We start from the raw sequence: 227,648 nt of genomic DNA on the forward strand, positions 1-227,648 counted from the left end.
CCAGCCGGTGCGCCTGACCAAGGTCACGCTCACCAAGGAGTCGCCGTCCGTCTCGCTGACCAAGCAGGGCGGCACGTCGGGCTCGCTGCGGGTGAACCTCAACTGGGAGGTGCGCAAGCAGTTCAAGGGCTGGGCCAGCAAGCTCGGCCGTGCCGTGGCCATGCACGCGGACCTCGACCTCGACCTGTGCGCGCTGTTCGAGCTCGCCGACGGCCGCAAGGGCGTCGTCCAGGCGCTCGGCAACGCCTTCGGGGCCCTGCACCAGCCGCCGTACATCCTCCTGGACGGCGACGACCGCACCGGCGCCGTGTCCACCGGCGAGAACCTGACGGTCAACCTCGACCACTCCCAGGAGCTCAAGCGCCTGGTCATCTTCGTGACCATCTACGAAGGCGCGCGCAGCTTCGCCGACCTGAACGCCACGGTCACGCTGACCCCGCAGCACGGCGCGCCGATCGAGTTCTCCCTCGACGAGTGCACGGTGCCCTCCACGGTCTGCGCGCTCGCGCTCATCACCAACAACGGCGGCGAACTCACCGTCCAGCGCGAGGCCCGCTACCTGGTGCCCGAGCGCGGCGTGAGCCCGCAGCGGACCATCGACTACGCCTACGGGTGGGGCATGAACTGGACTCCCGGCCGGAAGTGACGCCCGCGCCGGAGGAGTCCGAGGAGTCCGAGGAGTCCAGGGTCTAGGGCCGGGACTCCTCCGCCGCGGCCGTGTCGGGGCGCGCGTACGTGCGGCCCTTCCAGGCCGCGCCGCGCCCCCTGTAGTGCTGCACGGCGGAGTCCACGGTCATCAGGAGGTACAGGAACGCGGTCGCGGGCAGCGTGAGCGCGAGCCACAGCGGCTGGCGGTAGTAGCGCAGCATCGGCAGGTACGTCGCGGTCATCACGAGCCACGCGAGCCCGCCCAGGAGCGCGGCGCCCGCGCTGCCCGCCGCGAGCCCCGCGAACAGGGCCACCGGCGGCGCCAGATACACCACCGCGAGCCCGGCCACCGTGCCGACGAGCAGCGCCGGGTTGTGCCGCAGCTGGGCGTACGCGCTGCGCGCCACCATCCGCCACAGGTCCGCGAGGCGCGGATAGGGCCGCACGCTGTCGACGCGCTCGGCGAGGCCCAGCCAGATGTGCCCGCCCGCGCCCTTGACCGCACGGGCGAGCGCCACGTCGTCGATGACCGCGTGCCGGATCGCGTCCGGGATCCGCGCCCGCTCTGCGGCGTCGGCGCGCAGCAGCACACAGCCGCCGGCCGCCGCGGCGGTCCGCCCGCCCCTGCGGGCGATCCAGCGGAACGGATAGAGCTGCGCGAAGAAGTACACGAACGCCGGGACGACGAGGCGTTCCCACACGCTCGCCACCCGGAGCCGCGCCATCTGCGAGACGAGGTCGTAGCCGCCCGCCGTGGCCGACGCCACCAACTCCCGCAGGCTGTCCGGGGCGTGGGCGATGTCCGCGTCGGTGAGCAGCAGAAACTCGGGCTCGCGCGCGCGGGCGAGGGTCATGCCGTGCCGTACCGCCCAGAGCTTGCCGGTCCAGCCCGCGGGCGGCTCGCCGGGGGACGTGACCGTCAGCGGCAGCCCGCCCGCGCGCTCGGCCAGCGACCGCGCGAGGTCGCCCGTGCCGTCGCTGCTGCCGTCGTCGACGAGGAACACCTCCGCGCGCCCCGGATAGTCCTGCGCGAGCAGCGGGGGCAGGCTCGTCGGCAGCACCTCGGCCTCGTCCCGCGCGGGGACGACGACGCACACCGACGGCCAGTGCTCCGGCTCCCTGCGCGGTGGCAGCCGTAGATCCGTACGCCAGAAGAAACCCTGTCCGACCAGCAGCCACAGCCACGCGGCGAGCGAAGCGGCGGCGATCCACACAACGGCGCTCATCCGCCGCAGTCTGCCCCACCCCGCCGGGCTTGTCCGGCCGATCGTCTAAGGTGACCGGGTGAAGATCGCGCTGATGGACTCCGGCATCGGACTGCTCGCCGCGGCCGCCGCGGTACGACGCCTGCACCCCGGCGCCGACCTCGTTCTGTCCTCCGACCCGGACACGATGCCCTGGGGCCAGCGCAGTACGCAGGAGCTGACCCGCCTTGCCCTGGCCGCCGCGGAGGCCGCCGCCGCGCACCGCCCGGACGCGCTGATCGTGGCCTGCAACACCGCGTCCGTGCACGCCCTGCCCGCCCTGCGCGCCCGCCTGGAGCCGGGGCTGCCCGTCATCGCCACCGTCCCGGCGATCAAGCCCGCGGCGGCCGGCGGCGGTCCCGTCGCGATCTGGGCCACGCCCGCCACCACCGGCAGCCCCTACCAGCGCGGCCTCATCGAGGAGTTCGCCGCCGGAGTACCCGTCACCGAGGTGCCCTGCCCCGGCCTCGCCGACGCCGTGCAGGAGGCCGACGAGGAGGCCACCACGCGCGCGATCGCGGCCGCCGCGGCCCTCACCCCGCCCGATGTAAGGGCCGTCGTCCTGGGCTGCACCCATTACGAGCTGGTCGCGGAGCGCATCCGCGCGGCCGTGCAGCAGTCGGACAAGCCGCCGCTCGTGCTCCACGGCTCGGCCGGAGCCGTCGTCGCGCAGGCGCTGCGCAGGGCCGGTGAGCGGGCAGGGTCCGTGAACGCGGGCCCGTCGGCCGCCTACGACGGCGAGCGCGCCGAAGGGACCCTCACGGTGCTCCTCGGCGGGCGCGAGGCCGCGCTGCCGCGTGCCGCCCTCACGTACGCCGAGGGACGGCTGCTCGCGGCGTCGGATCCGGTCCTGAAGCCTTAGTCGGCGGCCCGGCAACCCTGACGGCCCGGGGCCTGTACGGCAGCCCCGCCTGCCCGGAGCCTCGGACCCCCTGTTCCAGGCGTGAACCAGGCGTTCGCCGTGTCCACCGGAGGAGTAACTCTCCGCGACGCGGTGCCTTCGTCCCGGAACGTGAGTACTCTCGATTGCATGACGGACCACGCCCACAGCGAGCGGGTCAGCTCCGAGAAGCAGCCCGAGATCTGGACCGGACGCGCGACTAACCGCGGCCAGTGGCTGTTGGCCTGCGCGGGTGCCGCCTGTCTCGCGCTGGGCATCGACCTGGCCGTCGAGACGCTGTGGCCCTCGGGCATCCTCCCGCTGGTCATGTCGATCGTCGGCTGCATCGCCGTCGGTCTGCTGATCCTGTTCGGGACGCTCGCCTTCGTGCACGTGGCCGTGAAGGTCGACGGCGACTCCCTGGAGGTGCGCTGCGGCCACATCGGGGTGCCGCGCCGCCGCATCCTGTTGTCGCATGTCGTGGGCGCCGACTTCGCGCCGGCCGTCACGCCCCGGCAGTGGGGCGGCTGGGGCTACCGCTGGCGGCCCGAGCAGGGCACCGCCGTCGTCGTCCGGCGCGGTGAGGGCCTCGTCCTCAGCCTCGGTGACGGCCGCAAGTTCACCGTGACCGTCGACAACGCCGAGATGGCAGTCCGCGTCATCCGCGACCGCCTGAGCCCTTCCGGGAGTACGCCGGTCTGACCTGGGCCGCCTCCTCGCTCAGGGGGCGTGCCGTGGCGATGCCCGCCAGCAGTCCCGCGCCCACCGTCACCGATGTCACGCTCAGCGCGTTGCCGACCGTCGCCACCGCGGCCAGGGCCGTCAGGGCCGCGCCCGCCGTCAGGACGACCTGCGTGGACCGCGGCGAGCGCCACAGCGCGAACAGCACCCAGCAGAACGCCGCCGCGAGCAGAGCCACCCCCACGAAACCCTGCTCGGCGCCCTGCTGCAGCAGCGCCGAGTGCGGCTTGGCGTCCGTGAGCAGGCCCTCGGTGACCGTGGGTGACGCCTCCCCGAACCGCCCCGGCCCCACGCCGAACGCGGGATGCGCGCCCGTCATCGCCTCGGCGTCCTGCCACATCCGCACCCGGTACCCGCCGAGCTGCCCCTCCAGGGACGTGGTGAGCCCCTCGGGCAGTGCCCCGTCCGCGACCGCCCAGGCGAGCCCCGTGAGCACCGCCGTCGTCAGTGCGAACCCGGCGAGCCCGAGCCCTCTGCGCCGCATCAGCGCCGCCGCGAGCGAACACAGCAGGATCCCGGCGCACGCGATGACCCCGGCCGTCGAACCGAGCAGTGCCGCCGCCAGCACGATCCCGGCCGCCAGCACCCGCATGCCGGTCCGCAGCGCAGCCCCGCGCGCCGCCCAGGCCGCGCAGCAGGCCGCGCCCGACGCCAGGCTGAGCAGCGCCGCCGTGGCGCCGATGGGCCCGAGCGGCGAGGAGCTGACGGGACCCGGCGTGACATGCGGCGCCGCTGCCGCGAGGGCGACCCCGGCGAGCGCGCCTACGCAGGGCGCGGCGACCGGGAGCAGCGCCCCCGCGATCCGCCCGCCCGCGTACCCGGCGGCCACCGCAAGGACGGCGAGCAGCATCCCGTCCGGCCGGCCGCCCCGCACGCCCGTCGTGATCAGCACCCAGGCCGCGCAGGCGGCGAGGATCGCCACGCCGACGGCGTCCGCGGCCCCGCGCCGCTCCGCCGTCCAACCGGCCGTCGCGGTCGGCGACGGCGTATTCATCGACCCCACCCCGTCGCCCCCCGATGTGTGACGGGCCCCGACCCTATGGCGTGACGACCGTATGGCTTGATCTCGCCGCATGTCAGAGGCTTGGGCACACGCTAGCTGCTGCGGGCACCGGTTGTGGAGATCTCGCGCAGGAACGATCCAGCAGGTGTGCGGGACGGGCATGTGGGACGGCCGTGCCGGCGCCGCCCACCGCGCTGTCCGCGTCCAGGCGGCGCGCCGTACACTCCCGGAGTGACCGCCACCACCGCTCCCACCGACGCGTCCGAGCAGACCGCACCGCAGCCCGGACCGGAATCGCGTGCCGAGCGGATCAGACGACGGCTGGTTCCCGGCGCGGCGGCGGTGTTCGCCGGAGTGCTCCTCTATCTGAGCTTCGCGCCGCGTGAGCTGTGGTGGCTCGCGCCGTTCGCGTGCGCGGTGCTCGGCTTCGTACTGCACGGGCGGCGGCCGAAATCCGGCTTCGGGCTCGGACTGCTCATGGGGCTCGGCTACTTCGTGCCGCTGCTCTCCTGGACCGGCGTCGACGTGGGCCCGCTGCCGTGGCTCGCGCTCGCCGTGGCCGAAACGCTGTTCCTGGGCCTGACCGGCCTGGGCATCGCCTACGTGTCCCGCCTTCCCGTGTGGCCGGTGTGGGCCGCCGGGGTGTGGATCGCGGGGGAGGCGGCGCGGGCGCGCTTCCCGTTCGAGGGGTTCCCCTGGGGCAAGGTCGCGTTCAGCCAGCCCGACGGTCTGTTCCTGCCGCTGGCCGCGCTCGGCGGCACCCCGCTGCTCGGCTTCGCGGTGGTGCTCTGCGGCTTCGCGCTCGCCGATGTCGTACGCCGGCTCAAGGCCGATCCGCGCGCGCGTGACCGCGCGCTCGTCACCTCCGCGGCGCTCACGCTGACGCCCGTGCTCGCCGGTGCCGCGGCCCTGCCGCTGGTGTCCAACAAGGCCGAGCACGGCACCACGACGGTCGCCGTCATCCAGGGCAACGTGCCGCGCATGGGCCTCGACTTCAACGCCCAGCGCCGCGCCGTCCTGGACCACCACGTGAAGGAGACGCTGCGCCTGGCCGCCGAGGTCGAGGCGGGCAAGGCCAAGCAGCCCGATCTCGTGCTGTGGCCGGAGAACTCCTCCGACATCGACCCGTACGCGAACCCGGACGCCTACGCCGTGATCGACAAGGCCGCCAAGGCCATCAAGGCCCCCGTGTCCGTGGGCGCCGTCGTCACCGCGAAGGACGGCAAGCCCCGCAACCGGCAGATCCTCTGGGACCCCGAGACCGGGCCGGGCGCCACCTACGACAAGCGCCACCTCCAGCCGTTCGGCGAGTACATGCCGTACCGCGACTTCTTCCGTGTCTTCAGCTCCGACGTGGACCGCGCGGGCGTCTTCCAACCCGGTACGAAACCGGCCGTGTTCGACATGGCGGGAACCGGCGTCGGCCCGGTGACCTGCTACGAGGCCGCGTTCGACTCGGTGGTGCGGGACCAGGTGAAGGAGGGTGCGCAGATCCTCTCCGTGCCCAGCAACAACGCTACGTTCGAACGTAGTCAGATGACGTACCAGCAGCTGGCCATAGACCGGGTGCGGGCCGTCGAGCACGGCCGTGCCGTCATGGTCCCGGTGACCAGCGGGGTCAGCGCGGTGATCCGTCCGGACGGGTCGATCGCCCAGCGCACCGGGATGTTCACGGCCGAGTCGCTGGTCGCCGACGTACCCAAGCGCAGCTCTCTGACGCCCGCCACCCGCCTCGGGGTCTGGCCGGAAGTGCTCCTCGTGCTGGTCGGCGCTGCGGGTGTCGGCTGGGTGATCGCGCGACGTCGGGCCGGGGCCGCCGGTTAGGGTCGGGGCCATGGCTACTCCGGACTTCATCCGCACCCTGCGCGCCGACGCGGGCCATCAGCTCCTGTGGCTCCCGGGAGTCACCGCGATCGTCTTCGACGACGAGGGCAGAGTGCTGCTCGGGCGGCGCGCCGACAACGGCAAGTGGTCGGTCGTCGGCGGCATCCCGGATCCGGGGGAGCAGCCCGCGGAGTGCGCGGTGCGCGAGGTCTACGAAGAGACGGCGGTGCGGTGCGTCGCCGAGCGCGTGGTCCTGGTGGAGGCGCTGAAGCAGGTCACGTACGACAACGGCGACATCTGCCAGTTCATGGACATCACGTTCCGCTGCCGGGCCGTGGGCGGCGAGCCGCGTGTGAACGACGACGAGTCCCTGGAGGTCGGGTGGTTCGCGCTGGACGCGCTGCCCGACCTGCACGAGACCGGGCTCTTCCGGATCAAGCAGGCGATGGCGGACGCGCCCACGTGGTTCGACCAGGGCTGAGCCGCGCGGCGTCGCGCGGCCGCGGCGCCATGGTGACGGCCCGGCACAGCGTGTAGCCTGCACGGACATTGCCGGGCGCGGCCCGCGGCGCGTGGTCGGCGCGCCGGGGAACCTTCGGGACAGGGGCGGGAGTTGAGCCGGAAGACCTACGGCCTGACGCTGCGCGGGCTCGCCTGCGTGCTGCTCGCCTGGCAGGTCTGGCTCGTGTGGCATCTCAGTACGTACGACGTCACCGCCGTCGCGTGGGCCTGCGACGGCGAAGGGTGCGGCAGCGACCAGTTCGCGGCCCTGGCGCCGGAGCTCGGCATCGCGTCGACGGTGCTGCTCGGGTTCGTGGCCGCGCGCTTCCTGCATCGTGCGACGGCCGGCGCGGTGATCGCCCTGAGCGCGTGCGGTGCCGCCGCGGGCTGGTACGACGCGGTGTCCGACCGGCGCGTCGCGTACGACACGGTCACCGACTTCATGCTGGTCGTGCCCGCGGGCCGGCACACCGTTTCGGGCTGGCTGGCCTTCCTGTGGTCGGTGGCCGCCGCGGGCTGCTTCGTCGCCGTGTGGGGCGCTGCCGTGAGCCTGCGCCGGACCGCCGCGTTGCGCAGGCTGCGCGGCGAGTTCAGCACCGCGCAGGCCCGCCTGGAGGGCTGGCGGCCGGTGCGCGGTCGGCGCGGCGAGGTCACCGTCGTCTTCCACGACACCCAGGGCGTCCGCCACGCCGTGCCCGTCGTCGTCGACCGCGCCGCCCTGGACCGGCCGGTCCTCGCCGTGTACGACCGGTCCCGCCCCGCCGACCCCCGGCGCACCCGGGTCGCGGTGCCCCGACGACGGCTGCTGCGCTCCTCATGAGGCGCTCCGTGACGCGACATCCGGCGGCCAGGGACTTTGTACGCCGCTTCCTCGCCCTGGACGTGCTGCTCGGCACCGCCGTGGTGGGCCTCGCGTTCGCCGCGCTGGCCGAGGGCGTCCTCGACGGGCCGACCTGGCTGCTTGTCGTCGGCCTCACCACGACCGCGCTCGCTCTCCTGTGCCTGGGCGCGGTCGCCGAGCGCGGGCAGGGCGGCGGGGTCGCCTCGGGGCTGCGCTCGGGCGGGCCGCGCGCGTACGCGCCCGCGGTGGTGCACTCGGTGAGGGCCGTGCAGCGGGAGACCGGCAGGCTCGTCCTCGACGCGCAGGCCGCGGACAGCGTGTTCGCCTTCGACCTGACCGTGGTGCCGGAGGGGCGGCGGCCGTTCCGCGTCGAGGTGCGGCACCCCCTCGACGTACAAGGTCTCCTGCACCGCGGCCGTGCCGTCGTCGAGTACGACCCCCGCCAGCCCTGGCGCGTGGTCGTGCCGAACCACCCGCCGGGCGAGTGGGTGGCGCGGGCGGCGCGGCTCGACGCGGAGTCGGCGCACACCGCCGAGGGGCCGCCGACGGGGGTGCCGCCGGGGGCGCAGGTGCTGGTCACGGGTGTGGTGGTGGCGGTGGGGTTGGTGGGAGTGCTGCATTTGGCGGGGTGAGGGGGGTGGTGGGGGTTGGGGTGGCGTCGGCGGGAGCTCGCCGTACGGCTCCGGCGGGAGGCTTCCGTGAGGGAGGCTGCCCGGGGCTCGGGGCGGGCGGCTCGCGGTGGAGAGCCCGAGGTGAATGGCTCGCCGCAAAGAAGCCCAGGCCAACGGCTCGCCGCAATGAGCCCCAGGCGGCGGCTCGCGGCAAGGAGTCCGCGGCGCTCCGTTAGCCTGAGGGCACGATGAACCGTTTGAGCACGTCATGGGGCGAGTACGACCTCACACGCTTCCCGGAGGACCCGCGCGACACCCTGCGGGCCTGGTCCGCGGCCGACGCCTATCTGCTGCGGCACCTGGCGGGGGACGAGGGCGACGGCGAGCCGATCGCCCTGGACGGGGCGGTGGCCGTCGTCGGTGACCGGTGGGGCGCGCTGACCACCGCGCTTGCCGCGCACCGGCCCGTGCAGATCACCGACTCCCACCTCGCGCGGCAGGCGACGCTGGCGAACCTCGCGCGCGCGGGCCTTCCGGCCGACGAGGCACGCCTGTTGACGACCCGGGACACTCCGCCGGAGCGTGTCGACGTCCTCCTGGTCCGCGTACCGAAGAGCCTGGCGCTCCTCGAGGACCAGCTGCGCCGGATCGCCCCGGCCCTGCACGCGGGCACCGTCGTGGTCGGCACCGGCATGGTCACCGAGATCCACACGTCGACGCTGGAGCTCTTCGAGCGGATCGTCGGCCCGACGCGTACGTCCCTCGCCCGCCAGAAGGCCCGCCTGATCTTCAGCACCCCCGACCCCGAGCTCCGGCCGGGCCCCAGCCCCTGGCCGCACAGCTACGTCCTGCCCGACGACTCCGGCGCGGGCGCGGGCCTGACGGCGGTCAACCACGCGGGCATCTTCTGCGCCGAACGCCTCGACATCGGCACCCGCTTCCTCCTCGAACACCTGCCGTCCACCAGCGGCGACGCGCACGTCGTTGACCTGGGCTGCGGAAACGGCGTGCTCGGTACGGCCGCGGCGGTGGCGAACCCCGAGGCGCGGGTCACGTTCGTGGACGAGTCGTACCAGGCGGTGGCCTCGGCCGAGGCGACGTTCAGGGCGAACACGGCGGCGGCCAAGGGCGAGTTCGTCGCCGCGGACGCGCTCACGGCGATGCCGCCGGACTCCGTCGACCTGGTCCTGAACAACCCGCCCTTCCACAGCCACCAGGCCACGACCGACGCGACCGCGCAGCGCATGTTCCGCGGCGCCAGGGACGCGCTGCGCCCCGGCGGCGAACTGTGGGTCGTCGGCAACCGGCACCTCGGCTACCACGTACGCCTCAAGCGCCTCTTCGGCAACGTCGAAGTGGCCGCGAGCAACCGCAAGTTCGTGATCCTGCGGGCGGTCAGGCGCGCATGACGGGCGAGCTGTTCCCGCGCGAGCGCGCCGAGTTGGCGCCGGGCGCGGTGCACGTCCCCGACTGGCTGGACCCGTCCCGCCAGCGCGAACTCGTCACCGCGTGCCGCACGTGGGCACGCCCTCCGGCCGGCCTGCGCACCGTCCACCTGCCCGGCGGCGGCACGATGACCGCACGGCAGGTGTGCCTGGGCCGGCACTGGTACCCGTACGGCTACGCGCGCACCGCCGTCGACGGCGACGGCGCACCGGTCAAGCCGATGCCGACGTGGCTGGCGGAGCTGGGCCGGGCGGCGGTACGGGACGCGTACGACTCCGCCTCGCCGGGAGGAGCCGTGACCGCCCCAGGAGGCGCCACGGCCGCTGCCCCCGACCCCGCCCCGTACGACATCGCCCTCATCAACTTCTACGACGCCGAAGCCCACATGGGCATGCACCGCGACAGCGACGAGAACTCCACCGCCCCCGTCGTCTCCCTCAGCCTCGGCGACACCTGCGTCTTCCGCCTCGGCAACACCGAGACGCGCACCCGCCCGTACACCGATGTCGAGCTGCGCAGCGGCGACTTGATGGTGTTCGGCGGGGCGTCGCGCCTCGCGTACCACGGGGTGCCGAAGGTGCATGCGGGCACGGCGCCGCCCGGGCTCGGGCTTGCGGGGCGGCTCAACATCACGTTGCGGGTGAGCGGGCTGTAGGGGTGGGCTGGGGCCCGTGGCCGGGGAGACCCACGTCACACGCGTCCGTGTCACAGGGGAGTGGGGCTGTCTCGTCTCAGGTGTGTAGCCATTGACGAGTGCGGAGGAGCACATCATGGACGCGCGACTGAACTACTTTGCCAATCCGGCCGCGGGCAAGGCGCTCAAGCATGTGATGTCGGCGGGTAAGGCGATCAAGGACTTGCCGGTGGATGCCGCGACGCAGGAGCTTGTGGCGCTGCGGGTGAGTCAGATCAACGGGTGTGCGGTCTGCATCGACATGCACACCAAGGAAGCCGCCGCTGCCGGTGAGAGCTCGGTGCGGTTGCACCTGGTGTCGGCTTGGCGGGAAGCCACCGTCTTCAGCGAGGCCGAGCGTGCGGCGTTGGCGTTCGCCGAGGAGGGGACCCGGACCGCGGACGCGGGTGGCGGGGTCAGTGATGAGGTGTGGGCGGGCGCTGCCAAGCACTACGACGAGGAGCAGCTTGCCGGGCTGGTGATGCTGGTCTCGTTCATGAACATGGTGAATCGGCTGAACGTCATCACCCAGCAGCCGGCCGGTGACTACGAGGTCGGGCAGTTTTCCCACTGAGCAGAGGGAGCGGAGGACGGGTTACGTGAGCAAGGTCGGGGAGTTCGAGGAGCTGCGGCCGCTGTTGTTCTCCATCGCCTATCGGATTCTGGGCAGTGTGAGTGAGGCCGAGGACGCCGTTCAGGAGGCGTGGCTGCGCTTTGACGGCTCCGCGACCCTGCCCACGTCGACCAAGGCCTTCCTGTCGACCACGGTGACACGGATCTCCATCGATGTGCTGCGTTCCGCGCGGGTGCGGCGGGAGGAGTATGTCGGGCCCTGGCTCCCCGAGCCGTTGCTCAGCGATCCGTATCAGGACCCGGCGCGGGCGGTGGAGTTGGCCGACTCGGTGTCCATGGCGGCGCTGTTGCTGCTCGAGCGGCTCAGTCCGCTGGAGCGGGCGGTTTTCCTGCTGCGGGAGGTGTTCGCCTTCGGGTTCGACGAGGTCGCGGAGGCGGTGGGGCGGTCGGAGGCCGCGTGCCGGCAGCTCCTTGTGCGGGCGCGGCGGCACATGGAGGCCGGGCGGCCGCGGTTCGCGGCGGACCGTGCGGAACGGCAGGAGTTGGCGACGCGGTTCTTCGACGCGCTCAAGGACGGTGATGTGGGCGGGCTGCAGGATCTGCTCGCCGCCGATGTGCGGCTTGTCGGGGACGGCGGGGGCAAGGCGCCGCAGCTCGCCAACACCGTGGTGGGGGCGGCGAACGTGGCCCGGGTGCTGGGGGCGTTCTTCCCCTTGCTGGTCCGGGTCGAGGTGTCGCTCGAGCCGCGCGAGATCAACGGGCAGCCCGGCGCGGTCGCCCGTGACCGGGACGGCAAGGTCCTGCACACCCTGGTCCTCGATGTGCTCGACGGGCGGATCCAGACCATCCGTGGGGTGATCAATCCCGACAAGCTCGGCCGCCTCGGGCCGGTCGCCGACGCCTGGGCCATCAACCGCGAGCTGAAGCGGGCCCGTCGGCGGATGCCCTCGCCGGGCGCGTGACCTACGCGTCGTGGAACACCAGCCCCAACGACCGCCGCAACCCCGAGTGGACCGTACTGACGCCGTGCCGCACCGGCGCCGCCGACCAGCCGCGGCTTGAGCGGACCGGGCGGTCGCGGGTGGTGAAGACGAGCCCGTGCCCCTGCGGCAGCGCGGTGACCGTGCCCCGTGACTGGGCCCGCGGCCGCTGCTCGACAAGCAGGAACTCGCCGCCGGTGTAGTCGGCGCCGTGGACGTCGAGGCCGATGACGACCTGGAGCGGGAAGACGAGGTCGCCGAACAGGTCGCGGTGCAGGGCGTTCCAGTCGCCGCTCTCGTACCGCAGCAGGATCTGCGACGACTTGGACTGGCCCGCCTCGTGGCACTGGTCGATCCAGGCTTCCAGCGTGTCCGGCCAGGGCGCGGGGCGGCCGAGGCGGGCCGCCCAGTCGCGGGCGACGGGCAGCAGCCTCGGGTAGAGGGCCGCCCGCAACTCGGCCACCGGGCGCGGCAGTTCGTGGCTGAAGTACCGGTACTCGCCGGAGCCGAAGCGGTGTCGGGCCATGTTCACCGTCGACCTGAAGCGGGCGGTCTCGTCGTAGAGGGCGGCGAGTTCGCGGCACTCGGCCGGGGTGAGCAGTGGGGGTGTGAGGGCGCAGCCGTTGTTGTCGAGTGCGGTGGCCAGGGCCGGCCAGTCCGTGGCGGCGACCCTCGCTCCGGCGTCGGTGGTGTGCGCGGTGTCCCGGGGCCCACGCGCACGCACATCGACCCCGGACGCCCCGGCCCCACGGGCATTCACGCCGCCTCCAGGTCCAGCAGCCGCTGCTTCCGCTCCAGGCCGCCCGCGTAACCGGTGAGCGACCCGTCCGCGCCGATGACGCGGTGGCAGGGGCGTACGACGAGTACCGGGTTGCGGCCGATGGCCGTGCCCAGGGCGCGGACGGCCGCGCGGGACAGGCCGAGTCGCTCGGCGAGTTTTCCGTACGTCGTCGTGGTGCCGTACGGCACGGAGTCCAGGGCGTGCCACACCTTCCGCTGGAAGTCGGTGCCCGCCCCGGCGGCGTACTCGATGTCGAAGTCCGTCAGCGTGCCCGCGAAGTACGCGCGGAGCTGACCGGTGATCGCCGTGAACGCCGCGTCGTCGCGCACCCAGCCGTCCTGGACGGCCGCGCCGCCCTTCTGGCCCGGCATCGAAAGCGAGACGAGTGCCGTCCCGCCCGTGGCGGTGTCCGACGCCTCGCCCACGAGCAGCAGCTCTCCCAGCGGGCTGTCGAACGTCGTGTAGACGGTCATCGCGCCTGTCCTCTCCTGGTGGTCCTGGTGCGTCTGTCCTGGTCCGGGGTGTGATCCCCGGTGGTGACAGTGACCAGTCTGCGACGCGTGCGCGAGGACGGCTGGCGGATTTCGGACGCGGCGCTCCAGGGGCGGCCCGGCAGCAGCGCGGCGGCCCGGCAGTCCCGTTCGGGCCGGGCGGCGCTCAGGCCGTGAGCTGCTCCACCACCAGGACCACCCCGATCACGATCATCGCCGCCCCCGAGACCCGGGTGACCGCACGCGCCGCGGCCGGGCGGGCCCGCAGGACGGTACGGGCGAGGATGCCCACGCACAAGTAGATGGCGCCGCAGCTGAGGATGTGGACCAGGCCCAGGGTGCTGATCTGGAGGGCGAGCGGCCAGCCGGTGCCGGGCTGGGTGAACTGGGGGAGCAGCGCGAGGAAGAGCAGCAGCGCCTTCGGGTTGAGGCCGCTGATCCCGGCGCCCACGAGGACCCGGGACCGCCGCCGGGCAGAGGGCGCGGGTGAGTGCGCCGTGGCTCCCGCCGCCCCCTGCTCCGCCGGCGCGGGAGTGCTCGGCCGGGCCAGCGTCGTCGCCCCCAGCCAGATCAGATACATCGCACCCAGCAGCGTCAGCGAGGCGAGCACGGCCGGATGGTCGGCGACGACGGCCGCGACGCCCGCCGCGACCACGGCGGTGAGGCCGACGTACCCCAGGAGAAGCCCGCCGACCGCCGGTGCCACCGAGCGGTCCCGAAGGCCCGCCGATATCGCGTACGCCCAGTCCGCCCCCGGAACGAGGATGAGCAGGACGGACACCGCCCAGAAGGCGGTGATGGAGCTGACGGCCATGGATGTTTCTCCCTCCCTGAATGGTGCATGTGGGAGGTTAGTTCCGATCTGCCCAAAGGTGCTCCCGAGATTTGCCTGCTCAGGGCGTGTGAGTGGAAGAATCTTCTCCATGGACAGAGTCGACCGGCAGATCCTTGCCGAGCTGCAGAACGACGGCCGCCTGACCGTCACCGAACTGGCCGCGCGGGTGCGCCTGAGCCTCTCGCCGTGCCACCGCAGACTGCGCGAACTGGAGCGCCGCGGGGCGGTGCGCGGCTACCGCGCGGTGGTGGACCCCGAGGCCGTCGGCCTGACCTTCGAGTCCCTCGTCTTCGTCACCATGCGCCAGGAGGACCGGGACACGGTCGCCGCCTTCGAGGCCGCGGTCGCCGACATCCCGAACGTCCTCCAGGCGCAGCGCCTCTTCGGCGACCCCGACTACCTGCTGCGCATCGTCAGCAAGGACCTGCGCGCCTTCCAGCGCCTGTACGACGAGGAGCTGGCGACACTGCCGGGTGTGCAGCGCCTCAGCTCGACGCTGGTGATGAAGCACGTGGTGCAGGAGCGGCCGCTGCCGCTGTGAAAGGCCTGCGTGAAGGGCCTGTGTGCCGGGCCGGTGTGACGTGTGTCGCGCCCGTTGTGCAACTAGTTGCATAACGGCCGGGGCTGTCCTACAACTGTGGTGACGAGGACACCGACCACGCCGAAGCCCCGGCGTACGTGGACGAAAGAGGCCACCCGCATGAGCTCCGTGAGCCGCTACCCGAACCTGCTCAGCCCGCTCGACCTGGGCTTCACGACCCTCCCCAACCGGGTCCTGATGGGCTCGATGCACGTGGGCCTGGAGGAGGCGCCGGACGGGTTCGAGCGCATGGCCGAGTTCTACGCGACGCGGGCGCGCGGCGGCGTCGGCCTCATCGTCACCGGCGGCATCGCGCCCAACGAGGCAGGGCGGCCCTGGGACGGCGGCGCCAAGCTGACCACGGAGGCGGAGGCCGAGGAGCACGCCGGGGTCACCGCGGCGGTGCACCGCGAGGGCGGCAGGATCGCGATGCAGATCCTGCACTTCGGGCGGTACGCCTACCACGAGGGGCTCGTCGCGCCGAGCGCCGTCCAGGCGCCGATCAGCCCGTTCCCGCCGCGCGCCCTGGAGGACGACGAGGTCGAGCAGACCGTCGAGGACTTCGTGCGCGCGGCCGAGCTGGCCAGGCTCGCGGGCTACGACGGCGTCGAAGTCATGGGCTCCGAGGGCTACTTGATCAATGAGTTCATCGTGGCGCCGACCAACCGCCGGACCGACCGCTGGGGCGGCGCGTACGAGAACCGCATCCGGTTCCCCGTCGAGATCGTCCGGCGTACGCGCGAACGCCTCGGGCCGGACTTCATCATCATCTACCGCCTCTCGATGCTCGACCTCGTGCCCGGCGGCTCCACGCTCGCGGAGGTCGTCCAGCTCGCCAAGGCGATCGAGGCCGCGGGCGCCACGATCATCAACACCGGCATCGGCTGGCACGAGGCACGCATCCCGACCATCGCGACATCGGTGCCGCGCGGCGCGTACACCTTCGTGACCAAGAAGGTCATGGGCGAGGTGTCGGTGCCGCTGGTCACGACCAACCGCATCAACACCCCCGAACTGGCAGAGCAGTTGCTGGCCGACGGCGCCGCCGACATGGTCTCCCTCGCGCGCCCGCTGCTCGCCGACCCCGACTTCGTCGCCAAGGCGGAGGCCGAGCGGTCCGACGCCATCAACACCTGCATCGGCTGCAACCAGGCCTGCCTCGACCACACCTTCAGCCTGCAGATCACCTCTTGCCTGGTGAACCCGCGCGCCTGCCACGAGACGGAGCTGGTGCTCTCCCCGACCCGCCGCGCCAAGCGCGTCGGCGTCGTCGGCGCGGGCCCCGCCGGTCTCGCCTTCGCCGTGTCGGCCGCCGAGCGCGGCCATGACGTGACGCTGTACGACGCCGCGTCCGAGATCGGCGGCCAGCTCAACATCGCCCGCAGGGTCCCCGGCAAGGAGGAGTTCGACGAGACGCTGCGCTACTACCGTACGCAGCTCGAACTGCGCGGTGTGGACGTGCGGTTGGGTGCGTGGGTGACCGCGGAGCAGCTCGCCGCCGCCGGGTACGACGAGGTGGTCGTCGCCACCGGCGTCACGCCCCGCACCCCCGACATCCCGGGCGTCGACCACCCGAGCGTCGTCAGCTACCTGGACGTCCTGCGCGACGGCGCGCCCGTCGGCGAGCGCGTCGCGATCGTCGGCGCGGGCGGCATCGGCTTCGACGTCGCGGAGTATCTGACCGACAGCGGCGACAAGGCGAGCCTGGACCCGGCGACGTACTTCAAGCAGTGGGGCGTCGACACGGACTACCGCGACCGCGGCGGCCTCACGGAACCCGTGCGGCCGGCCCCGCCGCGCACCGTCCACCTGCTGCAGCGCAAGGCGTCCAAGGTCGGCAAGGGCCTCGGCAAGACCACCGGCTGGATCCACCGCACCGAGCTGCGCCACCGGGGCGTGTCGATGGTCGCGGGCGCCCAGTACGACCGCATCGACGACGACGGCCTGCACATCACGGTCAACGGCGAGCAGCGCACGGTCCCCGTCGACACGGTCGTGCTCTGCGCCGGTCAGGAGCCCCGCCGGAGCCTGTACGAGGAGTTGCTCGCCGCCGGGGTCGACGCGCACCTCATCGGAGGCGCCGACGTCGCCGCGGAGCTGGACGCCAAGCGCGCCATCAAGCAGGGCACGGAGCTGGCCGCCGCCCTGTGACGCGCCCGCGCCGTGACGCCCCGCCCGGGGCCCCGCCGTCCCCGGGCGCCGTCCCTAGGATGCCGTCATGTCACTCCCGCACGCGATCCTCACCGCCCTGCTCGAGAAGCCGTCCTCGGGTCTGGAGCTGACGCGCCGGTTCGACCGGTCGATCGGCTACTTCTGGTCGGCCACGCACCAGCAGATCTACCGCGAGCTGGGGAAACTGGAGCGCGACGGCCTCATCCGCGCGCTGCCCTCCGCGCAGGCGACCCGCGGGCAGAAGAAGGACTACGAAGTGCTGCCCGCGGGCCGCGCCGAACTGGCCCGCTGGACCGCCGCGAGCCAGGCCCCCAAGCCGCTGCGCGACACCCTGTTGCTGCGTCTGCGGGCCGCGGCCGTCGTCGGCACGGACGGCATCGAGGCCGAGCTGCGCCGTCATCTCGCCCTGCACCAGCGGCAGTTGACGGAGTACGAGGAGATCGAGCGCCGGGACTTCCCGCCGGGCAGGGACGCGATCGAGGACCGCCTGCGCCATGTGGTGCTGCGGGCCGGGATCGACCTGGAGACCTTCTGGACGCAGTGGCTCACGCGCACACTGGAGGAACTGGCCGAGTCCTAGGCTGTGCTGATCCCTAAGACCCGCTGAGCGTTGCTTCGGTCGGATCCCAGTCCTCCGGGAGCGGCGCCGGAGGCACGAGCTGCGCGGGCAGCGGTACGAACGCCCCCACGGCCGCGGACTGCGTGATCGCGGTCATGGTCTGGAGGACGTGGAAGGCCAGGGCGCCCGACGCCCGATGGGTGCTCAGGCCGCCGTCGGGGGCGGACTTGTCCCGCGTACGAGCGGACCCGTCCCGCTCCCGCGCACGGATCGCCCGCGCCATGTCGACGACACCCAGCCCCCGGCCATCCGTACGCCCCCGCACAGGCAGCTCACGCCACTCGTCACTGCCGTTGGCGCGCAGCCGCAGCGGGCCACGGAACGTATTGGGGTCGGGCACGGCCAGGGTCCCCTCCGTACCGGTGATCTCGAAACGTATGCGGGGATGTGAACTGTCGAAGCTGAACGTCGAGTTGGCGTTCGCGCCCGAAGCGAAGTCCAGCAGGGCGGACACATGCGTCGGTACGTCGACGGGGAAGAACTGCCCTGCCTTGGGGCCGGAGCCCACCTCGCGGTGCTCCCGGGCCCGCGCCGCCGTCGAGGCCACCCGTGCCACGCCGCCGAACAGCGCCACCAGAGCCGTCAGATAGTAGGGGCCGAGGTCGAACAGCGGTCCCGCGCCCGGCTGGTAGAAGAACGCCGGATCCGGGTGCCAGGACTCGGGGCCGAGGCTCTGCACGGCAGTCGTCGCGGCGACCGGCCGGCCGATGTGGCCCGCGCGGACGGCCCGGATCGCCGACTGCAGGCCCGCGCCCAGGAACGTGTCGGGCGCGCCGCCGAGCAGCAGTCCGCGCTCGGACGCCTCGGCGACGAGCTTCTCGGCCTCGGCGGGCGCCGGGGTGAGCGGTTTCTCGCCGTACACGTGCTTGCCCGCGCGCAGCGCGGCCGCCGCGACGCGCGCGTGGGCGGCGGGCACGGTGAGGTTGACGACCAGCTCCACGTCCGGCTCGTCGAGGACGGTGGGTACGTCTCCGGCGAGCGGTATGCCGTGGGTGCGGGCCGCCGCGGCCGCCCGCTCCGGGGCGATGTCGGCGACGGCCACGAGGCGGATGTCGGGGAAGGTGCTCAGCGTGCGCAGATACTCGGCGCTGATGACGCCCGCGCCGACGACGGCGACGCCCACCGGGCCCGCGTTCACGCCGTCTCCAGGGCGCTGACGTAGGTGCGGCTCGCCGCGAGCTCGCCGAGGAGGTCGCCCGCGCACGCGTCGAACTCGACGACGCGCCAGGCGGTGGGCGCCGCCGCGAGGATCTCGGGGACGGGCATGGTGCCGCCGCCGACCGCCACGTTCGGGTCGTCCTTCGTGCCGGGGCCGTCCTTGAGGTGGACGGCCTCCACGCGGGGACCGAGGCGGTCGAGCAGCGCGGGCACGTCGGCGCCGCCGACGGCCGCCCAGTACGTGTCGATCTCCAGGAACACCGCGGGGTCCAGGAGTTCGGCGAGGACCTCGATCGCGTGCCTGCCGCCGTGGCTCGCGATCCGTGGCTCGATCTCCCACCAGTGGTTGTGGTAGCCGAGCCGCAGACCATGCCGTTCGGCGTCCCGCGCAAGGGAGTTGAGGCGGTCCGCGACACGGCCGAGACGCTCGTACGAAGTGAAGTCCTCGTGCGGGAAACCGGCCGGGACGATCGCCAGCGGGGTGCCGAGTGCGGCGACCCCGTCGAGGACGGGGCCCGGTGGGCCCGCGAGGAGCGGCATGACGTGGGCGCCGGAGACGGTGAGGCCGAGGTCGTCGAGGACGCGGCGCAGCCCCTTGGCGTCCGCGGTGACGTCGAACGCCTCCACCGCGCCGTACCCCATCTCCGCGAGCCGCCCCAGCGTCCCCGCGCGGTCGGCGGCGAGTTGGTCGCGTACGGAGTAGAGCTGAACGCTGAGCGGTCGTGGCATGGAGGTCCCTCCCCGTCGGCTGGGAGGACCGTAGGACGGGACGGGGGAGGGGACAAGAGCGCCCGCTCGCTTACCTGTTTCACGCAATGAGAAAAGCCCGGGCCCGGACCCGGTGGATGAGCCGGGGCCGGACACGGGCCGATAGGCGGCCGGGGAGGCCCGGCCGGGCGGGGACCGGTTCTGGTGGCCCGGCCCTGGGGGAGGACGGGGTCAGAACCGGCCGCGGACGCGGATGGTGCGACGGCGCACGAACCAGGCACCGCCGGCCATGGCCACGGCCACGAGGGCCCCGCCCGCGACCAGCGTGGTCGTGCCGTAGTCCTCGACCGCGCCGCCGATGCCGCCGCGCACACCGCGCGCGGGAGTCGTCGTCGACGAGACCGTCGGCGTCGTCGCGGCGCCGACCGTGACGGTCTGCGAACCCGCGGCGGAACCGTCCGTGCAGATCACCGCCACCGTGTGGGTGCCGGGACTGACGTTCTGCCAGGAGGCGGTGGTGCCGGTGAGCTGCACCTGCCGCCCCGAGGCGAAACTGGCGTTGCCGTTGCTCATCAGCGACCCCTTGCCCCCGCCGGGGCACGCGGTCGTGGTGACCGTCACGGTCGAGCCACTTGCCGTCACGGTGATCCCCGTTGCCGCGACCGCCGACGGGGCGGCCAGTGCCAGCGGCAGCGCGACGGCGGCGACGGCGAGGCCGGAGCGGAGAGATATCTGAGTAGTACGCATGCGTCTGCCCTCCGATGGCACGGGAGGCGGTACATCCCATGCGCCGCCGGAATTGGGAAACGCCCGTGCTACCTGACGACGAGCCAACGTGCCGTCGGCCCGCACCGCATGCGGACTGCCCCCGGGCAGGTGACGGAGTCCATCGTCCGGCGGAGCGTCACCGGCCTCCGGCCGACCGTCACCTGCGCCCGGCAGAACGTCACCAGGACGGAGCCGACCGCAGCAGTCGGTCCCGTACGAGAACGACATGCGGATCGCCGGGCGCGCCCGGCCGCTGCGCGAGATAGATGGTGTTGATCGGCGGGTCCTCGGGAAGCAGCAGCGGCACAAGGGTCCCCGAGACCAGCTCGGCCAGGCACAGATAGCGCGGCAGCACGCTGATGCCCGCCCCGGCCGCGACCGCCGAGATCACCCCGCGCAGATCGGGCACCGTGATCGCGGCCTGCTCGGTCAGGCGCTCGCCGAAGACGTGCCACCAGTACCGGCGGGCGATCGGCAGGTCGTCGGCGTACGCGATCAGCGGCACCCCGCGCAGCGCGGCGGCACCCTCGGCCGCGACCCGCTGCGGACCGATCCGCTCCGCCCACTGAGGCGCCGCCACGAGCACGAACTCCTCGTCCGCCAGCGGCACCGCGCTGAAGGTGCGCCCGCGCAGCCGCATCGTGGAGATCAGCAGGTCGAAGCGGCCGCCGCGGAGCCCGTCGAGGAGGTCGTCGGTGAGGCCCATGGTGACGCGCAGGCGGACGCCCCGGTCGGTGAGCGGTGCCAGCGCGGGCAGCACCCGGGTGCACATCAGCTCGGCCGGGCCCGCCAGGTGGACCGGGTCCGGGCGCTTCTCGGCGGCGAGCGGGCCGCGGTCGACGACTGTGGCGAGCGCGTCCAGCGGGGCTGCCACCTGTGTCGCCAGCTCGTCGGCGACGGACGTCGGGACGACGCCGCGCGGCCGCCGCTCGAACAGCTCACGGCCCAGTTGCTGTTCCAGGGAGCGGATCTGCGTCGTCACCGTCGGCTGCGAGAGGCCGAGCAGCCGCGCCGCGCCCGTGAAGGAACCGGAACGGTGCACCGCGAGGAACGTACGCAGCAGCGACAGATCCAGCGGGGTGTGAGGGTGGGACGGGGTGCGCCGCGCCGAGCCGGCGCTTGCGCTCGTGCCATTGGAATCCCTATGGGGCATGTCGGGGATCCTATTGGATCTCTATGGCTTGGGCGCCTACCGTCGAGACATCGGCGACCTGACACTCTGCGTACGAAACGTCAGGGCGTACGAGATCTCAGAGCGTACGAAATGTCAGACCGCACGCACATGTCAGACCGCACGCAAGGGAAGCGAAGGAGAAGCACATGGCGAAGATCCTGCTGGTCGTGACCGGTTCCGCCGTCTGGACGCTGGCGGACGGCACCGCGCACCCGAGCGGCTACTGGGCCGAGGAGGTCGCGGCCCCGTACGAGGCCTTCACCGCCGCGGGCCACGACGTGGTGGTCGCCACGCCCGGCGGCGTCGTGCCGACGATGGACCCGGCGAGCCTCGCCCCCGAGCTGAACGGCGGACAGGAGAACGCCGACGCGATCGCCGCGGCCCTGGACGGCGTCACCGCCCTGAAGCACCCGCTCGCCCTTGAGGACGTACGGCTCGACGACTACGCGGCCGTGTTCTACCCGGGCGGCCACGGCCCGATGGAGGACCTCGCGGTGAACGCCGCCTCCGGTGACCTGCTGAACGCGGCGCTCGCGTCCGGCAGGCCGCTCGGCATCGTCTGCCACGGGCCCGCCGCGCTGCTCGCCACCGCGCGCGACGGGGCCGATTCGCCCTTCGCGGGCCGTCGCGTCACCGCGTTCACCAACGTCGAGGAGACCCAGTCGGGCTTCGCCGACCGCGCGCCGTGGCTGCTCCAGGACCGGCTCGTCGCCCTCGGCGTCGACTTCCAGGAGGGCGAGGCGTGGGCGCCGTACGTCGTCACCGACGGCAACCTCCACACCGGCCAGAACCCGGCGTCGGCCGCGCCGCTCGCGGCTGAGATCGTCAAGGCGCTGGGCTGAACCATGGGCACCGACCGGCTCACCGACGTCCTCGACGCGACGTACACCTGCCTGAGCAGGTACGGCGTGCGGCGCACCACGGTGGATGACATCGCGGGCGAGATGGGGGTGTCCCGGTCGGCGGTCTACCAGTACGTACGCGGCAAGGACGACGCGGTCCGGCGGCTCACCCGGCGCCTGCACGACCGGGCGCTCGACCGGGCCGCCGCGGCCGCCGCGTCCGACGCGCAGCCCGCCGAGCGGATCCACGGCATCCTGGCCGCCAAGCTCGACCTTGTCCTCGACCTCGTGGGCGGATCGCCGCACATCGCCGAACTCCTCGACGCGAAGGCGCGGTTGTCCGGGGACATCTGTGACGCGTTCACCGGGCGGATCAGGGAGTTGCTCGTCGAGCAGTTCGCGGCCGTCGAGACCGACGACGCTGCTCGCGTGTTCCCCGCCGATGCCGCCCGCGCGCGCCCCACCGGCTCGGCCCGCGTACGTCCCGCCGATGCCGCCGACATCTGTCTCGCCGTCGTCATCGGCCTCGAAACCCACCCCGAGGCGGCGCGCCTGCTGCCGCCCGCCGTCGAAGCCCTGCTCACCGGGCTGCTGCCCGCACCCGCCGGGCCTCTGCCCGCATCGAAGTGACACTCCTGAGGACCTCATGAACCACAGCACCACCACCCCCGAAGACCCCGCCGCCCTCGTGGCGCGTCTCCGCGCCACCTTCCGCACCGGCCGCACCCGCCCCCTGGACTGGCGCGAGCGGCAGCTCACGCGGCTGCGCGAGATGCTCACCGAGCACCGCGAGGACTTCGCGGACGCCCTCCACGCGGACCTCGGCAAGCCCCGCGCCGAGGCCTACCGCGCCGAAGTCGACTTCACCGTCAAGGAGATCGACCACACCCTCGACCACCTCCAGGAGTGGCTGAGCCCGCAGTCCGTCGACGTCAGCGGCGTCTTCGGGGAGCACGCCAGCGCGGGCACGCAGTACGACCCGCTGGGCGTCGCCCTGGTCATCGCGCCGTGGAACTACCCCGCGCAGCTCCTCCTCGTGCCCGTCGCCGGGGCGCTCGCCGCGGGCAACGCGGTGGTCGTCAAGCCGAGCGAACTGGCGCCCGCCACCTCCGAGTTGATCGCCCGGCTGCTGCCCCGCTTCCTGGACACGGACGCCGTGGCGGTCGTCGAGGGCGGCGTGCCCGAGACGACGGCGCTGCTCGCCCAGCGCTTCGACCACATCTTCTACACCGGCAACGGCACCGTCGGCCGCATCGTCATGCGCGCCGCCGCCGAGCACCTGACCCCCGTCACCCTCGAACTCGGCGGCAAGTCACCGGCGTTCGTGGACGCGGGCGTCGACACCACCGAGGTGGCCCGCCGTCTGGCCCGCGCCAAGTTCGCCAACGCCGGCCAGACCTGCGTCGCGCCCGACTACGTCCTCACCGACCCCGCCACCGCCCGCGCCCTGGAGTCCGCGCTCGCGGAGGCGATCGAGGCGCAGTACGGGGCGGACCCGGCGGCGTCGGACGCGTACGGACGCATCGTCAACGAGCGGCACTTCGACCGGCTTTCGGGGCTGCTCGGCTCGGGCCGCGTGGTGACGGGCGGGCAGACCGACCGCGCCGCGAAGTACATCGCGCCGACCGTGCTCGCCGGGGTGAAGCCCGACGAGCCGGTCATGCGGGAGGAGATCTTCGGCCCCGTCCTGCCGATCGTCGAGGTCGAAGGGCTCGACGAGGCGATCGACTTCATCAACGAGCGGGACAAGCCGCTCGCGCTCTACGCCTTCACCGGCTCGGAGCGCACCCGTGAGCGGCTGGCCGCGGAGACGTCCTCGGGCGGGCTCGGCTTCGGCCTTCCGATGGCCCATCTGTCCGTCCCCGAGCTGCCGTTCGGCGGCGTCGGTGAGAGCGGGCTCGGCGCCTACCACGGCCCGCACTCCATCGCGACGTTCAGCCACCGCAAGGCGCGCCTGGACGTGCCGCTGCCCGCCTGATCCGCTCCCTGCTCGGGACGTGGGACTTGGACGGCCTGGTGTCACTGCCCCTCGGGGAGCGGCGGCACCAGGCCGTCTGCGACCAGGCCCGCGTACACCGCCTGTCCCAGCGCCTGCACCGCCGACTGCGGGCGCACCATCACCGTGAACTCCTTGATCCGGCCGTCCTCGTCGAAGTGCAGCAGGTCGATGCCGTGGATCTCCTTGCCGGCCACGGTCGTCCGGAACAGAAGGACGGCCGACGCGGCCTCGCTGCCGTCGACGCTGGTCTGCGCCGTGCCCTCGTACGACCCGACGTACCGGAAGTCCTCGAAGAGGCGCAGCAGCACCCCGAAGAGCCCCATGACCATCTCGCGCCCCTCGAAGGGCTGGAACTTCACCGGGCTGTAGAACCGGATGTCCGGCGTGAACAGCTCCTCCACGACGGCGAGTTCACGCTTTTCGATCGCCGCACGGAATCGGGCGGTGGTGTCGGCGACGGGTGCTGCGGTCATGGGGAACCTCCGGGGTGACCGTCTCTCCATAGTCAAGAATATGACTACTCAGATTCTTGACTATGATGACGGAGCGGGGCGCGGAACGGAAGCCCTGGCGGAATCCTTGGCTGAAGCCCCCGGTGGTTCGGTGGGGCGGCGGGAGAAAGGGCGTCACCATGGCCTTGCGGCACGCGGTGCTCGCGGCACTGCTCGACGGCGAGTTCAGCGGCTATCAGCTCGCCAAGGGCTTCGACATCGGCGTGGCCAACTTCTGGCACGCGCTGCCGCAGCAGCTGTACGCCGAGCTGGCGCGCCTCGAGGGCGAGGGGCTGCTCTCCGGGCGCGAGATCGTGCAGGAGGGGCGGCCCAACAAGCGGGTGTTCCAGGTCACGGAGGCGGGCTTCGCCGAGCTGGAGCGGTTCGCCGCGGCGTCCGCCAAGCCGTCCTTCATCCGCGACGACCTGCTGGTCAAGGTGCAGGCGGTCGACGACGTCCCCGCCGCCCCCGTGATCGCCCAGCTCCGCGAGCGCGCGGCGGTCGCCGAGGCCAAGACCGAGGTCCTCGGCAAGCTCCTGCGGCGGCTGCGCGGCGATCTCGACGAGGAGGAGTTCCTGCGCACGGGCCGCCGGATCGGCCCCTACCTGACGTGCCGGCGCGGCCTGGCCTTCGAGCGCGAGACGCGGGAGTGGTGTCTGTGGGCGGTGGAGTCGTTGGCGGGGCGGGAGAGTGTGCGGCGGGAGGGCGAGTGAGCGCGTGGGGCGCGCTGTCGGCGCAGACCTGAACCTGGACCCGGGCGTGGACGTGGATCTTGCCTTGGACCGGTTGGGTTCGGCCCGGACTCCACGCGCTTCAGGGGGTGGTGACGGCCCGTTCGGGGGAGTAGCTGCCCCACGTGCCGTCGGGCAGTTTGGCGCGGAGCTTCACGCGGTGCGTCTCGCCGGACTTCCGGCTCACGTAGAAGCTGTGCTTCGCCTTGTCCTGGGGAGTGTTGCCGCCGAAGACCAGCGAGGTCGCACTCTTGCCGTCCAGATGGATCTGATACTCCGTCACCGCGCCGCCGGTGTGCGGCGGTTGCCAGGTGAGGTCGATGTAGTACGCGCCGTCGTCGCCCTTGTGCGTACGCGCGCGGAAGTCCGCGGGGGCCGTGGCGCGTCCGCTGTCCTTGCCCGCGGCGGTGGTGACGCGCACGGCGGGGCTCGCGGCCGAGAAGTTGTCGGCGGCGTCGCGGGCCTTCACGGTGAAGGTGTACGTGGTGCCCGGCCGCAGGCCCGTGATCAGCGTGTCCGTGGTGCCGCCGCCGACGCTGTGGATCTTCGACGTGCCCTGGTAGATCTCGTACGAGGCCACGCTGCGGTTGTCCTTCGACCCGCCCCACGCCAGCGTCGCCGCGCGCCTGCCCTCGGCCTCGGCGCGCAGGGTGCGCGGGCGGGACGGGGCCTCGCGGTCGGCCTTCGCCGCGGCGGGCGTGGTGACCGTCAGCTTCTTGCTGTCCGGGCTGAGGTTGCCGTCGGCGTCGCGGGCGCGCACGGAGAAGGCGTACGTGGCCGACGGCTTGAGGCCGGTGATGTCGACCATGTGCTGGTCGGCGGGAACGTCCTTGACCTTGGCGGCGCCGCGGTAGATCTCGTAGCCGCTGACGTCCGAGCCGTCGGTCGTGCTGTTCCACATCACGTGCACGGTGGTGGCGCTGCCCGCCTGGACGGTGAGGCCGCGCGGGGCGGAGGGCGGCCGCGTGCTCTTGCCGTCGTCGCCACCGCCCCAGGTGCAGGAACTCAGCACGCACACGGCCGCGGTGAGGGTGAGGGCGCGCCAGGCGGTGGTGCGGGGGAGCGGGTGGTGGGGCGGGTGGGGGGTCCGTCGCACGGTCGTGCCTTCCACTCGACGCGAATGGTCCGGACCAATTTGACAGGGGTGACGGGGGCGCATCAAGAGGGTGGGGTCTACGGGGTTGGGGGGTTGCGGGGCGCGGGGCCGGTCGGGCTTCGGTGTGCGGGGGCTGCGGGCACCCGTGTTGCCCGCAGCCCCACCCCGTACCGGCTACGCCTTGCGGTAGTCGTACGCCTCCCGGGCCGCCGCCTCCACCGCCGCGATGTCGGCGCCCGTCGACGCCGTCACGACCGCTGCGACCGCGCCCTCCACGAAGGGCGCGTCCACGAGGCGGGTGCCGTCCGGGAGTTCGTCGCCCTCGGCGATCAGGGCCTTGACCGTGAGGACGGCGCTGCCCAGGTCGACGAGGATGGCGACGCCCGCGCCCCGGTCGACCCGTTCCGCGGCGGCGGCGATCAGCTCGGAGCTGGTGCCGAGGCCGCCGTCCTGCGTGCCGCCCGCGGCGGCCACGGGAGCGGTGGCGCCGCCGGCGAGGCCCGAGGCGAGGGCGGCCACGGACTCGGCGACGGGGCCGCTGTGCGAGACCAGCACGATGCCCACGAGCTTGCTGTCGTCACTCATGCTCTCGTCTTCCTTTCCTTGGAGTCTTCCTTGGCGTCGTCGCTCATGTCACGCCTCCCCGGCCGTCTCGGCCAGCGCCTCGAACAGCAGGGCCGACGAGGTGGCGCCCGGGTCCTGGTGGCCGATGCTGCGTTCGCCGAGGTAGCTCGCCCTGCCCTTGCGGGCCTGCAGCGGCGTGGTGGCGAGGGCGCCCTCGTGGGCGGCGGCGCGGGCCGCCGCGAAGGACGTGGGGAGCGCGTCGACCGCGGGGACGAGGGCGTCCAGCATGGTCTTGTCGCCGGGTGCGGCCCCGCCGAGCGCGGCCACCGCGTCCACGCCGGTACGCAGCGCGTCGGCGAACTCGGCCTCGCTGACCTGCGCCGCGTCGCCGAGGGACTTGCCGGTGCGGCGCAGCAGCGTGCCGTACAACGGCCCGGACGCGCCGCCGACGGTGGAGATCAACTGCCGTCCGGCCAGGGTCAGGACGGCGCCGGGGGTGTCCGGGGCCTCCTTCTCCAGGACGGAGGCGACGGCGGTGAAACCGCGCTGGAGGTTGCTGCCGTGGTCGGCGTCGCCGATGGGCGAGTCCAACTCGGTGAGCCGGTCCGCCTCGCGGTCGACGGCCGCGGCGGCCGTGGTCAGCCAGCGGCGGAAGAAATCGGCGTCGAGCACTGAAACTCCTTGCGTTGTCGTTACGTTGGGCAGGGTGCTCACATGCCCCAGCGCAGCCCCGCGGTGCGGACCGGCGCGTCCCAAAGGCGCAGCATCTCCTGGTCGACCTGGCACAGCGTGACGGAGGCGCCCGCCATGTCGAGGGAGGTCACGTAGTTGCCGACGAGGGTGCGGGCCACCGGGACCTCGCGTTCGCGGAGCACGCGCTGGACCTCGGCGTTGAAGCCGTACAGCTCCAGGAGCGGGGTGGCGCCCATGCCGTTGACGAGGACGAGCACGGGGTCGCTCGGGTCGAGGTCCTGCAGGATGACGTCGACGGTGTAGTCGGCGATCTCCCGGGACGTCATCATGGCGCGCCGCTCGCGCCCCGGTTCGCCGTGGATGCCGACGCCCAACTCCAGCTCACCGGCGGGCAGATCGAAGGTCGGAGACCCCTTGGCAGGCGTGGAACAAGCACTGAGCGCGACCCCGAAACTGCGGGAGTTCTCATTCACCTGCCTGGCGATGGCCTCCACCCGCTCCAGCGGCATACCCTCCTCGGCGGCCGCGCCCGCCAGCTTCTCCACGAAGAGGGTGGCGCCGGTGCCGCGCCGCCCCGCCGTGTACAGGCTGTCGGTCACCGCGACGTCGTCGTTGACGAGGACCTTGGCGACCTGAATGCCCTCGTCCTCGGCAAGTTCGGCGGCCATGTCGAAGTTGAGCACGTCCCCGGTGTAGTTCTTCACGATGAACAGGACACCCGCGCCACTGTCCACGGCCGCCGCGGCCCGCACCATCTGGTCCGGCACCGGCGAAGTGAACACCTCACCGGGACACGCCGCCGACAGCATCCCCGGCCCCACGAATCCACCGTGCAGCGGCTCGTGCCCGGACCCGCCGCCCGACACGAGCGCGACCTTCCCGGCGACGGGCGCGTCCCCCCGAATGATGACCCGGTTCTCCACATCCACGGCCAATTCCGGATGCGCGGCCGCCATACCCCTGAGCGCGTCAGCGACCACGGTCTCCGCCACGTTGATGAGCATCTTCACGGGTACCTCCTGGTGAGATTGGCAGTTGAGCCTCTGGGCTGTGTCTATGCAGGTCAGAATACGCGTGGCAAGTTCTTGACAGCGTGGTGAGCAGCGCGGCGACCGGGGGACTGCCGCCCTGCACGGCATCAGGCACCCAGAAAGCTGCACCAGGACGCAGAACTCGCCCTCCCTGGCGTCCCCTTCGAGCAGGAGCGGTGCCGCCGGCACGCTGAACCCTTCTTCCAGTTCAGTGCGCCGGTGACGATGCCGAGCGAGAACGGCGTCCGTTCGTGATCCACGCGCGCCGTCTATGGCGCAGAATTCCGGGGTTTGACCCCCAGGACGGCGAGTGTGGCGGTCCGCAGCCACGTTGCGGCCTCTTCCGCCGACAGGCGCTCCGCCCCGACTTCGTCGCCTGCCGCGTGGCCGAGCGCGGTGACTGCGGCCACCAACCAGGTGGCTGGTGGTGCGGGGTCGAACTCGCCTGACTGCTGGCCCTTCTCGATCAGCCGGGTGAGCCGGGCTGCGACGGGCTCGTGCCGGACTCGGTCGGCGTCGGCTCCAGCGTGGGTGCTTCCGAGCTGGAGGAGCACCGGGTTGCGCTCGAACAGCCGCCAGCCGATGTCCTGGAGTCGCAGCAGTGAGTCCAGGGCGGGGCCGCCGTGCTCTTCCGCCTCGTCCATCGCGGCCATGGCTTGGTCCGTGATCCGGTCGGCGACAGCGTTCAGCAGTGCGTCACGGGTGCCGAAGTGCGCGTACACGGTCTGGCGGGTCACCCCGGCGGCGGCTGCGATGGCGGCCATTCCGGCATCGGGCCGCTCGGCCAGCAGCCGGAGGGCGGCGTCCAGCACCGCGACCCTGCTGCGCTCGGCGTCGGCGCGACGGCGAGGCCGTGCCGACGACGAGTCACCCGGAGTCTCGAAACGAGTCAACTCTTACACCCTTGTCAGAAATATATGCCGAGCTATATCTTACGAGATTGTAAGAGATCGCTGCGGAATGCGGCTTCACGCAGGGCAGGAGCATGGTGCACCCTCTCCACACGAAACCTCCCGAGCAGTTCATCGCCGACTTCTTCACCACCTTCACCGACGCTGTGGTGCATGGTTCGGAAGACGCCTCCGACCTGATGTCCAGGTACTACACCCGCGACGTCGTTCAGGTCGCTGACGGCGTACGACTCGATTGGGGCCGCCTCCTCGCTCACCTCCGCCCGGTACGCAAGAACCTGCGAGAGTTCCGGTTCGAGGTGCACGAGGCATTCGCGTGCGGTGACCGGATCGCGGCCCGCTTCACGATCCACGCGCAGATGCGCAAGGGTGGCCCGGTGTCCACGCGAGTCCACATGTTCGCCGAGTTCACCCCCGAAGGTCTGCTGCGACGAGCCGAGCAGCTCACACGGTCCCTCACCCCGGCCGAACCGGGGGCGGGGGAGTGATCCGCAGGCGCATCCGGCTCGTCCAGGGTCTCGCCCTGCTGTCCACCGGAGCCCTCGCCGGCGCCTTCGGTTATGGAGCGGCCAATCTCGTCCCCACCTTCAACGCCGTACCGCTCGACATGAGACTGTCCTTCCATGCCCAGTTGATGCAGATGAACGGCATCACCATGCAGGGTGCCATGGCCATGTCGGCGCTCAGTGCCCTCGCCCTTGCCGTCATGACGCGTGGCACCTCGCGGTGGCTGGCCGGAGGGGCCGGGCTCCTGGCTGTCGCGTCCTTCCTGATCACGCGTCTCGGCAACGTCCCCATCAACGGCCGTATCAAGCAGTGGGCAGCCACCTCGGCACCGGCCGATCACGCCGAGATCCTGGCTCGCTGGGAGGCGTTCAACTACGCACGCACGGCTGCCGCGTTCGCTGCCTTCGCGCTGCTGATCCTTCTCTCCCTCGACAGGAAGAAGCTTGCGGCCGAGGAAGTCACTGGCTGACGGACATCACCGTCTCGCGGTCACCCGGCGCCTCGGTGCTCAGCGTTGTATACCCCCTAGGGGTATGTTAAGTTCCCGCTCGAAGATACCCCGGTGGGGTACTTGAGCGAGGGGATGGAATCATGTCAACGGTCAACCCGAGGCGCTGGTGGGCGCTGCTCGTGCTCGCCGCCGCCCAGTTCATGGTGATCATGGATACCAGCATCATCGGGGTGGCTCTCCCCGAGATGCAGCGTGAACTCGGCTTCTCCCAAGGCGAGTTGCAGTGGGTCTTCAATGCCTACGTCATCGCCTTCGGCGGCCTCCTCCTGCTCGGCGGCCGACTCTCCGACCTTCTGGGTGCCCGCAAGGTCTTCAACGCGGGCTGGGTCGTCCTGATAGCGGGCTCTGTCGTCGCCGCGGCAGCGCAGAGCGCCTGGGTCGAGGTCGCGGGTCGCGCCGTGCAGGGTGTCGGCGGGGCGTTGATCGCGCCCGCTGCCATGACGCTGCTGATGATTCTCTTCGCCCACGACCCGAAGGAGCTGGGCAAGGCGATGGCGCTCTACGGCGCCGCGGCCCCCGCCGGCGGCACGGCGGGAGTCTTCCTGGGCGGTGTGTTCACCGAGTGGCTCAGCTGGCCCTGGATCTTCATCATCTACGTCCCGATCGGCGTCGCCACCCTCGCGGCCACCAAACTGCTGCCCGCCGTCGAGCCTCGCCGCGGCCGAGTGGACGTACTCGGTGCCGTCTCCGTCACCGCCGGTCTCGCTCTCGCCGTCTTCGCCATCGTCCGCGCGGAGCACGTCGGGTGGGGTTCCAGCACCACCGTTCTTCAGCTCGTGGGCGCCGCCGCCCTGCTCGTCCTGTTCCTCGTGATCCAGGAATCGACAGGTCAGCCACTGATGCCGCTCGGTATCTGGCGGGTGCCGCGCCTGGGGTCCGCCAACCTGGCCATGGCGCTGCTCGGCGCCGCGTGGATCCCGATGTGGTACTTCCTCAACCTGTACCTGCAGCAGGTGCTCGGCTACGGGGCGTTCGCCTCCGGTGCGGCGCTGCTTCCGATGACCGTGCTCCTGATGATCTTCATGACGGCGATCACCGCGAAGCTGCTCGCGAAGTTCGGCGCCAAGCCGCTCATCGGCGGCGGACTGCTTGTCCTTGCGGCAGGCCTGCTGTGGCTGTCGGCCGTCGAGCCGACCGGCTCGTTCGTGGTCGACGTCCTCCCCGCCTCACTGGTCGCAGCCCTCGGCATGTCATTGGCGTACATCCCGGCGATGATGGCCGCCATGTCCGGCGCCCCGCAGGAGCAGGCGGGCCTGGCCTCCGGGATCGTCAACACCACCTACCAGGTCGGCTCGGCCCTCGGCCTGGCAGCCCTGACCGCCCTCGCCGCCTCGCAGGGCGCGGGACAGCCGGGCAACCTGCCGGCGCTCACCGACGGCTACAGCGCCGCGTTCCTGGGCGCCGCCGCGATCGCCGCGGCAGGCGGCCTCATCACCCTTCTTGCGATGCGCGGTGACAAGGCCGCGGCCGCCGCGCAGCAGGCCGAAGCTCTGCAGGCCAAGGGTGAGCAGATCGGCGTGTAGCCGGTGGGCTGCCGGTCGGCCGCACGCGCCACTGTCAAAAGGGGCCGCTCGATGTCTCACCGGACATCGAGCGGCCCCTTTTCCGCTGTCGGATTCATGCAGTCGCACGGCAGTCCGGCCCCGCGCTCACGGAGCTGGCGTATTCATGCCATGGCGTGCCTGTGCCGTGGCGCATGCGCGTCACGGCGTGAACGCGCAGGCTCAGCACGTGGATTGAGCCGTGGTACCCCGACACCCTGAGGAAAGGCGTCGCCGTCGGGCGGTGCCGCACCCTGCGCGAAGGAGAGACCTCGGTGAGTACGTCGCTGAGCACCCCCGTGGAGCGAAGCACGGGGACACCCGTCCGCCGCACGATCCCGCACCCACGCCTGTGGCGCGCACCGAGCAACTGCCCGGACGTCGCGCCGGGCGCCCCTTCCGAGCACGTGGCATCCCCGACGTTCTGGATCAGCACGGCTCCGCTGGCGTCCGACGGCGAGCTGACCCTCGGGCAGCTGTCCGGGCCGTATGTGGCCGCCGACGTGCTGGCCCGGTTCCTGCGGGCCGAGGGTCGCGGTGTTCTGTTCACCGGTGCCACTGCCGACCACTCCGCCGCGGTGGAGGTGCGGGCGCTGCGTCGGGGCCGTAGCGCCGCCGGGGTCGCCGAGGGATTCCGGGCCGCGATCGACGCGGACCGGCGGCGGGCAGGCATCGCCTTCGATCGGATCGTGTCGTCGCACGGCGACCGGGGCTACAGCCGCTGGTTGCGGACGCTCGTGGCGTGGTTGCACGCACAGGGGATGCTCGCCCCGCTGGAACGTCCGTTGCCCCACTGCGCCCCGTGCGCGCGATGGCTGCACGGGGCGCACGTGACCGGCGGCTGCCCGCACCCCGAGGTTCGGATGCGGCGGGGGCGGGGGCGCTCGACGTACTCAACGAGTTCGGCTCGGACGCCGTGCGCCGCCATGCCGTGGCCGGCGAGGGACTGGTGCAGGCACGCGCGGTGCTCGACGGGACGTGGAACCGCTGGCTCGACCGGCTTTTCGGTTCCGTACGGGAGTTGAGCGCGGGCCGGGTGCCGCAGGAGGCGCCGGGTGGGACCGGCTGGGCGGAGCATCACCGCCGTCTCGCGCACACAGTGAGGCTGTTGCGCGCGGCGTACGGAGACGGAGGAGCGGACACCTTCGAACCGCGCCGCGCGGTGCGGCTGCTCGACGCGACGGCAGGCATGACGCTGGCGCTGCCCTGCGAGGAACTCCCACAGGTGGCAGCGCAGTTGAGTGTCGCGGCGGCGCTCACCGCGTGGGCTCACCCGGTGATGCCGGAGGGTGCGCGGCGGCTCGCGGTCGCGATCGGCGTTCCGGCGGGCGGTCCGGTCACCCTTCGGCGCGCTCGCCGCGCCGCGGCCCGGTGCCCGCGTCCGGCCGCCGTCCACCCCGGTCTTCGGGTTCTGAGCCGCCGGGGTCAGTCCAGCCAGCCCAGCCGTGCCGCCCGGACCCCGGCCTCGAAGCGGCTGGCCGCCCGCACGAGGGCGGGGCCGCGGGCCAGGATCGCCCCCACCTCGTGGCGCTCGGGGTCCATGGGCAGCAGCACGAACCGCCGGTCGGCGATGATCATGTTCATCGGGATGTCCGCGGCGATCCGCACCTCGGCGCCGACCGAGGCCTTGCGCCCGAGATGCTCCGCGCCCTGCGGGGTGTTGGCCCCCGCGGCGCTGGAGACGTAGCGCACCCGGACGCCCTTGGTGATTTGGTGCCGGTCACGGGACAGGGCGCGCTCCGGGATCTCCCGGCCCTGGTCGAGCAGCGGCTGCAGCGCGGCGAGTTCGTGCTCGACCGTCTCGGTGATGTCCTCCAGTGCCTGCTGGATGCGCCGGTAGTCGGTGATCACCTCGACCTCGACCTCGGCGGAAGGCGCGAGGACCTCGGAGCGCAGAAAGCGGGTGGCCAGGGACTCCAGACGGCCGTTGACCTGCTTGGCGCGGCGCAGATCCTCGCGCAGCCGCCCGCGCTCGCCCTCCAGGAGCTTGATCAGGGCCATTTCGGGGCTGACCACGGCGACCGAGCCGGACTCGGCCTCGGACGGCTCGCCGGCGGCGAGAGCGAGCCGGTTGTCGTGCTTGGCGCCCGTCGGTACGACCAGGCCCAGGTCGAGCAGTTCGCGGCGGCACCACTCCAGTTCCTGTGGATCGACTTCGGCAAGCCCCCCTCGCGAGATATCGAGGTATCCAGAATACCCCCAGGGGGTATATGGTTACGATCGTCGTCCTGAACGGGCAACGCCAGAAAGCGCATCACGACAAGGGAGATGTCATGAGGAATCACTCCGGCCACGACCAGGCCAACCACAGTGGCCACGGCGGCCACGGCAGCCACAGCGGCCACAGCGGAGCCCGGCCCGGTGGGTTGTCGGTCTCCGAGAGCGGGTACACCCTCGAGCTCGACTCGACGATCCTCGCCGCCGGTGTGCAGCCGGTCAGCTTCCGGGTGATCGGCCCCGACGGGCAGGCGGTGACCGCGTTCATGCCCGAGCACGACAAAGAACTGCACTTCATAGCTGTCCGGCGCGACACGGCCGGGTTCCAGCACGTGCACCCGGTGATGGACGAGAAGGGCACCTGGAGCGTCGAACTGGCCCTGGAACCGGGGGACTGGCGGTTCTTCGCAGACATCCACCCGGCCGGCCACAACGGGACCATGACGCTGGGGATCGATGCCGCGGTCGCCGGGCCCTACGACCCGCGGCCGCTCCCCGAGGCCACCGGGATCGCACAGCTCGGCGAGTACACCGTCGCACTCGACGGCGAACTCCTGCCCGGCGAGGCGAGCGAACTGACCCTCACCGTCAGCAGGAACGACCACCCCGTCACCGACCTGCAGCCCTACCTGGCCGCGTACGGGCACCTGGTGGCACTGCGGGTCGGCGACCTGGGCTACCTCCACGTCCACCCGGAGGGCGAACCCGGTGACGGCACCACCGCACCGGGACCCGGGATCTCCTTCATGGCGGTCGCGCCCACGGCCGGCACCTACCGCCTGTACCTGGACTTCCAGCACGACGACGTCGTCCGGACGGCCGAGTTCACGGTGCGGACCGCCACCGCCGCACCCGAGCACGCCGACCACCACCACGGCCACCACGCACACCACTGACCGCACGGACGCACGTACCCCGCACCGGAAGGAGCGTCATGCCCCGCCTGCCCCGACTCACGCCCGACACGGCGGTCGGCGCCTCACGCGACCTCCTCGCCGACCTGGTCTCCCGCCACGGCCAGATCGGCGACATGGTCTCCACGATGGCGCACTCGCCGGCCGTACTGGGCGGCTACTTCCAGCTCAGCCGGGCCATGGGACGAGCCAAACTCGACCGCAAGATCAGTGAACGGCTCTCGATCGCCGTCCAGGCCCTGCAGGGATGCGAGCTGTGCCTCGATGCGCATGTGAGTGCCGCCCGCGCCCTGGGAGTTGACGAGGAAGAGATCGAGCGAGCCCACGCGGGCACCTCGGCCGATCCCGCGATCGCGGCGATCATCACCCTCGCCCTCCAGATCTATCGCGAGCCAACGTCGATCACCGACGAACAGGTCATCGCGCTGCGCGCGCACGGCTACAGCGACCGCGCCGTGGCCGATGTCGTCGGCGTCGTCGCACTCAACATCCTCACCGGCGCCTTCAACCTCCTCGCCGGCCTCACACCGGGGGCCGGCCTCACCGCAGGGAGCGACACCGGTGCGTAGAGAAGACACCCCCGCCTGTACGCGCGGGGCACGGCCCCCACCCCGGGGCCGTGCCCCGCCGCATGGACACGGAAGGAATCCGCCATGCGTCTGTTCGCCATCCGCGACTACCGCCACCTGTTCAGCGCCCAGGTCATCGCCCTGTTCGGTACCGGGCTGACCACAGTGGCCCTCGGGTTGCTCGCCTACGACCTCGCAGGACCCCGCGCCGGTATGGTCCTCGGCACCGCCCTGACCATCAAGATGGTCATGTACGTGGTCATAGCCCCGCTGGCCGCCGCCTACGTCGACCGGCTCCCCAGAAGAACGCTCCTGGTCCTCCTCGACGTGGCCCGCGGTGCGGTGGTCCTGGCCCTGCCCCTGGTCACCGAGGTCTGGCACATCTACGTCCTGATCGGCCTGCTCCAGGCCGGCTCCGCGGCGTTCACCCCGACGTTCCAGGCCGTCATCCCCGACATCGTCACCGACGAGTCCGACTACACGCGCGCCCTGTCCGCCTCCCAGGTCGCCTCCACCATGGAGAGCCTTCTCAGCCCCGTACTCGCAGCCGTCGCCCTGACGTTCATGAGCTTCAACTGGCTGTTCCTGGGCACCTCCGCCGGATTCCTCGTCTCCGCCCTGCTCGTCCTTGCGACACGCATCCCGGAGGCGCGCCCCAGCACCCACACCAAGGCATGGGACAAGGCGGCGGCGGGGATCAGGACCTTCTTCATGACGCCGCGGCTGCGCGGCATCATGGCGCTCAACCTGGTGGTTGCGGCGGCAGGGTCGATCGTCGTCGTCAACACCGTCAACCACGTCCGTGACGAGCTCGGCGGCTCGCGCTCGGACGTCGCCTGGATGCTCGCCGCCTCCGGCACCGGAACCCTCCTGGCCGCCCTCGTACTGCCCCGCGTTCTCGACCGGATCACCGCCCGCACGGTCATGATGACCGGCGCCGGAGTCCTCGTCGGCGGCACGACCGCCGCGGTGACGCTCATCGCGGCCGGTCTCACCACATGGACCGGTACGGCGATCATCTGGACCGTGATCGGCATCGGCATGGCACTGATCATCACGCCGACGGGCAAGGTCCTGCGCGCCTCCGTCGGACGGGACGCGATCCCCGAGGCATTCGCGGCCCAGTTCTCCCTGTCGCACCTGGCCTGGCTGATCACCTATCCCGTCGCGGGCTGGCTCGGCACGAGCGCCGGGTTCACCCTTGCCTGGTCCGTCCTCGCGGCGCTTGCCGGGGCGGGGGCGATCGGTGCCCTCCTCCTGTGGCCGCGCCACGACGGACGAGGAGCCATGACCAGACCCGTGACACCCGCCCGGCACATGCCCGGCAAGGACTGGTCCACCCTGTCCAAGGCCGCGTGAAGCACCGCGTACAGCGCTCTGACCGTCCGCGTCGCACGTCCTCGAATGGCTCAGCGCACCATGCCGCCGCGGGCGCGGGGCGCGGACCCTTGCCTCATGAGCCCTGAGCAGCCGGCGCCTCCTCTCAGTACGGAACTCCGTCTGGCACTGGCCATGCGTGGCGGGGTGAGTCTCGCGGTGTGGATGGGCGGGTCGTGCTGCGAGGTCGCCGCTCTGCGGAACAAGAACGGGGTCTACGGCCGGCTGTTGAAGCGGTGCGGGTTCGAGGACGTCACCGTCGACGTCCTGGCCGGAACCAGCGCGGGCGGTCTCAACGGAGTGCTGTTCGCCTGCCATCTGCTCTACGGGATGCCGTTCGGCGAGGGCGTACGGAATGTGTGGCTGAAGCTGGGGGATCTGGAGTCGCTGCTGCGGCCCACGCCCCGCCCTCTCCGGGCCCCGGATTCTTTGCTGCTCGGCGACGAGGCCTTCTACGCACGCCTGCGGGACGAGCTGGGCGGGCTCATCGCCGAAGCGGAGGCGGAGGCGGAGGAGAAGGGCGAGATCCTGGAAAAGCCGCCTGCCGCGCTGCGCCTGATCCTGACGGCGACACGGCTGCGGCCCCGTCCCGACTGGGTACGCCCCACCCTGGGACAGCCGCTGGTGACGGGCCGGTCGCGCGCCTACTTCCGGTTCCGGCACCGCAGGGCGGCCGCGGGTGCCGCCGCAACGTTGATCACTGATTTCCCCACGGACAAGAGGGAGCGGGAGGAAGCGCTGAACCGGCTGGCCTACGCGGCCCGCGCCACCTCCTCCTTCCCCGGGGCCTTTGAAACGGCCCGGCCCGTGGTCGGCGCACCACCGGCGGAGGCCACCACTGCGCCCACGCCCCCGAACCTGTGGGGCATCAGCAGCGAGACCGGTTACCCGGACACCGCGGCCGACGACACGGTGGAACTGGTCGACGGCGGATTGCTGGACAACATTCCGGTGGCCTGGGCGGTCCGGGCCATCGCCGGATCCCCGGCGGACCGCGGCGTCGACCGGTGGCTGCTGTTCCTCCAGCCGGTTCCGCCGTATCCGGCGGAACCACCGGCTCAGGAGGGGCGCCCTGGCGCCACCCGCCTGGTGCGCCTGGCGCTGAAGGCGTTGGGGATCAAGACGGGCACCGAGTCCCTGCTGGACGACGTCAGCGAATTCCGTGCCGCCGAGGATGTCATGGCACGGCACAAGGGGCTGGCCGGTGTACTCCCGGCCGACCTGGAATTGTGCAAGGCGGCTGCCAGGGCGCAGTGGCCCGCGTACGTCCAAAGGGCGAGGGACGCCGAGGCCCGTCGCGTGAGCCGACTGCTGCAGGAGCCCACCGACGTCACGGGCCCGGACCCGCTGCCGCTGCCCCCGGGCCCGGGTCCGCTGGACAGCCTCGACGGCGACGGGCGCCTCCCGGAGGGCTCGGGGCCGTTCCTCGCCGGACTGCGCGAAGCGGGAGAGCAGTGGGTGCTGCCCGCCGACGCGCCGTACCAGGACATCCCCCTCATCGGACGGTCGCCGATGCCGTTGGCGCGGGCCGTGCGGCTGCTTCTGGCCTGGCTTCGCGCCTTCGAGGCCGGGGTGTCGAGGCAGCCGGAGGGCTTCCCGCCCGCGCTTCCGGATCTCGCGGAGAGTCTGTCGGCCCTCAGAGCGCGGCTGTACGCGCATCGGCTCGCCATCGCCACCCTCATCGCGGCCCGGGACCGCGCGATCCTGCACGAGTTCGGCGCCGGGCTCGCGGCCGGCACCGACGATCCCCTCGAACTCATGCGGAGGGCCGTCGATCGGCTGGAGCACGTCCTGCCCGCACCGCCGCAGGCGGGCGGCGGCTGGGACGCATGGGCGGCCGACCTCGCGGCGGCGGCGACCACGGGCTCCGGCGATCCCGGCGATCCTTGCGCGAGATCGGCCGAGCCCGCTTCGGTGTCTGCTTCGGCGTCGTACCAGAGCCTCTATACGAGCCTGTTCGCGAGCCTCTCCGACCTCGGCAGGGACATGGGCCAGGAGATGCAAGCCGGAGCGGGCGCGCCGGGCGACGTCCCCGTACTGGGCTTCCGGGCCCTCCACGAGGCGGCCGTCGGCGCGAGCGGCGACATGGCGGTCGTGCTCGCCGCCGCGGAAGTGCTCCTGGGCCCCTTGCGTCCCGATCCGCTGGCCGAGCCGACGGGCATCAAGTTCCACACCGTCTCGGCGGCCAACACGAGTTGGGCCACCGAGTACATGGCGCCCCGGACGGCCTCCCTGAAGGGGTTGGTCGAGGGGAAACTCAGCGGCAACCAGCTCAACAACTTCTCCGCGTTCCTCAGCGCGCGCTGGCGCGTCAGCGACTGGACCTGGGGACGCCTCGACGCGGCCGCCTCCCTGGTGCGGGTCGTTGCCACCGACGAACGCCTCGCCGAGGCGTTCGACGATCCCTGCGCCGAGAACCTGATCGGCACGGTCGCCGAGCACCTCGCGCCGTCCCTCGACTGGCTGCCCGAACAACTGCGGTCGCAGGAGACCCCAGGCTCCAGTCCCGACACCCCCCAAGACGCCGTAGCAGCACTCTGGCAGGCCACACCTCACGGTCAGGAGCCGTGGGACCGGCTGCGCCACCTGCTCATCGAGCTCCGCCAGCGGGAGATCCTCAAGGACGAGCTTCCTGTGATCTCCGCCCTGCGCGAGCTGCCGGGAGACGGCAACCCGCCGGTTGTCCCGACGGATACGCCGCCGGTCGACTTCGTCACCGCGTTCGAGGATTTCCGCCGCATCGGCGCGGAGACCGTGCCCGAACTGCTCCGGGCGCGCCACCCCCGGCGGGCAGCGGTCCGCCTTGGCCTGCTGGTCTGGCAGGCGCTTCAGCCCAGCGGCAAGGGAAAGCCGACGGCGGCGAGGCTGGGGCTCAGTCTGCTCAAGCCGCTTCTTTGGATGCCGGTGGTTCTCGCGGTCTTCGCGCCGCCTTTCGCGGTGTTCGCGGGCTCGTTGATGTGGGTGGGTGTCACGTTCAGCACCGGCAAGTGGTTCTCACCGCCCGGCCACATCATCCTCGGCGTCTTTCTCCTCCTGTCTCTGGCAGGGGGTGGCGTCATCTGGTTCCGCGGGGAACGCCCGCACCCTCGGTTCCTCCGCGTGCTGGGACAGTTGGTCGTCGTGCTACTCCCCGCCGCTCTCCTCGCGGTCATCCCATGCGTCCTGTTCGACAAGTGCCCGTCCGGAACGGGCAGCGTCTCGGACCTGACGCGACAGCTCATCGTGGGCGGGACGATGCTGGTCGCGGCCAGCGCCCTCCTGGTGGTCGGCGTGGAGGGCCGAGGGAACGCGGCTGACCTGGTTGTCCTCGCCGTGGCGGCGGGTGTTGCCGCCCTCCTCCTGCAGACCCAGGCGCCGGGTAAGTGCGACTGGTGGGCGGTCCTCATCCTCTACGCCGTGCTGGGCATCGTGTCGATCGCCCTCGACTGGCTCCGGCCCAGCGGGAAAGCGTGACGGTTCGACAACCCCCGCTACCCCACCCTCCGCAACGCCTTCTCCCTCCGCTCGGCCACCCCCGACCCCGACTCCCGCCGCGCCATCCTGCGCAGCACCACCGGGGCGAGGGCCAGGCCGACGGCGGCCCAGATGCCCAGGACGGCTGCCGTTTCCAGGTGGCGCCAGGAGTCGGCGATCTCCACCTGGACCGCGCTGTCGGGCAGGAAGGCGGAGCGCATGCCGAGGCCGAGCCAGTAGATGGGGGTGGCCTGGGCGAGGGTCTGGAGCCAGTCCGGGAGGGACGTGACGGGGTAGAAGATGCCGGAAATCGCGATCATGGCGAGGACGGGCAGCTGGATCAGGCCCTGGCTGCGGGCGCTCGGGAACAGCGAGCCCAGGATCGCGCCGATGGGCAGCGTCGCCAGCATGCCGAGGGCAAGGACCCACGCCAGTGTCAGCCAGGAGCCCGCGCTGCCCGCCGCCAGGCCGTCGATCAGGAGCATGCCGGGTACGAGGAGTATCGCGAGGTCGGCGACGAGTCCGCCCGCGACCGTGATCACCTTGCCGGTCAGATAGCTCCGCATCCCGCCCGGCGTCGCCTTGGCCCGCAGCAGCGTGCCGTCCTCCCGCTCGGCCGTGAGGACCTGACTCATCGTCATCATGCCCATCGCGGCGTTCATGCCCAGGATGCTCGGCAGCGCCAACGTGCCGAGCAGCAGCCCGCTCGCCCCGAACTCCCTGTCCCGCATGAAGTACAGCGTCGTCAGCATCAGCACCGGCCACAGCAGATGCGACACCAGGTCCGCGCCGTTGGTGAACGTCTGCCGCAGCTCGATCACCCCGCGGCTCCAGCCGGCCCGCAGCGCCGTGCCCGTAAGGTGCGCTGAGTTCGTCGAGTTCGTCGAGTTCGTCGGTTTCATCGCGCCGTCACCGCCTGGCGCTCCTCGCCCGCACCGGCCGCCTCATCGGCTCCGCTCCCCTGCTCGTGCTCCCGCACCAGTGCCATATACGTGTCCTCCAACGAGGCCCTGCGGACCTCCAGTTCGCCCACCGCCTCCCCGTGCTCGCGGAACAACTCCCGTACGAACTGCGTCGATTGGGCCGTCTCGTGCCTGAAGCGCCGTCCGCCGCACGTCCAGCGCACCTCGTCCGCCCCGGCCGTGCGTCGGGCCAGTTCCTCCGCCGTGCCGTCCGCGACGATCCGGCCGCCGGAGAGGATCATGATGCGGTCGGCGAGCTTCTCCGCCTCCGCGAGGTCGTGTGTCGTCAGCAGGATCGTGGTGCGGTGCTCGGCGGCCAGGCGGTGCACCAGGTCGTGGAACTCGTACCGGGCCCGCGGGTCGAGGCCCGCCGTGGGCTCGTCGAGGAAGAGGAGTTCGGGGCGGCCGACGAGGCCGATCGCCACGTCGAGGCGGCGCCGCTGCCCGCCGGACAGCGTCCTGACCTTGTCGCCCGCGTGCGCCGACAGGCCGACGGCGGCGAGGAGTTGACCGGCGTCCCACGGCCGCGGCACCGCGTCGGTGGCGTACGGAACGTAATACGTACCGAAGTGCGCGAGCAGCTCCCGCACCCGCCACTTGCCGTGGTCGCGCCAGGACTGCAGCACGACGCCCACGCGGGCCCGCCACTCTTCGTCGGCGTGCGCGGGGTCCGTGCCGAGGACGGAGACGCGGCCCGCGGAGCGCATCCGGAAGCCCTCCAGGATCTCGATGGTGGTCGTCTTGCCCGCGCCGTTCGGCCCGAGCAGGGCCACCACTTCGCCGTGCCGGGCGCGGAACGTCACGTCCCGCAGTACGTCGGTCGTGCCGTACCGCATCCGTAGCCCTTCGACGTCGAGCACGACGCCGTCAACGTCCATGTCATTGCTTGGTTTGGTTGCCATCAGCCCTTGCCTTCGCTGTTCATCGACCGCGAAAGCTACGTTGCGTTTATGTGGCTTGCAATTGCTTGGAGAGGTCATCGGGAGTGTTTTGGCGGGCCAATCCCACATTCATTGCAATGGAGTTGACCATGAATGCAATACCTTCCTCTTCGGCGTTGCAATGAGATGTCCGTGAACGCATACTGTCCGGGCCGGAGGACCGAAGCCGCGGAGGGGAGTACGAGACGATGCCCGGAGGCAGGCTCACCCACGAGGACCGGCTGCGCGTCGCGGCGGGGCTCACCGACGGGCTCGGCTACGCGGAGATCGCCCGACGCCTCGACCGGCCCACGTCGACCATCAGCCGGGAAGTGGCCCGCAACGGCGGCCCCCGCGGCTACCGGGCCGACCACGCCCACCACGCCACCGCGCGCCGCGCCCGCCGCGCCGCCTCCGCCCGTGACGCGGAAGCGCCCGCGGCCGACGCGGGGGACGGGCGCGACCCGGAGGCGGTACGCGGCTTCGTCGACCAGTTCGCGGAGCTGATGGTGCACACGGGGCTGCCGCGCATGGCGGCCCGCGTGCTCGCGAGTCTCGTCGTGACCGACTCCGGCGCGCTGACCTCCGCCGACCTCACGCGACGGCTGCGGGTCAGCCCCGCCTCGGTCTCCAAGGCCGTCGGCTACCTGGAACGCCTGGAGGTGCTGCGGCGCGAGCGCGGTGCCGCCGGGCGGCGTGAGCGTTACGTCATCGACGACGACGTATGGCTGCGCACCTGGCTGACCAGCGCCCGTGCGAACGCGATGATGGCCGACACCGCCCAGGCGGGTGCCGAGGTCCTCGACCCCGGCACGCCCGCGGGTGCCCGCCTCGCCTACATGCGGCAGTTCTTCACGAGCCTCAGCGACGACATGGCCGGCGGCACCACCGCGGCCGCCTTCGCCGACGCCCTGACCGTGCTCGCCGCGCTCGTCCATGCCGAAGTGCCGTTGGCAGTAGGGGAGTTGGCGGCTGCTCTCGGGTGGTCCGAGGATCGGGTCGTCACGGCGTTGTACGACGCCGAGCAGCATCCGGACATCGCCGATCCGTTGGCCGTGTGCCGTGACGCGGAGGGGGCGTACGCCGTCGTGGCCAGGTCGGATCGGCTCAGCGACGCCCAGCGTGCGGCGCTGCGCCGACCTGGAGTCTGCTGAGGGCCGGTCGGCCCCCTCGTTGGGCCGGTCTGCCTCTGCCCCGCTCGGGACGGGGCATGCCAACGTCAGGTAGGGCCCGCCGGGGGGCCTGCGTGCGGTCCGGGCGCAGGCGGCGGGCCCGCCACCGACGGACATGACGCCGCCGGACACGACGCCGAGGGGGCCGCACGCCGTGGACGGAACACTGATCGTCGGAGTGGACGGCTCGCAGGCCGCCCTGCGAGCCCTCGACTGGGCCGCCGACGAAGCCGTACGCGGCGGCTTTCCGCTGCGGATCGTGCACGCCTCGGGCTGGGAGTGGTACGAGGGCCACGAACCGTCGTTCGGCATCAACCGTGACGCCGTGCGCGCGCAGGCCGACCGAGTTCTCGAGGAGGCCGCCGACCGGGTTCGCGCCCGCACCGGCTCCGTCGTGGTGGCCAGCGAGGTCCTCGACGAGGATCCGGCCGCCGCGCTGATCGGCGAGAGCCGCCGGGCGGCCGGGGTGATCGTGGGCAGCCGGGGGCGCGGCCGCCTCGCCGGGCTGCTGCTCGGCTCGGTGAGCCTGTCCGTCGCCGCGCACGCCCCGTGCCCGGTCACTGTGGTGCGCGGTGGCGAGCAGAATTTGCGCGGTGGATTCGGGCGGGTCGTCGTGGGGGTCGACGAGGCGGCGGGGGACGGGGCTGCCGGGTCCGGGGCGGCGGTGGGGTTCGCGGTGCGGGCCGCTCGGTGGCGCGGGGCGGAGCTGCTGGCCGTGCACGCCTGGCGCCGGCGCGCGGGCACGCCGACTTCCACCTCCGGGTCCACGTCCACTTCCACGTCCGCCCCCGCTGACACGTCCGCCTCCGCGCCCGCTTCCGGCTCCGAGCCCGCCGCCGACCCCCGGCGCCTCCGCGCCGAGCACGAGCTGGACAACGCCCTGCACGCCGCGGTCCGCGCCCACGGCGCCGTCGACGTGCGCCGCGAGGCCGTCGAGGGCCAGGCCCGCGCCGCCCTGCTCGACGCCTCGGCCACCGCCGACCTGCTCGTGGTCGGCGCCCGCCGCCGCGCCGGCCACACCGGCCTCCAGCTCGGCCCGGTGAACCACGCCGTCCTGCACCACGCCGCCTGCCCGGTGACGGTGGTGCCCCATGCCTGACACAAGAGCGCGACCACGCGACGTAACGGATGCACCGGACGTATCAAGGCGAATCTCGGACGTACCACGACGACTCGCGGCGCCGCACACCCCAGGGGTACCAAGGGGAGTGCGGAGAACGAAGGGGCGCGCGTCGAGCGCCCCGCGCCGTACGCCCGCCCTAGTGGCCCGCACGCGCCCCGTCTGAACCGCGCCGCACGTGGAACCCGGCCACCCACCGGACAGAAACGAGGTCTCCCATGGCCAAGGATCACCTCAGCGCCACGGAAGCAGAGGCTCACGTCAGCGACACGGAAGCCAAGGATCACCGCAGCACCCCCGACGCCCGGGACCACCTCGGCGCCACCGACGCCCAGGACCGGCTCACCGCGCTGGACGCCCACTGGCGCGCCGCCAACTACCTCGCCGCGGGCCAGATCTATCTGCTCGCCAACCCGCTCCTGACCGAGCCGCTGCGGCCCGAGCACATCAAGCCACGGCTCCTCGGCCACTGGGGCACCTCACCCGGCCTCAACCTGGTCCACACGCACCTCAACCGCCTCATCAAGGAACGGGACCTCAAAGCCCTGTGCGTCTGGGGACCCGGCCACGGCGGTCCCGCCGTCCTCGCCAACTCCTGGATCGAGGGCAGCTACACGCAGACGTACCCGGACGTCACCCGGGACGCGGCGGGCATGGGGCGCCTCTTCCGGCAGTTCTCGTTCCCGGGCGGCGTACCGAGCCATGTCGCACCCGAGACGCCCGGCTCCATCCACGAGGGCGGCGAACTCGGCTACTCCCTCGCGCACGCCTACGGCGCCGCCTTCGACAACCCGGACCTTCTCGTGGCCTGCGTCGTCGGCGACGGCGAGGCGGAGACCGGGCCGCTGGCCGCCTCCTGGCACTCGGGGAAGTTCCTCGACCCCGTGCACGACGGCGCGGTCCTGCCGATCCTGCACCTCAACGGCTACAAGATCGCCAACCCGACGCTGCTTTCCCGCATCCCCGAGGCCGAACTCGACGCCCTGCTGCGCGGATACGGCCACGAGCCGCTGCACGTCTCCGGCGACGACCCGGAAACGGTCCACCGCGACCTCGCCGAGGCCCTCGACCGCGCCGTCGACCGCATCACCGAGGTGCAGCAGGAAGCGCGCTCGTCCGGCACGCGCGGGCCCAGGCCGGCCTGGCCGGTGATCGTGCTGCGTACGCCCAAGGGCTGGACCGGACCCAAGAGCGTGGACGGCGAGCCGGTCGAGGGCACCTGGCGCGCCCATCAGGTGCCGCTCGCGGGCGTGCCCGAAAACCCCGAGCACCTGAGGCAGTTGGAGGCCTGGCTGCGTTCCTACCGTCCGGAGGAACTCTTCGACGCCGACGGCCGCCCCACCCCGCAGGTCCTTTCCTGCGTGCCCGAGGGCGACCGGCGCCTGGGCGCGACCCCGCACGCCAACGGCGGCCTGCTCACCCGCACCCTGCCGCTGCGCCCCCTGGAGGACTTCGCGGTCGCCGTCGACAAGCCCGGCACCGCCCAGCACGAGCCGACCCGGGTGCTCGGCAAGATGCTCGCCAAAGTCATGGCCGACACCGCCGGGCGGCGCGACTTCCGGGTCGTGGGCGCCGACGAGACGGAGTCGAACCGGCTCGGCGACCTGTACACCGCGACCGGCAAGGCCTGGCAGGCGCAGACCCTGCCCACCGACGAACACCTCGCCGCCGACGGCCGCGTCATGGAGGTGCTCTCCGAACACCTCTGCCAGGGCTGGCTGGAGGGCTACCTCCTCACCGGCCGCCACGGACTCTTCTCCTCGTACGAAGCGTTCGTGCACATCGTCGACTCCATGGTCAACCAGCACATCAAGTGGCTGAAGACCTCCCGCGAGCTGCACTGGCGCGCGCCCATCCCCTCGCTCAACTACCTGCTGACGTCGCACGTCTGGCGCCAGGACCACAACGGCTTCTCGCACCAGGACCCCGGCTTCGTCGACCACGTACTCAACAAGAGCCCCGAAGCCGTACGCGTCTATCTGCCGCCGGACGCCAACACCCTGCTGTCCGTCGCCGAACACGCCCTGCTCAGCCGGGACTACGTGAACGTCATCGTGGCCGGCAAGCAGCCCTGCTTCGACTGGCTGACGCTCGATCAGGCACGCGCCCACTGCGCGCGCGGCGCGGGCGTGTGGGAGTGGGCCGGCACCGACGACGGCCTTCGCGACCCGGACGTGGTCCTTGCCTGCGCGGGCGACGTGCCGACGCTGGAAGTCCTCGCCGCCGCGGCCCTGTTGCGCGAGCACCTGCCCGAACTGACCGTGCGGGTCGTCAACGTCGTCGACATCGCCCGGCTGCTTCCGCGCGAGGAACACCCGCACGGCATGGCCGACTTCGAGTACGACGCGCTGTTCACCCGCGACAAGCCGGTGATCTTCGCCTATCACGGCTATCCGTGGCTGATCCACCGCCTCGCCTACCGCCGCAACGGCCACGCGCAGCTCCACGTACGCGGCTACAAGGAGGCGGGCACGACCACCACGCCCTTCGACATGGTCGTACGCAACGACCTCGACCGCTACCGCCTGGTCATGGACGTCGTCGACCGGGTCCCCGACCTGTCCGTCCGCGCCACGGCCCTGCGCCAGCTGATGGCCGACCACCGCACCCGCCACCACGCCTGGATCCGCGAGCACGGCACCGACCTGCCCGAGGTCGCGGACTGGTCGTGGCCCTACTGAATCCGGTCCGGCCCCGGTCCCCACCGCGGCCGGCCGACCCGCACCCGACCGACCACCCACCGCTGGGGCACGCCATGAAACACCATCGCTCGACGACCCAACCCCGCACCCATCTGCACACCCGCTCCCGTACCGCCACCCGGTCCGGCACCACCCGCGTCGTCACCGCGGGCATCGACGGCTCCTACGCGAGCCTGGACGCGGCGGACTGGGCCGCCCGCGAGGCCCTGCGGCACGGCGTGCCCCTGCGCCTGCTGCACGCGGGCACCGCTCCCGCGCACTCCGCCCGGGTGCGCAGGCTGCCCGCCTCCGCGGAGCGGGCCCGGGGCCTGCTCGACCGGGCCGCGATCACCCTCTCGTACCTCCACCCCGCCCTGGAGATCCACGCCCAGCAGCCCGCCGGGCCCACCGTCGCGGCCCTGCTCGCCGCCTCCGCCGAGGCCGAGACGCTGGTCCTCGGCTCGCGCGGGCTGACCGGCTTCCCCGGGTTCCTGGTCGGCTCGGTCGCCGCGGCGGTGACCGCCCGCGCCGAGCGCCCGGTGGTGCTCGTACGCGCGGGGGAGCGCCCGGAGGACGCGCACGCCCCCGACGACGACGGCACGCCCTCGCGCAGCACGCCCTACCGCCCGGTCGTCCTCGGCCTCGACCCGTCCCGCCCCGGCGAGGCCCCGACCGAGTACGCCTTCGACGCGGCGACCGCGCGCGAGGCACCGCTGCACGTGGTGCACGCCTGGACGATGGCGCCGCTCGACGCGTACGCGCCCGGACGGGTGCTCCCGGCGGACCTGGCCGGCCTGGAGCGGGACAACCGGCAGGCCCTCAGCGCCGCCCTGGAGCCGTGGCGGCGCAAGTACCCAGAGGTCCGGGTCGTCGAACGGATCTGCTTCGGCCGCGCGGGCCACCACCTGCTGAAGGCCGCCACCGGGGCGTCGCTCCTGGTCATCGGCCGCCGCAGGACGGGCGGGCCGCACCTGGGGCGCACCGCGCACTCGGCGATGCACCACGTGACGTGCCCGATCGCGGTGGTGCCGCACGACTGAGCGGAGCGACGTCCGTACGTCGGTGCTCGGGTGGCGATGAGTTCCGTGCCGCAGGACGGTCGATACAGGCAGCGGACGACGCGGCGACCGCTGCCGCCCACCGGACAGGAGAGCACCATGCCCAGGATCACCCCCAACCTCTGGTTCGACACCCAGGCCCAGGAGGCCGCGGAGTTCTACGTCTCCGTGTTCCCCAACTCGAAGGTCACGAATGTGACGAACTACGGCGATGCCGTACCGGACCGCGCAGGCACCGTGCTGACCGTGGAGTTCGAACTGGACGGCCAGCCCTACCTCGCGCTCAACGGCGGCCCCCAGTTCACCTTCGACGAGGCCGTCTCCCTCTCCATCGCCTGCGCCGACCAGGAAGAGGTCGACCTCTACTGGAGCAAGCTCACCGCCGACGGCGGCGAGGAGAGCCAGTGCGGCTGGCTGAAGGACAAGTTCGGCCTGTCCTGGCAGGTCGTCCCCGCCGAGCTCCCTCCCCTGCTCAACGACCCGGACCCGGGGCGCGCGCGGCGGGCCATGGAGGCGATGTTCAAGATGTCGAAGCTGGACGTGGCGGCGGTGCGGGCGGCGGCGGACAACGGCTAGGTCCGTCGGAGCCCGGACGAGGGACGGCCCCTCGCGGGACGATTTGCCGTCCACGAGGGGCCGCCGCCGGCGGAGCCGGGTGAAGGAGTGCGGTTCGGACCGCGCCCCGGCCGGACCGGATCAGCCGAAGGCGATCGAGCTGACCTTGTCGTCGAAGTTCACGGTGCGTAGGTCGGCGACGTCGCCGTTGATCACCTTGGACTCGCCCTTGCAGTCGGGGCGCGACCAGAGCTTCAGCGAGCCGCTGGCCGAGATGGACGACGCGACCTTCGGGCGGGCCACGTTCTGGCAGCCCTCGCCCGCCACGCCCTGCGCCGGGTCGATGAAGTTGGCGTTGTCGAAGAGGATCGCGCTGGTCGCGGGAGCCGCCTGCCCGGCCTCGTCCTGCCCGCCGCCCTGTGCGTCGTCGCCCCCGGCCGGCTGCCCCGACTTCTGGCCGTTCGGGGTCACGCCGAACCAAGTGCCGCCCACGCCCTGCCCGTTGGTGTCACCGGGCTTGAGGTCCTTGCTGAAGCGGTACACCGGCCAGCCGCCGACCGTCACCTGGCGCGTGCCGTCGTCCCGCTTGATGACGCCGACGTCCGACGGCTTCACGCCGTCGACGAAGATCTTGCCGCCCGGGTCGACCAGGACCGGCGGCCAGGTCGTCGCGCAGGCGCCGCTGCAGTTGGACTTGGAGGGCTGGGCGGTGTCCTTGTCGAAGCGGTAGAGGGTGAAGCCGGCGCCGTTCACCACGACCGGGTCGAGGTTGCCCGCCCGGCTCGCGGAGAGCTGGACCCACTTGCGCTGCACGGGCTTGGCGGCGGGCTTGCCCGGAGGGTTCGCCCAGTCGCCGGTCTTCTGCTGCGCGTTGTTCTGCTTGGCCGTGCCCGTGGGCAGGGAGAGGTTCATCGTGCCGCTGCCGCCACCGGCCTGGCCCTCGGCGGCCGGGGCGTTGGACCCCGCCTTGTCCGCGCCCTTCGAGTCGCCGCCGTCGTCGCCCCCGCCGCACGCGGTCAGGAGGAGCACGCCCGCCGCTGCGAAGGACGTGAAGAACATGGCCGGCCTGGTCTTGTTGCTGAGCATGAGAAGTCTCCTCGGAATCGGATCACTCGGACTTTCTGTGCCTTCGAGGCGTGAGTACGAGCGCCGTGCTCAGGCTTGTTCAGCCTTTTGGGGGCTGTGACCAAACCGAGACAATGTCTAAGCTGGGAGCCCGTCCGGAAATAGCTCCAGGCGGGTTACGAGGCCGATGCCTCAGGAGTCGTCTCCGGCCTCTCGCGATATACGCAGGCCGCGACCGTCACAGCCGCAGTGCTCACGAGCAGCGCCCAGCCCATTCCGTGATGGAGAACCAGCCACGCGCCGGGCAGCGCGCCCGCGACCATCGCGACGGCGGCGAGGATCCGGCGGACCGCGAGCGTGTCCTCGCCGCCCGCGAGCCGGGACTCGGTGGCGAGCCCGGCCAGGGTGCGCGTGAGCACGGTCGTCGTCAGATCCGGCACGTTCAACCTCAGTACGGTGCCGTTGCGCACCCCCATCGCGAGGGCGAGCAGCCCGATCAGGACGTACGTCGCGTCGGCGGCGCCCGCGAACGCGAGCACGGTCGTCGTACCGAGCAGCACCGCCTCGCCGACCAGCGCGACCCGCACCCACGCCGTCCGGCGCCGCCCGTGGAGCCGCCGGGCAAGCCGCCCCGCCAGGGCCGCGCCGACGAGGAACGCGCCGAGCGACACCAGCGACCCGATGACGGAGAACCCCGGCGCCCCCGCGGCGGCGAAGCCGATGACGACGACGTTGCCGGTCATGTTCGCCGCGAAGACGTGGCCGAGCCCGAGGAAGGTGACGGCGTCCACGAACCCGCTGACCACGGTGAGCGTGAACAGGACCAGGGCGAGGGGGTGCCGGTTGCCGATACGCGGCCCGGGGGTCTCGGTGCCCGTGCCGCCCGGCGGGGGCTGATGGTTCGTCATACCTCAGCCTCTCAAGTCATCGCCCTTCCGCCCTACTGAAACACGTTCTACTGTGTGCGCCGTCAAGCCGCAGCGCCACGACAGCGACGGGCGCAGGGACGACAGGAGGGCCCGTGCACCTCGAATACACCCCCGAGCAGCAGCGGTTGCGCGCCGAACTGCGTACCTACTTCGCCGCGCTCGTACCCGGCCACGCGCACACCCGCTACGCCGAGCCCGCCGCCCAGAAGCGGTTCTACCGCGAGACGATCCGCCGCCTGGGGGCCGACGGCTGGCTCGGCGTGGGCTGGCCCGAGGAGTACGGCGGGCGCGGGCTCTCGCCCATGGAGCAGTTCATCTTCTTCGACGAGGCCGCGCAGGCGGGGGTGCCGCTGCCGCTGATGGGCCTCAACACCGTCGGTCCGACGCTCATGCGGTACGGCACCGACGAGCAGAAGGCGTACTTCCTGCCCCGCATCCTCTCCGGCGAGATCGACTTCGCGATCGGCTACAGCGAGCCCGACGCGGGCACCGACCTCGCCTCGCTCAAGACCAGGGCGGTGCGCGAGGGCGACGAGGAGACCGGCCACTACACGGTGACCGGGCAGAAGATCTGGACCACCAACGGCGACACCGCGGACTGGGTGTGGCTCGCCGTACGCACCGACCCGGACGCTCCGCCGCACAAGGGCATCACCATGCTGCTCGTGCCGACGTCGGACCCCGGCTACTCCTGCACCCTCATCAACACCCTCGCCTCGCACGACACGACGGCCAGCTACTACGAGAACATCCGCGTGCCCGTCAGCCGCCGTGTCGGCGAGGAGAACAAGGGCTGGCGCCTGATCACCAACCAGCTCAACCACGAACGCGTCACCCTCGCCGCCCACGGCACCATGGCCATCCGCGCCCTGCACGACGTACAGCGCTGGGCCGCCGACACCAAGCTCGCCGACGGCCGCCGCGTCATCGACCTGCCCTGGGTGCGCCGCCGCCTCGCGCAGACCCACACGAAGCTCGACGCGATGAAACTCCTCAACTGGCAGATGGTGAACGCCGTCCAGGACGGCACCCTCACCCCGCAGGACGCCTCCGCCGTCAAGGTCTACGGCTCCGAGGCCCGCCGCGAGGCCTACGCCTGGCTCATGGAAGTCGTCGGCTCCGCCGGCGCACTGAAGGAGGGCTCGGCGGGCGCGGTCCTCCACGGCGAACTGGAACGCGGCTACCGCTCGGCGGTCATCTTCACCTTCGGCGGCGGCAACAACGAGATCCAGCGCGAGATCATCTCGTGGATCGGGTTGGGGATGCCGAGGGTGCGGCGCTGACGGCCTCGCCTCCTGGTGCGCCCCCCTGGAAGCGTGCTCGCTAGAACGCGGTGCCGCCGGCGTCGACGTGGAGTGTGGTGCCGGTGATGTAGGCGGCGCGAGGTGAGGCGAGGAAGTGGATCGCCTCCGCGATCTCGCGTGCGTCGGCGGTCCGCTGGATGCCCAGGTCCTTGGCCACGCCCTCGTTGCCCTCCTCGCCCCATTCGGCGAGCACGCCCTCGGTGCGGGTCGGGCCGGGGGCGACGCTGTTGACGCGTACGCCGCCGTCGGCGAACTCCTTCGCCCAGGTGCGGGTCAGCGAGGTCAGCGCGGCCTTGGACGCGCTGTACGCCGAGGCGGCGGGGAAGCCCCTGAAGGCCGCGAGCGAGGTGACGTTGACGATGCTACCCTCGCCCTTCTCGAGCATGTGCGGCACGAGCGCGGCGACCAGGAAGTAGGCGCCCCGCACATTGGTGTCGAAGATCCGCTCGTAGTCCGCCACGCTCTGCTCGACGGTGAGCGAGGTGGGGAAGGTGCCCGCGTTGTTGACGAGGATGTCGACCGGACCGCTCTGGCGGCCGAGTTCGGCGACCGAGTCCAGGTCGGACAGGTCGGCGCGGATGAAGCGGACCGCACCGTCCTCCTGTGCGGTGTGCACGGCGCTTTTGCCGCGCTGGGCGTCGCGTCCGCTGATGACGACCTCGGCGCCCGCGCGGGCCAGCAGCCGGGCGGCCGCCAGACCGATGCCGGAAGTGCCGCCGGTGACGAGTGCGGTCTTGCCCTGCAATTCCATGTCGCGTGACCTTTCGTGACGCCTTGGTGGCGTTGGGATTTGTGGCGTTGGGATTTCGTGAAATGGCTGGCGTGTTCTTGGAATTCCGTCGGCGTCAGCCCCTGGGGAATTCGCCGCCGTCCACGACGAGATTGCTCCCGGTCAGCCAGCTCGCCCGGTCGGACATGAGGAACAGCACCGCGTCGGCGATGTCGTCGGGCCGGCCGTCGCGGCCCAGCGGCGCGGTGTCGTCGGCGCTGGTCGGGCCCGGCTCCGCGCCCATGCGCGCGGACACCTCCGCCCACTGCTCCCGGGTCGCCTCGCCGCCGGGCGTTGCGGTCCTGCCGGGGGACACGGTGTTGACCCGGATCCCGAACGGGGCCAACTCCAGGGCAAGGCCCCGGCTGTAGTTGTCCAGCGCCGCCTTCGCCGCCGTGTAGTGCAGGAACGGTGGGGCCACAGTGGGGACCGCGGCCGAGGAGACGTGCACGATCACCCCGGAACGCCGTTCCCGCATCCCCGGTGCCAGCAGCGCGTCCAGCCGCACCGACGCCAGGAGGTTCAGGTCAAGCGCGTCCTGCCACTGCTCGTCGGGGATGGCCAGGGCACCCTCGTGCGGTCCCGCGCCGCCCGCGTTGTGGACCAGGACGTCCACCCCGCCGAGCTGCTTCTCCGCGGCCTCGGCGAGCGCCTGCGCGCCGGCCCGTGTCCGCACGTCGGCCTCCACGAAGGCGGCCCCGTCCGGCACGGTGTTCGTCGCCGACCTCGCGGTCGTGAGCACTTCGGCGCCCGCGTCGAGGAGTTGGCGTACGACGGCCGCCCCGATTCCGCGAGAGCCACCTGTCACCAGGGCGCGCTTTCCCGCGAGTTCCCGTATTCCCGATCCCGATCCATTCGTGTTGGTGGCCATGCCGCCGGTCCTCTCGATCGCGCGATTGCTTAACGGTTTTGACGGTACGTACGGAAAGGAGCGCGAGGCAAAGACGAAATATCAGCAGGTGCCATAGGGAAGTCCTATGGCACCCCGGGACGTGATGTCCGGATGTGACAGTCAGCCGTCATTGCGGCCATGCGCCACAGTGCGGAGGATGGGGACATGCCCCTTCCGCACCGGGTCGTCATCGCGGTCTTCCCCGATGTCGACCTCCTCGACGTCACCGGCCCGGCCGAGGTCTTCGCGCTGGCCAACCGGCAGGCCGCGGGCCGCGCCCGGTACCAGGTCCGGCTCGCCGGTCCTGCCGCCGGTGAGGTGCGGACGTCGGCGGGTGTGCGGCTGCTCGCCGACCTGGGCTTCGACGAGGTCGGCGGGGACGTGGACACCCTGCTGGTGCCGGGCGCGGTCGACCTGACCGCCGACGGGCCCCGGGCCCGGATCGACCCCGATGTCGTGGCCTGGGTGAAGGGGACCGCGCCGCACGCCCGGCGGGTGGCGTCCGTGTGTGTGGGCGCGCACGTACTGGCGGCGGCCGGGCTGCTCGACGGGATGACGGCGACCACGCACTGGTCGACCGCCGCGCAGCTCGCCGCCGAGCATCCGTCGGTGACGGTCGACCCGGACCCCATCTTCGTCCGCACGGACCGCGGCCGGGTGTGGACCGGCGCCGGGATCAGCGCCTGCCTGGACCTCGCGCTCGCGCTGGTGGCGGAGGACCTGGGGGAGGAGATCGCGCTCGCGGTGGCGCGGGACTTGGTGATGTACCTCAAACGGCAGGGCGGGCAGAGCCAGTTCTCCGTGCCGTTGAGTCGGCCCGCGTCCGCCCGGCGCGACATCGACGAGCTGCGGCTGTGGATCGCCGACCACCTCGACGAGGACCTGTCGGCGGAGGTGCTCGCGGCCCGGATGTGCCTGAGCGAGCGGCACTTCGCCCGCGTCTTCAAACAGGAGACGGGGGCCAGCCCGGCCGCCTACGTCGAGGCCGCCCGGGTCGAGGTGGCCCGGCGGCTGTTGGAGACCACCGACGTCCCCCTCGACCGGGTCGCGGCCGGGGCGGGGCTCGGCTCGGCGGAGACCCTGCACCGTTCGTTCAGGCGACAGCTCGCGACGACGCCCGCCGCGTACCGCCGCCGCTTCCGCACACAGACCCCCTGACGACCCTTCACTTCACTTCACTCACCGCGGGCCATCCCCGCCCGCAGGCATGGCGAAGAGCTTCGCCATGCCTCGATTCCCTCTCAACCCACCTCTCAACTCCCTTACGAAAGGCACCCCATGAGCACCGACAAGCCCTCCGCCAACCAGCCCTCCACCACCCTGCGCGACGTCATCGGCCTCGACAACAATCCGCCCAAGCTGAGCGACTCCGTACTCATCCTGATCGACTTCCAGAACACCTACCGCACTGGTGTCATGGCCCTGGAAGGCGCCGAGGAAGCCCTCGCGGCCGGCGCCCGCCTCCTGGAGCGCGCCCGTGCCGCGGGCACCCCGGTCGTGCACATCATCAACGACGGCGGCGAGAACACTCCGTACGACATCCGCGCCCACATCGGCGCCATCAGCGACGAGGTCGCCCCGGCGGACGGCGAGACGGTCGTGGTCAAGCAGTTCCCCAACTCCTTCCACGCCACCGAACTCGAGAAGACCCTGACGGATCTGGGTGTCGCCCCCGGCAGCGGCAAGGACCTGGTGCTCGCTGGCTTCATGACGCACATGTGCGTCAACTACACGGCCCAGGGCGCCTTCAACCTCGGCTACCGCCCGACCGTCGTGGCCGAGGCGACCGCCACCCGCTCCCTCACCACCCCCGACGGCACGCCCCTCCCCGCCGCAAGCCTCCACACCGCGGCCCTGACCACCATCACCGACCTGTTCGGCACCGTCGTGCCCACGGTGGACGCCCTGCCCGTGTGACAACCCGGGACGCGCCGCCGAACTGTGCGTAACCTGCGGTAAGGAGGTGGCGGCATGCGTGAGGCGGACGCCGGGCTCTTTGGGCCCTCGTCGGTTACCTGGCAGGTGCACGGGGATCCCATGATGTGGGTGGCGGGGGTGCGGGCGCTGTACTTGCAGGCGCTGCATCCGCGCGCCGTGCGGGGTGTCATGCAGAACTCGGACTTCCGGAAGGACGCCTGGGGGAGGCTGATGCGTACGGCCCACTTCGTGGGGACCACGACGTACGGGACCACCGAGGCCGCGGAGAAGGCGGGGGCGCGGGTCCGGAAGATTCATACGATGCTGTCGGCCGTCGATCCGGACACGGGGGAGCGGTACGGGGTCGACGAGCCCGAGCTGCTGCTGTGGGTGCACTGTGCGGAGATCGACTCCTATCTTCACGTGGTGCGCCGCTCCGGGTTCCGGATGAGTCACGCGGCCGCCGACCGGTACGTCGCCGAACACCGCGAGAGCGCCCGTCTGGTGGGGCTCGACCCCGGCGACGTACCGGCGTCCACGGCCGAACTGGCCGCCTATTTCGAGAAGGTGCGGCCCGATCTCGCCGCAGGACCCGAGGCGCGTGCCGTCGACGACTTTCTCCAACGGCCGCCGACGCGGGCCCTGTTCGTCCCGGCGCGCGACCTGCTGTGGCGGCGCGTCGCCAACCTCGCGTACGCGTCGCTGCCCCGCCACGCCCACGAGCTGTACGGCAGGCCCGTCCCCGCGCCCCGGACGGTCACCCGCCGCCTGGTCACCACCGGCACCCTGCTGCGCCTGATCCCCAACCGTGTCCGCTGGCAACTCCCGCCGAAGCACATCCTGCGCGCCATGGCCCGCCTCGGCCCCGGCAGCCGCCCCGACCCGCGCAAAGTCCCGTACAAAGTCGACAGACGGGACGCCATACTGGACGGGCCGGGGAGGGCGCAGCGAGGCAACGGGGGCGACGGCACGCGATGGCGGACACCAGGCTGATCCAGGGCCGGTATCGACAGCTCGACCTGATCGGTCGGGGCGGCATGGGCGAAGTGTGGCGGGCGCGCGACGAATCGCTCGGCCGCGAAGTCGCCGTCAAGTGCCTCAAGCCGCTCGGGCCGCAGCACGACCAGTCGTTCACGCGGGTCCTGCGGGAGCGGTTCCGGCGCGAGGCGCGGGTCGCGGCGGCGCTCCAGCACCGCGGAGTGACCGTCGTGCACGACTTCGGGGAGCACGACGGTGTCCTGTTCCTGGTGATGGAGCTGCTCCAAGGGCGCAACCTCAGCCAGCTCCTGGAGGACAACAGACAGCACCCACTGCCCGTCGCCGACGTCGTGGACATCGCCGACCAGGTCGCCTCCGCGCTCGCGTACACCCATGAACAGGGCATCGTGCACCGCGACTTGAAGCCCGCCAACATCATGCGGCTCATCGACGGCACGGTGAAGATCTGCGACTTCGGGATCGCGCGGCTCGGCCACGACATCGGCTTCACCTCCCGGCTCACCGGCACGGGCATCGCCATGGGCACCCCGCACTACATGTCGCCCGAGCAGATCAGCGGCGCCGAGGTCGACCAGCGCAGCGACCTGTACTCCTTCGGCTGTGTGCTGTACGAACTGGCCACCGGAGCCCCGCCGTTCGACCTGGAGGACGCCTGGGCGGTGCTCGTCGGGCACCGTGACACACCGCCCGAGCCGCCGCGCCGCCACCGCGGCGAGCTGCCCGTGTACTTCGACCGGATCGTCCTCGACCTGCTCGCCAAACAGCCCGACGAACGGCCCCGCGACGCCCGGGAGTTGGGCCGCCGCATCGTCGCGGGCCGCAGCGCGCCCGCGCCCCTCGCGTACGTGCCGACCGTCGTCTCGTCGCCCCTGCGCCGCCCTGAGCCCACGCCGCAGCGTCGTGAGCCCGCGCCGCACGTCCGGCGCGAGCCCGCCCTGCCGTCCTGGACGCGCGGCATGACCACCGGCCACAAGGCGACCGGCGCCGGCCTGCGCACCACCCCGCCGGACGCCGCGGCGGGCCTCACCGGGGAGTGGATCCCGCGCGCCACCGGCCGCCACACCGTCGTGCCGCCGCCCGCCCCGGAGCGGCCCGCGCCCGCGCCGTCCGTGGTCGCCTCCCTGGTCAGCCGCCACAACGCGGGCCTGAGCCTGGGCCGTCTCGGCCGCTGGGCGGAGGCGGGGGAGGTGCACCGCGCGGTCGCCGCCGAACGCGAGCACGTGCTCGGCCCCGACCACCCCGACACCCTCGCCAGCCGCTACGAGGTGGGCTTCACGCTCAGCCGCACCGGGCGCCCCGCGGACGCGCTGCGTGAGTACGGCCGCGTCGCCGAGGGACGCGAACGCGCCCTGGGAGCCGAGCACTTGGAGACCCTCGCGGCCCGGCAGGAGATGGCGTACGTACTCGGCCAGCTCGGGCGGCACTTCGAGGCACACCAGGTGTACACGCAGGTGCTCGCGGTGAGGGAGCGGGCCGCGGGACCCGACCACCCCGACACCCTGCGATGTCGCCACAACCTGGCCTTCAACCTCAGCCGCCTCGGCCGTCTGGAGGACTCCTACCGGCTGGCCCGGGAAGTCGCCGTCGCGCGGGCCCGCGTCCTCGGCGCCACGCATCCCGACACACTCGTCACACGGTACGAAGTCGCGTACGCCCTTGGCCAGTTGGGGCGGTGGCCGGAGGCCCTGCACACCTACCGCGAGGTGGCCGACGCCCGGATCAGGGCGCTCGGCGCCGACCACCCCGACACCCTCGCCGCGCGCTACGAGGTCGGCATCAGCCTCGGCCGCCTCGGCCGCAGCGCCGAGGCCCTGGAGCTGTACCGCGCCCTCATCGACGACCGCACCCGCGTCAACGGCCCCGCCGACCCCGAGACCCTGCGCGCCCGCCACGGCCTCGGCGTGAACCTGGGCCGCCTCGGCCGCTGGGAGGAGGCGCTCGTCGAGGCCCGCGACGTGTGCGCGATCCGGGAACGGGTCCTCGGCGGCAACCACCCCGACACCCTGGTCAGCCGCCGCGAGGTGGCCGTCGGCCTGGGCTGGCTCGGCCGCTGGCCCGACGCCCTCACCGAGTACCGCCGCGTCGCCTCCGCCCGCGAACAGGTCCTCGGCCCCGGCCACCCCGACACCCTCGCCAGCCGCAACGACGAGGCCCACTGCCTGGAACAGCTCGGCCGCGGTACGGAGGCGGTGGAGCTGTACCGGAGGGTGGCGGCGCTGCGGCAGCAGCGGGCGTCCGGGGCGCACTGAGGCCCGGGGCGCGGCCCGCGCGCCCCCTCAAGCCGGTCAGCCGCGGAGCTGGACGGGCGCGCGCATCTGGGCCAGCTCCGGGTCGCCGGAATCGTCCAGCGGGGTGCCCTCCGGGTACCGGGCGCAGTCGGCGTACCCGACGACGTTCAGGCGACCGGCGGGGTAGGCGGTGACCGACACCGACGCGTTGCCCTCCGGAGGCGCCACCTTCAGGCGGAGCCAATGCCGGTTGTTGTCGTACGAGACGACCTTCCAGCCCTCCCGGGTCAGCTCCTTCTTCGCGTGCTGCAGGGCGGTGACCGCCCGGTCGTGGGGGACGTCGCGGAGCGTCCAGTCGTAGCTGACGTTGACGACGTGCGGTTCGCTGGAGGGTGAGGCGCTGAGGCCTTCGCCCCAATTGCGCATGCCCCGCCGGTGGCAGCCGTAGCCCTTGGCCTCCGCGCCGACCCCGGACCGCTCGGTGTCGAGCCGGGCGTCCGGCAGGGCGAGGGCGTCGTACACCGTCTGCGTACGCTCGTCGATCCTGCGGGACGAGGCCGCCGGATCGGCGACGGGATACGGGTCGCCCCGCCAGACGCCCTCGAACCACAGCCCGGCGCCGACGATGGCCGCGAGCGCCGCGGCGCCTCCCACACCTGCCACTGCCACGGTCCTCGCCTTGATGGGGCGCGCGGGGTCGACGAGATTCTTTGCCATGCGGGCATCGTGCGATGGCGGCCGGGCGGCGGGCATGAGTACGCGTACTCAGCGGCGCACAGGGACATCCGAAAATCCGTCCGCGCACCCGCTCGTCCGCCCGATTCCGTGCTACCAAGGATCATGCGATCCAGCTACGACGTCGTAGTAGTCGGAGGCGGCCACAACGCCCTGGTGGCGGCCGCCTACCTGGCCAGGGCGGGGCAGTCGGTGCTGCTCCTGGAGCGGCTGAGGGAACCCGGCGGAGCCACCGTGTCGACGCGTCCGTTCCCCGGCATGGACGCCAACCTCTCCCGCTACTCGTACTTGGTGAGCCTGCTGCCGAGGAAGATCGTGCGGGATCTCGACCTGGACTTCCGGGTCCGTACGCGCACGGTGTCGTCGTACACCCCGACGGTCCGCGACGGCCGTCCCACCGGTCTCCTGGTGGGCGGCGGCGAGGCCCGCACGCGGGAGGCGTTCGCGCGGCTCACCGGTGGCGACCGTGAGTACGAGGCCTGGCGGGAGTTCTACGCCCTCACGGCCCACGTCGCCGCGAAGGTGTTCCCCACGCTCACGGAACCCCTGCCCGCGAAGGCGGAACTGCGCCGCGTGGTGGACGACGACACGGCGTGGCGCACGCTCTTCGAGGAGCCCATCGGCAAGGCCGTCGAGGCGCGGTTCGCGGACGACCTGGTGCGCGGCGTGGTCCTCACGGACGCGCTGATCGGCACGTTCAGCGACGCCCACGACCCGTCGCTGCGGCAGAACCGCTGCTTCCTCTACCACGTGATCGGCGGCGGCACCGGCGACTGGAACGTCCCCGTCGGCGGCATGGGCGCCCTCACCCGCGCCCTCACCGACGCGGCCCGTGCGGCCGGCGCGGAGCTGCGCGGCGGCCACGAGGTGACCCGCGTCGAGACCGACGGGCAGCGCGCCGAGGTGACGTACCGGACCGAGGACGGCGAGGGCACGGTCGGCGCCGGACACGTCCTCGTGGGGGCCTCGCCCCAGCAACTCGCCACCTTGACCGGCGACACCCCGCCGCCCCCGGCCGAGGGCGCGCAGCTCAAGGTGAACATGCTCCTGAAGCGGCTGCCCGCCCTGCGGGACCCGGACGTCGACCCGCGGGACGCCTTCGCGGGGACCTTCCACATCGCGGAGGGGTACGAGGAACTGGCGCGGGCGTACGCGGAGGCGGCGGCGGGCGGGCTGCCCGCGGCCCCGCCGTCCGAGATCTACTGCCACTCCCTGACCGACCCGACCATCCTCGGCCAGGACCTCGTCGACCGCGGCTGCCACACCCTGACTCTCTTCGGCCTGCACACCCCGGCCCGCCTCTTCACCGACGCCACCAACGACGTGGTGCGCGCCGAACTGATGGCCTCGGCCCTCGCCCAACTGGACGCGCACCTCGCCGAGCCGATCGCCGACTGCCTGGCCACCGACGCGGACGGGCGCCCGTGCGTCGAGGCGAAGACCCCGCTCGACCTGGAGCGCGACCTGCGTCTGCCCGGCGGCAACATCTTCCACGGCGACCTGTCCTTTCCGTACGGGGACGACAACACTCCGGAGGGGAAGGGCCGTTGGGGCGTGGAGACACGGCACCCCAACGTCCACCTCTGCGGTGCGGGCGCGGTGCGCGGGGGCGGGGTCAGCGGGATCCCCGGGCACAACGCGGCCATGGCGGTATTGGGGCGATGAGCTCCGGACGGGGAGCGGAACGCGCTGGTGTACGGTCGGACACCGTTCCATGCGCGAGGCTCCGCGGGGTGAGGAACGGTTCCCTGAGGGGCGGTTCCTGAGGGGCGGCCCCCCCCACGCGTGAGTGACAGAAACGAGAGGTACGCACGATGGCTTCCCGACGCGGCGGTCGCGGCCAAGAGGAATCAGGCACCCCGACCTTCACCGAACAGGCCCGCCGCAGGCAGCTCATCGAGTGCACGATCGACCTGATCTCCACCAAGGGCTACCCCGGGACGTCCCTGTCCGCCATCGCGGAACAGGCGGGCCTGTCCAAGGCGGCCGTCCTCTACCACTTCTCGTCCAAGGACAACCTCACCCGCGCGACCCTGGACCACGTCCTCGGGGAGTTCACTGCGTACGTCGCCGAGCGTGTCGCGGCCGCACCGGACCCGCGCGACGCGGTGATCGCGTACGTCCGCGCCATGATCGGCTACCAGCAGGCGCACCGCCGTCACGTCCGCGTCATCACGGAGATGCTCCTGGACGACCACGGCGGCACCCGCCTCAAGACCCCCGGCAGCCACGACACCGCGGGCCGCATGCAGTCCCTCGCCGACCTCCTGACGGCAGGTCAACAGGCGGGCCGCTTCCGCTCGTTCGACCCCGTCACCGTCTCCCTCGCCGTCGGCGGCGCCATCGACGGCGTCATCAGCCACTGGCTCACCCACCCGGAACTCGACTTGGACGCGGCGGCGGACGAGCTGGAGAGGTTCACGCTGCACGCGATCGGGGCGGCCGGGAGCGGCGACCGCTGAGCCGGGCTGCTGGGCCGGTTGACGACGACGGTCGGCGGGGGCCCGCGTCAGGGTGTCGACGTCAGGAACCCGTCGACCACGCGCCGCGCCCTCGCCCCGGCCTCGCCGTCGCCGAGACGCAGTGCCGTGTTGGTGGCCGTGAACACCGCGTCGATCTGAAAGGCGGTCAAGTCGGCGTCCAGGGAAGGGATTTGACCGTCGGTGACGGCGTGCCGCAGTTCCGCGGCGAGGAGGGCCACCCAGTCGCCCTGCTGCTGGAACAGCGCGTCGTGGACGGGGCCGGGGCGGCTGTCGAAGTCGGGGCGGTTCGCGGCCCAGAAACAGCCGCCGGTGAACAGGGGCGTCTCGGCGTAGCGGAGCCAGCGCTCCGTCAGGGCCCGCAGTCGGGCGGCGCCACGCGGCGCCTCGGACGCGGGCCGCACCACCTCGTCCAGGAACGCCTCACCCGCCGCCGCGACGGCCGCGAGCTGGAGCTTCTCCTTCGTGCCGAACAGCGTCGCGACGCCGCTCTTGCTCAGCCCGAGATCGGTGGCGAGGCGGCCGATGCTGAGGCCGTTGAGACCTTCCAGGGAGGCGACGTCGACGGCGTGGCGGGCGATGGTGCGGCGTGCGCGTTCACCGCGCAGGAGGCGGCGGTCGGTGGTGGCCGCGCCCGCTGTGCCGGCTGCGGTGCTTGGTGTGCGCGCTGTGCCGGCCGTTGGGGCTGCGGTCGCAGTCGTCGTCGCGGTGTCGTCCTCGCTCATGCGGCCATCCTCCCACGTCTTCCTTAAATGTACGAACGGTCGTATGTTTAGTTCATGACGTCGATCACGCACCCTGCCGCCCGGCCCGCACCCGCGCCCTCGCCCCGGCTCACCGAGGAGACCGACCCCCACTGCCTCCCGCCCGCCCGCGCCGCCGAGCTCCTGTCCGGCGCACCGTGGCGCCGCTTCGCCGCGATCGGCGACAGCCTCTCGGCCGGGGTCGGCGATCCGAGCCCGGGGTACACCTCGCTGGGCTGGGCCGACCGGCTCGCGGACGTGCTGCGCCGCGTACAGCCCGGCCTCGCGTACCTCAACACCGGTGAGGTCGGCGCCACCACCGACCGGGTGCTCGCCACCCAGCTCGACCGGATGGCCGAGTTCGGCCCGGACCTGGTCCATGTGCCGTGCGGGGCCAACGACTTGTTCCGGCGGGAGCCCGATTTCGCCGCTGCGGAACGGTCGCTGCGCCGCCTCTACGAAGCCGCGGCGGGCACGGGCGCGCGGCTGACGATGTTCACGCTCGGCCGGGCGTTCGTGGTGCCCGGTTTCCCCGACTGGGAGGACCGGGTGCGGACGCTCAACGCCGTCGTCCGCCGACTGGCACGGGACCATGACGCGGTGCTCGTCGACGTGTGGGACCACCCGGTCAACGCCCGCCCGGACCTGCTGAGCGCGGACGGCATCCACTTCTCCGCGTCGGGCCAGGCCGTGCTGGCGGCGGAGGTGGTGAAGGGGCTTGCGGGGGTGCTCGGCGGGCGGGACTGAGCGTCTGACTACGGCTGCACGACGTGCACCGGCACCTGTGGCGCGAACGTGGCCACGGCCGCCTGGAGTCGTACGGGGTCCAGCTTCCAGAGGTTGACCGGGCGGCTGGCGAGGAACAGTTCGTGTTCGACGTGCGGGGCGAGCTTCGCCGTCCGCTCGGGGCTCAGGCCGCTGTTCATGCCTGCCAGGAGCGGGGCGCCGGGACGGCGCCGGACGCCGACGTAGTCGATGGGCTCCCCGGCCGTCTGCTGCCGCCACAGGACGAGCGAGGTGATGTCCGCCCACGACACGAAGGCCGACTGTGCCGCGTGGCGCGCCGGAGCCCCGCCGAGGAGTACGCCCTCGGCGTCGACGCGGAAGGCGACCAGACGCTTCCAGCCGCCGCCCGTCACGAGCTGCACGGGGGTGCGGGTGAAGTGTTCCTCGTAAGCGCCGGAGCGGGGGTGGGCGTTGCCGGTTCGGGGATCGTCAGCCATGCACCGAGGCTATGCGGGGCCGTCGTGAGGGCCCGGGGCGCCCCTGCGGTGAGGAGCTTCCATGGGAACGGGTGTGTGGCCCGAAGGCGGTGGGCAGCACTTGTGGGGTGCGTGCCCCGGACCGTCCGGGCCGCCGCATGTCGCCTGTACCGCGTGCCGAAGGAGCCTCCCATGGGCGTCAGCCAGCCCCAGCCAGCAGCCGCCGCCCTCGCCGGGCTCGACGCCGCCCTCGGCGAACTCACCGATCTCTACCAGGACCTGCACGCCCACCCCGAGCTGTCCTTCGAGGAGCACCGCACCGCCGCCGAGATCGTCCGCCGGGCCGAGGCGTACGGATACGACGTCACGCCCGGCGTCGGCCGTACGGGCGTCGTCGCCGTCCTCGACAACGGCGTAGGCCCCACCGTCCTGCTGCGCGCCGACTTCGACGCGCTGCCCCTCGTCGAGCGCACCGGGCTGCCCTACGCCTCCCGCACCGAGGGCGTCATGCACGCCTGCGGCCACGACATGCACGTCACCTGTCTCCTCGGCGCGCTGAAGCTGCTCGCCGACGCGCGGGACGGCTGGCGCGGGCGGATCGTCGCCGCGTTCCAGCCCGCCGAGGAGATCGGCGAGGGCGCGCGGTCCATGGTCGACGACGGTTTCTTCGAGCGGTTCGGTACGCCCGACGTGGTGCTCGGCCAGCATGTCGCGCCGCTGCCCACCGGCATGGTCGCCTGCCACGCGGGAGCGGCGTTCGCGGCCACCGACTCGCTGAAGATCGTGATGTACGGCAAGGGCGCGCACGGCTCGCGGCCGGAGACGTCCGTCGACCCCGTGGTGATGGCCGCCGCGACGGTGATGAGGCTGCAGACCGTCGTCTCGCGTGAGGTGCCGGCGGGGGAGACGGCCGTGCTCACCGTGGGCTCGCTGCGGGCGGGCACGGTGGACAACATCATCCCGGACGAGGCCGAGCTGCGGCTCAGCGTCCGTTCGTACAAGGAGGACGTGCGGGCCAGGATGCTCGCCGCGGTCGAGCGGATCGTGCGCGGCGAGGCGCGGGTGGCGGGCGCCGAGCGCGAGCCCGAGTTCACGGCGCTCGACGCGTTCCCGGTGCTCGTCAACGACGACACGGCGGTGGCCCGCACCATGGCCGCGATCGGCGCCGTCCTCGGCGACGGCAAGGTGACCGACCCGGGGCCGATCACCGGCAGCGAGGACGTCGGCATTTTCGGTACGGCGGCCAAGGCCCCGCTCTGCTACTGGCTGTTCGGGGGCTGCGACCCCGCGACGTACGCCGCCGCGGCGGCCGCCGGAACGCTGGACCGCGACATCCCCTCCAACCACTCGCCCCGCTTCGCGCCCGTCGCCGAACCGGCCATCACCACCGGTGTCACGGCGCTGACGGCGGCGGCGCTGGAGTGGCTGGGCCGGGCCTGAGCCACGTCGCCGCGCCTAGGCCACACCCGAGGGGGCTGGGCCGCGCCTGAGCCACCTCGCCGCGCCTAAGCCACATCAGCCGACCCCCGCCGCGCGAACCGTGGCGCGTGCTCCGGCCGCACCCCCACCCCGCCCACGTACCCCGCCACCCTCCGCAGCACCGGCACCTTCCGCAGCAGCCGGAACGGCGCCGGCAGCCGTCCCGGCCGCAGCTCGCCCGCCAGCGCGGGCCGCAACAGCCCCTCGTGCTCGGCCAGTTGGGACCGCTGCGTCACCGCCGCGAGGAACTCCCGCCGCCGCTGCACCCGCCGCAGCTCGGCCGCACCGACGCGCCCGCGCCGCAGCGGGACGGCGAGAAGGCGGGCCGCCGCGCAGGCGTCCTGCACGGCGAGGTTGACGCCGACACCGCCCACCGGCGACATGGTGTGCGCCGCGTCGCCGATGCACAGCAGCCCGTCGCGGTACCAGCGCGGCAGGCGGCCCATGGTGACCTCGAGGAGCTTTACGTCGTCCCAGGACTCGATCGCGCGCAGCGCCTCGCGGTCCCAGTCGAGGAGCTCGCCGAGCCGCTCGCGGAACCACGCGATGCCGTGGGCCCGCAGCCGCGCGTCCGCGCCCTTCGGGATGAGGTAGGAGGTCTGGTAGTAGTCGCCGCGGTCCATGGTGGCGGCGACCTGGCCGTCGCGGACGCTCAGGAAGACGCGGCCGCGCTTGTGGTGGTCGTCCGGCGCGGGCACGCGGACCTGCCAGACGTCCATCGGCACCGCGAAGGACCTGGGCTTCAACCCGGCCGCCGTGCGCACCACGGAGTCCCGGCCGTCGCAGGCGACGGTCAGGTCGGCGGCCAGTTCGCCGGGCGCGCCGTTCTCATCGGTGTACGTCACGCCGGTGACTCGCCCCGCCGCGTCCGTACGCAGCCCCGTCACCGCCGTCCGCATCCGCAGCGTGAACGACGGCTCCTCAGCCGCGGCGGTCGCGAGCAGGTCGAGGAAGTCCCACTGCGGGACCATCGCGATGTACTTGTGGCGGCCCGGGACGCGGCGGAGGTCGGCCGCCACGAACGTCGTGCCTTCGATGTGCATCCGCATCTCCGTCAGCCGGTGCGCGGGCAGCCGGGCGAACCGCTCGCCCAGGCCGAGTTCGTCGAGGAGGCGCAGCGTGGACGGGTGCACGGTGTCGCCGCGGAAGTCGCGCAGGAAGTCCCCGTGCTTCTCCAGGACGGTGACGTCGATTCCGGCCCTGGCGAGGAGGAGTCCGAGCATCATGCCCGCGGGGCCGCCGCCGACCACGCAGCATGTCGTACGTTCCCCGGCCGCCCGGCCCGTGCTGTGTGTTGCCTCCGCCATGACTGCCACGTCCCCTCTTCCGCGGGGCTCCTCCCCGGGGTCGGGCCACTCTAACCGATCGGTCAGCTACCTGACCGCTCGGTCAGACATTCGTGCGCCGGCCCGCGAGAGCCGACACATGTAAAGAATCTGACGGTTCATCAGAAAGCTCTTCCGTCGTCCGGCCCGCTGCGGCATCCTGCGCCCATGCAGACGGAGCTGAGCAAGCAACTCGGAGTCGAGCACGCCGTCTTCGGCTTCACGCCGTTCCCCGCCGTGGCCGCCGCCATCAGCAGGGCGGGCGGGTTCGGTGTGCTCGGCGCGGTCCGCTACACCGCGCCCGACGACCTCGCGCGCGACCTCGACTGGATGCAGGAGCACGTGGACGGCCGCCCCTACGGCCTGGACGTCGTGATGCCCGCGAAGAAGGCCGAGGCCCCGGGGAACCGGACCCTGACCGAGGCCGACGTGGAGGCGATGATCCCGGCGGCGCACCGGCGGTTCGTCGAGGACACGCTCACCAAGCACGGCGTGCCCTCTCTCGCCGAGGGCGAGGCGTCCGGCTGGCGCATCACCGGCTGGATGGAGCAGGTGGCGCGCGGGCAGCTCGACGTCGCCTTCGACTACCCCATCAAGTTGCTTGCCAACGCGCTCGGTTCACCGCCCGCCGACGTTGTTGCCCGCGCCCACGACAAGGGCGTGCTCGTCGCGGCCCTCGCGGGCAGCGCCCGGCACGCGCGCAAGCACGCGGACGCCGGCATCGACATCGTCGTGGCGCAGGGGTACGAGGCGGGCGGTCACACCGGTGAGATCGCGTCCATGGTGCTCACGCCCGAAGTCACGGACGCCGTCGCGCCGTTGCCGGTCCTCGCCGCGGGCGGCATCGGCAGCGGGGAGCAGGTCGCGGCGGCGCTCGCGCTCGGCGCGCAGGGTGTGTGGCTCGGCTCGGTGTGGCTCACGGTGACGGAGGCCGACCTCCATTCGCGGGCGCTGACACGGAAGTTGCTCGCGGCGGGCTCCGGCGACACGGTCCGCTCGCGCGCGCTGACGGGCAAGCCCGCGCGACAGCTGCGTACGGAGTGGACGGACGCGTGGGACGACCCGCAGGGGCCGGGAACGCTGCCGATGCCGCTGCAGGGGCTGCTCGTCGCCGAGGCCGTGTCGCGGATCCAGAAGTACGAGGTGGAGCCGCTGCTCGGTACGCCCGTCGGGCAGATCGTGGGCCGGATGAACAGTGAGCGCAGCGTGCAGGGCGTTTTCGACGACTTGACGCGCGGCTTCGAATCGGCCGTCACCCGGCTCAACCGCATCGCAGGACGAGGCTGAGGAGGCCCCATGAGCACCCCGCCCAACGGATTCTGGGCTCAGGCCGGGGCCGACCCCGGCCGCACCGTTCTCGTCGCGCCCGGCGGCGAGGAGTGGACGGCGGGGCGGCTGCACGCCGCCGTCAACCAGCTCGTGCACGGGCTGCGCGGCGCGGGCCTTGAGCGCGGCGACGCGTTCGCCGTCGTGCTGCCCAATGGCGTGGAGTTCCTGACCGCGTACCTCGCGGCTTCGCAGGCCGGGTTCTACCTCGTCCCGGTCAACCACCATCTCGTGGGACCCGAGATCGCCTGGATCGTCGCCGACTCGGGCGCGAAGGTGCTCGTCGCGCACGAGCGGTTCGGGGACGCGGCGACAGCGGCGGCCGACGAGGCGAAGCTCCCGCCGACGCACCGGTACGTCGTGGGCGGCGACGTACCGGGATTCCGTCCGTACGCCCAACTCCTCGACGGACAGCCCGAGTCGGTGCCCGCCGACCGCACCCTCGGGTGGGTCATGAACTACACGTCCGGCACCACGGGCCGCCCCCGGGGCATCCGCCGCCCGCTGCCCGGCAAGCCACCCGAGGAGTCCTACCTGGGCGGATTCCTGGGCATCTTCGGCATCAAACCGTTCGGCGACAACACCCACCTAGTCTGCTCACCGCTCTACCACACCGCCGTGCTCCAATTCGCGGGCGCCGCCCTGCACATCGGCCACCCCCTCGTCCTCATGGACAAGTGGACGCCCGAGGAGATGCTGCGCCTGATCGACACGTACAAGTGCACGCACACCCACATGGTTCCCACCCAGTTCCACCGTCTGCTCGCGCTGCCGGAGTCGACCCGGGCCGCGTACGACGTGTCGTCGATGCGGCACGCCATCCATGGGGCGGCGCCCTGCCCGGACCATGTGAAGCGGGCGATGATCGAGTGGTGGGGGGAGTGCGTCGAGGAGTACTACGCGGCCAGCGAGGGCGGGGGCGCGTTCGCGACGGCGCGGGACTGGCTGAAGAAGCCCGGTACGGTCGGCAGGGCCTGGCCGATCAGTGAGCTCGCCGTCTTCGACGACGACGGCAACCGGCTGCCGCCCGGTGAACTCGGCACCGTCTACATGAAGATGAGCACCGGCGGCTTCTCGTACCACAAGGACGAGACGAAGACGCGGAAGAACCGCATCGGCGACTTCTTCACCGTCGGGGACCTCGGCTGCCTCGACGAGGACGGCTATCTCTTCCTGCGCGACCGCAAGATCGACATGATCATCTCGGGCGGCGTGAACATCTACCCGGCCGAGATCGAGTCCGCCCTCCTCGCCCACCCCGCGGTCGCCGACGCCGCCGTCTTCGGCATCCCGCACGACGACTGGGGCGAGGAGGTCAAGGCCGTCGTCGAGGCCGCCGACGGCCACCCCGCGGACGAGGCGCTCGCCGCGGACATCCTGCGCCACTGCGAGCACCACCTCGCGGGCTACAAGCGCCCCAAGAGCGTGGACTTCGTCGCGTCGATGCCCCGCGACCCCAACGGCAAGCTGTACAAACGACGGCTTCGGGAGCCGTACTGGGAGGGCCGGGAGCGGGCGATGTGAGGGCGCCGATCGCTGCCGACCGCTGCCGGTCGGGCCAAGCACCGACGCCTCGTACGGCGAATCCCCACAAGAAGTGACACGATGAAGAGGGGCCTGCACCACCACAGAAGCCCCACATGACGAAGGCAAGCAAGACCATGAGCCGTACGGCGGTCGTCAACCTCAAAGGCCACCGGGACGACCCCGACTACGCGGACGTCGTCTACGTGGGCCGGCCGATGAACAGAGGCGGCTGGCACCTGAAGGGCTCCCCCCTGGCCAGCCCCTTCCGCCCCGGCCCCGACGGCACACGCGAAGAGGTAGTGACCCAATACCGCGCCCACCTCCTGTCCCGCCCGGACCTCCTGGCCCTCCTCCCGCCCCTGAAGGGCCACCGCCTCGGCTGCTGGTGCGTGCCGGAGCCGTGCCATGCAGAGGTGATCGCTGAACTCGCCGACGGCGGAGAGGGCGCGCATTCTTAGGCGCTTTGCCCGGCTGTCACCGAGGCGACAGCCGGGCTTCGGAACCGCCTCAGTCCTGCCGCACCTTCACCACCCTCAAGCCAGGCGCGCTGCGGATGTCCTTCTCGCAGAAGCGTGATGTCACCCAGCGCTTATTGGCGTACAGGCGTGTCTGGTCGCTGTAGTGGGGGGAGTTGGGGTTGGAGGACTGGGAGTAGGTCAGGAGGGTGCGGGCCTTGGGGCAGGGGGTTTTGTCCCAGCCGACTGCCTGGATGTGGCTGGAGCCTTGGCTCACCTCTGTGTAGCCGCCCGCTGGGGCGTTCCACTGGGGGTCGATCTTGTTCCAGACGCCCAGGGACTCCGTGCCGCCGTGGATGGGCAGGTGCTTGCCGTTGCGTACGACGAACTGGTGGTCGCCGAGGCGTGCGTCGAGGGGGATGCCTGCTGTGGTGAGGTCCGTGACGGCGTCGGCGAGTGCCGTGGTGAAGCCTGGGGTGACGGTGTTGAGGGTGTGGGGCGTGCGTACCGGGTCGGTGGGGGTGAACGGCACCTTCCAGAGTTGGGCGTTCGGGACCTTGGAGATCAGCGCGCGCCAGAAGCGGTCGTAGAGGAGTGCGCCCCTGCTGTCGGTGTTCATCGTGCGGTCCCAGGACTTGATCACCTCGCAGGCTTTGCGTACGTCGACCACCCTGCCGTCGGTCGACTTCGCCGCACCCTGCGGCAGCGCGGCGCACGCGCGGGCCACGTCGGCCGCCGCGAGGTCACCGGCCGGGACGCGGTTCGCGAACTGCTGGCGCTGGAGGTCCTTGACGGTCAGCCCGCCGCGCGCGGCCATCGCGGACACGTCCTCGATGGCGCCGCGGGTCCGCAGCGAGCGCTGCGTGCCGATCGTGCCGAAGACGCGCTCGTAGTCGGTCAGGGGCTGGTCGGGGTTGCTGAGCCAGGCGCTGTCGTTGGAGTTTTCCGGTGAACGACGCAGGTTTGGAGGACGGTCTTGGGTCAGACCTCGCCGACCGCGTCGGGCAGGCCCTTCAGCCCGTCGCATACCAGCATGAGGACGTCCTCGACGCCGCGGTTCTCCAGCTCGGTCAGGACGCGGAGCCAGGGCAGTGGATGCGCAGGCAGACCGGACACGGCACCAAGGGCACCCGCGAGTACGACTGGGCCTGGCGCTGGTCACTGTTCTCCCTGATCGCCGCCGCCGTCCTGGCCCTCATGGCCACCGCCGTCCACGACGCCGACGAGGCCGATCCCGCGCTCGTCCCGCTGAGCTGCCCCGAGCTCATCCGGCTCCTGCGAGCCCTCGTGCTGCCGCCACCCGCCCGCGACCGCGATCACGTCCTGCACTGGACCACCTGGCGGCGCCGTCATCAAGCCGTCGCGACCGCCTGCCACCAGCAACGACACCACCGTCACGACCAACCGTGATCAAGAACTACAGCTGCCGTGTCAGTCAGGCGGCATTCGCGGTGAACTTCCCCTCCGCCGAAATGCTGAGGAACCTCGGACATGAGGATCTGCTCGACCTCCTGGTACGCGCTGTGGTGGGAAAGCGGGGTGTTGTGCAGAGCGAACCGGAGATCCCTGACCCGTTTTCCTGGAGGATCTTGCGGAAGAAGGAGTGCCGGGCCTTGCGGAGGACCTCGATGCTCACCTGGTCGCTCGTCAGCCCCAGGCGGGCGAAGCCGGCCTGTACGGCTTGTTCGATTGTGGGGCCCTCCGGCTCGATGGGGGGCCGTGGCACCGGCCGCGTGGAGCCGAATCCGGTCGGCGGCCGGAGTTGAGGACCCCGAGGTGACGGGCGGCCAGCCGTCGGCACCGGCGGCGGGCGGAAGTCGCGGAACGGGTCAGTGACGTCGGATTCGGTGTGTTCCCACGCCCGCCCGGTTACCAGGTCCGTGCTCTGTACGGAGCGGACGTCTGCCGTGCTCAAGTCCGCCCACCTGTCGATGCGTTGTCGGATCAGTTCCACCAGGGTACGGATCTGGCCGATGTCGGGAGCCGTGGCTTCGAGTACCGGGTCGGCTTCGCGTTGCCGGAGGAAGGTGCAGCCGCTCAGGGTGAGCAGGGAGTGAGCGCGTGTTCCCGGCCCCGAAGGGCCCCTCCGAGCGCTCGTAGATAGTGACCGCCACGGCAGAAGGCTCCGATCCGCAGCAGGACGTCACCTACCGAGCGCCGGTCGGCTCCGTCGACCTCAAGGCGTTCGACGACGACGGCAACTCGTACGAGATCCATGCGTGCCACGGCTGTCTGCCGTGGCACGCAGAGGTCGTGATGGTTGCCGACGAAGTCCTCGTGAGGGAGTGGCATGCCATCGGATGCCCGCAGTTCCAGAAGCTCATCCGGGGCTGAGACGGGAATTCATCACTCAGTGCCAGGGCCCGTCCCCGATGGGTGATGATGTTGCAGTGAGTCTGGACCTGAGCAACTACGAACTCCTGTGGCCCGCATCGCTGTTCATGTCCGAGGGCGAGCGCGTCCTCCGGTCCACGGGCTCCTGGCAGGACCGAGCGACCTGGCTCATCACCGAGGCCCTGGCCGGCACCACCGCGGTCGCGGACTTCGAGGAGCTGCCAGACCGCGATGCGCCTACAGACGACCCCTGGTCGTCCACCACTCCCAGCTGGGGCAGCCGGGCCGGGACGGGCAAACGGGAGTGGTTCACCGGACTGGTCAACCGGGCGGGCGAGCTCCGTCATGCGGCAGCCCCCCCGGCCCTACTGGCCGCAGCGCCGCGGCAACGGGCTGTCGCATGACGGCAGCACTCCACGGGACACACGGCGTGACTTCGCACGGCTCATCGGCGAGTTCGCCGACAACGGCTACCTGGTTGAGGTCTTCGGTGAGGAATGCGTCGACGACCACAGCGAGCTCCCGGACGCCTCCGAGGTGATCGACCGGCGTCTCGGCATCCCTCATCTGTGGCCCCTGACACCGGAGACGTGGGACGAAGACATCTTCTACGGCCTGATCGAGGTGTTCCACGACCTGGTCAGCCGCCCCCGCACGCGGCGCTTCCACTCCTGCAGCGGCTGCAGCGGGCAGGACGCCGTGGCGGTGACGGCGTGCACGCTCACCGCGACCTGGCAGTTGGCCCGCTTGCCCAGGGCCCGCAGTACTGCGGGGCCACCCCGACCGACAGCCGGCCGTCCTTGGGAAACGACACATCGTCGACCACCCACGCCTCGGGGCTGATCCGCGCCGTCATCCGCTCGGCGATCCGCCGCCGCACCGGCGCCGGGTTCCAGGTGGACTGGTTCACGAACTGCTGCAGGTTCTGCTCGTTGCCGTCCGGCAGCCGAGAGGCCATCGCCTGGATCGACTTACGGCGCCCGTCCAGCATCAGCCCCCGCAGATAGCACTCGCCCTTGGACCGCTGGTCCTTGCGCGGCACCGAGGCGAACACATCCGCCACGAACAACGCCAACTTCACCCGGATATGCATCACTTCGAGTGCATCCACACACTCCAGCATGCTCCCGAGCAGGCCACACGAGAAGACCTAACGGAGTCCTAGTAAATCCCTTCGCCCTGTAACCCGGACGGGTCCGACGCCGTTGTCGGTTCATCGGACGGTAGTCCACCGGGTAGACGAATCGGACGGGGCGGAGCATGGCACGCGCGGACGGCGATGAGACACGGGCAGAGCGGGCCACCCGGAACGACATTTCTGGCGAGGTGGCGGGACCGGCCATTCAGGCGGGGAGCATCGGCCATCTCCATGTGACGGTCACCGGCTCCTCCTCGCCAGCCGGTTCCGGGCCGGAGAAACCCGCCGAGGGCTCGGGGCGTCCGGCCGGGACTCGGCGGTGGCGCCGAGGGGGGAGTGCGCGCAAGGCGATCACGGGCATGGGCGGGGGGAAGCCGCGGCGGCTCGTCGTGTCGGCGATTGGGGTGGCGGTGTTGTCGGCGATCGGTGGGGCGTTGGCGTTCCAGCCGCAGATCCGTGGCCTGGTGTCCGGCACCGCGTCCGGTCCGGATTTTGCGGCGTCCGTGGAGGCGGTCCGGCTCGACGACGAGGGTTGGTGGGCGGCTACGAGCGGCGACTTCCGGCCCACCTCGGCGCAGTCCCGTTTCCTGGCCGAGCCGATGTCCACGACCTCGGAGAAGTACGACGACTTCCTGGGGTCCACAGGGGCGGTCAATGTCGGGGAACAGACACTGCGTCTGACCTTGACCGGTCGGCGTGACCAGCAGGTGAACGTCCTCGACGTACGTCCGGTCATCGTCCGCCGCGCGAGCCCGTTGGCCGGCACGCTCTTCGCCGTGGGGAGTCAGGCGGGATCGGCCACGTTTCAGGTCATCTACGACCTGGATCGGCCCAACCCGGTGGCGCGCAAGGCGGTGCGTGACACCGATTTCTCGGAGTCGAACCCCGACGCAGGCGCTGTGAGGCCCGGACCTCCGTTCTTCGCCGACACCACCATCACGCTCCGCCGTGACGAGCAGAACGTGCTGGTGCTCCGGGCCAGGACAGAGCGCTTCCATGTGGCGTTCCGGCTCAAGGTGACGTACATGCTGGGCGACCGCAGGAAGTACATGATCGTTGACGACCACGGTCGGCCCTTCCAGGTCTCCGGCGTCAGCCGCAGCCCGGACGGCGAGGAGCGCTACGGTCGGGTCTTCAGCATGCAGAGCGACTACTCGATGTGCCAGACCGTGGGCCCGGACGTCGACGCGGCGCGACAGTGTCAGGGGATCTGAGGGTGCGGCACGTTTCTCGTACCGGTCGGCTGATCGCCCTCTGTCTCGCCGCGGCGCTGCTGCCGGGCTGCGGAGCCGGGGAGAGCACACCACGGCCCGACCACGACAGCGAGCAGACGGCGCCGCCGCTCTGCCCCGGCGTCAACGTGTCCGGCCTCGGCGATCCCGACGGATCCGACCCGGTCGCGAAGTCCTATCGCGTCCTGGCCGAGCCGGTCTACAAGGCGGCGTGCGCCGGGGACTACCGCCGCCTCGCCCGACTGATCGACAGCGTCCCTGGCGGGGCACAACACTTCGCGACCAACACCTGCCAGGGCTGCGACGGAAGCGAGATCGTGGACATGTGGCGGAACGACTACGGCCTCGACCTAACCGAACTCGCGCGGCTCCTCGAAACGCCACCGCACGGGACACAGGGAGGCGTCCTGTACCTCAGGGGGAATCACCTCGCCGTCTTCGGCCGAGGCTGGAGCGGAGGCCCCGCATCCTGGAGCGGCTTCTACCCCGACTGCCGCGCCGACGAGCTCTGCGCAATGGACTCCAAGCTCGCCGACACCTCCTGATCGGGCACCCGGGAACGACAGGCTCGACCAGATCTAGCTAGGCGCCGGCCCCACACGCGGACCGGCGCCCAGGGGCGACGGGGCAAGCGGGCCGGAGACGCATCCCCGACAACGCGACTCCGGCCGCCGGCCCTGCCCCTGCGGGGCGTATCCGGCGCACAACGCCTGGGTGGGACACCACCGTGAGGCCGCCGTGGGAGGGGAACTACGGCGCCTCACATGACGCGGCCGCCGCCCGCATCTGGCCTCCGCAGGCGGCGGCCGCCACACTGCGTAGCCTTGGGGCAGGCTCACCTCTCCAGCAGATGCTCCCTGGATTCTGCGTAAATCCTTCACTGGCCCCACCGGAAGATCGGCAAGCCCTGCTCTCCTCGATACCGCAGGGGTGCCGGTCGCTTGAAGCCTGCGGCCGTGGACGCGGCGGCCCGGAGAGACGGAAGCCCTGTGCGAACGACGGAGCCTGTTTTCGGCGGGTTAGGGGATGACCGGCCGGGCAGACGCAGTGGAGATCGCGGCGGGGTGTCAGTGCCGCATGGTGCACTGGGCTGCTGGCATCAGTGTCATCAACTATCCGCGGAGGCAGCATGGTTGGAGGTCTTGCGTCGCGGGCCTGGTGACCTGCCGGTGCTTGCGTCACGAGTCATCGTGGACGGGCAGGTGAAGCGTCCGAGCCAGGCTCTGAATGCTCTCGTCCACACGTTGCAGGTGTCGCAGGACCCGTCGCGTCGCGTTGACGTCTTCGGGACGTGCCCCGCCCTCGCTTACTCCGAGCTGGGTGGGAATCCCGGGACCGCGTACGAGCGTGGTGTCGCCTTCGACCTGGACGGCTACCTGGCTGATCAGGGTCGCGAGGTTGCGGTCGATCCGGGAGGCCTCGTTCACGAGGCGCGGATCGGCGCCGATGTGGAGGCCGGACGGCACCCGTTCGGCGGTGGCAGCCAGGCTGCGGGTGTGGAAGGCCGCGGTTTCCAGCAGCCCCAGCACGCAGAGCGCGGTGCGCCGCCGGGACCGCAGAGGGCTGATCGGGGTGATCAGCGGCTGCACCGACAGACGCAGGCTGTCCAGGGCCGAATCCAGCGCGCGGGCCGGATCCAGCAGGTCCCCGCCGGACTCGCCGCCCAACTGGGCCAGCGATTGGGAGAGCACCGCGCGCAGTCGCTCCAGCGCGTCGCGCAGCAACTGGTCCGTGCGTTCCCGTGTGTGTACCGGCAGTACGAGCAGAGCGGCAGTCAGCCCGCACGCGATCCCCAGCGCGGTCTCCTCGATCCGCACCACCAGCACGCCCGGGGTGAGGGTGTGGAGCAGCGTGTACAGCATGCCGATCATCGTGGTGACGAAGAAGGACATCAGCGTGTAGGACACCGTGATCGTGTAGTACATCCCAAACACGCTGAGGCCCGCCAAGGTGAAGGCCAGCCAGGGGGTGTTGCCCATCAGGGCGGCGAGTGCGAGCCCGGCGACGACACCCGCCACCGTGCCGATCAGGCGCCGGTATCCCCTGACCAGGATCTCGCCGGTGGAGGCGGTGCTGATGAACACCACCCAGCAGGTGAAGACGGCCCAGTACCAGCGCTGCGGTGAGACCAGTTCACCGCCGACGACGGCGAGCGTCGATCCGATCGCGACCTGGAGCGCGGTCCTGGTAGTGGGGCGGATGCGGGGGCTCTGCTGCTTCGGAATGGAGTCCTTCGCCGGGCCGGATTCCTCCGCCTTGAGCTCCTGACGCGACCGTGCCGCCTGGGGGTTGTCCTGGACCGCGGGGGTTTCCCCGTCGACGGCCAGGTGCAGGCTGAACAGGGCGTGAGCGAAGTCCCCGGTCGTGCGGAAGACGTCCTGCATCGCCGGGGAGGCATCGGGCAGCTGCTCGTCACTGCGGTATCCGAGCAGCTGATGGCGGACCTCGGCGGGGTCGACGCCCGGCGGGTGCAGCGGACCCGGACCGATTGTCACACGCAGCGCACGCAGCTCCGCGATCAGCACGGGCAGTGCCGCCCTGTCGCGGGCCTCGATGGCAGACCCGGAGGGGCGGGCCTTCGTCAGGTGCGGGGTCAAGGTGTCGATGGCGGCGCCTGGCCGCAGGACCCGCAGCACGAGGATGGCCAGCCGCTCCGCGGCAGTCTCCGCCTCTGCCACGCGGCGCTGGATCGCGGTGGCGGTGCGCGCATCGGGTGTGCCGACTGCCAGCTGGTTCTGGATCATCAACGCGGCCGTGTGCAGGCGGGCCGTGGACCGGCGCAGGGCGTCGGCCGCCCGCTCGGCACGCGGGGCCTGCGGTCCGCACTCGGCCACCTCGACCAGTGCGTCGAGCACCACTACTAGCCGTAGCCCAAAGGCCCGCTGCAGCCGTGCGAGCGTCCGCCGCGGCGGTGAGCGCAGGACGGCGAACCGGACCAGCGCCGTGCTGGCGAAGGCCACCAGCACGGCCAGGCCCAGCTGCGGCAACTGCTCCACACGGGTCTCGACGAACTGGGTCACGAAGAAGAGCTGGAAGGCGAAGACGCCCAGCGTGGTAGCGCGCGGTCCCAGCCGCCGGATGTAGATGGCGGCGAAGATCAGCAGTACGAACACCACGTCCGCCGCCACCCGATACGGTGCCAGCGCGCTGCCGGTCGCCATGACCGCCAGGGTGACCGGTACCCCCAGCGCGAGGGTCAGCGCCTGGTCGTGCGGCCGGGGTTCGGTGACCGCGGCCGTGCTGACCATCGCCGTGAGGGCACCCGTCACCAGGATTGGCACCGGGGCATCCAGCGCAGCGAGGATGCCGAGCGTCAGCCCGACCGCGCAGACCGTGCTGAGCGCGGACCGCATCCGGGTCATGCCGGGATCGGAGGCCAGGAACCGGTCATAAATGTCGGCCCACCGCGTTCGTGCCTGCTGCATGCCCCAGCTACTTTCCTTACCAGATCGGTGGTGAATGGGCTATGCCGTCAGCTCGTCGAGCGAGCCCAGGAAGTCGTCAACGCCGGTCACGCTGTGGGAGACCATGGTCAGGCCGCGCATCATCGCCTGATACGTGACTAGGCCACCGGGGGCGGCTATCGCGTCGGTGAACGACGTGACGTGGTAGCCGCGCTCCATCGCGGTGCGGGCCGTCGACTCCACGGCCATGATCCCGGAGACCCCGGCGATCGCCAGGTACTCAACGCCGCGCTGCCGTAGCTGGAACTCGAGGTCGGTGTGCTGGAGAACGTCGAGGCCCTTGTGCGGCGCAAGGACCACGTCGCTCGGCTGGGGAGCCAGCTCCTCGTGGAACTCGGTGTGCCAGGTGCCGGCCTGGAACATCTGGTTGTCGAACATCTGCCGGTGGATCCCGGAGACATGCCGCCACGTCGAGTAGTCCTCATCGGTGAAGGCAGTCGTCGAGTAAAAGACGGGAACGTCCTTGTGCCGCCGCACCCCGGCGATGAGCTTCTTCAGGTTGCCGATTGTGCCGAGGCGTTCGTATTCCGGTGCGTAGGTGGAGTAGGCCTTGCCGTCCTTCGAGAAGTTCTCGTTGACGAGGTCAACGAGCAGCAATCCCACTCGGCCGTGTTCGTAGTCGCTTGCCATGGCTGTCCTCAAGCGTAGAAGTCGTCAGCGGCGGACCCCCGACTCCGGGGGTACCGTTACGAGTAATGACTGTAACGTAATTGGTGTCGGAGTGCGAGCTGGCCATGCCGCCGTCCCGCCACCCGCGCGCAGGCGCTGTCCAGAGGGCACATCCGCCCGTGGTCCTTCGATGCCAGCGCCGAACGGCGCAGCCGCGACCGCCCCCGGCCCGTCAGACGTGGCTGAGCGGAAAGCGCCGCTTGTGGAGCATGGCGAGCGGGGGCTGCTCCTACCGCCTTGCCCGCCGTATGGGCCATGCGATGGCAGTCCCGTTTCCAGGCAAGCCCTGCATACAGGCACCGACCCCCTGGGTCACGTGCATGGTGACGAACATGTCATCGATGTGCCGGGCCGGCTCTTGCCCGAACTCTGTGACCTCGGCGCACTGGCGGTGCAGCACCGGTGCGCCGACCAGGGATGCTACGTAACTGAACCTGGATCCCACGGACCGCAGGGGCCTTCCGCTGTGAACCCGGCAACGGTGGCGGTGCAGTGACCGCAGCCCGAGCAGCGGTGGGCGTGGTACTGGCCGCGGTAGCGTTCGACGCTGTCCATGCAGACGGCGGGGATGCTGAAGTAGTGCTTGTCCGCCGAGGGCTGGGCAATCTTGCTGCGTCGGCCCCGCGTCGGGCGCGACGGCGGCGTCTCAGTGGGTGTGGTCCAGTGAGGGGGCCTCGGGGTGGGCCAGGAGCTGGTCCATGCGCCGACGGCTGTCCTCGTCGACGGGGGTCCACACGGTGACGATGGTTTCGGCGATGGCGGGCAGTTCCATCCGCGTCAGGGACAGCGACAGCTCGCCGACCGCGGCGTGGTGGTAGGTCATGGTCTGGCTCGGGGGTGCCCCGACGTCGTGGGTGGCCCACAGGTGCGTGAATTCCGGGCTGGTGGTGGCGAGTGCGCGGATCAGGTCGGTCCATGCCGGGTCGTCGAGGTGGTGGGCGAAGTCGGCACGGAACGAGGCGACCATGTGGGGCAGGCCGACGTCGCGGTTGACGAACTGGCGGCAGCATTCGGGTGTGGTGAACATTTCCCACAAGACGTTGCGGGAGCTCTCGGGTGCGGTGAGCCGTGGCCACAGCGCGGCGGCTGCCGTGTTCCAGCCCAGCAGGTCCCAGCGGGTGTTGATGGCCGCGGCGGGGAAGCCGGTGATGGCGTCGAGGATCGCCTGCAGGGTGGGAGTGATCGTGTCGGCGGTGGTGGCCACCGCGGGGATCGGTACCTCGGCCAGGCGGTAGAGGTGGGCGCGTTCGGCGGCGTCCAGGCGCAGGGTGGTGGCGATGGCGTCGAGGATCTGCGGGCCGACGTTGATGGGGCGTCCCTGTTCGAGCCAGGTGTACCAGGTGATGGAGACTCCGGCCAGGTGGGCGACCTCCTCGCGGCGCAGTCCTGGTGTCCGGCGGCGCAGTCCTGGTGCTATGCCCGCCGCTGCGGGGGTGAGGCGGTCGCGGCGGCTGCGCAGGAACGCGGCGAGTTCGGTGCGGCGGGGGGAGAGGGCGGAGTTCACCCACCCATCATCAGCCACGCCCGATCCGGCTGCCAGGTGCTGCCGGCACCAGCGTTAGCGCTGTCTTGGTAACGGTGTCGCGGCGGCCGCAGGCTGGCTCTGCGCCACCCGATCCGACAAGTGCCTGGAGGCCTGCGCTGTGAGTGCCGCGCCGTTCACGATGCCTTTCACCGTCCGCAGTGACGAGCCCGTCACCCATGAACACGTGCTGCCCCAACCGGACGGTGCCCTCGTCGCCGAGGTGCACCGCGTCAGCGGGCTGCGGGGGATGCGGAACGGGCGCCTGGTCGCCAGCCCGGCGCGCGAGTTGCGGGCGCGCGCCGCCCATCACGCGCTGCTGGGCCTGGTGTGATCACGAGCCCGAGGCCCGCCACTTGGGCCACCGGCCTGCGGAGGGGGACATGAAATACCGTCTGGGCCGGATCGATCACGGCTTCGTGCCGCGCAAGCTCACGGTCAGCTATGTGGCTGTCTGTGCTGGTGAAGTCGATATCGCGGGGCTGCGCACCGCGTTCGGGCTGCTGTGCGACAAGTATCCGATGCTGCGCGGCACGATAGAGATCACCGGCGAGCAGTGCTGGCTGCACATTCCCGACGACGGCTCCAGCGCCGCGGCCACCGAGATTGTCCAAGGCGCGATCTCCGACTGGCTCGAGCGTGGCCTCACGGTCCTGGATCCCGCGCGCGGCCTGGCGAAACTCACCATCGTGGCCGAGGGCGAACAGACCGCGGTCGCACTGCAGGTGTCTCACGCGATCAACGACGCCCCGCTGGGACTGGCGCTGCTTGAGCACTTCTGGCACACGGTCGCCGCCCTGGCGGAGGGCGCGGCGTTCCCCGATCCGGCCCCGGTCCACCCGCGCAGCCTCGAACATGCCTACCGTGCCCGCTCCATGACCCTGCCTGACCTCGCCGTGGCGGCCGCGGGCCCGGTGCACAGCACCCCCACGGCCGACATCGGGAGCGGCGCGGTTTTCGCTCCCGAGCCGGCGCAGCGCATCACCCTGTCGCAGGGCGACACTGCCGCCCTGCTCGCCCACGCGCGGGCATCGGGAACGACCCTGCACGCCCTGCTGGCTGCGGCGATAATCCGCGCCGAACGCGCGACGCTCACCGAATCGGCCGGTGCCGCAGCCGAACTATCGATGATCATGTTCCATCTCGTGGACCTGCGCCCCCACCTGCGCCCCGTGGCGCGCCCCGACGAGGTCACCAATGCCCTGGGATTCGCGCCCACGGTCACCGCGTGCGGGCCCACTTCGGATCTGGATGTCCTGGCCAAGGAGGCGAAGGCGCAGATCGTCGCCGGGATCGAGGGCGGGAGCGCGCTCGCGGTGATGCGGGCCGCGGCGTCGGCGGCCGCACAGGGCAGCGCGCGCACCGGTGTCGGGAACTTCATCACCAACTGGGGTCCGGTGCCCGAGCTCGCCGTGCCGACGGGGATGGAGATCGTCGACTTCCGTGGCTTCGCCACCTCCGAGGCGGTGACCTGGGTCGGCTATTTCGTCTCCACCTTCAGCGGGCGCTGCAGCATCGAACTGGCCTCCTGCCCGCGGCATCACCGGCCCGCCCAGGTTGCGCACCTGCGCGAGCTCATCGTCGCGGGCTTGGCCGAACTGACCCACCCGGCCCCACACCTCCCCGTTCCCACCACCGAAGTGCCCAGCAACGTGGCGCTCCTGGACAAGGCAGGCCCTTCTACATGACGGTCACCGCACCCCCTCCTGCGGCCGCCCAAGTCCGCCCGTCCGGTCCGTCCGCCCGCGTGGTCATCACCACGCTCCTGGCAACGACCTTCCTGGTCAAAGCCTGCGGATTTGCCTACGACTTCCTCGGCTACTCCATCGGCGCCGCGCACGGCACGACCGCCGCCGGCGCCACGTTGACGATCTTCGGGGTCGGCTGGTGTGTCGGACAGCTGGTCAGCGGGGCGATGACCGACCGGATCGGATCCCGTGCCGCGTGCACGGCGGGACTGCTGCTGGCCGCAGCAGTGTGCGCCGGGCTCACCGTGGCCAGCAGTCTGCACGCCCTGATGCTGCTCGCCTTCTGCCTGGGCTGCACCATGGACGTCCACCGGCCGGCCGTCTCCGCGCAGATCAACGAGCGCCTGGCCAATGAGGGAGCACGCACCCGTGCCCAGGGCTGGGTCTACTGGGTTTCGAACGTGGGCCTCTCGCTGAGCTCTGGCGTCGGCGGCTTTGTGGCCCACACCCACGGCTACCGGTTCCTGTTCGCCCTCAACGCCGTTGCCTGCGTGGCCGCAGCCCTCCTGGTGCGAGCCATGCTGACCGGCCGGCCCGGCACGCCCCGGGCCGAACGCCAGCATGAGCACGCCACCTACGCACAGATCGTCTCCGATGCCCGGCTGCGCTGGATGGTCGCTGCGGCCATCGCGGCGACGACTTGTGCCTACGGCCTGATCAGCGTCCTGCCCCTGGTCATGAGCGCGGACCATCTCGCCCCGTCCGCCTACGGCACCGCCATGCTCGCCAACTCCGCTGCGGTCCTGCTGCTCAGCCCGCCACTGACCCGCCTGCTGGTCGGTCCCGACGACCGCGTCCGCTACCCCATCGGCCCGGTGTTCGCCGTCGGGAGCCTGATCCTGGGCGCCGCCATGGGACTGGCGGCCCTGCAGCACACCACCGTGGGTTATACCACCGCAGCAGTGATCATGGTGCCCGGTGAGATCTGCTACAGCGTCGCCGCCGGCGCCTTCGTCGCAACGGCCGCCCCGCCCGGGGCCAGCGGCCGCTACCAGGCCGCCCTCAGCGTCGCGGGCGCGATCGCCTCGCTCACTCCGCTGGGCATCGCCGGCGCCCTCAACGCGGGAGGCCGCCCTCTGGTAGCGGGCCTGCTGGTGACCAGCGCCGTCCTGGGCGCCCTGGCCTGCGTGCCGCTTTCCCGCGCCCTGCGCCTCTCCCACACCTCAGAGCTGACCTAGCACCGCCTCCTGCCGAACCGACCCCACGACAGCCAGCATCGCAGTGCCCACAGCACCGCAGCACCACGAGAGGAACAGCACCCATGAAGGTAGTGATCGTCGACGGATACTCCACCGGGGCGACGCTGGCAAAGCGACTTGCCCGAGCGGGGGTCGACTGCATCCACGTACGCAGTCAGCCGGACGTCAGCGCCTTCCTCGTCCGCTCATTCAGCCCCGACGACTACGTCGTGGATCTGGGCTTCACCGGCGACTTCACCAGCCTCGCGCGGGAACTTGCCCGCCTGCGTGTCTCCCGCGTTGTGGCCGGTACCGAAACCGGCGTCGTGCTGGCGGAGACCCTCGCGAGCGCTTTGAGCCTGCCGACGAACGACCCCGCGCTGGTCGAGGCACGCCGCGACAAGTCACTCATGCAGCAGGCGGTCCAAGCCGCAGGCATTGCGACCCCGCAGACCACCGTCGTCCGCTCCGCCCGCGCCGCAGCGCACTGGTACGCCGTAGGGGGCCTGGAAGAGGCGGTGGTCAAGCCCCTGGCCAGCGCGGGCACCGACGGCGTGACGTTCTGCGCCTCGGCCGAGGAAGTCGGCCAGGCCGCCATCGCCGTCCTGGGCACCGCCAACATCTTCGGCGAGCCCAACGACGCCGTGCTCGTCCAGGAACGCCTGCACGGAACCGAGTACTGCATCAACACGGTCTCCTCGGGCGGGGAGCACTACGTCGCCGAGATCTGGCGCTACACCAAACGCATCGGCCCGACCGCCGCCCCCATTTACGACTTCCAGGAACCCGTTGCCCCCGCCAGCACCGACGGGAAGGTGCTCGTCGGCTACGTCCGGGAGGTCCTGGACGCGCTGGGCATCACCGAAACGCCCGCCCACACCGAGGTCATGCTCACCGACCGGGGACCGGTCCTCATCGAGACCGGCGCCCGCCTGGGCGGAGGCACCGGGCCCGACGTGGTGGACGCCTACCTCGGCCCCTCCCAGACCGCCTTGACGGTCACCGCCACGATGGATCCCGCATCCCTGCACACCCGCACTACCCCGCAGGCGGGCCAGCAGCCGGTGTTGCGGTGGGTCGACTTCATCAACCACCACCCCGGCCCTGCCAACCCCCACGCCCTCACCAAGATTGCGGAACTTCCCAGCGTCGTCGCCGTCTTCCCCGGCTTCGCCCCGGGCCAGTACCTCCCCGCCACCAGCAGCCTGCCCACCTCTCCCGGGTTCGCCTACCTCGCGGCCCCCAACAGCCACGAGCTGATCGAGGACTACGACACCCTGCGTGCCTGGGAGCACGAAGGCATCTACACAAGCTGCCGCTGAGGCACCGCCAGGCCGGCCTCGACACCGACGGCAGCGGCCATCCCCTGAGCCGGGAATACCCTCAACAACGCGACGAAGAAGGATCATGAACAAGGCCACTGCCCACGAGAACTACACCGTCTCGGTGCTGCAACGGCTCTCAGCGAGAGGTGAGCGTGACGCGATCGTCGCGGGAGCGCGGCGCATCAGCGGCACCGAGGCCGTCACGGCGGTCCTGCGCTTCGCTGCAGCGCTGCGACGCAGGGGAGTGGCGGAGGGAGACGGCGTGGCGCTGTTCGTGGAGAACTCTCCCGAGGCGCTCCTGCTGCAGCTGGCCGTCCACTTCGCCGGGTGCCGCATGGTCTTCGTGCCGCCGGAGCCCGGCACCAGCGAACTGGAAGCGCTGATCCGGCGCGCCGACGTCACGATGCTCCTGTTCGACCCGGTCTTCGAAGACCGGACCAGCCGGATTGCCGAGCAGGTGGACCTGGCGCATCTCTTCAGCATCGGCGCCTCGTCGCTCACGGCCGACTTCCTGGCAGCAGCGTCCGACAGTGCCCCCCTCTCACTGAACGAGGCGGCCGACGGTCGCCACATCATGACCCTTCTCTACACGGGCGGCACAACGGGCCTGCCCAAGCTGGTCGTTCACGGCAGCGGCTCCTACGACGGCTACCTGCGGACGTCCGATGCGTACGCCGACGGCGCGCCGGCCGACCGGGCGATGCTGATAGGCACGCTGGTGACGCACACCAGCGGCCACGCCGCCTTCCTGGTCGGCGCCCTGAGCGGCCATACCATCGTCCTGCTCAGGACCTTCGACGCCGGCACCGCCCTGGCCGTGATGGATCGCGAGCGCGTCAGCAGAATGATCGTAGTGACGCCCATGCTGTACGAACTGCTGGACCACCCGGACTGCCTCCCCGGCCGATTCCCCGCGTTGACGCATCTCCTCTATGGCGGAGCAGCCGCCTCCCCTCCACGTCTGCGGCAAGCAATCGAGCGTCTCGGCCCGGTACTTCACCAGATCTACGCAGCATCCGAGACCGGGCTCGTCGCCGAACTCACCCCCGCGGAGCACGACCTGCAGCGGCCCGAGTCGCTGACCAGCTGCGGGCGCCCGGGGCCCGGAGTCGACGTGGAGCTGCGGGACGAGGACGGCACAGCCGTGCCCGTGGGACAACTCGGCGAGCTGTACGTGCGCAGCCCTACGGTCATGGAGTGCTACTGGAACGATCCGGAACGCACCGCCGAAGTCCTGGACGGCGCAGGCTGGTTCCGCAGCGGCGACATCGGCCGCCAGGACGAAAGCGGCTACCTCTATCTGGTCGACCGCGCGCGGGACATCATCGTGACGGGCCGCACCGCCGACAACGTCTACTCCCGCCTGCTCGACGACTTCCTCGCCGCGCACCCCGCTCTCAAGGACGGCGCCGCCATCGGCTTGCCCGGCGCCGACGACAAGGAGAGTGTGCACGTGGTCCTGGTGCCTCACGACCCTGCCCGCGCTCCAGACCTTGCACGTTTGACCCGCGAGATCGTCGACGCCCTCGGCGACCTCTACACGCCAGCCTCCTACTCGATTGCTGATTCCCTCCCGCGGACAGCCGTCGGCAAGACCGACAAGAAAGCCCTGCGCGCGAGCCTGCTGACGGCCCGCACCTAGTCCCCGCCCACAGCTCCGCCTAGGCGCGCAGGCCCGTACCGCCGCCGGGCAGGAAGCCGGGCCCGTCCCGTCCGCATTGCTCCCCAGGGTGTCCCCCGGCCAGCAGGGAAGTGATCGAGGCCCCGCGACAGCGCGTTGACGGCGTGCACGCGAGACGGTTCTGCAGCGGCCCAGGTCAGGGCTCCGCTGCTACCGGAGTGCCTGGACCAGGGCGCTGGTGCTCGCAGGCATCGGCCACGATCCGCCCCTCCCTACGACCTCGCGTACTCCTGCGCGATCCCTTTCCCGGTTCCGGGACATTACTGAAACCCCGTCACGGCTCCGAGCGGCGCCGATGCGCGGCTCACCGCGTACCGCCGCCCCCTGTAAGTCGAAGAGAGGCATCATGAGCAGTTCGCTTGCCCCTACTGAACCGGCCCGGGCGGGCCATTGGCCAGGGGCGGACCGGATCCGCCGTATGGCGCAGGCCGCGGCCGCGGACACCGAGCGCCACCGGCGTCTGGCGCCGGACGTGGTCGAGGCACTCCGTGACGTGGGGCTGATGCGGTGCGCAGCGCCCGCCGGTCTCGGGGCCCCGCAGGCGCCACCCGCCGACGCCCTCGCCGGCGCCGAGACGATGGCCCAGGGTGACGCCGCCACCGGCTGGTGCGTCTCCATCGCCATGACCACCAGCCTGCTCGCGGCGTATCTGCCGGCGGACGGCGCGGCCGAGATCTTCGGTGATCCGCGCTCGATCGCGGCAGGCGTGTGGGCGCCGCGGGGGACGGCCCGTCCCGTCGACGGCGGGGTGGTCGTCTCCGGGCGCTGGTCGTTCGCCAGCGGCATCAGGCATGCGGACTACTTCTTCGGCGGCTGCCTCGTGGACGACGGCCGGGGTGAGAAGGACGGCGTGCGGGCGAGGCGCTCCGTCGGGATCCCGACCGCGCAGCTGCGGATCCTCGACGACACCTGGCAGACGTCCGGACTGCGCGGAACGGGCAGTCACGATGTCGTGGCCAAGGACGTGTTCGTTCCCACGCACCGCACGCTGTCGCTGTCCGACGGTCCGGTGATCGACGCACCGCTCTACCGGTTCCCGGTCTTTGGGTACTTCGCCCTGGCCGTCGCCGCGGCGGCGCTGGGCAATGCCCGCGGGGCCATCGATGACCTGCTCGATCTCGCGGGCCGCAAGGTTCCGGACGGTGCACGGCGCACGCTCGGTGAGAAGGCGGTGACGCAAGCTGCTGTGGCGCAGGCAGAGGCATCGCTGCGTGCCGCACGCGCCCTGTTCTACGCGGCCATCGAGGACGCCTGGCGCGCCGCGCGCATCGGCGGCACGGTGACGGTGGACCTGCGCACCGGGCTGCGGCTGGCGGCGACGCACGCCGCGCGCACATCCGCGGACGTCGTCCGGTCGATGTACGACCTCGGCGGCGGATCGGCCATCTACGACGACTCGCCGTTGCAGCGCCGCTTTCGGGACGCGGCCACCGCTACCGCCCACATTCAGGTCAGCCCGTCCACCTGGGAGACGACCGGCCGCATCCTGCTCGGCGTCCCGACGGAGACGGACCGGCTGTGAAGAACGTGCCGGTCAGCCCCGGATCGCCCGCCTGATCAGCACAGCCGCCGAGGAGCGCTGATCGCGGATGCCGCCGCGCCCCCTTCACCCCGATCCACGACGGCCCTGCTGGATGCCCCCTGTCTCACGGCTGCTGCGCCCGCCCGCCCCCCCGCAGCCGGACTGACCTTGACCCTCCCGCGTCGCGCGGGAGCCCGACCCGATGGAGGCTACCCATGCTTCTCTGCCCGGATGGTGGGCCACAGCACGGCCACGACACGGTCTACGTGATCGGCCGGGGTGCCCGCTCCGGTTTGCAGGTAGTCGCCGAAGTAGCTGCCGAAACAGAGGACGACCACGGTTTCGAGATCGGCCTCCTTGCGCACCGCACCGGCCTCCTGCAGTTGCTGCAGGGTCCCCATCAGCTCCGCGCAGCGCGGCTTGTTGCCGTGCTCGCGCATCTGCTCGAACAGGGCCGGCTCGCGCTTGGCCTCGCCCATGAAATTGCCGTGCAGCGCCATCGCCCGCTCGTTGTGGTAGCGGGGGTCCAGGCGCCGGACGGCCTCGGTGAACGCCTCCACGGGCGTCATCCCGTCCACGTCCAGGGGAGGGTAGGCGTCGCGCTGCTTCTGCAGGCCGTAGTGGAGCGCATCGACCACCAGCTCGTGCTTGTTCGGCCAGCGCCGGTACAGGGTGGGGCGCGTCACGCCCGCGTCCGCCACCACATCGCCGATCGTCATCCGCGTGTATCCGTCGGTGGCCAGGCGTTTGCGCGTGGCCTCAAGGATCGCCTCCTCGATCGCCGGGTCCCGCGGCCTGCCGCCGGGATGCGGGCTGCGCTCTGCCTCCGGCGCGCGCGTCTGCGTCCCGGCCTTGCGTCGCGGTCGTTGTGCACGGCCGACGCCTGTCTGGTCCTTGCTGCTCACAGCGTGTTGTCCCTCCTGGTGTGGCATCCACCCTAGCTAGCTCCGGGTCCCTCCCGAGCAGTTTAGTTCCATTAATTGACTGTAACGAAACGTGTGGTGCATGGTTGTCCCGCCGGACAGCGCGCCACGCGGGCAGAGGCCCCTGGCCCTCGCCCGCCCTCCCCAGGCCGGGAGCGGGACAGCCGCACCCGGTGATCCATTCACGGCACCTGCCGATCACGGCATCTGCCGCACGAAATCCGCAAGGAATCTCATGAGCACTGAAAAGCACACGGGTCGCGCTGCCGCCGCTGTCGGTACGGCCGCCGCGGCGCTCCTCACCACACTGGCACCCGCGCCCGCCGTGGCGCAGGACCAGGAAAGCGCGGCAGCCAAGCCGACTGTGGTGCTGGTCCATGGAGCCTTCGCCGACGCCTCCGGCTGGACGGAGACCGCCGCCCGGCTGCGCCACCAGGGCTTCAAGGTCCGGGCGGTGGCCAACCCGCTACGCGGCCTGGACTATGACACGGCGTACCTGGAGGGCATGCTCAAGGGCGTCAAGGGTCCCAAGATCCTCGTCGGCCACTCCTACGGCGGCGCCGTGATCACCAACGCGGCTGCCGACATCTCCGATGTCCAGGCGCTGGTCTACGTCGCCGCCTTCGCTCCGGACAAGGGCGAGACGCTCGGCGGGCTCCTTGAGCAGCACCCGGACCCGGGCGTCCCGCCGCTGCCGCAGCAGGCATTCCAGTTCACCCGGCCCGACGGGAGCACCGGTACCGAGGTCATGCTCGACCCGGCCAAGTTCACCGACGCGTTCGCCGCCGACGTGCCCGCCAAGACCGCGGCCTTGATGGCCGCCTCCCAGCGGCCTATCGCGGCGGAGGCTTTCGGCCAGCCGGCCAAGCAGGCCGCCTGGAAGACCATCCCGTCCTGGGCGCTGGTGGCCAAGAAGGACCACGCCATCGCCCCGAGCCTGGAGCGCTTCATGGCCAAGCGTGCCGACGCCCACATCACCGAGGTCAACAGCTCCCACGCGGTCATGGTCAGCCATCCCCACGTCGTCGCCGATGTGATCAACCAGGCGTACCGCGCCACCCGCTGACCCCCAGGCTCCGTGCGGTAGCACCCCCCCCCGAAGCCGCGCGGACGGCGCCCGCCCGGTGGTTCCCCACCCCTGGCCACCGGGCGGGCGGCCCCTTGCCCGGCTCATCTGAAGTTGCACTCGTCCGCCCTGCGGCGGAGCAAGAAATCCGAGGAACCCATGTCTGTGTTCGACCCTGCGCTCTGGTCCGGAAAGATCAACATCGACGGCTGGCAGGACGCCTCCGGCGGCAAGACGGCCGTCATCAACCCCTCGACCGGTGAGACGCTGGAGTACATCGGATCCGCCGGCGCGAGCGACATCGCCCGCGCCGCGTCCCGCGCCGCCGAGGTCCAGCGCGCCTGGGCCGCCACCGCGCACACCGAGCGCGCCGCCATACTGCGGCGGGCCGGTGACCTGTTCGCCCAGGCCGCGCCGGAGATCCAGGACTGGCTGATCCGCGAGAGCGGCGGCACGCGGGCCAGGGCCGTCTTCGAGACGGACCAGGCCGTGCAGGAGTGTTACGAGGCGGCCGTGCTGTGCTCGCACCCGATCGGGCAGGTCATGCCCTCCGCCGAGCCGCGCCTGAGCATGACCCGCCGGATGCCCGCCGGAGTCGTCGGCGTCATCTCGCCGTTCAACGTGCCGCTGATCCTGGCGATCCGCTCCGTCGCTCCGGCCCTGGCGCTCGGCAACGCCGTGGTCCTCAAGCCGGACCCGCGCACCGCGGTGAGCGGCGGCGTCACCATCATGCGGATCTTCGAGGAAGCGGGCCTGCCGCCGGGCGTGCTCACCCTGGTCCCCGGCGGCGGCGAAGCCGGTGCCGCGCTGGTCGACGACCCGCACGTGCGCGTCATCTCCTTCACCGGATCCACCGGGGCCGGCCGCAAGGTCGGCGAGGCGGCGGCCCGCGGCGTCAAGCGCGCCCACCTCGAACTGGGCGGCAACAACCCTATGATCGTGCTCCCCGACGCCGACCTGGACCGCGCCGTGTCCACGGTCGCCTGGGGCTCCTTCTTCAACCAGGGCCAGGTCTGCATGGCCACCGGACGCATCCTGGTCCACGCCGACATCGCCGAGGAGTTCACCGCGCGTCTGGCCGCGAAGGCCGAGCAGCTCACCGTCGGCGATCCCGCCACCTCCGATGTCGACCTCGGCCCCGTCATCAACACCCACCAGCGGGACACCATCCACGCCCAGGTCACCGCCAGCATCGCCGCCGGCGCCCGCCTGCTGGCCGGCGGCACCTACGACGACCTCTTCTACCGCCCCACCGTCCTCGTCGATGTGCCCGACGACGCGCCTGCCTATGCGGAAGAGGTCTTCGGCCCCGTCGTGCCCGTCCGTACGTTCGCCACCCTGGACGAGGCCGCACAGCTGGCCGCCGACGACGCGTACGGCCTCTCGCTCGGCATCCTCACCCGCGACGTCATGGCCGGCCTGGAGCTCGCCGAGCGCATCCCGAGCGGTCTGGTTCACATCAACGACCAGACCATCAACGACGATGCCTGCATCCCCTTCGGGGGCGTCGGCTGGTCCGGCACCGGCGCCCGCTTCGGCGGCGAGGCCAACATCGACGCCTTCACCGAGACCCGCTGGATCACCGTCCGCGGTTCCCAGCCGGTCTACCCGATCTGACCCAGCCCCCGCCGGCCCGCGCGCGTGCACCCGCTGCCCGGCGGGCGCACGCCGCTCTGACCGCCGCGCCGGCCCTGCACCACCTGGTGCCGGGCCGGCCCGCCCGCTCCCCCGCCCCGACCCTGCACCCCCCGAAGGGCCCTCCGCGATGTCCGACCTGACCTTCCTCGCCATCTCCGGCAGCCTGCGCCGCTCCTCCCACAACACCGGACTGCTGCGCGCTGTGCAGAACCTCGCCCCCCACGGCGTCACCATCGACCTCTACGAAGGGCTGGGCCGCCTTCCCTTCTTCAATGAGGACCTCGAGGACGGCCCCGAACCCGCCGCCGTCGCCGACCTGTGCCGACGCGTGAGGGAGGCCGACGGCATCCTCATCGCCACCCCCGAGTACAACTCCGCCATCCCCGGCGTACTGATGAACGCCCTCGACTGGCTCTCGCGCCCCACCGGCATGCACGCCCTGTGCCACAAGCCCGTCGCCGTCCTGGGCGCCTCACCCTCCCAGTTCGGCACCGCCCGCGGCCAGCTGGTCCTGCGGCAGATCCTGCACCGCATCCAGGCCCCGGTCGTGGCCCACCCGGAGGTCACCGTCTTCCAGTCCCACCGGCGCTTCGACGCCGACGGCGCCTTCAACGGCGACCCCGTCACCGAGGGCTTGCTGCGCGACCTGCTGGCCGAGCTGGCCGTCCTGGCTGAGCTCCACAGCCCGGCCCATGCCCTCTGACACCGCTCGGCCGCCGACCCGCCCAGTCGGCCGCGCCCGGGCCGCAGCAACCACCCAGGAGGATGTGGTGAACAGATCCAGCACGCACCTCACGTTCCCGGGATCACACGGTGCGCCGCTGGCGGCCATCCTTGAACTCCCGGCCGAGACCCCGGCCACGTATGCCGTGTTCGCGCACTGCTTCACCTGCAGCAAGGACAGCCACGCCGCGGCCCGGATCTCCAAAGCCCTGACCGCACACGGCATTGCAGTGCTGCGCTTCGACTTCACCGGCCTGGGCCAGTCCGGCGGCAACTTCGCCCAGAGCACGTTCACCTCCGACGTCAAGGACCTCGTCCGTGCGGCCGACCACCTGCGCGAGAACTACACGCCACCGGCTCTCCTGATCGGGCACTCACTCGGCGGCGCCGCAGCGCTCGCCGCCACCCACCGCATCCCCGAAGTGCGGGCGGTCGCGACGATCGGCGCCCCCGCCGGACCCGACCACGTCGTCCGCCAATTTGCCCACCACACAGCGGAGATCACCCGGTGCGGCGAAGCCGACGTCGACCTGGCAGGCCGGTCTTTCCGCATCCGCCAAGAATTCATCGACGACCTCCTCGCGCAGCCCCAGGCCATGCGGATCCGCACCCTGCACGCGGCACTGCTGGTCATGCACTCCCCGGCGGACCGCACCGTCGGCGTCGACAACGCACGCCAGATCTTCGAAACCGCCCGCCACCCCAAGTCCTACGTCACCCTGCCCGGCGCCGACCATCTGCTCAACGACCGGGAGGATGCCGAGTACGCGGCCACCGTCCTGGCCGCGTGGGCCAGCCGCTACACCCGCACCCCGAACAGCGCCCTGCACGGACAGGCATGACGCCAGCGCGGTACCACTTCACCCCGCCCTCCTCGCTCGAACTCAGGAGACCCCGCATGCCCACACCGCACACCACCACCCAGCAGCCGGGCACCGCAGCACAAGGCCCACGAGCAGGAGAAGCCGGGCTCGTCGTGGTCAGCGAGAACGGGATCGGGCCATACGGCCAGCAGGTGCGAGCCGGCCACCACCTCCTGGCCGCTGACGAACCGGAACCGAAGGGCACGGACACCGGTCCGAGCCCCTACGACCTGCTACTCGCCGCCCTGGGCGCCTGCACCTCCATGACCGTTCGCTTGTACGCCGACCGCAAGGGCTGGCCCCTGGAGAAGGTCACCGTCTCGCTCCGCAACCGGCGCATCCACGCTGCTGACTGCGCCGCGTGCGACGGCGGGAACGAACAGGTGTCACAGGTCACCCAGGAGATCCGTCTCGATGGTGCACTCGACGCCGACCAGCACCGACGGCTGATGGAGATCGCCGAGAGGTGCCCGGTGCACCGCGCTCTCACCGAGGGTGCGTTCATCAGCACCACCCCGGCCCCGGCCCACACGTGAGGAGGCCGCTGCGGTGTGCAGCGCGCGGGAGTTCGCCGCCGGCACCCGGGTGTCCGACACCCGCATCAGCCTGTACGGCTTCCGCCTCGTACGCGAGGTCTGAGCCGGTGCGAGTCCCGCACGTCCACAGCAAGGATCAAGGAATTCAGCATGGCAGAACTTCGCGTACTCATCGTCGGTGCCGGGATCGCGGGACTGTCCCTGGCACGGGCCCTCGAGGGCAACGGCATGAGCGCAGACGTGGTGGAACGTGACAGCGAACTACGCACCGCAGGTGCAGGGCTGTATCTCCCGGCCAACGCTGTGCGCGCACTGAACCGGCTGGGCCTGGGCGACGACCTCGCCCGCCGGGCACGCCCTGTGACACGGCAGCGGATGCTCGACCACCGCGGCCGCGTCCTGGCGGAGATCCCCATCCGCAGGATCTGGGGAGAGGTCGGCGACTGCATTGCGATCAGCCGGAGTGAACTGCACGCCATGCTGTGCTCCTCGCTCGTCGCCACGCAGATACGGCTCGGCACCGCCGTGACCGACATCAGCGCCGAGGGAGCCGTCACGTTCTCAGGCGGCGAACAGCAGACGTACGATCTCGTCGTTGGCGCGGATGGTGTCAACTCCGCGGTGCGCCGTACCGTGTTCTGCGATGCTGCGCCGCGCTTCCTGGGGCAGATCTGCTGGAGGTTCATCGCCCAGCAGACGCCGGACAGCGCAGATGCCACCGATTGGACCGTGCGACTGGGCAGCAGAGGCCGCACCTTTCTGACCGTCCCCCTGGGCAATAACTGGATCTACTGTTACGCCGACATCAACAGTGCATATCCCGTGCCACCCGCCGGTGACTGGCGGTCTCATTTCGCCGGGTTCGCCGATCCCGTCCCGGCCTTGCTGGAACAAGCAGAGGATGCGCACTTCGCACCGCTTACGGAGATCAACGTCCCGGACTGGGTGCGCCCGCGCGTCGTGCTCGTCGGCGATGCCGCGCACGCCTGTTCGCCCAGCATGGCCCAGGGCGGGGCGATGGCTCTTGAGGACGCCCTCGTACTGGCGGACCTGCTCAGCACTACGAGCTCCGAATCCGTCAGCCAGGCTATGGCCGCCTACCAGGCGCGCCGCAGGGCACGGATCCAGTGGGTCCTGGAACAGAACCACCGGCGTGACAAAACCCGCAACCTTCCCTCTCCCTTGCGTAACCTCGCCCTTAGGTTCGGCGGGGAACGCCTCGTCCGAGCCAACCACGCTCCTCTGCACGACGCGCCGTAGCGCTCTGTGCCGTGGCGTCAGGCGGGAGACGGCGATCACCAGTGGCCGGGTCCTCCGCCGACCGGGCGCGGCTCCGTCGGGCCGTCGGCGCAGAGGGCGGGCCACAGGAGAGCGACGATGCGGTCGACCAGGTCGGGCGGTGTGTGTGCTGCCTGCTACGCAGGTAGTCGCCAAAGTAACTGCCGTGGCAGAGGGGGACCGTGGCGTCAAGGTCGGCGTCGGCGCGGACGGCTCCGGAGCCCTCTGGGGTCCTGCAGGCGCGAGGCCAGCTTGACCTTGACGACGCGCACCGCCCCCGAGCCCATCACCAGAGGGAAGTCCGGAACGTGGCTGCGTACCTTGACGTCGACACGCGCCACCATGCGCAAGGGCTGGGCATCGATGCCGCGCACCGACGGATCGAAGTCGGCGAGCAGCAGGCGGGCCAACTCCAGGCGGCTCTCATAGGCAACCTGGCCACCCGTCGTCGCTGAGCCATAGCCGCCCGAGTAATGCGCCATCCCGTGTACCGAATCGAAGCCGTGGGGCTGTTGTGCTTGCGGCGGCCCCTTCTCGGGCGCTCTGTGGCCATACTGGAACGGTGCGAAGAGGACACACAGCCCAAGCGAGAAGATCACTAACAGGCGACAAGTGACAACTACTGAATGCTACCGCAACCTGCAGGTCGGGCACCTGCTCGCAGGACGGCTGCTGGACTGGGAACTCGCGGTATTCAGCGATCCGTTGTCCGACCTGTCGCGCCTCGCCGTCCGGCTGCGGATGCCTGAGCCCGCAGACACGCTCGTCCTCGCGCCCCGTCCTGGCCCGGCCGCCGAGCGGTGGGTGCACCTGTGCTGGCGTATCCACCTTCTGGCCGACGCCGTGTGCAGCACGGTCCCCGTCGTGCGCGAGCGGGCCCGCTCCGAGCGGCTCGGCGTCGCCTAGAACGGTCAACTGCACGAACCATACGGCGCGGTGCGGTCTTCGGCGGCGGGCAGTGCCCGGACGTTGGCGCCGTCGGTGATCTGACGGCGGGCGTTCGATCTCCTCGTGCTGGGCGGCCAGACGGGAGATCGCCAGCTGCTTGAATCCCGTGAGCTTTTCCAGGCGCTGGTCGCGGTCCGTGACGCGCTTCTTCAGTTCCTCTCGCTCGGCCTTCAGCCGCTCGATCTGTGCCTCGCGCGGGTCGATGATCTTCCCGGCCTGCTGGAGTTCGCTCACCCGGCGCTCGAACTCTTCGGCCAGGTGCTGGTAGGCGCCGGGTCTGGGGGTGCCGTCGCGGTTCTTCTTCGGGTAGAAGCCAGTGCGGGTGACTCCGGCGACCGCAGCGAGGGTCTTGAGGTGGGTCTTGCCGCCCGGCGGCAGGTTGCCGCTCAAGATCCGCTCCATCGCGGCCCGGATGGCGGCCTCGTTGCGGGCCTTGTCCTCCTCGGTGAGCCGAGCCATCACATTCCTCTCTCACGCCGCCGGGGAAGCTGCGTCGATCTCGGCGACCACGCGCAGGGCACGGTCGCGTTCGGGCTGGAGCCGCTTCTTCTCGCCCTTGGCCACCCGAGGGCTCTCGACGAAGGTGTCGATCAGGGTGACCTGTCCGAGCCACACCGGCCGGTGACTGCGATGGTGGGTGGCCTGCGGGCAGCGGGCCGAGTCACACATCCCCACCAGCGGCTTCTTGGCGTTCGGGGTGCCCGCGAGCTTGAGGCACAGCGCCTTGGACGGGTCGCGGAACCAGCAGAAGTTCGCCGCCCCGACGTGAAGCACCTTCGATAGCTTGCTCAAAAGGTTCTCCAAGTGCCGGTCATCCTCCAGAACCTTCGGATCGTGATGGGCGGCCTCGTTGAGCTGTGCATCCACATGCTGGAGTGCCTCGATCAACCCGCGGGCACCGGGACCGGTGGGCTTGCGGCCCTCCTTGAGGTCGCGGAACGCCTCCACGGTGAGCTCCATGTGCTTCTCCTGCTCTGCCTCCTCGACCTCGGTGAGGAACAGCCGCTGGGATCCGCCGGGGCGCGCGGCGATCGACAGAGCGAGTGTCCGGCGCAGCATCTGGGCGCTGATGGGGCCGGCCGGGATGATCGGCAGACCCCGGCGCTCCCGGTTCCCCGACTCCTCCAGCCACTTCCTCATGCGGGTGAGGCTGAACGACAGGGTGACGGTGTTGAACAACGCGGTGCCGGGTGGCGCCCCCAGCCGGCGCTCAGCCAGGGCGACGGCGCGGTGCACGTCCTCGATCACGACCCACTCGTCGGGCACCCCGCCGAGCTTCTGTCCCTTGATCAACCGGCCGGCGAGCCGGTACCGGGTGCCGCCCGACTTGGTCTGGGTCTGGCGTCGGCAGCCGACGCTGAGCGCGCTGGTCACCACCAGACAGGCGGAAAGAACGTTGGCGACCATCGACGCGACCCCGGCGTCGGACAGCGGGGCTGTCCACGGCACCAGTGCGCCGTCCTCTTCGCGGGCGATCGTGGGCGCGGTGCGTGCCCAGTAGTTTTCGAATCCCACGTCCTCGGCGAGCGCGAGCAGCTCGGGCGCGATCTTCTCACGCAGGTAATCTCCGGCGATGGTGCTGGTGCCGACCTGGTGCGCGAGGCGATACCACGCGAGGTCTTTGAGGGGCGCGAGGTCACCGGTGCTGATGCGCAGGATGTCGGCTCGGCCGTCGGCCTGCGGTAACGGCACGCGATCGGCGTGCATCTGGGCGATCAGGTGCTTCAAGTCCGGGACGTGGGTCAGCGTGGCACGCGGGAGGTCCTTCGTCGTGGCCGCGTCCTTGCGGACCCTCTCGACGAGGTCGGCGAGGTGCGGCCCGACCGTGTTGACCAGGTAGAGGCAGGTGGCCAGCACAGGCTGGAGGAGGTGATCGGGTACCGAGGGGGTGCGATTGGCCCGCAGCCACGTGCCGCCGACGACCTTGATCGTGCTCTGGCCGTCCCACGGGACGAAACCCGCCAGGTAGCTGTCCGTGGACAGCAAGTCGCCGTACAGCGTGATCAGTTGGACGACGCGGACGCTCTCGGCCAACGTCTCGGGCTCCGCCTGGACCGGTGCTGCATCCGGCTTGGGGACGTACCACTGTTCCTCGGCGGCGAATCTGTCGCAGTGCTCCTGCGTGACCTCATCCAGAGAGGTGATCCCGTTCGCGGTGAGCCAGTTGAACCACGCGGTGAACCTTCTCAGGAAGCGGTTGCAGGTACGGGGACTGCGGTTCTTGCGCAGCGCGAGGGCACACTCCAGCACGCTGTCGTGCTGTGGGGCGAGCAGCGCGATCAGGATCTCCTTGGCGACCACACGCCACTTCGGGTCCACGATCTTGAAGAAGTTCCAGGTCAGCTCGTGCCGTTTGATGGACCGGGGCTTGTCGGCCAGGCCCCGCATGTCCCACAGGTCATCCTCGAACCGCGAGCGTACGGAGCCGGGCAGCAGAGCCATGCCGATGGCCTCGTGGACGTAGCAGCCGGCGAAAGCGGAGACGGGCCGGCGGGTGATCGAGGCCGGGGCCCGCAGAGGGCGGGGGAGCTTCATTCGGTGGCCTCCTCGGGCCGCAGGGGGATCTCGCTGTCGTCGCCGGCCACGTCCAGCGCGCCCTTCGCCTTCGCCTCCGTGGAGAACTTCGGCAGGATGTCGTGGGTGAGCCGGTGCGCATACGGGCCGAACACCCGCAGGTAGTGGTCGGTCGTCATCTGCTGGAACTGTCGGCCGAAGAAGGCGTCGAGCCGCAGCAGGTTCGACGCATGCCGCGGCAAGAACACCGCCAGTGGGCACAGCAGGCACACCCGCGGGCGGGCCGGGCACGGCTTCCCGGCCGGGCCATGGACTCCGGCCAGTTGGTTGGTGCAGGCCGCGGTGATCACATCGCGCTCGCCGCCGACGAGTTCGGCGATGGCGGCCGTATCCAGGCCCAGGCGCCGTACCTCGTCGGGGAAGCCAGCGGCGAACTGCGCGGCCCTCTCGCTGTGACCTGGGCGGTTGAGGACAGCCCGCACCAGTGGGGCGTCACCGAGGTCACCCCCATCATGGTGCTCGCCCGGGTGCCCTGGCCCGACCTCGACGACCAGGCCCGGGCCGAGATGAAGGCCCTGATGTACGCGGGCCTGCCGATCGAACCCGCGGACGCGCTCGGCGTCCTCGACCACTACCTCAGCGAGGCCGACGAGCAGGTGAGCCTGCTGCGCGAACTGCGGGCAGAAATGGCCGCCGAGCACGGTCCGCACAGGGTGCTCAGCACCGCCTAGACGCACTCACCCCGCGCCGTCACCGCACGCCTCGCCCCACGGAAGAAGCCCGTGCACCACTACACCTACCCTTGCCCGCTGCGCTGGTCCGACGCCGACGCCTACGGACACGTCAACAACGCCCTGTTCCTTCGCTATATGGAGGAAGCGCGCACCCGGATGTTCCAGGAGATCCTGCCCGCGGACGAGGCGCAGCGTCGCCAGAAGGCGTTCGTCGTGAGCCGCGCTGCTGTCGTCTATCGAGCCGCTCTGCGCTACCGCGAAGACCCCGTCGATGTCCACGTCCGGGTTGCGCAGCACCGAGCCGCGTCCTTCGAGTTGGCTTACGAGATCCGCGACGCCGAGCAGCTGTACGCCGAGGGCACGACAGCCATCACCGCCTACGACTTGGAAGATGGCCAGCCCCGCCGCCTCACTGAGGCTGAACTGGCGTTCCTGGCCCGCTATACCGGGTCCTGACCACGCGGCATCGCGGACTCACTGATCCGGGACCAGGGCTGCGCCGTGGCCGCCGGATGAAACATCTCCGCTCAGCAGATGCGAGGAAGCTGTTCGCCCAGCGGCATGTCCAGGATCCGTCGCGCGCCGACCAGCGTGCGCAGGCCGACCCGGCCGGCGGGCCCCGGCCCGGCTTCGCCGATGCGTACCGCGGAGCTGCCTTCGGGAAGGGTGTGCAGCGCGGCGAGCGCGTAGTCGGCCGATTCCGGTGCGACGAATGCCAGGAAGCAGCCTTCGTTGGCGACCGTCAGGGGGTCGAGGCCCAGCAAGTCGCAGGCGGCGGCGACCGGTTCGGGCACGGGGACGGCGGCCTCGTCGATCTCGACGGACACGGCGGCGTCGCGGGCGATCTCGTTGAGGGCCGCAGCGATCCCTCCACGGGTGGGGTCGCGCAGGGTGTGGACGCCGCTGCCGCACGGACTGAGCGCCGCCACCAGTCGGTGCAGGGGACGCGTGTCCGAGGCGATGTCGGCTTCGAACCCCAGGTCCTCGCGGGTGGAGAGGACGGCTGTGCCGTGCAGGCCCACGGGCCCGGACAGCAGGACGGCGTCGCCGGGGCGAGCGCGGGCCGCGGACGGTGTGAGCCCTCGAATGCGGCGGCCGATCCCGGTGGTGTTGAGGAACAGCCGGTCGGCCGCGCCGCGCCCGACCACCTTGGTGTCTCCGGTGACGACGGGCACCGGCACGTCATGTGCCGCCTTGCCGGCCGAGGTGAGCGCGGCCCGAAGGTCGTCGAGGGGCAGTCCCTCCTCAGCGATCACGGCGAGGCTCAGCGCCAGCGGCAGCGCCCCGCGCATGGCGAGATCGTTGACGGTCCCGTGCACGGCGAGGGAGCCGATGTCGCCGCCGGGGAAGGACAGCGGGCTGACCACGAAGGAGTCGGTGGAGATGACGAGGTCGGGCTGGGACGGCAGCAGCGCGGCATCCTCGAGAGCGCCGCCCGCCGGGCTGCCGAGCGCGGGCAGCACGAGGTCTTCCAGTAGCTCGGCGGTGAGCCGCCCGCCCGCTCCGTGCCCGAGCAGGAGTCGTGCGCGCTCATGGTGGGGGATGGGGCAGTCGAGGTTCATGCCGGGCTCCCTTCCGGCTCTCGCCCGGCCGCGTGGAACGCCGCGCACGTTCCCTCCGTCGACACCATCGGCGCGCCCAGCGGCGTACGCGGGGTGCAGCGGACCTTGTAGGCGGGGCACTGCGTCGGCAGCCGCGCCCCGGTGAGGATCGCTCCGGCGATGCACTGCGGGTCCTCGGCAGAGTGCAGGCCGGTGAGGTCGAAGCGGTGGGCCGCGTCGAACTCCGCGTACTCCTCGCGGAGTTCCAGCCCACTCGACGGCAGTGTGCCGATGCCGCGCCAGGCCCGGTCCGTGACCCGGAAGACACGGCGCAGGGCGTCCTGCGCGGAGGTGTTGCCGGTTGGGCGCACGGCCCGGACGTACTGGTTCTCCACTTCGTGGCGGCCCGATTCGAGTTGGCGCACGGCCATGAGGATGCCCTCGATCAGGTCGAGCGGTTCGAATCCGGTGACCACGACCGGTACGCGGTACACGGCGGCGATGGGTTCGTAGGCGTGCCAGCCCATGACGGCGCACACGTGCCCGGCGGCCAGGAATGCCTCGACCTCGCAGTCCTCGGATTCGAGCAGTGCCGTCATCGCCGGGGGCACGAGGACATGGCTGACGAGGAGGGAGAAGTTCGGCAGGCCCCGGTGTTCGGCGTGCAGGACCGCCATGGCGTTGGCGGGCGCGGTCGTCTCGAATCCGACGGCGAGGAAGACGACTTGACGGTCCGGGTGCGCGGCGGCGATGCGGACCGCGTCCGTCGGTGTGTACACCACGCGGACGTCCGCGCCGCGCGCTCGCAGCGACAGCAGGTCCGTCGAGGTGCCCGGCACGCGCAGCATGTCGCCGAAGCTGGTGAGGATCACGTCGGGGTGGGCGGCGACGGCCAGCGCGCGGTCCAGGGTCTCCAGCGGAGTGACGCAGACGGGGCAGCCGGGTCCGTGGATCATGCGGATGCCCGCGGGAAGCAGTTCGTCGATGCCTTGGCGGACGAGCGTGTGGGTCTGGCCGCCGCACACCTCCATGATCCGCCAGGGGCGGGTGGCGGTGGCCCGCAGTTCGTCCAGGAGGCGGCGGGCCAGGGCCGGGTCGCGGTACTCGTCGAGGTACTTCACGTCTCGCTCACGGGCTGGTTCAGGTCGATACGTACGTCGACGACTCCTTCCACCGCGCGGCTCGCGCGGGCGAGTACGGGGACGAGCGCCGTGTCCCGCAGGGTGCCGCCGAGCGTGACGACGCCCTCTTGGACGCGCACGTCGACCTGCGTTTCCGGGGGCAGCGAGGACAGGACGGTGCGGCGTATCTCGGCGGCGATGTCCTCGTCGGGGCGCAGGAACACCTTGAGCAGGTCGCTGCGGCTCACCACGCCTTGCAGCAGCCCGGAGGCGTCGACGACCGGCAGGTGCTTGACGCGCCGCCGGGCCATGATGCGCGCGGCCACGGCCAGCGTGGCGTCGGCGTGCACGGACACGGCCGGACTGGTCATCAGCTCGCCCGCGGTGATCGCGCCCGCCTTGGCCATGTCGGACAGGCGCCGCAGCACGTCGTACCGCGTCGGATCGGCGTCGCGGAACTCCTCCTTGGGCAGCAGATCCGCCTCGGACACGACGCCTATGACCCGGCCCTCGCCTTCGAGAACCGGCAGCGAACTGACCTTCCACATGTCGATGAGCTCGACGATCTCCTTGAAGGGCGCGTCCCGGCCGACGGCGATGACGGTGTGGGTCATCACGTCGCTCACGTGGTACGGGGAGTCCTCGCGCGGCAGATCCGGGTGCGCGGACTCGGCTGTGGGGGACTGGTCGTGCGGTGCGTCAGTCATCGGTGCCTCCGTTGGTGCGGACGACGGTGAGGTCGAGGAAGTGCGTGGAGCAGGAGATGCACGGGTCGTGGTTGCGGATCGTCCGCTCGCACAGGTCCGTGAGCTCGGCGTCGCTGAGGTCGGCCCCGGCGATCGCCCGCGTCGCCGTCCGGCGCAGGTCGTCCTCGATCGCGCCCTGGTTCTGCGCGGTGGGCGGGACGAGCAGGGCGTCGGTGACGGTGCCGTCGGCCGCCAGGGCGTAGCGGTGGTAGAGCAGCCCGCGTGGGGCTTCGGTCGCCCCGTGCCCGGTGCCCGCGACGGGCGGCACCTCGACGAAGGGGCGGGACGGCGGCTCGTACGTCTCGATGATGCGCAGCGCCTCGCCGACCGCGTACACGATCTCCACGGCCCGTACGAGGATGGAGCGGTACGGATTGTGGCACGCCACGCCGTCGTAGGGGTCGCCGAGCCCGGCTGCACGGGCCGCCTCCACCGCTGTGCGCGACAGCCAGCGCCCGCTGATCGCGAACCGGGCGAGCGAGCCGGTGAGATGACGCCGGCCGTCGAGACGGGAGTGCAGGGCCGTCGAGTGCGCCACCTGCTCCTCGCGGACGCGCAGCGGGAAGTCGTACAGCGGGAAGGTGTTGAAGGAGCCGTCCGGGCGCAGCACGGCCGGTGTGCCCGACTCGATGGCGTACGTGCCGGGGGCCGCCAGCGCAAGGAAGTCCGCGTCCACCTCGGCGTCGGGGAAGTCGAAGCCCGCCACCCAGCGCACGGTGTCCCACGCGTCGTCCAGGGCTCGCGTCAGCCGCTGGGCCAGCGGGCGCAGTTCGGCGCGGGTGGGCGCGCGGTGGAAGCCGCCGAGGCGCACGTTCACGGGGTGGATGGCGCGGCCGCCGAGGAGTTCGAGGAGCGCGTTGCCCGCCTGCTTCAGGCGCAGGCCGCGCTCCACGTCCGCGCGCCGGGTGCGGGCCAGGTCGATGGCGCCGTCACAGCTCAGGAAGTCCGGCGCGTGCAGCAGATAGATGTGCAGGGCCTGGCTCTCGATCCACTCGCCGCAGTACAGCAGCCGACGCAGCGCACCGATCTCCTCCGGTACCCGCACCCCGCAGGCGTCTTCGACGGCCGCGCAGGCACTCAGCTGGTAGGCCACCGGGCAGATCCCGCACACGCGGGCGGTGATGTCCGGCGGCTCGGTGTGGGCGCGGCCGCGCAGCAGCGCCTCGAAGAAGCGCGGCGGCTCGTAGATGTTCAGTTGTGCCTCGGCGACCGCACCGTCGTGCACGCGCAGGCGCAAAGCGCCCTCGCCCTCGACCCGGGACAGCGAGCCGACGTGCAGGACGCGCGATCCACGGTGCGTCACGGCCGTAACTCCTCTTCGAAGGCAGGGGCGTTGAAGGTGCGCAGCAGGCGTTCGACGGCGCGCCGGTCCAGGCCGTCGCGGCGCAGCAGCGGGATCAGGGCGTGCAGGTTCGCCGTGCCGGAGGGGCCGAAGCAGCCGTAGCAGCCGCGACCGTAGGCCGGGCAGATCGCGCCGCAGCCCGCGTGGGTGACGGGACCGAGGCAGGGGGTGCCGTGGGCGACGGTGACGCAGACGGTTCCGCGCCGCTTGCACGCGAAGCACACGCTGTGGTTCGGAATGTCGGGCTTGCGTCCGGCGAGGTAGGCGGTGAGGACTTCGAGGAGCTGGCCGCGGTCGACGGGGCAGCCGCGCAGCTCGAAGTCGACGGTCACGTGGGCCGACACCGGCGTGGACGTGGCGAGGGTGTCGATGTAGTCGGGGCGGGCGTAGACGGTGCGGCGGAATTCCTCGACGTCGGCGAAGTTCCGCAGGGCCTGGATGCCGCCGGCCGTCGCGCAGGCGCCGATGGCGACGAGGCTCCGGGACTCGGCGCGTATCCGCCGTACTCGCTCGGCGTCGGCGGGTGTGGTGACCGAGCCCTCCACGAGCGCCACGTCGTACGGTCCCGGGCGGACCGCGCTGGACGCCTCCAGGAAGTGGGCGATCTCCACCTGGCTCGCGAGGCCGAGGAGTTCGTCCTCGCAGTCCAGGAGGGTGAGCTGGCAGCCGTCGCACGAGGCCAGCTTGAACACCGCGAGCGTGGGGGCGGACATGTCACAACTCCCTCACCGATAGCCAGGGTTCGGCGCGGTCCCAGCCCACGACCGGTCCGTCCCGGCACAGGAGTACCGGGCCGAGCTGGCAGTGGCCGCACGTGGCCGTCGCGCAGCGCATGTTGCGCTCCAGCGAGACGCGGACGCGGTCGCCGGAGACCCCGCGGTGCACCAGGTCGCGCGCGGTCGCCCGGATCATCGGCTCGGGCCCGCAGACGAACGCCCAACTTCTCGGCGGGTCGAAACGGGCCCGGTCCAGCAAGCGGGTGACCAGGCCGACCTCGCCGCTCCAGCCGTCGGCCGGGCGGTCGACGGTGACGCCGGTGTACGCGGTCGCCCAGCGCCGCGTCTCGTACTTGGACAGCAGGTCGTCCGGGGTGCGGGCGCCGATCAGGACGTTGACGCGGCCGTGGCGCCGCGGCTCGGCCACCGCGTCACGGATCAGCGGACGCAGCGGCGCGAGGCCGATGCCGCCCGCCACCACGACGACGTCCTGGCCGAGCGCGCGCTCCAGCTCCCAGCCGGTGCCGTACGGGCCGCGCAGCCCCAGGACGTCACCGACCCGCGCCGCGCACAGACCCTCGGAGACCGCGCCCACGCCGCGTACGGTGTGGGCGAGCCCGCCGGTGGTGGGAATGGAGCTCACCGAGACGGGGATCTCGCCGCGGCCGAAGCAGTGCACCATGGCGAACTGGCCCGGCACGAAGTCCGCCAGGGCCTCGGCCACGGGGTCGAGGCGGAGGGTGACTGTGTCGGGCGTCTCCGGCCAGCGGGCGATCACCCGGTACGGCACGGGCAGGCGGGGCTCCGCATGCCGTACCGCCGGTGCGGGCGGCGCTACGACGGACAGCTCAGTGGTCATAGCGCACTGCCGCTGCCGTAGGGGGCGTACAGGTCGAGCAGCCGGGTGCGGGCCGACTGCAGCCGGTGCGCGAGGACCTTGCCGACCCACTGGCCGACGGCCGAGCCGAGCTGCGGATCGTGCTCGCACATCAGCCGTACCGCCGTGGCGTCGAACTCGTAGGCGCGCACTGACGTCGTCGCCTCGGCGCCGAGCTGCCACACGTACGGCGGGAACAGCCAGGACCAGCCGACCAGTTCGTCGAAGCCGATGGTCTCGATGACCGGTGACCGGCGCCCCGGCACGTGCATGTCGAGAGTGACGGTGCCGGTGCGGACGATCCAGAACCTGTCGGCGCGGGTGCCCTCTTCGAACAGCCTGGTCCCTTGGGGGATGTTGACCTCGCGGGCGATGCGCAGCAGGCGGATGCGGTGTGCCGACGGCAGGGCTTGCGTGATGCGAGTGGTGGACGTGGTCGTGGTGTTCATGGCTGTGGTCCCCTGTCGTGGTGCGCCGACCCGTCGTCGTGCGCCGTGTGCTGGTCGTCGGCCGCAGCGTCGCGCTCGGCTGCCAGCGCGGCGACCTCCTCGGTGATGTCGATCCCGGCCGGGCACCACGTGATGCAGCGCCCGCAGCCCACACAGCCGCCGCTGCCGAACTGGTCGTGCCAGGTGGAGAGTTTGTGGGTGAGCCACTGGCGGTAGCGGCTGCGGGTGGAGGCGCGGACCGGTCCGCCGTGCAGGAGGGAGAAGTCCAGATCGAAGCAGGAGTCCCAGTGCTGCCACCGCTCGGTGTGGTCCCCGGTGAGGTCGGTGACCTCCTCGGTGGTGGTGCAGAAGCATGTGGGGCAGACCATGGTGCAGTTGGCGCAGGTGAGGCAGCGCGACGCGATGCCGTCCCAGCGGTCGGCGGCCAGGCTCTCGCCCATCAGCGCCCGTAGGTCGAGCGGGGGCAGCGAGCGGCCCATGTGCTCCCTGGCCGCGTCCACCGCCCCGCGCGCCACGGACTCGGTCGTCAGGTCCGCGGACCGGTGCGGCACGCCGTCGAGCAGCCGTGCTCCTTCTTCACTGCCCACGCGTACGAAGAACCGGTGGCCGTCGTCGTCGACGACCTCGGTGAGCGCCAGGTCGAAGCCACCGTCGGCCGCGGGGCCGCCGCTGGCCGACACGCAGAAGCAGGTCGCGCCGGGCTCGGTGCACTCTGCGGCTATCAGCAGTGCCCCCCTCCGGCGCTGCCGGTAGCCGCGGTCCGGGAACGGCGTAGCCCCTGCCCGAGCGGAGTCGAGAGCCCGGGGAGGCCTGCCGGCCAGGACGCGGTCCTGGATCGCGATGGCCCGCAGGTCGCATGGCCGGACTCCGAGGAATGCGTATGTGCGCGACTCGGGTTGGGTCTCGGTGAACGTCGGAACGCCGTCCGGCCCGCGTCGAGCGCTCCAGAGCTGTTCGCGCTGGGGGTGCAGGAAGGCCTTCCACGACTGCGGTCCGGCGCTGTGCGCGAACGCGGCCCCGTCCTCACGGGGCGTCAGGCGGTAGCGCCCGGCGTCGAGTTCGACGCCCCAGCCGAACGGGAGATCCTCGGCGGACGTCAGCTCGGCGAGGACGACGGCGCCGTCGCGGACCGTCGGGCCCACGACCGTGCGGCCGCCTGCCACCAGAGCGGCCACCAGGGCGGCGAGACCTTGCCGGTCGAGCACCGCTGTGGCTTGGGTGATGGCGCCCATGGAGTCCTCCTCGCCGCGTGTGGTGCGCGGGTCCCGTCGCCATGCGCCGGGCAGTTCATCCACGACCAGAGTCGGGGGAGCGGGCCCGGCAGGGCAGGGGCCGTTCGGGCCGGGCGGAGGGCCGGTGGGGTGGATACCGGAGCCGGACGGGCCCACGCACGGGCCGTGGGGCTGTGCCGAGGTGGTCGGCGGGGACGTGGCCCGACCTGACCGATGTCGTGCCCATCGCTCAAGTCGGGCCTGGTGCGTCAACCCGGGCCGTGGGATCAGCTCTTGCGGCTTCCCCACTCCGGTCCGGTCTTCTGCCACTCGTCGTCCCACGCGGCCATGCGCCGTTTGTCGAGGATGGCGCGCACAGTCCGCAGCGCGATGAGTGCCGCCAGCGCGGTGCCCGCCGCAGCGACCGCGGACGCGCCGAAGACGCGCAGAGCCACGTCGTCGGCGTCGAGCGGATCGTCGGTGACCTGGCCGTGTTGGTCCAGCCACACCGCGACACGGTCACCGCGCCGGCTGCCGGCGGGTGCTTGTGCGTCGCCGGTGTGCGCCGCGCCGTCGGGTGCCGTCCAGCGGGCCGGCACTTGGTGGAGGGGCACTGAGCTGTCGACGTCGGGCACCACGGGTGGGGCGTCGGCTGTGAGCACGGCGGTGACCCGATGCCGGTCCGCCCGCTCGGCTCGGGCGGCTGCGACGCCGTCGACGTGCGCGATCGCACCGACGACGATCCCTGCGGCGGGAGCGCCCGCGAACAGTATAACGCCGACGACGAGCACCGCCCACGCCTCGATCACGTCCGAGCGGCGCCGCAGCGGACTGCGGCGCAGCCCCCACCACGGAACCCGGCAAGGCATGGCGTCAATCTCCTGTATCCAAGAGGGAGCCGATCTCCCGCGCGATCCCGCTCGCCCATTCCGACACGGCGTCGAAGTCGCGGAAGTCGCCCCCTTTGCCGGACTGCAGGATCATCCGGGCGACCCGGCCACGGGCCCGCTCGTCGAGGCACCCTCCGAAGGTGGCCTGTCCCCGGGCGCCGAGCCTGCGTGCAACGCGTTGCACGGAGGGCGGCGGCGGAAGGTCCCGCTGCGATGCCGAGGAGTCCAGCGGACCGCTGCTGAAAAGCCACAGCGGGCGCCGGGACAGGGCGCGCCGGTGCCGCCGCGCGAAGCGCCGCGCGTCACGCTGCCAGCGCCCGGCGTACACCGCGCCGCCGAGCACCACGGCGTCGTACGGGGAGAGATCCCGCACCTCCCCGGCCGGCCGCACGTCGGCTGTCAGCCCGGCCTTGTCGAGCACGGCGCCGACGGTGTGAGCCAGCTCGGCGGTGGAGCCATAGGTCGACCCGTAGGCGACCAGGACCGTGTGTGCCATGGCCGTACCCCTCTCACAGCTTGCGCAGCCAGTCGTCGGCGACGCCGTGCAGCGCCTCCTCCGAGGGCCGCAGGTGGGAGTCGTTCAGGCGGTGGGTGAGCTTGTCGACGACCGCGACCACGCCGTCGATCTGCCGGGTCATCCGGACGGCTATGGGCACGTCGCTGCTGCGCTCGAGCTGTCCGCGCAGCGTCACCACGCCGTCGAGGACCTCCACGGCGATGGTCTGCGGTGCGAGCCACAGGGTCTGTACGAGGACCTCGTCCACGACGTCGCGGCGGATCTCCTCGTCGGGCCGCAGGAACACCTGAAGCAGGTCTCGGCGGGTGACGATGCCGACGAGACGTTCCTCCTCGTCCACGACGGGCAGCCGTTCGACGCGATGCCCGGCCATGGTGCGGGCGGCCTCGGCGATGGTGTCGTCGGCGTGCACGGTGACGGCGGGCTGCGACATCAGCTGTCCCGCGGTGCGGGCGTGGGCCTTGGCCGTCCGCTCGCGTGCTCCGGGGAGCAGTTTCCGCCAGCGGATGGACGGCGTCGGTGCGTACGGGTCCTCGGCCTCCGCCTGACGGGCCATGAGGTCCGTCTCGGAGAGCACCCCGATGACGTACTGCTCGCTGTCCACCACCGGAAGTCCGCTGATGCGGTGCTGGTCCAGGAGTCGGGCGACCTCCTTGAAGGGGGTGTCGAACGTGGCTTGGACGACTTCGGTCGCCATGACGGTGCCGACCTTGCGGTGCTTCATTACCTTCGCCTCCTCGGCGCGCTCGGTGTCTTCGGCGGCTTCAGCGGAGCCGTCGCAGTTGTCGCAGATAGGGGTCCTGGGCCCGGCGCGGCAGTACGCGTACGCGCACATCGAGTGCGGTGATCCGCTCCGGCCGGGCGAGGACCGGGTTGAGGTCGGCCTCGGCGAGCTGCGGCAGGTCGCTCGCCAGTCGTGAGAGCCGCAGCAGCAGTTGCTCGATGCCTTCCAGGTCGACCGGTCCGCCGCCTCCGCCGCCGAAGAGCAGCGGCGCGCAGCGGGGCGCGGTGATCAGTTCGTGGACGTCGTGGTCGGTGAGCGGTGCGAGGCGGGCCGCGTGGTCGGCGAGCACTTCGGTTGCGGTGCCGCCGTGCCCGAACAGCACCAGGGGGCCGAAGATCTCGTCCTGGACGACGCCGGCGAAGAGCTCGACGCCGCGGGGGGCGAGCGGCTGCACGACCACGCCGGTCATCAGGTGGCCGAAGCGCACCTCGAAGTCCCGGTAGGCGGCGCGGACCTGTGCGTTGCCGCGCAGGTCGAGGTGGAGTGCGTGTTCCTGGCTCTTGTGCAGCAGGCCGGGCCAGTGGGCCTTGAGCACGACGAGCCCGTCGGGTCCCTTGAGACGTTCGGCGGCGAGCACCGCGTCGTCCTCCGTCTCGGCCCACGCCCAGGGAAGCTGGCGGATGCTGTAGGCGTCGAGGAGGTCGGCGCACTCGCGCGGGCCGAGCCAGCCGCCCTCCGGGTGCCGGTCGAGAAAGGCCTCGACGGCCGCGTGCGCACGGGGCGGGTCGATGTCGTCGAGGTCGGGCTCGGTGCCGGACGGCTGGGCGAGCCAGTGGGCGCGTGCGGCGGCGTGCGCGAGCGCGCGGGCGGCCGCCTGCGGGTCGGCGTAGGCGGGCACCGTGCCGTCCTCGGCGGGCAGCAGCCGCACCGGCAGGTCCTGGTCGAGCAGGACCGCGACGACCGGTCGGTCACGACGGCGGTCCGGGGTGTGGGTGAGGGACCGGACCAGGGCGTCGCCGGTCGCCGCGGCGACCGCGGTGGGAACGAGCGCCACCAGGACCGCGTCGACGCGGCCGCTCGCGGCGAGAATCCTCACGCAGGCGCGCAGTTGCTCCTCGCTGACCGCGGCGGTGGCGTCGACGGGGTTGGTGGCGGTGGCCCCTTCGGGCAGGACGGCGAGGACGTCGTCGATGAGGTCGGTGCCGAGCGGCGGCAGCGTGAGCCCCGCTTCGGTGCAGGCATCGGCGGCGAGTACCCCGGCGCCGCCGGCGTTGGTCACCACGGCGACGCGGACCCCGGCGGGCAACGGCTGGCTGTGCAACAGCGCGGCGGTTTCCAGGAGTTCGCCGACCGACCGGGTGGCGGTGATGCCGGCCTGCCTGAAGAGGGCCTGGCGCGTCATGGTGGGAGTGGCGGCGGCCGACGTGTGCGAGGCGGCCGCCGCACGCCCGGCCTCGGTACGGCCCGCGTCGACCGTCAGGATGGGCATCCGCCGGGTGACGCGCCGTGCGGTGCGCGCGAAGGCGCGCGGATTGCCGAACGACTCCAGATGCAGCAGCGCCAGGTCGGTGCGCCCGTCACACTCCCACCACTGGAGCAGGTCGTTGCCGCTGACGTCGTACTTGTCGCCCAGCGAAACGAAGCTGGACACTCCCACACCAAGCCGGGCCAGCCCGCTGAGCAGCGCGATGCCCACGCCCCCGGACTGCACGGCGACCCCCGCCGTCCCGGGGTGCGGGTGCGCGGCGGCGAACGTGGCGTCCAGGCGCACGTCCGGTTCCGCGTTGGCGAGGCCGAGGCAGTTGGGGCCGACCAGGCGCATCCCGTGGGCCCGGCAGATGTCGAGCAGCGCCCGCGCCTGATCGGCGTCGAGCCCGGCGGAGACGGTGACCAGGGCGGTCACGCCGATCTTGCCGCACTCCTCGGCGGCCGCCGGCACCTGGGCCGCGGGCACGGCGAGCACCGCGAGTTCCGGAACCTGCGGCAAGGAGGCGATGTCGGGGTGCGTGTGGACGCCGAGGACGGTGGCGGCGTTCGGGTTGACGGCGAACAGGCGGCCGGTGAAGCCGCCGGTGCACAGGTTGCGCAGGACGGCCCGGCCGACCGAGCCCGGCTTGCGGCCCGCGCCGACGACGACGACCGACTCGGGGCGCAGCAGCGACCGCAGGCTCGCCACGTCGGCAGTACGGCCGCGGAAGTCCACGGACGTCAAGTAGGTGTCGGTCTGGGCGAGTTGGACGACACACTGCACTTCGGTGCCTTCGAAGTGGCGTGCGGTGCTCAGACCGAGGTCTGCGAAGACCCTCAGGACCTCGTGGTTCTCGGCGAGTGCGTCGGCGGTGAACGCGGTGATTCCGGCGGCGCGCGCCGCGGACACCAGGTGCTCCAGGAGCAAGGTGCCGACGCCGCGGTGGTGCCAGTGGTCGTTGACGGCAAGGGCAATGTCGGCCGTGACGACGCCCGTATCGGTGGAGCCGTCGTTCGTGTTCTCGTTCGTGGTCTCGTACTCGGCGATCCCGACGAGGTGGCCGTCGTGCTCGGCGAGCAGCGCGCGGTACCCGAAACCTTCGGGCCGCACGTTCTGCGAACCGACCGGCACGGCGCGGCCGGACACGCGGGCCGCCGCTTGCTCGGCCGACCGGTGGCTCGCGACGAAGAACCGCAGCCGCAGGTGCTCCGGCGACATGCCTTCGTACAGACGCAGCACCGCGTCGTGATCGGCTGGCTCGCCGGGGCGTATGAGGATGGTGGTGCCGTCGGCGAGCAGGGCATGCGCGGGGTCGGGAGCCGTGGCGGGTGCGGGTGCGGGTGCGGGTGCGGAAGAGCGGGAAGCTGCGCTGCCGGTCATCGTGTACCTCGCGCTTGTGTTCGGTCGGTTGACGTCTTCAGCGTCGTGCCGCACACCGGTGCCGGGCAGTGGCCGACCGGCGCCCCGACTCGGGCCGAACGGCCCTCATGGCAACGGCTCTCCGAGCTCGCCCTCGACCGCGTCGGCCATCGCCCGCAGCACGTCCAGAGTGCGGCGGGCCTCGGCCTCATCGACCCGGGCGATCGCGAAGCCCACATGGACGATCACGTACGTGCCCACGTCGGCGTCCGGTGTGTAGCTCAGACACGCCTCGCGCCGTACGCCACCGAAGTCGACGGTCGCCATGCGCAACCCGGCGTCGTCGTGAATGTCGAGCACCCGTCCGGGAATCCCCAGGCACACGGCCGTCACCTGCCCTTCCGCGCCGTACCTCGACGTTCCTCGGCGAGCCGGGCCGCAGCGACGGCGGCCTGCCCGTAGCTGATCCCGCCGTCGCCGACCGGAACCTGACGGCCGACCAGGACCCGCAGACCGTGGGCCCGCAGCCGTCGGCGCACCTGCGTGAGCAGCTGGACGTTGGCGAAGCAGCCGCCGCCCAGACACACCGTCCGGGGCGCGCCGTCCTCGACCGCGCGGGCGACCAGCTCGGCGGTGGCGGCGGCGAGGGAGCTGTGGAAGGCGGCGGCCAGGCGCGGCACGGACTCGCCGTCGGCCTGCCGCTCCAGCAGATCTCCGAGCGTGGCCGCCGAGTCGTACACCCACAGGCTTCCCACGCGCACGACGCGGTGTTTCAGCGGCACGGGACGGTCCCGGCCCGCAAGGCCTGCGGCGGCCTCCAGAGCGACGGCCGCCTCGCCTTCATAGCTGACGGTGTCGGCGAGTCCGAGAAGGCTCGCGACGGTGTCGAACAGCCGCCCGGCACTGGAGGCACGCGGGCAGTTCACCTCGTGCGCCACCATGGCCCGCACCACCTGGGCGCGGCGCCGGTCGAGCCGCTCCAGGAAGGCGCGGGCAGCCCTCTCAAGCGGCGGTGAGCCGAGCGGTTCCGCTCCGAAGACATGCCCGAGGGCCATCCGGCACGGATGCCTGACCGCGGCCTCGCCGCCGGGCAGCGGTGCGGTGGCGAAGCGCCCCACACGTCGATGTCGGGTCAGGTCGGCGACGAACACCTCCCCGCCCCACAGCGTGCCGTCGTCCCCGAGGCCGAGCCCGTCGTAGGCGACGCCGACGAACTGCCCCCGCACACCGTGCTCGGCGGCGCACGCGGCTACGTGGGCGTGATGGTGCTGCACGGCAATGTGTGGCAAGGGCTGCTCCAGGGCCCATCGTGTGGACAGGTACCCGGGGTGCAGGTCGTGGGCGATGGCGCGCGGGACGATCCCGGCGAGCCGGCACAGGTCCGCGTACGCCTGCCCGAACGCCTCGTACGTGGCCGTGTCCGCCAAGTCCCCGTGGTGCGGGCCGACATGGGCCACGCCTGCGTCGGCGAGCGTGAAGGTGTGCTTCGTCTGGGCGCCGGCGCCCGCGAGCGGCACGGGTGTGGGCGGGTTGAGGGACAGGGGCGCCGGGGCCAGGCCCCGGGCGCGGCGCACGGTGAGCGGAAGCCGGCCGGCGGAGGTGACCACGGAGTCGTCGTAGCGGGCGCGGATCGGCCGGTCGTGAGTGAGGAAGCCGTCGGCCACTCCGTCCAGAGCGCGGCGGGCTTCGGCGTCGTCGATGGCGATGGGCTCGTCGGCGAGGTTGCCGCTGGTGACCACCAGCGGCCGGTCGAGCTCGTGCAGCAACAGGTGATGCAGGCCCGTGGTGGGCAGGAACAGGCCGAGCCGGTCGGTGACCGGAGGCAGGGCGGGGGAGTGGTCGTGCGGCCCCGGCGAGAGGGTGGGCGCCGGGTGTACGGCGGGTGCGATGTGCGGTGCGGCCTGGCTGTGCACCCGACGGGCGCGCAACAGGACCACAGGTCGCGCGGGTGACGTCAGCAGCGCCAGCTCGGTGCTGTTCAGCCGCGCCAGCCCGTCCGCCACCCGCACGTCCCCCACCATCACGGCGAATGGCTTGACCGGCCTGCGCTTGCGCCGCCGCAGCTCCGCCACCGCCTCGGGGTCGGTCGCGTCGCACACCAACTGATAGCCGCCGAGCCCCTTGACCGCGATGATCCGGCCCGTGGCGACGGCCCCCGCCGCCGCCTTGAGCGCCTGCTCGCCGCGCAGGTCCCCCCAGGCGAGCGTCGGCCCGCACGCGGGACACGCCACAGGTTCGGCGTGGAAGCGCCGGTCGCGGGGGTCGGCGTACTCCGCGGCGCAGTCGGCACACAGCGGGAAACGGCGCATCGTCGTCCGCACGCGGTCGTACGGCAGGTCCTCGATGATGGTGGCCCGAGGCCCGCAGTCGGTGCAGTTGACGAACGGATACCGATGGCGCCGGTTCTCCGGCGTGAAGAGTTCGCGCAGACAGGCGTCGCAGATCGCCGCGTCGGCGGGGACCTCGCGCTGATCCGTCGTGGGCCGGGACCCGGGCCCGCTGCGCCGCACGCTGAAGAGCGCGTCGCCCGCCGGAGCATCGAGAGTCGTCTCCGCCCTCGCACCGGCCGCGGTGTCGTGTCGCGCCGCAGACCCGACTGCCCCGCTCCGTCGGCCGATCGGTGCCGCGCCGTCCAGCTCCCGCAACGCGACCTCGCGTACGCGTGCGAGCGGCGGTGCATCCGTGTACATCCGGTGGCCGAACTCCGCGACCGCGTCCGCCGGCCCCGTCACCTGCCCCTCGACGTGCCCGTCCACGTTCGCCACCCAGCCGCTCAGGCCGAGCCCGCCCGCCAAGCGGTGCACGAAGGGGCGGAACCCCACGCCCTGCACGGTCCCGTGGACCGTGAAAGCCCGCGTCACACGCATCCTCCGCTCACCCCCGCGCGGCGGCGTCACGGTGCCGGACGATTTCGAGCTCGACGGACTCGGCGAGCGGTGCGAGAGCTTCCGCGACCCCGGGCGACAGACCGGTACCGAGAGAGCTGTCGGCAATCTCGACGGCGTACACGACCAGCCGACCGGGCAACCGGCCGAGGACGCGGGCCAGCTCGACGGCCTCACCCAGCCCCAGACCGTGGGAGCTGGTCCTCGGGGGCTGCGCGAGCCGCGCGGCGTCCAGCTCGATGCGGTGGACGCGGCCCGGCATGCCCGGATGCGCGTGCGCTGCGTCCACGACCACGGCCAGCTCGGCACCCTCCCACAGGGCGATGAGCCGACCCGGATCCCCGTCACAGGCGGCAAGCGTCGTCCCGGACGGCAGGAGACGCCGTGCGGCGCGCTCCCTCAGTCGCCCGACGACCGCCCAACCGATCCCGTCGTCGTGCCGGTACTCATTCCCGACGCCGACAACGGCGATGTGCGTGCGCTCCTTCATGCGACTCACCGTGGCCGTCCCCGACGCGCACCGCGCAGGGGCCGATCGGCCCCTTCCGGGGGCTGCTGCGCCTCTGCCTCGCTGGAGTACGTCACCCCGGTTATCGATGGGGCACACGCAACGGGGTCCGACAACGAGAAGGGGCTGAGGGCCGTGGAGCAGGATCTGATCGTCGGTGTGGACGGTTCCGAGGAGAGCCTGGCCGCGGTGGACTGGGCCGTCGGCGAGGCGGCCCGCCGCGGAGTGCCCTTGCGGATCGTGCACGCCTCCGCGTGGCAGCGGTACGAGGGCCACAAGCCGTCGTTCGGCGTTCATCGCAGTCCGGCGCATGTGTACGCCGACCACGTCATCGGGCAGGCCGTCGAGCGCGCCCGCCGTCGCGCGCCGACGGTGACGGTCACCAGTGACGTCGTGGCCGAGGACCCGGCGACACTGCTGATCCGGGAGAGCGGGCGCGGAACCACGGTGGTGGTGGGCAGCCGTGGCAAAGGTGAGCTGACATCACTGCTGCTGGGGTCCGTGAGCCTGTCGGTGGCCGCGCACGCCCCGTCACCCGTGATCGTGGTCCGCGGTGGGGAGAAGAACCGCGACAGCGGGTTCCGGGAAGTCGTCGTCGGGGTCGGCGAGGCAGGGGAGTCAGAGCCCGCTGTGGCTTTCGCACTCCGGGCCGCCGAGGCACGCGGAGTCGTGCTGCGCGCCGTGCACTCCTGGCGGTGTCCCGCCCACGCGGTGCCGGACGAGCCACGCGCCGGAGAGCCGACGGACTTCCACCAGATCCGCGCCGAAGGGCAGTTGGACGAGGCGCTGCGTGACACCGTGCGTGGCGACACGACTGTGCGTGTGCGCAAGCACGTCGTCGAAGGGCATGCCCGGACCGCACTGCTGGCGGCGTCGGCCTCCGCCGACCTGCTCGTGGTCGGCGCCCGCCGCCCCAAGGGACACCTCGGCATGCAACTGGGCCCGGTCAACCACACGGTTCTGCATCATGCGGCGTGCCCGGTCGCGGTGGTGCCGCACACGTGACGGCATGGCGAGGCGCAGGTTGAACAGCGCCGCGCCACAGCTGATGACCCGCTGCCTCCCGTGAGGGTCGGCCAGGGGAAGCCGCCAGGTGTCGTCCTCGTACAACAGGACCCGGCCACTGGAGCAGGCGAACAGCCAGGGCTGGGAGTTGTGCAGTGAGGGCGCCGCGACAGCCGCGCGGACGAGGTGGTTGGCGGCGTGGTCGACAGGCGTGGGTGTGCGCTGTCCGGTCATGGCGGACCATCCCGTGCCGGGCGGCCTCGCGGCCGCCGAATGCTTTGTCGTGCCTGCCTTGTCGTACCTGTCTTGCGGCTCAGAGTCCGGTCGGGCCACCGCAGCGGTCAGGGGCTGAGCGTCCCTGGATGTGGGCCGTCCGGCTTGCCTGTCGCGGCACGTGCCGCAGGAGGATGCGAAGGAGAGAAGGGCGGTTGTCTGCCGGGTCATCGCCGGATACGGACGGTCAGGAGGCCGACCATGAATGCGACTCTGCGCCTCGGGCGCCTCGCGGGTGTACGGGTCGGTGTGCATTGGACTGCACTGTTGATCGCTGTTCTCGTCGCCCTCACGCTCGCGCGGGGCCGCTTTCCGCACGCCCACCCCGGCGAACCGGCCTGGGGCTACTGGGGGCTCGGTCTGATCACCGCCCTGATGTTCCTCGTCTCCTTGCTGGCGCACGAGATGGCACACGTGCTCGTCGCTCGCCGCAGCGGTGTGGCCGTCGACGACGTCACCCTGTGGATGCTCGGCGGGGCCGCGCGGTTGCGCGGCGCAGCGCGGCATCCGGTCACGGAGCTTCGCATCGCGGGCGTGGGCCCGCTGACGAGCCTGATCGCCGCGGTGTTCTTCACCGGCACCGCGGCATGGATGGCGGTGCTGTCCGCGCCGGGACTCGCGGTGGAGTGCGTCAGCTGGCTTGCCGCGATCAACTTCGTGCTCGCCACGTTCAACGCGCTGCCCGCGGCGCCGCTCGACGGTGGGCGCGTGTTGCGGGCCTACCTGTGGCACCGTGGTGGGGACCGGGTTCGGGCAGCCCGCGGGGCTGTCGCGGCCGGCCGGTACCTCGGCTGGTTCATGCTTCTCACCGGCTTCGCGTCCGTGCTGCTGAGCGGAGTGCTCGTGGGGCTGTGGTCGGCGCTCGTCGGGTGGTTCCTGATCGCCGCGGTGACTGCTGAGGGTCGAGTGGTCCAACTACAGGGAGTACTCGGCGATGTGACGGTGCGCCAAGTGATGACGCCGGAGCCGGTCACCGTGGCGCCCACGGTCACGGTGGAGGGCTTCCTGGGCACCCTGCCGTTCCGGCGGTACGGGCACAGGGCAGTTCCCGCGGTGGCGTGCGACGGTGCCGTGGCGGGGCTGGTGCCGGCGTGGCGGATCAACCGCGTACCGCTGGAAGGCCGGTCGAAAGTCGTGATCGGAGACCTCATGCGCCCGGTCACCGAGGTCGTGACCGCGGCACCCGACGATTTCGTCGCCGATCTGGTGCCGTGCCTCGATGCGGCACTGGAGCACCTTGCCCTCGTTCTCGAAGGTGGTCGTCTCGTCGGCGTGGTGTCGTCGTCGGACATCAATCGGATGGTTTCGAAACTCACCACGGATGCACCGCTTCGGACGTGAGGCAGCGGCACGAAGGCCGATCGGCTTGTGTCGCGGCCCGCTCGGCCCGTGGCTGGGCGTGCCCGTGCGAACTGGACTGGAAGCACCCGAGGACGGAGGGACACAGTGACGTACGACCAGACCACCGTCGAAACGACTGAGCAACCAGGCGCTATGCCACCGCCACCGGCATCCGAGTACGTCGATGTCACTCACGTGGCGGGGCAGGCGTACGCGGTATTCATCCGTGACCACGAACTGACCGTCGATCAGCCCGTCGTCGCGGGCGGCGGCGACGACGGGCCCACACCGGTGGAACTGTTCGTGTCGTCGCTCGCCGCTTGCGTTGCGTACTACGCCGGCCGGTTCCTGCAGCGCCACCATTTGCCGTGCGAAGGCCTGCGCGTGCGGGCCGAGTTCGACATGGCGGACGACCGGCCCGCCCGGGTCGCGGCCGTCCGCATGCGGATCCTGCTGCCCGTACGCCTCAGTGAGGCGCGGCGACGGGCACTGCGCGCGGTCGTGAACCACTGCACGGTCCACAACTCGCTGCGCCAGCCACCGGAGATCACTGTTGGGACGGACTGAACAGGCCGCCGGGAGGAAACCACCATGCGCGCACTGCTGCACCCATGGGTGCCGTGCGGCAAACCTGCACCGCTTCAGGGGAAGCTGCTGCTGGGGTCGTCCGGCAGGACGCTGAGCGAGAAGGACGTACTCGACCATCCTTCGGCCATCGGCCTACTGAGCGAGGACGCGTCCTGGCAGAGTGCGGTGCTGGACTGGTGGCTGCGCAGGCCCCGCCCCTGGCAGGTCGAGGCACGACACTCGTGGCGACGCGAGGGTCGCCGGCTGCGAGAGGAGCGGCCCAGGCTGCGGAAGGCGGATGCTCATGTACGAGTCCGGGATGCCGGTCCTGCTGGGCCTGGCCGTACTGGTCGCTGCGAAGGTCGTGTACCGCTACCTGTCCACGGCTCAGGAGTTTCTGGGCGCCGGCGTTGCCGGCACTCGGCACGGGCTGCTTCTGGACGGTTGTGCTGCGCTTCTTCGCCGGTCTGGCGCGGAAGTTCACCGATGAGGCCAAGACCATCGAGAAGACCCGGCAGTTGCGGCGTGTCGCGTGACGGTACGGCCGCTGGACGGGCGAGGGGCACGGGAGCGGGAACGCCCCGGTCCCTCGCCGCGCTGTGTCGGTCGGCCCACTAAGGCCCGGATGCTGCGGGCTCGGCTGGTGGTCGTCCACGCCTGACAGCCGACCGCGGTCATGCGAGCGCTGAACTGGCCAAGCCTCTCGTGGCCTGCCCTCTTCACGCGCAGCGGGAGCCTGAGACGTCCAGCACCGCGGCACGGCACCATATCGCGCCTTGCGCCGGAGCAGGCATCGCCGCACCTGCCCCTCACCGTCGATATCGGCCGCGGCCACCGGCCCCACACTCTGATCGGTGAGGCCGCCCGCAGCCTGCTCGTCGCGATCGGCGCTCCGCCTCCGCCGGCCCGCCGCGTTGTTGTCGCGGTCCGTGTCAGCCTGCCAAGTGGTTCTCGCTGCACCGGGCCTTTCGGCCGTCGGCTCGGACGGACACCTGACACGTCCGAAAGCTCCGTTTGCAAGAAGTGGAAAAGGGAGTTGCCTGGAGGGGAACCACAGGCTCTCCAGACGCTGGAGGTTCCATGACCAATCGGATCGATCAGCCCCGAAAGCTTGATCTCGTCGGCAACCCGATACACGTGGGCGGAGTCGGCACTGGCCACGAGGGCACGCTCCACTACCGGGTCGGCGACGGCCACGACGAGGTGACCGGACACTTCAACGTCGGCGGCGGTACTGGTGAGCACGGACAGTTCCACGTCCAGGCGGACGTCGGCCGCGCCAAGTTCCAGGTCGACAGGCTTCTCATCCAGGTGTTCGAGAAGAGCCCCAAGGACGGCAGCGAGATCAACGTGGTGACCACGCCTGTGCTTTACGGGCCGCGCATCGTGCCCGGCTACTACGGCTACCGCGAGCACAAGGTGGTCAAGGGGGACACTCTGTCCGGACTGGCAAAGGCACACTACGGAGACCCCTCGCTGTTCAAGCGCATCGTGCGTGCCAACCCGGACCAGATAAGCGACCCGGACAAGATCACCCCGGGTCAGGTCCTGCGGATACCCATCGGTTCTTGAACCTGCGTCGCATGACGCACGGAGTCGGCGCCGAGCAAGGTCTGAGTCCGCCTGGCGCGGCCTCTGTGAGGGGTGCCCGCCTCCGCAGGGCGGCGCCGGCACCGCTCAAGGAGCCGGACACTCCCCCCTGCGTCGTTGCCCAGAAACTGCTGTGCCGAGGGAGGGTGGCAGAGGGCGGCCGATCTCATCCAGGACCGGCTGCCCTTCGCGGGCCGGGCCTCGCGGTTGGGCCGTTACGGCTCGCAGCGGCTGATCTTGCCCGCCTGGCAGGCTGAGGCGTACGGTCACTTGTCCATCTTGAGGCCGGAGATCAATCGCGTCGCGATGTCGGACTGGACCATCAGATGAGTGTGGCGGACCTGATTCTCCGAGACCTTCCAGGTCAGGGTCACGCGGCTCCAGCAATGCCCCATCCCGCTGTCGTTGTAGACGACCTTCCACGCCGTGGGCACCTCCTTGGCGCGCAGCACGCCGTCCTTGTGGTGGGCCGCCTCCCAACGGGCCAGACTGTGGCTCAGCCCGGGGGTCAGGTAGTGGTTGCGCAGGGCGTGGCTGAGTCGTCCTCGGCCGGAGTCGAACAGGACGTCGATGTACGCGCCGTAGAAGTCCGCGACCCGATCGACCGTGGACTGAGGGCTGCCGCCGCGGGCAAGTGGGGCTTGCGGGGTGGCCAGGGCCGCGCTCCTGGCCTGGCTGCCGGTCGCGCTGCCCGGTGTCGTCGCTCCGAGCAGGAGCACTGCACCGCCCAACGCGAGACGGCGGAGAGTAGGGGCTGCAAGCATGTCTTTTCCTTTCTTCTGTCCAGCCACCGAAGTGGGACGACCAGGTGTCTCACCATCCAGTGCACCGCGTCGGCGCCCTGCGGTCGGCGGGCCGACAGGACCGACTTGGAGGCCGTACGGCGCTGTTGCGGCGGCGGGTGTGCTGAGTCGGGGAGCGCGCTCGGGGCTTGGTCGCCGAAGCCCGCGTGGAGCCGTGCCCGCCCCCTTGCTCGGTCGGCCGTGCCAGCGCGGGCTCCGAAGTCCGGCCCCTGCTCCGATGCCGCCAGGAACCAGGCCCTGCCGGTCGGCCTGATGAGGAAGGCCGCTCGGCACTCGCTGCTCCGCGTCGGTGGCGGAAGGATGAAGGAGGCGTACAAGACGGCAACAGCACTGTAGGGAGGGCGAGATGACTGGCATGATCGAACGGCTGCCGGGATGGCCGCTGGTGTTGCCGGATCTGTTCGGCTGGATGGACTCCGGGCTGCCCGGAGTACTCACCACACCTGGTCTGCACAGCATCCGGATAGAGGAATCGTTGAAGGACGGGGTGTACATCCTGCGGGCCGAACTCCCGGGCGTCGACCCGGCCAAGGACATTGAACTCGGCATCGCCGAAGGCGTTTTGACGTTGCGCGCCGAACGTGGCACCGAAACCACCGCCAAACACCACACCGAATTCCGCTACGGCACATTCGCCCGCTCAGTTCGGCTGCCCGCCGGTGCTCGGGGCGACGATGCCACCGCGGACTACAAGGACGGTGTCCTGACCGTCGAGGTTCCGGTGCCGGAGACGAAGACGGGCACCAGGATCATCCCGGTGCGACACGTCTGAGCACCAGGGTGTGAAGCGCGCGCTTCTGCGTGTCCCAGGGAACTGGCGCGCAGAGGCGGCGCCGGGGTGGCCCCAAGGCTTGCTTCCCGCATCCTCAGGAGCAGTTGTCGTGACCCGACGGACGTCCCCCGAAGTGGCCGGACGGATGTCGCGTCGCCGCAAGACGGCGTTCATCCACGCCCAGCTCGGTGACGGACCCATCGTCGAAGCTCCCGCCACCTGAACCATCGGGTGCCGCGGCGAGATCCTCGGATCGCACCACACCCAAGCCGAGCACAAGCCCGGCACACCCGCACCGACCTGCCCAGCCGAGCCCGGGCGAGGCAGGTGAGCGTGCGGGTGCACTGTCCGACAGCTCTCCGGGCCCGGCAGGACAGCAGGCTGACGCACGGCTGCCCGCGCGGATGGCGACATGCACTCGGCCGGGGAACGGCGACCACCGGACACTGGGCGTGGCGCAGTGCGCTGTGGAGGACTGAGCCGAGCGGCGGGCCGGGCAAGCAGCCGGGACCGCGGGTGCCCACGATGAGGCCCAGCGCGTGCGCGGACTCCTGAGCCAGTACCTGTGCCGGGTGGCCGCTGATCACCCTGTGGTGTACGTCCACGGCCGGGTGAAGGGCTTGTCGCACCGCCACTGTCTCCGGCAGGCGCTGGCGGCATTCACGCAAGGCCGCTCGCTCGTCCGGGACGCCGAGGAGCGGGGGGCGCCATACGTACAGCACCCGCAGCGCCGCACCGCGCCGGGCGGCTTCCTCGAAGGCGAGGTCGACGGCGGCCGCGGAATGGTGGCGGCCGTCCCAACCCACATCCACGCCCACGACGAAGAACGGTTGTCGACTGACGGGTTCGTGATTGCGCACGACCACCACAGGGCAGGTGGCGTGCGCGATGGCCGGTAGTGCGACAGGGGCTGAGGCGAACAGTCGCCCTCTTCTGTTCCACCATCGCGAGCTGAGCACCAAGGCTGTGGCCGTGCGGGCCTGGTCGCGCACAATCGGCGCAGGCGCGTCCACGACAAGCAGCGTGGAGACCTCCAGATGCGGGTGACGGTTCTGGACGTAGGCGACCGCTTCGCGGAGGTTCTGTACCGCGGAGCCGCGCGGGCCGTGGGTCTGCTGGTTCTCCCGAAGCCGCATGGGCTCAGCCGGGCGTGGGTCGGTCGGACCCCACGCCATGAGCAGGCGCAGCGGCAGCCGGCGCCCGTCGGCTTCGTCGGCTCCCCAAGCCAGGGCCTCCCGGCAGGACGGATCTTCATCGATACAAACCACGATCGGTGTGCATACTTCTGCGGTCATCGTCACCTCCGCCGTCGTCTCGGGGTCGGGCCCGGCCCCGGCCTGGAGGGGGTGGGCACGCCTTCGGTCTTCTTGGGGTGGCTGAGGTCCCCGAAAGGCTTGTGACAGTGACAGTCAGAGTGCTGTGCGGCCGGGATGAAAGGCACTTCACCCTAGGACGGGTTGCGGCGCCCAGCCAGTCTCGTTCTCAGTCAGTAGGCGTGCTTGGAGGGCAGCGTCAGCCGCACCGGGGTTCTGCCATCGCGCGTGACGGAGCCTCAACGGGGCGAGGCCCGGCGACGGGCCTGGTTCCTTCGGCCTCGCGATGTGGCCGGGCGGCCCCTGTTCGTTCCCGGCGGCCGGGGGCCACGGTGGGACCAGGACAACCGGAAGCTGCCGGACCCGGTCAGGGCAACGCGCCCTCAGGCCCGGGTCCCTCGCCGCTGTTGACGGCCCTGATGCGGAACGAGGACATCATGGTGGATGTGGCCCAAGGAGGGCTGGTCGTAGGCGTGGACGGCTCGGCTGCCGCCCTCGCGGCTCTGCGTTGGTCGGCCACGAAGGCCCGGCTGCTGCGGGCTCCGCTCGTGGTCGTCCACGCCTGGCAGCCGACCGCGGTCCTGCGAGCGCCTTATGCCCCTGCTGCGGGACGGCGCACGCCGGAACAGGAACACGCTTGTGCCACCGCGACGCTGGAGGAGGCCGTGGCCGAACTCCTTGAGGCGGACCCGGGCGTCGACTTCGTTCCCCTGCTGGATTGCGGCCCGGCCGAGCGGATTCTGCTGCGCCACAGCTCGGAAGCTCTGCTGCTCGCGCTAGGCCGCAAGCCCCTCAGGGACGTCTCCGGGCCCGTGCTCGGCGCGGTCACGCGGGCTTGCCTGCGGTACGCGGTGTGCCCAGTGGTCACCGTGCCCGAGCTGCGCTCCTCCGGAGATCAAGCTCCTCCGCGGTTCGCACCGGAGACGGCAGTGGGTCTGGAACGTGCCTGAACGCGCCGTTGGCTGCTTCCCCAGTCGCGAAGGGCGACCCGGCAAGGGCAACCCGAAAGACCCCGGGGCAGGGGCCAGGTGGCCCCTGCACAGCCGGCCTCGGTGACGCGACGCTTGCGACAAGAGGGGGTGACGACGATGGTCCGACCCATCGTGGTGGGCCTTGACGGCTCACGTGAGAGCGTTTGTGCCGCACACTGGGCGGCTCGCGAGGCGGTACGCCGCGGTCTCCCGCTGCGTCTGATGCACGCCTGGGAAGGGATGCCGAAGGACACGGAACCCGTGAGCCTGCCGGAGTTGAAGGTTCCACAGAGCCGTGCGCGAGCGATCCTGCACGGTGCCGTGGACCAGGTGCGCGCTCGGTGTCCGAGCGTGCGTCTGACCGCCGAGCCGATCGGACGGCCGCCTGTGCCGGCGCTCGTGGCCGAGGCGGAGTCCGCGGAGCTGCTGGTCCTGGGCAGCCAGGGCTTCGGCGGTCTGGGCGGCCTCCTCGCGGGGTCGGTCGCCATGGCCGTGGTGGCTCGCGCGCGGATGCCGGTGGTACTGGTGCGCGCGGGCTTCGCAGCCGTCGACGAGCACGTGCCGAACGGCGACGGGCAGGCCTCGGCCGGCAATCCGTACCGACCGGTGGCGCTGGCCCTCGACCTGACGCACGACTGCCACGCGCTGCTCGACTTCGCCTTCGAGGCCGCGCGGCACCGCGCCGCTCCGCTGCACGCCGTGTACGCGTGGAGGCTTCCTCACACCCACACCGACACGGACGAACAGGGGCACGTGCCGGGCCGGTGGGACGCCGAGTGGGCCCTGGACAGTGTGCTCGACCCGTGGCGCGACAAATACCCCGACGTCACCGTCCACGCGGAGGCGGAGCACACGCGCCCCGTCCACGCCGTGCTGCGGGCCGCGGAACACGCCGGCCTTCTCGTCCTCGGCCGTGAGGTACGCCGCGGCGCCGTGGGCGGCCGCACGGGCCACGTCACGCGCATGGCCATCCAACACGTCAGTTGCCCCATCGCCGTCGTCGCTCACGAATGAGCCGCCCACGGGTGATCCGCGAAGCGCGGTTCATCCGACGACGAGCCGTGGACCTCACGGCCACCACGACCCCAAGGAGCCGCACATGACCGTCCGCGTAGGCATCAACGGATTCGGCCGTATCGGCCGCACCTACCTGCGCTGCGCCCTGGAGCGCGGCTCGGACGTCGAGGTCGTCGCCGTCAACGACATAGCCCCGGTGGGGACGATGGCACATCTGCTGGAGTACGACTCGACGTACGGCAGGCTCCGGGAAGACATCGCGCACGATGACGCGTCGATCATTGTGGGCGGACACCGCGTCGCGGTCACGGCGGAACGCGACCCGGCCGCGCTGGACTGGCGCGCAGAACGCGTGGACGTGGTCGTCGAATCCACGGGCCGCTTCCGCGACCGCGATGCGGCAGCCCTGCACCTCAAGGGCGGCGCCCGCAAGGTGCTGCTCTCCGCCCCTGGCAAGGGAGTTGACGCCACCGTCGTCATGGGCGTCAACCACGGCACGTACGACCCAGGACGGCACCAGATCGTCTCCGCCGCCTCCTGCACCACCAACTGCGTCGTCCCGATGGTGAAGGTCCTGCACGAGCGCTTCGGCATCGCCCGCGGCCTGATGACCACGGTGCACGGATACACCAACGACCAGGCACTGCTGGACGGCCCGCACAAGGACCTCCGCCGGGCCCGGTCCGCGGCTCTCAGCATCATCCCCACCAGTACCGGCGCGGCCCGCGCCGTCGGCGCCATCGTGCCCGACCTTGACGGGGCCCTGAACGGACTCGCGCTGCGCGTGCCCGTGGAGGACGGCTCACTGACCGACCTCACCGTGGTGCTGCGGCGGGAGACGACCGCCGAGGAGATCAACGCGGCGTTCGACGAGGCGGCCTCTGGTGAACTGTCCGGCATCCTGCGCGTATCACAGGCCCCGATCGTCTCCCGCGATGTCATCGGTGACCCCGCCTCATGCGTGTTCGACTCCGCACTCACGCAGGCCCACGGCGACTTGGCGAAGGTCTTCGGCTGGTACGACAACGAATGGGGCTACACCAACCGACTGCACGACCTGACCGAGTACGTGGCCGAACGGCTGTAAGCGGCAACCAAGGAGGCGCGTGCCATGGAACGGACTCTGTGCAGCGGCGTGGACGGATCGCCTGAGAGCCTCGCCGCGGCCCGGTGGGCGGCGGAGGAGGCCGTCCTCCGCGATGCCCGGCTGCACTTGATCCATGCAGGGGGCCAAGGGCCGAAGGGGCCGGCAGGCGCCATCGCGCGGCGCCGCGCCCGGCAGATCCTTGATGAGGCCGAGGAGCAGGTGAGGTCGGTGTGCCCGTCGGTGCGGCTGACCGACGAGCACGCCGAGGGTCCGGCAACGGCCGCTCTGCTGCGGGCGGGTGACGACGCTGTCATGATGGTGCTCGGCTCACGAGGTCTGAGCGCGGTCACGGGGTTGTTCGTCGGGTCGGTCGCACAGGGTGTCGTCGCACGTGCCACTCGCCCGGCTGTACTCGTACGAGTCGCGGAACGGCAGCCCGATGGCGCCGTGGTCCTGGGCATCGACGTGACGGAACCGTGCGACGAGGTCATCGAGTTCGCTTTCTCCTCGGCCCTTGTGCGCCGTGCGCCGTTGCACGTGGTGCACGCGTGGAGCGATCCGTCCCCCGCAAGCATCGGCCCCGGCGAGATCGCCCTGGCGGAGCAGCCGAAACAGGTGCAGGAGTGGGAGGGGTTCGTCGACGCCGTCCTGCAGCCGTGGCGTTTGAAGCACCCTGATGTCGCTGTCACGGAGACCGTCGAGAAGGGGCGCTCCGCGCCCATGCTGCTGGACGCCGCAGCCGGTGCCGGGCTGCTCGTCGTCGGCAGGCGGGTGCGGGAACGCCCGCGCATCGGCCCACAGACCGGGCCCGTGACCCATCACGTGATCCACCATGCGACATGTCCCGTGGCGGTCGTGCCGCACTTGTAGCTCGTCGGCCGCCGAGCCCAGACGGTGACTCCAGCGAAGTCACAGGGCAAGAACTGGCAGGATATCGACGGCCGATCCTGGATGTTGGCAACAGGTCTTGGCCAACGTGACTACTACCCGTATGCGAATCCTCTCGTAGGGATTGATCGACCGGTACGGTGAGAGAAAGGAGCGTGGCTGCCGAGCCGCACTTTGGCTGCGGGATCCGGTCGGAGGTAGCGGTGAGTGGGGAAGCGCACATGGGACCCGACCAGCACCTGCCCAAGCTGCGCCTTGACGATTTGCTGGACGAGCTGCAGGCGCGGATCGACGCCGCACGAGGTACGCAGGATCGAGTGCACAGCCTGCTGGAGGCGGTGCTCTCGGTGGGCCGGGAGCTCGGACTGCCGCAGGTGCTGCGGCGCATCGTCGAGGCCGCGGTCGTCCTGGTGGACGCCGACTATGGTGCACTCGGCGTGATCGGCGACGACAGCAAGCTCTCGCAGTTCCTGACGGTCGGCATCGACGACGAGCGGCGCGCACGGATTGGTGATCTGCCCAGCGGGCATGGAATTCTCGGCGAACTGATCCGGCATCCGCAGCCGTTGCGCCTGCCGGAGCTCTCCGAGCATCCCGCGTCCCACGGCTTTCCGGCGGAACACCCGCCGATGCATTCGTTCCTGGGTGTTCCCATCCGGGTGCGCGACCAGGTCTTCGGCAATCTGTACCTCACGGAGAAGCGGGGCGCCACCGAGTTCGATGCCGAGGACGAGGCGGTGCTCTCGACCCTGGCGGTGGCGGCGGGTGTCGCCATCGAGAACGCGCGGTTGTACGAGGAGGCCCGCCTGCGCGAGCGCTGGCTGCGGGCCAGTGCGGAGGTGACCAGCACCCTGCTGTCCGGGGAGCCCGGCACGAGGGTCCTGGAACTGATCGTCGAGCAGGCCCGTGACATCGTCTCGGCCGATGTGGGGATGATCGCGGAGTACGTCGCCAGAACCGAGGAGCTGCGGCCGCTGCTCGCCGTCGGCACGGACGCGGAGCGGCGCAGCGGCCTGCGGCTCTCCGCCCAGGACGGCTTCGTCGGTGCCGCCCTCACCACATCTGAGCCGGTGGTGAGCCTCGACATCCGGCATGACGCCCGCACCAGCGCGGATGCCGCGGAGTGGGCCGGGCTCGGCCCGGTCGTGGCCGTGCCGCTCGGCGCCGGCGGAAAGGCCCGTGGCGTGCTGCTGCTCGGGCGGACAGCGGGGAAGACGCCCTTCCCGGGCGCCGACACCGGGCCCTTGCTAGGCTTTGCAGGGCAAGCGGCGCTGGCACTCGAACTCGCCGAACGGCGTCAGGACGCCGAACAGGTCGCCCTCTTGCAGGACCGCGACCGGATCGCCCGCGACTTGCACGATCTGGCCATTCAGCGACTGTTCGCCGCCGGGATGACGTTGCAGAGCACTCAGCGGTTCGTGGACCATCCGCAGGCTGCCGAGCGGCTGTCACGCACCGTCGACGACCTCGACGACACCATCAAGATCATCCGATCCACCATCTTCGGCCTGCGCAGGCACGGCCACGGAGCAGCCGACGAGCAAGGCCTGCGGGCCCGCGTCGCAGAGACGGTCAGTACCTCGACCGCGTCGCTCGGGTTCGCTCCCGCGCTGCGGATCGAAGGCCTCGTCGAAACAGACGTACCGGCGGACGTCGCCGACCACACGCTCGCGGTCCTCAGCGAGGCGCTCAGCAACGTCGCCCGGCACTCGAAGGCGTCATCCGTGGACATCCACCTGCGGTGCACCGGCGACGAGTTGACCCTCGCCGTCGCGGACAACGGCTGCGGCATTCCGGACGGGGCCGCCCGGAGCGGGCTGGCCAACATGGCGGACCGGGCCCGCACGCTCGGCGGAGAGCTGACGCTCGGTGAACGGCCCGAAGGCGGCGGGACACGGCTGCTGTGGCGCGTGCCGACGAGTTCAGGGAAGGCTTGAGAACCTGCTGGGACGGGGTGAAAGTCCGCTGTCGTCGAGCACCTGACGCGCCGTGAGACGTGGGGTCGGCGGCCCCTCCGGACCGTACCCGAGGCGGATCACCATTTGGGTGTGCTCCGGACGGTCGCCCTGCTCGCCCGCCAGGCGCTCACGCAGGTCCGGCCACTCCAGTGCCTGATGCAGCAGCGAAGCGCGTACGCCGTGTGCAGTGGCCACCAACAGGACGCGTTCGAGGGCCTGTCCGGCCCGCAGCCAGTCCACCCGCCGGTCGTGGGCGGTGGACAGCACGGAGATCGAAGGGCGCTTCTCGAAGGGGCGGCTGACGAGCACGGCCGGATGCCGGTGGGCGCCGAAGTCCCGCATCGGAATCCGCTCGCGGGCGTCCTGCTGCCCCAGAGCCGCGGGCGGTACGCCGAGGCCCGTGCCGTCGATGCCGTGCACCAGGCGGCGGCTCTCCGCGGCCCGCCCGGCATCGGCGGTGGTAAGGCGCTCCGCCTCGCGCGTGAGCTGGAGAAGACGGTCCGTCCCGGCCGGACCCGGGTGGGTGAGCAGAGTGCCCTCTGCGTGCGCGGCCACGGCGAGCTCGCCCAGCAACGTGTGGGGCAGCGGCCGCCCGGAGAAGGGGAACCGGCTGCTGTGCCGGCGCCACAGAGCGTCGTACAGAGCCGACAGGCGCGTCGGCCGGCCCGTGACGGCGCTGCCGAGGGGCACGACGGCCAACAGGTCCGGCTCGGCGGGTCGGGGCAGCAGCCGGGCCACCGGGGTCCAGCCGAAGTGTGCCACCGCCACCCGGAGGTTGAAGACCGCACAGCCGACGGACAGGTGCAGGGCCCGGCCATGCGGATCGATGTGGCGCAGCCCGTGCCGCTCCACGGCACGGATCTCCAGAGCGACGTCGTCCGGATCGAGCCGGAAGCGCCACGGCTGACTGTTGTGGATCGAGGGTGCGGCCACGGCTGCGGCGACCAGGGTTTCGAGCGTGGACGCGTCCAGCACGGCAGCACACATCAGGAATTCCTCCCCGCCCGTACCGACGATTCGGCGGGGCGATGCGGTGAGCAGATCCAGCGTGGCGTCCGCAGCCGACGGCGGGGCAGGGGCCGTTCGACCTCGGGTGCTGCCGTACGGCCCCGCGGCGTCACTTCGTGGGTGGCCGCCGGGGCTCTGGCTGTTCCAGCTGCGAGGCGAGGACCGCGGCCTGTACGCGGCGGTGCACGCCGAGCTTGGCCAGGAGCCGGGAGATGTGGTTCTTGACGGTCTTCTCCGAGAGGTAGAGGCGCTTGCCGATCTCCCGGTTGGTGAGACCCTCCCCGATGAGCGTGAGGATGTCGCGCTCCCGGGACGAGAGGCCGACCAGTTCGGGCGCCACGGACGAAGTGTCGCTGGGCTCGGCGCGCAAGGAGCGCATCAGCCGGGCAGTCGTCTCCGGATCGAGCATCGACTGTCCCGAGGCAACCGTGCGTACTGCCGAGACGAGGTCGGAACCCTTGATCTGCTTGAGTACGTAGCCCGCGGCTCCGGCCATGATGGCGTCGAGGAGGGCGTCCTCGTCGTCGAAGGACGTCAGCATCAGGCAGGCCAGCTCCGGCATCCGACTGCGCAGCTCCCGGCAGACGGTCACACCGTCACCGTCCGGCAGGCGTACGTCGAGGACCGCCACGTGCGGACGCACCGCGGGACCTCGCACGAGTGCCTGCTCGACGGTGTCGGCGTCACCCACCACCGAGATGTCCGGCTCGGCCTCCAGGAGGTCGGCCAGACCGCGTCGGACGACCTCGTGGTCGTCCAGCAGGAAGACGCGGATCGGGTGTGACTCGGTGAAGGTGCGTGCCTCGCTCATGTCGACCCTTCTTCCCCGGAGAACGACGGACTGCGGGCTGTCCGTCGCGACGATCATCACCCGCCCGGCCTTCGGCGCACTAGGGCCGACCGGTCCCACCATCCTCGGTGGGCGCGAACTCCACGTCCACGACACCCTCCACCGCCCGAGCAAGACGGGCGGCCGCCGGAATCAGGTCCGGATCCCCGACGCGTCCTCTGACCGTCACGATCCCGCCGTGCACCTCGACCCATACGGATGAGCGGGGGCCGGGGAAGAGGTAGGACACCACCTCGCGGCGGACTTCCTCCGCGATCTCCTCGTCGTCCCGCAGGAACACCTTTAGCAGATCCGCGCGGCTCACGATGCCCACCAGGAAGCCTTGTCCGTCGACGACCGGAAGGTGCTTGACCCTTGCCTGCGTCATGGTCCGCGCAGCTTCGGCCAGCGTCGTGTCGGGGCCCGCGGTGATGGCGGGCGAGGTCATCAGGTCCCCGGCGGTCGTGCCGTCGGCCTTGGTGGTGTCGGCGAGCCGCCGCAGCCGCTCGCTGTGGTTGGGCGGGCTCTCGCGGAACGCGTGCTTGGGCAGGAGGTCGGTCGCGGACACGATTCCGGTGACGCGGCGGCCGCCGCCCAGCACAGGTAGGGCGCTCACGTGCTGGTCCCGCATGATGCGAACGATGTCCGTGAAGGACGTCGCGCGGCGCACGGTGACGGCGGATCGCGTCATGACGTCGCCCACGATGTGCGGGGTTCCGTGCATGGCGGTCACTCCTGTGTGGAGTCCGGAGTGCAGGGGGTCACAGGGCGCTGCCGCTGCCGTACGGGGCGTACAGGTCAAGGAGCCGCGTGCGTGTCGAGTGCAGCCGGTGGGCGACGACGCCACCCACCCACTCGGCGACGTGCCGGCCGAACGCGGCATCCTCCTGGCACATCGCCCGCACGACGGAGGCGTCGAACTCATAGGCCCGTACGGGCGCCGTAGCCTCGCCGCCCAGGTGCCAGACATGCGGGGCGAACAGCCAGGACCAGCCGATGAGCCGGCCGTGGCCCAGGGTCTCGATGACGGCCGCGCGACGGCCCGGAACGTGCAGATCCAGCGCGACCGTACCGGTACGGATGATCCAGAACCGGTCGGCGTGCCCGCCCTCCTCGAAGAGTCGGGCGCCCTGCGGGAACGACGACTCGCGGGCGATGTCCATCAGCTGCCGCTGGTCCGCCGGGGGCAGCGTCTTGAGCGTGCTCGGCATGGGGGACTGGTTCATGGCGTGCCTCCAGAAGGGGTGTGCGCACTCGCCACTTCCATGATGTTCCCGTGCCGCCCCGCAGCCCAAGGGCCCAATGGCTCCGTTGCGGGCCGTTCGGTACCGAGGCGCCGAGCGGCACCGTCGTCGGACGTGCTGTGACCTGCCTTCCGGTTCGCGCGGGCCCGGCCATGCGGCCCTTCCTCACGGGTCCGGTCGGTCCCGCACGCAGGGACCGGCCGGAACCACAGTGACGGACCTTCGGCATCCGGCGGACACTGTCCCGGGGGAGAAGAGTGAGTGATGTCAGGCACCGAGAGCACCGCTCACCGGAAGGGCATCACCATGGCCGTGCACGACCACCCGCACCGCAGCCCGGGATTCCACCTGCCGTCGTTGCGCAGGACCGCGCGCGACTCGTCCGAGCCCGCGGTGACGCACCGCGCCGACACGCACACCGCGCGGAACTACGCCTTCGCCTCGCTGCGCCTGCTGACCGGGTTCGTCTTCCTGTGGGCGTTCCTCGACAAGGCCTTCGGCTTCGGCTACGCCACCCCTTCAGGCAGGGGGTGGATCGACGGCGGTTCGCCGACCAAGGGGTTTCTGAGCGGTGTTGCAGCCGGTCCGATGGAGTCCACCTTCCACTCCTGGGCCGGTGACGGCTGGGCCGACTGGCTGTTCATGATTGGCCTGCTCGGCATCGGAGTCGCCCTGGTCAGCGGCATCGCCCTGCGGCTCGCCGCGCTGGCAGGCACGATCATGATGGCCCTGATGTGGATGGCCGAATGGCCGCCCGCCAAGCACCTCTCCGACGGCGGCGCGAGTATGTCCACGAACCCCTTGGTGGAGTACCACGTCATCTACACCGTGGCGCTGATCGCCCTCGCGGCGGCCTCCGCGGGTGACACCCTGGGTGCCGGTCGGCTGTGGTCCAGGCTGCCCTTCGTCCGGAAGAACGGCTGGCTTCGCTGACCCAGCGGTCGCGGCCCGGGGCAGGCGTGGACGGATTCAATCCGTCCGCGCCTTTTCCCGGTCGGTGAGGACGAGCGTGCAGGACTCCCCGGGCTCCACGGGCACGGTCCGGTCGGCGAGCGAGATGTCGATCGGCTCCCGGTCGGACTCCGGCACGGTGACCCGCAGCCTTCCCGCGCTCAGCCGCAGCCGCACACCCCAGTGCCCCCGGTAGCGGATCGCGAAGCCGTACTCGGACAGCTCCGGCAGCGGTACGGGGTCGAGGCGCAGGGCCCCGTCGCGGGTCTCCAAGCCGGTCAGCCCGCGCTGGACCAGATCGAGGGTGCCGGCCATGGCGCCGAGGTGGATCCCCTCGCCGGTGGTGCCGCCCTGCAGGTCGGCGATGTCCCCGGCCAGGGCCTCCTGGACGTAGGTCCAGGTGTCGGAGCGCCGGGCGCGGGCCAGGACCCAGCCGTGCACGAGGCTGCTGAGGGTGGACCCGTGGCTGGTGCGGGCCAGGTAGTGGTCGACGGTGCGCCGCCATGTGGCGTCGTCGAGCGCGTATCCCAACCGCTGGAAAAGCCCCTTGAGTTCGGCCAGTCCGAAGAGGTAGCCGAGCATTAGCACGTCGGCCTGTTTGGACGCCTGGTAGTGGTTGACGCTGTCGTTCTCGGCTTCCAGGATCCGGTCGAGGCGCCGGATGTCGCCATAACGCGCGCGGTACGACGCCCAGTCGAGCTCGGCCAGCTCGCCGTACCCCTCGAACTGGCTGATGACACCGGAGTGGAACGGCACGTGGAGTTTCCGTGACACGTCCTCCCAGGCGTCGAGCTCGCCGGAGGCGAGGCCGATGCGCTCACCGAGGTCCCGGCGCCGCGGTTCGGGCAGACCGCGGACCACGTCGAGGGCCCGGGCCAGCACCCAGGCGGCGGTGACGTTCGTGTACGCGTTGTCGTCCAGGCCCGGCTGCGAGGACCCCGGATAGGCCTCGTGGTACTCGTCGGGGCCGACCACACCGCGGATCCGGTAGCGGCCGAGCGTCTCGTCGTACGTGGCGAGCCCGGCCCAGAACCGGGCGATCTGCGCCAGCATCTCGGCGCCCTTGGTGTGTAGGAACTCGCTGTCGCCGCTCGCCTCGCAGTACTGCCACACGTTGTACGCGACGGCCGAGCCGACGTGGTGCTGGAGGCGGGAGTGGTCGGGCAGCCAGCGGCCCGAGCGCGGGTTGAGGTGCAGCTCCTGGGTCTCCTCGCGGCCGTCGCTGCCGCTCTGCCACGGGTACATGGCGCCGCTGTGCCCGGCGTCACGGGCGGCGAAGCAGGCTTGCTCCAGGCGCCGGTGGCGGTAGGTGAGCAGGGCTCGCGAGACCCCGGGGAAGTGCAGGTTGAGGTAGGGCAGGACGAACAGCTCGTCCCAGAAGACATGGCCCCGGTAGGCCTCGCCGTGCAGGCCCCGGGCCGGCACGCCGACGTCCAGGTCGGCCGTGTGCGGGGAGAGGGTCTGCAGCACGTGGAAGAGGTGCAGTCGCAGCACCGGCCCCGCGCTGTGGGGGACGTCCAGCTCCGCGTTGCGCCACAACTGCCGCCAGGCGGTGCGGTGCGAGGCGATCAGGGCGGTGGCATCGGGCGCGCGGCGTACCCGGTCGACGGCAGCGTGCAGCGGGTCACTGATGGCAGGGTCGCGCGAGGTGTGCAGCGCGACGGTCTTGTCGACGGCCACGGTCCGGCCGTCGGTGAGCGAGAGCCGCAACAGCTGCACGGCCCGCCCGTCGTCGTGTGCGACGGAGATCCTTGTCGGGGCGTCGGCGGTGGTCCGGGCGGCCAGGGCGACGCGGATGTCGGAGGTCGTGGTGCGGCAGCGCAGCCACACCGTGGTCCTGTCGTCCGAGGCGCCGGTGTGGGCGTGGGTGAGGTGGCGTGCGGCCAGTTGCCGGTAGCGTTCGACGCCGGCGTTGGTGACGGTCCCGTCGAGCGCCGCTTCGACGTCAAGTTCCCCGGACCAGCCCTCCGCGGTGAACTCGGTGCGCAGCAGCGCCAGATGAGGATCTGCCATGTGCACGAGGCGCAGTTGACGCACGGCGAGACGGCGGCCGCCGTCGTCCTCGTAGCGCAGGGTGCGGGTGAGGGTGCCGGAGCGCAGGTCGAGGCTCTGGTGGTGGTCGAGGAGTTTGTGCGTGTCCGGGGACAGCCACTCGCCCGCGCCGGTGCGGAAGCGCAGCGGCAGCCAGTTGGGCAGGTTGACCATGTCCTCGTTCTGGATCGAGCGCCCGGCCACGTGGGATGTCAGCCGGTTGTAGCAGCCCGCGGCGTACGTGCCGGGGTAGTGGACGGGGCCGGCGGCGCACTCGGGGGCGGCGCCGCGGGTGGCGAAATAGCCGTTGCCGAGGGTGCACAGGGACTCGCGGAGCCGTTCTTGTGCGGGGTCGTAGCCCTCGTACTCCCAGGTCCAGCCGGTGGGGTCGGGGTCGCCGGTCGAGCGGGTCTCGTCGGGCATGCTCAGTCCTCCGATGCGAGCAGGTCGCCGAGGTCGTTCACCACGAGGTCGGCGCCGTGTTCCAGGAGTGCGGCGCGGGTCTGCGGGGTGTCGGCCCGGTCCACGCCGACGACCAGGCCGAAGCCGCCGCGCCGCCCTGCCTCCACGCCCGCGAGGGCGTCCTCGACGACGGCGGTGCGGGCGGCGGGGACGCCCAGGCGGCGGGCGGCCTCCAGGAACAGGGCGGGCTCGGGTTTGCCGGGCAGGTGCAGGCGGGCGGCCTCGGCACCGTCGACCAGGGTGTCGAAGAGGTCCCGTACCCCCGCGTGGTCGAGGAGTTCGGGGGCGTGCCGGGACGCGGACGCAGCGGCCCGGGGGATCCCCGCCGACCGCAGGACGCGCAGCAGCCGGACCGTGCCGGGGTAGGCGTCGATGCCGTGTCGGCGCAGCCGCTCGGTGAAGAGCTGCTCTTTGTGCGCGGCGACGGCCCGCACGTCGTCCTCGGCGGGGTCGAGGTTGCGCGACTCCAGGAAGGCCCGTGCCCCGTCGAGACGTGACTTGCCGTCGACGTACCGCAGGTAGTCGTCATGGGCGTCGAAGGGGCGCTGGTGGACCTGCCGGACGCGCAGGTGGGCGTCGAAGGCCGCCTTCCACGCGACGGCGTGCACCCGCGCCGAGTCGGTGATGACGCCGTCGGTGTCGAGGACCACGGCCGCCGTGCCCCGCAGCGCGCGGGGGACGGCGGCCCGGACGGGACCGGAGCTCATCGGCGGCCGCCGGGGCCGGCGCACGCGTCCACGGAGATGCGCTCCTGTGCGGGCCGGGGCACGTCAGGCGGTCCAGGTCCAGTCTGCGACCTCCGGGAGATCGGTGCCGTGTTCGCGGATCCAGGCGTGGTGGCGCAGCCGGGTGTCCTCCATCGACTGTCGCACGTCGGCGGCGCGCACGGCGAGGCCCGGGACACGGTCGATGACGTCCATGACCAGGCGGTAGCGGTCCAGGTCGTTGCGGACCACCATGTCGAAGGGCGTCGTCGTGGTGCCGATCTCCTTGTAGCCGCGCACGTGCAGATTGTGGTGGCCGGTGCGGCGGTAGGCGAGCCGGTGGATCAGCCACGGATAGCCGTGGTAGGCGAAGATGACCGGCCTGTCCTGGGTGAACAGGGCGTCGTACTGGGCGGCGGGCATGCCGTGCGGATGTTCCTCGGCGGGCAGCAGGCGAGCCAGGTCGACGACGTTGACGACCCGCACCGCCAGCTCCGGCAGATGGTGGCGGAGCAACTGCGCCGCGGCCAGCACTTCCTGGGTGGGCACGTCGCCCGCGCCGGCGAGCACCACGTCCGGCTCCCGTGAGCTGTCCTCGGTACCGGCCCAGGTCCAGATCCCCGCGCCGCGGGCGCAGTGGGCACGCGCCTGGTCCAGGGTCAGCCAGTCGAAGCAGGGCTGTTTGCCCGCGACGATCACATTGACGTAGTCGCGGCTGCGCAGGGTGTGGTCGGCCACGGACAGCAGGGTGTTGGTGTCCGGCGGGAGATAGACGCGCACGACCTCGGGGCTCTTGTTGAGCACGTGGTCGACGAAGCCGGGGTCCTGGTGCGAGAAGCCGTTGTGGTCCTGGCGCCAGACGTGCGAGGTCAGCAGGTAGTTGAGCGAGGCGATGGGCGCGCGCCACGGCAGGCGACGGGTGACTCGCAGCCACTTGATGTGCTGGTTGACCATCGAGTCGACGATGTGCACGAACGCCTCGTAGCAGGAGAACAGGCCGTGGCGGCCGGTGAGGAGATAGCCCTCGAGCCAGCCCTGACACGTGTGCTCGGAGAGGATCTCCATGACCCGGCCGTGCCGGTCGAGGTGCTCGTCCACATGCAGCATCTCGGCCTGCCAGGCCTTGCCGCTGGCAGCGTAGACCGCCTGGAGGCGATTGGAGGCGGTCTCGTCGGGGCCGACGATGCGGAAGTCGCGCCGCTCGCTCGTCGCCGACATGACGTATTCGAGCAGGTCGCCGAGGACACGGGTGGGCTCGTGCACGGTCGCGCCGGGCTTGTCCACGGCGACGGCGTACTTCTCCAGGGGCGGCATCGGCAGCTCCCGCAGCAGCAGGCCGCCGTTGGCGTGCGGGGTGGAGCCGAGGCGCCTCTCGCCGTCGGGGATGTGGGCCAGAACCTGCTCCCGCGGTCGCCCCCGCTCGTCGAAGAGTTCCTCGGGCCGGTACGACCGCATCCACTCCTCCAGCTGCCGCAGGTGCTCCCCGTTGTCGCGGACGCCGGCCAGGGGGACCTGGTGGGCGCGCCACGTGCCCTCCACCGGCAGCCCGTCGACCTCGGCGGGCCCGGTCCATCCCTTGGGGGTGCGCAGCACGATCACGGGCCACAGCGGCCGGTCGATCCCACCCTCCTGGCGTGCCACGCGCTGGATCTCGGTGATGCGGTCCAGGGCGGTGTCCATGGCCTGGGCCATGTCCTGGTGGACCTGGAGCGGATCGTGGCCCGTGACGTGGAGCGGGGCGTGGCCGTATCCCCTCAGCAGTTCGTCGAGTTCGGCCTCCGGGATCCGGGAGAGCACCGCGGGGTTGGCGATCTTGTAGCCGTTGAGGTGCAGGATCGGCAGGACCGCGCCGTCGTGCACGGGGTCGAGGAACTTGTTGGAGTGCCAGGAGGCGGCCAGCGGTCCCGTCTCCGCCTCGCCGTCGCCGATCACGCAGGTGACCAGCAGGCGCGGGTTGTCGAGCGCGGCGCCGTAGGCGTGGGACAGGGCGTAGCCGAGCTCGCCGCCCTCATGGATGGAGCCCGGGGTCTCCGGGGCGACGTGGCTCGGCACCCCGCCCGGGAAGGAGAACTGGCGGAACAGCCGCTCCATGCCCACCGCGTCCCGGGTCACATCGGGGTACGTCTGGCTGTAGCTGCCTTCGAGCCAGGAGTTGGCGAGAACGGCGGGCCCGCCGTGACCGGGTCCCCAGATGCACAGGGCGTCCTGGTGGCGCTCCTTGATCACGCGGTTGAGGTGCGTGTGGACCAGATTGAGTCCGGGCGATGTGCCCCAGTGCCCGAGCAGCCGCGGCTTGACGTGCTCGGGCCGCAGCGGCTCGGTGAGCAGGGGATTGGCCAGCAGGTAGATCTGGCCGACCGCCAAGTAGTTGGCGGCCCGCCAGTGGGCGTCCAGCGTGCGCAGTTCCCCGTCGGTCAACGTCGTGCTGCTGTCCGGGTGCTCTTGCCTGGCGTTGGACATGAAGAACCTCGTGAACGTCGTTGGATGGGTCGAGGAGCATTCGATGAGCGAAGGAGGCGGCATGGCCGGAAAGAAGAAGAGCCCCGCGTCGCTGCCGCGTGGCATGTACGAGCGCGAGCTGCTGCGGCTGCAGACGGAGCTGGTGAGACTGCAGGAATGGGTGCGTGCCGAGGGCACCCGGCTCGTCGTCGTGTTCGAGGGACGGGACGCGGCGGGCAAGGGCGGCACCGTGAAGCGGGTCGCGGAGCATCTCAACCCCCGGGTGGCGCGGATCGTGGCTCTCCCCAAGCCCACGGAGCGCGAACGCACCCAGTGGTACTTCCAGCGTTACATCGCGCACTTGCCCGCGGCAGGGGAAATCGCGCTGTTCGACCGGAGCTGGTACAACCGCGCAGGCGTCGAGCACGTGATGGGTTTCTGCTCGAAGGAGGAGTACCGGCTCTTCCTCCGGCAGTGCCCGGTCTTCGAGCGGATGCTGGTGGAGGAGGGGATCCTGGTGCGCAAGTACTGGTTCTCGGTGAGCGACGCGGTGCAGCAGGAGCGGTTCCGGCGGCGCCTTGAGGACCCGGTGCGGCGCTGGAAGCTCTCGCCGATGGACCTGGAGTCCCTCACCCGGTGGGAGGCGTACTCGCGGGCGAAGGACGACATGCTGGTGCACACCGACACCGCGGAGGCACCGTGGTACGTGGTGGAGAGCGACGATAAACGCCGCGCCCGGCTGAACATGATCGCCCACCTGCTGGGGTCCGTGCCCTATCACGAAGTGCCGCCCCCAGTGCTGGAGTTGCCGCCGCGCCCGCCGTCGACCGGCTATGTGCGCCCCCCTCGTGACCTGCAGACATATGTTCCCGACCACGCGGCCGGGCTCTGAGCGGGGCACCGGCGTCACGTCCGCTGCGGGACGACGGCGACAGGGCACGCGGAGTGGTGGAGCACCGCGTGCGTCACCCGGCCGAGCTGGAGACCGAGGTGCCCGCGGTGACGGCGGGCGCCCACGACGAGGAGGTCGGCGGTGTGCGAAGCCTCCACCAGCGCCGTGCGCGCCACCCCCTCGACGATCCGGGGGCGCACCCGGACGGAGGGGTGCTCCGCCGCGGCGTCCCGCAGGGCTCGATTCAGGAGGTCCGTGGCGCGTTGCTCGTGGTCGCGGGCGGCTTCCGCGGCGCTGAGCGGGGGATCGGCGGAGTCGTGCGCGGGACAGCGCCACGCTCGTACGGCGTGCAGTGCGGCGTGGCGGTCGGCGGCCTCCTGAAACGCGAAGGGCACCGCCACCGAGTCCGGTTCGTCGCCGACCCCGAGTACGATCCGCTGCTCGGCCCTGGTCCTGGCCCGCTGCCCAAGGCCGTCGCGCAGCACGATCACGGGGCAGGAGGCCCGGGCCGCGACCGCCAGACTGACCGAGCCGAGCAGCAGCTCGGCGACGCCGCTGCGGCCGCGGGACGCGACGACGACCATGGACGCGTTGCGGGCCTCGCGGACGAGGGCGCTCACGGCATCGGCGCGCAGTACTTCGGGGGAGACCTTGAGGTCCGGATTGCGGCGCCCTGCCCGGATGGCGGCGGAGTCGACGATCGTGTCCGCTCGTACCTGCTCCGAGGGCTTGCCCAACACCTCCGCCAGCGCGGGCCCCTCATAGCGCTCCCACAACGAGGCGTACACCAGCCGCAACGGCACGCCGCGCAGGGCTGCCTCGTCCGACGCCCAGTCCACGGCCCGCAAGCTCGCAGCGGAGCCGTCGACGCCGACGACCACGGGCAGTTCCATGCTCGGCATCTCTCTCACCCGTCCTCTTCGGGTCAGTCGTGCGGGACGACGGCGACCGGGGCGGCCGCGTGGTGGAGCACCGCGTGCGTGACCGGCCCGATGCGGGGACCGACCGGCGAGCTGCGGATTCGGCGCCCGACGACCACGAGCGAAGCTTCCTTGGAGGCGGCGGAGAGGTGGTCGGCAGGCCTGCCGGGGCGGGATTCCGCCCGCACCTCGACGGACGGGAACTTCTGCCGCCAAGAGCCGAGGACCTCGGTCAGTGCGGCCGCGTCGTCCTTGGCCAGCCGTGCGTTGAGTTCGGGGTCCGCGGGGAGGCCGTAGGCGAAGTACGGAGGCAGCGGCCAGGAGTGGACGACGCGCAGGGCCGTGTCACGGCGTGCCGCGGCCTCGAAGGCGAACTCGATCACCGACGCGTCGGGGCTGTCGGCGTCGAGCCCCAAGACGACGGGCCGATACGACGTCGCGGCGGACGGGATTCCGGACGGATCCTGCTCGTGCTCGTCCGCAGCCTGTTCTCCGGCCCGGACGAGGACCACCGGGCCTCGGGCGTGGGCCACCACGGCCTGCCCCACGGATCCGACCAGGAAGCCGCCGAGACCGCTCAGCCCGCGCGACCCAAGAACCAACAGCTCGCTGCCGTCCGCCGCGGTGGCCAGCACCTCACTGGGCCGCCCGCTGAGCTGAGCCACGCTCACGGACACGCCGGGGTGGCGCAACCTGAGGCCGTCGGCCGCTTCGTGGGGCACCCGCACCGTCTCAGACTGCTGGCTCTCGGCACCGAGGAACGGCGCGTATGCCAGCGGAACGGGCTGCCAGACGCTGACCAGCTTCAGCTCCGTGCCGAGCAGTTCCGCCTCGCGGGCCGCCCACTCGGCGGCGGCACGGCTCTCGGGCGAGCCGTCGAAACCGGCGACGACAGTGCGGGACATGATGCGTACCTCCTGGTCAGGGCCGGAATCGCCGAGGGCGGGCGAGTGCCCTCCCTCTGATGCTTCACGGCCTCGATTCGCACCTGGATTCGATTTCAGCGTCGTGTGTGGGACGACTGAGGTGGAAGGGCCGACCGGGTCCCGGCAGGGGCCGACCGGCCCTACCCGAACTCCAGGACCTCGCGCACCGGGCGACGATGGGTCGTCGGCCCGTGCGGTCCGTGACCGATGCGCAGCACCATCTGCACGAAGCCCACGGCCGATGTCGGATCCCGCACGAGCTCGCGCAGGTCCGACCACTCCAGGGCATGCGACGTGAGGGAAGTGGCCAGGCCGTCGAGCGTGGCCTGCAGGAGGACGCGTTCCATGGCCTGGCCGGCGCACAGCCAGTCGGCGGGCCGGTCGTCCGCGGTGCCGAGCAGGGCCAGGTTCGGGTGGGACTCGAAGGCGGTCGTCCCGCGGTCGGAGACGGGCCGACGGCCGGCGAAGTCGCGCACCGGGGCGCGGCCGCCCCGCTTGTGCGGGCCGAAGGCGTACTCGGGGACGCCTTCGGTGGCCGTGTCGGCCTCGGCCGCACCGAGCCGTGCCCATCGGGCGAGGTCCTGATCGCGGGCCGGCTCGACGCCGTCACGCCCCTCGGCGTCCTCGACGAGGTCCAGCAGCAGCTCCAGATGCCAGGTGGCGGGGAACAGCAGAACGGCGCCCTCGCGGTCGGCGGCGTCGGTCAGCAAGGCCCGCTGAGCGTCCGAGAGCCCCTGCTCGGAGAAGGGATAGCGGCTGGTGTGTCTGCGGTGGACCGCCGGATACAGCCGTTCCAGGTCGGCGTCGGTCTTCTCCGGAGGGCCGTCGGACAGACTGATGAGGGCGAGCAGCCCCGGATCGGCGTGGTCGGGCAGCAGACGCACCTGCCGCAGTCGGCCCGCATGCGCCGCCGCGACGCGCAGATTGAACAGGGCGGCTCCGCAGCCGATGTGCAGGGCACGGTGCGACGGATCGGAAGCGGGCATGGCACGCGCCGGGTCGGCGCGCAGTTCGAGGGTGCCGCTGTCGCGCAGGAAGCGGAACCGCCAGGGCTGCGCGTTGTGCATCGACGGTGCGGTCGTCGCATCGGCGACCAACCGCTCGACGGTTTTGTCATCAGGCATGGTGGCTCCCTCACAGGCTCGCGCCGGGGCGGCGCAGAGAGGAACCGTCGCTCCTTCCACGATACGGGCTCGCCACGGCGCCGACAGATGTCACCCGGCAGCGGCAGGAGTGCCGGACCGGCCGGGCCTGCCGGACGACGTCCGTGTGGCTGCGCCTCGCGGCTCGGTGGGCGTACCGGCCCGGCACCTTTGAGAGTGATGCGGTGCCCCACCGCACACCAGGGGCCACCCGGCCCCGGCAGTCGGGCCGGTCCGGTACGTACGGCGAGCCCTGTGGCATCTGCGCGGCGGCCGCGCGGCGATGTTCGATGAAGGCAGGGAAAACAGGCGAAAGGAAGGGGAGCATCGTGGGTACGTCATTGACCCCGGAGTTCTGGAGGCTGTTCGCCGTCCTCTTCGTCATCGCCCTGGCAGTGGTCTTCGCCGCAGCCACCGCACTTGACGCGCTCCTGCTGTGGGTGCGTCGGCGCCGGCCCCACAGCCGGTTGTCGTCGGAGACGAGGGCGTCCCGCGCGGCACCGGCCAAGTCCAGGGAAAAGCCTCTGACGCGGGCTGTGTGACGGTGGCACTTCGCGAGACGATGCAGGGCTGAGACGGGGTGGTGCAGGGGAGGGGCCGATGACCGAGCTGGTGCGTATTCCGCTGGACACCGGGGAGTTCCTGGTCGCGGAGGTGGACCTCGCCGACATCCCCGAGGAGTCCGTGGTCCTGGCCTCTCCCGAGCCGGGACGTGCGGTGGGGCAGGCGTCCCGGACCCTGGAGTCGAGCCTGCAGAGCCTCCGCCCCGCCTTGACCGGACTGGCGAAGACGCTGGAAGAGTTCAGCCCGGACGCGGTGTCGATCGAATTCGGGCTCAAGCTGGGAGGCGAGACGGGGGTCATTCTCGCCAAGGGGACCGCGGAGGTGCATTTCACCGTGACCGTGCAGTGGGCGTCCTCGCCAGTGCCCGCCGAACCCTCGCGTACGTGATGGTCGCCTCCGGTGCGGCCGTCGTCCGTTTCCGCTCTTCGGGTGGCGGGATCGTGGGACACGGTGTCCTCGTGGACGAGGAACACGTCGTCACCTGCGCACACGTTGTCAACGCGGCACTCGGCCGTCCACCGCGCAGCGCCGACGATGCCACGGGGCAGGTCGTCCGGCTCGAATTTCCGTTGCTGGCCCAGCTCGCCGCGCTGGCACCGGAACGCCTTGCCAGGGTCGACGTCTGGGCAGGGCCGGGAACCGCGTTCGACGGGCTCGACGTAGCGGGGTTGACGCTCGTTGATGAGGCCCGGCCGATCGGTGCGACCCCCATGCCCTTGGCCCACGAAGACCGCACGGAGGGGGACGTCCTGCTGTTCGGGCCGGTCGAGGGCCGCCCTGGTGGTTGGGTCTCGGCTCAACTGCGGCCCCTGGTCAAGCAGTTCAGGCAGCAGATCGACCAGCGCGCCCATGGTGCCCACATGGCACAGCCCCGCTACAGCGGCACGCCCGTCCTCGACCCACGGACGGAGCGTGTCCTGGGCATCCTGGTGGCCGTCGCGACCAGGCGTGACGACGCGGACGTCTACGCGATCCCGGTGACCAGCCTGGTGGCTGCATGGCCCGCGGCCTTCGCCCCGCTGCCCGTCTCTCCGTACAAGGGGCTGGAGGCATTCGGCCGTGATGATGCCCCCCTCTTCTTCGGTCGTGACGCGATGACCGACGAACTGGTCTCGGCCGTGGACGCCTGCGGCCTCGTACCGGTGGTCGGCGCGTCGGGCGCGGGCAAGTCGTCACTGGTGCAGGCCGGTCTCGTGCCGCGCCTGGAGGCCGGACGTACCGACTGGCGGTTCGTTCTCGTCCGCCCCCGCCCGCGCCTGGAGACGGCCTTGGCAGCGGGTTTCGCCCGCGCCGCGGGGTCTTCCGCGAACGTGCCTTTGTCCGAGTTGGAGGCATGGCAGGCCCGGATCGGCTCCATCGGCCTGTCGGGGGCGGGAGACCTGCTGCTGGCGGCGACCGGCGCGGATCGGCTGCTGCTCGTCATCGACCAGTTCGAGGAGACTGTGGACGACTCGTCGGCTACGCATGGACTGCTCGACGGGCTCGCGGAACTGGCCGGGTGCGAGCGATCCGACACTGTGGCGGTGCTGACCCTCAGAGAGGACGCCTTCGGCCGGTTCTTCGTACTTCCCGGGCGGTTCGGGGAGGTGTTGCGGCGGACGGCGGTGGCACTGCGCGGCATGGAGCCCGAGGAGCTCAACGCGGCGATCGTGCGGCCTGCCGGACTCCGCGGCATGACCCTCCACAGCCGAGTGGTGCACCAGTTGGCCTCGCTCGTCGAAGGACGCCCTGGCGCACTCCCCCTGCTGGAGTTCACCCTGGACCGGATGTGGTCGACCTTGCAGCGAGGCCAGCACACGCTGTCCTTCGAGGCGTTGGTGGAGATCGGCGGACTCGACGGTGCGCTGGCCGAGTACGCCGACGGCGTCGTGACGGCCCTCGCTCCCGCGGAGCGCACACTCGTACGGCAGCTGTTCCTCAACCACCTGACAGTGCCCGACCAGCCGGGCGTCCGCCGGGTGGCCGTCCGCTCGGAGCTCCGGCCCGCAGAGTGGTCCATCGCGATCCGACTGGCCAACGAGCGGCTGTTGACCACGAACCGCAGCGACGACGGCGAGGAAACCGTCGAGGTGGTCCACGAGGCACTGCTGAACGCCTGGGGCACACTCGCGTCCTGGCTCAAGGAAGAGGAACCCTTCCGCAACTGGCGTCGCATGCTCGCCTACGCCATGCGCCGACGCGACGCCGGCGACGAGACAGCCGTGCTGACCGGACCCCTGCTCACTGACTCCGAGCGCTGGCTGGCGGAGCGCCCGTCCGACGTCACCGTCGAGGAACGTCGCTTCATCAGCGCGAACCGCGAGTATCAAGACCGCGAGGAGCGCAGGTACCGAACCCTCTTCGAGGACTCCCTGGCGCGCAACCTCGCCTTGGCCGCGCAGCGCGCCGACGACGCGACAGCCGCCTTGCTCCTTGCTGTTGAGGCACTGGAGCGCTCCACCGATCCGCCCATGGATCTCCTCGTGCGTTCCTGCCTGCACCGAATGGGGCGGACCGACCTTGAGCACGTATCGGGAGCCGGATACGAGAGTGCCTTGAGGCGAACGGCCAACAGGATCCGTCTCCCCGAATGGGCGGAGGGGCCTCCCGGGCGCTGGTCGACTGCGCCTGGGGCGACGCGCCACTGGACGCTGGGCGACGAGAACACCAGCGTGCTCATCGACACGCGGGGGCGTGTGCGGGTGTGCTGGGGCGCCGCGGGAAGCGGAGCTGACGTACCTCTTGCCGCCCCGGCCGTGATCGCCGCCTGCACGGACTCGGCGACGGCCTTGTGCCTGGGCACGGAGGCGGGTGAGCTGCACTTCTACCAGATCACGGACTCTGTGGAGGAGATGTGGCGTGTCATGCTGCCGACTGCCGCGACCTGCGTGGCCGTGGACGGCCAGGGCAGCAAGGTCGCCGCGAGTTGCGACGACGGCGTCACCAGGGTGCTGTCGGCGCAGGCGGACGGCGACGAGGTCCTGGCGCTCGCCTCACCGGGGTTCGTCGAAGATCTCGACTTCGCACCGGACGGCTTGTCCCTCGCGGTGCAGATGGCCGAAGGCTGTGTCGCTGTTTGGGACCTCACCTCGGGGGACCGCCGTTGCGACGCCGAGGCACCCATGGATCATGTCGCCTTCAGCGCCGATGGCGCCCATCTGGTCTACCAAGGGCGCCATCGCAACCACGCGGAGGGGGTCGTCCGGATTCCACTCCACGCGGCACGCCTCGCAGCGCTGGCCCGCGAGGCGGCGGGCCGAGACCTCACCGACGACGAATGGCAGCGCCACGTCGGGATCCCACCTGTCACTGCGCCGCGCGTCGTAGGATGACGAGACTGTGCTCGACCAGCGTCAGTCGCTCTCCTGCCTCCGCCTGCCGACCAGTAAGCGCCGGTATCCCGCCGCCCTCTTGGGCAGTGTCGGCCACCGTCTGCCACTGCGTTCCCTGGTTCACCGGCACCACGAAGTCGAGGGGCTCGGCGGAGGCGTTGAACATCAGCAGGAACGAGTCGTCGGAGATCCGCTCGCCGCGCTCCCCGGGCTCGGAGATCGCGTTGCCGTTGAGGAACACCGTCAGGGCGCGCGCCTGCGCCGCGCCCCAGTCCTCGCCCGTCATCTCCTCGCCCTCGGGCGTGAACCAGGAGATGTCCGACAGCTCGTCGTGCGTGCCCTCGACGGGGCGGCCGTGGAAGAACCGGCGCCTGCGGAACACCGGATGGTTACGGCGCAGCCACACCATCGCGCGCGTGAACTCCAGCAGACCGTCGTCCCGCCGCCGCCAGTCCATCCAAGTCAGTTCGTTGTCCTGGCAGTAGGCGTTGTTGTTGCCGCCCTGCGTGCGCGCGAACTCGTCGCCGTGGCTGAGCATCGGCACGCCCTGGGAGAGCATCAGGGTGGCGACGAAGTTGCGGATCTGCCGGGCGCGCAGCGCGAGGACGTCCGGGTCGTCGCTCTCGCCCTCGACGCCGCAGTTCCAGGAGCGGTTGTGGCTCTCGCCGTCCTGGTTGTCCTCGCCGTTGGCGTCGTTGTGCTTGTCGTTGTACGCGACCAGGTCGTGCAGCGTGAAGCCGTCGTGGCAGGTGACGAAGTTGATCGACGCGAGCGGCCGCCGCCCGTCATCCTGGTAGATGTCCGCCGACCCGGTCAGTCGGTCGGGCAGCGAGGCCGGATGGAGGCCTCTCCCGTGCCAGAGGTCCCGAACCGTGTCGCGGTATTCGCGGTTCCATTCAGCCCATAGCGGCGGGAAGTTGCCCACCTGGTAGCCGCCCTCGCCGACGTCCCACGGCTCGGCGATCAGCTTCACCTGGCTGACCACCGGGTCCTGCTGCACCAGGTCGAAGAACGAGGAGAGCCGGTCCACCTCGTGGAACTGCCGCGCGAGGGCCGCCGCGAGGTCGAAGCGGAAACCGTCCACATGCATCTCCGTGACCCAGTACCGCAGCGAGTCCATGATCAGCTGGAGGACCATCGGGGAACGCATCAGCAGCGTATTGCCCGCGCCTGTGGGGTCGGCGTAATAGCGTGCGTCATGGGTGAGGCGGTAGTACTGGGCGTTGTCCAGGCCCCTGAAGGACAGCGTCGGGCCCAGGTGGTTGCCCTCGGCCGTGTGGTTGTAGACCACGTCCAGGATCACCTCGATGTCGGCCGCGTGCAGCGCCCGCACCGCCGACTTGAACTCCAGGACCTGCTCGCCCCGGTCGCCCCAGGAGGCGTAGGCGTTGTGGGGCGCGAAGAAGCCGATGGTGTTGTAGCCCCAGTAGTTGTTCAGGCCAAGGTCGACGAGCCGGTGGTCGTTCACGAACTGGTGGACCGGCATCAGCTCCAGGGCCGTGACGCCCAGCTCCGTCAGATGCTCGATGACCGCGGGGTGCGCGAGCGCCGCGTAGGTGCCCCGTAGCTCGTCGGGCAGCTCGGGGTGCAGCATCGTGAGGCCCTTGACGTGGGCTTCGTAGAGGACGGTTTCGTTGTACGGAGTGCGCGGCGGGCGGTCGTCGCCCCAGTCGAAGTACGGATTGACCACCACGGACGTCATCATGTGCGGCGCCGAGTCCAGGTCGTTGCGGCGGTATCGGGAGAACCCCACTTCGTGACCGAACAGAGCCGGTTGCCAGTCCAAAGACCCGGAAACAGCCATGGCGTACGGGTCGAGCAGTAGTTTCACAGGATTGCAGTACGTCCCTCGGAACGGATCCCAAGGCCCATGTACGCGGAAGCCGTACCGCTGGCCCGGCGTCACGCCGGGCAGGTAGGCATGGCGTACCAACGCGTCGGACTCGCGCAGCTCGACGGCGGTCTCCGAGCCGTCGTCGTGCAGCAGACACAGCTCCACTCGGTCGGCGGCCTCGGAGAAGACCGCGAAATTCGTGCCGGCGCCGTCGTACGCGGCGCCCAGGGGGTACGCCCGCCCAGGCCAGACCTGCACCCTCGCCCCTCCCCGAGAACGTGGTCCCCTGTACTGCGGGGCTAGGACAAAGACGCCACCGCGGGGCATCCGGCGAAAGGGGCCGAACGGCCCTGCCCGCACGGTCACATCGGGCCCTGGGGAGAGCCGGAGCAAGGCCGTACGGCACCATGCAAGCCTCCTCACGGCCCCTGCCCCGGGCCTCCGGCGCGCACGAGCATGGAACCCGTAGGGGCCACGGCACTTCGAGAGAGCCGGTGGGCCCCGCGGACGGCAATGTGACCCGATGCGGAGGCGAGCGATGACGACGGTGGCTCCGACAGACGTGGCGGCGCCCGGGGATGAGTGGCGCGGTTTCACAGGCGAGCGGTGGCGAGCGCACGTCGACGTGCGTGACTTCATCCAGGCCAACTACGCCCCGTACGAAGGCGACGCGGCCTTCCTTGCGGGCCCGACAGACCGCACGCGCACCGTCTGGGAGAAGGTCAGCGCGCTGTTCCCCGAGGAACGGCGCAAAGGCATCCTGGACGTCGACACCGCCACACCCTCGACCATCACCGCGCACGTGCCCGGGTACATCGACCGGGACCGGGAGCTCATCGTCGGTCTGCAGACCGACGCCCCGCTGAAGCGCGCGATCATGCCGAACGGCGGCCTGCGCATGGTCGAATCCAGTCTGCGGGCCTACGGATACCGGCCCGACCCGTTGGTCACCAAGGTCTTCGGTACCTACCGCAAGACTCACAACGACGGTGTCTTCGACGCCTACACGCCCACCATGCGGGCCGCCCGCAAGGCAGGAATCATCACAGGCCTGCCGGACGCCTACGGCCGCGGCCGGATTATCGGCGACTACCGGCGCGTCGCGCTGTACGGCACGGACAGGCTGATCGCAGCGAAGCGTGCCGAGCACGCCCTGCTGGACGCCCGCCCGTCCACGGAACACGTGATCCGGGACCGGGAGGAACTCGCCGAACAGATCCGGGCGTTGCAGGAGCTGGCCCAGATGGCGGCCGCCTACGGCTGCGACGTCACAGGTCCCGCCGCCACCGCGCACGAGGCCGTGCAATGGCTGTACTTCGGCTACCTCGCCGCCGTGAAGGAGCAGAACGGCGCCGCGATGTCACTCGGCCGTACCTCGACCTTCCTGGACGTCTACCTCCAGCGGGACTTGGACGAGGGCACCATCGACGAGCGCCGCGCCCAGGAGCTCATCGACGACTTCGTGATCAAGCTTCGGATCGTACGGTTCCTGCGCACACCCGAGTACGATGCCCTGTTCTCCGGCGACCCGACCTGGGTGACGGAGTCCATCGGCGGCATCGGTGCGGACGGCCGTCCGCTGGTCACCCGCACCTCCTTCCGCTTCCTGCAGACCCTCTACAACCTCGGCCCCGCGCCCGAGCCCAACCTCACCGTGCTGTGGTCGCACCGACTGCCCTCCGGCTTCAAGGAGTTCTGCGCCTGCGTGTCCGTCGACACCAGCGCGGTCCAGTACGAGTCCGACGAGCTGACGCGGCCGCACACCGGCGACGACACCGCCATCGCGTGCTGCGTGTCGGCCATGGCGGTGGGCCGGCAGATGCAGTTCTTCGGAGCGCGCGTCAACCTCGCCAAGGCCCTGCTGTACGCGATCAACGGTGGCCGGGACGAACTGACCGGCGAGCAGATCGCGCCCGAGGCGCCCGCGCTGAGCGGCGCGCACCTGGAGTACGAAGAGCTGTCCGCGGCCTACGACCGGATGCTCGACTGGCTGGCACAGACCTACGTCGACGCGCTCAACGTCATCCACTACATGCACGACAAGTACGCCTACGAACGCATCGAGATGGCACTCCACGACCATCCGGTGCACCGCTTCATGGCCTGCGGGATCGCCGGGCTCTCGGTGGCCGTCGACAGCCTGTCCGCCGTGAAGTACGCCCGGGTGAAGGTGATCCGCGACGCGACCGGACTGGCCGTCGACTACGAGACCGACGGCGAGTACCCGGCCTACGGCAACAACGACGACCGTGCGGACGCCATCGCCGTCGACCTCGTTGAGTCGTTCATGGCGAAGGTGCGCAAGCACCCCACCTACCGCAACGCCGAACACACCCAGTCCGTACTGACCATCACCTCCAACGTCGTCTACGGCAAGCACACCGGCAACACCCCCGACGGACGCCGCACCGGGCAGCCCTTCGCCCCCGGCGCCAACCCGATGAACGGACGGGACCGGCACGGAGTGGTCGCCTCGGCCCTGTCCGTGGCGAAGATCCCCTACGAGCAGGCGCGCGACGGCATCTCACTCACCACCACGATTACCCCCGAGGGCCTCGGCCACCACCCGGACGACCGGCCCGGCAACCTCGTCGGCGTCCTCGACGCCTACATGGTCTCCGGCGGCTTCCACATGAACGTCAACGTCCTGGACCGGGCCATACTCGAAGACGCCATGAAGCACCCGGAGAACTACCCGGACCTGACCATCCGCGTCTCCGGATACGCCGTCAACTTCGTCCGCCTGACGCGCGAGCAGCAACTCGACGTGATCAGCCGCACCTTCCACGGAGCGCTGTGAACACCGCGACCGACCAGGTGACGGGGCGCATCCACTCCTGGGACGTGTCCACCGGTGTGGACGGCCCCGGCACCCGGTTCGTGCTGTTCGTCAGCGGCTGTCCGCTGCGCTGCCTGTACTGCGCCAACCCCGACACCTGGCGTCTGCGCGACGGGCGCCCGGTCACCGCCGACGAGGTGATGACGGAGATCGCCAAGTACGGCACGTTCGTCACCACCGCCGGGGGAGGGGTGACCCTCACGGGCGGTGAGCCGCTGCTCCAGCCCGCCTTCACCGCTGACGTGCTGCGCCAATGCAAGGCGGCAGGATTGCACACCGCCCTGGACACCTCCGGCTTCCTTGGAGCCCGCGCCGCCGACGCCCTGCTCGCCGACACCGACCTGATGCTCCTGGACATCAAGTCCTTCGACACCGCCGCCTACCGCAAACTGACCGGAGGCGAACTAGCCCCCACCCTCCGCTTCGCCACCCGCCTGGACCGGCTCGGTGTCCCTGTATGGATCCGCTACGTCCTGGTCCCGGGCTGGACCGACGACGCGTCCCACATCGACGGCCTCGGCGCCTTCCTGGCCGGCCTCGGCAACGTCGAACGCATCGACGTCCTGCCGTTCCACAAACTCGGCGCCCACAAGTATGAAGCGCTCGGCATCCCCTTTCCGCTGCGTGCCACGCCCGGCCCTGGGCCCGACCTCGTCGAGCGGGTGCGCCGGCAGTTCCGGGGGCATGGTTTGTGGGCGTACTGAGCCGGAGGCTTTCCGATCGGCCCGGGGCGCGACAACTTCACCTCGGCCCGGGGCGCGACAACTTCACCAGAGAGGTGGGAACGGATACGCGCACGAGGCCGTACGCGGGACCGGCCGTGATCTTACGGTCGCGGTCCGCCATCCGTTCCGTAGAAGGACGCACGCATCATTTCCTGCATGTCGTCGAGCATCGGCATGCGGGGGTTGGCGGGTGCGCACTGGTCCTCGTAGGCGTTGAGGGTCTGCTGGGGGAGGGCGTCCAGGAACGTGGGCTCGTCGATGCCGAGTGACTGGAACGACGGCTCGATGCCCACGGCGTCGCGCAGGCGTTCCACGGCGCGGGCCAGTGATTCCACACCGTCCCGCGGAGTGGCGGTGGGCAGGCCGAGCGTGCGGGCCACATCTTGGAAGCGTTCGGGCGCGCGGTAGTTCTCGTACTTCGGCCAGCCCGTGAGCTTCGAGGGAACAGTTCCGTTGTAGCGGATGACATGAGGCAGCAGTATCGCGTTGGTGCGGCCGTGCGCGACGTGGAAGGTGGCTCCCAGCGTGTGGGACATGGCGTGGACGATGCCGAGGAAGGCGTTGCCGAAGGCCATCCCCGCGATGGTGCCGGCGTTGTGCATCTTCTCCCGGGCCTCTGGCCGGTCCGCCCGATCGTTCACCGCGGCCTCGATGTTCTCGAAGACCATCCGGATCGCGTGCAGGGCCAGGCCGTCGGTGAAGTCGTTGGCGTACACCGACACATACGCCTCGATGGCGTGGGTCAGGGCGTCGAAGCCACTGTCCGCAGCCAGCGCCGGGGGCAGCTGGGTGGTCAGGAGAGGGTCGACGATGGCCACGCTGGGCGTCAGGGCGTAGTCGGCCAAGGGGTACTTCTTGCCGGTGGCCGGATCGGAGATCACCGCGAAGGGCGTGACTTCGGCACCGGTGCCGGAGGTGGTGGGTATGCACACCAGGCGGGCACACGCGCCGAGGACGGGGAAGCGGAAGGCACGTTTGCGGATGTCGGAGAACTTGTGCCGCATGTCGGCGAAGTCGACCTCCGGCTGTTCGTACAGCAGCCACATCACCTTGGCGGCGTCCATGGGTGAGCCGCCGCCCAGCGCGATGATGGTGTCGGGGCGGAAGTCCCGCATGAGGCCGGCACCGTGCTGGACCGAGTCGATGCTCGGCTCCGGTTGGACGGTGTCGATGACCTGTACGGTGACCGGCTCGCGGCGACGTTGCAGGACACGTGTGACGCGGTCGACGAAGCCGAGGCGGGTCATGGTCGAGTCGGTGACGACGGTGACGCGGTGGACGTCCGGCATGTCGGCGAGGTAGCGGATGGCCTGCGGCTCGAAGTAGATCTTCGGCGGGACCTTGAACCACTGCATGTTGTTGCGGCGCGTGGTGAGCCGCTTGACGTTCAGCAGTTGGACGGCGGAGACGTTGTTGGACACCGAGGTGCTGCCCCACGAGCCGCAGCCCAGCGTGAGTGAGGGAAGAAGGTTGTTGTAGATGCCGCCGATGGCGCCCTGCGACGAGGGGGCGTTCACGATGATCCGCACGGTCTTCAGGCGCCCGCCGTAGGCCTCCGCCAGTGCCGGGTCGCCGGTGTGGATGACGGCGCTGTGCCCCTGGCCGTGGAAGGCGACCATGTCCGAGGCCAAGGCGAAGCCCTGCTGCTCCGAGCCGGCGCGTAGCACGGTGAGTACCGGGCAGAGCTTTTCGCGCGTGAGCGGCTCCTCCTGTCCGACCCGGTCGGCCTCGACCAGGATGAGCGAGGTGTCGTCCGGCACGGAGAAGCCTGCCTGCTGGGCGATCCAGGCCGGGCTCCGGCCGACGGCCGCGGAGTTGACCTTGGATTCGCAGCCCGATCCCGAGGCGCCGACGGGGAAGAGGTACGCCTCGAGCTTCACCTTCTCCTCGGCAGTGGCCAGATGGGCGTGCAGGGTGCGGAACTCGGCCAGGGCCGCGTCGTAGATCTCCTCGTCCAGGATGACGGCCTGTTCGGAAGCGCAGATCATGCCGTTGTCGAACGCCTTCGACAACACGAGGTCGTTGACGGCCCGGGGCAGCTGCGCGCTCTTGTGCACGTACGCGGGAACGTTGCCCGCGCCCACGCCCAGGGCGGGCTTGCCCGCAGAATAGGCGGCCTTGACCATGGAGTTGCCGCCGGTAGCGAGGATCAGCGCAACGCCCGGGTGGTGCATGAGGGTGTCGGTCGCCTCGATGGACGGTGACTCGATCCACTGGACGCAGTGCTCCGGGGCGCCTGCGGCGACGGCCGCGTCGCGTACGATCCGGGCAGCCTCGGCGCTGCACCGCTGGGCGGCGGGGTGGAAGGCGAAGACGACCGGGTTGCGGGTCTTCAGAGCCAGGAGCGCCTTGAAGATGGTGGTGGACGTGGGATTGGTGACGGGGGTGATCGCACACACCACGCCGACCGGCTCCGCAATCTCGACAATGTCCTCGAGGTCGTCGCGGGCGATCTCCCCGACAGTCTTCATCGGGCCCATGCTGTGCGTGACGTGCTCGCAGGCGAACATGTTCTTGACGGCCTTGTCCTCGAAGACACCGCGCCCGGTTTCCTCGACCGCGAGGCGCGCCAGTGCGGTGTGCTGGTCCAGTGCGGCGACCGAGGCCTTGTTCACGATGTGGTCGACCTGCTCCTGGGTGAGGGACTCGTAGTCGGCGAGTGCCTTGAGCCCGGCCGTCACAAGCCGGTCCACCGCGACAGCAGTGTCCGTGGGCGTGTCGGCGGCCGGGGTGGCGCTGCGGCGCTCGCGGTTTGCGGTCATGAGGGGGCCTCCGTCGTCGAGAGCTGCATCCGGGGAGCATGGGGCTTGGGCATCTGGCATCTCGGGGCCGACGCCGTCACCATCACGAGCGTGGCGTGGAGCCGGTGATGGACCCAGGTGCCGTTGGGTACCGGGCAGAGGCCGAGAGGTACCGGTGTCCGGGGCCGGGCGGCCCTCTCGCGGTGCGGGACCGCGGCCCGTCGCGAGCACCGACGATGGTTGGGGTCTGTCACCTGCTGTCGGACGTCTCCGTGGCGGTGAGAGCGGCTCGTCCGGCTTCCAGGCGGGCCACCGGTACCCGGAACGGGGAGCAGGAGACGTAGTCGAGGCCCGCGGCGTGGAAGAAGTGGACCGACGCGGGGTCACCGCCGTGTTCACCGCAGACCCCGATCTTGAGATCGGGTCGCGCCGCACGGCCTTCGGCGACAGCGATCCGGACGAGTCGACCCACGCCCTCAGGATCGATCGTCTCGAACGGGGACACCTTGAAGATGCCCTTGTCCAGGTAGGCGGAGAAGAACGCCGCCTCGACGTCGTCGCGAGAGAAGCCCCAAGTGGTCTGGGTGAGGTCGTTCGTCCCGAAGGAGAAGAACTCCGCCTCCTGTGCGATCCGGCCCGCCGTGAGGGCGGCCCTGGGCAGCTCGATCATCGTGCCGACCGGGCAGTGGACAGCCATGCCCGAAGCCTCGGAGACAGCGGCGAGCGTCTCCTCCACTTCCTCGCGCACCAGGCGCAGTTCTTCGACCGTGTCGATCAGCGGCACCATGATTTCTGCCCGGGGGTCGCCGCCCGCCCGCTTGCGTTCCACCATCGCTTCCGCGAGGGCCCGGGCCTGCATCGCGGTCAGCCCCGGTGCCACCAGGCCGAGGCGCACGCCGCGCAGGCCGAGCATCGGGTTCTCCTCGTGCATCCGGTTCACGGCTTCCAGCAGTTCGGCGTCGTGGGCGCTGGGCGGGTTGCCGCGGGCCTCGGCAGCGGCGATGCGGACGGACAGGTCGGTGCGGTCGGGCAGGAACTCGTGCAGCGGCGGGTCGAGCAGGCGGATGGTGACCGGCAGGCCGTCCATCGCCTCCAGAATGCCGACGAAGTCTTTGCGCTGCAGAGGCAGGAGCGCGTCGAGCGCCCGTACACGGTCGGCGTCGGTGTGGGCGAGAATCATCGCCTCGACCAGCTTCCTCCGGTCGCCGAGGAACATGTGCTCGGTGCGGCAGAGCCCGATTCCCTCGGCGCCGAACCGGCGGGCGCGGGCGGCGTCCTCGGGGGTGTCGGCGTTCGCCCGGACCCCCAGGCGCCGTACGCCGTCGGCCCGGTCGAGGGCACGGGCAACGGCGTCGACCAGCCCGTCGGAGCGCTCGCCCGTCTCGAAGTACCGCATGACCACGGAGTCGACCAGCGGCGCCGCCCCGGCATACACGGTCCCGGTGGAGCCGTCGACGGAGATGACCATGCCCTCCTCGATGGTGATGCCGCCCACGGTGGTGCAGCGGCGCCCCGCCGGATCCATCACGAGGTCCTCGGCGCCGCACACACAGACCTTGCCCATGCCGCGGGCGACCACGGCCGCGTGGCTCGTCTTACCGCCCCGGCTGGTGAGCACCGCCTGGGCCGCCACCATTCCGGGCAGGTCGTCCGGGGTGGTCTCCTGCCGTACGAGGACGACCTTCTCCCCGGCAGCGGCGCGACGGACCGCCTCGGCGCAGTCGAACACCGCGGCGCCGACGGCAGCGCCCGGCGAGGCCGGAATGCCGTGAGCCAGCGGGTCTCCGACGGCAGCGGTGTCGAACCGCGGGAACATCAGCCGGGCCGCGTCGTCGCCGCTGACGCGCGCCAGTGCCTCGTCCTGGGTGATCAGACCTTCGTCGGCCAGCTCGGCGGCGATGGCGAACGCGGCCTCGGCGGTGCGTTTGCCCACCCGGGTCTGGAGCATCCACAGGGTGCCGCGCTCGATGGTGAACTCGATGTCGCACAGGTCCAGGTAATGGGTTTCCAAGGTCCTCAGGTGGTCGCTCAGTTGGGTGTACGAGGTGGGGTCGATGCGCTCCAGGTCGGCCAGTGGGACGGTGTTGCGGATGCCCGCGACGACGTCCTCGCCTTGCGCGTTCGGCAGGTAGTCGCCGTAGGGACACCGGCGCCCGGTCGCCGGATCGCGGGTGAAGGCAACGCCGCTGCCGGAGTCGCGGCCGAGGTTGCCGAAGACCATGCGTTGTACGTTGACCGCGGTGCCCAGCGTGTCGGGTATGTGCTCGCGCCGACGGTACAGGCGCGCCCGTTGGCCGTTCCAGGACTCGAAGACGGCCCGGATCGACCGGTGCAGTTGCTTGGTGGGATCCTGCGGGAAGTCCTCGCCGGTCTCCCCGGTGATCAGGTTCTTGTAGGTCTCGACGAGCCGGGCGAAGTCCGGCGCCTCCAGTTGCAGATCGTCTGTGCACTGCAGGGACTCCTTCAGGCGGGCGAGGGCCGCCTCGAACAGCGCGGGATCGACACCCATCACAGTGCTGCCGAACATCTGGACGAGGCGACGGTAGGAGTCCCAGGCGAAGCGCTCACTCCCCGATGCCTTGGCCAGCCCTCGCACGGAGTCGTCGGAGAGCCCGATGTCGAGGATCGTCTCCATCATGCCGGGCATGGAGAAGCGTGCTCCGGAGCGGACGGAGAGCAGCAGCGGATCATCCGGCTGCCCGAGTCGCCGGCCGGCCGACCGCTCCAGGGCGCTGAGCCGTGTGGCGATCTCGTCGGCCAGGCCGTCCGGCTCGGCTCCCGTGGAAAGGAAGGCGCGGCAGGCCTCAGTGCTGACGGTGAATCCCGGCGGTACGGGAAGGCCCATGCGGGTCATCTCTGCCAGGTTCGCACCCTTGCCGCCGAGCAGATCGGCCATGTCACGGCTGCCCTCGGCGAACTCGTACACGTACTGAGCCATGGCGGTGTGCACTTCCTTTCGGTGTCTGAGGGAACGGCCGGGCTGACGTCGCTCGCCGTCCGGTGCGCTCGGCCACCGGACTAGGAGTGCCGAACAGGCTGTTCGCGGCGTCGAGAAGGCGACGGCTGGCTCAGCCAAGCGCCGGTCGGTGCGCGTGCACGAGCCGCGGCTCGTGCATCGAGTGAGCTCACGCGCCGTGGGTCCATTGTCCGTCGTGCCCTCGCGGTGCGGCAGGTGCTGGACGGTCACCGGGCCGGGGCCGTCTGACCCCCTCGCGGACGGAATCCGGTCCCTCTGGCGTTGCGTACCGGAGGCCGTCAGTCGTGCGGGACGACGGCCACGGGGGCAGCGGCGTGGTGCAGCACGGCGTGTGTGACCGGTCCGATGCGCATCCCGAGGGTGCGGTGGTGGACCTTGCGGCCGACCACCACCAGAGCGGCCCGGGCGGCGGCTGAGACGACGACGCCAGAGGCGTGCGACAGTTCGACGGTGTGCGTCACAGGCACCTTCGGGTACGTCTCGCGCCACGGCTGCAAGATGTCCGCCAGCGCCTTCTCCGCCTGCCCGGTGATCCCGCCTTCCTGCCCGGCCAGCCGCCCGACGGCCGGCCCGTATCCGTACAGCGGCGGCAGGTCGGGCGCGTGGACCGCGTGCAGGCTGGCCCCGCGGGCGGCGGCCGCGCTGAAAGCGAATTCGAGGAGCGGTGCGGGAACCTCACCGAGTTCCTGCAGGCCGATGACTACGTTGCCGCTGCCATGTGCCGCTTCATCGCCCCCGTGCTCCTGGGGTGGGCGATGGCCGGTTCGCACCATGATCACTGGGCGCTTCGCCCGAGCCAGGACCTGCTGCCCGACGGAGCCCAACAGGAATCCCGCGACGGCTCCGTGGCCGCTCGAACCGAGCACGAGCATTTCGGCTGCCTCCGACTCGGCCAACAGCACGGCGGGGGCGGTGTCGGAGACGAGCTGTGTGTTGACGGCCAGGCCCGGATGCCGGTCGCACACCAGGTCCTTGGCCTCCTCCAGGACGCTCAGGGCCCAGCGCTTCTGGGTGTCCAGATCCTCCGCTACGGGCACGTCCTGCTGACGCCAGATCCAGGCCTGCACCAGCCGCAGGGGGAGGCCACGGCGCTGGGCCTCGCGAGCGGCCCACTCTGCGGCGGCCAGGCTTTCGGGGGAGCCGTCCAGACCGGCGGTGACGGGTCGCATCATGGAGACCTCCGTGGTCTTGGGGTACGCGGGCGTGCTCCGAGCCTCATCACCTTGAGCCTGCGGCTGAAGGGGCCGATGGTCCCGACCTCAGGCGTTCGGTCCTGGCACGAGGAGGCCCGCGGTCCGCTTCTTCATGCGCTCGCGCTTGCCGTCCACGAGGTAGGCCGTCGGGTCGGACGGGTCCAGGGTCAGCTCGTGCAGGTTGAGGGGGACGCCGGTCGCGACGGTGTGGCTCCACGCCACGTGCCCGTTGAAGCCGATGTTGACCATGGGGGTGCCGAGGAGCGAGCTGCCCGAGACGTTCAGCTCGCCCGGGACGGTCTGCTGCGACTGCCAGAAGCGGCGGCCGCCGTGCCAGGGGTAGTGCGGGTTGCCGAGCAGCAGACCGCGGCCGTTCGCCGTGGTCTTCCCGCTGAAGGCGACGGCGTTGGAGCCCATGTCGGCGCTCTCGTCAGCACCTTCATTGGCGCCGGCGGCGGAGCCGGTCGGTGAGAAGAGCTCGCGCGCCGCCTCCGCGGTCCTCCGCGGATCCGGCGCCCGGCGCTGCGCGTCCGGTCCCGGGCGCGACCCGAGCGCGCCCGGCGGCTGCGCCGCCGTGATGCCGTTGATGGCACGTCCCTCACCGCCGAGCACCGCGACGGCGTACCCGAGACGGGCCTGGTCCAGGAGGGACACCGGCCGCACCCAGTCGGCCTTCGCGCACGCCGGATCGGTGACGCGATTCTGCTTCAGCCACGCGTTGTACCCCGCGGCGAAGCCGCGCATCAGCTCCTTGACGTCGCGGCTCATGCCACGCGGGGCGGACAGCTTCAGCAGCTTCTCCACGGTTCCGGTGTCGCGTACGCCGCGAAAGTACTGGTCGCTCGCGAGATTCGTGGACGCGGACGACAGGTCGCCCCCGGGGTCACCCTGCGCCCCGAAGTGGCGCGACCGCTCGCCGCGTACGGTGACGAACCCCTCGGCGAGCGTGCACACCTGGTCGGCGGCCTGCGCCCAGCCGTTGCCGAAGCCGAGGTTCGCGTAGTCCTTGGCGCGTATGTGCGGCACGCCGTACTCGGTGTAGCGGATCGTGGCGGACAGGCCGCCGCCGGAGGGCCGTTCGCCCGTCGGCCGGGAGTCGTCCCGTGCCGTCGCCACGGGCGACAGCAGGGCCGAGGCCGTGAGGAGCGCGGCGCCGAACGCCACGACAGGTCTGGTGCGGATGCGCATGGAGTCTCCCAACTGGTGTGAGAGCAGTGGCTGTTGGAGCGTACCAAGCGGTATGTGATCTGTCCGGAGTGCTTCCGGAGGGCTGCGAGGTACGTCGCGCAGAGGCCTTGACCAGTACCCGGTGGCGCGCACAGGATCACGCCCATGACGGGTGAACGCGGCAGCACGGGTGAACGCGACAGTGCGAGTACGAACGCGACCCACGTACGCGACAGCGCGAGTACGAACGCGACCGGCGTACGCGGCAGCACGGTCGACGGCGTCCTGCGGCGCAGCGCGCGCCGGAATCCGGCCCGCACCGCCCTGCGCCACGGCGACCGCGCCTGGACGTACGCCGAACTGGACGACGCCGTCTCGCGCGCGGCCGCCGTCCTGCGCGAGACGGGCCTCGGCCGTGGCGACCGCGTCGGCGCCTACGCCCACAACTCCGACGCCTACCTCATCGGCTTCCTGGCCTGCGCCCGCGCGGGCCTCGTCCATGTGCCGGTGAACCAGAACCTCACCGGCGACGACCTCGCCTACATCGTCCAGCAGTCGGGCAGCGCCCTCGTCCTCGCGGACCCCGACATCGCGGGCCGGCTCCCCGAAGACGTGCCCGTCCTGCCCCTCAGGGACGCTGACGACTCACTGCTCGCGCGCCTCGCGGTCGCCGCCCCGTACGACGGCCCCGCGCCGGACGCCGAAGACCTCGCCCAACTCCTCTACACCTCCGGCACGACCGCCCTCCCCAAGGGCGCCATGATGACCCACCGGGCCCTGGTCCACGAGTACATGAGCGCCGTGCACGCCCTGGACCTGCGGGAGTCCGACCGCCCGCTGCACTCCCTGCCGCTCTACCACTCGGCCCAGATGCATGTGTTCCTGCTGCCGTATCTGGCGGTGGGCGCCGAGAACACGATCCTCGACGCCCCGGACGCCGTACGGATCTTCGACCTGGTGGAAGCCGGCCGCGCGGACAGCCTGTTCGCGCCGCCGACGGTGTGGATCGGCCTGTCGCACCACGCCGAATTCGCGACCCGCGACCTGAGCGCCCTGCGCAAGGCGTACTACGGTGCGTCGATCATGCCGGTGCCGGTCCTGGAGCGGCTGCGCTCCCGCCTTCCCGGCCTCGCCTTCTACAACTGCTTCGGCCAGAGCGAGATCGGCCCGCTCGCCACCGTCCTCGGCCCCGACGAGCACGAGGGCCGCATGGACTCCTGCGGGCGGCCCGTCCTGTTCGTCGAGGCGAAGGTCGTGGACGAGGCCGGGAAGGAGGTGCCGGACGGCACACAGGGTGAAGTGGTGTACCGCTCACCGCAGTTGTGCGAGGGGTACTGGGACAAGCCGGAGGAGACCGCGGAGGCCTTCCGTGACGGCTGGTTCCGCTCCGGCGACCTCGCCGTGCGCGACACCGAGGGCTACTTCACCGTCGTCGACCGGGTCAAGGACGTCATCAACTCCGGTGGAGTGCTTGTCGCTTCACGCCAGGTCGAGGACGCGCTCTACACCCACCCGGGCGTCGCCGAGGTCGCGGTGATCGGCCTGCCCGACGCGCGCTGGATCGAGGCCGTCACCGCCGTCGTCGTCCGCGACGGAGACGCCGACGAAGAGGTCACCGAACCCCAACTCATCGCCCACGCACGGGAGGAACTCGCCCACTTCAAGGCACCCAAGCGCGTCGTGTTCGTGGACGCGCTGCCGCGCAACGCCAGCGGAAAGATCCTCAAGAGGGAGCTGCGGGACCGGTTCAGCGACGGCTGACGCCCGGGGCTACGCGCCCTCCGGAGTGAACGCTCCCGCCGTGTCCTGCCCGCCCGTCCAGGCGACCCCGAGGCGCTGCCCGGTCAGCCGCCAGCCCTCGGCGCCCCGCGCGTACGTCCATGCGTACGGACCGCCCATGGCGTAGTGATCGTCCGGCCGCTCCGCGTGCGGCACGGCCACGAACCACATGTAGCCGATGCCGCGCGCGTGGTCACCCTCGACGTCGAAGTGCATGTTGAGGATGTGGTGCTGCATCGCGGCGTACCCGGACTCGGCCTCCGTCACCCGCGCGCGGATGAGGTCCCGCCCGCGCAGCGTGCCCCACGGCGCGAATTCGAGCACCGCGTCCTCGGCCCAGCAGTCGATCCACGTCTGCCAGTCCTTGCGGTCGAGGGCGTGCCAGCCACGGATCATCAGGGCGCGCAGGGCTTGCTGATCCTCCAACTCGCGTAGCCGGGTGAGGAGTTGGTCGTACGGGATGGGGCTGCCGGTCGCCGCGGAACTGGCCGACGCCTCGGATACCTCGGGCATGTCGGGTCCTCCGTGGGTGGTCAGCGGGTGGCGGCGGGGCGTACGACGATCTCGTTGACGTCCACCTCCGGCGGCTGGGCGACGGCGAAGGCGATCGCGTCGGCGATCGCGCCCGCCGGGATCGAGATGGCGCGGTACGTACGCATCGCCTCGCGGGCCTCGGGGTCCGTGATGGTGTCGGCCAGTTCGGACTCGGTGACGCCGGGGGAGACGAGGCTGACCCGGATGTCGCCGCCGGACTCCTGGCGCAGGCCCTCGGAGATCGCCCGGACGGCGTACTTGGTCGCGCAGTACACGGCGGCCGTGGGCGACACCGCGTACGCGCCGATCGAGGCGATGTTCACGAACTGCCCGCCGCCCTGGGCCCGCATGACGGGCAGCGCGGCGGCGATGCCGTGCAGCACACCGCGTACGTTGACGTCGATCATCCGGTCCCACTCGTCGACGCGCAGCGACTCCAGGGGCGACAGCGGCATCACCCCGGCGTTGTTCACGAGGACGTCGACGCGGCCGTGCTCGGTACGCGCCGCCTCGACGAACGCGCGCATGTCCGCGGGGTCGGTGACGTCGAGTCGCTGGTACGTGGCCACGGCGCCGTCGGCGGCCAGTTCGGCGGCGAGGGCCTTGAGGCGGTCGGTGCGGCGGGCGCCGAGGTGGACGCGGTGTCCGTCGGCGGCGAGACGGCGGGCGGCCGCCTCGCCGATGCCGCTGCTGGCGCCGGTGACGAGGACGACCTTGGTGGCGGGGTGGGGCATGGGAATCCTTGGGGGTGAAGGGGCCCGTGTCCCGGGGCCCTGTGCGGTGTCTCCGGCGCAAGACTGTCCCGCCGCCACCCGCCCCACCAGGGCGGTTCCTTCCTGGGTGCCGCACACCCAGCCTCGGCCCGCGCCTCCCCGCCGACGCTCGCCCGCGCCGCCGCGAGGCCCTACTCGCCCCGCAGATCCACGATCCGCTTGAACTTCCCCACCGACCGCTCGATGGTCTCCGGGTCCACGACCTCCACGGCGACCGAGACGCCGATGCCGTCCTTCACCGCCGACTCGATCTCCCGCGCGGCCGTGTCGCGCCGTCCGGGCGGCGTGTCCGAGCGGGCCTCCACGCGCACGGTGAGCGTGTCCAGGCGGCCCTGCTTGGTGAGGCGCAACTGGAAGTGCGGGGCGAGCCCCGGGGTGCGCAGGACGATCTCCTCGATCTGGGTGGGGAAGAGGTTCACGCCGCGCAGGATGACCATGTCGTCGCTGCGCCCGGTGACCTTCTCCATCCGCCGGAACACCCGTGCCGTACCGGGAAGGAGCCGCGTCAGGTCCCGGGTGCGGTAGCGGATGACGGGCAGCGCCTCCTTGGTGAGCGAGGTGAAGACCAGCTCGCCGTGCTCGCCGTCGGGCAGCGCCTCGCCCGTGATCGGGTCGACGACCTCGGGGTAGAAGTGGTCCTCCCAGATGTGCAGGCCGTCCTTGGTCTCCACGCACTCCTGGGCGACTCCGGGGCCGATCACCTCCGAGAGCCCGTATATGTCGACGGCGTCGATGGCGAAGCGCTCCTCGATCTCGCGCCGCATCTCCTCCGTCCACGGCTCCGCGCCGAAGATGCCGACCTGCAGCGAAGTCGACCGCGGATCGATGCCCTGCCGCTCGAACTCCTCCAGGAGGGTCAGCATGTACGAGGGCGTGATCATGATGATTTCCGGGCGGAAGTCCATGATGAGCTGGACCTGGCGCGCGGTCATGCCGCCGGAGGCGGGGATCACGGTGCAGCCGAGCCGCTCGGCGCCGTAGTGCGCGCCGAGACCACCGGTGAACAGGCCGTATCCGTACGCCACATGGACCTTGTGACCCGGCCGTCCGCCCGCCGCGCGGATGGACCGCGCCACGACGTCCGACCACATGTTGAGGTCCTGTTCGGTGTAGCCGACGACGGTGGGGCGTCCGGTGGTGCCGCTGGAGGCGTGCAGCCGCCGCAGCTCCGACTGCTCCACGGCGAACATCCCGAACGGGTAGTTCGCCCGCAGGTCCGCCTTCGTCGTGAACGGGAACCGGGCGAGGTCGCCGAGCGAGTGGCAGTCGTCGGGTCCGAGCCCCGCCGCGTCGAACGCCGCCCGGTAGAAGGGCACGTTCTCGTAGGCGTGCAGCAAGGTGTCCTGGAGCCGTTCCAGCTGCAGCTCCGCCAGCTCCGCGCGGCCGAGCCGCTCCGCCGCGTCCAGCAGTGCCGGTGTGCGCGCCATCTGGAGTACCCCCGTCCGTGCCGGGCGACCGATCATTCGGCCGATCTTGTGTCGGGGTCAGTAATTCAAGGTTTCATGGCCGCTGGCAAGGGTCTCGTACGAGGTGTCATCGGCGGGTGGCCGAGCCGTCACTCCCACTGTGCTGCCTGGTCGGCGAATGCGTGGGCCGCCGCGCTCCGATAGGTGCTCGCGCGGCGCAGCAGGGTGACGGTGCGCGCGGGGAGTGCGGGGTCGAGGGGGACGGGGCGGAGGTGGGGGTGGTCGCGGGTGAGGGCGTCGGGCAGGACCGTGGCCAGGGGGGTGCGCCGGACGATCTCGGTGAGCGCGTTGATGGAGTTGGCCTCGACCACGATCCGGGGTTGTACGTCGTGTGCGGCGAAGTACGCGTCCACGTGCCGTCGGGTGGCGAAGTCGCCGGAGAGCAGGGCGAGTCGGTGCTCGTGGAGGTCGGCGACGGGCAGGGGCCCGGAGGCGCCGGTGGCGGGGTGGTGCGGGCCGGTGACGAGGCCGAGGGTCTCGGTGAAGAGGTCCGTGGCCTCGATGCCCGGCAGGTGCGTGCCCGCGAAGGCGATGCCGAGGTCGAGCCTGTCGGCCAGGAGGTCGGCCTCGATGCGGTCCTGCGTCGTCTCCCGTACGTCGAGGGTGATGCCGGGGTGCCGGGTGTGGAACGCGGCCACGAGGGGGCCGGTGAGGTAGGCGGTGAACGTGGGGGTGACGGCGAGCCGGAGGTGGCCGCGGGACAGGTCGTGCACGTCGAGCACCGCCCGCTCGCCCGCCGCCAGGTCGGCAAGCGCGCGCCGGGCGAAGGGGACGTAGGCGGCTCCGGCGTCGGTCAGGCGCACGGTGCGGCCGGTGCGGTCGAGGAGCTGGACTCCCAGGGCCTTCTCCAGCTGCCTGATCTGCTGCGACAGGGTGGGCTGTGAGATCCGCAGCTCCTCGGCGGCGCGGGTGAAGTTCGCGTGCTCGGCGACGGCGAGCAGATAGCGCAGATGACGCAGTTCCGGCTTCATGACCACAACTATAGATGTCATCGATGACTGCCAGTCCTAGTACGTCTTGGACGCTATAGGTGCTGGTCATGCACAGTAAATGGCGTCGGCCCCGACCGACGGAACCGAGCGAAGGGAGTTCAGGGGCATGCGTCATCTCGCCCACGGAATCGACCGCTTTCAGCGGGAGATCTTCCCCGACCGGGCCGGGCTCTTCGCCCGCCTGGCCACCAGCCACCGGCCCGGCACGCTGTTCATCGGCTGCTCCGACGCCCGCGTCGTGCCCGAGCTGATCACCCAGACCGAGCCCGGCGAGCTGTTCGTCGTCCGCACCGCCGGCAACCTCGTCCCCGCGTACGCCCCCGGCGACGACGACGGGGTGGCGGCCGGCATCGAGTACGCCGTCGCCGTCCTCGGGGTGCGGGACATCGTCGTCTGCGGGCACTCGGCCTGCGGCGCCATGACCGCTCTCGCCGAGGGCCACGACCTGAGCGGTGCGCCGGCCGTCGCCCGCTGGCTCCGGTACGCGGACGCCTCCCGGGCCCGCGCGGCCGCCGCCGAGGCCGGAGGGGACGTCGACGTGCTGGTGCGGGAGAACGTGTCCGCGCAGCTCGCGAATCTGGCCACCCACCCCTCGGTGGCGCGCGCCCTGGCCCAGGGGAGCGTGCGGCTGCACGGCTGGGTCTTCGACATCCGTACCGGCACCGTCGCTGACGTCGCAGATGTCGCAGACGTAGCGGACGGTCCGGCCCCGGCCCTCGCGGCCTGACACCACCCCCACTGACCTGCCGTCCCCTACTTCCTGTTGTTCCTGTTGTTCCCGTGGACGGCACCCACCCGAAAGGAAACCGTTTCTCATGCAGCACGCCCAGTTCGACCCCACCGCCCGTCAGCAGTTGGCCGTCGCCGCGGTCGAGGCCAAGACCGTCAGGGATCTGACCTGGCAGCAGATAGCCGACGCCGCGGGCCTGTCCGTCGCCTTCGTCACCGCGGCCGTCCTCGGCCAGCACGCCCTGCCCGAGGCCTCCGCGAAGGCCGTCGCCGAGCTCCTCGACCTGGACGAGGGCGCGGTGCGGCTGCTGCAGACCATCCCCACCCGCGGCTCGCTCCCCGGCGGCGTACCTACCGACCCGACGATCTACCGCTTCCACGAGATGCTCCAGGTCTACGGCACCACCCTCAAGGCGCTGGTCCACGAGCAGTTCGGCGACGGGATCATCTCGGCGATCAACTTCAAGCTCGACGTGCGGAAGGTCGCCGACCCCGAGGGCGGCGAGCGCGCCGTCATCACCCTCGACGGCAAGTACCTGCCGACCAAGCCGTTCTGACGTACCTGGCCGTTCTGACGTCCGGGGTGTACGAACCCTGTTCGAAGAAATCCCGCCGTCCTCGGCGTCGGTGGGTCGCGGCCACGCGGCGCGCCCTCCGCGGTGACCCACGGCGCGGGAAGCGCATACCGAGGCCCCGGCGCCGGTGACGTAAACGCGCCGTGTCGGCCTGATCACTCTCGACCCCCTCCAGCGCCCGTTGCTTCACTTGCGGCGCGCAGCTCCCCTGGCGGCCCGTCCGAAACAGGGGCTTCACGCGCCGCATGCGTCTCAACGCCGTTGGAGGGGACCCGGGATGACCACCGAACCGATGCCGGACCAGCAGAACGCGCCGGAGCCGAGCGCGGGCCAGGCGCAGTTGAGCCTCGGCATCGCGGCCGCGCGGAATCTGGCGACCACCACCAAGACCGTCCCGCAGATGCAGGGCGTCAGCTCACGCTGGCTGCTGCGGACACTGCCGTGGGTGGAGGTGCGCGGCGGCACGTACCGGGTCAACCGGCGCCTGGTGTGCGCGGTCGGCGACGGCCGGGTGACGTTCGTCCAGGAGGGCGCCGACGTCCGCGTCGTCCCCGCGGAGCTCGGCGAGCTGCCGCTGCTGCGCGGCTTCGACGAGGCCGAGGCGCTGCGGGCGCTCGCCGAGCGGTTCCAGCAGCGCGAGTTCCAGCCCGGCGAGGTGATAGCTCAGGCGGGGCAGCCCGCCGACCACGTCTTTCTGATCGCGCACGGCAAGGTGCAGAAGGTGGGCACCGGCAAGTACGGCGAGGAGACCCGGCTCGGCATGGTCGCCGACGGCGGGTACCTCGGCGGCGAGGCGGTCGGGTCCGAGACCGGAGAGTGGGCGTTCACGGCCCGCGCGGTCACCGCCTGCACCGTGCTCGCCCTGCCGAGGCCCGCGTACGAGGAGGTTGCCGCCCGGCACGAGCGGCTGCGCGCACACGTACGCCGCCGCGAGGACGAGGCGGGCCGCCCGCACAACAAGCGCGGCGAGGCCGATGTCGCCCTCGCGGCCGGGCACGCGGGCGAACCGACGCTGCCCGGCACCTTCGTGGACTACGAACTCCAGCCGCGCGAATACGAGTTGAGCGTGGCCCAGACGGTCCTGAAGGTGCACACCCGGGTCGCCGACCTCTACAACGACCCGATGAACCAGGTCGAGCAGCAACTGCGCCTGACCATCGAGGCACTGCGCGAGCGCCAGGAGTGGGAGCTGGTCAACAACCGCGAGTTCGGCCTGCTGCACAACGCCGATCACAGCCAGCGCGTCTCCACCCACTCCGGGCCGCCCACCCCCGACGACTTCGACGAACTCCTGAGCATGCGCCGCCAGACCAAGGCGTTCTTCGCGCACCCGCGCGCGATCGCCGCCTTCGGCCGTGAGTGCACCAAGCGGGGCATCTACTTCGGCGACGCCGAGGTCGAAGGACACCGGCTGCCCGCCTGGCGGGGCGTGCCGATCTACCCGCTGGGCAAGCTCGGGGTCTCCGACGACGGCACCACGTCGATCCTGGCGATGCGCACCGGCGAGGCCGCGGAGGGCGTGGTCGGGCTGCGCCAGACCGGCATCCCCGACGAGTACGAGCCGGGCCTCAACGTGCGGTTCATGGGCATCAACGACCAGGCCGTCATCTCCTACCTGGTCAGCACCTACTACTCGGCGGCCGTCCTGGTCCCGGACGCGCTCGGGGTCCTGGAGAACGTCGAGGTGTCGCGGACGCCCGACGCCTGACGCCGGCCCGTGTCTCCCGCCGCGAAGGCACCTGAGAACGGAGAGAACTGGTGTCCCTGCTATCCCGTATGACGGCGCCCGCCGCCGGGCACGACGTGGCACGGCTGGTGGCCGCGCTGCTGTCCGAGGGGGCGCGCGAGGCGCGCGCGGCGCTGCCTGGCCGTGCTGCCTCCCGTCCGTCCCGCGTGCCCACCGGCCCCACCGGTCTCGGCACCTCCGCCGCCCGCGTCACGGCGGCCCCCGATCCGGCGGCGTCCGGCACGGCAGCCCCCGATTCCGCGGCGTCCGGCACAGCGGCCTCCGACGCCGCCGTCCCCGAGCTGTACTGTCCCCCGCCGCTGCGCGACGACCCGGCCCTCGCCGCCGAGGTCAACGAGCGCCTGCTCGACTGGGCCGCGGAGACGGGCATCTACGTCGGCCGCCTCGAACGGGTCCGCGCCACCGACTTCGGGCGCCTGATGATGCTCGCCCACCCCGGCACCGACGACCCGCGGCGTCTCCTCGCGGCCGCCAGGTGCGCGCTCGCGGAGTGGGCCACCGACGACTACTACTGCGACGACGAGACCATGGGCTCCAGGCCCGAGGTCCTCGGCTCGCACCTCGGCCTCGCCTACACGGCCATGGACCCGACACATCCACCGCTCCGCTACGCGCAGCAGACCGACCAGGGCCTGCGCGCCGACCCGGTGCGCGTCGCCCTGCGCGACAGCTTCGCCCGGCTCGCCCCGTACGCGGACCGGACCCAGGTGACCCGGCTGCGCCAGGAGGTAGCCGCGCTGTTCGTGGCGTACGGACAGGAGGGTGCCTGGCGGGCCGAGGAGCGAATGCCCGCCGTGTGGGAGTACCTCGCCCACCGGCAGGTGAACAGCTTCGTGCCCTGTCTGGCCCTCATCGACGTCGTCGACGGCTACGCGCTCACCGCCGCCGAGTACGACGACCCGCGGGTGCGCCGCGCCGTCAGCATGGCCGGCACCGCGTCCACCCTGGTCAACGACCTGTACTCGATGGCCAAGGAACAGCACTCCGCTGGCCTGGACTTCAACCTGCCCACGGTCGTCGCCGCGGAGGAGCGGTGCTCGCCGCGGGAGGCCGTCGAGCGCAGCGTCGAGATCCACGACGAGCTCGTGCGCACCTTCGAGGTGGAGGCGGCGGCCCTGACCCTGACCGGGTCCCCGGCGCTGGGCCGCTTCCTCGCCGGGGTGTGGTCCTGGCTCGGCGGCAACCGCGAGTGGCACGGGGGCAGCGCCCGGTACAACGACGCGAGCCGCGCCTGACGTTCCCGCGTCGGAGGCACGCAACGTACACATCACACGCAACGTACGCATCACACATATCGCACGCACCGCACGTCCGCACGCCGTAAGGAGCTCTGCCATGACGACCACCCCGGAAGCCCCGGCCCAAGTGCTGCGCACCGCCTACCAGAAGGCCGTCGCGGACTACTGGAACAAGGAGAAGGACCCGGTCAACCTCCGCCTCGGTGACGTCGACGGCCTCTATCACCACCACTACGGCCTCGGTGACTACGACCCCTCCGTCCTCGCGGGCCCCGAGGAGACCCGCGACGCGCGCATCATCGAGGAACTGCACCGCCTGGAGTCCGCCCAGGCCGACGTCCTCCTCGACCACCTCGGCGCCCGCACCCCCGCCGACCGGCTCCTTGACGCCGGCTGCGGGCGCGGCGGCACCAGCGTCATGGCCCATGCCCGCTTCGGCAGCCGGGTCGACGGCATCACCATCTCGCAGTCCCAGGCCGAGTTCGCCAACGAGCAGGCCAAGCGGCGGGGCATGGACGACAGGGTGAGCTTCCACTTCCGCAACATGCTCGACACCGGTCTGCCCGGCGGCGCGTTCCAGGGGATCTGGAACAACGAGTCGACCATGTACGTGGACCTCTTCGAGCTCTTCGGCGAGCACGCCCGCCAGTTGGCCCGCGGCGGCCGCTATGTGTGCGTCACCGGCTGCTCCAACGACGTGACGGGCCTGCGTTCCAAGGCCGTCAGCCGGATAGACGAGCACTACACCTGCAACATCCATCCCCGCAGTCACTACTTCAAGGCTCTCGCGGCCAACAACCTCGTCCCCATCGACGTCGTCGACCTCACCGCTGCGACCATCCCCTACTGGGAGCTGCGCGCCCGCTCCTCCCTGGCCACCGGCATCGAGGAGCCCTTCCTGACGGCGTACAAGGAGGGCAGTTTCCACTACCTGCTCATCGCCGCCGACCGCATCTGACACCGTATGTGACACTGCGTCCGACATCGTTGCTGAAAAGGGGAATCCTCGTGCGCCTCGTCCCACCCGCAGTACGCGTGCTCGCCGCCGGAGGTGTCGCCGCGGCACTGCTGGTGGGCGGGGGCACGGCGATCGCCGCGCCCGCCGCGTCCGCCACTTCCACTGCGTACGTCGCATCCGCCCCGCGGGGCTCCTACGCCCAGCTGCACCCCCTCTCCGCCCTCTCCGCCCAGCGCCTCGCCACCGCCGACCTCGTCGCCGCAGCCAAGTACGGCACGGGCAGTCCCATCGACGATCCCGCGCGCGAGCAGCAGGTGCTTGACGCAGTGGCGCGGCAGGCGGCGGAGGTCGGGGCGGACCCGGCCGCCACCGTGCGGATCTTCCGGGACCAGATCGAGGCCAACAAGGTCGTGCAGCGGGCGCTGCACCGCAAGTGGGACGCCGACCCGGCGTCGGCCCCGACGGAGCGGCCGGACCTGACGAAGGTGCGTGCGGAGATCAACCGCATCAACGGCGAGCTGGTCCGGGCCATCGCCGCGGCGACGCCCGCGCGCACCTCGCCGTACTGCTCCGCTGTCCTCACCGCGACGACCGCCCACGTGCGGCACGAGCAGCGGCTCGACGCGCTGCACACGGTGGCGTTGCTGCGGGCTTCGCGTTCTCTGTGCGGGTGAGGAGCTGGGGACAGGGCTAGCCGCCCGCCGCCACCGCCCGAGCCCAGCGATAGTCCGCCTTCCCGCTCGGCGACCGCTGGATGTGGTCCGTGAACACGACCGCGCGCGGGATCTTGTAGCCCGCTAGGTGGGTGCGGCAGTGCGTCTGGAGCGCGGGCAGGTCCAAGGCGTCGGCGCCGTCGCGGAGTTGGACGACGGCCGCGACCCGGTTGCCCCAGCGTTCGTCCGGGACGCCCGCGACCAGCGCGTCGTAGACGTCGGGGTGGGACTTGAGGGCCTGCTCGACCTCCTCGGGGTACACCTTCTCGCCGCCCGTGTTGATGCACTGCGAGCCCCGGCCGAGCACGGTCACGATGCCGTCGGCGTCGACCGTCGCCATGTCGCCGAGCAGGACCCAGCGTTCGTCGCCGCGCTGGAAGAACGTCTCGGCCGTCTTCTTGGCGTCGTTGTAGTAGCCGAGCGGAACGTGCCCGCGCTGGGCGATGCGGCCCGGTTCACCGGGGGAGACGGGTTCGTACGTCGCCGGATCCACCACCTGTGTACGGGAGTTGACGTGCAGTCTGAAGCCCTTCTCGGGGCCCGAGTCGTCCGTCGCGGTGCCGTTGAAGCCGGACTCCGACGAGCCGAAGTTGTTGAGCAGCATCACGTTCGGGGCGAGCGCGGCGAACTGCGCGCGGACCGTCTCCGACATGATCGCGCCGGATGAGGAGACGCTGAAGAGCGAGGACAGGTCGGTGCCGCGCAGCGGGCCGTTCAGGGCGTCGATGAGGGGGCGCAGCATCGCGTCGCCCACCAGGGACACGCTGGTGACCTTCTCCTTCTCGATGGTGCGCAGCACCTCTTCGGGCTCGAACTTGCGGTGGATGACGAGGCGTTGGCCGAAGTGGAAGCAGATGAAGGCGGTGAGCGTGGACGTGCCGTGCATCAGGGGCGGGGTGGGGAAGAAGGTGATTCCTTCGCCCCCGACCGCCACCCGCTCGGCGACCTCCTGCGGGCTCGTCACCGGCTCGCCGGTGGGCGCGCCCCCGCCGAGCCCCGAGAAGAACAGGTCCTCCTGGCGCCACATCACGCCCTTGGGCATGCCGGTCGTGCCGCCGGTGTAGATGATGAACAGGTCGTCCGCCGAACGCTCGGGGAACCCGCGCTCGGGCGACCCGGACGCCTCGGCGTCCGCGAACGCCACCGCGTCCGGACCCGGCGCGCCGGGCGGCGCCTCGCCGACCCGGATCAGATGCCGCAGCTTGTCCGCGCGCGGCCGCGCGGTGGCCACCCGCTCGCCGAGCTCCGCGTCGAAGACCAGCGCGGCCAGATCCGCGTCCTGGTACAGATACGCCAACTCCTCTTCCACGTACCGGTAGTTGACGTTGACCGGTACGATCCGGGCCTTCAGGCAGGCCAGGACCGTCTGGAGGTACTCGACGCCGTTGTAGAGATGCAGCCCCAGATGCTCGCCCGGCTTGACGCCGTGGTCGATCAGGTGGTGCGCGAGACGGTTGGCGGCCGCGTCCAGCTCCGCGTACGTGAGGCTCCGCTCCGCGCCGGTACCGGGGTGGTCGACGTACAGCAGCGCCGCACGGTCGGGCACCACGTCGACGACCGACTCGAACAGGTCGGCAAGGTTGTACTCCACCGCTCCTCCTGACCCCGACGCCATCCCGTGTGGCGGTCATCAGAGCAGAGCCGCTCACAAGTGGGAAGGGGCCCCGCAGAAGAAAACTGACTACCTGTCAGAAAACTATTGAACTGGAACGTCGCCTCCTGCAACCTGTTCCAGGTCTGACGACGGGAGGACGGCTATGGGTGGCACGGAACATCTCTCCGTACAGCGCGAAGGCGCCACGCTGATACTCACGCTCAACCGGCCGGAGGCGAAGAACGCGCTCTCGCTGCCGATGCTCGTGGGTCTCTACGACGGGTGGGTGGCCGCCGACGAGGACGACGCCGTGCGCTCCGTCGTGCTCACCGGCGCGGGCGGCGCCTTCTGCGCGGGAATGGACCTCAAGGCGCTCGCGGGCGCGTCGACCGGCAACAGCATGGGCGGTGAGGAGTACCGCGACCGGCTCAAGGCCGACCCCGACCTGCACTGGAAGGCGATGCTGCGCCACCACCGCCCCCGCAAACCCGTGCTCGCCGCCGTCGAGGGCCCCTGCGTGGCCGGCGGCACCGAGATCCTTCAGGGCACCGACATCCGCGTCGCGGGGGAGTCCGCGACCTTCGGGCTCTTCGAGGTCAGGCGCGGCCTGTTCCCCATCGGCGGCTCGACGGTGCGCCTCCAGCGGCAGATCCCGCGCACCCACGCCCTGGAGATGCTGCTCACCGGCCGCCCCTACTCGGCCAAGGAGGCCGCCGACGTGGGCCTGATCGGCCATGTCGTGCCCGACGGCACCGCCCTGGAGCGGGCTCTCGCCATCGCCGAGCGGATCAACGCCTGCGGCCCCCTCGCCGTCGAGGCCGTGAAGGCGTCCGTGTACGAGACCGCCGACATGACGGAGAGCGACGGGCTCGCGGCCGAACTCAAGCGCGGCTGGCCCGTGTTCGACACCGCCGACGCCAAGGAAGGCGCCCGCGCCTTCGCCGAGAAGCGCCCGCCCGTCTACCGCCGCGCCTGACCCCGAGGAGCCGCCGCCGTGACCGAAGTCCTCAGCGCCCCGCTGGTCGTGGAGTTCCCCTTCACCCGCTCCCTCGGCCCCGTCCAGTCCGCCTTCCTCACCGGCCTGCGCGAACGCACCGTGCTCGGCGTGCGCACCGCCGACGGCAAGGTGCTCGTGCCGCCCGTCGAGTACGACCCGGCGACCGCCGAAGAGCTGCGCGACCTCGTCGAAGTCGCCGCCACCGGCACCGTCACCACCTGGGCCTGGAACCACGAGCCCCGCCGCGGCCAGCCCCTCGACACCCCCTTCGCCTGGGTCCTGGTCCGCCTCGACGGCGCCGACACGGCCCTGCTGCACGCCCTCGACGCCCCGGGCCCCGACGCCGTACACACCGGAATGCGCGTCCGCGTCCGCTGGGCCGCCGAACGCACCGGCGCCATCACGGACATCGCCTGCTTCGAAACGTACGAAGGCGAGGGGGATGTGATGGAGCGTCAAGCCCAGTCCCACAGCGGCGAGTTCGCGGGTGAGGCCGTGACCGGCATCGTCGCGCCCGCTCGGCTCGACTACACCTACAGCCCCGGCCGCACCCAGTCCCAGTACATCCACGCCCTGTCGGGGCGCAGGAGCGTCGGCGAGCGCTGCCCGTCCTGCCGCAAGGTGTACGTGCCGCCGCGCGGTGCATGTCCGACCTGCGGGGTCGCCACCTCCGAGCAGGTGGAGGTCGGACCGCGCGGCACGGTCACCACGTTCTGCATCGTGAACATCAAGGCGAAGAACCTCGACATCGAAGTGCCGTACGTCTACGCGCACATCGCCCTCGACGGCGCCGACCTGGCCCTGCACGCCCGGATCGCGGGCATCCCCTACGACCAGGTCCGCATGGGCCTGCGCGTGGAGCCCGTGTGGAGCGAGAGCGGCCGCTTCCCCGACCACTACCGGCCCACCGGTGAGCCCGACGCGGACTACGACACGTACAAGGAGCTGGTGTAGATGGCCGAGCACACCGGGCCCGGGACGCGGGACGTCGCGATCGTCGCCTTCGGGCAGACCGACCACCGGCGCACCAGCGACGAGCTGTCCGAAGTCGAGATGCTCATGCCCGTCCTGCACGAGGTCCTCGCCGCCACCGGCCTGAAGACCAGCGACATCGGCTTCACCTGCTCCGGCTCATCGGACTACCTCGCCGGGCGCGCGTTCTCCTTCACCATGGCCCTCGACGGCGTGGGCGCCTGGCCGCCGATCTCCGAGTCGCACGTGGAGATGGACGGGGCCTGGGCGCTGTACGAGGCGTGGGTGAAGCTCCAGACCGGCGAGGCCGACACCGCGCTCGTCTACTCCTACGGCAAGTCGTCGCCCGGCTCGGTGCGCGACGTCCTGACCCGTCAGCTCGACCCGTACTACCTCGCGCCGCTGTGGCCGGACTCCGTCGCGCTCGCCGCCCTCCAGGCGCAGGCGCTCATCGACGCGGGCGACACGGACGAGCCAGCCCTGGCCGGGGTCGCCGCCCGCAGCAGGGACGCGGCGCGCGCCAACTCCCGCGCACAGCTCGGGGGTTCGGTGCCGCAGGGCGATTACGTCGTACGTCCCTTGCGTACCGGAGACTGCCCGCCGATCGGCGACGGGGCCGCCGCCGTGATCCTCGCGGCGGGGGAGCGGGCCCGGGAGCTGTGCGCGCGGCCCGCGTGGATCCGCGGCATCGACCACCGTATCGAGGCGCACAGCCTGGGCGTGCGCGACCTCACCGACTCGCCGTCGACGCGGCTCGCCGCCGAACGGGCCGGGGCCTTCCTGCGGCCCGTCGACACCGCCGAGCTGCACGCGCCGTTCACCTCGCAGGAGATCGTGCTGCGCAAGGCGCTGCGGCTCGGCGACGAAGTGACGGTCAACCCCTCGGGCGGCGCGCTCACCGCCAACCCGGTCATGGCGGCCGGTCTGATCCGGCTCGGCGAGGCCGCGGCCCGCGTGCACCGCGGCGCGTCCGACCGGGCGCTCGCCCACGCCACCTCCGGCCCCTGCCTCCAGCAGAACCTGGTCGCCGTACTGGAAGGAGACCCGCGATGAGCAACGCGCCACGGCACTCCGGCAAGGAGCCCGTCGCCGTCGTCGGGATCGGCCAGACCAAACACGTCGCCGCCCGGCGCGATGTGTCGATCGCGGGGCTCGTCCGCGAGGCCGCGCAACGAGCGCTCCTGGACGCCGAGTTGACGTGGGCCGACATCGACGCCGTCGTCATCGGCAAGGCGCCCGACTTCTTCGAGGGCGTCATGATGCCCGAGCTGTACCTCGCCGACGCGCTCGGCGCCGTCGGCAAACCCATGCTGCGCGTGCACACCGCGGGCTCCGTCGGCGGCTCCACCGCGCTCGTGGCCGCGAACCTCGTCGCGGGCCGCGTCCATGGCACGGTCCTCACCCTGGCCTTCGAAAAGCAGTCGGAATCCAACGCGATGTGGGGCCTGTCGCTGCCCGTCCCCTTCCAGCAGCCACTGCTCGCAGGGGCGGGCGGATTCTTCGCGCCGCACGTCCGCGCGTACATGCGGCGCACCGGCGCCCCCGACTCGGTCGGCTCGCTGGTCGCGTACAAAGACCGCCGCAACGCGCTGAAGAACCCCTTCGCGCACCTCCACGAGCACGACATCACGCTGGAGAAGGTTCAGGCGGCACCCATGCTGTGGGACCCCATCCGCTACTCCGAGACCTGCCCGTCCTCCGACGGCGCGTGCGCCATGGTCCTCACCGACCGCGCCGGAGCGGCCCGCTCTCCACGGCCGCCCGCCTGGATGCACGGCGGCGCGATGCGCAGCGAACCCACCATGTTCGCGGGCAAGGACTTCGTGTCGCCGCAGGCCGGGAAGGACTGCGCCGCCGACGTCTACCGCCAGGCGGGCATCTCCGACCCGCGCCGGGAGATCGACGCCGTCGAGATGTACGTGCCGTTCTCCTGGTACGAGCCGATGTGGCTGGAGAACCTGGGCTTCGCCGCGGAAGGCGAGGGCTGGAAGCTCACCGAGTCCGGCGTGACAGAACTGGACGGTGATCTTCCGGTGAACATGTCGGGCGGTGTCCTGTCGACCAACCCCATCGGCGCTTCCGGAATGATCCGCTTCGCCGAGGCCGCGCTGCAGGTGCGGGGGCAGGCCGGTGAGCACCAAGTGGCGGGTGCGCGCAGGGCGCTCGGGCACGCCTATGGAGGGGGCTCGCAGTTCTTCTCCATGTGGCTCGTCGGCGCGCAACCCCCCACGACATGACCCGGGTCCCGCCTCGCACAGGAATCCGTCCTGCCGTCGCGGCCTGTGCTGCGCACGAGGTGAAAGCTAGGCTGGCGACGGACGACGCATCGGGAGGAGCACGGACGTGGCCGAGAGCACCATCACCCAGCAGCATCCGCTCGCGGGTTGGGACAAGCCGGACCTCGACCTCAGCACCGCGGAATGGCGGTCGAGCAGCGAAGGTCGCGGCGACGTGGAGATCGCCTTCGTCGAAGGCTTCATCGCGATGCGCAACGGCGGCCGGCCGGAGAGCCCTTCACTGATCTTCACGCCCGCCGAGTGGGGGGCGTTCGTGCACGGGGCCCGGGAAGGGCAGTTCGATCTGACGTAGCGTGCGCTTCTGCCGCCGGGCCCCGTTCCTTCTGTATGTCAGAGGGCCGGGGCCCGACGTACGTCAGGAGGCGGAGGCGCTTTCCGCTTCCTCTCCTTCGAGGAACGTGCGGACCACCTCGATGTCCCCGATCCGTGAGGGATCGACCTGCCTCGGGTCGTCGCCGAGGACGGCGAGGTCGGCGCGCTTTCCGGGCGTGATGCTGCCCGCGCTGTCCTCCCAGTGGCAGGCGTACGCGGCGTCGGTGGTGTACGCGCGCAGCGCGGCGTCCACGTCGATGCCCTCCTCGGGGCCGATGACCGCACCCGACGCGGACGCCCGCTCGACCATGAACTGGATCGCCCGCAGCGGCGCCCCGTTGGCCACCGGCCGGTCCGAACTGCCGACCAGGCGCACCCCGTGGTCGAGGAAGCCCCGGCCCCGGTACATCCAGGGCGCCCGCTCCGCACCCATGATCGTGGCGTAGTCGTCGCCGAAGTACCGCAGGAAGCTCGGCTGGACGACCGCCGTGATCCCGAGTTCGGCGAACCGGCGGAGCTGGTCGGGGCGCACCAGGCCCGCGTGCTCCACGCGGTGCCGGGCGTCCGGGCGCGGGCGCCCGCGCTGCGCCGCCTCCAGTCCGTCCAGGGCGACGTCGACGGCGCGGTCGCCGATGGCGTGCACGGCGAGCTGCCAGCCCGCGCGATGGCCCGCCACGATGGTGTCCTTGAGGCGGTCCGCGTCCATCTGGAGCTGGCCGTTGGAGTCGCTGCCCACGTACGGGTCGGTGAGCGCCGCCGTGCGCGCCATCATGCCGCCGTCGGTGAACACCTTCATTGCGCCGAGTGAGAGCCGTCCGTCGCCGAAGCCCGTGCGCAGGCCGAGCCCGAAGGCGCGCGTCGTGGTGTCCTCGCGCGCCGCGTCGACCGCGCGCAGCGCGTCCGCGGCCACCATGAGCTGCACGCGTACGGGCAACCTGCCCGACTCGTGGGCGAGTTGGTAGGCCGCGGCCTCGATGGGGCTGTGCGAGAACAGCTCGCTTCCCACGCCCGCCTCCACGACGCCCGTCACGCCCTCGGAGCGGCACACGCGCGCCGTGTGCTCGATTGCGCCCGCCATTTCGCCGAGCGAGTGCGGCGGCCGGAGCTGGAGCACCGCGCCCATGTCCTCCTCGGCGAGAAAGCCGTCGGAGCCCGCGATGTGCGGCGGAAGCAGGTCGAGGATGGAGGTGTTCACGAGGCAGGCGTGGCCCGAGATGTGTCCCAGGTACACCTTGCGGCCGTCGCTGACCGCGTCCAACTCCTTGGCGGTGAGCGGCCGGTCGAGCTCGCGCTGGTCGTAGTCGGCCAGGGTGACCCAGCCGCCCCGGGGCCGGGCGGCGACGGCGTCGGCCACCACCTTGAGGATGTCGTCGACGCGCCGGCTGGGCGCGACGCTCGGCGCCTGCGCCTTGAGGCCTGCCCAGACCATGTGCACATGGCTGTCGATGAAGCCCGGCAGCACGGTCGCGCCGTCGAGATCCACGACGCGCCGTGCCGGGAGTCCGGCCACGTCGTCGTCGAGTCCCACGATCCGGCCCTGCCAGATGCCGAGTTCGCGGGCGGTGGGGTGGTCCGGGTCCATCGTGACGATATGGGCGTTGGTGAGCCTGGCGCAGAGCACGAACTGATCCCTTCGGGGAATTCGGGGGATGCGGGGGATTCAGGGATACGGGGTATCGAATCCGATCCTCGTTCGAACGAGCTATTGTTCTATTGTTAGGTGAGGCTACCCTAAGTTCTGATGGTGGTGGGTTGGTGGACGAGGAACGGGTGGAGCGGCGGGCGGTTGTGGTCAACCGCCTTGAGGCCTGGGCCGATGGTGTGGTCGCGGGCCTCGACGCGCAAGAAGACGTCGATCGCTCCTTATTTCACGCCCTGGGCGAGCGCTCGACGCTGCGTGCGGAGAACGCGGTCCGCAGGGCCGAAGCGGTGCGTGCGGCCGCCCTCGGGCTCGGCCCGGCGGGCTGCGCGGCCGCGGCGGGCATCTCGGAGCGGCTGCTGCTCAACTGGCAGGCGCGGGAACCCACGTTCGCGGCCGCGATGGCCGCGGCGGCGCACATGGCGGCCCATGAGGGGGAGCGGGCCCGCCTGGCGGCGGCGCCCACGGGGCCGGGCGCGGCCGGGCTGCGGGTCGTCCTGCGCGCCGTGCGGGGCGGTGTCGCCCAGCCGACCGCGGCGGCGCTCGGCGGCTGGTCCGAGCGGTCCTTCCTGCGGCTGCGCAGGCAGAGCCCGGAGGTCGCGGCGCTCCTCGCGGCGGCGCGGCGGGCCAGGGCGCGGGCCCGGCGTGCGGAGCGGCGCGGGGGCGCGCGCGGGTACCGCCTTGTGCGGGTGGACGAGGGGCCGTTCGAGCCGACGCGGCCCGGGGTGGACCACTGAGGGGAGGCGGCCCGGCCACCAGGGATTCACCCTGTGGTCGTTCCGGCGTGGCGGAGCGGAGGTGCTCGGCCGGTCAAATCCCTTTGGGACGTGGCGTGTTCGCAGCTGCTCCTGATTTTCCGAGCAACCGTAGAGGGCGCCGCCACGTCTCGTCCGGCAAGGGCACATCGGCGGCGGGAAGCGCACTGGCGAAACCCAGTGCCGCCCGGCCGTCGCGCCCCGGGACCACCGATTCACCTTGCTACGCATTGGAGATAGACAACATGGCTGCCTTCGAAGCCCCCGCCTCCCCTCTCGAGCAACTCCTCATAGCCACCCTGTACGACGGCAGCGGGGTCGGCGCCGCCGTCGAGGAGCTGCGTCAGGCGGGCCTCGGCGACAAGCTCGACTCCTGGCTGGGCGCGGGCGAGAACCTGCCCCTCAGCGCCGACGAGCTCAGCAAGGCCCTCGGCGGCAGCCTTGAGCGCATCGCCGTTGTCACCGGCTCCAGCGCGGACGTCGTCGCGCAGAAGGTCGCCGAACTGCTGCCGGTCACCGTGGACTCGGTGAGCCCGAACGGCGAGCTGCCCTCCTAGCAGCTGCCCTCCTAGCAAAGGCAGCGGGGCCCGACCGCGAGATCACTCGCGGTCGGGCCCCGTCGTGTGTGCGCGTCAGCCGCGGGCCGCGTCCTGGAGGCTCTTCGGCCGCAGGTCGGTCCAGTTGGCCTCGACGTAGTCCAGGCAGGACTGGCGGTCGGCGGGGCCGTGGGCCACGTTCCAGCCGGCCGGCACCTCGGCGAACTGGGGCCACAGGCTGTGCTGGCCCTCGTCGTTGACCAGCACGGAGAACTGGCCCTCGGCGTCGTCGAACGGGTTGCTCATCTGGGGTGTCTCCTCGGTCTTCGGGTGCTTCGGATGCTTCGGTTCAGGGGCGGCTGGTGAGGTAGCCGCCCATGGAGGTGAAGTACTCCGAGGCGGCGAGCTCCCGGCCATCTTCGGTCCGTACGCGCGTGATGGCCAGACCGTGGTTGCGGCCGGTGCGGGCATCGGCTCCCGCGACGATCGCCACGCCCTCGCCCTCGCGGTAGAAGATGCGGCCGGGCGTGCCGCCGTACCGTCCCTCGGACACGACCGCCGACAGGATCTCCAGGCGCTTGCCCTTGTGGAAGGCGTACGCGCTGGGGTACGGCTCGGACTGGGCGCGGACCAGGCGCTCGAGGTCCGCCGCGGGCCAGGTCCAGTCGATGCGGCTGTCCTCGTCGGAGCGCTTGTGGAAGAAGCTCGCCTGGGACCGGTCCTGCTTGGTGAACTCGGTGTTCCCGGCGGCGATGAGGTCGAGCGCGCCCACGGTGACCGGGGCGATGAGGTCGACGGTCTTGTGGAAGAGGTCGGTGGCGGTGTCCTTCGGCCCGATCGCGACCTTCTCCTGGCGGACGATGTCACCGGCGTCGAGCTCGTCGTTCATCATGTGCGCGGTGACGCCCACTTCGGGCTCGCCGTTGATCAGGGCCCAGATGATCGGGGAGAAGCCGGCGTACTTCGGCAGCAGCGAGTCGTGGATGTTGAGCGTGCCGTGCCGGGGCAGGTCGAAGATCTGCGGCGGGATCCAGGTCCGCCAGTTGTTGGCGACGATGATGTCCGGGTCCGCGCTCTTGAGCGCCTCGAACAGCTCGTCGTCGTCAGGGCGGTTGCGCAGGAGGACGGGGATGCCGTTGTCCTCGGCGAGATCGGCGACCGAGTCGCTCCAGATCTTCTCGTAGGCGTGCTCGCTCTTGGGGTGCGTCACGACAAGCACCACGTCGTGCTCGGAATCGAGAAGGGCCTGGAGCGTGCGGTGCCCCCAGGTCTGATAGCCGAACATGACGACCCGCATGGGGTTCCTCCTCAGGACAGGGGTTGACCCGCGCCAGTAAAGCAAGGCTTACCTTAGTTTTCAAACGCGAGGGTTCCCTGATCCGCGCCCGCCCACCTTCGGATGCCCGGCCATTCCGTCCGCACGCCCATACGTTTAACTTAGGCTCACCTAAACTCTGGGGTGTGCGGTTCCGTAACCGATCAAAGGGATAACGTACTTCGCCATGGGCACGACTGCAGTTGAGCGTCCCGCACCCCGAGTGACCGAGGGCCGTCGGCGCCGGGTCGTGGGTCTGGGCATGCTGGGGGCGATCCTCGTGATCGCGGGGGTGGCGTCGTTGGCCGTCGGCGCGCGGGCGTTGAGCCCCGCCGACGTGTGGCAGGGATTGTTCGCGACGCCGGACGCCGACGCGCGGCTCAACGAGATCAGGCTCATCGTGGAGACCGTGCGGGTGCCCCGGACGGTGCTCGCGATCGTCGCGGGCCTCGCGCTCGGGGTCGCCGGGGCGCTGATCCAGGGGTACACGCGCAACCCGATCGCCGACACGGGCCTGCTGGGTGTGAACGCCGGCGCCTCGTTCGCGGTGGTGTCGGCGATCGCCGTGTTCGGGTTCTCCAACCCCTTCCAGTACCTGTGGTTCGGCTTCGCGGGGGCGGCGGTCACCGGCGTCGTCGTGTTCGGGCTCGCCAGCCTCGGCAGGGGCGCAGGCAACCCGTTGACGCTCGCGCTGGCCGGGCAGGGGATCACGGTGTTCCTCGCGGCGATGACCACAGCGGTCGCGCTGTCGGACAAGGAGTCGCTGAACGCGCTGCGGTTCTGGAACTCGGGCTCGGTGGCCGGTGTCGGCTTCGACGTCATCTGGCCCGTGACCGGATTCATCGTGGTCGGGCTCGTGTTGGCGGCGAGCACGCTGCCCGCCCTCAACCTGCTCAACCTGGGCGACGACGTGGCGCGCGGCCTCGGCGTGAACATCGCGCTGAGCCGGACCGTCGGCATCGCCGCCATCACGCTGCTCGCGGGCGCGGCGACCGCGGCGTGCGGCCCCATCGCGTTCCTCGGGCTCATGGTGGCGCACGTCGCCCGCTACCTGACCGGCCCCGACTACCGCTGGCTGGTGCCGTACGCGGGTCTGCTCGGCGCCGTCGTCCTCCTCGTCTGCGACATCGTGGGACGCCTGGTGGTGCGGCCGAGCGAACTGGACGCGGGGATCGTCGTCGCGCTCCTCGGCGCCCCGTTCTTCGCGGGCCTGGTGTGGCGTGGAAAGTTCAAGAGCGCGTGACGGGGGACGAGCGCGTGGCGGGGGACAGGCGTGTGAACGGGACGAGCGCATGAACGGGACAAAGGTGAAGTCATCGGTGGCGCCGGGCGTGCGCCTGGGCCAGGTGTCGTTCGTCTGGCGGCCCTGGGTCGCCGGCGTGACGCTGCTCCTCGCGGCGGCGACCTTCCTGGTGTTCTGCCTGTCCATCAGCGTCGGGGACTTCCCCATCGGCCTGTCCCAGGTGGTCGCCACCCTCTTCGGTCACGGCGAGTCGGTCGACGAGTTCATCATCATGGACCTGCGGATGCCGCGTGCCATGGCCGGACTGGTCGTGGGGGTCGCCCTCGGCGTCTCCGGGGCGATCACCCAGTCCATCGCGCGCAATCCGCTGGCCAGCCCGGACGTGCTGGGGGTCACCGGGGGCGCCAGCGCGGTCGCGGTGTTCCTGGTGACGGTGTCGGGCGGGGCCGGTGCGGCGGTCGTCAGCTCCGTGGGCCTGTCGACGGCGGCGCTCGCGGGCGGACTCGGCACCGGACTGCTCGTGTACTTCCTGGCGTGGCGGCGCGGGATCGACGGCTTCCGGCTCATCCTCATCGGCATCTCGGTGAGCGCCGTGATGGAGGCGATCACGACCTGGCTGCTCGTCACGGCCGACATCAGGGATGTGGCCCAGGCCCAGGCGTGGTTGGTCGGCTCGTTGGAGGACCGGTCGTGGGACGAGGTCGGCGTGGCGGTGTGGTGCACGCTCGCCCTGCTCGTCGTCGTGACCTGTGTGTCATTCCAGTTCAAACCGATGCATTTCGGCGACGAGGTCGCCGCGGGCCTGGGTGTCCGCTATCAGATGGTTCGGGCTGTTCTGCTGCTGTGCGCGGTCCTGCTGGCCGGCGTGGCGGTGAGCGCGGCGGGCCCGGTCCTGTTCGTCGCGCTGGTGGCGCCACAGGTGGCGATGCGCCTGGCGCGGTGTCCGACGCCCCCGATGGCGGCCTCCGGGCTGGCCGGGGCGCTGCTCCTGATCGGCTCCGACCTGGTCGCGCGCACGGCCCTGCCGATCACGCTCCCCGTCGGCGTGGTCACCGCCGCGATCGGCGGCCCTTTCCTCGTCTACCTGCTGGTGCGGGCCAACCTCAAGTAACTGGTCCACCGGTGAACTGGTACAAAGGTGAGGCAAACCTTAATAGGCGAGGGGGGCTTGTGGGCGCTCAGCACATAACCGAGATCGAGTCCGGGGCGGTCGACGCCGCACGGCTGGCGGCCAAGGGCGTCACCGTCGGCTACGGCGCCCGGACCGTCATCGACGATCTCGACGTGACGATCCCGCCCGGGGTGATCACCACGATCATCGGGCCCAACGGCTGCGGGAAGTCCACGCTGCTGCGGACCCTGACGCGGCTGCTCAGGCCGACCAAGGGCACGGTCGTCCTGGACGGCGAGGACATCGTCAAGCTCAAGACCAAGGACGTGGCGAAGAAGCTCGGCCTGCTCCCGCAGGCGCCCGTCGCGCCGGAAGGCCTCACGGTCGCCGACCTGGTCGCCAGGGGCCGCCACCCGCACCAGAGTTGGCTGCGGCAGTGGTCGTCGGACGACGCCGACGTCGTGGAGCGCGCGCTCGCCATGACCGGGGTGTCCGACCTGGCGGACCGGCCCGTCGACGCGCTCTCCGGCGGGCAGCGCCAGCGCGTCTGGATCTCGATGACCCTGGCCCAGGGCACCGACCTGCTGCTCCTCGACGAGCCCACGACCTATCTGGACCTGGCGCACGCCGTCGACGTCCTCGACCTGGTGGACGACCTGCACGAGTCGGGCTGCACCGTGGTCATGGTGCTGCACGACCTCAACCTGGCCACGCGCTACAGCGACAACCTGATCGTGATGGCGGAGGGGTCGGTGCTCGCCCAGGGGCACCCGCGTGATGTGATCACCGCCGAGCTGCTGCACGAGGCGTTCGGCCTGCGCGCCAAGGTGATTGACGATCCGGTGGGCGACCGGCCGCTGATCGTGCCCATCGGTCGTACGCATGTCCAGATCGACCTGGCCCCGACGCCGACAAGTTGAAAGTTAGGCTAGGCTTACCTCATCTTGGCAAGGTAAAGTTTGCCTGCCCTAAACATGGGGCCCAACCCCTCAACATGGGGCCTAACCGGACAGCGTGAAGGCAAGGGATCTTGGATGCAGCTCCATCGAACGATGCTCAAGCGGCCCTGGCGGCGGGCGGCGGCCATAGCGTCCGCCGCGGCCCTCGGTGTCGGCCTCCTCGCGGGATGCGGTTCGGACTCGTCGGACGACAAGAAGAGTGACGACGCTCCGGCCGCCGCGGCCGGGAACTTCCCGGTCACCGTGGAGCACGCGTTCGGATCCACCAAGGTGTCCAAGGCCCCCAAGAAGGTCGTCACGGTCGGCTACACCGACGACCAGGCCGTCCTGGCGTTCGGCGTGAAGCCGGTCGGCATGGTCGACCAGTACCCGAACCCGTCGGGCAAGTCCCCCGACATCAACACCCAGTGGCCGTGGGTGAAGGACAAGTGGGGCGACGCCAAGCCCGAGGTCGTCATGAAGAACGGCGACGCCGGCCCCAACTACGAGAAGATCGCGGCCCTGCGGCCCGACCTGATCATCGCGGTGTACTCCGAGATCGACAAGGCCGCCTACGACAAGCTCTCCAAGATCGCTCCGACGGTCGGCCGCACCAAGGCGGAGAAGGAGCCCTTCAGCGCTCCGTGGCAGGACAACGCGGTGCACATCGGCAAGGCGCTCGGCCAGGAGGACAAGGCCGAGAAGCTCGTGGACGGCATCCAGGCCAAGCTCGACAAGGCCAAGAAGGACCACCCCGAGTTCGCCAAGCAGACCGCCGTCCCGCTGTCCTGGTACAAGGACTCGGTCGCGCCGTTCACCACCACCGACGTACGCGGACGCCTGGTGACGGGCATCGGCTTCAAGGGCCAGAAGAAGATCGACGAGGTCGCGGACGGCAAGTTCTTCACCGTGCTTTCGCCTGAGCGCATCGACCTGGTCGACGTCGACCACCTCTTCGTCATCAACGACAAGGCCGACCAGGAAGCCCTGAAGAAGTTCAAGTTGTTCACCAACTTGAAGGCGGTCAAGAAGGGCAACGTGTCCTACCTGCTGGACAGCGAGGGCCCGGCGGTCGGCGCGGCGATGTCCCAGGGCACGCTGCTCTCCCTGCCGTACGCGATCGACGAGCTCGTCAAGTCGGTCGACTAGGTGTGAGCACGACGGAAACACGCGTCGCCCCGGCAACGCTGCACACGGCGACCGGCCGCGAGGCCACCCGCTGGGTCACCGCACACTGCCGGGAGAAGCCCTGGCTGACCGCGGCCACCGTGCTCAGCACGGTGGCCGGGGCGGCGCTCCAGGTACTCCCGGTGCTCCTGCTAGGCCGCGTGGTCGACGCGGTCGTCGACGGCGAATCGCGCTCGGTCCTGGTGACCGTAGGGGTGTTGATGGCCGCCGCCGCGCTGCTCGGCGCGGCGGCCACCGCGGTGTCGACCTATCTGATCGGACGCCTCGGCGCGGACCTGCTCGCCCAACTGCGGGAAGCAGCCGTCCGCGCGGTGCTCGGCATGCCGAGCTCACGCATCGAGCAGGTCGGCCGAGGGGACGTCCTGTCCCGGGTCGGTGACGACGTGGCCGTGCTGTCCAAGGGCATCCGCACGGCCATCCCCACGGTGTTCTCCGCGGGCGTCCTGGTCTTCATCGCCACGGTCGGCATGTTCGGCCTCGACTGGCGGCTCGGTCTCGCGGGCGCCGCCGCGCTGCCCGCGTACGCGCTGGCCCTGCGCTGGTACCTGCCCCGGTCCGCACCGCTCTACCGCAAGCAGCGGGTGGCCCAGGCCGACCGCGCGCAGGCGCTGATCAGCGGTCTCAACGGGATCGACACGGTCCGGGCGTACCGCCTGGAGGACACCTTCCGCGAGAAGGTCACAGATGAGTCCTGGCGGGTGCGCAACTACGGCATCGAGGTGTTCCGGTTCTTCGGGCGCTTCGTCGGCAGGGAGAACCGCGCCGAGTTCATCGGGCTCGTCCTGATCCTCGTCGTGGGATACGCCCTGTTGGAGGCCGATGCCGCCACGCTCGGCGAGGTGTCGGCGGCACCCCTGATGTTCCACCGGCTCTTCACGCCGCTGGGCGCCATCATGTTCACCTTCGACGAGGCACAGAAGTCGGGCGCGAGCCTGACCCGCCTCGTGGGTGTGCTGGGGGAGGACGCCGAGGACCGCCTGGTGGGCGACGCGACGGTCGAGGCGGCGGACACCTCCGCGGCCTACCCGGTCACGGTGCGGGGGCTGACCTTCAGCTATCCCGACACCGAGGAACCGGTCCTGAAGGACGTCGACTTGACGATCCCCGCAGGCGGCTCGCTCGCCCTGGTCGGCGCCACCGGCGCGGGCAAGACCACGCTGGCCGCGCTGATCGCCGGCATCGGCACCCCGCAGGCCGGATCGGTGCGCGTCGGCTCGACCGACCTCGCCGGTCTGGACGAGGCCGGGGCGCGGGCCCTGGTGAGCATCCTGACGCAGGAGACCCATGTGTTCTCCGGCACGCTCGCCGACGACCTGCGGCTCGCCGCGCCGGACGCCACCGACGCCGAACTGCTCGACGCCCTGCGCACGGTCCGCGCCGACGGCTGGGTCGACGCCCTGCCCGACGGCCTGAACACCATGGTCGGCGAGGGCGGCGAACGCCTGGACGTCACCAAGGTCGCCCATATCGCCCTGGCCCGGCTCGTGTTGGGCCGGGCGCCGGTGGTGGTCCTCGACGAGTCGACCGCGGAGGCCGGCAGCGAGGGCGCCGCCGAACTGGAGCGTGCCGTGCTCGCCGCGTGCGCGGGCCGCACCACGTTGTTCGTGGCGCACCGGCTCACCCAGGCGATGGCGGCCGACCGGATCGCCGTGCTCGACGCGGGCCGCGTCGTGGAACAAGGCACCCACGACGAACTCGTGGCGCTCGGCGGCCGGTACGCACGACTGTGGCGAGCCTGGCGAGAAGGCAGTTAGGTAAACCTTAGTAAGGTGGGACTGCTTAGGTCCTTGGAAGGAAATGCTGAGTCTCCGATGATGGAATCGCCCGCTCGTCTCGTACTGCTCTCTCCCGCGCGCCTGGCCGACGTACGCCGGCGAGCGGGCGCCTCCTCCGGCTACTCGGACAGGACCATCACCGAAGCCTGCGCCATCGGCCTCGCCTACTGGGCGACGGGCCACACCCCCGACGGCATCGACCTCACCCCCGGCACGCTCTTCGCCGACGTGCTCGGGTGGGTCGACAACGGCGGCGCGGGGCCCGGCGATTGGCAGGTCGGCGCGGACGACCGCAGCATCACCGTCCCGGACGGCGTCGAGCAGGCCGACGCGCAGCTCGCCCTCGACGACCTCGCCGACTTCCCGGACCGCCCCATCGGCACCATCAGCCCGTCCAGCGTGGCGGCCCGGCTCGCCGCCCTGGCCGAGTGGAACGACACCGCGACCGACCGGGTCCGCCCGACCATCGTGGAGATGTTCCGCGAGCAGGCGCGCAACCGCCCCGACGCCGTCGCGATCGTCGACGAGCACCGGTCGCTGACCTACCGTCAGGCAGCCGAGCTCTCCAGCCAGTTGGCCCACCACCTGATCGCGCGCGGGCTCACCGCCGAGCAGGTCGTCGGCATCTCGCTCGGCCGCTCCGCCGAGATGGTCGTCGGGCTCCTCGGCGTGCTCCAGGCGGGCGGCGCGTTCGTGCCCCTCGACCCGCAGTGGCCCGCCGCGCGCCGCGCCGTCGTCATCGACGACGCCCGCGTCGTGCTGCAGCTCAACGACTCCGGCGCGCACGACCCGAGCGAACCCGAAGCCGTCGCCGTCGACCTCGACGACTGGAAGTTCGCCTCCCTCCCGGCCGAGGGCACCGGCATCACCGCCCCCGGCAACGCCCTCGCGTACGTCATCTTCACGTCCGGTTCGACCGGGCGGCCCAAGGGCGCGATGATCCGGCACGAGGCGATCAGCGAGCGCCTGCTGTGGCAGGTCGACGAGATCCTCCACTTCGGCCACGACGACGCGTCGCTGTTCAAGGCCCCGCTGTCCTTCGACATCTCCATCAACGAGATCTTCCTGCCGCTGGTCAGCGGCGGCCGCCTCGTGGTCCTGCGGCCCGGCGGTGAACGTGACCCGCACCACCTGCTGAGCGTCATCGCCGAGCAGCGCGTCACCTTCACGTACCTGGTGTCGTCCATGCTGGACGTACTCCTGGAGATCGCGGGCGACTCCGGACGCCTGGACAGCCTGCGGCACGTGTGGTGCGGCGGTGAGGTGCTTACCCCGGAGCTGTACGAGCGGTTCCGCACCCGCCTCGACATCCCCATGTACCACGGCTACGGCCCCGCCGAGACGACCATCGGCGTCTCGCACGTCATCTACCGCGGCGAGGCAGAGCGCCTGTCGACGTCGATCGGCAAGGCCAACCCCAACACCCAGCTGTACGTCCTCGACGACGAGCTGCGTCCGGTGCCCGTCGGCGTCGGCGGCGAGCTGTACGCGGGCGGGTTCCTGCTGGGGCGCGGGTACGTCAACGCGCCCGGCCTCACGGCTTCCCGGTTCGTGGCGAATCCTTTCGCCGCGGACGGCTCCCGGCTCTACCGCACCGGTGACCTGGCGCGGTTCGCCCCCGACGGCTCCCTGGACTTCCTCGGCCGCGCCGACAACCAGATCAAGATCCGCGGCATGCGCCTGGAGATCGAGGACGTCGAGGCCGGTCTCGCCGAGCACCCGGACGTACGCCACACCTGTGTCGTCGCCAAGAAGAACGCCGCGGGCGGCACCTACCTCGTGGGGTACGTCATCCCGGCCGCCGGGAGCGAGGACCTGCGGGCGGACGACGTCAAGGCGTGGGCCGGCGAGCACATGGTCGAGTACATGGTGCCCGCCCACCTCGTCGTCCTCACCGAGTTCCCGCTCACCGCGAACGGCAAGGTCGACCGGAAGGCACTGCCCGAGCCCGTGATCGGGACGGGCGCCCTCGTCGCGCCCGCCACCGAGAACGAGCGCGTGGTGTGCGCGGCCGTCGCGGCCCTCCTCCAACTCGACGAAGTCGGCGCCGACCAGGACTTCTTCCAGCTCGGCGGCGACAGCATCCTCGCGATATCCCTGCTGAGCGCGCTGCGCGACGCGGGCCTCTACGTCACCGCGCGGCAGATCTTCACCAACAGCGTCCTGGGCGCCCTCGCCGCGGCGGCCAGCCGCGAGGACGTCGCCGCCGTGGACCACGCCGACACCGCCACCGGCACCGTCGTCGGCTCGCCCATCGTGCAGTGGCTCGGCGAGACCACGGACGCCATCGACGGCTTCGTGCAGTCGGTCGTCCTGAACACCCCGGCGGACCTGACCGCCGACGCCCTCGACGGCATCCTCGCCGCCCTGGTCGCGCGGCACGACATGCTGCGCGCCAAGCTGGTGCGCGGCGACCGCTGGAGCTTCGACATCCCCGAGGCCCGTGCCACCGCGGCGGCGGGCCGCGCCTTCACCGGCTGGCAGGAGAGCGACCGGCCGCTCGACGAGTGCGTCGCGCTCGCCACCGAAGGACTCGACCCGGCCGACGGCACGATGCTGCGCGCCGTCTGGCGCCGCGAGGCACGACAGCTCGTCGTGGTCGTCCACCACGTGGTGATCGACGGCGTGTCCTGGCGGGTCCTCATGGACGACCTGGCCACGGCCTGGCGGCAGTTCACCGCGGGCGAGCCGATCGAACTGCCCCCGGTGGGCACGTCGTTCCGGCGCTGGACGCAGCTCCTCGGCCGCGCCGAGTTCGACGCGGACCGCGCCTACTTCCAGCGGCCCCTGCCGGGAGCGGACCAGCCGGTGGGCAGGCGAGCCCTGTCCGAGGCCGACACCGTCGCCGGGGAGCGGATACGCACCGTCTCCGTCGGCCCCGAGGTCACGGCCGCGCTGCTCGGCGAGATACCCGCGAAGTTCCACGCGGGCGTCAACGACGTACTCCTCACCGCGCTCGCCGTCACCCTCGCCCGGTGGCGCCGCGACCTCGGCCAGGACCAGACGTTCGCGCACATCGAGCTGGAGGGCCACGGCCGCGAGGGGCGGTTCGTGGCGGGCGCCGCCGGTTTCGAGCCGGAGCTCTCGCGGACCGTGGGCTGGTTCACCACCCTGTTCCCGGTGACCGTGGACCCCGGTGCCGCGACGGGGCTGTCCGCCCCCGCGTACCTGGCCGCCGCGCTCAAGGCGGTCAAGGAAGACCTCGCCCGGGTGCCGAGCAACGGCGTCTCCTACGGCGCCCTGCGCTACCTCACCGACACCGAATTCGACGCGCCCGCGCCGCAGGTCCTCTTCAACTACCTGGGCCGCTTCGACGCGGGCTCGCCCGGGGACTGGCAACTCGCGGGTGCCACCGGGCAGTTGGGCGAGAAGCGCGACCCGAGGATGCGCCTTCCGCGCGCCCTGGAGTTCAACGCGATCGCCGAGCCCGCCGCGAGCGGCTCGGCGGGCGAGTACGAACTGGTCACCACCATCTCCTGGCCCGACGGGATGTTCTCCGACGAGGACATCACGACGATCGGCGCGTACTTCCGCCAGACCCTCGCCGCTCTCGCCGCGCTCGACGGCGGCGGCCACACCCCCAGCGACTTCCCCCTGGTCCCGCTCACGCAGGCCGACGTCGACGCCCTCGACGGACCGGCGCTGCGGGACATCCTGCCGCTGACCCCGCTGCAGGAGGGCCTGTACTTCCACTCGGTCTTCGACGACGACTCGGCGGGCGCCTACGTCGAGCAGCAACTCCTCACCCTGGAAGGCGAGGTGGACGCCGACCGCCTCGCGACGGCGGCCACCCGGCTGCTCACGCTGTACCCGAACCTGGCCGCGCGCTTCGTGGCCCTCGCCGACGGTCGCGTGGTCTCCGTCCTCGACAGCGGTGTCGAGGCACCCTTCACCACCCTCGACCGCCCCGGCATCACCGACGCCGAGATACGCGAGTACGCCGAGACCGACCGGCGCGCCGGGTTCGACCTGGCCACCGGGCCGCTGATGCGCTGCACGCTGATCCGCGCGGGCTCCGGCCGCAACGTGTTGGTGCAGACCGTGCACCACATCATCGCCGACGGCTGGTCGGTGCCCCCGATGCTCCGCGCGCTCCTCGCCGAGTACCACGCGCCGGGCACCGTCTACCCGCTCGGCGGCTTCCCGGACTACGTGCGCTGGCTCGCCGAACGCGACGACGACGAGAGCGACCGAGTGTGGGGCGACGAGCTCGCCGAGCTGCCCGGCTCCTCGCTGGTCGCCGAGGGGCACACCCCCTCCGACCGGTTCGCCGACATCGCCGTGGCACCGGAGCACGACATCGACGCGGCCGTCCGCTCGGCCGGTGTGCCGCTGAGCGTGGCCGTGCACAGTGCCTGGGCGGTCACCCTCGGCGGCATCCTGCACGGCGAGGACGTCGTGTTCGGCTCCACCGTGTCCGGGCGCGACGCGGACGTGCCCGGCATCGAGGACATGGTGGGCCTGTTCATCAACACCATTCCCGTACGCGCCCGTTGGGCCGCAGACACGACGGCGCGCGACCTGCTCGCCTCGGTGCGGGCCCACCAGAGCGCGGTCCTTCCGCACCAGCACGTCTCGCTCGCGAGGATCGGCCGCCAGATCGGCGCCGGTTCCCTGTTCGACACCCTGGTGGTCTTCGACGTCGCGACCGACGTGGCCGCGCTCCGCGGCCCCGGCCACGACCTCGTCATCTCCGACATCGTCAACGAGGGCGCCCCGCACTACCCGTTGACGCTTGTGGTCGAGCGCGCCCTCGACGGCAGTCCGCCCCGCGGCGGAGCCGCGAATCTACGCTTCAACCTGATCTACGACGGCGAGCTGCTGCGCGAGGCGAGCGCCCAGGCGATCCTGGACACGTTCACCAAGACCCTCACCGGCCTGCTCGCCCGCCCGGACGCCCTGGTCGACGACCTGGCGCGCGAGGGCGACCGGAGCCCCGCGCCGATCACCCCGACCACCCTGGCCGGACTCTTCGACGCCGCCGCGCACCGCGACCCGGCCGCCACCGCCGTCACCCAGTGCGCCCTCGACGGCGGCACCCGGTCCCTGACGTACGGCGAACTGGCCGCCGCGAAGGACGAGTTGGCCTCGGCCCTGCGCGCGGCCGGGGTCGCCCCCGGGAAGCGGGTCGCCGTCGCCGCCCCGCGCTCCCTCGAACAGGTCGTCGCCCTGGTCGCGATCGTCAGCGCGGGTGGCGCGTACGTGCCGCTCGACCTGGCGTACCCGGACGAGCGCCTCGAATACATCCTCGCCGACGCCGCTCCGCAGGTCGTCCTCGTGGACGGCGAGCAGCGGGAACGGTTCACGGACCTGCTCGCCCGGGCGGGCGTTTCTGCGCGTGTCCTTGTGCAGGGGGAGGAGCTGCCGCAGGCAGCCGAGCAGTCGCTGGACGTGGCCGACTGGCACGACCCCGCGTACGTCATCTACACCTCCGGATCGACCGGCCGCCCCAAGGGCGTCGTCGTCCCGCACTCCAGCGTGGTGACGCTGCTCGCCAACACCCGGCCGGACATGGGCTTCGGCCCCGACGACGTATGGGTGCAGTTCCACTCGTACTCCTTCGACTTCGCGGTCTGGGAGCTGTGGGGCGCGCTGGCGCACGGCGGCGAGCTGCTGCTTCCGGAGTACGGCCTCACCCGCTCCCCGGTCGACTTCCACCGCCTGGTCCGCGAGCGCGGCGTGACCGTGCTCAACCAGACGCCGTCGGCGTTCTACCAGTTCATCGAGGCCGACCGGCACGCCGGTGAGCCCGTCACCGCGCTGCGCCGCGTCATCTTCGGCGGCGAGGCGCTCGACCTCGGGCGGCTGCGCGGCTGGGTCGAGCGGCACGGCACCGGCACGCCCGAGCTGGTCAACATGTACGGCATCACCGAGACCACCGTGCACGTCACCCATCGGGTGCTGACGGACGACGACTTCGGCCTCGGCGAGGTCGCCCCTGCTGACGTCAGCCCGATCGGCGGCCCCATCCCCGGTCTGGCCACCTACCTGCTCGACGACCGGCTCCGGCCGGTGCCGCCGGGCCGCGTCGGTGCCATCTACGTCTCCGGTGACCAGGTGTCGCTGGGCTACCTGGGCCGCCCCGGCCTCACCGCGGGTCGGTTCGTGGCCGACCCGTTCGCGGCCGACGGCTCCCGCATGTACCACACGGGCGACCTCGCCCGCCGCACCCTCGACGGCGAGCTCGAGTTCGCCGGGCGTGCCGACGACCAGGTCCAACTCAAGGGATTCCGGATCGAGTTGGGCGAGGTCGAGGCCGCGGTCAGGGAGCTCGACGGTGTCGTCGATGTGGCCGTCACCGTGGCGGAGACAGGCGACCACCTCGTCGCGCACGTGGTGGGCCGGACGCCCGATGATTTCGCGGCCCTGCTGTCCACGACCCTGCCCGTGCACATGGTGCCGGGCCGGGTGCTGACGACCGAAGCCCTCCCCCTGACGGTCAACGGCAAGCTGGACCGCAAGGCATTGACTGCCCGCGCGGCACAGGACGACGTACAGGCGGACTCCCTTAGGGGCGCGGGGCTGCATCGATTTGCGGCTCCGCCGCGGGGCGCGACCAGCCCCCACCGCCCCGCAGGTGAATCACTGCCCTCCCACCGGAGCCACCTCGACGTCCTCGTCGAAATCTTCGCCAACACCCTGCCCGGCGCAGCCGTAGACGCCGACACAGACTTCTTCACCGCCGGAGGCGACAGCATCGTCGCCATCACCCTGATCAACCGCGCCAGGGCCCTCGGCCTGACCATCGCACCCCGGGACGTGTTCCTGTTCAGGACGCCTCGCGGGCTCGCGGAAGAACTGGGCACGCGCGCCCCGCAGGCCGCGCCCACCACACCGGCAGTACGCCACGAGGACGGCCCCCTCGCCCCGACCCCGATCATCCTGCGCCAGCGCGAACTGGGCGGCTCGCTCGACCGGTTCGCCCAGGCCAGGACGCTGACGGCACCCGAAGGCGCGGGCTTCGCCGACGTGGAGCGCGCGGCGAACGCCGTCGTGGCCGCGCACCCGGCGCTCCGGCTGCGGCTGCGCGTCGAGCACGGCGTGTGGGCGCTGCGTACGGAACCCGCCCGCGAGGTCACCGTCGTCCGCGCGAACGCGACCGACGCCACGGCTGTGGCGAACGAGGCCGCCGGACGGCTCGACCCCGAGTCCGGGGACGTCGTCGCGTTCTCGTGGCTGGAGGCGAGCCGGACCCTGGTCGTCACCGTGCACCACCTCGCCGTCGACGCGGTGTCCTGGCTCGTCCTCCTCGACGACCTGGCCACCGCCATGGGCGGGGCGGACCTGGCGCCGCCGACCACGTCGTACGCCGAGTACGCGGAGGCGCTCACGCTCAAGTCGGCCCAGACGATCGACGACCTCGGGCACTGGGTCAGCACCCTGGACGCCCCCGCGCTGCTCCCCGCCGTCGACGGTCTGCGCGAGACCACCGTCGTATCCCCGACCACCATCACCGACCGCGTCACCCGCACCGCCCCCACCGCACTCGGCATCGGCCTCACCGAATTGCTGTGCGGCGCGCTGCGCACCGCGCTGACGCACATCCAGCCGTCGCCCACCGACCTCGCGGTCGAGTTGGAGCGGCACGGCCGGGTCCCGGTCGAGGAGCACCACGACTACACGCGTACGGTCGGCTGGTTCACCTCCATCGCGCCCGTGCGGCTCACCGCGCACACCGACCCCGTCGCGGCGGCGCGCGAGATCACCGAACGCCAGCCGGACGAGAGCGCCCACGTCGCGTACGGACAACTCAGGTACCTCAACCCGCAGACGGCCCCGCTGCTCACCGCCCGCCCGCAGGTGCTCTTCAACTACCTCGGCCGGGGCAGCGAGTCCCAGGCGCTGCACCTCACCGGCGGCGACCAGGGCAGCCCGTACGCCGTCGAGGTCAACGCGTGGATCGACGCCGACACCAACAAGCTGCACACGGCGTTCACGCTCGCCGACGGCATCCCCGACGCGATCACCGAGCACTGGCGCAGCGCGCTGGAGAGCATCGCGGACACCGCCGGGACGGCCGAGCGCACGGCGCCGGTCACGCCGCTCCAGCGGGGCCTGTTCTTCCAGGCCCAGATGGCGGGCCAGGCCGGACACTACGTCGCGCAGAGCTACTTCACCTTCGACCGGCGTCTGGACGTCGACGCGCTCGCCGGGGCGATGTCGTACGTGATGTGGCGGCACCCGGTCGTCGGCGCGGGCTTCGCCACCGACGACGACGGCAACCCGGTCCAGGTCCTCAAGGCGGCGGGCCGGCGGGTCGACGTCCGCACGGTCGAACTGACCACGGACGCCGAGGTCGAGGCACTGCGCACCCAGGACCGGGACACGGGCTTCGACCCGGCCGAGCCGCCGCTGATCCGCCTCACCGTCGTGCGGCTGCCCGACGGCCGCGACGGACTGCTGCTCAGCTACCACCTGCTGCTTTGGGACGGCTGGTCCCGCGAGATCGTGCTGCGGGACCTGTTCGACGCGTACCAGGCCAATCTCGCGGGCGAACCGCACGACCCGACCCCGGCCACGCCGAGCTTCGAGGACTACGCACGGGCGCTCGCCGCCAAGGACCCGGCTGTGTCGGAACGCTTCTGGGCGGACCACCTGGCCGCGCTCCAGGGCCCGACGCTGCTCGCGGGACCGACGCCGACCGTGTCGGACGAGCTGCCGACCGCTCTCGTACACACGCTGTCCGCCGAACAGTCGGACCTGCTGCGGGAGGCGGCCAAGGCGCACGGCGTCACCCTGAACTCGGTGCTCACCGGCGCGTTCGGCCTGCTGCTCGGCGCGCACACCGGCCGCAGCGACGCCGTGTTCGGCGTGACCGTCTCCGGCCGTGACGGCGAGGGCCTGGCCGACATCGTCGGCGTGCTCCTCAACACCGTGCCGATGTGGACGCGGGCACGGCCCGACGACACCGTCGGCGACTACCTGTCGGCCGTGCAGACGGCCCGGGTCGAGGCGATGGAGCACGAGCACCTCGGCCTCGGCGAGATCCAGCGGGCCAGCGGGCACGACACCCTGTTCGACAACCTCTTCGTGCTCCAGAACTTCCTGGACATGGACGCCTTCGCCGAGATGAACTCCCGGCACGGCATCACCTCGGTGAAGGCCGACGACTCCACGCACTACCCGTTCACCTGGGTCGTCACCCCCGGCGACCGCCTCACGGTCAAGCTGGAGCACCGCGACGGCGACACCGAGAACGCCCGCGGTCTCCTCGACGACTACGTACGCGTACTCGAAGACCTGGCCCGGTCCACCGGCCCGGTCGGCGCGCTGCCGGGCCTCGGGAAGCAGCCCGAGCCGGACGCGCGCACGGACGTCGGCACGGACACCGTCGTCGACCGCTTCGACCGGGCGGCGGACCGCGACCCGCAGCGGGTGGCGCTCGTCGCCCACGGCGCGACGATGACGTTCGCCGAACTCCGGGACCGCAGCCGCGCGGTGGCGGGTGTGCTCGCAGGGCGGGGCATCGGCCCGGAGACGAACGTGGGTCTCGCGATCCCGCGCTCCCTCGACTCGATCGTGGCGCTGTTCGCAGTGCTGCGAGTCGGCGCCGCGTACGTACCGCTGGAACTGGACCACCCCGACGAGCGGATCGCCGCGATCGTCGAGGACTCACGGCCGGACGCGATCCTCACGGTGAGCGCCGTCTCGCCCCGGCTGATTGGCGACGTCGTCGACGCCGGCGGCCTCATCGAGCTGGACCGCCCGCTCCCGGACGCCGAGCCGTATCTGACGTTCGCGCCGGACGATCCGGACCGGCTGCGCCACCCCGCGTACACGATCTACACCTCCGGATCCACCGGCAAGCCCAAGGGCGTGGTGACCGAGTACGCCGGACTGACCAACATGCTGGTCAACCACCAGCGCCGGATCTTCGAGCCGGTCCTCGACGAGCACGGCCACCGGGTCTTCCGGATCGCCCACACCGTGTCGTTCGCGTTCGACATGTCGTGGGAGGAGCTGCTGTGGCTCGCCGACGGCCACGAGGTGCACATCTGCGACGAGGAGCTCCGCCGCGACGCGCCCGCGCTGGTGGCGTACTGCCTGGAGCACGGCATCGACGTCATCAACGTGACGCCGACGTACGCGCAGCAGCTCGTCGCCGAGGGCCTGCTCGACAACCCCGACCGGCGCCCGGCGCTCGTGCTGCTCGGCGGCGAGGCCGTCACGCCGACGCTGTGGCAGCGGCTCGCCGAGACCGAGGGGACGGTCGGCTACAACCTGTACGGGCCGACCGAGTACACGATCAACACCCTGGGCGTCGGCACCTTCGAGTGCCAGGACCCGGTGGTGGGCGTGGCCATCGACAACACTGATGTGTACGTCCTCGACCCGTGGCTGCGGCCGCTGCCCGACGGTGTTCCCGGCGAGCTGTACGTCGCCGGCATCGGCATCGCGCGCGGCTATCTCGGCCAGCCCGCGCAGACCGCGCACCGGTTCGTGCCGTGCCCGTTCGGCGCGCCCGGCGAGCGCATGTACCGCACCGGGGACCTGGTCGTGCGGCGGCCCGACGGAAACCTGATGTACCTGGGCCGCACCGACCAGCAGGTCAAGATCCGCGGGCACCGGGTCGAACTGGGCGAGGTCGAGGCCGCGTTCGCCGCGCACCGCGCGGTGCGGTTCGTCGCGGCGGTCGCCCAGCCGGACCCGCAGGTCGACGGGGCGTACCGCCTCGCCGCCTACCTCGTGCTCGACGGCGCCGACCTGGCAGCCGTCGCCACCGAGGTGGGCACCGCCCTGCCGGACTTCCTGCGCCCGACGCACTACGCACAGGTCGACAGCATCCCGCTGACCGTCAATGGGAAGGCTGACACCAAGGCGCTGCCCGAGGCCAAGCCGCTGGGCGCGCTGACGACGGCCGGGGAGCGCGGTCCCGAGACGGAGACCGAGACCCTGGTGTGCGAGTTCTACGCCGAGGCACTTGACCTGGATGATGACGAGGTGAGCGCGGTGAGCGACTTCGTTGCCCTCGGAGGGCACTCCATGCTGGCGGTGCGGCTGACCGGGCTGCTCCGCCGCGAGTTCGGTCCTGTGATCACGATCCGAGACCTGTTCACCCTGCGAACCCCGGAAGCGATTGCCCGCCACCTCGATGACAACTGACACGCAGCGGCCCCGCCCGGGGTCCGACATCCTCCGCACCGCCCTGCGCCGCAACGTCGGCGCGATGGCCGGCGGCACCCTCCTCATGGGCCTGTACCAGGCCGGTGAGACGGCCTTCCCCATCGCGCTCGGCCTGATCGTCGAGCACACGATGCGGGACAACCGCACTCTCGGCTCGCTGGCCCTGTCCATCGGCGCGCTCGCCGTGATCATCACGACCGTGTCGCTCTCGTGGCGGTTCGGGATGCGCGTCCTGCAGAAGGCCAACACGACGGAGGCGCACCGCTGGCGGGTGAAGGTCGCGGGCTGCGGGCTGCAGCCGGTGGCCAGGGACGTCGACCTCAAGTCCGGCGAGGTCCTGACCATCGCCACCGAGGACGCCGACCAGACCGCCGACATCGTCGAAGTCGTGCCGATGCTGATCAGCTCGCTGGTCGCGGTGGTCGTCGCGGCGGTCGCGCTCGGCCTCGCCGACCTCCGGCTCGGCGCGCTGGTGATGGTGGGAACGGTCGCGATCCTGTCGATCCTGAGCGTGATGTCCAAGCGCATCGGCTCCAGCACCCGCGAACAGCAGGCCCGGGTGGCGCGGGCGGGCGCGAAGGTCGCCGACCTGATCACCGGCCTGCGCCCGCTGCACGGCTTCGGCGGCAACCACGCGGCGTTCGGTTCCTACCGCAAGGTCAGCACGGAGGCGCGGCGCCAGTCGATCACCGTCGCCAAGGTGAACGGCGTGTACGCGGGCACCGCGCTCGCCCTCAACGCCGTCCTGGCCGCCGCGGTGACCCTGACAGCGGGGTGGCTGGCCTTCAACGGCCAGATCACCATCGGCGAACTCGTCATGGCCGTGGGCCTCGCGCAGTTCATCATGGAGCCGCTCAAGCTGTTCTCGGAGATGCCCAAGTACGTGATGGTGGCGCGCGCGTCGGCCGAGCGGATGGCGCTGGTGCTGTCCGCGCCGCCGGTGACGACCCCGGGCACGGAGCGCCCGGCCGCGGGCGGCGACCTGGACATCGACAGCGTGCACTACGGAACCCTGCGCAAGCTGAACTTCAAGGTGACCGCGGGCGAGTTCGTGGCGATCACCGCCTACCAGCCGCGCGCGGCGGCCGACCTCGCCTCGATCCTGGCGGCGAAGGTCCCGCCGCACGCGTACGACGGAGTGGTGCGGGTCAGCGGGCAGGAGATCGGGGACCTGTCGATGGAGGCGGTCCGCGAGCACCTGCTGGTGAATCCGTACGATGGCGAGATCTTCGCGGGCTCCCTGCGCACGAACATCGACCCCTCGGGCACCAGCGAGATGGTCGCGGAGGCCGTCGAGGCGTCCATGCTCACCGACGTCGTCGCCCTCCACCGCGAAGGCCTCGACTACGGCGTCCGCGACCGCGGCGCGAACCTCTCCGGGGGCCAGCGCCAACGCCTGTCCCTGGCCCGCGCCCTGGCCGCCGACACCGACGTCCTGGTCCTGCACGACCCGACGACGGCCGTGGACGCCGTCACCGAACAGCTCATCGCCCGCAACGTCGCGAAGCTGCGCCGGGGCCGCACCACCATCGTCATCACCAGCAGCCCGCCCCTCCTGGACGCGGCGGACCGCGTCCTCGTCCTGGACGACGGGGTCATCACGGCCGAGGACACGCACCGGAATCTGCTGGCGGGCGACGAGGCGTACTGCGCGGCCGTGGCGCGGTGAAGCGCTGGGCTCAGTCCCAGTCGCCGACCACCCGCGTGTTGTCGACGCCTGACAGGAAGTAGAAGTAGTACTCACCGCCGCTCAGGTCGTAGACGGCGGACCTCCTGGTGCCGCAGTGGATTTTGACGACGTTCCCGACGGGCCGGTCGCGGCCCCATGTGACGTGGTAGAGCTGCCCGGCCACGAAGTCGCTGTTGCAGTAGGCGGACAACGCGACCCGCTGGCGGTTGCCCTGTGGGCGATCCGTCTTCGGAGAGTAGCCGTACGTGTTGAACAGGACGTCGAAGTGGGAGGCAGCGGCGGCGCGGTGCGGCGCGGTGGGCTGCTGCCCGGCCTCACCCGCCTGGGCCGGTGCACCGGTGAGGCCCACGGCGAGGAGTGCTGTCGCGGCGGCGAGGAGAGTGCGCATGGGAAGACTCCGATTTCTCTCTGAGGGTGGGGTCAGGCACCGTCGGCGACGATGTGCGTGTTGTCGACGCCGGAGAGGAAGTAGAAGTAGTAGAAACCGCCCCGCAGCTGGTAGTTGATGGTCTTGGGGGCCCCGTTGCAGGGGACGGTGAAGGCGCTGCCGACCTTGGGGTCGACACCGGTCGCCGAGTGGTAGAGCTGGCCGGCCAGGCGGTCGCTGTCGCAGTCCGCCTTGAGGGTGTAGCGGTGGACGCCGAAGTGGATTTTCAGGGTCGGTGAGTAGCCCTGCACGTTGAACCACGTGTCGAAGAGGACGCTCTTGGCGTGGGGATGCGGTGCCCGGTCCGGGGCGGCGGGTGCGGCCCTGGACGCCGGCGGTGCGGCGAGGGCGGAGGCGGCCGCTGACGGGACGGTGGATCCGGCTACCAGCGCGGCCAGTGCGGCGACGGCCGCGGCATATCGATGCATGTGCGTCATGCCTTCCTGAGGGGGAGGAACAGGCGTGTGGCGAAGGCAGGCGCAGGTTCGCGTGTACGGCACTTCGTCTGCCCCCGTGCAGGCGAAGGCGTCTGCGCCTGCCTTCGGTCCACCCCGTCCGGCCGTGCTGCCGCCGGGGTGTGACCAGAGTCTGCGGCGGCCGTCCGACGGTCACAACGGCATCCCGGCCGCTTCCCGGAAGTCGGGATCCCAGGGCCTCTGACCTGCTGGGACGCAGGTGTCCCGGGACGGGTCGGGTGGTGGCCTGCGGCCGTGCCGACCCCCTGAACGCACGGAGCGGTTCCGGGGGCGTACGCACTCCCCGGAACCGCTCCTTGGCCGAACTCCCTGATGCCTGCCTACGCGAGCGCCCAGGCCACATCCCGCAGCAGCGCCTGCCGCCAGCCCGCCCGGTCGTGGCCCGACGCCGAGCGGGAGACGCGTACCGCCGCACCGGCCTGTTCGGCCAGCGTCTCGGTCAGCTCGCAGTGGGGCAGCATCCGCGTCTCGTGCTCCCCGACGTCGAAGGCGATCCGCAAGCCGGACAGATCGGGGCGCTCGTCGCGCAGCCGTGCGGCGATCGCGCCGCCGACCGGTCCGCCCAGCGGGTCCGCCCGGCCCAGGGCGTCGGGCGTCCACCAGAACGACCCCGACTGGCAGGCGACGCGGTTCACCAGGTCCGGGTACTGCAGCGCCGCGTACATCGCGCTCAGCCCGCCGAGGCTCTGCCCGGCGACCACGAGCCGGTCGACGTCGGCGGGGACGCCGGACTCCGCCACCAGCGGCAGCAGTTCGTCGCGGACCGCCTCCCACAGCTCGGGCACGCACCCGAACTCGGCCTCCCTGTCCTTGGCCGGAAGGAAGACGAGGGTGACCGGGGGCATGTCGCCGGCGGCGACGGCCGCGTCGAACGCGGTCATGGCCGGGTGCAGATACAGCCAGTCGTCCCCGTCGAGCAGCAGGACCACCGGTCCGCCGCCGCCCGCCGGGTGGACCCGCACGGTGCGCCGCCCGCCGAGGCGTTCGCCGGCCCAGCGGATGCGGGTGGCCGGGACGGGCAGGACGTCATCGGCGCCGACGAGGGGCCAGTGCGGCTGGGCCGGGGCGTCGGGGGTCGCGGCGATGGACCGGTCGCCGCCCGCGCCGGCCGGGTTGAGCGGGTCGGCGTACGCCTCGTCGCCGGAGCGGAACTGGTAGGTCACCCGCAGCCGCGCGGGCATCGGGACCTCGGCGTACCAGCAGTCCGTGTCGTCGAAGCGGCTCAGGGCCACCGGCTCCGACCAACTCTCGAAGTCGATGCTCGCCGGAGCGCCGCCGCGCCACAGGAACAGGGTCAGCCGGCCGCCGCCGTCGGCCGGTACGGACACGGGAGTGCCCGCTGCCTGCGCGGCCGTCCAGAACTCGTCGGTGCCGGGCTTGTCGGGCAGCCCGTACCCGGCGAAGCCGCTGTCCGTCACGACCGCCATGAACGTCTCCTTGTAAGGGGGAAGAGGAAAGACCCGGTTCATCAGAGCCAGGTGGGCCCAATCTAAGCTCAGCTTGCATGGCTGGACTTGCTCATTAGGTAAGGCTAGCCTAACTGTGATGTTGTGTCGGGGTGACATGGCGACGAGCCGCTCTTCGACCGTCGAACCGAGGAAGGAAAGCTTTGATCACGGCTACGCCGCGCCCTGTACCGCAGCCGCACGCGCACACGCACGCGCTTTTCGCGCGGACGACCTCGCTGACGAACTTGCCGACGACCTCGCTGACGAACGCGCCGGCGGACTTTTCCGCGACCTCGCCGACGGATTCCATACGTACCGCCCGCCCCGAGGACGCCGCCGCGCTCGCCGCCCTGTCGCAACCCTTCGTATGCTCAGGGGCGTTGCGGGAACGGCCCGTCGAGCTGTACGCCGCGCAGGCCGCCGACTTCCTCGTGGCGCAGGCGCCCGACGGCACCCTGGACGGGTGCGTGGGGCTGCGCGCCCACCCGGCCGCACCGGGGGAGGATCGCGGGCCCGCGGGCGTCGTGTACAACTTCTGCGTCGCCGGGCACCGGCAGGGAAGCGGCCTCGGCGCGGACCTCCTGCGTGCCGTCCTGACCGCTGCGCGCGCCCAGTCGCTCGATGCCCTGTTCACGGCGACGACCGGCGGCGGCGGTCTGTTCCTCCGCCACGGGTTCGCGCCCACGACCGCGCGGCTCGCTCCGCGGCCGTGGGCGGCGTCCCTGGATCCCCGGCGCAACGCGCGGATTCTCACACGGGCCCTGTGACCTCGTCGGGCGGGCCGATGGGGCGAGGGGTGGTCAGAACGTCTGGCGCGTGGACCACTTGGCCTCACTGCCGGGAGTGGACAGGTCGGTCGAGTCTCCGCTGAGCGTGCGGTCGGCGCCGAGGGAACCGATGTAGCGGCCCTTGGTGCGGTCTTCCCAGTTGATGACGAAGTAGATGTAATTGCCGTCGACGAAGCCTTGCTCGATGATGCCGTCGACCATGGTTCCGGTGGTCTTCTTGGCGGTGCCGCTGAGATTCCCTTGGGTGTCCTGGGTCACGTCGACCGTGGCATGAATCTGGTTGCTCTGGTAAATGGCCCATTTCCCGGTGACCTTGAAGCCGGGAGCCTTCACGAGACGCTCGACGGGCGGCGGTGCGGAGGGCGGGGTCTGGGCGGCGCCCGCGGAGGGGGCCAGGGCGATGCCGCCGAGGCCGACGAGGAGGGAGAGGGCGACAGCGGTGCATTTGGTGCGCATGCGGAATCCCTTCGGCAGAGGGGGGATTGACCGGAACAGGTGCGCTCGGGCGCTACGAGCATGACAGGCCGCAGGCCCCGGCACCGCCACACCAGTGGTCACTCAATGGGGTGAAGTTGGGTCCATGGCTGACGCCCTGCCCCTGGCGGAAACCTACGAGTTGCCGTCGGGAACCTAGGAGTTGTCGTCGCTGCCGTCGCCGGGAACCACGGTGGTGCCGGGGCTGTTCTCGCCGAGGACGCCACGCAGCACCGCGTGCGGCACGCGCCCGTCGAGCACGTGCGCCCTGCGCACCCCGCCGCGCACGGCCCGCAGGCAGCCCTCCATCTTCGGCAGCATCCCGCTCGCCAGCTCCGGCAGAAGCCCGTCCAGCGCGTCGGTGGTAAGGCGCTCGATCACATCCGTGCTGTGCGGCCAATTCGCGTACAGACCCTCGACGTCGGTGAGCATCACCAGACGCTCGGCGTCCAGGGCCACGGCGAGGGCCGACGCCGCGAGGTCGGCGTTGACGTTGTAGACCTGCCCGTCCTCACCCCGTGCCACGGGGGAGACCACCGGGATGTGCCCCTGCTCCAGGAGCGTGCGCACCATGTCCGGGTTCACGTCCACGATGTCGCCGACGAGACCGATGTCCACGGCCCGGCCGTCCACCCAGGCCGGGCGTCGTACGGCGGTCATCGTGTGCGCGTCCTCGCCGGTCATGCCGACGGCGAAGGGGCCGTGGGTGTTGATGTGGCCGACCAACTCCCGCTGGACGCGGCCCGTCAGCACCATCCGCGCCACTTCCATGGTCTCCGGCGTGGTCACCCGCAGGCCCGCCTCGAACCGGCTCTCCAGGCCGAGGCGGTCGAGCATCGCGCTGATCTGCGGCCCGCCGCCGTGTACGACGACCGGGCGCAGGCCCGCGCGCCACAGCTCCACCACGTCCTGGGCGAACGTCCGCTGCAGGCTCGGGTCCACCATGGCGTTGCCGCCGAACTTCACGACGACGGCGCTGCCCCGGAGTTCGTCCGGGATTTCCTCCGGGAGTCCCTCAGGCCACGGGAGAGTGAGCTGGGGTTCGCCGGATCCCTCGATCCCGGCGGACATCCCGCTCGCGGGGAATCCCCGGGCAGCGGTCACGCTCACGGAGCCACTCCATTCATGGACAGACCCGCCCATTCAGGGCGGGCCTTCAGGATTTTCTTAGCTTAGCCTAGCCTAAGTTGTGATCCAGGCTGCTGTGGCGGTCATCGGTGGCTCAGCACGTTGACCACCCGGCCGTTGGGGTCGCGTACGAAGAAGCGGCGTACACCCCACTCCTCGTCCCGCAAGGGGTGCACGATCTCCGCGCCGCTCGCCCGCATCGCCGCGTAGGCGGCGTCCACGTCGTCCACCTCGACGCTCATGTCGGGCACGACCGGAGCGGACTCGTCGTGGCTCATGAAGGTGACCTGCGCCGTGGGATTGGCGGGCGAGGCGAGCGTCATCACCCAGCCGAGGTTCATCACTTCCTCGAACCCCAGGAGGCCGTAGAAGTCCCGGCTCTCCTCCAGGGCCTCCGATTGGATGTCGGGCATGACCCGGCGGATGGACATGGGCGACTCCTGCCGACGAGCGGGGGCGGACGTGTCGCTGATTCTCTCCGCAGGTGCCCGGTGGCGCACCCGTGGCAGCGTACGCCCCCGCGGTGAGGCCTGCTTGCCGCGGGGGAGGGCGTACCGGGCGCTACGGCCGCGCCGTCAAATACCCGCCCATCGTGCGGAAGTAGTCCGTCGCCGCGTGCTCCGTGCCGTCCTCCGTCCGTACCCGCCGGACCGCGAGGCCGTGGCAGCGGCCCGAGCGGGCGTCGGCGCCGGCGACGATGACGACGGCGTCGCCCTCGCGGATGAAGATGCGCCCGGGAGTGCCGCCGTAGCGACCCTCGGAGACCCTCGCCTCCAGGATGCGCAGCGGCTTGCCGCGGTGGTGCGTGAAGGCGTTGGGGTACGGATCGCACTGGGCGCGCACGAAACGGTCCAGGTCCTCGGCCGGCCAGGTCCAGTCGATGCGGCTGTCCTCGATGGAGCGCTTGTGGAAGAAGCTGGCCTTCGAGCGGTCCTGCGGTGTCCACTCCGCCTTGCCGGAGTCGATCAGATCGAGGGACTCGCGCACGATCGGCGCGATGAGGTCGACCGTCTTGTGGAACAGGTCCTTCGTCGTGTCGGTGGGCCCGACGGCCACCGGGCGCTGCAGCAGAATGTCGCCCATGTCCAGTTCGGCGTCCATGCGGTGGGCGGTGACGCCGACTTCGGGCTCGCCGTTGATGAGCGCCCAGATCAGCGGCGAGAAGCCCGCGTACGTGGGCAGCAGCGAGTCGTGTACGTTCAGAGTCCCGTGCCGCGGCAGGTCGAAGATCTCCGGGGGCAGCCAGGTGCGCCAGTTGTTGGCGACGATCAGGTCGGGGTCCGCGGACTTGAGCGCTTCGAGCAGCTCGTCGTCCCCGGGCCGGTTGCGCAGCAGCACCGGCACGCCGTGCTGTTCGGCGAGGTCGGCCACCGAGTCGTTCCAGATTTTTTCGTACGCGTGGTCGCTCTTCGGGTGCGTGACGACGAGGACCACTTCGTGCCCGGAATCCAGCAGGGCTCGCAGCGTGCGGTGGCCCCAGGTCTGGTAGCCGAACATGGCGACCCGCATGTGAATCCTCCTCAGACGTTGCAAGGTAAGGCTAACCTTATCTAACATGTGCCTGCTTAGGGAGGCGATGACGCGGGTGAACACTCTGCACAGCGGGCCGGATTCGACGTACGACGGCACGGAAGCAACACATGAAGGGCCGGAAGTGACGTACGACGTCCTGGGGATCGGTTTCGGGCCGTCCAACCTCGCACTCGCGATCGCGATCGAGGAACACAACGAGAAGGCCGCCGAGGGAGAGCGGATACGCGCGGGATTCCTGGAGAAGCAGGCGAGCTTCGGCTGGCACCGGGGCATGCTCATCGACGACGCCACCATGCAGGTGTCGTTCCTGAAGGACCTGGTCACGATGCGGGACCCGACCAGCAGCTACAGCTTCCTGTGCTACCTGCGGGAGCGGGGCAGGATGGTCGACTTCCTCAACCAGAAGACGCTCTTCCCGCTGCGCATCGAGTTCCACGACTACCTCGAATGGGCCGCCGCGCGCGTGGCAGGGCGCGTACCCGGGCTCGTCGAGTACTCCTCCGAAGTCCTCTCCGTGAAGCCGGTGACCGAGAACGGCGAGATCGTCTTCTACGACGTGATCAGCCGTGACCCGGCGAACCCGGAGGCGACGATCGTGCGCCGGGCCCGCAGCCTGTGCGTGGCGACCGGCATGGCGCCGCGGATGCCGTCCGGCACCGCCCGCTCCGAGCGGGTCTTCCACAACAGCGAGTTGATCCCGCGCGTCGCCGCCGCCCTCGAAGCGGGCACCCCGGTGCGCCGCGCCGTCGTGCTCGGCGCGGGACAGAGCGCCGCCGAGAGCGTGGACTACCTCCACCGGCACTTCCCCGAGGCCGAGATCTGCTCGGTGTTCGCCAAGTACGGCTACACGCCCGCCGACGACAGCCCGTTCGCCAACCGGATCTTCGACCCGGAGGCCGTGGACATCTTCTACAACGCGCCGCCGGAGGTGAAGCAGTCCCTGGTCGACTACCACCGCAGCACCAACTACTCGGTCGTCGACATGGACCTCATCGAGTCGCTCTCGCGCACCATGTACCAGGAGAAGGTCCAGGGACGGCAGCGCATGCGCATGCTGAACGTCTCCCGCATACGCGACATCGACGCCCACGACGACGGCCTGGACATCGGCATCGAGTTCCTGCCCACCGCCGAACGCGACGTCCTCAGCGCCGACCTGCTGGTCTGCGCCACGGGCTACCACCCGCGCGGCATAGACGAACGCCTCGGCGAACTCGGCAAGCTGTGCCGCCGCGACGACGAGGACGCCCTCGCCGTGGGCCGCGACCACCGCGTCGCCACCCACGCGAACGTCACCGCCGACATCTACCTCCAGGGCGGCACGGAACACACCCACGGCCTCACCTCGACCCTGCTGTCGAACACGGCGGTTCGGGCGGGGGAGATTCGCGCTTCGCTGATTGAGCGGCGTCGCGCCCAGGAGGCACTGAGCGGCTGAGCCGCTCTTGCACTGACTGCTGCCAACCCCCTCTCGCCTTTGGGCGGGAGGGGGTTTCTGTTCGTGCCCGGATCAGTCCCGGATCAGCGAAGCGCTCGTTCGAGGAGGACCTCTGCCGCCGCCCGCGCGTGTCGGCCGTAGTCCGCTTCTCCCAGGACCATGGCGCGACTGGCCGCCCCGTCCGCGAGGGTGACCAACTGTTCGGCGAGAACGTCGGGTTCCCGGCAGCCGAGTTCGCTCACCAGCACGTTGACCAACCGCACCATCCGCAGTTTCTGCTCGCGGGCGTACGAATGGACCGCGTTCTCCGGGTCGGGGAACTCCGCGGCCGCGTCGATGAAGGGGCATCCGCGCACCGGAGCCGCGTCCGCCACGGGCTGGTCGAACAGTCCGAGGATCCGTTCCCGCGGGGGGATGTCCTCGCGGGTCAGCACGCTCTCCAGGGTGGCGCCCGACGACGCGAGGTCCTGGAGGTGGGCGATGACCAGGTCGCTCTTGGTCCGGAAGTGCGCGTAGAGCGTGCGCTTGGACACCGGTGCTTCCTCCGCGACCTGCTCCATGCCGGTCGCGTTGATCCCCTGCGTCGCGAACAGTTGGGCGGCGGCGGCCAGGATGCGCTCCCGCCCCCCACGCCCCCGCCGTCGAGGTGCCGTAGCCGTAGTACCCATGAGGAAAGTATACGTACGCGTTTACTTGGGCGGGGTCGGCCCGCTAGAGTCGACCTCGCTGAAGTAAACGCATCCGTTTACATGTCCAGTCCCTGAGGAGTGCTCCATGAGTAATCCAGATCCCGTCCCCACCGAGCTGAGCGGCAGCGCGGAGAAGCTGATACGCGGCCGTCACGCGACGCGCGCGTTCCGCCCGGACGCCGTGCCCGCCGACGTCATGCGCGCGATCTTCTCGCTGGCCGGCGCCGCGCCGTCCAACTCCAACGCGCAGCCGTGGCGGGTGGAGGTGGTGAGCGGAGCGGCGCGCGATCGCCTGGCGAGTGCGTTGCAGGCGGATCACGCCGAGAAGCGCACCTCGGTGGACGTTCCGTACTCCGAGGACATGTACGCGCAGGTGCACCGGGTGCGCCGGGCCGCGTTCGGCGCCGAGCTGTACGGAGCGCTGGGCATCGGCCCCGACGACCACGCGGCACGCGCGGCGTACGACGCGGAGAGCCTGCGCTTCTACGGCGCGCCGCACGCCGCGTTCCTGTTCGTCACCGGCGACGGCGGGCCTCGCCTTGCCGCGGACGTCGGCGCCTACATGCAGACCCTGCTCCTGGCGATGACCGCGTACGGCGTGGACAGTTGCCCGCAGGGACTCCTGAGCTTCTACGCTGACACCGTCCGAGCCGAACTCGGCCTCACCGGCGGCAAGTTGCTCGTCGGCATCTCCTTCGGCTACGCCGACGAGACCGCGCCGGTGAACCGGGTCACGACCGAGCGAGCCGAGCTCGCGGCGACCACGGCTTTCCACGACTGCGCCTGACGGTCCGCCAATCCGGCCATTCTCGTGGAACGTGTCCCGGTGCCCCTTGTCGATCTTTACGCTGGCGGCTGCTCCACCACACCGCGTGCCGACCGGAGAGGGGAATCTGCAGTGACGGATCTGCGGACGTACCACGGAAAGCACCAGCAGTGGCGCCCCGAACCCGTCGGTGACGGCTGGTACCGCCTGGTCGCCCGGCACAGCGGCCGGGTCCTGCAGATCGCCGTGGGCAGGGGTCAGGGTGGCTGAATCTGAAGGGGCCGAGGTGGCTGAAACGGGTCCGATTCCAGGTGATGTGCTTGAGCCGGTCAGGCGGCACTTGCGGGACTCTTCGTACGACTTCGATGTGGGGCCTGGCTGGCGGCAGTTGGTGCTTGAGTGCCATCAGGCGGTTGTCGCCGAGTTCCCCGAGTACGAGCTCTTGGCCGTGAAGCAGAAGTGGGGAGCCTTGGCCTTCCAGGCGTTTCCGCGACCGTGGCGGCACGGCGGAGCCTGGACGGATGCTGAGCACGCACGTCTCCACGCTGTCACTGACGCCTTCGCCGACCGTAGCGAGGGCATCTGCGAACGATGCGGCGCGCATGGCTCATTGCGGGAGAGCCGACGGATCGATCTGACTCTGTGCGATCGGTGCGAGACCGTCGTACCGGAGCACGGTCGTCTCTGAACAGCGCGGTGTCGATTGGTCGGAAAGCGACGCCCTAGCGAAGCACCACGCACCCCCGTGCGCGCAGCGCCGTCAGGGTCTCCTCGCCGTCTCGGACGTCGTTCCAGCGCAGGTCCAGCTTCTCCAGGGACGGCAACTCGGCCAGCCAGGGCGGGACTTCGTTCAGGTGGTTGGCGCGTAGGTCGAGGCGGCGGAGGCGTGGTAGCCCGCGTAGTGCTTCCGGTGCGGTCTTGAACGCGTTTTCTCTCAGGTCGAGTTCGCGTAGCTCGGTGAGGCGGTCCAGTGCGAGCGGGAGCGTGGTGAGTTGGTTGCCGCGCAGCCACAGTTCGCGCAGGGAGCGCAGGTCGCCGAGTGTGGCGGGGAGTTCGGTGAGGCGGTTGTGCTGGGCGCGGAGTTCGATGAGGGATGTCATGCGGCCCAGGGTGTGCGGCAGGGCCGTCAGCTGGTTCTCGCCGATGTTGAGGTACGTGAGGCGGGTGAGGTTGCCCAGTTCCTCGGGGAGTGAGGTGAGGCGGTTGTCGTGGAGGTAGAGGAAGTCGGTCAGCGTGGAGAGCGTGCCCAGCTCCGGTGGGACGGACGTGAGGTGGTTGTGGCCCAGGTCCAGGGTGCGGAGGGAGGAGAGGGCGGCGATGCGCGCGGGCAGGTGCGTGAGCGCGTTGTCGGCCAGGAGGAGGACCTCCAGGTGGGGGTGGCGCCAGATCTCTTCGGGGACGTCGTCGAGTCCGTCGCGCCAGTAGTCGAGTACGGTCCCGTGGGTCATCGCGAGCCTCTCCGTTGCTGCGGCCGGGCGGGGCCCGGCAGCCGGACTGCCCCAGCGCTAATGGTTGGCGCGGAACTTATCATTAGCCCCATGCCCGCACCGAACGGCACCCTCCTCACCCTCGCCCTCGTCTCGACCATCCGCCACGACGGCCACGGCGGCGTCGCCGACGATCTCGACACGCCGGACGGCCTCACCGCCTGGGTGCGCGCCCACGCGGCGGAGCTGCCCGGGGCTCTCGGTGCCCGAAGCTACCGGGCGGACGAGAGCGCACTCGAAGCAGTACGGGGGGTGCGCGCCGCCGTCCGTGCGCTGTTCGCGCGATCGGTGCGTCCGGGAGAGCCGAGCCCCGCCGACGCGCGGCGCCTGCTGCCCCTCGGCGAGGCTGTGGCCCGGCTCAACGAGGCCGCCGCCAGGGTGCCCACCGTTCCCGTCCTGACCTGGCCGCGCGGCGGCGACCCAGTCGTGCGGGACGAACCTGTGGTGCGGGACGAGCCGACCGCGCGGGACAAGGCTGCCGGGCGTGATGACTCCGTCGTACGTGACGAACCCGTCGTACGCGACCAGCCCGCCGCACCACCACCGGGGCACCCCCGCACCACCCCCCACGCAGATCTCCTCACCGCCGCCCTCGCCCACGCCGCCCTCACCTTCCTCGCCAGCCCCGACCGCCAGCGCCTTCGCGCCTGTCACGCGCCGCGCTGCGTGCGGTACTTCCTGAAGGAGCACCCGCGTCAGGAGTGGTGCAGGCCCGCCTGCGGCAACCGCGCCCGCGTGGCCCGCCACCACGAGCGCGGCCGGGAAACCGCTTGAGCCGTGGCCGACCCGCCGTCCGGGCCCGGGCCGACACGAACCACACCCTCACCGGCCCTTTCCCGGCCACGGCCGGCCCCGTCCCGCCCCTTCCCCGCCGCCGCCCCCGCGCCGGGTTCACCGCGCAGGACACGTACCATGGCGGCATGTCCTTCCTCCGCCGCCGCAGCTCCGCCACACCCGCGGGCCCGGATTTCGATGTCCTGGCCATGGACCCGGGTGACTGGCCCGGCAACCTCGGTGCCGGTCTGCTGCCCGCGCCCGACGGCAGCTGCCAGGGCGTCTTCCTGCGCTACGACCTGTTCGGCGGCCGCGGCCCCGCGATGATCATCGGCAATCTGCCGGCGGGCTCCCCGGCCCGCGAGCTCGCCGACGGGGAACCGCCCTTCGAGGTGGCCCAGCTCCTGCTCGCGCTGGAGAACGACGAGGAGGTCACCGTCGTCGCCAGCGAGGACATGCCGGTGATGCAGGGCGACAACCTCCTGATCGTGCGCCGCCTGCGGCTGTCCGAAAGCCGCATCTCCTGCGTGCAGTTCGACCGCAGCGACAACGTCCTGGTGACCATCGCGGCCTGGGACCGCCCCATCACCGACGATCTGTACGCACTCCTCAAGCCGCTGCCCGCGGAGCTGTTCCAGCAGGGCTGACGACCTCGGCCCGCACGCAAGCCCCGCACGCAAAGCCCGAACGTAGGCCCCGCGCGCAAACCTCGAACGCAAGCCGCGAGCGCAACCGCCTCCCTGAAGTCCAAGTGCCTGCCCACTCCGTCCAAGGAGTGGGTTTGTCATGTGCCTTGTCAGGTGAGTCATCGGACTTTTAGCGTGGCGGCCCATGAGACGACAGTCCAGCAGACGGCAGCCGCCACGGCCCGGACTCACCCGCAGAACCACCATGCAGTCCGCTCTGGGTGCGGGCGCCGCACTGGCCTTGGGCGGTCCGGCGGTCGACGGGCAGGCCGCCGACCAGGGCCCCGGCGGTCCCCAGGGCTCCATCGAGTCATCCGATGACCTGCGGCTCTGGTATCGGACTCCGGCCGCCGACTGGGAGCGGGAGGCGCTGCCCATCGGCAGCGGCGCCCTCGGCGCCATGGTCTTCGGCACCCTCGCCTCCGAGCGGCTCCAGCTCAACGAGAAGACGCTGTGGACCGGCGGCCCCGGCGCCAAGGACGGCTACGACTTCGGCAACTGGCGCGCACCCCGGCCCGACGCCCTGGACGCCGTCCAGCGGGACCTCGACGAGCACGGCCGACTCGCCCCGGACGCCGTCGCCGCCCGGCTCGGCCAGGCCCGGCGCGGCTACGGCGCCCACCAGACCCTCGGAGACCTGCACATCGACGTGCCCGGCGCGCCGGACGCCCCCGACGCCTCGTATCGCCGCGCCCTGGACCTGCGCGAAGCCGTCGCGGACGTCACGTACACCCATCAAGGCGCCCGCCACACCCGGGAGTTCTTCGCCTCCCACCCCGACGGAGTGATCGTCGGCAGGCTCGCCGCCGACCGGCCCGGAGCCGTCACCTGCACCCTGCGCTACACCTCACCCCGCGCCGACTTCACCGCCGAGGCCGAACGCGACCGCGTCACCGTACGCGGTGAACTCGCCGACAACGGCCTGAAGTTCGAGGCGCAGCTGCGCGTCACGCAGCAGGGCGGCACGCTGGTCGCGAACGGGGACGGGACCCTCACCGTCAGCGGCGCCGATCACGTGTGGTTCGTGCTCGCCGCCGCCACCGACTACGCCGACACCTACCCGGACTATCGCGGCGACGACCCGCACCCGGCCGTCACGCGCACCGTCGACGAAGCCCTCGCCCGCGGTCAGGCAGAGCTGAGGGAACGTCATGTGCGCGACCACCAGGCCCTGTTCGGCCGCGTCGCCCTCGACCTCCGTCACCAGGCGCCGCCGGATCTCTCCACCGACCAGCTCCTGAAGGCGTACGGCGGTGGAGCGCCGACATCCGCTGCCGACCGGGCACTTGAAGTGCTCTTCTTCCAGTACGGGCGCTACCTCCTCATCGCCTCCTCCCGCCCCGGCTCGCTGCCCGCCAATCTCCAGGGCGTCTGGAACCACAGCACGGCCCCGCCCTGGTCCGCCGACTACCACGTGAACATCAATCTCCAGATGAACTACTGGCCGGCCGAGGCAGCGAACCTCGCCGAGACCACCGCGCCCTACGACCGGTTCGTCGAGGCCCTTCGCGCCCCCGGGCGGCGCACCGCCCGCGAGATGTTCGGCTCGCCGGGCTGGGTGGTGCACAACGAGACCAACCCGTACGGCTTCACGGGCGTCCACGACTGGTCGACCGCGTTCTGGTTCCCCGAGGCCGCCGCCTGGCTGACCTCGCAGCTCTACGAGCACTACCGCTTCAGCGGGTCGACCCGCTATCTGCGGCACACCGCCTACCCGGTCCTGAAGGAGGCCGCCGAGTTCTGGCTCGACCAGCTGCGCACCGACCCGCGCGACGGCACGCTCGTCGTCACCCCCAGCTACTCGCCGGAGCACGGCGACTTCACCGCGGGCGCCGCCATGTCCCAGCAGATCGTGCGCGAACTGCTCACCAACACCCTGGAGGCCGCCCGCGTCCTCGGCGACGCCCCCTCCTTCCGCATCCGCCTGGAGAAGAGCCTCGACCGGCTCGACCCCGGCCTGCGCGTCGGCTCCTGGGGGCAGCTCCAGGAGTGGAAGGCCGACCTCGACGACCCCGGCGACGACCACCGGCACGTCTCCCACCTCTACGCCCTGCACCCCGGGCGGCACATCGAACCCGGCAGCAAGTGGGCCGAGGCCGCCAAGGTGTCCCTGAACGCGCGCGGCGACGGCGGCACCGGCTGGTCCAAAGCCTGGAAAATCAACTTCTGGGCACGGCTTCGCGACGGCGACCACGCGCACAGGATGCTCGGCGAACAGCTCAAGTCCTCGACGCTGCCCAACCTTTGGGACACCCACCCGCCGTTCCAGATCGACGGCAACTTCGGCGCCACGTCCGGCGTCGTCGAGATGCTGCTGCAGAGCCAGCACGACGTCATAGAGGTGCTGCCCGCCCTGCCCGCGGACTGGCCGGACGGATCGGTGCGGGGGCTGAGGGCGCGCGGCGGTGCCACCGTCGACATCGACTGGGCGGACGGGCGAGCGACCCGTGTCGTCGTACACGCTTCCCGGACCCGCGAACTGACGGTGCGCTGTGCGCTGTTGGCGGGCGGCGAGCGGACCTTCAAGGCGGTGGCGGGCCGCCGTCACGTTTTCCGGTAGCCACGCGCTGCGAGCGCGCGTCGGGCCCGGGCCTGCCCCCACGCAGGTCCGGGCCCGACGGTTCCCGGTGGCCCCTCAGGGGCCCGCCGGCCCCGCGGACCGCACGGCCCGCGGAGCCCGCACGCTCATGACCCGGACCGCACCACCTTCACGTCGGCGGCGCGCACGAACGCCACCCGGTGGCCGAACTGGATCTCGTAGTACGTGTCCTTGCCGCGCACCACGCGGTGCGGGGCGAGGTCGAACGTCGGCGAGTAGAAGTACTCGCCGGGCAGCTTGTCGCCGACCGCGTACCGCTGGCCCGCGAGCAGTTTGTACGGCAGCGGGGACACGGCCTGCACCGGGACCTCCGCCGGGTACGCCTCCTTCTCCGGGTAGGCGCGGCCGTACACCGGGACCTCGGCGGTGCCGTCCTTCGGGGTCACGACCAGGCCGCGCGCGTCGACGGCCGTCGGCTGCTTCTTCGGGTTCTTGAACCAGGCCTTCTGGCCGAGGTACCAGACGGCCGTCCAGTCGCCCTTGCGCTCGGCGACCGCGTACTGCTGGCCCGTGGACAGGCGCGAACCCATGTCGTTCACGCCGATCGTCGAGGGCTCACCGCCCGGACGGAGCCCGATGTCCTTGATCAGCGGGGCGTCCTCACGCGGCTCGGTGTACACGCGCACCGCGCTCGAACCGTGCGGCGTGCACGTCTCGCCCGGCTTGGCGCAGCCCGTGAACACCGGCTTGTTCTCCGTGAACTTGGGCGCCACGGTCACCAGGCCGCCCGAGGGGCCCGCGGTGCGGTGGAACGGCTTGCCGAGCAGGGTGAAGTAGTGCTGCCAGTCCCAGTAGGGGCCGGGGTCGGTGTGCATGCCGCGGATGGTGGCGGCCGTGGTGCCGGGCACCGTGTCGTGGCCGAGGATGTGCTGGCGGTCCAGCGGGATGTCGTACCGCTTGGCGAGGTACTTCACCAGGCGCGCCGACGAGCGGTACATCGCCTCCGTGTACCAGGTGTCGGGCGCCGTCAGGAAGCCCTCGTGCTCCAGGCCGACGGACTTGGCGTTGACGTACCAGTTGCCCGCGTGCCAGGCGACGTCCTTGGTGCGCACGTGCTGGGCGACGTGGCCGTCGTTGGAGCGCAGCGTGTACTGCCACGACACGTACGTCGGGTCCTGCACCATCTTGAGGACGCCCTCCCAGGTGCCCTCCGTGTCGTGCACGACGATGTACTTGATGCCCTGGCTCTTGGGGCGGTCGGCCTTGTCGTGGTTGCCGTAGTCGCCGTCGCCGAACTCCTCGTACGGCGCCGGGATCCACTCGCAGGCGAGAGTCTTCGGGCAGTCCGTCCCGGCGGCGGAGACCTTGCGCAGGCCCATGCCCCGCAACTGGGCGGCGTCCGGCGTCAGTTGGGGCCGGGCGGTGAGCGTGATGTGCTGGCCGGCGTCGGTCGTGCGCTGCTGGCCGTCGCGGATCACGGCGAACACGTCATTGGCGTACGTGGCCGCGCTCGCCCGGTCGTCGGCTCCCGAGAACCGGGCGATCGCCCCGTACCAGTCGGCCGGGTCGGCGCTGAGCGGCTTGCCGAGGTCCTTCTGCGCGGCGGCGAGCAGGGCCGCACCGCCGCGGACGTTGGTGGCCGGGTCCTCGCGGAGTTGGTCGGCGGGCAGGCCGCTGAGCTTCGCCGCGCGCTTCAACGTCTTGAAACGGGCGGGGAGTTGGGACTCCTTGGGCGGCTCGCCCTTGGGCAGCAGGGTGCGCCGCGAGGCGTCGCCGCGCGGGTCCTCCTTGCCGTGGCTGTGGTGCGGGGCGGTGGCGAGGGCGGTGCGGGCGTCGGTGAGGTGCATGGGGCCGTAGCCGCCGGTGACGCTGGGGGCGCCGCCGTGCGCGTCCCAGCGGGACTGCAGATAGGAGACGCCAAGCAGCACGCTCTGCGGCACGTCGTACTCGGCGGCGGCCGCGGCGAAGGCGCTCTGCAGGCCACCGGCCGACTCGGCCGACGAGGCGGGGGTGGACGACGAAGGCGCGGCACCGATGAGCGGGACCAGCAGGGCGGCCGACGCGAGGGCGCCCGCCACCCTCACGGTGAGTGTGCGCGCGGGCGGGACGGGGGCGGTGACGGATCCTCGCAAGGCTGCCTCCTGGGACTTCCGGGCCGGTGAAGCGTGACGGGGCGTGCGGGGCCGGGCGTGCGTCAGTGGTACCGGCTCTCCGACGATCCGTCAATCATGCCCAGGAGAAGGGATTTCCCATGTCAGCGCCGGTCTGGTGTGTTTTCGCCACGGGCGGCGCCATCGCCTGCGGCGCGTCAGTGGAGTGGACCAATGCGGGGGCGTGACCTGGGTCGACCGGGGTTTGTCTGTCCACCTGTTCGGCGGAGGAGGTGGGGCCGGTCGGCGGTGACGTACCGACGATTACGCGTCGGAGGCGGGGGCGCCCGCCGTAGTGGTGGGCTTCGTCGCGCGTACGACAGCCGAGTGCAGTCCGTCGGCGACGGCGTGCGTGGGCGTGATCTCGACGCCGGTGAACCCGGCGGCTTCGAGGCCCCGGCGGTACTCGGCGAAGGACAGTGCCCCGGCGATGCAGCCCACGTAGTCGCCGCGCTCGGCCCGCTGGTCGGGGGAGAGCGTGTCGTCGGCGACGACGTCGAGCACGCCGACGCGGCCGCCGGGGACCAGCACGCGGAACGCCTCCGCGAAGACCGCGGGCTTGTCCGTCGACAGATTGATGACGCAGTTGGAGATCACGACGTCGACCGTGGCCGCGGGCAGGGGGATCGCCTCGATGGTGCCCTTCAGGAACTCGACGTTCGTCGCGCCCGCCTTCTTCTGGTTGGCCAGGGCGAGGGCCAGCATCTCGTCCGTCATGTCGAGCCCGTACGCCTTGCCGGTGGGCCCGACGCGCCGGGCCGAGAGCAGCACGTCGATGCCGCCGCCGGAGCCGAGGTCGAGGACGCGCTCGCCGTCCCGCAGGTCCGCGACGGCCATCGGGTTGCCGCAGCCCAGGGAGGCGGCGACGGCTTCGGCGGGGAGAGCGTCTCGGTCGGCGGGGGTGTAGAGGGTGGCGCCGAAGTTCTCGTCGATGTCGGGGGCCGCGCCTGCGGTGGTGTTGCAGTCTTTGCCGTAACAGGCGGTGCCGCCTTCGGTGACCTGGACTGCGGCGGCGGCATAGCTGCGGCGGACGCTCTCGCGGAGGTCGGGGGACTGGTCGGTGGGCTGGTCGGTCGTGTCGGTCATGGCTGCCGCGCTCCCCTACGTCGTCTACGTCATCGATCGACGTCTGTATCGATTTCTGTATCGATGTCTGTCTATGCAAGCTTGCTCCGTGTATCGAAACCTGTCAACATAGATGAATGTCGAATCAAGAGGTGGTGGTGCTCGGTCAGGACGATGACGGCTGCTGCCCCGCGCTGCTCACCGCGCCCATGGACGAGGGTCAGGCAGTCGGGCTGGCCAAGGTCTTCAAGGCGCTCGGCGACCCGGTGCGGCTGCGGCTGCTTTCGATGATCGCCTCGCGCGCCGGGGGAGAGATCTGCGTCTGCGACCTCACGCCCGCCTTCGACCTGTCGCAGCCGACGATCTCGCACCACCTCAAGCTCCTGAAGCAGGCCGGACTCATCGACTCCGAGCGCCGCGGGACATGGGTGTACTACCGGCTCCTGCCGGAGATGACGGACCGGCTGGCCGCGATCCTCGCCGACCGCCCGAACGCTCCCGAATCGGAGGCGCGCGCCCATGCCTGACGCCGCGTCACTTCCGGAGGCATCCCCGAGCCCGAAGCCGTCCGTCCTGTTCGTGTGCGTGCACAACGCGGGCTGCGTCGAGGCCGTACGCCCGATCCGAGACGAGATCGAGCGGCGCGTACGAGGGTTGCTCGCCGAACTGGCCGCGTGACCGCAGCACTCTCACTGACGGTCCACGATTCCCTGAATTCAGGATTGAATGTACTGTCGGAGACGTGCTGACCATCGCCTCCGACATCGACGTCCTCGCCCGCTTCGGCCGCGCGCTCGCCGACCCCATCCGGTGCCGGATCCTGCTCGCCCTGCGCGAGGCCCCGGCCTACCCCTCCGACCTCGCCGACGCGTTGGGCGTCTCCCGTACCCGGCTCTCCAACCACCTGGCCTGCCTGCGCGACTGCGGGCTCGTCGTCACGGTGCCCGACGGTCGCCGCACCCGCTACGAACTGGCCGACGAGCGCCTCGGCCACGCTCTCGACGACCTGCGCGCCGCCGTCGTCGCCGTCGAGGCGGACAAGACGTGCGTGGACGCCGAGGCGCAGGGCTGCTGCTGATGTCGGCGATATCCTTCGGGCCGTCCCCGGCCCGCCGTGACGCGCTCGCCCGTCGCATCCGGCTTCTGGTCGCGGCGACGATCACGTACAACGTCGTCGAGGCGGTCGTCGCCCTCACCGCCGGAACCCTCGCGTCCTCCACCGCGCTGATCGGCTTCGGTCTGGACTCCGTCATCGAGGTCTCCTCCGCCACCGCCGTCGCCTGGCAGTTCTCCGCCCGCGAGCACGCGGTGCGCGAGGCCCGCGAGAGGACGACCCTGCGGATCATCGCGCTGTCCTTCTTCGCGTTGGCGGCGTACGTGTCGATCGACGCGGCACGCGCATTGGCAGGCAGCGGCGAGGCCGAGAGCTCCGTGCCGGGCATCGCCATCGCCTCGCTCTCCCTGCTGATCATGCCGTTCCTGTCGGCCGCGCAGCGCCGCGCGGGCCGCGCCCTCGGTTCGGCGTCCGCGGTGGCGGACTCCAAGCAGACCCTTCTGTGTACGTACCTCTCCGCGGTCCTCCTCGTGGGCCTCCTCCTGAACGCGACCCTCGGTTGGTCCTGGGCCGACCCCATCGCCGCCCTGGTCATAGCCGCCGTCGCCGTGAAGGAAGGGCGCGACGCGTGGCGGGGGAAGGGGTGCTGTGCGGCTCCGGCGTCGGCGCCCGCTGCGGCGGAGGCGCGTGAGGGAGGGTGCGGGGGTGGGTGTGACTGCTGCGGGTGAAACGTCGGTGAGCTCCTGCACGAGTGCCGCATCGATGCCCCGCTCGAGCGCGAGCTTTCCGCGCTCTCGCGGGGCACGACGCCGCCTCGGGGCCGAGGAGCCAATTGGCCCTACACGCCCGTGATCTGTCTGATCCAGGCGCGGCTGTTGACGATGTTGGTGTAGCCGCTCCAGCCTCCGGACGGCTTCGGGCCGACCGCGCTGACGCCCGCCTGCACCCATCGGCCGGACGGGCTCCACACCATCAGCGGTCCGCCGGAGTCGCCGCCGGCCGTGGTGCCGTTGCCCGCGCCGAAGCACAGGACGGCGGGGTTCGCCGGGGTGCAGTTGGTGCCGATCATGGCGCCCCTGGCGTACTTGAGCCTGGTGGGCAGCGGGCCGCCCCAGTCGGCGCGCTCGGCGCCCCAGCCGTAGACCTCGGCCGTCTGGTTCTGGGCGAGGTCGGCGGCGCTCGCCAGCGGGGAGTAGGTGGTGTTCACGTTCCGGTCCAACTGCACCAGGGCGACGTCGTTACTGGGCCAGTTGTAGTTGGGGTGCTGGACGACGTTGACGGCCTGGGCGGTGATGCCGCCCTGCGTGCGGTCGAGGGAGCCGATCCGGACGAGGGGACGGTCGCCCGGACCCACGCAGTGGGCGGCGGTGAGCACCCAGCGCGGGGCGATGATGGTCGACGTACAGCGGTGGTTCGCGCCCCCGAGTGATGCGATGGAGGGCTTCTGTACGGTGACGAACTGGCCGCCGACGATGCGGGTGCCGACCGAGCCGGGGGCGGTGTCCTGGCCGGTGCTCCCGTGAGCGGCCGCGGGTACGGCGAGCGCGCTGGTGGCCAGTGCTGTGAGCGCCGCTCCGAGCAGCGGCAACCTGCGTATGACGGTTCGCTTTCTCATAACTGTCCTGCCTTTTGTGGGGGGTTGAGGGGGGAGGACTAGCTGATCTTGCATGTCATGTCCGCGACATCGACGTGATGTGTACCATTTCACACGTCACACAACAGCTGGAAGTCCCGTACGGTGTCGAGTTTCTGACGCTGTGTCATTGCGCTGGTGGGTGAAGGCCAATAGCCTGTGCGACCTTCGCGTTGTGGGGGGTCTCGTGAACGGTCTCCGTGCGGTTGTCGCCTGTCTTGTGCTCGCCTGTGCCGCGGTGGTGTCGCCGACCGCGGTCGCGTCACCGGCCGCGGCTGTGAAGCCGAGTTGGTCGGCGGTGCCGGTGCCCGCGGCCACCCCGCCGGTGACCGTGAAGGATCTCGCCGCCCGCGGGCCGGGCGAGGCGTGGGCGACCGGGTACGAGCACGCCGCCGACGGACTGCGGCCGATGCTGTACCGGTGGGACGGCAAGGCGTGGAGCCGGGACACCGCGTTCCCCGGCGCCGGTGAACTGGGCTGGCTCGGCAAGGTGCAGTTCGTCGGCAAGGAGGTGTGGATCTTCCACAACCGCGCGGGCGCGGGAGAGATCCTGCGCCGGTCGGCGGCGGGGCAGTGGAGCGCCGTCCCGCTGCCGCAGACCCTGTGGACGTACCAGGACTTCACCGCGGTGCCGGGTGGCGCGTGGGTCGTCGGTGAGGACGAGACCGGCCTGAAGGTGCTGCACTACGACGGTTCCGGCTGGACCACGCAGTCCACCCCGGACGATGTGCTGTACGTGATGGGGATCAACGCGCGTACCGCCACCGACGTCTGGGCCTGGGCGGACAAACGCGACGGAGGGTCCGCCGTCCTGCGCTGGGACGGCACGGCGTGGCGGGACGCGAACGTGTCGCTGCCGCCCAACAGCAACGTACACACGATCCTGCTCGAACCCTCGGGACGGGCCACGATCGGCGGCAGCCAGTACACCGACGGCGTGGCCCGCACCTACCTGATGACCTTCAACGGGCAGACCTGGCGCACCAGTTACCCACCCCTTGGCGACACCTACACCGAGGCCATGGTGCGCGGCCCGGACGGCGCGCTGTGGCTGCCGGTGATCAGCGACCGCGCGTTCCAGTCGAAGTACGCACGGGTCGACGGCAGCCGTACCACCTTCTCCTACGGCCCGAAGCGCACGAACGCCATCGACGTCAAACCGCGTGCGCTGGCCAGGGTCGGGTCCGCGCTGCTGTCCTTCGGGACCGTCGAGATCTACGGCACGAAACCGAACCTCATGAGCGAGCGGCTGGGAGGCTGACCATGGCACGCGGACTTCCCATGACACGCGGACTGCCCAGGACGCGAAGACTTCCCCTGGCACGAAGACTTCTCGTCGCGGCCCTCGCCGTCGCCATGACCCTCGTGGCCGTCATGTCCTCGGCCGCGGCGGAGGCTCCGTCCTGGCAGCACGTCCCGGTCCCGGCGGAGGTGCGCCCGCAGGCCGGGCTGAACGAGGCCGTGGCGTTCGGTCCCGACCGGGCGTGGGCGGTGGGCGCCGACGCCGTCGGCCGCCAGGCGCCGGGCTTCCCGCTGGTGCTGCGCTGGGACGGAACCGCGTGGAAGCGCCAGAGCCTGCCCGGGATCCGCTGGCAGGGCGAGCTGCTGTCCATCGCCGCGACCTCACCGACCGCGGTCTGGGCGGTCGGCCGCGACTCGGCGGGCGGTACCCGTCTGCTCCGCCACGACGGCAAGGCGTGGACCGAGAGCCCGCCGCCGGGCGGAGTCGCGCTGACCAGAGTCGCCGCGGGCGGCGGGGAGACCTGGCTGATCGGTTCGCGAGCCGGCGCGCAGGTCTTGCTGCGCCGGGACGGGAGCGGCTGGCAGGACATGCCGGTGCCGCCGGGGTACGTGTACGGGCTGCACGTGAAGGCGGCCGACGACGTCTGGGCCGCGGGCGCAGCCGACTCGGGTGCGGCCGTGTCGCACTGGAACGGGCAGGCGTGGGAGCAGAAGATCGTGGACGGGTTCCCGCGGTCGGGCGTGAGCAGTGTGCTCGCGGTCTCGCCGACGGAGGTGTGGGCGGGTGGCACGGCCGGGTTCGTCGGCGGCCCGCCGGGACGGCCGATTCCGCCGCTCCTCGTCCGCTTCGACGGGCAGGCGTGGAGCAAGGTGACCGTGCCCGCCGACTTCGGCTCGATCACCTCCCTGGCGCCCGACTCGTCCGGCGGGCTGGGCTGGGTCTCGGTGGCCCGCTCGCTGAAGTGGGCCCCGCCGGGCAGTAATCCGCCGCTCATCCCCGGGCCGGACTTCCTCGCCTGGAACGGCCAGTCGTTCGCCGAGCACAGTGAACCGGTGGTGGCGGGGGAGGGTGACTCCTCGACGCTGCGGCTTGCGCCGGTGCCGGGTTCGGAGACGGCGTGGTCGGTGGGACGGGCCGCCGGTCCCGAGGGCACGTTCGCGCCGCGGATCCTGCGGTTCGGGAACAATTAGGGGAACGACTTCGGGAACAACCTCGGAAACCCAAAGTGGTCACCCAGCGCACAACCGGTCCAACGCCGACTGGCTCTCCTCGTCCGCGGCCCGGTAGACCACCAACTGCTGGTCCGGATCCTGTAGGGGTATCAGCACTTCGAATTCCACCGCGATCTCACCGACGTGAGGGTGCCGCAGCACCTTGCGCCCGCGGCCGTTGACCGTGATGTCCCGCTCGGCCCACAGCCGCGCGAACTCCTCGTCCCGAGTGGTGAGTTCGGCGATGAGGTCGGTCAGCGCCCGATCCTCCGGATGCGCGGCCCACGCGGCACGCAGATGGGCGATGCCCTCCCGTACGACGCGTGCGCGGTCGACGTAGAGCTCACGTATCTCCGGATGGATCAGGCACAGCCACATCGCGTTGCGCCGCGACGGCGGCAGGGTGTCGAAATCAAGGAGCAGCGTCGCCATTTCGGCGTTCCAGGCCAGGATGTCGTAGCGGTGGTTCATCAGCATGGCCGGCAGCGGCGACAGGTCGGCGACCAGCCGGGCCAGCGGGGTGCCGCGGTGGTGGCGGGCTTGTCGGCGTTGCGGGGGCGCTGCTGGGCCAGGTTGAAGAGGTAGGCGCGTTCGTCGGGGGCCAGGCGCAGTGCCTGGGCCAGTGCCTCTACCACGTTCGCCGAGGACCGCAGCCCGCGGCCCTGTTCGAGGCGTACGACGTAGTCGTTCTCACCGCTGGCGCTCGGCGCGGCGACCTTCGGCACCGAATGGGGCTGGGGCGCCGAGCAGGACGAGGCACGCAAGCTGTTCGACCTCTATGTCGAGCGCGGCGGCAATTTCATCGACACCGCCAGCACCTACACCAATGGCAGCTCCGAGCGCCTGCTTGGCGAATTCACCCGGGAAAACCGCGAAAGCCTGGTCCTTGCGACGAAATACTCGACGCTGCGCCGGCCCGGTGATCCGAATTCCGGGGGCCCGCACCGCAGGAACCTGTTCGCGTCGGTGGAAGCCAGTCTGCGACGGCTGAACACGGACTACATCGATCTGCTCTACCTGCACATGTGGGACTTCACGACACCCGTCGAGGAGATCCTGCGGGGCATGGACGATCTGGTCCGGCAGGGCAAGGTGTTGTACGTGGCGATCTCCAACACCCCGGCCTGGCAGGTGTCGCGCATGCAGGCGATCGCCGACCTGCGCGGCTGGACGCCGCTGGTCGCGCTGCAGATCGAGTACAACCTGATCGAGCGCACCGGGGAACGCGACCTGATCCCCATGGCACGCGAGCTGGGCCTCGGGGTGATCCCGTGGTCACCGCTGGCCGGCGGGGTGCTCAGCGGCAAGTACAGCCGCGACGACCTGACCGCGCCGAACGTCGAGGACGGCACCCGCAGGAGCGTCACCGTCGCGGGCGGCGCCCTCACCGAACGCAACCTGGCCATCGTGGACGTCGTGAAGGAGGTCGCCACGGAACTGGACCGCACACCCGCCCAGGTCGCGTTGGCCTGGACCCTGCGGAACCCGGGCGTGACGGCACCCCTCATCGGTGCCCGCACCACCACCCAACTGGAGGGCAACCTCGGCGCCCTGGAGGTCGACTTCACCGCCGCCCAACTGGCCCGCCTCGACGAGGCAAGCGCGATCGGACTCGGCTCCCGCACGACATGCTCGCCAGCGATGTCGCCCGCACGGTGACGCGCGGCGACCTGAAGGTCGAAACCGGCCGCTGATACGCCTTCGCCGGCCCCCTCAGTACCCGCTGCCCGCTTCAGTACCCGCCGCCCGCCTCAGTACCCGCCCCCCGCCACCACCCGGTCCACCTCCCGCGGCGACAGCGCGTGTTCCACCGCCAGGATGGCCGCGCCGATCGCCGCCGCGTTCTCGCCGGTGCGGCTCGGCTCGATGCGCAGGACGTGGGTGGCGAGGGGGTGCGAGCGGCGGTAGACCGCTTCGCGTACGCCGGCGAGGAGTTGGTCGTGGACCGCGGCCAGTGCGCCGCCGACGACCACCGTGTCGGGGTTGAAGAAGTTCACCAGGCCCGCCAGGACCTCGCCCACCGCGCGCCCCGCCTCGCGCACCATGCGGACCGCGTCACGGTGGCCGGATTTCACCAGGCGTACGACATCGCTGCCCGAGGTCGCCTCCAGGCCGAGGGCGGAGAGGCGGCGGGCGAGGGCGGCGCCGCCCGCGATCGCCTCCAGGCAGCCGGAGTTGCCGCAGCGGCAGGGTTCCTCCAGGTCACCGACGCGGATGTGGCCGATGTCGCCCGCGCTGCCCTGTGCGCCGCGGTGCAGGCGGCCGTCCGCGACGATGCCGCAGCCGATGCCCGTGCCGACCTTGATGTACAGCAGATAGCGGGTGTCCGGAAACGCGCGGCGCTGTTCGGCGAGGGCCATCACGTTCACGTCGTTGTCGACCAGCGCGCGCACCCCGAAGCGGTCGGCGAAGAACTCCGGGATCGGGTACTGGTGCCAGCCCGGCATGATGGGCGGGTCGACGGGGCGGCCGGTGGAGAACTCGACGGGCCCTGGCACGCCGACGCCGATCGACTGCAGCGTCGCCGGTGTGCGCCCGGTCTCGTCGAGCAGCGCGTGCAGCGTGCGCTCCACATGCCGGAGCACCGACTGCGGGCCGTCCGCGATCGACAGCGGGTCCTCGCGCAGGGCCAGGGTCTCGCCGCCGATGTCCATGAGGACGACCCGGCAGTGCGACGCGCCCAAGTCGACGCCCGCCACGGCGTGTTCACGGGTGCGCAGCCGCAATTTGCGCGGCGGCCGGCCGCCCGTCGAGTTGCCGTCGGCCTCCTCCGTCACGAAGCCGTGCGCGATGAGCGCGTCCACCCGCTGCGAGACCGTCGAGCGCGCGAGCCCCGTGAGCCGGGCGAGGTCCGCCCGGGTCGCCGCGGATCCCGCCCGCAGCAGGGCGAGGACGTCACCGGGCGAGGAGGCCGCCGGAACGGGCGGCGCGTCCACGGGCGGCAGGGCCGCGGGCGGAAGCGACGCGGAGGGAAGAGCCGCGGGGGGAAGGGCCGCGGACGGAACGGGGGCTGAGGGAACGGATGCGGGGTGATCCGGCGCTCCAGGCATGGCAGTCACCCTAGGGACGAGTTTCGCTGCTCACAAGGCCGATGCTGTTCGATCGTCGACGTAAGTCTCCGTCAAATGCCTTGTAAACAAACGTGCTTGGGCCCTTGACAGGTCAAAGCCCTCTCATCACATTGCTCTGCAGGCCGCTGCCGAAGGAGCTGAGGGTGCAGGCGATGCATGCGAA

The 227,648-nt window shown here is 71.3% G+C and carries 202 protein-coding genes and 8 pseudogenes; 116 read left to right on the plus strand and 94 right to left on the minus strand.

Annotated elements, in window-relative coordinates; all coding sequences use genetic code 11:
* A partial coding sequence (locus tag IEY91_RS41710; RefSeq protein WP_229696845.1) for a TerD family protein occupies positions 1-646 on the plus strand: 646 nt, incomplete at its 5' end.
* A 43-nt stretch (positions 647-689) separates the two neighbouring features.
* Here the strand turns inward: IEY91_RS41710 and IEY91_RS10310 are convergent.
* Complete coding sequence (locus IEY91_RS10310) at positions 690-1,874, minus strand: glycosyltransferase (protein WP_189173714.1); 1,185 nt, start codon at positions 1,872-1,874, stop codon at positions 690-692.
* Between the two features lie 58 nt (positions 1,875-1,932).
* Here IEY91_RS10310 and IEY91_RS10315 point away from each other — a divergent pair, with 58 nt between their 5' ends.
* Together IEY91_RS10315 and IEY91_RS10320 are read left to right on the plus strand one after the other, a co-directional pair.
* Complete coding sequence (locus IEY91_RS10315; protein ID WP_164326882.1) at positions 1,933-2,754, plus strand: glutamate racemase; 822 nt, start codon at positions 1,933-1,935, stop codon at positions 2,752-2,754.
* A gap of 168 nt (positions 2,755-2,922) precedes the next feature.
* Positions 2,923-3,474: a hypothetical protein gene (locus IEY91_RS10320; protein ID WP_164326883.1), complete on the plus strand. Its 552-nt coding sequence runs from the start codon at positions 2,923-2,925 to the stop codon at positions 3,472-3,474.
* Here the strand turns inward: IEY91_RS10320 and IEY91_RS10325 are convergent.
* A complete protein-coding gene (locus IEY91_RS10325) occupies positions 3,431-4,507 on the minus strand; it encodes an O-antigen ligase family protein (protein ID WP_229696846.1) in 1,077 nt (358 codons plus the stop codon). The genes IEY91_RS10320 and IEY91_RS10325 overlap by 44 nt on opposite strands.
* 240 nt (positions 4,508-4,747) lie before the next feature.
* On the opposite strand from IEY91_RS10325, the gene lnt reads away from it, so the two are divergent.
* From lnt to IEY91_RS10365, 8 genes are all read left to right on the plus strand, one after another.
* Positions 4,748-6,340, plus strand: a complete 1,593-nt coding sequence (gene lnt, locus IEY91_RS10330) for an apolipoprotein N-acyltransferase (RefSeq protein WP_164326885.1) — start codon at positions 4,748-4,750, stop codon at positions 6,338-6,340.
* Positions 6,341-6,350: 10 nt separating this feature from the next.
* Entirely contained in the window at positions 6,351-6,821 is a 471-nt protein-coding gene (locus tag IEY91_RS10335; RefSeq protein WP_164326886.1) for an NUDIX hydrolase, read from the plus strand.
* 132 nt (positions 6,822-6,953) lie between these two features.
* Positions 6,954-7,661 (plus strand): hypothetical protein, encoded by a 708-nt coding sequence (locus IEY91_RS10340; RefSeq protein WP_164326887.1) that lies wholly within the window; start codon positions 6,954-6,956, stop codon positions 7,659-7,661.
* A gap of 8 nt (positions 7,662-7,669) precedes the next feature.
* Positions 7,670-8,314: a hypothetical protein gene (locus IEY91_RS10345; protein ID WP_189173715.1), complete on the plus strand. Its 645-nt coding sequence runs from the start codon at positions 7,670-7,672 to the stop codon at positions 8,312-8,314.
* Positions 8,315-8,541: 227 nt separating this feature from the next.
* Entirely contained in the window at positions 8,542-9,702 is a 1,161-nt protein-coding gene (locus IEY91_RS10350) for a methyltransferase (protein WP_189173716.1), read from the plus strand.
* A complete protein-coding gene (locus IEY91_RS10355; protein ID WP_189173717.1) occupies positions 9,699-10,394 on the plus strand; it encodes an alpha-ketoglutarate-dependent dioxygenase AlkB family protein in 696 nt (231 codons plus the stop codon). Before IEY91_RS10350 ends, IEY91_RS10355 begins: the two co-directional genes overlap by 4 nt.
* 115 nt (positions 10,395-10,509) lie before the next feature.
* Complete coding sequence (locus IEY91_RS10360; RefSeq protein ID WP_189173718.1) at positions 10,510-10,986, plus strand: carboxymuconolactone decarboxylase family protein; 477 nt, start codon at positions 10,510-10,512, stop codon at positions 10,984-10,986.
* 25 nt (positions 10,987-11,011) lie between these two features.
* Entirely contained in the window at positions 11,012-11,947 is a 936-nt protein-coding gene (locus tag IEY91_RS10365; protein ID WP_189173719.1) for an RNA polymerase sigma-70 factor, read from the plus strand.
* Position 11,948: 1 nt separating this feature from the next.
* On the opposite strand, the gene IEY91_RS10370 is transcribed toward IEY91_RS10365, so the two are convergent.
* Positions 11,949-12,689 (minus strand): 2OG-Fe(II) oxygenase, encoded by a 741-nt coding sequence (locus IEY91_RS10370; protein WP_189173878.1) that lies wholly within the window; start codon positions 12,687-12,689, stop codon positions 11,949-11,951.
* 32 nt (positions 12,690-12,721) lie between these two features.
* The gene (locus IEY91_RS10375; protein WP_189173720.1) at positions 12,722-13,219 is read right to left on the minus strand and encodes a methylated-DNA--[protein]-cysteine S-methyltransferase; all 498 of its coding nucleotides are present in this window, start codon (positions 13,217-13,219) and stop codon (positions 12,722-12,724) included.
* A 69-nt stretch (positions 13,220-13,288) separates the two neighbouring features.
* Between IEY91_RS10375 and IEY91_RS42330 the strand changes: the two genes are divergently transcribed.
* Positions 13,289-13,414, plus strand: a complete 126-nt coding sequence (locus IEY91_RS42330; RefSeq protein ID WP_268240858.1) for a hypothetical protein — start codon at positions 13,289-13,291, stop codon at positions 13,412-13,414.
* On the opposite strand, the gene IEY91_RS10380 is transcribed toward IEY91_RS42330, so the two are convergent.
* The gene (locus IEY91_RS10380) at positions 13,404-14,051 is read right to left on the minus strand and encodes a LysE family translocator (RefSeq protein WP_189173721.1); all 648 of its coding nucleotides are present in this window, start codon (positions 14,049-14,051) and stop codon (positions 13,404-13,406) included. The two genes, IEY91_RS42330 and IEY91_RS10380, sit on opposite strands and share 11 nt — an antisense overlap.
* 109 nt (positions 14,052-14,160) lie before the next feature.
* On the opposite strand from IEY91_RS10380, the gene IEY91_RS10385 reads away from it, so the two are divergent.
* The 3 genes from IEY91_RS10385 (at position 14,161) to IEY91_RS10395 (ending at position 17,404) form a co-directional block, all read left to right on the plus strand.
* On the plus strand, positions 14,161-14,613 hold the full coding sequence (locus IEY91_RS10385; protein WP_189173722.1) for an Lrp/AsnC family transcriptional regulator: 453 nt from the start codon (positions 14,161-14,163) through the stop codon (positions 14,611-14,613).
* Between the two features lie 168 nt (positions 14,614-14,781).
* Complete coding sequence (locus tag IEY91_RS10390; protein WP_306309888.1) at positions 14,782-16,803, plus strand: NADPH-dependent 2,4-dienoyl-CoA reductase; 2,022 nt, start codon at positions 14,782-14,784, stop codon at positions 16,801-16,803.
* Between the two features lie 67 nt (positions 16,804-16,870).
* Positions 16,871-17,404, plus strand: coding sequence for a PadR family transcriptional regulator (locus IEY91_RS10395; protein ID WP_164326896.1), 534 nt, complete (start codon positions 16,871-16,873; stop codon positions 17,402-17,404).
* 13 nt (positions 17,405-17,417) lie between these two features.
* On the opposite strand, the gene IEY91_RS10400 is transcribed toward IEY91_RS10395, so the two are convergent.
* The 4 genes from IEY91_RS10400 to IEY91_RS10415 all read right to left on the minus strand — a co-directional run bounded on the left by IEY91_RS10400 (position 17,418) and on the right by IEY91_RS10415 (position 21,230).
* Positions 17,418-18,581, minus strand: coding sequence for a Gfo/Idh/MocA family protein (locus IEY91_RS10400; RefSeq protein ID WP_189173724.1), 1,164 nt, complete (start codon positions 18,579-18,581; stop codon positions 17,418-17,420).
* On the minus strand, positions 18,578-19,330 hold the full coding sequence (locus tag IEY91_RS10405) for a sugar phosphate isomerase/epimerase family protein (RefSeq protein ID WP_164326898.1): 753 nt from the start codon (positions 19,328-19,330) through the stop codon (positions 18,578-18,580). Before IEY91_RS10405 ends, IEY91_RS10400 begins: the two co-directional genes overlap by 4 nt.
* A 210-nt stretch (positions 19,331-19,540) precedes the next feature.
* Positions 19,541-20,056 carry a hypothetical protein gene (locus IEY91_RS10410; protein ID WP_189173725.1) on the minus strand — a complete coding sequence of 172 codons (516 nt, stop codon included), beginning with the start codon at positions 20,054-20,056 and terminating at the stop codon, positions 19,541-19,543.
* 199 nt (positions 20,057-20,255) lie between these two features.
* The gene (locus IEY91_RS10415) at positions 20,256-21,230 is read right to left on the minus strand and encodes a LysR family transcriptional regulator (RefSeq protein ID WP_189173726.1); all 975 of its coding nucleotides are present in this window, start codon (positions 21,228-21,230) and stop codon (positions 20,256-20,258) included.
* A gap of 167 nt (positions 21,231-21,397) precedes the next feature.
* Between IEY91_RS10415 and IEY91_RS10420 the strand changes: the two genes are divergently transcribed.
* From IEY91_RS10420 to IEY91_RS10430, 3 genes are read left to right on the plus strand one after another with little or no spacing between them, the layout of a single operon-like run.
* Positions 21,398-22,093 (plus strand): type 1 glutamine amidotransferase domain-containing protein, encoded by a 696-nt coding sequence (locus tag IEY91_RS10420; protein WP_189173727.1) that lies wholly within the window; start codon positions 21,398-21,400, stop codon positions 22,091-22,093.
* 3 nt (positions 22,094-22,096) lie between these two features.
* Positions 22,097-22,723: a TetR/AcrR family transcriptional regulator gene (locus IEY91_RS10425; RefSeq protein ID WP_189173728.1), complete on the plus strand. Its 627-nt coding sequence runs from the start codon at positions 22,097-22,099 to the stop codon at positions 22,721-22,723.
* A 16-nt stretch (positions 22,724-22,739) separates the two neighbouring features.
* Positions 22,740-24,071, plus strand: coding sequence for an aldehyde dehydrogenase family protein (locus IEY91_RS10430; protein WP_189173729.1), 1,332 nt, complete (start codon positions 22,740-22,742; stop codon positions 24,069-24,071).
* A gap of 41 nt (positions 24,072-24,112) precedes the next feature.
* Here the strand turns inward: IEY91_RS10430 and IEY91_RS10435 are convergent, their stop codons facing one another.
* The gene (locus tag IEY91_RS10435) at positions 24,113-24,565 is read right to left on the minus strand and encodes a nuclear transport factor 2 family protein (protein WP_164326903.1); all 453 of its coding nucleotides are present in this window, start codon (positions 24,563-24,565) and stop codon (positions 24,113-24,115) included.
* 158 nt (positions 24,566-24,723) lie between these two features.
* Between IEY91_RS10435 and IEY91_RS10440 the strand changes: the two genes are divergently transcribed.
* Entirely contained in the window at positions 24,724-25,296 is a 573-nt protein-coding gene (locus IEY91_RS10440) for a PadR family transcriptional regulator (protein WP_189173730.1), read from the plus strand.
* Between the two features lie 100 nt (positions 25,297-25,396).
* On the opposite strand, the gene IEY91_RS10445 is transcribed toward IEY91_RS10440, so the two are convergent.
* The 5 genes from IEY91_RS10445 to IEY91_RS10465 all read right to left on the minus strand — a co-directional run bounded on the left by IEY91_RS10445 (position 25,397) and on the right by IEY91_RS10465 (position 29,591).
* A complete protein-coding gene (locus IEY91_RS10445; RefSeq protein ID WP_373287914.1) occupies positions 25,397-26,410 on the minus strand; it encodes a fibronectin type III domain-containing protein in 1,014 nt (337 codons plus the stop codon).
* Between the two features lie 174 nt (positions 26,411-26,584).
* On the minus strand, positions 26,585-26,995 hold the full coding sequence (locus IEY91_RS10450) for a PTS-dependent dihydroxyacetone kinase phosphotransferase subunit DhaM (protein WP_189173732.1): 411 nt from the start codon (positions 26,993-26,995) through the stop codon (positions 26,585-26,587).
* 48 nt (positions 26,996-27,043) lie between these two features.
* Positions 27,044-27,646: a dihydroxyacetone kinase subunit DhaL gene (gene dhaL / locus IEY91_RS10455; protein ID WP_164326907.1), complete on the minus strand. Its 603-nt coding sequence runs from the start codon at positions 27,644-27,646 to the stop codon at positions 27,044-27,046.
* A gap of 38 nt (positions 27,647-27,684) precedes the next feature.
* Positions 27,685-28,677: a dihydroxyacetone kinase subunit DhaK gene (dhaK, locus tag IEY91_RS10460; RefSeq protein WP_164326908.1), complete on the minus strand. Its 993-nt coding sequence runs from the start codon at positions 28,675-28,677 to the stop codon at positions 27,685-27,687.
* A 290-nt stretch (positions 28,678-28,967) separates the two neighbouring features.
* A complete protein-coding gene (locus tag IEY91_RS10465; protein WP_189173733.1) occupies positions 28,968-29,591 on the minus strand; it encodes a TetR/AcrR family transcriptional regulator in 624 nt (207 codons plus the stop codon).
* Between the two features lie 92 nt (positions 29,592-29,683).
* Here IEY91_RS10465 and IEY91_RS10470 point away from each other — a divergent pair, with 92 nt between their 5' ends.
* From IEY91_RS10470 to IEY91_RS41715, 4 genes are all read left to right on the plus strand, one after another.
* Positions 29,684-30,097, plus strand: a complete 414-nt coding sequence (locus tag IEY91_RS10470; protein WP_189173734.1) for a nuclear transport factor 2 family protein — start codon at positions 29,684-29,686, stop codon at positions 30,095-30,097.
* Positions 30,094-30,585, plus strand: coding sequence for an anthrone oxygenase family protein (locus tag IEY91_RS10475; RefSeq protein ID WP_229696847.1), 492 nt, complete (start codon positions 30,094-30,096; stop codon positions 30,583-30,585). The genes IEY91_RS10470 and IEY91_RS10475 overlap by 4 nt, the downstream gene beginning before the upstream one ends.
* Before the next feature lie 122 nt (positions 30,586-30,707).
* Positions 30,708-32,150, plus strand: a complete 1,443-nt coding sequence (locus tag IEY91_RS10480; protein ID WP_189173735.1) for an MFS transporter — start codon at positions 30,708-30,710, stop codon at positions 32,148-32,150.
* Positions 32,151-32,443: 293 nt separating this feature from the next.
* The gene (locus IEY91_RS41715; protein WP_229696848.1) at positions 32,444-33,193 is read left to right on the plus strand and encodes a class I tRNA ligase family protein; all 750 of its coding nucleotides are present in this window, start codon (positions 32,444-32,446) and stop codon (positions 33,191-33,193) included.
* Positions 33,194-33,593: 400 nt separating this feature from the next.
* On the opposite strand, the gene IEY91_RS10490 is transcribed toward IEY91_RS41715, so the two are convergent.
* Positions 33,594-34,184: a hypothetical protein gene (locus IEY91_RS10490; protein WP_189173736.1), complete on the minus strand. Its 591-nt coding sequence runs from the start codon at positions 34,182-34,184 to the stop codon at positions 33,594-33,596.
* A 257-nt stretch (positions 34,185-34,441) separates the two neighbouring features.
* On the opposite strand from IEY91_RS10490, the gene IEY91_RS10495 reads away from it, so the two are divergent.
* From IEY91_RS10495 to IEY91_RS10510, 4 genes are all read left to right on the plus strand, one after another.
* A complete protein-coding gene (locus IEY91_RS10495; protein WP_189173737.1) occupies positions 34,442-35,281 on the plus strand; it encodes a DUF8832 domain-containing protein in 840 nt (279 codons plus the stop codon).
* 38 nt (positions 35,282-35,319) lie between these two features.
* On the plus strand, positions 35,320-35,868 hold the full coding sequence (locus IEY91_RS10500; RefSeq protein ID WP_189173738.1) for a carboxymuconolactone decarboxylase family protein: 549 nt from the start codon (positions 35,320-35,322) through the stop codon (positions 35,866-35,868).
* 84 nt (positions 35,869-35,952) lie between these two features.
* Positions 35,953-37,227, plus strand: coding sequence for an MFS transporter (locus IEY91_RS10505; protein ID WP_189173739.1), 1,275 nt, complete (start codon positions 35,953-35,955; stop codon positions 37,225-37,227).
* A gap of 96 nt (positions 37,228-37,323) precedes the next feature.
* Complete coding sequence (locus tag IEY91_RS10510; RefSeq protein WP_189173740.1) at positions 37,324-40,698, plus strand: DUF3376 domain-containing protein; 3,375 nt, start codon at positions 37,324-37,326, stop codon at positions 40,696-40,698.
* A 17-nt stretch (positions 40,699-40,715) separates the two neighbouring features.
* Here the strand turns inward: IEY91_RS10510 and IEY91_RS10515 are convergent, their stop codons facing one another.
* Together IEY91_RS10515 and IEY91_RS10520 are read right to left on the minus strand one after the other, a co-directional pair.
* Positions 40,716-41,600, minus strand: coding sequence for an ABC transporter permease (locus tag IEY91_RS10515; RefSeq protein WP_189173741.1), 885 nt, complete (start codon positions 41,598-41,600; stop codon positions 40,716-40,718).
* On the minus strand, positions 41,597-42,562 hold the full coding sequence (locus IEY91_RS10520) for an ABC transporter ATP-binding protein (protein ID WP_229696849.1): 966 nt from the start codon (positions 42,560-42,562) through the stop codon (positions 41,597-41,599). Before IEY91_RS10520 ends, IEY91_RS10515 begins: the two co-directional genes overlap by 4 nt.
* 227 nt (positions 42,563-42,789) lie before the next feature.
* On the opposite strand from IEY91_RS10520, the gene IEY91_RS10525 reads away from it, so the two are divergent.
* The 5 genes from IEY91_RS10525 to IEY91_RS10545 all read left to right on the plus strand — a co-directional run bounded on the left by IEY91_RS10525 (position 42,790) and on the right by IEY91_RS10545 (position 49,187).
* Positions 42,790-43,734 (plus strand): GbsR/MarR family transcriptional regulator, encoded by a 945-nt coding sequence (locus IEY91_RS10525; RefSeq protein WP_189173742.1) that lies wholly within the window; start codon positions 42,790-42,792, stop codon positions 43,732-43,734.
* 172 nt (positions 43,735-43,906) lie between these two features.
* Positions 43,907-44,851, plus strand: a complete 945-nt coding sequence (locus tag IEY91_RS10530) for a universal stress protein (RefSeq protein WP_229696850.1) — start codon at positions 43,907-43,909, stop codon at positions 44,849-44,851.
* A gap of 239 nt (positions 44,852-45,090) precedes the next feature.
* A complete protein-coding gene (locus IEY91_RS10535) occupies positions 45,091-47,553 on the plus strand; it encodes a phosphoketolase family protein (RefSeq protein WP_229696851.1) in 2,463 nt (820 codons plus the stop codon).
* Positions 47,554-47,627: 74 nt separating this feature from the next.
* Positions 47,628-48,593 carry a universal stress protein gene (locus IEY91_RS10540; protein WP_189173744.1) on the plus strand — a complete coding sequence of 322 codons (966 nt, stop codon included), beginning with the start codon at positions 47,628-47,630 and terminating at the stop codon, positions 48,591-48,593.
* Positions 48,594-48,710: 117 nt separating this feature from the next.
* Positions 48,711-49,187 (plus strand): VOC family protein, encoded by a 477-nt coding sequence (locus IEY91_RS10545; RefSeq protein WP_189173745.1) that lies wholly within the window; start codon positions 48,711-48,713, stop codon positions 49,185-49,187.
* 120 nt (positions 49,188-49,307) lie between these two features.
* On the opposite strand, the gene IEY91_RS10550 is transcribed toward IEY91_RS10545, so the two are convergent.
* Complete coding sequence (locus tag IEY91_RS10550; RefSeq protein ID WP_229696852.1) at positions 49,308-50,252, minus strand: hypothetical protein; 945 nt, start codon at positions 50,250-50,252, stop codon at positions 49,308-49,310.
* 155 nt (positions 50,253-50,407) lie between these two features.
* Positions 50,408-51,139 (minus strand): YoaK family protein, encoded by a 732-nt coding sequence (locus tag IEY91_RS10555; protein ID WP_189173746.1) that lies wholly within the window; start codon positions 51,137-51,139, stop codon positions 50,408-50,410.
* 113 nt (positions 51,140-51,252) lie between these two features.
* Between IEY91_RS10555 and IEY91_RS10560 the strand changes: the two genes are divergently transcribed.
* A complete protein-coding gene (locus IEY91_RS10560; RefSeq protein ID WP_189173747.1) occupies positions 51,253-52,443 on the plus strand; it encodes an acyl-CoA dehydrogenase family protein in 1,191 nt (396 codons plus the stop codon).
* A gap of 40 nt (positions 52,444-52,483) precedes the next feature.
* Here IEY91_RS10560 and IEY91_RS10565 read toward each other — a convergent pair whose 3' ends face one another.
* Together IEY91_RS10565 and IEY91_RS10570 are read right to left on the minus strand one after the other, a co-directional pair.
* On the minus strand, positions 52,484-53,215 hold the full coding sequence (locus IEY91_RS10565; RefSeq protein ID WP_189173748.1) for an SDR family NAD(P)-dependent oxidoreductase: 732 nt from the start codon (positions 53,213-53,215) through the stop codon (positions 52,484-52,486).
* Between the two features lie 94 nt (positions 53,216-53,309).
* Positions 53,310-54,104, minus strand: coding sequence for an oxidoreductase (locus IEY91_RS10570; protein WP_164328779.1), 795 nt, complete (start codon positions 54,102-54,104; stop codon positions 53,310-53,312).
* A 186-nt stretch (positions 54,105-54,290) separates the two neighbouring features.
* On the opposite strand from IEY91_RS10570, the gene IEY91_RS10575 reads away from it, so the two are divergent.
* From IEY91_RS10575 to IEY91_RS10590, 4 genes are all read left to right on the plus strand, one after another.
* Positions 54,291-55,283 (plus strand): GlxA family transcriptional regulator, encoded by a 993-nt coding sequence (locus tag IEY91_RS10575; RefSeq protein WP_189173749.1) that lies wholly within the window; start codon positions 54,291-54,293, stop codon positions 55,281-55,283.
* Between the two features lie 120 nt (positions 55,284-55,403).
* Positions 55,404-56,042, plus strand: a complete 639-nt coding sequence (locus IEY91_RS10580; protein ID WP_189173750.1) for a cysteine hydrolase family protein — start codon at positions 55,404-55,406, stop codon at positions 56,040-56,042.
* A gap of 54 nt (positions 56,043-56,096) precedes the next feature.
* Entirely contained in the window at positions 56,097-57,035 is a 939-nt protein-coding gene (locus IEY91_RS10585; RefSeq protein ID WP_189173751.1) for an oxygenase MpaB family protein, read from the plus strand.
* Positions 57,017-59,290: a serine/threonine-protein kinase gene (locus IEY91_RS10590; protein ID WP_189173752.1), complete on the plus strand. Its 2,274-nt coding sequence runs from the start codon at positions 57,017-57,019 to the stop codon at positions 59,288-59,290. The genes IEY91_RS10585 and IEY91_RS10590 overlap by 19 nt, the downstream gene beginning before the upstream one ends.
* A gap of 36 nt (positions 59,291-59,326) precedes the next feature.
* Here the strand turns inward: IEY91_RS10590 and IEY91_RS10595 are convergent, their stop codons facing one another.
* A complete protein-coding gene (locus tag IEY91_RS10595) occupies positions 59,327-59,986 on the minus strand; it encodes a hypothetical protein (RefSeq protein ID WP_189173753.1) in 660 nt (219 codons plus the stop codon).
* Between the two features lie 123 nt (positions 59,987-60,109).
* Between IEY91_RS10595 and IEY91_RS10600 the strand changes: the two genes are divergently transcribed.
* Together IEY91_RS10600 and IEY91_RS10605 are read left to right on the plus strand one after the other, a co-directional pair.
* Positions 60,110-61,669: a phytoene desaturase family protein gene (locus IEY91_RS10600; RefSeq protein WP_189173754.1), complete on the plus strand. Its 1,560-nt coding sequence runs from the start codon at positions 60,110-60,112 to the stop codon at positions 61,667-61,669.
* A 149-nt stretch (positions 61,670-61,818) separates the two neighbouring features.
* Complete coding sequence (locus tag IEY91_RS10605) at positions 61,819-62,466, plus strand: TetR/AcrR family transcriptional regulator (protein WP_189173755.1); 648 nt, start codon at positions 61,819-61,821, stop codon at positions 62,464-62,466.
* Positions 62,467-62,513: 47 nt separating this feature from the next.
* Here IEY91_RS10605 and IEY91_RS10610 read toward each other — a convergent pair whose 3' ends face one another.
* Complete coding sequence (locus IEY91_RS10610) at positions 62,514-63,209, minus strand: TetR/AcrR family transcriptional regulator (RefSeq protein WP_189173756.1); 696 nt, start codon at positions 63,207-63,209, stop codon at positions 62,514-62,516.
* A 54-nt stretch (positions 63,210-63,263) separates the two neighbouring features.
* Between IEY91_RS10610 and IEY91_RS10615 the strand changes: the two genes are divergently transcribed.
* The gene (locus IEY91_RS10615) at positions 63,264-63,974 is read left to right on the plus strand and encodes an SGNH/GDSL hydrolase family protein (RefSeq protein ID WP_189173757.1); all 711 of its coding nucleotides are present in this window, start codon (positions 63,264-63,266) and stop codon (positions 63,972-63,974) included.
* An 8-nt stretch (positions 63,975-63,982) separates the two neighbouring features.
* Here IEY91_RS10615 and IEY91_RS10620 read toward each other — a convergent pair whose 3' ends face one another.
* Complete coding sequence (locus tag IEY91_RS10620; RefSeq protein WP_164326934.1) at positions 63,983-64,450, minus strand: hypothetical protein; 468 nt, start codon at positions 64,448-64,450, stop codon at positions 63,983-63,985.
* Between the two features lie 171 nt (positions 64,451-64,621).
* On the opposite strand from IEY91_RS10620, the gene IEY91_RS10625 reads away from it, so the two are divergent.
* The gene (locus IEY91_RS10625) at positions 64,622-65,869 is read left to right on the plus strand and encodes an amidohydrolase (RefSeq protein WP_189173758.1); all 1,248 of its coding nucleotides are present in this window, start codon (positions 64,622-64,624) and stop codon (positions 65,867-65,869) included.
* 65 nt (positions 65,870-65,934) lie between these two features.
* Here IEY91_RS10625 and IEY91_RS10630 read toward each other — a convergent pair whose 3' ends face one another.
* Positions 65,935-67,215 (minus strand): FAD-dependent oxidoreductase, encoded by a 1,281-nt coding sequence (locus IEY91_RS10630; protein WP_189173759.1) that lies wholly within the window; start codon positions 67,213-67,215, stop codon positions 65,935-65,937.
* A 186-nt stretch (positions 67,216-67,401) separates the two neighbouring features.
* Here IEY91_RS10630 and IEY91_RS10635 point away from each other — a divergent pair, with 186 nt between their 5' ends.
* From IEY91_RS10635 to IEY91_RS10645, 3 genes are all read left to right on the plus strand, one after another.
* The gene (locus tag IEY91_RS10635) at positions 67,402-68,520 is read left to right on the plus strand and encodes an NAD(P)H-dependent flavin oxidoreductase (protein WP_189173760.1); all 1,119 of its coding nucleotides are present in this window, start codon (positions 67,402-67,404) and stop codon (positions 68,518-68,520) included.
* 9 nt (positions 68,521-68,529) lie between these two features.
* On the plus strand, positions 68,530-70,083 hold the full coding sequence (locus IEY91_RS10640) for an acyl-CoA synthetase (protein ID WP_189173761.1): 1,554 nt from the start codon (positions 68,530-68,532) through the stop codon (positions 70,081-70,083).
* A 137-nt stretch (positions 70,084-70,220) separates the two neighbouring features.
* Positions 70,221-70,544 (plus strand): DUF4326 domain-containing protein, encoded by a 324-nt coding sequence (locus tag IEY91_RS10645; RefSeq protein ID WP_189173883.1) that lies wholly within the window; start codon positions 70,221-70,223, stop codon positions 70,542-70,544.
* 49 nt (positions 70,545-70,593) lie between these two features.
* On the opposite strand, the pseudogene IEY91_RS10650 reads toward IEY91_RS10645, so the two are convergent.
* A pseudogene (locus tag IEY91_RS10650) lies at positions 70,594-71,508 on the minus strand (penicillin acylase family protein); the annotation flags it as partial.
* 17 nt (positions 71,509-71,525) lie between these two features.
* Positions 71,526-71,627 (minus strand): annotated as a pseudogene (locus tag IEY91_RS10655) (transposase); the annotation flags it as partial.
* Between IEY91_RS10655 and IEY91_RS10660 the strand changes: the two are divergent.
* Positions 71,625-71,951 (plus strand): annotated as a pseudogene (locus tag IEY91_RS10660) (IS701 family transposase); the annotation flags it as partial. The pseudogenes IEY91_RS10655 and IEY91_RS10660 sit on opposite strands and share 3 nt — an antisense overlap.
* Positions 71,952-71,976: 25 nt before the next feature.
* Here the strand turns inward: IEY91_RS10660 and IEY91_RS42620 are convergent.
* The gene (locus IEY91_RS42620; RefSeq protein WP_373287915.1) at positions 71,977-72,495 is read right to left on the minus strand and encodes a Jag N-terminal domain-containing protein; all 519 of its coding nucleotides are present in this window, start codon (positions 72,493-72,495) and stop codon (positions 71,977-71,979) included.
* A 149-nt stretch (positions 72,496-72,644) separates the two neighbouring features.
* Between IEY91_RS42620 and IEY91_RS10670 the strand changes: the two genes are divergently transcribed.
* Both IEY91_RS10670 and IEY91_RS42555 read left to right on the plus strand, forming a co-directional pair.
* Entirely contained in the window at positions 72,645-72,875 is a 231-nt protein-coding gene (locus IEY91_RS10670) for a hypothetical protein (RefSeq protein ID WP_164326942.1), read from the plus strand.
* A gap of 56 nt (positions 72,876-72,931) precedes the next feature.
* A pseudogene (locus IEY91_RS42555) lies at positions 72,932-73,559 on the plus strand (hypothetical protein); the annotation flags it as partial.
* Here the strand turns inward: IEY91_RS42555 and IEY91_RS10680 are convergent.
* Positions 73,541-73,986, minus strand: a pseudogene (locus tag IEY91_RS10680) (IS701 family transposase); the annotation flags it as partial. The pseudogenes IEY91_RS42555 and IEY91_RS10680 sit on opposite strands and share 19 nt — an antisense overlap.
* A gap of 386 nt (positions 73,987-74,372) precedes the next feature.
* On the opposite strand from IEY91_RS10680, the gene IEY91_RS10685 reads away from it, so the two are divergent.
* Together IEY91_RS10685 and IEY91_RS10690 are read left to right on the plus strand one after the other, a co-directional pair.
* Positions 74,373-75,227, plus strand: a complete 855-nt coding sequence (locus IEY91_RS10685) for a hypothetical protein (protein ID WP_189173765.1) — start codon at positions 74,373-74,375, stop codon at positions 75,225-75,227.
* Positions 75,228-75,229: 2 nt separating this feature from the next.
* Positions 75,230-75,790: a hypothetical protein gene (locus IEY91_RS10690; protein ID WP_164326944.1), complete on the plus strand. Its 561-nt coding sequence runs from the start codon at positions 75,230-75,232 to the stop codon at positions 75,788-75,790.
* Between the two features lie 633 nt (positions 75,791-76,423).
* Here IEY91_RS10690 and IEY91_RS10695 read toward each other — a convergent pair.
* The 4 genes and pseudogenes from IEY91_RS10695 to IEY91_RS10710 form a co-directional block, all read right to left on the minus strand.
* Positions 76,424-78,670, minus strand: coding sequence for an FUSC family protein (locus IEY91_RS10695; RefSeq protein ID WP_189173766.1), 2,247 nt, complete (start codon positions 78,668-78,670; stop codon positions 76,424-76,426).
* A gap of 39 nt (positions 78,671-78,709) precedes the next feature.
* Positions 78,710-79,339 (minus strand): cysteine hydrolase family protein, encoded by a 630-nt coding sequence (locus IEY91_RS10700; protein ID WP_189173767.1) that lies wholly within the window; start codon positions 79,337-79,339, stop codon positions 78,710-78,712.
* A 459-nt stretch (positions 79,340-79,798) separates the two neighbouring features.
* Positions 79,799-79,987: pseudogene (locus tag IEY91_RS10705) on the minus strand (DUF4863 family protein); the annotation flags it as partial.
* 37 nt (positions 79,988-80,024) lie between these two features.
* Positions 80,025-80,882, minus strand: a complete 858-nt coding sequence (locus tag IEY91_RS10710; protein ID WP_164326947.1) for a helix-turn-helix transcriptional regulator — start codon at positions 80,880-80,882, stop codon at positions 80,025-80,027.
* Positions 80,883-81,021: 139 nt separating this feature from the next.
* Here IEY91_RS10710 and IEY91_RS10715 point away from each other — a divergent pair, with 139 nt between their 5' ends.
* The 6 genes from IEY91_RS10715 to IEY91_RS10740 all read left to right on the plus strand — a co-directional run bounded on the left by IEY91_RS10715 (position 81,022) and on the right by IEY91_RS10740 (position 88,354).
* Positions 81,022-81,234, plus strand: a complete 213-nt coding sequence (locus tag IEY91_RS10715; RefSeq protein ID WP_164326948.1) for a hypothetical protein — start codon at positions 81,022-81,024, stop codon at positions 81,232-81,234.
* A gap of 49 nt (positions 81,235-81,283) precedes the next feature.
* Positions 81,284-82,588 (plus strand): phthiocerol/phthiodiolone dimycocerosyl transferase family protein, encoded by a 1,305-nt coding sequence (locus IEY91_RS10720; RefSeq protein WP_164326949.1) that lies wholly within the window; start codon positions 81,284-81,286, stop codon positions 82,586-82,588.
* A complete protein-coding gene (locus IEY91_RS10725; protein ID WP_189173768.1) occupies positions 82,585-83,826 on the plus strand; it encodes an MFS transporter in 1,242 nt (413 codons plus the stop codon). Before IEY91_RS10720 ends, IEY91_RS10725 begins: the two co-directional genes overlap by 4 nt.
* Before the next feature lie 83 nt (positions 83,827-83,909).
* A complete protein-coding gene (locus IEY91_RS10730; protein WP_164326951.1) occupies positions 83,910-85,148 on the plus strand; it encodes an ATP-grasp domain-containing protein in 1,239 nt (412 codons plus the stop codon).
* Between the two features lie 85 nt (positions 85,149-85,233).
* On the plus strand, positions 85,234-86,793 hold the full coding sequence (locus IEY91_RS10735; RefSeq protein ID WP_164326952.1) for an AMP-binding protein: 1,560 nt from the start codon (positions 85,234-85,236) through the stop codon (positions 86,791-86,793).
* Positions 86,794-87,250: 457 nt separating this feature from the next.
* Entirely contained in the window at positions 87,251-88,354 is a 1,104-nt protein-coding gene (locus IEY91_RS10740; RefSeq protein ID WP_229696854.1) for an acyl-CoA dehydrogenase family protein, read from the plus strand.
* Positions 88,355-88,563: 209 nt separating this feature from the next.
* Here the strand turns inward: IEY91_RS10740 and IEY91_RS10745 are convergent, their stop codons facing one another.
* Positions 88,564-89,259, minus strand: a complete 696-nt coding sequence (locus tag IEY91_RS10745; protein WP_229696855.1) for a TetR/AcrR family transcriptional regulator — start codon at positions 89,257-89,259, stop codon at positions 88,564-88,566.
* A 253-nt stretch (positions 89,260-89,512) separates the two neighbouring features.
* Here IEY91_RS10745 and IEY91_RS10750 point away from each other — a divergent pair, with 253 nt between their 5' ends.
* From IEY91_RS10750 to IEY91_RS10775, 6 genes are all read left to right on the plus strand, one after another.
* Entirely contained in the window at positions 89,513-90,343 is an 831-nt protein-coding gene (locus IEY91_RS10750) for an alpha/beta fold hydrolase (protein WP_164326955.1), read from the plus strand.
* 159 nt (positions 90,344-90,502) lie between these two features.
* Positions 90,503-91,960, plus strand: coding sequence for a benzaldehyde dehydrogenase (locus IEY91_RS10755; protein ID WP_164326956.1), 1,458 nt, complete (start codon positions 90,503-90,505; stop codon positions 91,958-91,960).
* A gap of 148 nt (positions 91,961-92,108) precedes the next feature.
* The gene (locus tag IEY91_RS10760; RefSeq protein ID WP_164326957.1) at positions 92,109-92,684 is read left to right on the plus strand and encodes an NADPH-dependent FMN reductase; all 576 of its coding nucleotides are present in this window, start codon (positions 92,109-92,111) and stop codon (positions 92,682-92,684) included.
* 67 nt (positions 92,685-92,751) lie between these two features.
* Positions 92,752-93,546, plus strand: a complete 795-nt coding sequence (locus tag IEY91_RS10765; protein WP_229696856.1) for an alpha/beta hydrolase family protein — start codon at positions 92,752-92,754, stop codon at positions 93,544-93,546.
* A gap of 56 nt (positions 93,547-93,602) precedes the next feature.
* Positions 93,603-94,103 (plus strand): OsmC family protein, encoded by a 501-nt coding sequence (locus IEY91_RS10770; RefSeq protein WP_204328124.1) that lies wholly within the window; start codon positions 93,603-93,605, stop codon positions 94,101-94,103.
* Positions 94,104-94,253: 150 nt separating this feature from the next.
* Entirely contained in the window at positions 94,254-95,363 is a 1,110-nt protein-coding gene (locus tag IEY91_RS10775) for an FAD-dependent monooxygenase (protein ID WP_164326960.1), read from the plus strand.
* Positions 95,364-95,569: 206 nt separating this feature from the next.
* On the opposite strand, the gene IEY91_RS10780 is transcribed toward IEY91_RS10775, so the two are convergent.
* The 4 genes from IEY91_RS10780 to IEY91_RS10800 are packed head-to-tail and all read right to left on the minus strand — an operon-like array spanning position 95,570 to position 99,085.
* Entirely contained in the window at positions 95,570-95,863 is a 294-nt protein-coding gene (locus IEY91_RS10780; protein ID WP_189173771.1) for a hypothetical protein, read from the minus strand.
* Positions 95,805-96,788, minus strand: a complete 984-nt coding sequence (locus IEY91_RS42490; protein WP_306309882.1) for a hypothetical protein — start codon at positions 96,786-96,788, stop codon at positions 95,805-95,807. Before IEY91_RS42490 ends, IEY91_RS10780 begins: the two co-directional genes overlap by 59 nt.
* A gap of 12 nt (positions 96,789-96,800) precedes the next feature.
* A complete protein-coding gene (locus IEY91_RS10795) occupies positions 96,801-98,864 on the minus strand; it encodes a hypothetical protein (RefSeq protein WP_164326962.1) in 2,064 nt (687 codons plus the stop codon).
* The gene (locus tag IEY91_RS10800) at positions 98,861-99,085 is read right to left on the minus strand and encodes a hypothetical protein (RefSeq protein ID WP_189173772.1); all 225 of its coding nucleotides are present in this window, start codon (positions 99,083-99,085) and stop codon (positions 98,861-98,863) included. Before IEY91_RS10800 ends, IEY91_RS10795 begins: the two co-directional genes overlap by 4 nt.
* On the opposite strand from IEY91_RS10800, the gene IEY91_RS10805 reads away from it, so the two are divergent.
* Both IEY91_RS10805 and IEY91_RS10810 read left to right on the plus strand, forming a co-directional pair.
* Complete coding sequence (locus tag IEY91_RS10805; protein WP_189173773.1) at positions 99,074-99,574, plus strand: hypothetical protein; 501 nt, start codon at positions 99,074-99,076, stop codon at positions 99,572-99,574. The two genes, IEY91_RS10800 and IEY91_RS10805, sit on opposite strands and share 12 nt — an antisense overlap.
* Before the next feature lie 51 nt (positions 99,575-99,625).
* The gene (locus IEY91_RS10810) at positions 99,626-100,033 is read left to right on the plus strand and encodes an acyl-CoA thioesterase (RefSeq protein ID WP_164326964.1); all 408 of its coding nucleotides are present in this window, start codon (positions 99,626-99,628) and stop codon (positions 100,031-100,033) included.
* Positions 100,034-100,104: 71 nt separating this feature from the next.
* On the opposite strand, the gene hypE is transcribed toward IEY91_RS10810, so the two are convergent.
* From hypE to IEY91_RS10885, 15 genes are all read right to left on the minus strand, one after another.
* Complete coding sequence (hypE, locus tag IEY91_RS10815; RefSeq protein WP_164326965.1) at positions 100,105-101,139, minus strand: hydrogenase expression/formation protein HypE; 1,035 nt, start codon at positions 101,137-101,139, stop codon at positions 100,105-100,107.
* Positions 101,136-102,239: a hydrogenase formation protein HypD gene (gene hypD, locus IEY91_RS10820; RefSeq protein WP_189173774.1), complete on the minus strand. Its 1,104-nt coding sequence runs from the start codon at positions 102,237-102,239 to the stop codon at positions 101,136-101,138. The genes hypE and hypD overlap by 4 nt, the downstream gene beginning before the upstream one ends.
* A complete protein-coding gene (locus IEY91_RS10825; protein WP_164328782.1) occupies positions 102,236-102,853 on the minus strand; it encodes a CBS domain-containing protein in 618 nt (205 codons plus the stop codon). Before IEY91_RS10825 ends, hypD begins: the two co-directional genes overlap by 4 nt.
* Positions 102,854-102,938: 85 nt before the next feature.
* Positions 102,939-104,288, minus strand: a complete 1,350-nt coding sequence (locus IEY91_RS10830) for a Ni/Fe hydrogenase subunit alpha (RefSeq protein WP_164326967.1) — start codon at positions 104,286-104,288, stop codon at positions 102,939-102,941.
* On the minus strand, positions 104,285-105,040 hold the full coding sequence (locus IEY91_RS10835) for an NADH-quinone oxidoreductase subunit B family protein (RefSeq protein ID WP_164326968.1): 756 nt from the start codon (positions 105,038-105,040) through the stop codon (positions 104,285-104,287). Before IEY91_RS10835 ends, IEY91_RS10830 begins: the two co-directional genes overlap by 4 nt.
* Position 105,041: 1 nt before the next feature.
* Positions 105,042-105,902 carry an FAD/NAD(P)-binding protein gene (locus IEY91_RS10840; RefSeq protein ID WP_164326969.1) on the minus strand — a complete coding sequence of 287 codons (861 nt, stop codon included), beginning with the start codon at positions 105,900-105,902 and terminating at the stop codon, positions 105,042-105,044.
* Positions 105,899-106,369, minus strand: a complete 471-nt coding sequence (locus tag IEY91_RS10845) for a Crp/Fnr family transcriptional regulator (protein WP_164326970.1) — start codon at positions 106,367-106,369, stop codon at positions 105,899-105,901. The genes IEY91_RS10840 and IEY91_RS10845 overlap by 4 nt, the downstream gene beginning before the upstream one ends.
* Positions 106,366-107,601, minus strand: a complete 1,236-nt coding sequence (locus IEY91_RS10850) for a 4Fe-4S dicluster domain-containing protein (protein WP_189173775.1) — start codon at positions 107,599-107,601, stop codon at positions 106,366-106,368. Before IEY91_RS10850 ends, IEY91_RS10845 begins: the two co-directional genes overlap by 4 nt.
* Positions 107,602-107,867: 266 nt before the next feature.
* Positions 107,868-108,449, minus strand: coding sequence for an Rv1733c family protein (locus IEY91_RS10855; RefSeq protein ID WP_164326972.1), 582 nt, complete (start codon positions 108,447-108,449; stop codon positions 107,868-107,870).
* 4 nt (positions 108,450-108,453) lie between these two features.
* Positions 108,454-108,966, minus strand: a complete 513-nt coding sequence (locus tag IEY91_RS10860) for a flavodoxin domain-containing protein (RefSeq protein WP_164326973.1) — start codon at positions 108,964-108,966, stop codon at positions 108,454-108,456.
* 13 nt (positions 108,967-108,979) lie between these two features.
* Positions 108,980-109,711, minus strand: a complete 732-nt coding sequence (locus tag IEY91_RS10865) for a CBS domain-containing protein (RefSeq protein WP_164326974.1) — start codon at positions 109,709-109,711, stop codon at positions 108,980-108,982.
* A 40-nt stretch (positions 109,712-109,751) separates the two neighbouring features.
* Positions 109,752-112,559: a bifunctional acetate--CoA ligase family protein/GNAT family N-acetyltransferase gene (locus IEY91_RS10870; protein WP_229696857.1), complete on the minus strand. Its 2,808-nt coding sequence runs from the start codon at positions 112,557-112,559 to the stop codon at positions 109,752-109,754.
* Positions 112,560-112,664: 105 nt separating this feature from the next.
* Positions 112,665-112,922 (minus strand): HypC/HybG/HupF family hydrogenase formation chaperone, encoded by a 258-nt coding sequence (locus IEY91_RS10875; protein WP_164328784.1) that lies wholly within the window; start codon positions 112,920-112,922, stop codon positions 112,665-112,667.
* A 5-nt stretch (positions 112,923-112,927) separates the two neighbouring features.
* A complete protein-coding gene (gene hypF, locus IEY91_RS10880) occupies positions 112,928-115,405 on the minus strand; it encodes a carbamoyltransferase HypF (RefSeq protein WP_164326975.1) in 2,478 nt (825 codons plus the stop codon).
* A gap of 7 nt (positions 115,406-115,412) precedes the next feature.
* On the minus strand, positions 115,413-115,913 hold the full coding sequence (locus tag IEY91_RS10885) for a hydrogenase maturation protease (protein ID WP_164326976.1): 501 nt from the start codon (positions 115,911-115,913) through the stop codon (positions 115,413-115,415).
* A gap of 153 nt (positions 115,914-116,066) precedes the next feature.
* Here IEY91_RS10885 and IEY91_RS10890 point away from each other — a divergent pair, with 153 nt between their 5' ends.
* The 5 genes from IEY91_RS10890 to IEY91_RS10905 all read left to right on the plus strand — a co-directional run bounded on the left by IEY91_RS10890 (position 116,067) and on the right by IEY91_RS10905 (position 120,689).
* Complete coding sequence (locus IEY91_RS10890) at positions 116,067-116,936, plus strand: universal stress protein (RefSeq protein WP_164326977.1); 870 nt, start codon at positions 116,067-116,069, stop codon at positions 116,934-116,936.
* Between the two features lie 648 nt (positions 116,937-117,584).
* On the plus strand, positions 117,585-118,550 hold the full coding sequence (locus IEY91_RS10895; RefSeq protein ID WP_229696858.1) for a site-2 protease family protein: 966 nt from the start codon (positions 117,585-117,587) through the stop codon (positions 118,548-118,550).
* Positions 118,551-118,703: 153 nt separating this feature from the next.
* A complete protein-coding gene (locus IEY91_RS10900; protein ID WP_164326978.1) occupies positions 118,704-119,117 on the plus strand; it encodes an OsmC family protein in 414 nt (137 codons plus the stop codon).
* Positions 119,118-119,527: 410 nt separating this feature from the next.
* The gene (locus IEY91_RS42335; protein WP_268240859.1) at positions 119,528-119,653 is read left to right on the plus strand and encodes a hypothetical protein; all 126 of its coding nucleotides are present in this window, start codon (positions 119,528-119,530) and stop codon (positions 119,651-119,653) included.
* A 544-nt stretch (positions 119,654-120,197) separates the two neighbouring features.
* Positions 120,198-120,689: a LysM peptidoglycan-binding domain-containing protein gene (locus IEY91_RS10905; RefSeq protein ID WP_164326979.1), complete on the plus strand. Its 492-nt coding sequence runs from the start codon at positions 120,198-120,200 to the stop codon at positions 120,687-120,689.
* Positions 120,690-120,973: 284 nt separating this feature from the next.
* Here the strand turns inward: IEY91_RS10905 and IEY91_RS10910 are convergent, their stop codons facing one another.
* A complete protein-coding gene (locus IEY91_RS10910) occupies positions 120,974-121,471 on the minus strand; it encodes a hypothetical protein (RefSeq protein ID WP_229696859.1) in 498 nt (165 codons plus the stop codon).
* Positions 121,472-121,856: 385 nt separating this feature from the next.
* Here IEY91_RS10910 and IEY91_RS10915 point away from each other — a divergent pair, with 385 nt between their 5' ends.
* Positions 121,857-122,282, plus strand: coding sequence for an Hsp20/alpha crystallin family protein (locus IEY91_RS10915; protein ID WP_164326980.1), 426 nt, complete (start codon positions 121,857-121,859; stop codon positions 122,280-122,282).
* Between the two features lie 170 nt (positions 122,283-122,452).
* On the opposite strand, the gene IEY91_RS10920 is transcribed toward IEY91_RS10915, so the two are convergent.
* Positions 122,453-123,577 carry a universal stress protein gene (locus IEY91_RS10920; RefSeq protein WP_189173776.1) on the minus strand — a complete coding sequence of 375 codons (1,125 nt, stop codon included), beginning with the start codon at positions 123,575-123,577 and terminating at the stop codon, positions 122,453-122,455.
* 437 nt (positions 123,578-124,014) lie between these two features.
* Between IEY91_RS10920 and IEY91_RS10925 the strand changes: the two genes are divergently transcribed.
* From IEY91_RS10925 to IEY91_RS10945, 5 genes are all read left to right on the plus strand, one after another.
* Positions 124,015-124,545, plus strand: coding sequence for a universal stress protein (locus tag IEY91_RS10925; protein ID WP_189173777.1), 531 nt, complete (start codon positions 124,015-124,017; stop codon positions 124,543-124,545).
* A 138-nt stretch (positions 124,546-124,683) separates the two neighbouring features.
* Positions 124,684-125,580 (plus strand): universal stress protein, encoded by an 897-nt coding sequence (locus IEY91_RS10930; RefSeq protein WP_164326983.1) that lies wholly within the window; start codon positions 124,684-124,686, stop codon positions 125,578-125,580.
* A gap of 85 nt (positions 125,581-125,665) precedes the next feature.
* A complete protein-coding gene (gap, locus tag IEY91_RS10935; RefSeq protein ID WP_164326984.1) occupies positions 125,666-126,670 on the plus strand; it encodes a type I glyceraldehyde-3-phosphate dehydrogenase in 1,005 nt (334 codons plus the stop codon).
* A gap of 24 nt (positions 126,671-126,694) precedes the next feature.
* Entirely contained in the window at positions 126,695-127,540 is an 846-nt protein-coding gene (locus IEY91_RS10940) for a universal stress protein (protein ID WP_164326985.1), read from the plus strand.
* A gap of 239 nt (positions 127,541-127,779) precedes the next feature.
* Positions 127,780-129,495 carry a sensor histidine kinase gene (locus tag IEY91_RS10945; RefSeq protein WP_164326986.1) on the plus strand — a complete coding sequence of 572 codons (1,716 nt, stop codon included), beginning with the start codon at positions 127,780-127,782 and terminating at the stop codon, positions 129,493-129,495.
* On the opposite strand, the gene IEY91_RS10950 is transcribed toward IEY91_RS10945, so the two are convergent.
* The 4 genes from IEY91_RS10950 to IEY91_RS10965 all read right to left on the minus strand — a co-directional run bounded on the left by IEY91_RS10950 (position 129,481) and on the right by IEY91_RS10965 (position 132,579).
* Positions 129,481-130,503 carry an Acg family FMN-binding oxidoreductase gene (locus IEY91_RS10950; protein ID WP_164326987.1) on the minus strand — a complete coding sequence of 341 codons (1,023 nt, stop codon included), beginning with the start codon at positions 130,501-130,503 and terminating at the stop codon, positions 129,481-129,483. The genes IEY91_RS10945 and IEY91_RS10950 overlap by 15 nt on opposite strands.
* Before the next feature lie 130 nt (positions 130,504-130,633).
* Complete coding sequence (locus tag IEY91_RS10955; protein WP_164326988.1) at positions 130,634-131,335, minus strand: response regulator; 702 nt, start codon at positions 131,333-131,335, stop codon at positions 130,634-130,636.
* 79 nt (positions 131,336-131,414) lie between these two features.
* Entirely contained in the window at positions 131,415-132,077 is a 663-nt protein-coding gene (locus IEY91_RS10960) for a CBS domain-containing protein (RefSeq protein ID WP_164326989.1), read from the minus strand.
* 37 nt (positions 132,078-132,114) lie between these two features.
* A complete protein-coding gene (locus IEY91_RS10965; protein WP_164326990.1) occupies positions 132,115-132,579 on the minus strand; it encodes a cyclic nucleotide-binding domain-containing protein in 465 nt (154 codons plus the stop codon).
* 324 nt (positions 132,580-132,903) lie between these two features.
* Between IEY91_RS10965 and IEY91_RS10970 the strand changes: the two genes are divergently transcribed.
* The gene (locus tag IEY91_RS10970) at positions 132,904-133,530 is read left to right on the plus strand and encodes a DoxX family membrane protein (RefSeq protein WP_164328787.1); all 627 of its coding nucleotides are present in this window, start codon (positions 132,904-132,906) and stop codon (positions 133,528-133,530) included.
* A 36-nt stretch (positions 133,531-133,566) separates the two neighbouring features.
* Here IEY91_RS10970 and IEY91_RS10975 read toward each other — a convergent pair whose 3' ends face one another.
* From IEY91_RS10975 to IEY91_RS10985, 3 genes are all read right to left on the minus strand, one after another.
* Positions 133,567-136,002 carry a glycoside hydrolase family 65 protein gene (locus tag IEY91_RS10975; protein WP_164326991.1) on the minus strand — a complete coding sequence of 812 codons (2,436 nt, stop codon included), beginning with the start codon at positions 136,000-136,002 and terminating at the stop codon, positions 133,567-133,569.
* 2 nt (positions 136,003-136,004) lie between these two features.
* The gene (locus IEY91_RS10980) at positions 136,005-136,748 is read right to left on the minus strand and encodes an HAD family hydrolase (RefSeq protein ID WP_189173778.1); all 744 of its coding nucleotides are present in this window, start codon (positions 136,746-136,748) and stop codon (positions 136,005-136,007) included.
* Positions 136,749-136,811: 63 nt separating this feature from the next.
* Positions 136,812-139,205, minus strand: a complete 2,394-nt coding sequence (locus tag IEY91_RS10985) for a phosphoketolase family protein (RefSeq protein WP_164326993.1) — start codon at positions 139,203-139,205, stop codon at positions 136,812-136,814.
* A 61-nt stretch (positions 139,206-139,266) separates the two neighbouring features.
* Between IEY91_RS10985 and ppk2 the strand changes: the two genes are divergently transcribed.
* Positions 139,267-140,076, plus strand: a complete 810-nt coding sequence (gene ppk2 / locus IEY91_RS10990; protein WP_189173885.1) for a polyphosphate kinase 2 — start codon at positions 139,267-139,269, stop codon at positions 140,074-140,076.
* Positions 140,077-140,090: 14 nt separating this feature from the next.
* Here the strand turns inward: ppk2 and IEY91_RS10995 are convergent, their stop codons facing one another.
* The 3 genes from IEY91_RS10995 to IEY91_RS11005 form a co-directional block, all read right to left on the minus strand.
* Positions 140,091-140,978: a universal stress protein gene (locus IEY91_RS10995; protein ID WP_189173779.1), complete on the minus strand. Its 888-nt coding sequence runs from the start codon at positions 140,976-140,978 to the stop codon at positions 140,091-140,093.
* A gap of 23 nt (positions 140,979-141,001) precedes the next feature.
* Positions 141,002-141,901 (minus strand): universal stress protein, encoded by a 900-nt coding sequence (locus IEY91_RS11000; protein WP_164326994.1) that lies wholly within the window; start codon positions 141,899-141,901, stop codon positions 141,002-141,004.
* A 161-nt stretch (positions 141,902-142,062) separates the two neighbouring features.
* Positions 142,063-143,046: an Acg family FMN-binding oxidoreductase gene (locus IEY91_RS11005; RefSeq protein WP_164326995.1), complete on the minus strand. Its 984-nt coding sequence runs from the start codon at positions 143,044-143,046 to the stop codon at positions 142,063-142,065.
* 347 nt (positions 143,047-143,393) lie between these two features.
* Here IEY91_RS11005 and IEY91_RS11010 point away from each other — a divergent pair, with 347 nt between their 5' ends.
* The 3 genes from IEY91_RS11010 to IEY91_RS11020 are packed head-to-tail and all read left to right on the plus strand — an operon-like array spanning position 143,394 to position 146,939.
* Positions 143,394-143,606 (plus strand): hypothetical protein, encoded by a 213-nt coding sequence (locus tag IEY91_RS11010; RefSeq protein ID WP_189173780.1) that lies wholly within the window; start codon positions 143,394-143,396, stop codon positions 143,604-143,606.
* Positions 143,607-143,664: 58 nt separating this feature from the next.
* Positions 143,665-144,015, plus strand: a complete 351-nt coding sequence (locus IEY91_RS11015; RefSeq protein ID WP_189173781.1) for a CU044_2847 family protein — start codon at positions 143,665-143,667, stop codon at positions 144,013-144,015.
* Positions 144,015-146,939: an nSTAND1 domain-containing NTPase gene (locus IEY91_RS11020; protein WP_268240863.1), complete on the plus strand. Its 2,925-nt coding sequence runs from the start codon at positions 144,015-144,017 to the stop codon at positions 146,937-146,939. Before IEY91_RS11015 ends, IEY91_RS11020 begins: the two co-directional genes overlap by 1 nt.
* Here IEY91_RS11020 and glgX read toward each other — a convergent pair.
* Positions 146,914-149,031 carry a glycogen debranching protein GlgX gene (gene glgX, locus IEY91_RS11025; protein WP_189173783.1) on the minus strand — a complete coding sequence of 706 codons (2,118 nt, stop codon included), beginning with the start codon at positions 149,029-149,031 and terminating at the stop codon, positions 146,914-146,916. The two genes, IEY91_RS11020 and glgX, sit on opposite strands and share 26 nt — an antisense overlap.
* A 280-nt stretch (positions 149,032-149,311) precedes the next feature.
* Here glgX and pflB point away from each other — a divergent pair, with 280 nt between their 5' ends.
* Together pflB and pflA are read left to right on the plus strand one after the other, a co-directional pair.
* Positions 149,312-151,573: a formate C-acetyltransferase gene (gene pflB, locus IEY91_RS11030; RefSeq protein ID WP_164326997.1), complete on the plus strand. Its 2,262-nt coding sequence runs from the start codon at positions 149,312-149,314 to the stop codon at positions 151,571-151,573.
* Positions 151,570-152,316: a pyruvate formate-lyase-activating protein gene (gene pflA, locus IEY91_RS11035; protein WP_189173784.1), complete on the plus strand. Its 747-nt coding sequence runs from the start codon at positions 151,570-151,572 to the stop codon at positions 152,314-152,316. Before pflB ends, pflA begins: the two co-directional genes overlap by 4 nt.
* Positions 152,317-152,438: 122 nt before the next feature.
* On the opposite strand, the gene adhE is transcribed toward pflA, so the two are convergent.
* The 4 genes and pseudogenes from adhE to IEY91_RS11055 form a co-directional block, all read right to left on the minus strand.
* The gene (gene adhE, locus IEY91_RS11040; protein WP_164326998.1) at positions 152,439-155,099 is read right to left on the minus strand and encodes a bifunctional acetaldehyde-CoA/alcohol dehydrogenase; all 2,661 of its coding nucleotides are present in this window, start codon (positions 155,097-155,099) and stop codon (positions 152,439-152,441) included.
* Between the two features lie 229 nt (positions 155,100-155,328).
* Complete coding sequence (gene ppdK / locus IEY91_RS11045; protein ID WP_164326999.1) at positions 155,329-158,016, minus strand: pyruvate, phosphate dikinase; 2,688 nt, start codon at positions 158,014-158,016, stop codon at positions 155,329-155,331.
* 317 nt (positions 158,017-158,333) lie between these two features.
* Positions 158,334-159,227: a universal stress protein gene (locus IEY91_RS11050; RefSeq protein WP_164327000.1), complete on the minus strand. Its 894-nt coding sequence runs from the start codon at positions 159,225-159,227 to the stop codon at positions 158,334-158,336.
* A 120-nt stretch (positions 159,228-159,347) separates the two neighbouring features.
* Positions 159,348-160,436 (minus strand): annotated as a pseudogene (locus IEY91_RS11055) (penicillin acylase family protein); the annotation flags it as partial.
* A gap of 144 nt (positions 160,437-160,580) precedes the next feature.
* Here IEY91_RS11055 and IEY91_RS11060 point away from each other — a divergent pair.
* Positions 160,581-162,176, plus strand: coding sequence for an acyl-CoA synthetase (locus IEY91_RS11060; RefSeq protein ID WP_229696860.1), 1,596 nt, complete (start codon positions 160,581-160,583; stop codon positions 162,174-162,176).
* 9 nt (positions 162,177-162,185) lie between these two features.
* On the opposite strand, the gene IEY91_RS11065 is transcribed toward IEY91_RS11060, so the two are convergent.
* From IEY91_RS11065 to cynR, 4 genes are all read right to left on the minus strand, one after another.
* Positions 162,186-162,707 carry a nuclear transport factor 2 family protein gene (locus IEY91_RS11065; RefSeq protein WP_164327002.1) on the minus strand — a complete coding sequence of 174 codons (522 nt, stop codon included), beginning with the start codon at positions 162,705-162,707 and terminating at the stop codon, positions 162,186-162,188.
* 20 nt (positions 162,708-162,727) lie between these two features.
* A complete protein-coding gene (locus tag IEY91_RS11070; RefSeq protein WP_189173786.1) occupies positions 162,728-163,462 on the minus strand; it encodes an SDR family oxidoreductase in 735 nt (244 codons plus the stop codon).
* 170 nt (positions 163,463-163,632) lie between these two features.
* Positions 163,633-164,928 carry a phenylacetate--CoA ligase PaaK gene (paaK, locus tag IEY91_RS11075; RefSeq protein ID WP_189173787.1) on the minus strand — a complete coding sequence of 432 codons (1,296 nt, stop codon included), beginning with the start codon at positions 164,926-164,928 and terminating at the stop codon, positions 163,633-163,635.
* Between the two features lie 128 nt (positions 164,929-165,056).
* Complete coding sequence (cynR, locus tag IEY91_RS11080) at positions 165,057-165,938, minus strand: transcriptional regulator CynR (RefSeq protein ID WP_189173788.1); 882 nt, start codon at positions 165,936-165,938, stop codon at positions 165,057-165,059.
* Positions 165,939-166,065: 127 nt separating this feature from the next.
* Between cynR and IEY91_RS11085 the strand changes: the two genes are divergently transcribed.
* The 6 genes from IEY91_RS11085 to IEY91_RS11110 all read left to right on the plus strand — a co-directional run bounded on the left by IEY91_RS11085 (position 166,066) and on the right by IEY91_RS11110 (position 171,880).
* On the plus strand, positions 166,066-166,686 hold the full coding sequence (locus IEY91_RS11085) for a carbonic anhydrase (RefSeq protein ID WP_189173789.1): 621 nt from the start codon (positions 166,066-166,068) through the stop codon (positions 166,684-166,686).
* A gap of 88 nt (positions 166,687-166,774) precedes the next feature.
* On the plus strand, positions 166,775-167,245 hold the full coding sequence (cynS, locus tag IEY91_RS11090; protein ID WP_164327007.1) for a cyanase: 471 nt from the start codon (positions 166,775-166,777) through the stop codon (positions 167,243-167,245).
* Positions 167,246-167,540: 295 nt separating this feature from the next.
* Positions 167,541-168,971, plus strand: coding sequence for a family 2B encapsulin nanocompartment shell protein (locus IEY91_RS11095; RefSeq protein WP_164327008.1), 1,431 nt, complete (start codon positions 167,541-167,543; stop codon positions 168,969-168,971).
* A gap of 50 nt (positions 168,972-169,021) precedes the next feature.
* The gene (locus IEY91_RS11100; RefSeq protein WP_229696861.1) at positions 169,022-170,245 is read left to right on the plus strand and encodes a family 2 encapsulin nanocompartment cargo protein terpene cyclase; all 1,224 of its coding nucleotides are present in this window, start codon (positions 169,022-169,024) and stop codon (positions 170,243-170,245) included.
* 100 nt (positions 170,246-170,345) lie between these two features.
* Positions 170,346-171,206 carry a geranyl diphosphate 2-C-methyltransferase gene (locus IEY91_RS11105; RefSeq protein WP_189173790.1) on the plus strand — a complete coding sequence of 287 codons (861 nt, stop codon included), beginning with the start codon at positions 170,346-170,348 and terminating at the stop codon, positions 171,204-171,206.
* Positions 171,207-171,256: 50 nt separating this feature from the next.
* Positions 171,257-171,880: a chorismate mutase gene (locus IEY91_RS11110; protein WP_373287916.1), complete on the plus strand. Its 624-nt coding sequence runs from the start codon at positions 171,257-171,259 to the stop codon at positions 171,878-171,880.
* 16 nt (positions 171,881-171,896) lie between these two features.
* Here the strand turns inward: IEY91_RS11110 and IEY91_RS11115 are convergent, their stop codons facing one another.
* Positions 171,897-173,510 (minus strand): acyl-CoA synthetase, encoded by a 1,614-nt coding sequence (locus IEY91_RS11115; protein WP_189173791.1) that lies wholly within the window; start codon positions 173,508-173,510, stop codon positions 171,897-171,899.
* Between the two features lie 166 nt (positions 173,511-173,676).
* Between IEY91_RS11115 and IEY91_RS11120 the strand changes: the two genes are divergently transcribed.
* The 5 genes from IEY91_RS11120 to IEY91_RS11140 all read left to right on the plus strand — a co-directional run bounded on the left by IEY91_RS11120 (position 173,677) and on the right by IEY91_RS11140 (position 178,071).
* A complete protein-coding gene (locus tag IEY91_RS11120) occupies positions 173,677-174,489 on the plus strand; it encodes a crotonase/enoyl-CoA hydratase family protein (protein WP_189173792.1) in 813 nt (270 codons plus the stop codon).
* 18 nt (positions 174,490-174,507) lie between these two features.
* Positions 174,508-175,464: a Zn-ribbon domain-containing OB-fold protein gene (locus IEY91_RS11125; RefSeq protein WP_189173793.1), complete on the plus strand. Its 957-nt coding sequence runs from the start codon at positions 174,508-174,510 to the stop codon at positions 175,462-175,464.
* Positions 175,465-176,535 carry a thiolase family protein gene (locus tag IEY91_RS11130; protein WP_189173794.1) on the plus strand — a complete coding sequence of 357 codons (1,071 nt, stop codon included), beginning with the start codon at positions 175,465-175,467 and terminating at the stop codon, positions 176,533-176,535.
* Entirely contained in the window at positions 176,532-177,719 is a 1,188-nt protein-coding gene (locus IEY91_RS11135; protein ID WP_164327014.1) for a thiolase family protein, read from the plus strand. Before IEY91_RS11130 ends, IEY91_RS11135 begins: the two co-directional genes overlap by 4 nt.
* Positions 177,720-177,825: 106 nt before the next feature.
* Positions 177,826-178,071: a DUF397 domain-containing protein gene (locus IEY91_RS11140; RefSeq protein ID WP_164327015.1), complete on the plus strand. Its 246-nt coding sequence runs from the start codon at positions 177,826-177,828 to the stop codon at positions 178,069-178,071.
* Positions 178,072-178,134: 63 nt separating this feature from the next.
* Here IEY91_RS11140 and IEY91_RS11145 read toward each other — a convergent pair whose 3' ends face one another.
* Entirely contained in the window at positions 178,135-179,712 is a 1,578-nt protein-coding gene (locus IEY91_RS11145; RefSeq protein WP_189173795.1) for an amidohydrolase, read from the minus strand.
* A 134-nt stretch (positions 179,713-179,846) separates the two neighbouring features.
* Here IEY91_RS11145 and IEY91_RS11150 point away from each other — a divergent pair, with 134 nt between their 5' ends.
* Together IEY91_RS11150 and IEY91_RS11155 are read left to right on the plus strand one after the other, a co-directional pair.
* On the plus strand, positions 179,847-180,467 hold the full coding sequence (locus tag IEY91_RS11150) for a hypothetical protein (protein WP_189173796.1): 621 nt from the start codon (positions 179,847-179,849) through the stop codon (positions 180,465-180,467).
* Between the two features lie 263 nt (positions 180,468-180,730).
* A complete protein-coding gene (locus IEY91_RS11155; RefSeq protein ID WP_164327018.1) occupies positions 180,731-181,042 on the plus strand; it encodes a YidB family protein in 312 nt (103 codons plus the stop codon).
* A 75-nt stretch (positions 181,043-181,117) separates the two neighbouring features.
* Here IEY91_RS11155 and IEY91_RS11160 read toward each other — a convergent pair whose 3' ends face one another.
* Both IEY91_RS11160 and IEY91_RS11165 read right to left on the minus strand, forming a co-directional pair.
* On the minus strand, positions 181,118-181,327 hold the full coding sequence (locus IEY91_RS11160; RefSeq protein WP_164327019.1) for an MbtH family protein: 210 nt from the start codon (positions 181,325-181,327) through the stop codon (positions 181,118-181,120).
* 43 nt (positions 181,328-181,370) lie between these two features.
* Positions 181,371-182,318, minus strand: a complete 948-nt coding sequence (locus tag IEY91_RS11165) for a methionyl-tRNA formyltransferase (protein ID WP_164327020.1) — start codon at positions 182,316-182,318, stop codon at positions 181,371-181,373.
* A 205-nt stretch (positions 182,319-182,523) separates the two neighbouring features.
* Between IEY91_RS11165 and IEY91_RS11170 the strand changes: the two genes are divergently transcribed.
* From IEY91_RS11170 to IEY91_RS11200, 7 genes are all read left to right on the plus strand, one after another.
* Entirely contained in the window at positions 182,524-183,579 is a 1,056-nt protein-coding gene (locus IEY91_RS11170) for a FecCD family ABC transporter permease (protein WP_189173797.1), read from the plus strand.
* A 49-nt stretch (positions 183,580-183,628) separates the two neighbouring features.
* Positions 183,629-184,690 (plus strand): FecCD family ABC transporter permease, encoded by a 1,062-nt coding sequence (locus tag IEY91_RS11175; protein ID WP_189173798.1) that lies wholly within the window; start codon positions 183,629-183,631, stop codon positions 184,688-184,690.
* 59 nt (positions 184,691-184,749) lie between these two features.
* Positions 184,750-185,610, plus strand: a complete 861-nt coding sequence (locus IEY91_RS11180) for an ABC transporter ATP-binding protein (RefSeq protein WP_189173799.1) — start codon at positions 184,750-184,752, stop codon at positions 185,608-185,610.
* 114 nt (positions 185,611-185,724) lie between these two features.
* On the plus strand, positions 185,725-186,777 hold the full coding sequence (locus IEY91_RS11185) for an iron-siderophore ABC transporter substrate-binding protein (RefSeq protein WP_164327024.1): 1,053 nt from the start codon (positions 185,725-185,727) through the stop codon (positions 186,775-186,777).
* 2 nt (positions 186,778-186,779) lie between these two features.
* Positions 186,780-188,570 (plus strand): ABC transporter ATP-binding protein, encoded by a 1,791-nt coding sequence (locus IEY91_RS11190; RefSeq protein WP_189173800.1) that lies wholly within the window; start codon positions 186,780-186,782, stop codon positions 188,568-188,570.
* 57 nt (positions 188,571-188,627) lie between these two features.
* Complete coding sequence (locus tag IEY91_RS11195) at positions 188,628-199,694, plus strand: non-ribosomal peptide synthetase (protein WP_189173801.1); 11,067 nt, start codon at positions 188,628-188,630, stop codon at positions 199,692-199,694.
* Positions 199,684-201,384: an ABC transporter ATP-binding protein gene (locus tag IEY91_RS11200; protein WP_189173802.1), complete on the plus strand. Its 1,701-nt coding sequence runs from the start codon at positions 199,684-199,686 to the stop codon at positions 201,382-201,384. The genes IEY91_RS11195 and IEY91_RS11200 overlap by 11 nt, the downstream gene beginning before the upstream one ends.
* A 10-nt stretch (positions 201,385-201,394) precedes the next feature.
* Here IEY91_RS11200 and IEY91_RS11205 read toward each other — a convergent pair whose 3' ends face one another.
* The 3 genes from IEY91_RS11205 to IEY91_RS11215 all read right to left on the minus strand — a co-directional run bounded on the left by IEY91_RS11205 (position 201,395) and on the right by IEY91_RS11215 (position 203,735).
* Complete coding sequence (locus IEY91_RS11205) at positions 201,395-201,793, minus strand: hypothetical protein (RefSeq protein WP_164327028.1); 399 nt, start codon at positions 201,791-201,793, stop codon at positions 201,395-201,397.
* 32 nt (positions 201,794-201,825) lie between these two features.
* Complete coding sequence (locus IEY91_RS11210; protein WP_164327029.1) at positions 201,826-202,269, minus strand: hypothetical protein; 444 nt, start codon at positions 202,267-202,269, stop codon at positions 201,826-201,828.
* 359 nt (positions 202,270-202,628) lie between these two features.
* Positions 202,629-203,735, minus strand: coding sequence for an alpha/beta hydrolase-fold protein (locus IEY91_RS11215; protein ID WP_164327030.1), 1,107 nt, complete (start codon positions 203,733-203,735; stop codon positions 202,629-202,631).
* Positions 203,736-204,016: 281 nt separating this feature from the next.
* Here IEY91_RS11215 and IEY91_RS11220 point away from each other — a divergent pair, with 281 nt between their 5' ends.
* Positions 204,017-204,523 (plus strand): GNAT family N-acetyltransferase, encoded by a 507-nt coding sequence (locus IEY91_RS11220; RefSeq protein WP_373287925.1) that lies wholly within the window; start codon positions 204,017-204,019, stop codon positions 204,521-204,523.
* Positions 204,524-204,556: 33 nt separating this feature from the next.
* Here IEY91_RS11220 and IEY91_RS11225 read toward each other — a convergent pair whose 3' ends face one another.
* The 4 genes from IEY91_RS11225 to IEY91_RS11240 all read right to left on the minus strand — a co-directional run bounded on the left by IEY91_RS11225 (position 204,557) and on the right by IEY91_RS11240 (position 207,655).
* On the minus strand, positions 204,557-205,000 hold the full coding sequence (locus IEY91_RS11225) for a hypothetical protein (protein WP_189173803.1): 444 nt from the start codon (positions 204,998-205,000) through the stop codon (positions 204,557-204,559).
* A gap of 174 nt (positions 205,001-205,174) precedes the next feature.
* Positions 205,175-206,089 (minus strand): acetylglutamate kinase, encoded by a 915-nt coding sequence (gene argB, locus IEY91_RS11230; RefSeq protein WP_373287926.1) that lies wholly within the window; start codon positions 206,087-206,089, stop codon positions 205,175-205,177.
* Between the two features lie 140 nt (positions 206,090-206,229).
* Entirely contained in the window at positions 206,230-206,577 is a 348-nt protein-coding gene (locus IEY91_RS11235) for a VOC family protein (protein ID WP_164327032.1), read from the minus strand.
* 130 nt (positions 206,578-206,707) lie between these two features.
* The gene (locus IEY91_RS11240; protein WP_189173804.1) at positions 206,708-207,655 is read right to left on the minus strand and encodes a methionyl-tRNA formyltransferase; all 948 of its coding nucleotides are present in this window, start codon (positions 207,653-207,655) and stop codon (positions 206,708-206,710) included.
* 67 nt (positions 207,656-207,722) lie between these two features.
* Here IEY91_RS11240 and IEY91_RS11245 point away from each other — a divergent pair, with 67 nt between their 5' ends.
* The gene (locus IEY91_RS11245) at positions 207,723-209,117 is read left to right on the plus strand and encodes a lysine N(6)-hydroxylase/L-ornithine N(5)-oxygenase family protein (protein WP_164327034.1); all 1,395 of its coding nucleotides are present in this window, start codon (positions 207,723-207,725) and stop codon (positions 209,115-209,117) included.
* A gap of 83 nt (positions 209,118-209,200) precedes the next feature.
* On the opposite strand, the gene IEY91_RS11250 is transcribed toward IEY91_RS11245, so the two are convergent.
* Positions 209,201-209,785, minus strand: coding sequence for a TetR/AcrR family transcriptional regulator (locus tag IEY91_RS11250; RefSeq protein ID WP_189173805.1), 585 nt, complete (start codon positions 209,783-209,785; stop codon positions 209,201-209,203).
* A gap of 106 nt (positions 209,786-209,891) precedes the next feature.
* Between IEY91_RS11250 and IEY91_RS11255 the strand changes: the two genes are divergently transcribed.
* Both IEY91_RS11255 and IEY91_RS41725 read left to right on the plus strand, forming a co-directional pair.
* Positions 209,892-210,593: a nitroreductase gene (locus IEY91_RS11255; RefSeq protein WP_189173806.1), complete on the plus strand. Its 702-nt coding sequence runs from the start codon at positions 209,892-209,894 to the stop codon at positions 210,591-210,593.
* A 111-nt stretch (positions 210,594-210,704) separates the two neighbouring features.
* Positions 210,705-210,842 (plus strand): RICIN domain-containing protein, encoded by a 138-nt coding sequence (locus IEY91_RS41725; RefSeq protein WP_229696862.1) that lies wholly within the window; start codon positions 210,705-210,707, stop codon positions 210,840-210,842.
* A 452-nt stretch (positions 210,843-211,294) separates the two neighbouring features.
* On the opposite strand, the gene IEY91_RS11265 is transcribed toward IEY91_RS41725, so the two are convergent.
* Positions 211,295-212,020, minus strand: coding sequence for a leucine-rich repeat domain-containing protein (locus tag IEY91_RS11265; RefSeq protein ID WP_189173807.1), 726 nt, complete (start codon positions 212,018-212,020; stop codon positions 211,295-211,297).
* 90 nt (positions 212,021-212,110) lie between these two features.
* Between IEY91_RS11265 and IEY91_RS11270 the strand changes: the two genes are divergently transcribed.
* From IEY91_RS11270 to IEY91_RS11280, 3 genes are all read left to right on the plus strand, one after another.
* Positions 212,111-212,833, plus strand: a complete 723-nt coding sequence (locus IEY91_RS11270) for an ABATE domain-containing protein (protein ID WP_189173808.1) — start codon at positions 212,111-212,113, stop codon at positions 212,831-212,833.
* A 146-nt stretch (positions 212,834-212,979) separates the two neighbouring features.
* Positions 212,980-213,480 (plus strand): hypothetical protein, encoded by a 501-nt coding sequence (locus IEY91_RS11275; protein WP_164327040.1) that lies wholly within the window; start codon positions 212,980-212,982, stop codon positions 213,478-213,480.
* 244 nt (positions 213,481-213,724) lie between these two features.
* On the plus strand, positions 213,725-216,079 hold the full coding sequence (locus IEY91_RS11280; protein ID WP_189173892.1) for a glycoside hydrolase family 95 protein: 2,355 nt from the start codon (positions 213,725-213,727) through the stop codon (positions 216,077-216,079).
* Positions 216,080-216,204: 125 nt separating this feature from the next.
* Here the strand turns inward: IEY91_RS11280 and IEY91_RS11285 are convergent, their stop codons facing one another.
* Together IEY91_RS11285 and arsM are read right to left on the minus strand one after the other, a co-directional pair.
* Positions 216,205-218,190, minus strand: coding sequence for an N-acetylmuramoyl-L-alanine amidase (locus IEY91_RS11285; RefSeq protein WP_373287918.1), 1,986 nt, complete (start codon positions 218,188-218,190; stop codon positions 216,205-216,207).
* Between the two features lie 282 nt (positions 218,191-218,472).
* The gene (gene arsM / locus IEY91_RS11290; RefSeq protein WP_189173809.1) at positions 218,473-219,294 is read right to left on the minus strand and encodes an arsenite methyltransferase; all 822 of its coding nucleotides are present in this window, start codon (positions 219,292-219,294) and stop codon (positions 218,473-218,475) included.
* A gap of 116 nt (positions 219,295-219,410) precedes the next feature.
* Between arsM and IEY91_RS11295 the strand changes: the two genes are divergently transcribed.
* From IEY91_RS11295 to IEY91_RS11310, 4 genes are all read left to right on the plus strand, one after another.
* Positions 219,411-219,800, plus strand: a complete 390-nt coding sequence (locus IEY91_RS11295) for an ArsR/SmtB family transcription factor (protein WP_189173810.1) — start codon at positions 219,411-219,413, stop codon at positions 219,798-219,800.
* Positions 219,793-219,951 carry a hypothetical protein gene (locus tag IEY91_RS11300; RefSeq protein WP_189173897.1) on the plus strand — a complete coding sequence of 53 codons (159 nt, stop codon included), beginning with the start codon at positions 219,793-219,795 and terminating at the stop codon, positions 219,949-219,951. The genes IEY91_RS11295 and IEY91_RS11300 overlap by 8 nt, the downstream gene beginning before the upstream one ends.
* Positions 219,952-220,015: 64 nt before the next feature.
* On the plus strand, positions 220,016-220,351 hold the full coding sequence (locus IEY91_RS11305) for an ArsR/SmtB family transcription factor (RefSeq protein ID WP_189173811.1): 336 nt from the start codon (positions 220,016-220,018) through the stop codon (positions 220,349-220,351).
* A complete protein-coding gene (locus IEY91_RS11310; protein WP_189173812.1) occupies positions 220,351-221,055 on the plus strand; it encodes a cation efflux transmembrane domain-containing protein in 705 nt (234 codons plus the stop codon). The genes IEY91_RS11305 and IEY91_RS11310 overlap by 1 nt, the downstream gene beginning before the upstream one ends.
* Positions 221,056-221,165: 110 nt before the next feature.
* Here IEY91_RS11310 and IEY91_RS11315 read toward each other — a convergent pair whose 3' ends face one another.
* Positions 221,166-221,942, minus strand: a complete 777-nt coding sequence (locus IEY91_RS11315) for a S1 family peptidase (RefSeq protein WP_189173813.1) — start codon at positions 221,940-221,942, stop codon at positions 221,166-221,168.
* Between the two features lie 205 nt (positions 221,943-222,147).
* On the opposite strand from IEY91_RS11315, the gene IEY91_RS11320 reads away from it, so the two are divergent.
* Together IEY91_RS11320 and IEY91_RS11325 are read left to right on the plus strand one after the other, a co-directional pair.
* The gene (locus IEY91_RS11320) at positions 222,148-223,221 is read left to right on the plus strand and encodes a hypothetical protein (RefSeq protein WP_189173814.1); all 1,074 of its coding nucleotides are present in this window, start codon (positions 222,148-222,150) and stop codon (positions 223,219-223,221) included.
* A gap of 56 nt (positions 223,222-223,277) precedes the next feature.
* Entirely contained in the window at positions 223,278-224,393 is a 1,116-nt protein-coding gene (locus IEY91_RS11325) for a beta propeller repeat protein (protein ID WP_189173894.1), read from the plus strand.
* A 39-nt stretch (positions 224,394-224,432) separates the two neighbouring features.
* On the opposite strand, the gene IEY91_RS41730 is transcribed toward IEY91_RS11325, so the two are convergent.
* Both IEY91_RS41730 and IEY91_RS41735 read right to left on the minus strand, forming a co-directional pair.
* Positions 224,433-224,891: an MmyB family transcriptional regulator gene (locus IEY91_RS41730; RefSeq protein WP_229696864.1), complete on the minus strand. Its 459-nt coding sequence runs from the start codon at positions 224,889-224,891 to the stop codon at positions 224,433-224,435.
* Complete coding sequence (locus IEY91_RS41735) at positions 224,885-225,139, minus strand: helix-turn-helix domain-containing protein (RefSeq protein WP_229696865.1); 255 nt, start codon at positions 225,137-225,139, stop codon at positions 224,885-224,887. Before IEY91_RS41735 ends, IEY91_RS41730 begins: the two co-directional genes overlap by 7 nt.
* Here IEY91_RS41735 and IEY91_RS11335 point away from each other — a divergent pair.
* Positions 225,111-226,108, plus strand: a pseudogene (locus IEY91_RS11335) (aldo/keto reductase). The gene IEY91_RS41735 and the pseudogene IEY91_RS11335 overlap by 29 nt on opposite strands.
* A gap of 57 nt (positions 226,109-226,165) precedes the next feature.
* On the opposite strand, the gene IEY91_RS11340 reads toward IEY91_RS11335, so the two are convergent.
* Positions 226,166-227,464 carry an ROK family transcriptional regulator gene (locus tag IEY91_RS11340; RefSeq protein WP_373287919.1) on the minus strand — a complete coding sequence of 433 codons (1,299 nt, stop codon included), beginning with the start codon at positions 227,462-227,464 and terminating at the stop codon, positions 226,166-226,168.
* Positions 227,465-227,648: the final 184 nt, after the last annotated feature.

Origin of the sequence: Streptomyces lasiicapitis (genome assembly GCF_014646335.1) — a bacterium.
In the GTDB taxonomy this organism is placed as follows: domain Bacteria; phylum Actinomycetota; class Actinomycetes; order Streptomycetales; family Streptomycetaceae; genus Streptomyces; species Streptomyces lasiicapitis.

Bases quoted from the DNA above. Each gene is read 5' to 3' on its own strand.
- IEY91_RS10700 (WP_189173767.1), bottom strand. From the start codon at position 79,339: ATGGCAAGCGACTACGAACACGGCCGAGTGGGATTGCTGCTCGTTGAC.
- IEY91_RS10845 (WP_164326970.1), bottom strand. From the start codon at position 106,369: ATGAACACCACGACCACGTCCACCACTCGCATCACGCAAGCCCTGCCG.
- IEY91_RS11310 (WP_189173812.1), top strand. From the start codon at position 220,351: ATGTCGGCGATATCCTTCGGGCCGTCCCCGGCCCGCCGTGACGCGCTC.
- IEY91_RS10335 (WP_164326886.1), top strand. From the start codon at position 6,351: ATGGCTACTCCGGACTTCATCCGCACCCTGCGCGCCGACGCGGGCCAT.
- IEY91_RS10385 (WP_189173722.1), top strand. From the start codon at position 14,161: ATGGACAGAGTCGACCGGCAGATCCTTGCCGAGCTGCAGAACGACGGC.
- IEY91_RS10950 (WP_164326987.1), bottom strand. From the start codon at position 130,503: ATGTGTGCTGCCGTGCTGGACGCGTCCACGCTCGAAACCCTGGTCGCC.
- IEY91_RS11300 (WP_189173897.1), top strand. From the start codon at position 219,793: ATGCCTGACGCCGCGTCACTTCCGGAGGCATCCCCGAGCCCGAAGCCG.
- IEY91_RS10510 (WP_189173740.1), top strand. From the start codon at position 37,324: ATGAGCCCTGAGCAGCCGGCGCCTCCTCTCAGTACGGAACTCCGTCTG.
- IEY91_RS10405 (WP_164326898.1), bottom strand. From the start codon at position 19,330: ATGCCACGACCGCTCAGCGTTCAGCTCTACTCCGTACGCGACCAACTC.
- IEY91_RS11070 (WP_189173786.1), bottom strand. From the start codon at position 163,462: ATGCCCCACCCCGCCACCAAGGTCGTCCTCGTCACCGGCGCCAGCAGC.
- IEY91_RS10430 (WP_189173729.1), top strand. From the start codon at position 22,740: ATGAACCACAGCACCACCACCCCCGAAGACCCCGCCGCCCTCGTGGCG.
- IEY91_RS10960 (WP_164326989.1), bottom strand. From the start codon at position 132,077: ATGCACGGAACCCCGCACATCGTGGGCGACGTCATGACGCGATCCGCC.
- IEY91_RS11130 (WP_189173794.1), top strand. From the start codon at position 175,465: ATGGCCGAGCACACCGGGCCCGGGACGCGGGACGTCGCGATCGTCGCC.
- IEY91_RS11200 (WP_189173802.1), top strand. From the start codon at position 199,684: ATGACAACTGACACGCAGCGGCCCCGCCCGGGGTCCGACATCCTCCGC.
- IEY91_RS10635 (WP_189173760.1), top strand. From the start codon at position 67,402: ATGCAGACGGAGCTGAGCAAGCAACTCGGAGTCGAGCACGCCGTCTTC.
- IEY91_RS10520 (WP_229696849.1), bottom strand. From the start codon at position 42,562: ATGGCAACCAAACCAAGCAATGACATGGACGTTGACGGCGTCGTGCTC.
- IEY91_RS10495 (WP_189173737.1), top strand. From the start codon at position 34,442: ATGAGGAATCACTCCGGCCACGACCAGGCCAACCACAGTGGCCACGGC.
- IEY91_RS10870 (WP_229696857.1), bottom strand. From the start codon at position 112,559: ATGACCGGCAGCGCAGCTTCCCGCTCTTCCGCACCCGCACCCGCACCC.
- IEY91_RS11235 (WP_164327032.1), bottom strand. From the start codon at position 206,577: ATGTCCATCCGCCGGGTCATGCCCGACATCCAATCGGAGGCCCTGGAG.
- IEY91_RS10585 (WP_189173751.1), top strand. From the start codon at position 56,097: ATGCGTGAGGCGGACGCCGGGCTCTTTGGGCCCTCGTCGGTTACCTGG.
- IEY91_RS11160 (WP_164327019.1), bottom strand. From the start codon at position 181,327: ATGAGCAACCCGTTCGACGACGCCGAGGGCCAGTTCTCCGTGCTGGTC.
- IEY91_RS11255 (WP_189173806.1), top strand. From the start codon at position 209,892: ATGAGTAATCCAGATCCCGTCCCCACCGAGCTGAGCGGCAGCGCGGAG.
- IEY91_RS10985 (WP_164326993.1), bottom strand. From the start codon at position 139,205: ATGTCCAACGCCAGGCAAGAGCACCCGGACAGCAGCACGACGTTGACC.
- IEY91_RS10915 (WP_164326980.1), top strand. From the start codon at position 121,857: ATGACTGGCATGATCGAACGGCTGCCGGGATGGCCGCTGGTGTTGCCG.
- IEY91_RS10925 (WP_189173777.1), top strand. From the start codon at position 124,015: ATGCGGAACGAGGACATCATGGTGGATGTGGCCCAAGGAGGGCTGGTC.
- IEY91_RS11120 (WP_189173792.1), top strand. From the start codon at position 173,677: ATGGGTGGCACGGAACATCTCTCCGTACAGCGCGAAGGCGCCACGCTG.
- IEY91_RS11280 (WP_189173892.1), top strand. From the start codon at position 213,725: ATGCAGTCCGCTCTGGGTGCGGGCGCCGCACTGGCCTTGGGCGGTCCG.
- IEY91_RS10535 (WP_229696851.1), top strand. From the start codon at position 45,091: ATGGCCAAGGATCACCTCAGCGCCACGGAAGCAGAGGCTCACGTCAGC.
- ppk2 (WP_189173885.1), top strand. From the start codon at position 139,267: ATGGCCGGAAAGAAGAAGAGCCCCGCGTCGCTGCCGCGTGGCATGTAC.
- IEY91_RS10640 (WP_189173761.1), top strand. From the start codon at position 68,530: ATGAGCACCCCGCCCAACGGATTCTGGGCTCAGGCCGGGGCCGACCCC.
- IEY91_RS10525 (WP_189173742.1), top strand. From the start codon at position 42,790: ATGCCCGGAGGCAGGCTCACCCACGAGGACCGGCTGCGCGTCGCGGCG.
- IEY91_RS10415 (WP_189173726.1), bottom strand. From the start codon at position 21,230: ATGCCCCATAGGGATTCCAATGGCACGAGCGCAAGCGCCGGCTCGGCG.
- IEY91_RS10420 (WP_189173727.1), top strand. From the start codon at position 21,398: ATGGCGAAGATCCTGCTGGTCGTGACCGGTTCCGCCGTCTGGACGCTG.
- cynS (WP_164327007.1), top strand. From the start codon at position 166,775: ATGCAGCACGCCCAGTTCGACCCCACCGCCCGTCAGCAGTTGGCCGTC.
- IEY91_RS10470 (WP_189173734.1), top strand. From the start codon at position 29,684: ATGGTGCACCCTCTCCACACGAAACCTCCCGAGCAGTTCATCGCCGAC.
- IEY91_RS10895 (WP_229696858.1), top strand. From the start codon at position 117,585: ATGTTCCTCGTCTCCTTGCTGGCGCACGAGATGGCACACGTGCTCGTC.
- IEY91_RS10725 (WP_189173768.1), top strand. From the start codon at position 82,585: ATGACGGTCACCGCACCCCCTCCTGCGGCCGCCCAAGTCCGCCCGTCC.
- IEY91_RS11095 (WP_164327008.1), top strand. From the start codon at position 167,541: ATGACCACCGAACCGATGCCGGACCAGCAGAACGCGCCGGAGCCGAGC.
- IEY91_RS10360 (WP_189173718.1), top strand. From the start codon at position 10,510: ATGGACGCGCGACTGAACTACTTTGCCAATCCGGCCGCGGGCAAGGCG.
- IEY91_RS10840 (WP_164326969.1), bottom strand. From the start codon at position 105,902: ATGACCACTGAGCTGTCCGTCGTAGCGCCGCCCGCACCGGCGGTACGG.
- IEY91_RS11005 (WP_164326995.1), bottom strand. From the start codon at position 143,046: ATGCCTGATGACAAAACCGTCGAGCGGTTGGTCGCCGATGCGACGACC.
- hypE (WP_164326965.1), bottom strand. From the start codon at position 101,139: ATGAACCTCGACTGCCCCATCCCCCACCATGAGCGCGCACGACTCCTG.
- IEY91_RS10500 (WP_189173738.1), top strand. From the start codon at position 35,320: ATGCCCCGCCTGCCCCGACTCACGCCCGACACGGCGGTCGGCGCCTCA.
- IEY91_RS10740 (WP_229696854.1), top strand. From the start codon at position 87,251: ATGGCGCAGGCCGCGGCCGCGGACACCGAGCGCCACCGGCGTCTGGCG.
- IEY91_RS10550 (WP_229696852.1), bottom strand. From the start codon at position 50,252: ATGCTCAGCAACAAGACCAGGCCGGCCATGTTCTTCACGTCCTTCGCA.
- arsM (WP_189173809.1), bottom strand. From the start codon at position 219,294: ATGACCGACACGACCGACCAGCCCACCGACCAGTCCCCCGACCTCCGC.
- IEY91_RS10355 (WP_189173717.1), top strand. From the start codon at position 9,699: ATGACGGGCGAGCTGTTCCCGCGCGAGCGCGCCGAGTTGGCGCCGGGC.
- IEY91_RS11060 (WP_229696860.1), top strand. From the start codon at position 160,581: ATGACGGGTGAACGCGGCAGCACGGGTGAACGCGACAGTGCGAGTACG.
- IEY91_RS11065 (WP_164327002.1), bottom strand. From the start codon at position 162,707: ATGCCCGAGGTATCCGAGGCGTCGGCCAGTTCCGCGGCGACCGGCAGC.
- IEY91_RS41730 (WP_229696864.1), bottom strand. From the start codon at position 224,891: ATGCTGATGAACCACCGCTACGACATCCTGGCCTGGAACGCCGAAATG.
- paaK (WP_189173787.1), bottom strand. From the start codon at position 164,928: ATGGCGCGCACACCGGCACTGCTGGACGCGGCGGAGCGGCTCGGCCGC.
- IEY91_RS10860 (WP_164326973.1), bottom strand. From the start codon at position 108,966: ATGGCACACACGGTCCTGGTCGCCTACGGGTCGACCTATGGCTCCACC.
- IEY91_RS10905 (WP_164326979.1), top strand. From the start codon at position 120,198: ATGACCAATCGGATCGATCAGCCCCGAAAGCTTGATCTCGTCGGCAAC.
- IEY91_RS10505 (WP_189173739.1), top strand. From the start codon at position 35,953: ATGCGTCTGTTCGCCATCCGCGACTACCGCCACCTGTTCAGCGCCCAG.
- IEY91_RS11155 (WP_164327018.1), top strand. From the start codon at position 180,731: ATGGCTGCCTTCGAAGCCCCCGCCTCCCCTCTCGAGCAACTCCTCATA.
- IEY91_RS10645 (WP_189173883.1), top strand. From the start codon at position 70,221: ATGAGCCGTACGGCGGTCGTCAACCTCAAAGGCCACCGGGACGACCCC.
- IEY91_RS10965 (WP_164326990.1), bottom strand. From the start codon at position 132,579: ATGAACCAGTCCCCCATGCCGAGCACGCTCAAGACGCTGCCCCCGGCG.
- IEY91_RS10605 (WP_189173755.1), top strand. From the start codon at position 61,819: ATGGCTTCCCGACGCGGCGGTCGCGGCCAAGAGGAATCAGGCACCCCG.
- IEY91_RS11105 (WP_189173790.1), top strand. From the start codon at position 170,346: ATGACGACCACCCCGGAAGCCCCGGCCCAAGTGCTGCGCACCGCCTAC.
- IEY91_RS10515 (WP_189173741.1), bottom strand. From the start codon at position 41,600: ATGAAACCGACGAACTCGACGAACTCGACGAACTCAGCGCACCTTACG.
- IEY91_RS10760 (WP_164326957.1), top strand. From the start codon at position 92,109: ATGTCCGACCTGACCTTCCTCGCCATCTCCGGCAGCCTGCGCCGCTCC.
- IEY91_RS11240 (WP_189173804.1), bottom strand. From the start codon at position 207,655: ATGCGGGTCGCCATGTTCGGCTACCAGACCTGGGGCCACCGCACGCTG.
- IEY91_RS10595 (WP_189173753.1), bottom strand. From the start codon at position 59,986: ATGGCAAAGAATCTCGTCGACCCCGCGCGCCCCATCAAGGCGAGGACC.
- IEY91_RS10730 (WP_164326951.1), top strand. From the start codon at position 83,910: ATGAAGGTAGTGATCGTCGACGGATACTCCACCGGGGCGACGCTGGCA.
- IEY91_RS11270 (WP_189173808.1), top strand. From the start codon at position 212,111: ATGCCCGCACCGAACGGCACCCTCCTCACCCTCGCCCTCGTCTCGACC.
- IEY91_RS11295 (WP_189173810.1), top strand. From the start codon at position 219,411: ATGTCGAATCAAGAGGTGGTGGTGCTCGGTCAGGACGATGACGGCTGC.
- IEY91_RS11225 (WP_189173803.1), bottom strand. From the start codon at position 205,000: ATGCGCACCAAATGCACCGCTGTCGCCCTCTCCCTCCTCGTCGGCCTC.
- IEY91_RS11185 (WP_164327024.1), top strand. From the start codon at position 185,725: ATGCAGCTCCATCGAACGATGCTCAAGCGGCCCTGGCGGCGGGCGGCG.
- IEY91_RS11265 (WP_189173807.1), bottom strand. From the start codon at position 212,020: ATGACCCACGGGACCGTACTCGACTACTGGCGCGACGGACTCGACGAC.
- IEY91_RS10835 (WP_164326968.1), bottom strand. From the start codon at position 105,040: ATGTCCGCCCCCACGCTCGCGGTGTTCAAGCTGGCCTCGTGCGACGGC.
- argB (WP_373287926.1), bottom strand. From the start codon at position 206,089: ATGTCCGCCGGGATCGAGGGATCCGGCGAACCCCAGCTCACTCTCCCG.
- adhE (WP_164326998.1), bottom strand. From the start codon at position 155,099: ATGACCGCAAACCGCGAGCGCCGCAGCGCCACCCCGGCCGCCGACACG.
- IEY91_RS10735 (WP_164326952.1), top strand. From the start codon at position 85,234: ATGAACAAGGCCACTGCCCACGAGAACTACACCGTCTCGGTGCTGCAA.
- IEY91_RS10540 (WP_189173744.1), top strand. From the start codon at position 47,628: ATGAAACACCATCGCTCGACGACCCAACCCCGCACCCATCTGCACACC.
- IEY91_RS10310 (WP_189173714.1), bottom strand. From the start codon at position 1,874: ATGAGCGCCGTTGTGTGGATCGCCGCCGCTTCGCTCGCCGCGTGGCTG.
- IEY91_RS10930 (WP_164326983.1), top strand. From the start codon at position 124,684: ATGGTCCGACCCATCGTGGTGGGCCTTGACGGCTCACGTGAGAGCGTT.
- IEY91_RS10775 (WP_164326960.1), top strand. From the start codon at position 94,254: ATGGCAGAACTTCGCGTACTCATCGTCGGTGCCGGGATCGCGGGACTG.
- IEY91_RS11340 (WP_373287919.1), bottom strand. From the start codon at position 227,464: ATGCCTGGAGCGCCGGATCACCCCGCATCCGTTCCCTCAGCCCCCGTT.
- IEY91_RS11205 (WP_164327028.1), bottom strand. From the start codon at position 201,793: ATGCGCACTCTCCTCGCCGCCGCGACAGCACTCCTCGCCGTGGGCCTC.
- IEY91_RS10375 (WP_189173720.1), bottom strand. From the start codon at position 13,219: ATGACCGTCTACACGACGTTCGACAGCCCGCTGGGAGAGCTGCTGCTC.
- IEY91_RS10615 (WP_189173757.1), top strand. From the start codon at position 63,264: ATGACGTCGATCACGCACCCTGCCGCCCGGCCCGCACCCGCGCCCTCG.
- IEY91_RS11085 (WP_189173789.1), top strand. From the start codon at position 166,066: ATGCGTCATCTCGCCCACGGAATCGACCGCTTTCAGCGGGAGATCTTC.
- IEY91_RS10480 (WP_189173735.1), top strand. From the start codon at position 30,708: ATGTCAACGGTCAACCCGAGGCGCTGGTGGGCGCTGCTCGTGCTCGCC.
- IEY91_RS11000 (WP_164326994.1), bottom strand. From the start codon at position 141,901: ATGTCCCGCACTGTCGTCGCCGGTTTCGACGGCTCGCCCGAGAGCCGT.
- IEY91_RS11315 (WP_189173813.1), bottom strand. From the start codon at position 221,942: ATGAGAAAGCGAACCGTCATACGCAGGTTGCCGCTGCTCGGAGCGGCG.
- IEY91_RS11245 (WP_164327034.1), top strand. From the start codon at position 207,723: ATGACGCGGGTGAACACTCTGCACAGCGGGCCGGATTCGACGTACGAC.
- IEY91_RS10685 (WP_189173765.1), top strand. From the start codon at position 74,373: ATGGGCGGGGGGAAGCCGCGGCGGCTCGTCGTGTCGGCGATTGGGGTG.
- IEY91_RS10770 (WP_204328124.1), top strand. From the start codon at position 93,603: ATGCCCACACCGCACACCACCACCCAGCAGCCGGGCACCGCAGCACAA.
- IEY91_RS11135 (WP_164327014.1), top strand. From the start codon at position 176,532: ATGAGCAACGCGCCACGGCACTCCGGCAAGGAGCCCGTCGCCGTCGTC.
- IEY91_RS10620 (WP_164326934.1), bottom strand. From the start codon at position 64,450: ATGGCTGACGATCCCCGAACCGGCAACGCCCACCCCCGCTCCGGCGCT.
- IEY91_RS10900 (WP_164326978.1), top strand. From the start codon at position 118,704: ATGCCACCGCCACCGGCATCCGAGTACGTCGATGTCACTCACGTGGCG.
- IEY91_RS10805 (WP_189173773.1), top strand. From the start codon at position 99,074: ATGCCGCGGCAAGAACACCGCCAGTGGGCACAGCAGGCACACCCGCGG.
- IEY91_RS10750 (WP_164326955.1), top strand. From the start codon at position 89,513: ATGAGCACTGAAAAGCACACGGGTCGCGCTGCCGCCGCTGTCGGTACG.
- IEY91_RS10440 (WP_189173730.1), top strand. From the start codon at position 24,724: ATGGCCTTGCGGCACGCGGTGCTCGCGGCACTGCTCGACGGCGAGTTC.
- IEY91_RS10565 (WP_189173748.1), bottom strand. From the start codon at position 53,215: ATGGAATTGCAGGGCAAGACCGCACTCGTCACCGGCGGCACTTCCGGC.
- IEY91_RS10575 (WP_189173749.1), top strand. From the start codon at position 54,291: ATGCCCCTTCCGCACCGGGTCGTCATCGCGGTCTTCCCCGATGTCGAC.
- IEY91_RS10350 (WP_189173716.1), top strand. From the start codon at position 8,542: ATGAACCGTTTGAGCACGTCATGGGGCGAGTACGACCTCACACGCTTC.
- IEY91_RS10955 (WP_164326988.1), bottom strand. From the start codon at position 131,335: ATGAGCGAGGCACGCACCTTCACCGAGTCACACCCGATCCGCGTCTTC.
- IEY91_RS10630 (WP_189173759.1), bottom strand. From the start codon at position 67,215: ATGGCGGAGGCAACACACAGCACGGGCCGGGCGGCCGGGGAACGTACG.
- ppdK (WP_164326999.1), bottom strand. From the start codon at position 158,016: ATGGCTCAGTACGTGTACGAGTTCGCCGAGGGCAGCCGTGACATGGCC.
- IEY91_RS11195 (WP_189173801.1), top strand. From the start codon at position 188,628: ATGATGGAATCGCCCGCTCGTCTCGTACTGCTCTCTCCCGCGCGCCTG.
- IEY91_RS42490 (WP_306309882.1), bottom strand. From the start codon at position 96,788: ATGGCTCGGCTCACCGAGGAGGACAAGGCCCGCAACGAGGCCGCCATC.
- IEY91_RS10850 (WP_189173775.1), bottom strand. From the start codon at position 107,601: ATGGGCGCCATCACCCAAGCCACAGCGGTGCTCGACCGGCAAGGTCTC.
- IEY91_RS10855 (WP_164326972.1), bottom strand. From the start codon at position 108,449: ATGCCTTGCCGGGTTCCGTGGTGGGGGCTGCGCCGCAGTCCGCTGCGG.
- IEY91_RS10995 (WP_189173779.1), bottom strand. From the start codon at position 140,978: ATGCCGAGCATGGAACTGCCCGTGGTCGTCGGCGTCGACGGCTCCGCT.
- IEY91_RS10545 (WP_189173745.1), top strand. From the start codon at position 48,711: ATGCCCAGGATCACCCCCAACCTCTGGTTCGACACCCAGGCCCAGGAG.
- cynR (WP_189173788.1), bottom strand. From the start codon at position 165,938: ATGAAGCCGGAACTGCGTCATCTGCGCTATCTGCTCGCCGTCGCCGAG.
- IEY91_RS10755 (WP_164326956.1), top strand. From the start codon at position 90,503: ATGTCTGTGTTCGACCCTGCGCTCTGGTCCGGAAAGATCAACATCGAC.
- IEY91_RS11210 (WP_164327029.1), bottom strand. From the start codon at position 202,269: ATGACGCACATGCATCGATATGCCGCGGCCGTCGCCGCACTGGCCGCG.
- IEY91_RS11170 (WP_189173797.1), top strand. From the start codon at position 182,524: ATGGGCACGACTGCAGTTGAGCGTCCCGCACCCCGAGTGACCGAGGGC.
- pflB (WP_164326997.1), top strand. From the start codon at position 149,312: ATGACGACGGTGGCTCCGACAGACGTGGCGGCGCCCGGGGATGAGTGG.
- IEY91_RS11015 (WP_189173781.1), top strand. From the start codon at position 143,665: ATGACCGAGCTGGTGCGTATTCCGCTGGACACCGGGGAGTTCCTGGTC.
- IEY91_RS10610 (WP_189173756.1), bottom strand. From the start codon at position 63,209: ATGAGCGAGGACGACACCGCGACGACGACTGCGACCGCAGCCCCAACG.
- IEY91_RS10450 (WP_189173732.1), bottom strand. From the start codon at position 26,995: ATGAGTGACGACAGCAAGCTCGTGGGCATCGTGCTGGTCTCGCACAGC.
- IEY91_RS10865 (WP_164326974.1), bottom strand. From the start codon at position 109,711: ATGAAGCACCGCAAGGTCGGCACCGTCATGGCGACCGAAGTCGTCCAA.
- IEY91_RS11050 (WP_164327000.1), bottom strand. From the start codon at position 159,227: ATGATGCGACCCGTCACCGCCGGTCTGGACGGCTCCCCCGAAAGCCTG.
- IEY91_RS11215 (WP_164327030.1), bottom strand. From the start codon at position 203,735: ATGGCGGTCGTGACGGACAGCGGCTTCGCCGGGTACGGGCTGCCCGAC.
- IEY91_RS10695 (WP_189173766.1), bottom strand. From the start codon at position 78,670: ATGCAGCAGGCACGAACGCGGTGGGCCGACATTTATGACCGGTTCCTG.
- IEY91_RS10970 (WP_164328787.1), top strand. From the start codon at position 132,904: ATGGCCGTGCACGACCACCCGCACCGCAGCCCGGGATTCCACCTGCCG.
- IEY91_RS11175 (WP_189173798.1), top strand. From the start codon at position 183,629: ATGAACGGGACAAAGGTGAAGTCATCGGTGGCGCCGGGCGTGCGCCTG.
- IEY91_RS11250 (WP_189173805.1), bottom strand. From the start codon at position 209,785: ATGGGTACTACGGCTACGGCACCTCGACGGCGGGGGCGTGGGGGGCGG.
- IEY91_RS10570 (WP_164328779.1), bottom strand. From the start codon at position 54,104: ATGGCCACCAACACGAATGGATCGGGATCGGGAATACGGGAACTCGCG.
- IEY91_RS10945 (WP_164326986.1), top strand. From the start codon at position 127,780: ATGGGACCCGACCAGCACCTGCCCAAGCTGCGCCTTGACGATTTGCTG.
- IEY91_RS10325 (WP_229696846.1), bottom strand. From the start codon at position 4,507: ATGAATACGCCGTCGCCGACCGCGACGGCCGGTTGGACGGCGGAGCGG.
- IEY91_RS10425 (WP_189173728.1), top strand. From the start codon at position 22,097: ATGGGCACCGACCGGCTCACCGACGTCCTCGACGCGACGTACACCTGC.
- IEY91_RS10940 (WP_164326985.1), top strand. From the start codon at position 126,695: ATGGAACGGACTCTGTGCAGCGGCGTGGACGGATCGCCTGAGAGCCTC.
- IEY91_RS10885 (WP_164326976.1), bottom strand. From the start codon at position 115,913: ATGAAGGAGCGCACGCACATCGCCGTTGTCGGCGTCGGGAATGAGTAC.
- IEY91_RS10410 (WP_189173725.1), bottom strand. From the start codon at position 20,056: ATGCGTACTACTCAGATATCTCTCCGCTCCGGCCTCGCCGTCGCCGCC.
- IEY91_RS10590 (WP_189173752.1), top strand. From the start codon at position 57,017: ATGGCGGACACCAGGCTGATCCAGGGCCGGTATCGACAGCTCGACCTG.
- IEY91_RS10920 (WP_189173776.1), bottom strand. From the start codon at position 123,577: ATGACCGCAGAAGTATGCACACCGATCGTGGTTTGTATCGATGAAGAT.
- IEY91_RS10600 (WP_189173754.1), top strand. From the start codon at position 60,110: ATGCGATCCAGCTACGACGTCGTAGTAGTCGGAGGCGGCCACAACGCC.
- hypF (WP_164326975.1), bottom strand. From the start codon at position 115,405: ATGCGTGTGACGCGGGCTTTCACGGTCCACGGGACCGTGCAGGGCGTG.
- IEY91_RS10910 (WP_229696859.1), bottom strand. From the start codon at position 121,471: ATGCTTGCAGCCCCTACTCTCCGCCGTCTCGCGTTGGGCGGTGCAGTG.
- IEY91_RS11165 (WP_164327020.1), bottom strand. From the start codon at position 182,318: ATGCGGGTCGTCATGTTCGGCTATCAGACCTGGGGGCACCGCACGCTC.
- IEY91_RS11020 (WP_268240863.1), top strand. From the start codon at position 144,015: ATGGTCGCCTCCGGTGCGGCCGTCGTCCGTTTCCGCTCTTCGGGTGGC.
- IEY91_RS10555 (WP_189173746.1), bottom strand. From the start codon at position 51,139: ATGACGAACCATCAGCCCCCGCCGGGCGGCACGGGCACCGAGACCCCC.
- IEY91_RS10320 (WP_164326883.1), top strand. From the start codon at position 2,923: ATGACGGACCACGCCCACAGCGAGCGGGTCAGCTCCGAGAAGCAGCCC.
- IEY91_RS10980 (WP_189173778.1), bottom strand. From the start codon at position 136,748: ATGAGCTCCGGTCCCGTCCGGGCCGCCGTCCCCCGCGCGCTGCGGGGC.
- IEY91_RS10975 (WP_164326991.1), bottom strand. From the start codon at position 136,002: ATGCCCGACGAGACCCGCTCGACCGGCGACCCCGACCCCACCGGCTGG.
- IEY91_RS11275 (WP_164327040.1), top strand. From the start codon at position 212,980: ATGTCCTTCCTCCGCCGCCGCAGCTCCGCCACACCCGCGGGCCCGGAT.
- gap (WP_164326984.1), top strand. From the start codon at position 125,666: ATGACCGTCCGCGTAGGCATCAACGGATTCGGCCGTATCGGCCGCACC.
- IEY91_RS10395 (WP_164326896.1), top strand. From the start codon at position 16,871: ATGTCACTCCCGCACGCGATCCTCACCGCCCTGCTCGAGAAGCCGTCC.
- IEY91_RS10580 (WP_189173750.1), top strand. From the start codon at position 55,404: ATGAGCACCGACAAGCCCTCCGCCAACCAGCCCTCCACCACCCTGCGC.
- IEY91_RS10625 (WP_189173758.1), top strand. From the start codon at position 64,622: ATGGGCGTCAGCCAGCCCCAGCCAGCAGCCGCCGCCCTCGCCGGGCTC.
- IEY91_RS10435 (WP_164326903.1), bottom strand. From the start codon at position 24,565: ATGACCGCAGCACCCGTCGCCGACACCACCGCCCGATTCCGTGCGGCG.
- IEY91_RS10720 (WP_164326949.1), top strand. From the start codon at position 81,284: ATGAAATACCGTCTGGGCCGGATCGATCACGGCTTCGTGCCGCGCAAG.
- IEY91_RS10780 (WP_189173771.1), bottom strand. From the start codon at position 95,863: ATGGCGCATTACTCGGGCGGCTATGGCTCAGCGACGACGGGTGGCCAG.
- IEY91_RS10795 (WP_164326962.1), bottom strand. From the start codon at position 98,864: ATGAAGCTCCCCCGCCCTCTGCGGGCCCCGGCCTCGATCACCCGCCGG.
- IEY91_RS10380 (WP_189173721.1), bottom strand. From the start codon at position 14,051: ATGGCCGTCAGCTCCATCACCGCCTTCTGGGCGGTGTCCGTCCTGCTC.
- IEY91_RS10825 (WP_164328782.1), bottom strand. From the start codon at position 102,853: ATGACCCACACCGTCATCGCCGTCGGCCGGGACGCGCCCTTCAAGGAG.